Source organism: Qipengyuania atrilutea, assembly GCF_013370205.1.
GTDB lineage: Bacteria > Pseudomonadota > Alphaproteobacteria > Sphingomonadales > Sphingomonadaceae > Actirhodobacter > Actirhodobacter atriluteus.
In genome coordinates this window covers 427,501-634,490 of record NZ_JABWGV010000003.1, presented here as the reverse complement: position 1 = coordinate 634,490, position 206,990 = coordinate 427,501, and the positions used below count along the sequence as shown (strand labels likewise).

Sequence of the window (206,990 nt, the reverse complement as noted above, 5' to 3'; positions counted from 1 at the left end):
AAGAAAGTCACGCAGCGCTGGCCGGACGGTACTGCGGATGCGGACAACAAGGATGCCTTCATCATTCCGACGATGGGATAGCACCTTACCGTTGCGCGTTGAGAGCCGATGAGCCTTAGGACAAACCTGCTAGTTGCCGCCGCATCCGGCCTCGTTCTTGCCTCTTGTACGAGCGAGAGCGAGGCGATCGGCGAACCGGAACGTGCGGAAACGAGGATGCCTGTCGAACCGGACGGCGGGATCGGCGATGGTGCTCCGCCAATCGCCGCGTCCACTGCATCGGCTTCATTTGCCAAGACCATGCCTGTACGGCTTCGGGGCGACTGGCATAAGGACGACCTTGGCAGAGTACCGGAGGCAGAGGACTGCGACCCGCGCTTGCGCGGCACGATCGATTGGGACCGTCTCGTCACGGTAGACGAAGGCGGCTATTCCTATTTCGAGACCGGCGGACGGATCACGGATGTGCACGGCCGCACTGACACCATGATCGACGCGGCCTTCGATACCACCTACGCGGATACGCCAACGAGCACGCGAAGGAATTTGACGCTGCAAAGTGATGGCACGATGACTGTTCGTGAAGAAGACGGCAACGGCCAGCCGACAATCAAAAAATACATCCGATGTCCGGAGATCAGATGATGCGCATTGCCCTAATTCCCGCAGCGGTGCTGCTGTTCGCTTCCTGCACGCAGGAAGAGCGAGCGCCTGTCGATAGCGACGTCACAGCTTCGACCGGAATGGACAGATCGCTCGCCGACGAGACCAAGACCGGCCCGACACGCGCCCGCGACCTTACCGAAATTCCCGAGCGGTTTCGCGGCGTATGGGATTATGGCGAAGGCGATTGCATGGCGTCTTCCGAACTGCGTCTCGACATAGGGCAGCGCGAGATTGAATTCTACGAGTCCGTCGGCGAAATCCGCTCCCTTAGTCAAGGTGAAGATGGTTCGATCGTCCTGGGCCTTGCGATGTCGGGCGAAGGAGAAACCTGGGAACAGCAGACGCGCCTGTCGTTATCCGAAGACGGCGAGCGCCTGACTATCGAGGATGCGCAAAACCCGCGCGAAGAACCGACCAATGTTCGCAGGCGCTGCGAGGCGTAAAGAGGTATCCATGAAAAGCTTGCTAGCCACCCTTCCCTTTCTTCTCGCAGGTTGCACTGCCGCAAACGAAGAGCCGCAAACGCCGGTGGCAGTGCCCGATGGCGACGGAAAATGCGAAGCTGCCGCGGCGCAGTCATTGGTCGGCGAAAGAGCGACTTCCGAAACGGGCGGCCGGGTGCTTTCTCTCACCGGCGCCGATACGCTGCGCTGGGGCCCGCCCGGTGCGATGTTCACCATGGACTACCGCCCAGACCGCGTGACCGTGATGTACGACGACGCGATGATGATCACCCAGATTAAATGCGGCTGAGCCCCCCCTTCCCCCGATCGGCCAGCAGCGCTAGTGACCCGCCCATGACAGGACAGTTTCAGCTCACCGAAGACCAGCGCGCGATCCAGGACATGGCTCGTCGCTTCACCGCCGACAACATCACGCCGCACGCCGGCGAATGGGACCAGCAGAGCCATTTTCCGAAAGACGTAATCAAGCAGAGCGCGGAGCTCGGCTTCGGTGCGATCTACGTTTCCGAGGAAAGTGGCGGGATCGGCCTGGGCCGGCTCGAAGCGGCGCTCATCATGGAAGCCATGGCATATGGCTGCCCGACCACCAGCGCGTTCATCTCGATCCACAATATGGCAAGCTGGATGATCGACCGCTTCGGCGGTGACGAGGTGAAAGCAAAGTATCTTCCCGATCTCGTAACCATGGACAAGATCGCCAGCTATGCGCTGACCGAACCGGGCAGTGGATCGGATGCGGCGGGCCTCAAGGCATCGGCGAAGCTCCACGGCGACACCTACGTCCTGAACGGCACGAAGCAGTTCATTTCGGGTGGAGGCGTGAACGACGTTTACGTCACGATGGTCAGGACGAGCGACCACAAGACCAAGGGCATTACCTGCCTCGTCATCGACAAGGATACGCCCGGGGTGAGCTTCGGCGCGACTGAGAAGAAGCTCGGCTGGAATGCATCGCCTACCGCACAGGTAATCTTCGAGGATGCGAAAGTGCCGGTCGGGAACCGCGTGGGCGCCGAGGGCGAAGGCTTCCGCTTTGCCATGATGGGTCTCGATGGCGGCAGGCTCAATATCGGTGCTTGCTCCCTCGGCGGGGCGCAGCGCTGTCTGGACGAGGCGGTCGCCTATACCAAGGACCGCAAGCAGTTCGACGCACCCATCGCTGACTTCCAGAACACCCAGTTCATGCTCGCCGACATGGCGACCGACCTCGAAGCAGCCCGCGCGCTGCTCTACCTTGCGGCGGCCAAGGTCACCGACAATGCCCCAGACAAGTCGCGTTTTTCCGCTATGGCGAAGCGGCTTGCCACCGATAACGGCAGCAAGGTCGTGAACGACGCGCTGCAGCTGTTCGGCGGCTACGGCTATCTGAAGGACTATCCGATCGAGCGCTTCTGGCGCGATCTCAGGGTCCATTCCATTCTCGAAGGTACGAACCAGGTCATGCGCATGATCGTGGGACGGGATTTACTCAGACAATGACAGACGAACTTCTGACGCATGCCCACGGCAACGTGGGTCACATCAGCCTGAACCGCCCGAAAGCGATCCATGCGCTGACGCTCGATATGTGCCTTGCCATGAGCGACGCTTTGCAGGGCTGGGCTGGTGACGATGCGGTCGAAGCCGTCGTGCTCGATCACGCCGAGGGGCGCGGCTTCTGCGCCGGCGGCGACATCAACCTGCTGCGCCATTCCGCACTGAACGACGGCGGAAAATCGGGCCGCGAATTCTTCTACCGCGAGTATCAGCTTAACCACCAGCTGTTCAGCTACGACAAGCCGGTCGTCGCGTTCATGGATGGGATCACGATGGGCGGCGGCGTCGGCATTGCGCTGCCGTGCAAATACCGCGTCGTGACTGAAAATACCCGCTTCGCCATGCCGGAAACGGGCATCGGCCTGTTTCCCGACGTCGGCGGAGGCTGGCACTTGTCGCGCCTCGGTGGGCGGCTCGGACAGTTCCTTGCGCTAACCGGCGCGCGGCTCGACGGGGCGGAATGCCACTTCGCGGGCATTGCGACGCATTACCTGCCGTCCGAAAAGCTGGCCGAAGCGAAAGCACGGATCATCGAACATCCCTCCCGGATCGGCGGCATTCTGTCCGAACTTTCGGTGACGCCGCCGGAACCGCGGGTCGAAGCGAATTGCGAGCGTATCAACAGGCATTTCGCGTCCGACAGCTACGAAGACATTCTTGCCAGCCTCGAAGCCGATGACAGTGATTGGGCGGCAAAGGAACTTGCCACACTGCGGACGAAAAGCCCGCAGACCTGTAAGGTCGCGCTGCGGCAGATGACGGAAAGCGAGAAGCTCGACGATTTCGCCGACAACATGGCGATGGAATACCGCATTGCCTCGCGTGTCTTGACCCGCCCCGATTTTGCCGAGGGCGTGCGCGCGGTGATCGTCGACAAGACGAACGACCCACAATGGAACCCAGCGACGGCAGAAGGCGTGAGCGGCGATCTGCTCGACCAGATCTTCGCCCTCCTGCCCGCCGACGAAGAATGGAAACCGCTATGAGCTACGAAACCATCACCGCCGAACAGCGCGGCGCAGTCACTCTGGTCACGCTGAACCGCCCGAAATCGCTGAACGCTCTCAACTCGCAGGTATGCGAGGAATTGATCGAAGCGTTCGCAGCTTTCGAGGCCGACGACAGTCAGGGCTGCGCGGTCCTGACCGGAAGCGGCGACAAAGCCTTCGCCGCTGGGGCAGATATCAAGGAAATGGCCGACAAGCCGGCCGCCGAATTCTATAACGAAGACTTTTTTAGTCGCTGGACCAGCCGGCTCGTCAAGGACACCCGCAAACCCTGGATCGCGGCCGTCAACGGCTTCGCGCTCGGCGGCGGCTGCGAGCTTGCCATGATGGCCGACTTCATTCTCGCGAGTGAAAACGCGAAGTTCGGGCAGCCGGAAATCAAGCTCGGCGTCGCACCGGGCATGGGCGGATCGCAGCGGCTAACACTGGCCGTCGGAAAGGCGAAGGCCATGGAAATGTGCCTTACAGGCCGCATGATGGATGCGGAGGAAGCGGAGCGCAGCGGCCTCGTCGCCCGCGTCATTCCGCATGACGAATTGCTGGACGAGGCTCTCAAGACTGCCGCGACGATCGCCGGAATGCCGCCGATGGCTGCGAAGGTGAATAAGGAAATGGTCAACGCTGCGTTCGAGATGGGGCTGGATCAAGGCCTCCTGCACGAACGCCGTCTGTTCCAGATCCTCACCGCGACCGAGGACAAGAAGGAAGGCATGAAGGCTTTCATCGAAAAGCGCGATGGCAATTGGAAGGGTCGCTGAGCGCCCCCCCCTGCAGCACAAACAAGTTCGGAGAGAGAACATGAAAATCGCCTTCATCGGCCTCGGCAACATGGGCGGCGGGATGGCCGCGAACCTCGCGAAGGTAGGGCATGACGTGCGGGCTTTCGACCTGTCCGACGATGCGCTCGGCAAGGCGAAGTCCGCCGGCTGTCAGACGTTTGGCTCGGCCCGCGAAGCGGCGGAAGGCGTCGAAGCGGTCGTCTCGATGCTGCCGAACGGCGCGATCGTGCGCGATGTCTACGAAAGCGACATCATCGGCCAGGCACCGCAAGAAGCAATCCTGATCGACTGCTCCACCATCGACGTCGCAACCGCCAAAGCCGTGTCCGAGAAAGCGGCCGAGCAAGGCTACGCGATGGTCGACGCGCCGGTTTCCGGCGGAATTGCGGCAGCCGAAGGCGGCACGCTCACCTTCATGGTTGGCGGCACCGAGAAGGCCTTCAATGATGCCGAGCCGGTGCTTAGGGACATGGGGAAGGCCGTAATCCACGCTGGCGACGCCGGTGCGGGCCAGACCGCGAAGATCTGCAACAACATGCTGCTCGCCATCAGCATGATCGGCACTGCCGAAGCGATGAAGATGGCAGAGAAGCTCGGCCTCGATCCGCAGAAGTTCTACGAGATATCCTCGCAATCTTCCGGCTACTGTTGGTCGCTGAACGATTACACGCCGATGCCCGGCGTCGGCAAGGAAAGTCCGGCCGACCGCGACTATCAGGGCGGCTTCGCTACCGCGCTGATGCTGAAGGATTTGCGGCTCGCGATGGCCGCAGCGGAAGAGGCCGATGCCGCGACGCCGCTCGGTGCACGGGCCGCCTCGCTTTACGAGGACTTCAACGGCGCAGGTAATGGCGGGCTCGATTTCTCGGCGATCATCAAGACCTATCGCTGATTTCCGCAAGGATTCCGTCCAGCCATGCACGGGCGTCGTCGCGGCCCGAGATATCGGCGACGAACTCTTGCCCTTGCGCGACCGACACCAAATGATCGGGCGCGGGCCAGCGGTTTGCTTCCCGGTGGTAGGATAGCCCCACTTCGCCGAGCCATTCGGGAACGCGCCAATGCGTCCGCGTATGACCTTCGCGGGTCAGTCTTAGCGCGTCGCTCGCGCGGGTAGCCGTCCGCCCCTCGCCGACATAGAGCGTATCGCTGCGGTTCGCGTGATGGAACCCGAAGGCATGCGGATGGCCAAGAGCCGCGAAGCGCTGTCGGGCCGCATCATTGGCACTGTCGAGCCGGACGATTTCCTCGACCTTCAGATAGCCGAAGATGCGGTGATGATCGCCGTGCCCTTCGCCGGCGAACCAGCCGAAGAACAGGAAGATGTCCCCTATGCCGACGCCCTGCCGGTCGAGATGCGTCTGCGCGCCGCCGCACTGCCCGAAGATGCAGCGACCACCATGCAGAAACATCGGATCGTCGTGGCATAGATCGGCGTGTGACAGTCGCCCGCGGCTCGCCGCCGTCACCAACTCGCCGAGGCCGCGCCCTCCGTAGGTTGTCGGCGCGAGACCCTTCGTATCCGGTATGGGCAGGCTGACCGGGCGACCGTCCACGATCGGCGACGGCCCGCCGCCGGCCGCGCTGTCGAAGCCCTTGCGCGAAAAGATGATCTTCATGAGCGTACCATTTGCGCGCCACTTGCGCATGGAGCGTCCGCGTGACAAGTCCTCTCGCGCCGGAACTAGGAGGCTGGCGCGATGCAACAGGTTACCGCTCTCGTCTTGGCTGGAAAGCGTTCCGGCGCTCTCGATCCACTGGCCGCCAATGCCGATGTGGCGCAGAAATGCGTCGTGCCGATATATGGGAAGCCGCTGATCGAGCATGTGGTTCACGCCCTTTCACTCTCTCCCCGAATTGCGGAAATTCGTGTCGTGGCGCACGAGCCGGACGAAATTGCGGCGATCCCGCTCGTTGCGAAGCTACGAAGAGGAGGGCGCCTTTCCTTCCGCGAAGCGCAGTTCAACCTCGTTGATAGCGCGAAGTCCGGCGCGAACGGGGCTCTCTTCCCCATATTGCTCACGACCGCCGACAATGTTCTTGTAACGAGCGCGGGCTACGAAGAATTCATCGAGAAGGCTTTAGCCGAAGAGGCGGGAGCGGCCGCTGCGCTGGCGCGGAAAGAAGATGTGCAGAAGGCCGATCCTGAAGGGCAAAAACGTTTCTATGAGTTTCGCGACGGCAGCTACTCGAACTGCAATATGTACTGGATCGGCAGCCAAGGCGCTCTTAGCGCGGCGGAAGTGTTCCGCGGCGGAGGTCAGTTCGTGAAATTTCCGAAGCGGATCGCCAAGGCGTTCGGCGTGACGAACCTCATTCGCTTCTATTTCGGTTGGGGAACGAAAGAGGATATATTCGCCCAAATATCCAAGCGGTTCGGTTACAAGATGGTACCGATCGTAATGTCCGATGGGCAGTTCGCAGTCGACGTCGATAACCAGCGCACCTACGATGTCGCCGGCCGCCTGCTCGCTCGGCGTGACGGACTGGGCGAAGCGGCACCGTCAGCGACGGACAGCTAAGCCCGACCGGAATAATGAAGCGCCTTGCGACCAATATCGGCTGGCTTCTCGGCGGGCGCGGCGTCAACGCGGTCCTCAGCCTTGTATACCTGGCGCTCGCTACGAGGACGCTCGGGTTCGACGGTTTCGGCCAGTTCGCCATCATCGTCGCACTCGGACAAACGGTCACTGGCCTGGCGAATTTCCAGACGTGGCAGTTCATTGTGCGCTGGGGTGCGGGCGAGAAAGGACCAGCGGAAGCGACCGGCTTTGCCATCGCGCTCGACATCGTCTCGGTCATCGGAGGAACGCTGCTCGCCGCGGTGCTATGCTACACGGCGCAGTTTTGGCTTCCGCTGCCGGTTGAACTGCTACCCATCGCCTTTCTGTATTGTGTAATCTCGCTACTGTCGCTGCGCTCTACACCCACCGGCCTTCTGCGGCTGCGCTTCAAATACGGCCTTGCGACTGGAGCGGACGCCGTCCAACCTGTCATACGCGCAATCGGAGCCGTACTAGCCGCCGTGTTCATGCCGAGCGTCCTCGGTTTCATCCTCGCATGGGCCGCAGCAGAAGTGGCAGTTGCCACCGCCTATTGGATCATCGCGGCGCGGCACGAACGGATCGAACTGCCCCATGTCAGTCTTTGGCGGCTACCGAGAAATAATCCCGGCGCCTGGCAATTCGTCATGTCTACCAACCTGTCGGGAAGCCTGACCGTCGCGGGCAAGCAGGTAATCCTGCTGCTGGTCGGAGCAATCGGAGGGGAAGGTTTGGCCGGCGGCTTCCGCGTCGCATCCCAGCTGGGGCAGGCACTCGTGCAACTCGCGCAGACGCTGTCGAAAGCGATCTATCCGGAACTCGTCCATGCTCAGGACCAGGCGATGGCGATAGCTCGGCGCATGGCCAATATTGCGTTGATCGGCGGGGTTTTGGCGGTTCTGCTCGCAGTGCTGTTCGGCAGATGGGCACTGGTCACCATCGCAGGTGAGGAATTCAGCGTCGTCTACTGGGCGATGGTGATACTGGCGATATCGGGCGCGATCGAACTAGTCGGGGCGAGCCTTGAATCGCTGCTCGTCTCGGCAGGACGCGCCGGCACCGCTTTCATCGCGCGCGCCGTTCCGATGGCATTAGCCTTCGCGTTCCTTGAAACGGCGATGGACTGGAACGGCCTTAAAGGGGCAGCCTTCGCCATCATGGGCGCAAGCGCCCTCGCTGTCATCGGCTTCTGGATTGCGATCCTCTCGCAAAGCGAGATCAGGATCGTTGTCGATACGAAGAAGCGGCCGGGCGAAGACGCTCCGCCCGGCCCTGCATCAGGCTCCTAGCGCCCGCCGCGCTCGCTCTGTGTCGGTGTGCCCGAGGGCGCCTCCGGCTCTTCCCACGCCAGCACCGGTTTGCGCGCCGCCTGTGTCTCGTCGAGCCGGCGCCGCGGTGCGTAATAAGGCGCGGATTTGAGACCCTCGTCGCCGTCCATTGCGCGCGAAGACACGTGGCGCAACGCGGCAATGAACTGGTCGAGCGAAGCCTTGCTCTCCGTCTCAGTCGGCTCGATCAGCATGGCGCCGTGAACAACCAGCGGGAAATACATGGTCATCGGGTGGAAGCCCTCGTCGATCATGCCTTTCGCTAGGTCGAGCGTCGTCAGTTCGCCGCCGAAGCCTTTATCGCCGAACAGCGCCTCGTGCATGCACGGTCCGCTTTTCGCGAACGGCGCGTGGAGCACGTCCTCGCAGGACCGCAGCACGTAGTTCGCATTCAGTACCGCGTCTTCGGCGACCTGCTTCAACCCGTCCGCGCCGTGGCTCAGGATATAGGTGAGCGCGCGTGTGAACATGCCCATCTGCCCGTGGAACGCGGTCATGCGGCCGAAGCTCTGCATCGTCGTGCCGTAATGTTCCTGGGCGAAGCTTTCGGCGTCTTCCTCTTCGACGAGATGCACGGTCCCGTCGTCGGTGCGCGCTGTGTAAGGCAGCGGGGCGAAAGGTGAGAGCGCTTCGGACAGGACCACCGGCCCACTACCCGGACCGCCGCCGCCGTGCGGGGTGGAGAAGGTCTTGTGCAGGTTGATGTGCATCGCATCGACGCCGAGGTCACCCGGGCGCACCTTGCCGACGATGGCGTTGAAGTTCGCGCCGTCGCAATAGACGAAGCCGCCGGCCTCGTGGACTGCGTCGGAAATGGCCTTCATGTCCGGCTCGAACAATCCGCACGTGTTGGGATTGGTGATCATCACCGCGGCGACATCGGGACCGAGCCGGGCCTTCAGCGCTTCCAGATCGACGCGGCCGTCAGCATTCGCTGGGATGTCCTCGACGCGGTACCCGGCAAAAGCCGCCGTGGCGGGATTGGTCCCGTGGGCGCTTTCGGGAACGAGCACCACTTCGCGGGCATCGCCGCGCGCCTCTAGGGCAGCACGGATGCAGAGGATGCCGCAAAGCTCGCCGTGCGCGCCGGCCTTGGGGCTCATGGCGACGCCGTGCATGCCGGTGAGTTCGATCAGCCAGAACGCGAGTTCGTTGATGACTTCAAGCGCGCCGCGCACGGTCGACACCGGTTGCAGCGGATGGACATCCGCAAAACCGGGCAGCCGCGCGACCTTTTCGTTGAGGCGCGGATTGTGCTTCATCGTGCAGCTGCCGAGCGGAAACAGGCCGAGGTCGATGGCGTAGTTCTGGCGGCTGAGGCGTGTGTAATGGCGGACCGTTTCGGGCTCGCTGAGACCCGGAAGTTCGATTTTCTCGGCGCGATCCAGACCGCCGAGGCGCGATCGATGCTCGCTGGCAGCGGTCGGCTGTTTCGGTTGCTCGACGCCTGCCAGATCGAGGCGCGATGCGAAGGCGAAATCCACGCCGGTGGTCTCGCTGTCGCCGATTTCGAAAATGAGCGGTTCTTCGAGCATCAGGGCGCGGTTGCCCGTCACCGTGTCGGGACCGTTCATCGCGCTCGTCGCATCAGTCGGCGTGCCGGGCTTCCAGCCGGACTTATTGGGCGCGTTCATGCCATGTTCTCCGAAATGGCGGAGCAGAGGGCGTCGATATCCTCCTCGCTCGCGGTTTCCGTGACCGCAACGAGCAGTCCGCCCGACAGCGCTTCCTCATGGGGAAACAGCCGTCCGAGCGATACTCCTGCCAGAATGTCGTCCTCGGCAAGATCGCGCACCAGTTCGCGCGCGTCGCGTTCGAGCACCACGGTGAACTCGTTGAAGAACGCATCGTTGAGGACGCGCACGCCGGGGATGGCGTCGAGCTTGTCAGCTGCGAGGCAGGCGAGCCGGTGGTTTTCCGCCGCCAGCGTGCGCAGTCCCTTCTCGCCGAGCAGCGTCATGTGAACGCTGAAGGCAAGCGCGCAGAGGCCGGAATTGGTGCAGATATTGCTGGTCGCTTTCTCGCGCCGAATATGCTGTTCACGCGTCGAGAGTGTCAGCACGAAACCGCGCTTGCCCTCCGCATCGACGGTCTCGCCGCACAGCCGGCCCGGCATCTGGCGCACGTGCTTCGGATCGCGCACGGCGAAGAGGCCGAGGTATGGCCCGCCGAACTGCAGGCCGACGCCGATGGACTGGCCCTCGCCCACGACGATATCCGCGCCCATCTCGCCCGGAGCCTTGATCGCGCCCAGCGCCACCGGTTCGGTATTCACCACGATCAGCAACGCGCCTTTCTTGTGCGCTGCATCGGCGATTTCTGTTAGGTCGGAAATACGTCCGAGAATATCGGGGTACTGCACCACGACGCAGCTCGTGTTTTCGTCGATCCGCTCGATCAGTCCGGCGTCATCGGGCGAGCCCTGCATCGAAGGCAGCCCGCCAGCGATCTCGTCTTCGGTGAACTTCGCCATCGTCTTCACGACTTCGGCGTAATGCGGATGCAGCGCGCCGGAGAGGACGACGCGTTTCTTCTTCGTTACCCGGCCGGCCATCGCAACCGCTTCCCAGCACGCGGTCGAGCCGTCGTACATGGAGGCATTCGCGACCGCGCAGCCGTAGAGTTTCGCCACCTGGCTCTGAAACTCGAACAGCATCTGCAGCGTGCCCTGCGCGATTTCCGGCTGATACGGGGTATAGGCCGTCAGGAATTCGCCGCGCTGAATGATGTGATCGACCGTAGCCGGCACATGGTGGCGGTATGCGCCCGCTCCGCAGAAGAACGCGGCGTCCGCAGCAGCTAGGTTCTTCTTCGACAGGCGGCGCATGTGCTTCTCGACCGCCATTTCGCTGGCGTGCGTCGGCAAGCCTTCGATCGGGCCGGAAAGCCGTGCTTCTGCTGGCACGTCCACGAACAGGTCGTCGATATCGGAAACGCCGATTGTGGCGAGCATGTCGCCGCGGTCGCTATCGGTCAGGGGAAGGTAGCGCATGGTAATTCCTTGTCCGTCCGCATCGGGACGGGAATATCGTCAAAGACTGTCGCAGAAGCTCTTGTAGGCGGCTTCGTCCATCAGCCCTTCGAGTTCGCTCTTGTCCGCGATCGTCAGCTTGAAGAACCAGCCGTCTTCTTCCGGGCTGGAGTTGACCAGTTCCGGATCGTCTTCGAGCGCATCGTTCGCTTCGGTCACTTCGCCGGTAATCGGCGAATATACGTCGCTTGCCGCCTTGACGCTTTCGACGACCGCGGCATCCTTGCCCTTCGCGACCTGCGCGCCGATGTCGGGCAGTTCGACGAAGACAATGTCTCCGAGTTGCTCCTGCGCGTAATCGGTGATGCCGACCGTCGCGCTATCGCCCTCGACGTCGATCCATTCGTGTTCTTCGGTGAAATAACGGGCCATTTGGTCAATCTCCGCGGTGGTATCTGTGGGGTACGAACGGCATCGGCGCGACCGTCGCATCGAGGCGCTTGCCGCGCACTTCGATCTGCAGTTTCGTGCCGTCCCCGGAATAATCGGCGCCGACGTAAGCCATAGCTACCGGATGGGCGAGCGTAGGCGAGAAACCGCCGCTGGTAACCCGGCCGACTTCCGTGTCGCCGTCGTATATGAGCGCGCCCTCACGGGCCGGAAGCCGCCCTTCGAGCACGAGACCGACGCGCGTACTCGCGCAGCCGTCCTTCAGCTTCACCGCGCAGGCCTGATGTCCCATGTAGCCACCCGTTTCGCGGCGCTTCTTCGACAGAGCGAATTGAAGTCCGGCGCTGACCGGATCGGTTTCGTCGTTCAGATCGTGGCCGTAAAGCGGCAGGCCCGCTTCGAGGCGTAAGCTGTCGCGCGCGCCCAGCCCGGCGGGCCGCACTTCGATTTCGGCGCACAAGCGGTTGGCGAGCGGTTCGGCATGTTCGGCCGGAACGGAAATCTCGAACCCGTCTTCGCCCGTGTAACCGGCGCGGGTAATCCTGAGCTTCCACTCGCCAAATTCGTGTTCCATCGACTGCATGAAAGTCAGGTTTTCCGGAATGCCCCGCATCACGCGGTTGAGCGCTGTCGCCGCATTCGGACCCTGCAGCGCGATCAGCGCCTGGTCGTCCATATGCGTCAGCGTCACCTCGTCGGGCAGATGCTCGCGCAGATGCGCGATGTCATCCCACTTGGTCGCGCCGTTGACGACGAGGTAATAGGTCGGCTCGCCCCAATGACCCTCGGCAACGACATTGCCGTCGTCGTCTTCTTCGGGTTCGATCCATTCGGTCACGTTGGTGATCATCAGATCGTCGAGAACGCCGCCATCATCGTTCAGCAGCAGGGTGTAACGCACCCGGCCCGGCTTCAGGCTGGTGATTGCGCCGGGTACGAGAGCTTCGAGCGCTTCGGCAGCGTTCTCGCCCGTAACGAGAAGCTGGCCCATGTGCGAGACATCGAACAGCGAGGCTGAACTGCGGGTCCAGTCGTGCTCGGCAACGATGCCGCCGCCCGATTCCTTGGCGTACTGGATCGGCATTTCGTAGCCGGCGAAGGGCACCATCTTGCCGCCCTTGGCCCGATGCCAGCTGTCTAGCGGCAAGGTCTGGATTTCGGCAATTTCGCTGTCGTCGCTACTCAAATCTCGTTCCCGTCAAAGGTGCGCGGGCGTTCCATGGGCGAAACGCCTTTCATCGCGCCCCCTCTGTCGGGAAAACCTGAGAGACTGACGCACCCGATAGGCCGGACGCGCTTACCCCTTCGGTGGGGCGGCAAGCCGCCCGCTTTCCAGAGTGTCTGCCGGTGCGCGGTCCCTTGTACCTGAGAGTTTCCGGGGCGGTTGCTCCTTCGGTGCCGCCTGCTTTCCGGTTCTACCCGGAAACGGGCGGGCTCTCCCGCGCATCGGCCGGAGAATCACTTCGCCGGCGACGAAAAGTTCCTGCGCGAAAGCAGCAGCGCGGTCAATCGCGATAGCTCTGCCTTGCCGCTCGTTATCAGCCTAATCGAGGTTGGGCCGCAGCCACCGCTCCGCCGTCGCCAGATCGACCCCGCGCCGCTTGGCATAATCCTCGATCTGGTCGCGCCCGATCCGCGCCACGCCGAAATATTGCGCTTCCGGGTGGCCGAAGTAGAAGCCGCTGACCGCCGCGGTCGGCAGCATCGCGAAGTTTTCGGTCAGCGTCAGGCCAGCATTCTCCGGCGCGTTGAGCATATCGAACAGGATCGGCTTCAGGCTGTGATCGGGGCAGGCGGGATAGCCGGGCGCCGGACGGATTCCGCGGTATTCTTCCTTGATGAGCGCCTGATTGGTCAGTTGCTCGCCCGGTGCATAGCCCCACAGGTCCGTGCGGACATGCTGATGCAGCCGCTCAGCGAAAGCCTCAGCGAAACGGTCGGCCAAGGATTTCAGCAGAATATCGGAGTAATCGTCCTTATCGTCGAGGAACGCCGCGGAATGCGGCTCGATCCCGTGGATGCCGACTGCAAAGCCGCCGATCCAGTCGCCCGCCGGGTCGATGAAATCGGCTAGGCACATGTTAGCGCGGTCGCGCGACTTGCGCACCTGCTGGCGCAGGAACGGCAGGACCGGATGCTCGCCCTCGTCAACATGGACGGTGATGTCATCGCCGTCGCGTGCGCAGGGCCACAAGCCGGCGACCCCCTTGGCCGTAAGCCACTTCTCTCCGATGATCCGGTCGAGCATATCATTGGCATCGGCGAACAGCTGCGTGGCGGTCTCCCCCACCACGTCGTCTTCGAGGATCGCCGGGTAATTGCCGTGCAGTTCCCATGCGCGAAAGAACGGCGTCCAGTCGATATAATCGCGCAGGTCTTCCAGGTCCCAGTCGGGGAAGGTGTGCAGCCCCGGCTGTGACGGCGGCGCGGGCTTGTCGCTATAGAACGGGTCGTAATGATTGGCCCGCGCCTCTTCGAGGGAAAGCAGCACGCTCTGCGACTTGCCGGCACGCGCAAGGCGCACCTTTTCGTATTCGTCCGAAGTATCGGCAACCAGCCCGTCACGCTGAGTGTCGGACAGCAGCCGGGAAGCGACCCCCACCGCGCGGCTCGCGTCGAGCACGTGTATCACTGGACCGCTGTACGCCGGATCGATCTTGAGCGCGGTATGCACCTTGCTCGTCGTCGCTCCGCCGATCAGCAGCGGCATGGTCATTTCCGCAGTCGTCATTTCCTCTGCCACCGTAACCATCTCGTCGAGCGACGGCGTGATGAGACCCGACAACCCGATCATGTCGGCGTCGCGTTCCTTCGCGGTTTCGAGGATCTTCGCCCAAGGCACCATCACGCCGAGGTCGATCACCTCGTAGCCGTTGCATTGCAGGACCACGCCGACGATGTTCTTGCCGATATCGTGAACGTCGCCCTTCACTGTCGCCATGACGATCTTGCCCTTGGCCTTCGCGCCCTCTTCCTTTTCGGCTTCGATATAGGGGATAAGGTGGGCCACGGCCTTCTTCATCACGCGCGCGGATTTCACCACTTGCGGCAGGAACATCTTGCCCGAACCGAACAGGTCGCCAACCACGTTCATTCCGTCCATCAGCGGGCCTTCGATGACGTGGATCGGGCGGCCATTTGCGGCGGCTGCCGCCTGCCGCGCTTCCTCGGTATCCTCGACCACGTGGGCGTCGATACCCTTGACAAGCGCGTGCTCCAGCCGCTTTGCGACCGGCCAGCCGCGCCATTCCGCCGCTTCTTTCTCCGCCTTCGCGTCCTTGCCCTTGTAGCTTTCGGCCAAGTCGATGAGGCGCTCGGTCGCATCGCTACGGCGCATGAGGATGACGTCCTCGCACGCCTCGCGCAGCTCCGGGTCGATCGCGTCGTAAACGTCGAGTTGGCCCGCGTTCACGATCGCCATGTCGAGCCCGGCGGGAATGGCGTGGTAGAGAAACACGGAGTGCATCGCGCGCCGCACGGTCTCGTTACCGCGGAAGCTGAAAGAGAGGTTGGACAGGCCGCCGCTGGTCTTTGCGTGCGGACACTGCGCTTTGATTTCCTTCACCGCCTCGATGAAGTCGAGGCCGTAGCGGTCGTGCTCTTCAATTCCGGTCGCGACCGCGAATATGTTGGGGTCGAAGATGATATCCTCGGCCGGAAAACCGATGCCGGTCAGAAGATCGTAAGCCCGCTTGCAAATCTCGACCTTGCGGTCGCGGCTGTCGGCCTGCCCTGTCTCGTCGAACGCCATGACGACCACGGCTGCACCGTAATCCATGCATTTGCGCGCATGTGCAAGAAAAGCGTCCTCGCCTTCCTTCATGCTGATCGAATTGACGATCGGCTTGCCGGAAACGCATTTGAGGCCCGCCTCGATCACCTCCCACTTGGAGCTGTCGATCATCACAGGAACGGAAGCAATGTCCGGTTCGGCAGCGATCAGCTTGAGGAAGGTCGTCATCGCCTGCTCGGCATCGAGCAGACCCTCATCCATGTTGACGTCGATCACCTGCGCGCCGTTTTCGACCTGGTCGCGCGCCACCTCGACGGCGGTGGTGTAGTCGTCCGCCATGATGAGCTTCTTGAACCGGGCGCTGCCGGTCACATTGGTACGCTCGCCGATATTGACGAAGCGGGCTGTGGTGAGGTCGCTCATCTATGCTGCAATCGTGAAGGGTTCGAGGCCCGCGAGGCGCATCTTCGCGCCGACTTCAGGCACTTTGCGCGGCGCCACGCCATCGACTGCCTGCGCCATTGCGGCGATATGTGCGGGTGTCGAGCCGCAGCATCCGCCGAGGATGTTGACCCGCCCGTTCTCGGCCCACCGCCCGACCAGCGAGGCAGTGGTTTCGGGAAGTTCGTCATATTCGCCAAGCTCGTTGGGCAGGCCTGCATTGGGATAGGCCATCAGCAGCGTATCAGCGATGTCGGACAGAAGCTGGACGTGCGGACGCAGCTGGTCCGCACCGAAGCTGCAATTGAGACCGATGGTAACAGGCTTCGCATGGCGCACCGCGTACCAGAATGCCTCGACCGTATGGCCCGACAGATTGCGGCCCGAAAGATCGGTCAGGGTCAGCGAGATCATCAGCGGGATGTCCTCGCCCCGCTCGCGCTCCAGCTGCTTCACTGCCATGATCGCGGCCTTGCAGTTGAGCGTATCGAACACCGTTTCGATTAGGATCGTATCACAGCCGCCATCGAGCAGCGCCGCGCATTGCTCGCGGTATACATCAACGATCTCGTCGAAGGTCACTTCGCGAAAACCGGGGTCCTCGACATCGGGCGACAGCGAAAGCGTCTTATTGGTCGGCCCGACTGCGCCGCAGACGAACCGCGGCAGGCTGTCCTTCGCGCTCGCCTCGTCCGCCGCTTCGCGGATAATGCGCGCCGCCGACATATTGATCTCGCGCACCAGTCCTTCGGCGCCGTAATCGGCCTGGCTGATGCGGTTCGCATTGAAGGTGTTGGTCGCGAGCACGCGGGCTCCGGCGGCAATGTACTCGTCGCAGATCGCGCGAATGACTTGCGGCTGCGTGAGATTAACGAGGTCGTTGTTGCCCTTCTGGTCCGCTTCGAGGCCGGTATCGCCCGCGTAATCTTCCGCCGCCAGCTTGGCGTTCTGGATCGCCGTTCCGTAGGGTCCGTCCTTGATCAGGATCGCCTTGGCCGCCTCGGCCCGTAGTGTGTCGCGTATGCTCATAAGTTCAGGCGCCCGTCGGCCGCATTCCGAGCATGTGACAGATCGCATAAGCGAGGTCGGCCCGGTTCAGCGTGTAGAAGTGATAATCGCGCACCCCGCCTGCATAAAGGCGGCGGCACAGTTCGGCGGCCACCGTGGCGGCCACCAGTTGCCGCGCCGCAGGGCGAGCGTCGAGACCTTCGAACAGTCCGTCCATCCAGGCCGGTATCTCCGCCCCGCAGGCGCCAGCAAACTTACGGGCCTGCGCGACATTCGTGACCGGCAAAATCCCCGGAATGATCGGCGCGGCGATCCCGCACGCCGCAGCCTCGTCGCGAAACCGGAAGAAGGTTTCGGCGGAGAAAAAGAACTGCGTGATCGCCCGGCTCGCGCCTGCGTCGAGCTTTCGCTTCAGATTGTCCAGGTCGGCCTGCGGACAGTCGGCGTCGGGATGCGTTTCGGGATAAGCTGCGACCGAGATGTCGAAATCGGCGATGTCCTTCAGTCCAGCGACGAGGTCGGCTGCGCTCGCGTAACCGTCGGGATGCGGAGTGAAGGGAGCGCCCGGTTCGCCTGCATCGCCGCGCAGCGCGACGATATGGCGTACGCCCGCTTCCCAATAGTGCTCTGCGACCTCGCGAATTTCCGCCTTGCTGGCCCCGACGCAGGTGAGGTGCGCGGCAGCGGGAAGCCCGGCTTCGTCGATGATCCGCGCCACGGTCGCATGGGTTCGCTCGCGGGTGGAACCCCCCGCCCCGTATGTGACCGACACGAAGCTTGGGCCGAGCGGCTTCAATTCCGATACGGCGTCCCACAGCTTTGCTTCCATCTTCTCCGTCTTGGGCGGGAAGAACTCGAATGAAGCCGAAATATCGCCGGGCAAGCCGGAGAAGAGCGGCGCGTCGTGCGCCGTGAATTCCTCATGCGCGCGGTCGTTCACCGGGCTGGTCTGCACTGTCATCGAATAGCCGCTTTCCTTGTGGCGCCCTTGTCGGACGCGAAGCTGTCGTTGGCGGGCGATGCAGCGTTACCGGTACGCTCGCCGCTCCAAATCATGACGGCGAGTTCCCCGCCTTCCACCGCGATCGGATCGGCAGGGCGATAACCGGCTGAAACGAAAGCCTCGGCCATGTCCGTATCCTCGAAACCGAGGCGCGTGTGCGCATGACGCGTACGCAGCTCCTCGCGGTCGTGTGCGGCAAAGTCGATTACCGCGATGCGGCCGCCCGGGCGGGTCACCCGCGCCGCTTCCGTAATCGCGCGCATCGGGTCCTGCGCGAAGTGAAGGACCTGGTGCAGCAGGACGGTATCGAAACTGCCCGCTTCGAACGGCAGGTCGGCAAAATCGCCCTGGATCAGTTCGATGCTCTCTGCCGGCAGATGCTGCAATTTTGCCCGCGCGACGCGCAGCATGTCGAGGCTCTTGTCGAGCGCGACGATGTGGCTCGCATGCGGCGCAAACAGTTCCGCCATGCGCCCGGTGCCGGTGCCGATGTCAAGCAGCCGTCCCACCGGCGTTTGCGTCAGCGCCTCGCTCAGCTTGCGCTCCACGGCGCTGTCGGCTCCGTAAAGCCGGCGCAGATCGTCCCATTCGTCGGCATGACGCGCGAAATATTCGCCCGCATGGGCCTCGCGGGCCGAGCGAATTTCGCTGAGGCGGCGGCGGTCCGAATGGCACTGCGCACCGAAATCCGCATCCTCCACTTCCGCACGTTCGAGCAGGTCAGCGAACAGCGGGGTAAGCGCAGAACCGCCTTCGGCAGCGGAGCAGGCGCGCAAAAACACCCAGCTACCTTCCTTGCGCCGCTCCGCCAAACCGGCATCGCACAGAATGGCAACATGCCGCGATACGCGCGGCTGACTTTGCCCGAGCACCTGCGCCAGTTCACCCACGGCAAGCTCCATCTCGCCAAGCAGGCGGAGAATGCGCAAGCGTGTGGCGTCTGCCAGAGCACGAAAGATGGTTTCGGTCCTCATTGAACAACCATCATATAAAGATATTTTTATATCTGTAAATGCTGCGCTCGCCAATGCCGTTAAGTCGATATTTACGCTTTCCGTTCAGCTTCGCACAGTCCTGAAATGGGCCGTTTGCGCTTCGGAATTCGCCGTGTGCCTCGCAGCCTCAAGCACCGGGAGGACAGCCAGAGCCATGTTCGACCGCGCCGGTAGAATGATCGGAGAGCGCACGCGCCTCATCGACGATCTGCTCGCCTTGATGACGCTGGAAGAAAAACTCGGCCAACTGCTCATCGCGCCCGGCCTCCAGCAGGCGCACGATAAACTCGCAGCAGGCTTGGTCGGGCACATCTGGCTGGACCGTTCGGAAATCGGCACCGACCTCGGCGCGATCAGAGAACTGCAACGGATTACGGTCGAGGAAAGCAGGCTTGGCATCCCGCTTACCTTTGCCGCCGACACCTCCAATGGTGTCCTTACACAGATGCCCTCGTCCCGCTGCGCGGCAGCAAGCTGGAACCCCGAGGCGATAGCCCGCAGCGACCGTATCGCCGCGATCGAGGCGGCCGCATGCGGCATCTGCTGGGCCTTCGGCCCGTCAGTAGGCGCCGAGAGCGACATCGAAGAACCGATGCTCGCATCGCGGATCATCGCCGCGCGTATCAGGGGCTTGCAGGGCGACAATCTGAACCGTCCGGACGCCGTGCTCGCGAATCTGTCTTTCGGCCCCCGTGCCGACAGCGCCGAAACCTTCCTACCGCCGTTTCTCGCGTCCGCCCGCGAAGGACGCGTGGGCTGCATCGATCTCCACGATGCGCCCCTCGATCCGCTTTCGAGGCGGTGGGATACCGGGGCAATCGTCCTGTCGGAATGGCGGGCCATCGCGGCGGCAGCGCTCGGCGAAGACGCACCGAGTCTACTGGCATTTCCCCTAGACGCGGCCATTGATGCTGTCCGATCGGGCCGGGTATCGGCGATGAAACTCGACAACGCAGTGCGCCGCGTCATCGGCGCCAAATTCGATCTCGGCTTGCTTCGCGATCCCTACCTCTATTGTGGCCGGGGCGCGAGCAAGAAGCCGGAACTGTCTCCGGTCCACCGCGAAGTGGCATTAGACATTGTCAGCCGCGCGGTCGTACTGCTCAAGAACGAGAATGCCGTGCTGCCGCTTGCATCCGGCGCGCGTGATCTCGCAATTATCGGCGGGCTTGCTGCCGATACCTTCGAGCGTACGGGTTTCGCCGCGATGGCAGAAGGCGTTTCACTGGTCGATGCCTTCCAGCGCGGAGGAATGAAGCACCGCTTCTTGCCGCACCTCTCTTCCCGCGATCAGGCACCGGACGTCGCCATATGTATGATCGGTGCGGGCACACCGGAGGAACGGAAACAGATCCGCGCTCTCGCCGCATCGCATTCATCCGTTATCGCCGTCGTGTGCGCGCCGGAACTGCCCACGCTCGATTGGCTCGAGCCGTCGGCCTCCGCCATTCTCTACTGCGGCGATGCAGGCCCGGTCATGGGAGAAGTATTGGCAGAGTTGATACTGGGCGAAAGCAGTCCGCGCGGAAAGCTGCCGGAGGAACCGCCGTGCAGGACCTATCCATTCGGACACGGGCTTGGCTACGGCGACTTCGCCTACGACGACCTCGCGATCGAGCGGCAGAAAGACCAGCTTGCCGCGGTCTGCCGGCTTAAGAATATTGGGAAGCGCGAGGCCGAAGAGACGGTGCAGCTTTATATCGAGCCGGTCGGCGCTCCGAAAAGCACACGCCGTGCCTTGAAGGCATTCGCGAAAGTGCGCCTTGCCGCAGGTGAAACGCGCGACCTCTCCTTCGACCTCGGTGCGGGAGAGCTCGGCATGTTCGCCGAGAACGGCCTCGTCCAGGTCGCGCCGGGCGATTACCGGGTCGCAATCGGCGGAAGCAGTGCAACGCGAAACGAGGCGGTCGCGCATGTCTCGCAGGAGCTGGCCGACACGATGACCTCGCTTGCCGGCGGGGGCCGTCCCGCGATCCCGGACCGAGACATCCGACTGTGGGCGTGACAAACTGTTGAGCGCCTCAGAACCGGCGTTGCAGCAACGCCCACTGCGCGCCAAACAGGTTTGCAATGAGCAGCATGGCCTCCCCCGCCGACCGCACGCGCCTGCGCCGCGGCATTGCGGCCAATGCGATCTCGACAGTGCTGCGCATCCTTTCCCAGCTCATTCTGCTGCCGGTACTCTTCGCCTTCTGGGACGAGGCGCGCGTCGGGGTATGGCTGATGATCTTCGCCCTGCCCGCCTATCTGTGCATGGCGGCGGCAGGCGTCTCCGCTGCAGGAGCGAACCGCGCTCTGGCAGAAACACATTGCGGCGATGGGGGCGAGCCAGCCGCAATCTACCGCTCTGCCCGCGCGGCGGCGCTTCTTTCCACGCTGATCCTTTCCTTCGCCGCGATCGCGATCGGACTCCTCGTTGTGGAGCGAGACGTAGATTTGCAGACCTCGGTATCGGCCGAAGAAGTACGCGCCGCTCTGATCCTGCTCGGTATTTATGCCCTCGTTACGGCGCAGATGACCGTGCTCGAAATCCCGCTTCGTTACGCCGGCCGCTATCCTGAGCATATCTGGCTGCAGGCAGGGGCATCGGCAGCAGAAGTAGTGGCGCTCGCCATCCTGCTCGCAGTCGGAAGCGATTTCGCGATTCTCGTCGGAGGCCTCGTCGCCGTGCGGCTCGCGTTCACGATCGGCGGCATGATGATCGCCCGTAGCGCAATTCCCGCCATGTTCGCGCGTAGCGGCGGCGCGCGTCAGGCAGGTTTACTGCGCAGTCTCGCCGCCCCCTCGCTCGCATTTATCGCCATGCCGCTCGTTTACGGGCTTAACCTGCAAGGCTATGTACTCCTCGTAGGCGCGATCTTCGGACCGGCGGTCCTTGCCGCTTTCGTCGCGACGCGCACGATCGTGCGGCTGCTCGACCTCTTCACCAACTTCGTCTTCAACGCACAATTCTTCGAAGCAGGCCATCTTTCGGGCGACGAGAGCGAACTTCGGCGAAGACTGCTCACCACCACGACGCTGGTCACACTCTGCGTTTCGTTAGCCTTCGCTGCAGTCGTTTTGGTGGTCGGTCCGCCGCTTCAGCACGCATGGACGGTCGGCAAGACCGAGTTCTCTTACGGTCTCGCTCTCGTCCTGCTGGCAGCTGGAACGATCCGCGCGCTAAGTGCCGCCCCTATCGCCATCCTGTCGGCAATGAATGCCCATGCGCGCGTAGCGGGTTTCTACCTTGCCGGTTCGGGCGCCGGAATTGCAGGAGCTTTCGTTCTCGCATTCGCTGGCGCGCCGCTGAGCGTAGTTGCGGCAATGCTGATCGCCGCCGAACTGTCGCAGCTTGTGCCGCTGCTTCGTTCGTCTGTCAGAGCAACCGGCTATTCGTTGCCGGCCTTGTGCCGCGACCTTTTCGCGAAGGAGCGGCTGGCGGATATCGCGATCGTCGGCAGGCTGATCGATCCGCGCAAAACACACTAAGCCCGCTTGTCTACCATCAGCCGAACGGTTTAGTCAGACATCCGGCACGAAGAACACCTCCGAAAGTCTGCGAATGTACCTGTTCCTCCTCTTCGCATCGCTAGCGCTGTTTGCAGGAACCGTGTTCTGGTTTCTCCGGCTTCGGCAGGCATCCTTCGCGCATCCGGCGACGCTGTACCTCGCATTTCACGGGTTCGTTTTCGTCCTGCGTCCGCTCGTCGCCTATTTCTACGATTTCGACTTCGTCTACCGCCTTTACGAGTTCTACCCCTCTCAGAGCGACAAGATAACCGTCATCCTCGGCGCGAACCTAGCCATGCTGGTGTTCGTACTGACCGCGGTAAAACTGTGCGGCGAGCCGCTGCAAAAGCTGGAAGAGAGCCGGTTCGAAGAGGCGCGCCGGCTGCTCGCGAAGCCGATCCTCATCACTGCGGGTATAGTCGGGCCGCTCGCCGTGTGGTCGCAGATCAACGTCTGGGGCAGCCGCGCCCGCGAGTTCGAGACGATGATCCGCGATGCCGCGACGGGCATCAACGTCAACACGACGAACATCGGCTGGCTGACCGACACCAGCATGATGCTGGCTCCGCTCGCAGTACTGCTCGTCTGGCTGGCGCGCTACCGCTGGTACAGCTGGCCGCTGTTCGCAGGGTTCGCGGTGTTGCAGGCGGGAACCGGATTTCGCGCTCCGCTGGTGTTCGCGGTCCTCGCCATCTGTTTGAGCTACCTGCTGGAAAAAGGCAGCAAATGGCCCGCCTGGCGCGGTTTCGCCCTGATGCTCGCGGTGGCGACGGCCTTCAACCTCATCGTGCTCGACCGGGGCAGCAGCGTGCGGCAGGTTTTCATCGGCGAGCGGTCCGCGCGCGTGGTCGACATCGACCGGCTGAAACCCTTGGAGCACATGGATTTCGCCAACCTCGAATATTTCGAATACGTGGTCTACGCCGTCCCGCAGCGAAGCGGCAGCTACGACTATTTCGCGAACAACCTGCAAATCTTCACCGAGCCGGTCCCCCGCGCATTATGGCCGGAAAAGCCGGTCGGCTCGCCCGTGCAGTTCTTCTCGCTGCAGGACTACGGCCATCCCACAGGCCTGACCGTTTCGCTGCCCGGCATGGGCTGGATGTCGCTCGGCTATGTCGGCATCGTGATCCAGGCGTTTGCGATCGCGCTGCTCTATTCGCTGGTCTATCGCTGGTTCGCGCGGCAACGCGGCAGTGCCGTCACCTACCTCGCCTATTCACTCGTAGCAGCGAGTTCGATCATCGTGTTCCGTGACGGAACCCTGCTCTCCTTCGTACGCGTGCTGCCGTTCTACCTCGGCCCGCTGGTCCTCACGCTGGCAATCGCACGCCTTTATGGCTGGAAGCCTGCCCGCCCCTCTCCCAGGTGCATGTTCGAGGGGCAGGGAGCGAGGCATCCGCACACGCTTACGCCGAAGGAACGGCGCGAGCGCCTCGCCGCAATGGCCGAACGGCAGGCTTCGCTATCGAACTAGGTTGCTATTCGAGACGCTTTTCGGAATAACAACCCAATGCCAGCCCCCGACCAAACCGCTTCCTCGAACTCTGACAACCACGTCGACGTCCTGATCGTCGGCGCGGGAATATCCGGCATCGGCATGGCCGCGCACATGACCGAGAAGTGCCCCGACCGCAGCTACGCGATTATCGAACGGCGCGCGGATATCGGCGGTACGTGGGACCTGTTCCGCTATCCCGGCGTGCGCTCGGACAGTGACATGCACACGCTCGGTTTCGAGTTCGAGCCGTGGACGCACAAGAAATCGATCGCCGACGGCGCAAGCATTCTCGAGTATCTGGACCGCATCGTGGCGACCCGCGGGATCAGACCGCATATCCGCTTCTCGCACAAGGTCGTGTCCGCCGACTTCGTATCGCGCGAAGCGCGCTGGCACGTGGTTATCGAAGCGGACGGCGAACGCACGGAAATGACGGCGCAGTGGCTCTATCTCGGGTCGGGCTATTACGACTACGACGAGCCGCATGACGCCGGCATTGATACGAGCGCGTTCGGCGGCGATATATTGCACCCGCAGTTCTGGCCGGAAGACTACGATTACACCGGAAAGGAGGTGGTCGTAATCGGATCCGGAGCGACCGGGGTCACGCTCGTCCCGGCAATGTCGGAAAAGGCGAAGCGGGTCACGATGCTCCAGCGCACGCCGACCTGGATGTTCTCGCGCCCGGCGAAGGACTGGTTCGCCAACACGCTCCGCAAGTTCCTGCCGGAAGAAACGGCGTACCGCGTCACCCGTTGGAAGAACATCAAGATGCAGGATTACGGCTTCCACCGCGCCCGCACGAAGCCCGAAAAGATGAAGGAGTACCTGTCGAAACGGCTGCGCAAGGCACTGGGCGATGCGTACGAACAGAAGCATTTCGACCCGCCCTACGATCCATGGGACCAGCGGCTGTGCCTCGTGCCCGACAACGACTTGTTCGATGCACTGAAGTCGGGCGACGCGCGGATCGTGACCGACCGCATCGCTTCGATCGACGAAAAGGGCGTTCGCCTCGAAAGCGGGGACTTCCTGCCGGCCGATATCATCGTCACCGCGACCGGGTTGAAGCTGGTCATCGCCGGAAAGATCAAGGTCTCGCTCGACGGCGAGCAAATCGATTTCGCGCAGCGTTATTATTACAAGGGCTGCATGTTCTCGAACGTGCCGAACCTCGCGGCCGTCTTCGGCTATCTCAATGCGAGTTGGACCCTTCGCGCCGATACCAACGCCGACTATGTCTGCCGCGTCCTGAACCTGATGAAGGACAAGGGCGCGTCGCTAGCCGTTCCGGTTCTCGGCGAGAGCGAGCGGCAGGCGCTCGAGGAAGACGACATCTTCGATTTCAGCAGCGGTTATATCCAGCGGTCCAAGCACCTGATGCCGCGCAACGCGAAGCGTTTTCCGTGGAGGCTTAACCAGAATTACCTCGAGGACAGAAAGCTCATGAGCGAGGATCCGGTCGACGACGGCATCCTTGAACTGGCAGCGGCAGCAGATGCGGACGCACGGCGGCATAGCGAACCGGCAAGCGCAATCTGACAAACCGCTTCCCCGCGCGTAGCTGCGTTCCTAGATAGGCCGCTATGACCAGCCCGAAGACCGACCGCATCTACACCGCTGCCCTCGTCGTGATCGGCGACGAGATCCTGTCGGGACGCACACACGACAAGAACATAGCGCAGGTGGCATCCTGGCTGCAGGTCCAAGGCATTCGTCTGGCCGAAGTCCGCGTCGTTGCGGACGTCGAAGAGCGGATCGTCGAAGCTGTCCGTACCCTAGCGGAGCGCAACGACTACCTGTTCACCACAGGCGGGATCGGGCCCACGCACGATGACATCACCGTCGATGCCATTGCGGCCGCGCTCGGCGTTCCCGTGATCGTTCATCCGGAAGCGCGCGCGATCCTCGACCGGTATTACGCGGACAAGGGCGGCCTCAACGAAGGGCGCCTGCGAATGGCACGCACGCCCGAAGGCGCGAAACTCATTCCCAACCACCGCTCCGGCGCACCGGGTATCCAGATCGAGAATATCTTCGTGATGGCGGGAGTGCCGCATATCACGGCTGGAATGCTCGATGCGCTGACCGGAAAGCTGGAAGGCGGCGCGCCGCTGATCAGCGAAACGGTCGGCGGATATATCCCGGAAAGCGAGGTCTCGGGCCTGCTGCGCGAAGTCGAAAAGGCGCATGAGCAGTGCCAGATCGGCAGCTATCCCTTCTTTCGCGAAGGCAAGGTCGGCGCCAATTTCGTCGTACGCTCGACCGATGCGGGCGAACTGAAAAGTTGCATCGATACGCTATGCGATGGGTTGAGCGCCGCTGGGTACGACTTCACCCCCGGCGGCATCTGAAGTTCCTTCGTTACGGGTTGTTGTGCCGATCGATGTCCTCGCGCACTTCGCGCGCACCGCGTTCTGCAGCCGCCTTTTCCTCCCGCGTCGAATTCTTGTTGCGTATGTAGGCGTACACGATCGCGCCGATCAGCAGCAGCGGACCAAGGATCGTCATGAGTGTCCAAATCGATTCCATTATCGTTCTCCGTTGTCCTGTTGCTTATAGAACGCCCCGGGAGCGATAACTTTCCGAACCTCCAATTTTAGCCGGGATCCCACACAAGCGAAGGGCCGGAGAATTGCTTCCCCGGCCCCTTGCCTCTTCAGTTCTGGAAGAACGAAGTGTCTTAGGCGCCTTCGATCTCGGACAGGTCCATCTTGAGGCCCGGACCCATCGAGCTGGTCAGCGTGACCTTCCGGACATACTTGCCCTTCGCGCCGGTCGGCTTCGCCTTCACCACCGCGTCGGTCAGCGCCTTGAAGTTCTGCTTCAACGCATCGTCGGAGAACGACAGCTTGCCGAGACCCGAGTGGATGATGCCCTGCTTTTCCACGCGGAATTCGACCTGGCCGCCCTTGGCGTCCTTCACGGCCTGTTCCACGTTCGGCGTTACCGTGCCGAGCTTCGGGTTCGGCATCAAGCCCTTGGGACCTAGCACCTTACCCAGACGGCCGACGACACCCATCATGTCGGGCGTTGCGATCACGCGGTCGTAGTCGAGATTACCGGCCTGCATGTCTTCCATCAGGTCTTCGGCGCCGACCTTGTCAGCACCGGCGGCAGTCGCCTTCTCGGCATTGTCGCCGCGTGCGAAAACCGCGACCTTGACGTCCTTGCCCGTGCCCGACGGCAGCGAGACCATGCCGCGGACCTGCTGGTCAGCGTGACGCGGATCGACACCGAGGTTCATCGCGACTTCGACCGTCTCGTCGAACTTGGCCTTGTGCTCGCGCAGCGTGGCGAGCGCTTCGTCCACCGTATAAAGCTTCTCGTTGTCGAGCTTCGCGCGGACCTGTTCTTTTTTCGTCTGCTTCGGCATGGTCTTAGCCCTCCACCACTTCGAGGCCCATCGAGCGGGCGCTTCCGGCGATGATCTTCGTCGCTTCGTCGAGATCGTTCGCATTGAGATCAGCCATCTTGGCTTCCGCGATTTCGCGCAGCTGGCTCGTCTTGATGGTTCCGGCGCTGACCTTGCCGGGCTCCTTGGAACCGGATTTCAGCTTCGCAGCCTTCTTGAGGTAGAAGCTGGCAGGCGGGGTCTTGGTGACGAAGGTGAACGAACGGTCCGCATAGACCGTGATGACGGTCGGGATCGGTGCGCTTTTTTCGAGGTCCTGCGTCGCGGCGTTGAACGCCTTGCAGAATTCCATGATGTTCACGCCGCGCTGACCCAGAGCCGGGCCGATGGGCGGAGAGGGGTTTGCCGTGCCCGCGGGCACCTGCAGCTTGATATAGCCTTCGATCTTCTTGGCCATGACGGCCTCCTTTCACACTGTTCCCGCGGGCGCGCCGCAGGTCATGATAAGCGGTCGAGCGGTCCGCGTTGGACGCGAACCTTCCGCATGGGTTTTCCGAAGCTGTTGCCTGGGAAGCCGCGCACATAGCGATTTTTCGCCGGAAGGCAAGCCGTCATGCGCTCATACCAATGCGCGGAGAAATCGCTTCGCTTCTGCGGAGGAACTGCTAATGCGATCCTTTAGCAATAAGAGGTTCCAGTTTCATGCGCTTTTTTTCGCTCGCCGCCCTGACCGCTTCGGCAGTTGCCCTTGCCGCCTGTTCGGACAACACCTCCGAGGCACCTACCGACACGGATGTTACGGCGACCACCGAAGTCGACAGCACCGCCGAAGCCGCCACGATGACCGTGCTCAATGCGAATACGGCCACCGAAGAGCAACTCGCTGCAGCCGAGGGCATGACACCCGAACTGGCCCAGGCGGTCGCAGCCAGCCGCCCTTACGATAACGTCACGGCTCTCAACGCGAAGCTGATGGAAACGCTTTCCGAAGAAGAAGCCGCGAACGTGCTCACCACCGTATTCGTGCCCGTCAATCTCAACACCGGCACCGAAGAGGAAATTCGCCTTATTCCCGGCATGACCGACAAGATGGTTCACGAATTCGAAGAATACCGCCCCTATGCCGACATGGGCGTGTTCGACCGCGAAATCGGCAAATATGTGGACGAGGCCGAAGTCGCCCGCTTCCGCAACTACGTAACGCTCTAACGCCGCTGGAGCACGACCCGCACGATCTCGATCGCGGCCAGTATCCCGATGTGAATATAGGCCGTGGTCGGATCGAACGCGGATAGCGCCCAGTGCACAAAAGTCAGGACCGCCGCCGGATAGACAAGGCGGTGCAGCCGCTTCCATGACCGTTTCATGATCCTCATCGACCGGTCGTTCGAGGTCACCGCGAGCGGCAGGAACAACGCAAAAGCGAGCCAGCCAAGCAGGATGTAAGGTGCCGAAAGTTCGTCCAGGATCATGTCCGCGGACCCCTTGCGCCACAGGTAGATCGCGGCGTGGCCAAAGGCGTAGGCGAAGCTGGCGAGGCCCAAATCGCGCCGCCGCTTCAGCAGCCACCCCGTCCATTTTGCACGGCGAAAGACGAGGCGCAGCGGCGTGACTGCTAACGTGGTGAGGAGGAGCCAAGCGGCCCAGTCACCACTCTCGCCGATGGCATGACCGTAGCCATATGCATCCGGCGTAAGCGAAAAGCGCGCTGCCATCCAAGCCGCCGGCAATGTCAGCAGCACCCACAACAGCAGGCGCGAGACGGGAACCGTCATCAAACGGATTATCTGCTTGCGTGAAGCGGGCGCGGACGCCCGCGGCTCACTTCACCAGTTCGACTTGCTCGAAATCGAGTTCGACCGGCGTCGCGCGGCCAAAGATGGAAACCGAGACCTTGACCTTCGCCTTGTCGAAATCGAGTTCCTCGACCACGCCATTGAAGCTCGCGAACGGACCGTCGAGCACCTTGACCGAATCGCCGATCTCGTAATCGACCGAAATGTCCTTCTTCGGTGCCGATTTCGCTTCCTCGACCCCGCCGAAGTAGCGTGCGGCCTCTTTCTCGGAAATCGCCTGAGGCTTGTTGTTGTTACCGAGGAAACCGGTCACCTTCGGCGTATTCTTCACGAGGTGATAGACGTCGTCGGTCATGTTCAGCTTGGCGAGCACGTATCCGGGCATGAACTTGCGCTCGACCTGAACTTTCTTGCCGCGCTTTACTTCGGTAATGGTCTCGGTCGGAACTTCGACTTCCTCGACCCCTTCGGACAGGCCGAGCCGCTCCGCTTCGGCGAGAATGGAATCGCGCACCTTGTTCTCGAAACCGGAGTAGGCGTGGATGATGTACCAACGTGCCATGATATCTGCGTGAAACCTTGTTCCTGGTGGTGGTGCGCGGCGGCGTTAGGCCAGCGTCAGAAGCCAGCTGACGATCGCGCTGAAGACTGTGTCGACGCCGAGGAAGAACAGCGACAGGATCACCATCATGATGAAGACGAAGATGGCGGTGCGGATCGTCTCTTCGCGCGACGGCCATACGACCTTGCCCGCTTCGGAGCGGACCTGGCGCAGAAATTCACCCGGATTGACCTTCGCCATGTTCGTTTGCCTTCGCTTGCCTCTAGCTTCACCTGATGCCTGTCCGAACCTCGTTTCGGGATTGGTCCAGCGCCGCCCCGGCGATATTTCCGGGAGGGGCCAGGCAAAACTCCGATGTCGGAAGACGGGAGCGCATTTAGTCGGCAGGCGCGGCAAAAGCAAGGGGGCCGTGCCGCGCGGCGACGAGGCGCGTTTATCCGCGTTGCGGTGCAGCGAGGGGGTAGCGCTGATGCGAAAGGCGCTTTAGCGTGCACCGCTTCGACATCGACTGTCACGGGACGCATTGGGGGTACATAATGGCAGCAGGCCAACCGCAGACGCTGGGCGAACGGCTCGTCCAGCCCGTCACGAACATTTCCGACTTCATCTGGGGCGGAACATGGAACGGAGAGGCGGTCATCCCCTTCCCGCCGCTTGCAATTATCCTGCTTGGGGTCGGCGCATGGATGATGATCGGCCTGCGCTTTTACCCGATCGTCAAACTGGGCAGCGCCTTCGCCGGGCTGTTCAAGGGCCGCAAGGGCGCAGGGGCAGGCGAAATCTCGCCGTTCGCCGCGCTGTCCACGGCACTTTCGGGGCAGGTCGGCACGGGTAACCTTGCGGGCGTCGCCACAGCCATCGCGCTCGGCGGACCCGGCGCGATCTTCTGGATGTGGGTCACGGCACTGTTCGGCATGGCACTCGGCTTCGCGGAAGGCTCGCTCGCCATCCGCTACCGCGAGAAAACCAGCGACGGCGTCTACCGCGGCGGCCCGATGAGCTACATCATGATGGGCCTCGGACCCAAGTGGACGTGGCTCGCGATCCTGTTCTGCCTCGGCACGCTGTTCTCTGCGCTGGTAACCGGCAATTCGATTCAGGCGAACGAAGTCGCGAGCGGCCTCAACGAGCTTTTCGGCTGGGAACGCTGGCTCGGCGGCCTGGTCGTCGCCATTGCCGTCTTCGTAGTCATCATCGGCGGCATCAAGTCGATCGGCCGTGTCGCGGAAAGCGTCGTGCCGTTCATGGCCGCCGCCTACATCGTGATGGCGCTGATCGCGCTCATCCTCAACTTCGGCGATCTGCCCGAAACCTTCGGCCGGATCTTCGGCGGAGCGTTCAATGCGCAAAGCGCGAGCGGCGGGTTTGCCGGCGCGGCGATCATTCTTGCTATCCGGGCAGGTGTAGCGCGCGGGCTGTTCTCCAACGAGAGCGGCCAGGGCTCGACCCCGATCGCCCATGCGGTGGCACAGACCAACGATCCGCAGCAGCAGGGCCGGATGGCGATGCTCGGCACGTTCATCGATACGATCATCATCTGCACCATGACCGCGCTCGTCATCCTCACGGTTGAAGGCGACTTCACCTATCAGGGCGAAGCGGTCCGTCACGTCTGGCAGTCCGACCTCGGCACGACCGCCCAAAGCGGCTTCGTCACGACATCTGGCGCCTTCGCAGCAGCGTTTCCGCTGGAGATCGGCTCCATCCCCATCGGCACGCTGATCGCCAGCATCGCCCTGATCCTGTTCGTGTTCACGACGCTGCTCACCTGGAGTTACTACGGCGAGCGGGCGATCACCTTCCTTTACGACCGTATTCCGGGCTCGACCCGCGGCGGAGAGAAAGCCTTGCACATCGCGTGGCGCGTAATCTGGTGCATCGCCATCTTCATAGGAGCGACGCAGCCTTCGCAGCTCGTCTGGCGCATGGGCGACATCTCGAATGCGGCGATGGCGTTGCCGAACCTGCTGGCGCTCGCGCTACTCTCGGGCGTGGTGTTCAAACTGGCGCGCGGCGAGAAGGATGCTGGCCCCACCCACACCGCCGAAACGCCCGAAGAACCGGAAGAGTATTAGGCGGCTGGCTGCTGGACTGGCGGCGCCGTTAAAGAAAGGGCCGGGATCTCTTAAGACCCCGGCCCCCAATTCGTTAACCAGAAAACTTCTTGATTTAACGGCTCGCGAACAGACGCTCCAGCAGCGAGGGCTGGTGCATCGGCTGCACGCGGCCGTATTTCTGAAGCCGCAGGGAAGCATCGCGGTAAGCGCGTGGTTCTACCCAGCTATCCGGGCGGCTGCTACGGAAGGACATTGATGACATGGGCTTTCTCCAACTTCGATGAGGACTTCATCTCATCGACAATAATGCCCAGTCCATCGCTAGGTTTCCGACTTTGCAAAATTTAGGATGTTAACGATAATAGCGTTGCCGAAAGATCACATCTTGTCAGACGTTAACTGTAAGATGTTGGATTCCGGTACATTTGTTAACCATAACCGAAAACCGCGAGGGCGCGATGGTGCATACGCTGAAACGTGTCAGCCACGAATCGGTCGGTCATGTGGGGAAATGGCAGGGGTGACAGGATTCGAACCCGTGGCCCTCGGTTTTGGAGACCGATGCTCTACCAACTGAGCTACACCCCTGCATGGGTAGGCCGCAGCATCTAGGGCGGCGGCCGGTGCATGGCAAGCACGATATGCGGCCTTGGGCCGACCGCCTGCCCTGCCCCCTTGCGGCGGCGCCGGCAACGGCTCAAATTGAGTGGCAAATGCACACCCCGACCTTCTCCGCCGCCGACGATCCGATCGATCCGCGCCTTCTGCTGCTCGCATATCGGCAGGGCGTCTTTCCCATGGCCGATGCGCGCGATGACAAGGAGGTCTTCTGGGTCGAGCCACGCGAGCGAGCGATCATTCCGCTGGACGGCTTCCGTTGCTCGCGCTCGCTGGCGAAGGTTCTCGCGCGCGGCACGTTCCGCGTGACCTGCGACGCCGCTTTTTCGGAAGTCATCGCCGAATGCGCTGCGCCCCGCCCTGCAGCCGACGGCGGCGCGGAAGGCAGTTGGATCTCTCACCGGATCGAGGCAAGTTACGTAGGACTCCAGCGCCGCGGCTACGCGCACAGTATCGAATGCTGGCAGGAGGACCGTCTGGTCGGCGGCCTTTACGGCGTCGCATTCGACCGCGTCTTCTGCGGCGAGAGCATGTTCAGCCGAGCCGACAACGCCAGCAAGGTAGCGCTCGCATGGCTGGTCGCGGGTATGAAGGAAGCGGGTTACCGGCTGCTCGACTGCCAGTTCATGACCGCGCATCTCGGCCGGATGGGTGCGGTATCGATCCCGCAGGCGCACTACCTGGAACTGATTGACCAGGCTGCGGGTCGGCCCGAAGCACGGCTACCGCTAACGATCGCCGATCTGGCGGAGCGCGGCGATCAGGCCTCTTCGCCCGGAAAGCTCATCGCGCAGTCCTTGACCCAGACGTCGTAGATCGGATGCTCGACTACATTAAGTGACGGTGAGTTCTTGAACAGCCAGCCGGAGAAGATACGGCGGAACTCGCCCTCGCCCGACTGCTGGTTGGCATCGCGCACAAGCACTTGGACGAAAGCGCCGGTTTCCTGCGGGCTTTCCCACGGTGCGGTTCGCTCGCAAGCGGATAGCCGCACGGCGATATTACCGAGCCGCCGCGTTTCGCCGGGCTGCATCTCGAGGTCGCGCGAGAGGTTGTTGCGCTTGTTGAGCACGCCGATCGTCGCGGTCCGCTCTCCCATCGGGGTCGCGCCTTCGACCTGACCTTCGGGCTGAACGATCTCATCCTCGCCGGCCAATTCCTCTGGCACGGTCGTTTCTTCCGCCTGCGGCTGCGTGGGCACTTCGTCCGAGCAGGCAACCGCGCCGAGCAGGCACACGCCTGCAGCGGCGATACCCAGATTGAGCCGTCGCGCCATCACTCCGGCGTCCAGGCCTCGTAGTCTCCGGTCGTGCGCGCCCGCTTGCCGCCCATTTCAAGCGCGCCTTGCGGACGGTAGGCATTCGGCGTTCCGGTCGCGTTCGGCGTGTAGTCGGCTTCCCAGATGCGGGCGGGCGGCAGGTTGCTTTCAGGCACGTCGTCGAATGCGCCGTGGAGCCAGCCGTGCCATTCGGGCGGCACGCGGCTCGCATCGTTCGCGCCTTCGTAGATGACCCAGCGCCGCTCGCCGCCGCTGTAGGAACCGGCGGTGTTGAGATCGCGCTTGTTCTTCGAGCGGTAATAGGTGTTGCCCTGCGCGTCCGTGCCGACTTTCTCGCCCCGCCTGCTCGTGAACAGGGAGGTCCCGATCGTGGCGCCGTTCCACCAGGTGAAGATTTTGCCGAGTATGCTCATGGCCGCGCGGTTAAACCATTCTCGCGGTGCGGCCAAGTGATTTGGCGCGGGTCACGCCGCCTTGTTACCATGCGACGACATCGCCCGGCTCGATGCCGAGTTCCGCCGCGCGGCCCCCACGAATTTCGAGCACCAGATTGGCGTGACCATCGGAAATGAGGTTCTTTTCCGAGTACGGCTCGCCGGTGATGATGTTGAGAATGCGCCCGTCTTCCCCAACGAAGATGATGTCGAGCGGGGACGGCGTGTTCTTCATCCAGAAGCCCTGCACTGCGGCAGCTTTGTAGGGGAAGATCATGCCCTCGTCGTCGCCGAGCGGCGGGCGTTCCATCAGCCCGCGGCTTTGCGCCTCGCGGCTGCGGGCGACCTCGACCCGGAAGCGGTGGGTCTGCTCGCCAGTGTCGATGGTGAGCGGAACGACCTCCAGGCCGGAAACCGGATGCTGGGTCACGGCCTGCGCCGGGGCTTCGGCAACGGCAGTATTTTCGGCGCCCGCTTGCGGCGAACAGGCGGCCAGCAGGGCCGAAACAAGAGCGATAGGTACTAGGCGATCAATCATCGTCGTCTCCTGCGGCCCAGCGTTCCGCCGCCGCGATAGAGGGTGCGTCTATCACCGATTTGGCCGCACCGAAATCATGTCCTGCACGCAGCATCGCCGCAAGCTGCTTTTCGCGCAGCTTTTGCTGTTCCTGCCACACTTCGAAATCGCGCTCGTTTTCCGGCGCTTCTTCGTCCGCGCTTAGAGCCGAACGCGAGTAGGGACCGAAGCGCCGCTTCTTCGCCAGCGCCAGCGCAGCTTCGCGGGCTGCGGCCTCCTCCGGTGCGTGCGACTGGCGCAGGTCTTCCGCGATCCCGTCGTGCCGCAGCGTCGCCTCGATCCGCCGTGCGCCGTAACCGCGGGAGAGCAGGTTGCTGGCCCGCGTCTTTGCGTAGAGGTCGTCGTCGACGTAGCCCTTCTCCACAAACCTTTGAACGATGCGGTCAGCGTGCTCTCGCCCTGTCTCCGCGTTCGCATCGGCGTCGGCAGCATCATCCGGCAGCCAACTTTCCGCAGCGTCCGCGGCAAACCCGCGCTCGCGCAGTTTGCGCAGCAGATACTGACGCAGCTTGTTCGCGCTCGTCGCGAAGCGGGCGACGTATGCAAGCGCCAGCTCCTCCATCCGCGCCGGATCGAGCGGCTTTGCAGGACGCCGCTCCCGACGCTGACCGCTTTTTCGCTTGGGATTGTCGAAGCTCATGCCTTATTCGTGCCACACTCCTTATCAAATGGGAAAGCTTGCAGTTTTGCGTAGGTTCATGACAAAGGCGCGAAACGGTGATCGAGGGGGTCAGAAGGCGCAGAATATCAACGTTTTGCGACACACATCATGAGCAACACAGCTATCAAGCCGACGCCGAACGACTGCGATTTGCCGCGCCGCCGCGCCGATTTCGCGACGTTCAACGAAGCGATCGATTACGCCGCCCGCAGCAAAAAAGGGCTGAACTTCCATGATATGCGGGGGGAGCTTGCACGCGGCTATCCGTATAGCGAACTCAAGGAAGACGCGCTTGCTATGGCGCGCCGGCTGGCCGCGAGCGGCATCGAAAAGGGCGACCGCGTCGCGCTGATCGCCGAAACATCGCCCGAGTTCGCCGCGCTGTTCTGCGCCTGCGTCTATGTCGGCGCCTGGCCGGTCCCACTTCCGCTTCCCACCGGCTTCGGCGGGAAAGAGGGCTATATCGACCAGCTTGCCGTGCAATTGTCCTCCAGCGATCCCAAGATGCTGCTCTATCCGGCGGAGATCGACGAAATGGGTGCTGCCGCGGCAGGGCGGCAGGGCTGCGAAGGCGTGAACTGGGCCGCGTTCGCCGAGCGAGAAGCCGCCGAGTGCGACTTCCCCGAAGCCGAGCCGGAAGACATCTGCTACCTCCAGTATTCCAGCGGCTCGACCCGGTTTCCGACAGGCGTCGCCGTTACGCATAAGGCGCTGCTGCACAATCTCTACGGCCATGCAGCCACGATGGACGTGCGCTCCAACGAGCGTGTCGTCAGCTGGCTGCCGTGGTATCACGACATGGGCCTCGTCGGCTGCTTCCTGTCGCTGATCGCGAACCAGATGTCGGTCGATTACCTCAAAACCGAACATTTCGCGCGTCGGCCTCTCGCCTGGCTGTCGCTGATCAGCCGCAACAAGGGCACGACGCTCTCCTACTCGCCGACCTTCGGCTACGACATCTGCGCGCGCCGCGTGTCGAGCCAGACGCAGGTCGGCGACAAGTTCGACCTGTCGCGCTGGCGGGTCGCGGGCAACGGCGCGGACATGATCCGGCCCGACGTGATGCAGAATTTCGTCAATGCCTTTGCCGAAGCGGGCTTCAAGGCGAGCGCGTTCACGCCCAGCTACGGCCTCGCCGAGGCGACGCTGGCGGTTACCGTGATGCCGCCCGGCGAAGGCATTCGCATCGAACTGGTCGAGGAAGAGCGGCTTTCCGGCACGCCCCGCGACCTGTCGCGTCCGGCGCGCTACCGCGCGATCGTGAACTGCGGCAAGGCGCTGCCCGACATGGAAGTCGAAATCCGCGGCGAAAACAGAGAGGCCAAGGGCGACCACCAGATCGGCAAGGTCTGGTGCCGCGGTCCCAGCGTCATGCACTCCTATTTCCGTAACGAGGAAGCGACGAACGACTGTCTCGTGCCGAGCGACGACGGCGGCGGCGCGTGGCTCGATACGGGTGACATGGGCTATCTGGCCGATAGCTACCTGTTCATCGTCGGCCGGGCGAAGGACATGATCATCATTAACGGCAAGAATCACTGGCCGCAGGACATCGAATGGGCGGTTGAGCAGCTTCCGGGCTTCAACCACGGCGACATCGCGGCCTTCTCGGTCGAGACCGAGGCCGGGGAGGAAGCGCCCGCCGTGCTGGTACATTGCCGCGTATCCGATCCCGACGAGCGGGTGAAGCTGCGGCAGCAGATCCGCGACAAGGTCCAGTCGGTGACCGGCATGAACTGCGTGGTCGAACTGGTTCCGCCGCGCACGCTGCCTCGCACCTCCTCCGGAAAGCTCAGCCGGGCGAAGGCGAAGAAGCTGTATCTGTCGGGCGAGATCCAGCCGCTCGAACTGGCGGCCTAGCCTAGCAGAAGCACGCCCAGCACGGTCAGCAGCGAAAGCAGGCTGACCCCGAAGACCAGCGTCCGGAGCTTGGGAATGCCCGCCCAGTAGAGCGGCAGGTAGACGAGCCGCGCGCCGAGCCAGACCCATGCGGCGATGGCGGTAAGCTCGCTCGCCTTGCCTGCCAGCACGACGCCGAACAGCGCGATGATCGCAAGCGGCAGCGTTTCGCGAAAATTGCCGCTCGCACGCTCGAGCCGGCCGGCGATGTCATTGAGCGGCGGCTTGTCCTCGTCCCGCGGCCCCATGTTCCATTCCGCGCCGTACTGCTTCGTCTTGTAATGGGCCGCCAGAAGGATGTGGACGACGAGCAGCAGGCCCGCCAGCGCCAGCACGATCAGTTCGCTCGTCATTCCGTATCTCCCGTGTTCCAGTTTACGGTGACCGGGCCGAAACCTTCTCCGTCGGTCTCGGCAGTGAACTGCACGCCTGCGCCCGACAGAACCTGGCTCGCGGCGGCAACCGCACCAGCGGGTCCGGAGAGCCGGACCGGCACCCCGGTACGAGACGAGGCCCACGCGGCGAGGGCCAATGCGCGCCGTCCGGCGGCGTCGGGCTCTTTCTCCTCGAAGGTGATGTCGGGCAAGTCCCGCAGGGGCGGCGTGATCCTGACGTCCCACCCCTGCTCCGTATCGGTGATGCGCCGTTCGAGCTCCCGGTACGCGGCAAGGCTCGCTCCTTCGAGGGGCTGCGCGGTAACCAGTGCGCGGCGGCGCTGACGGTCAACCGTCACGTTTTCGGGATCAACTCCAGCGACGATTGAAAGGCGGGCAGCGAGTTCCTCGGCCCGGTTGGCGGCGGCCTCTTCCTGCGCGCGGGCCGCCTGAAGCTGCGCTTCCTCCGCCGCCGAAGCGCTCGTTCCGACCAGATATTGCGTGAGGGTGAGGTTGACCGGCCGGTCCAGTTCACGCTCAAGCCCTTGCCGCGCGAAGCGTTCCGCCTCGTCCTCCAGCCGCGGGGTGAGCACGGTCGCGTCGATGGTCAGCGGCTCCGCATCCCAATCGATGTCGATCTGCGACAGACGCGCCCGGTCGTCGAACCCGTCGAGCAGTTCGCTGCGGATCACGCGCTGCGCCTGCGCTTCCCAGCCGATCTGGATGAGGGTGAGGCCGAGCGGAATGGCGAGCGCCACGAATACGGACACGACGATGACGTTCTGCACCAGTGTCGATCGCTCCGACAGGGTCGAGCTGAACCCGTAGAGCCGAGCCATCGCCATCGCGATAAGGGCGATGGCAACGAGGTTGGTGACATAGAGCAGCAGCGCGCCGGAAAAGACCGTCCAGTTGAAGGTTGCGAGGCCGAACCCGACCACCGCGATCGGCGGCATGAGGGCGGTCGCGATGGCGACCCCGACGATCGTGCCCTCGCGCCCACGGATCATGGCATAGGCCCCGGCGAGGGCGGAGAAGACCGCCACCATGAGATCGAACAGATTGGGACGGGTGCGCGAGGCAATCTCGGAAGTGACCGTCTGTAGCGGCGAGACGAACACGATCAGCGCGCACAGCGCGATGGCGATCACCGTTCCTGCAAGCAGCGAGCGCATCGACTGGCGCATCCACTTGTAGTCGCCCACCGCGAGCGCGAAGCCGAGGCCCATGATCGGACCCATCAGCGGCGACAGCAGCATGGCGCCGATGACTACGGCCGGCGACGAAAGCAGCAGGCCGAGGATCGCGATCCCGCCTGACATGGCGATCATGAACAGGTAGCGGGCCGACAGTAGGCATTCCTCGCGCCGCTTCTCGATGACGCTGGCCTTGTCGACCGTTCCGACGACCGCATCGCGCCACCAGCGGCGCCACGACAGGATCACGCCCGCAAAACTGTCGCGTTCGAGCATGCCGCGCGCTTCGCCTTCCGGATTGTCGGACCCGGCATTGCCAGCTACCGGGTGGCCGGAAAATCCTGCGGACCTTTCCCCGCTCCGCATCGTTTCTTCGGCCAAATCGTCCCTCCTGCCGCGAACCTGTGTTTCTGGCGGCGTCAGCCGCCTTAGCCGCCTGTTAGGTGCACTTGAACCCCCCTTGAGTGCGCTTTGGCTTGCGCTGCTATAACGGCTCGCTCTAAGCTTGAAAGGCGTGTTATAGATTACTAATACAGTAAGGAATGCTGGCTCCTGTTCATAGGGGCCTCCACAGGAACGAAGAGCGGGAGCAAGCGGCGTAAAATGGCTGAAAATCAGACCGGCACCACGACCAAGACGGCGACGGATTTCGAACTCACGCCGCCCGACCCCGTACCCGCCGTTTCGGCGGAAAAGGCCGCGGGCCTCGTGCCCGTGTCCGAGGAGACGAAGAGCAAGCTTCAGACCAAAGTCGAAGGTTTCGTCGATGCGCTGGTCGCGGAAGATGCGAACTCGCCCGAATTCGGCAAGAAGGTGGACCAGCTCACGAACATGGGCCGCAAGGAAATCGCGGCCGCCTCGCAGCATTCCAACCGCTTCCTCGACCGGCCGGTTCGCGCGATGGACCGGGACGACGGCGTCGGCGCCAACCTGGCCGAACTGCGGCGGACCGTGGAAGAACTCGACCCGTCGAAGCGCGGCAAGCTAACGACGGGGCGCAAGCTTCTGGGTATCATTCCGTTCGGCAACAAGCTGAACGACTATTTCCGTTCCTACCAGAGCGCGCAGGGCCATATCCAGGCGATTCTCAGCAAACTGGCCGACGGCAAGGACGAGCTGCTGATGGACAATGCCGCCATCGACGTGGAACGGCAGAAGCTATGGGAAGCGATGGGCAATCTGGAGCAGATGATCCATATCTCGCGCGCGCTCGACGAACGGCTGGAAGAAAAAGCCGAGGAACTCGATCACAGCGATCCAGCCAAGGCGAAGGCGATCCGCGAAACGGCGCTGTTCTACGTGCGCCAGCGTACACAGGACCTGCTGACGCAAATGGCGGTGAGCGTGCAAGGTTATCTCGCGCTTGATCTCGTGAAGAAGAACAACGTCGAACTCGTGAAGGGCGTGGACCGCGCCAGTACCACCACGGTCGGCGCGCTGCGTACCGCCGTGACGGTGAGTGAGGCGATGACCAACCAGCGCCTCGTCCTCCAGCAGATCACGGCGCTCAACGATACCACCGCGAACATCATCGATTCCACCAGCACTATGCTCCGCGACCAGACCGGCAAGATCCATGAGCAGGCCGCATCGAGCACGATCCCAATGGAAACGCTCCAGCGCGCCTTCCAGAACATCTACGACACGATGGACGAAGTAGACGAGTTCAAGCTGCGTTCGCTCGCCTCAATGAAGGAGACGGTCAACGTGCTGTCGAGCGAAGTCGAGAAGTCCAAGGGCTATATTGCGCGCGCCGAAGGACAGGCGAAGGCGCAGAACCGCATCGCATCGGAAGAACCGTCGATGCTGGAACTCGAGAACTGATGGGCGATCTCACCACCAACAGCGACCGGCTGATCGAGGAAGCGCGGCGGGTGCGCGACGACAACCGTTCGGGGGGTCGTCATCGGCGTGCCGGGTCGATCGGCGAAGGATCGCGCGACATCAAGGCGCGGCATTTGATGCGCAAGGTCGTCCGGGCGCTGGCTGCAATCGGCGCAATCCTAGTCGCCGCCATGATCGCAGGCATGGTAATCGGCGGTCTCGGCTTTGTCGGCGTGATGCTGACGGCACTCGCAGTCCTTACCGCGGTCGTCGTCTTCAGCGTATTTCCGCGCATGAAAGTGCCCAAGCGCGCCGATCTCAACAAGGGTGACGTGCGCCAGATGGTCGGCCGGACCGAACTGTGGCTGGAGCATCAACGCCCCGCCCTGCCGGCACCGGCAGCGCGCCTTATCGACGATATGGGCGTGCAGCTCGATACGCTCGGCGCGCAGCTTGAAACCATCGACCAGAACCACCCCGCGGCGCGCGATATTCGCACGCTCGTCGGCGAAGTATTACCCGAAACGATCGACAGCTATCGCCGCATTCCAGCAGGAATGCGCGGCGACAAAAGCGCCGGCTCTACACCGGACGAGCAGGTCACGCAGAGTCTCTCTGCGATCAGTAAGGAACTCGACAGTATCAACCGCCAGCTTTCGAGCGGCGCGATGGACGACCTTGCGATCAAGACCCGCTACCTCGACTACAAATACGGCGAAAATCCCCAGACCAAGATCGAGAAGAACTAATGCGCGTCGCAATCCCGCATAATCTCGAAAAGGCCGAGGTGCGCCGCCGTCTGCGCGAGCGCAGCCACGAGATCGCCGATCATATTCCCGGCGGCATGGCGCAGGTCACCACCGACTGGCGCGGCGAGGACGAAATGGGCATGTCCGTCGCAGCTATGGGCCAAGCAATCAACGGCCGCGTCCTGGTCGAGGAAACGCAGTTGGTGTTCGAGGTGCAGCTACCGCCAGCCCTATCGTTCGTCGAGCCGCTGGTGGCGGGCGCAATCCGCGAGAAAGGGCAGAAACTGCTCACCTAAGCGGGTCGCACACGCCCCTATAGGTCGCGGTCGAGTTCCAGATAGTCTTTCGGGATGCGAAGCGCGTCCGACGCCGCACGTGTTTCGAGGAAGAACAGCACTAGCGCCCACATCAGCAGGCCGATCGCGACGATGAAGATGAAGGCAACGAGCGGCTGAAGCGGTGCGCTGGCGAACTCCTCGACGAACAGCAGAACCACCGTCACGCCGATGCTGAGGCCGCTCATGACCATGCGCAGGATCGCGCTCCCAATAAGTTCGATGCGCCGGTCGATGATACGGATTTCGCGAACGATCAGATCATGCTCGGCGCCGCTGGTCTCGCGGTGAAGTTGCTGAAGCTGGCGCGACCGGTCGACGACGCGTCCCAGCCGGGCCGACAGCAGGTTCATGATGTTGCCAATCGCCACGAGGACGAACACCGGAGCCAAAGCCAGCTGAATGGTCTGCGCGATCATTATGTGCGAACCTGCGCGAATATGCGTCTGGCATTAAACATGAATTAAATACCGGGTTAATTTCGAAAGGATACGGAACGCAGTTCGATATTAAGTCTTGTAAACAGGAGTACCGTGGGAGAAGGGGTATCCTTTGCGATAATGCGTATGACCGCGTTAGAATGTACAGCGGTCTTGGGCTAGAGGGCGTATCAGGAATTTGAGTTCTGCTAAACCAGTCGAGAAGCCGACTCTTCGGCAATTGCTGCGCGACGGAACGCAGCGGGTGCACGAGACGCTCGACTTGCGCGTAGCGGAATTGTGCCTGACCGATCCCGAAGATTACGCGGAATTTCTGCTGTTTCAGTACCGGTCTCGCTTGCCCGTAGAGGCTTGGGCAGAGGCCGAAATGCCGCAGGATTTGCTCCCTCCTTCGCAAGTTCTTCTTATCGCGTCCGATCTGTCCGCGCTCGGCGACACGCTGCCTCCTGTCGCCACCGATTTTTCGCTTCCATACGGTAGCGACCCTATCGGCGCCGCATGGGCGCTCGCAGGTTCGTCGCTAGGGAACCGTGCCATGCTGTCCCATATGCGTAAGGCCAGCGGTTCGCGCGGCGAATGGCCCGAAGCCTTTCTTGCCGATGATCGGATGACGCGGTTCTGGACCGGCTTGCGTACGAAAATCGAGCAACCTTTCAGCGGCGATCCCGCGGCCGCGCTCCTCGGCGCCGAAGCTGTCTTCGCTCGATTCATCGAGGAGAGCGAGCGTATTACCGAAAGGGCGGCAGCATGAACATCCGCATGCCTAAGGTCGACCTGTCGAACTGCGACCGCGAACCCATTCAGGAACTCGGCCTCATCCAGCCGTTCGGGGCGCTCGTATCGGTCAACAACGACTGGATGATTGCCCATTACTCCGCGAATGTCTCGGAGATACTGGGCAGGGATGTCGGAATTCTACTCGGCAAGAAGCTGAGCGGAATTTTCAGCCCTTCCGCGCTCGACCGCTTGCGTGACGCCGCCACGCTATGCAGTAAGTCCGATCACGTCGAACGGATCTTCGGCATCGAGCTCGTCGACGGGGCAGGCCTGTTCGACTGTGCGCTGCACGGCGCCGGCAAGTGCCTGACCATCGAATTCGAACCACACGATGCCGCCGATCACGCCGACCAGATCAGCATGATCCGCCCGATGCTGGAGCGCGACGATGGCAAACTGCCTGTCGAGGAACTGTGCTCGGTCGCCGCGGAACACGTTCGCAACCTTCTCGGGTTCGACCGAGTGATGGTATATAAGTTTCACGACGACGGTTCGGGCGAGGTTATTGCGGAAGACCTGAAGCACGGGACGGATAGCTTCTTCGGACTGCGCTATCCGCACACCGACATCCCGCGCCAGGCGCGGCAACTGTACCTTCGCAACCGCTTCCGCATCATCGCCGACGTCAATGCGGGAAACGTGCCGATCGAGCCGCTCGTATCGATGGACAAGACGCCGCTCGACCTCAGCATGTCGACGCTCAGGGCGGTCTCGCCCATCCACATCGAATATCTGAAGAACATGGGGGTTGAGGCCTCCCTGTCCATCTCGATCGTGATCGGCGGAGAGCTTTGGGGCTTGTTCGCCTGTCATCATTACGAGCCCCGCCCGCTTCCCTATTCGAAACGCACGGCGGCGGAACTGATTTCGGAAGTCTTCTCGCTCAAGCTCGACCGGGCCTTGAACGCGCAGATCGCCGAGAGCCGCCGGCGCAGCCAGCAGCTTCACGAGCGCCTGATGCGTAGCTTTGCGGACGGCCAATCGCTTGCCGAAAGCTTCGATACGGTTGGTCCCATCATCGGCGAGATCGTGCCCTGCGACGGGGCCAGCGTCTGGTTCGACGGCGTGTACAACACCGTCGGTTCCGCTCCGACACGCAAGGAGTTCGAGCAGATCCTGCCGGCGCTCAACAGCGGTGCGACGAGCCAGACTTTCGCAACGTCGTCGCTGCAGGAGCACATCCCTGCAGCCAAGGAGTTCGCCGACCGCGCCGCCGGTGCGCTCATCATCCCGGTGTCCCGCAGCCCGCGCGATTACCTCGTACTATGGCGCAAGGAACTGGCGCAGGTCGTACACTGGGGCGGTAATCCCGAAAAAGCTGTCGAGTACGGCCCCAATGGGATGCGGCTGACCCCGCGCAAGAGCTTCGAGGCGTGGCAGGAAGACGTCGAGGGCCACTCCGAACCGTGGTCAAATCAGGCGCTCGAAATTTCGCGCTCGCTGCGCGTGAGCCTACTCGAGGTCATACTTCGCCTCACTGACGAAGCGGTACAGGAACGTGCGAAGGCGCAGCAGAAGCAGGAATTGCTGATTGCCGAACTGAACCACCGCGTTCGCAATATCCTGAACCTGATCCGCAGCCTCATCAGCCAATCGCGCCATCAGGCGGATACGATCGAAGAGTTTTCCGCGCTGGTCGGCGGGCGGATCAGCGCGCTTTCGAACGCACACGACAATATCACGCGGCAAAACTGGACTGCCGCGGCGTTTCGCGATCTGCTCGATTCCGAGACTGAAGCCTATCTGAGCGGGAAGTCGAACCGGATCAACGTGAGCGGCATCAACGCTCTGATCGCCCCCGAAGCCTATACCGTCCTCGCGCTGGTCATACACGAAATGATCACGAACGCGGCCAAATACGGCTCTTTGAGCGACAGTACGGGAAGGCTCGACGTCGAACTCGAACGCGACGAACAGAAGAACCTGCGCATACTGTGGCGCGAGCACGATGGACCAAAGGTCAAAGAACCTTCCCGCCGCGGTTTCGGCTCGACCATCATCGAGAAATCCATCCCGTTCGAACTCGGCGGCAAGAGCGAGATCGAATACGCTCCGGACGGCGTTTCGGCCCAGTTTCTCATTCCGGCAAAATACGTGCGCTTCGGCGGTAAGGTCTCCAGCGACACCGCGGCGGAGAAGGAACGCGTCTCCGCGCAGCAAGCGTCATCGGGAGAACTCCCGAAATCCGTCCTTCTGGTCGAAGACAGCATGCTTATCGCGATGGACGTCGAAGACTGTTTGTCGGCGCTCGGCGTAACCGAAATAACGGTCGCCAGCACCGTTCCAGCGGCACTGGAGATCGTCAAAGATCACAAGTTCGATCTCGCGATCCTCGACTTCAACCTGGGCGACAGCTCGAGCAAACCCGTCGCCAAGGCTCTTCGGGAGAAAGATACGCCGTTCGTACTCGCGAGCGGGTACGGCGACATGGGCGATCAGGTCGGCGAACTCGGCGCGGCGAAGCTTTTAACGAAGCCATACGGTAAGCAGGAAATCGAAGCGCTTCTTGCCGAATGGCAGAGCTACTGACGCTGGGTCGCGCAGACTTTACTGCTGTTTGGCCCCCGGCAAAGTTCCGACATCCTGCGCCCCTTCGCGGGTGGTGACGAGAATGTCGTCGCCGTCCACGACAATGACGAGGTCGGATACGCCGACGACCGATACGCGCGGACCGTCGGTTTCGACCATCACGCCTCGGCAACCGCTCAGGTCGACCACACCGCGCGAAAGATTTCCGTTTTCGTCCGCCGCACTGTCATCGTTCAGGCGTGCTTCGAAGAGAGCGTCCCAGTTGCCGATATCGGACCAGCCCATGTCCGCCGAGACCACCGCCGCACGGTCGGTATTTTCCATTACCGCATAATCAACCGATTCTCCCTCGATGCGAGAGAAGGGTTCGCTCGCAGGGTGAAAGACACGTCCGTCGTCCTTACCTAGCTGCGCAGCGTCTTTGACGAGATGCGCCATTTCCGGCCGGTGGCGTTCCAGTTCATCCAGAAAGCGCCCCGCCTTGAAGGCGAAGATTCCGCCGTTCCAGACGTACCCGCCGTCAGCCAGAAACTCGGCTGCGCGCTTGGCGTCCGGCTTTTCTACAAACTGCGCGACCCGGTGGCCTTCACCTGCGGGTTCGCCAGTCCGGATATAACCGTAGCCGGTTTCCGGACGAGTAGGCGCAATGCCGAACGAAACCAGCCACTCGTCCCCGGCAAGCGCGGCTGCACGGGCGACCCCGCGCTCGAATTCCCGAGTATCCGCAATATGATGATCGCTTGGACACACTAGCATGACTGCGTCGGCCGGCAATCGATGGGCTGCCAGAGCAATCGCCGGAGCGGTATTCCGCGCCGCCGGTTCGACGATGATGTGCGCGTCCGCAGAGGCCTGCTCTTCGATGAAGTCCACATGCGCCGCTCCGGCAACGATCAGAGGTTCCGCATAATCTCCGGCACCACTGCCCGTTCGGTCGAGCGTCTGCTGAAACAGGGTACGATCGCCGAGCAATTTCAGAAACGGTTTAGGGCGCACTCGCCTGCTACGAGGCCAAAGCCGCGTGCCGCCGCCGCCGCACAGAATTATCGGATAAATGCGCGACATGGCTTAACTTTTCCTCGGCTCTGACAGGGTTTCATCAGTTCGCAGCGACGCTTTAACTTGCAAGTAGTCGAAGCGCTACCGTCCATACGCGCTACCTGAGATTGACGCCCCACCGCTGCCGCCAGGCATAGGTGGCCGGCACGGGATCGCCGTTTGCATCGCGCGCGGGCAGGAAACGGAAGCGCTCTACGGCGAGTTCGCAGGTGATACGGTCAGCCTCTGGGTCGGGGCTCGGGCTCAGGATGCGGCAATTCGAAGCCCGCCCGTCCACACCGACCGTCATTGCGATATCGACCGACTGGCCGCGCCTGATCTTGCGCCCGCCGGGCGGCGTCGGGTAGTCGGCGGCCGAGGATATGTCGCCGGCGATCTTCTGCGGCTTGGTAACGGCGACGCCTCCCAGGCCCGATCCGGCCCGTCCGGCTCCCGTCCCGGTGCCCTCGCCCGCCGCACCGGTCCCCGTGCCGCGATCGGTCGCGCCGGATGTAGACGCGGTCCCGGTCGAAGACGCGCGCGGCAACGGCTCGTCTTCGCGTAGCTGAATAGCGGGGCTCGGCGCAGTCACCAGCTGGGGCACTGCCTCCCGGCCGGGATCGCCTTGCGCACCTTCGTCCGGTTGCGGCTCCGGTGCTGGAGGCGGCGGCGGCGGGTCTTCCGGAGCGGTGACGGTAACGGTGAAAGTGGAGACGACCGAGCGCTCGATCGATTGCACAGCACCGGGCGCAAGGGCACGGACGAAACCGTAGAACAAACCCAAGTGAACGATCGCGACGACCGCGATTACCCAAGGGTTCGGCTTGCGACGGGTGGAACTGAAGCGGGTAGAGTCTGCCGACACGTTAGAGCAAACGCGCTGCCGCCCGGCGACGTTCCGCGAAGGCGCAGGCACTACAGCGAAACGGCGGCCCCCGAAGGGACCGCCGCTTTAATGTTCCTGCACGTCGTAAGCGGCAAATTAGAATTCGTAGCTCACTCCGAGTTGGATTTTCCACAGCGAGGACGAAACACCGATAAACTCATCGCGCAGACCCACCGTGCCGGTCTCCTCATCGTATACACCACCACCCGGCGTGTAGACGTAGCGACCCTGGTCATCGATATTTCCGCGAACCAGCGCTTCGGAATAGCTATACGAACGGCGGACATTCGCACCGCTATCAAGCAGATTCAGGAAGTTGTCGAAGTCTACGAACAAACGCAGGTTGTCGTCGCGCAGACCAAATGCACTCATCGGACCGGGGATCTCCTGGCCGAACCGCAGGTCGAGGTCGTAATACCACTCGTTGCGGCAGCTGTTACGCTCCACCGTCTGACCGCGAAAATCGTTCAGGCAGTCGTTCGCCGAGACGAACTGATCGACCGCATTGGCGAAGGCAGTGTCCGAGAAAACGACATTCGGATCGTTGGGGCCGGTGGGAACATACAGCAGCGAGTTGAAGTTACCGCTGGCGCTGTCGTTGAATACCGCGCTCGACGCGTTCTGGAACACGATCGAGTACGGACGACCCGAACTCGCCCGGAACACGAAGCCGAAGCTCGTGTCGTAATCGCCGAAGAAAGCTTCGCGGAAATTGAGCGCTGCCGAGATATTGTGGCGGTTCTCAAATTCGCCGGTTGCGACATCGACCTGCTGACGATCAGCGGCCGCCACGATATCGAAGCTCGATGTCGCGGTGGAGCTGTTCGAGTAGCGGTTGTTCTCAGCGTCGGTGTAAGCATATCCGATGTTGAAGTTGACGCCGCCCAGTTCTGTGAACAGGCCACGTTTCCAATTCTTGCTCAACACGACCGATGCGATCTTGCTTTCGAAATCCTCGCCATTGGTAAGCTGAATTTCATCGTCGCGACTGGTGCTGAAGCACGCAGCGGTCACGTTCGCATATTGCGGCGGGCGGCCTCCCTGATCGAGCAGAGTAGCATTACACCCGTCGGCAGTCGGATCGATCGCGCGATAGATCGGACGCCCATCGACACTGAAACCGTTCAAGCCAAGGCGGGTATCGACAACCTGCGAGAGGTCGACGAAGTCCACCGGGTTCTGGAACCGGCTGTAGATGAAGTCGAGGTTAAGGCGCCAATCCGCGAAGAAACCGTTGGCCGTACCGAATTCGGTCGCGAGACCGAGATTGGCGCGCCACACGGTCGGCTGCTCGAAGCTCGGATCGGTCGACTGCGTGTCCGCTAAACCGCGTGCGGATTGCGCTGCAGCGTTACTGACGACGCAAGCCGGAACGCCGGTGAAGTTATTTCCATCAGTCACGTCGGCCCGGGTGTCAACGAAACAGCCGTTGCGTCCGGTCTGTCCAAAGCCCACCGCGAACCCATTGTTCGAAAATGCGTTCGAAAAATACACCGCCGGATCACCGCCGGTAAACCGGCCGATGCCGCCCTTGATCTGGGTGTTGCGAAGGAACCCGTCGTTGAAGACGTCGTAGGTCACGCCCAGGCGCGGCAGCAAGACCGGATCGATCTTGCCGAACCCATTGGCGTTGGTGAAGCCGTAGCGATTGAAGAAGGCGGGATTCGCTTCCGGAGCATCGCCCGACAGCCATTCAGCGCGCAGACCGGCGACGACCCCGAGTTGCTCGGTCGCTTGCCACTCGTCCTGCGCGTACATCGTCCAGGTACGGCGTTTCCAGCTCGCCGCAGCATCGTTGATGTCTCCAGAAGCGGTGAAATTGCCGTAAGCGCCGGCGGATTCGCCCGCGACGATCGCGTCGCCGTCGGGGAAGGTGTCGGTACCGCCCGACAGCAAGCCGTTGGCGAAATCATCAAGATTGGTGAAGGTCAGCGTACCGGTCGAGTTTTGAGCGAACAGGTTGAACACGTCGAGTTCGTTGAACTCGCCGCCGATGGTGATCGTGTGTTCGTCGGCATTGATGCGAGCGAGCGCTTTCAGCTGAGTAACCGTCGTCTGAAGGTCGTTGGACGTACGCGAGAAGCCAGGGCCTGCCACGATCGAGCCGTTATTGCCGTTATTGCTGACGCCGACCACGAAGCGCGGCATCGGCATGTCGCTCTGGGCTTCGCCGCCGCCAACTGGCCCTTGGACGTCCCCGACTTCGGCGCGGCTGGCGCGGATTTCGGTAGTGATGGTGTCCGTCCAGTCGGAATAGAGGCGCAGCGAGTAGTAATCGCTGGTGGTGCCTTCTTCTTCGAAGCTGTTGAGCCCGGTGAATACGCGGCTGGTCAGCGAGAAATCGTCTTCCTCGACATTGACTTCCTCAAGGCGCTGATAGGTCGCCTCAAGACGGTGATCTTCGGTAATATACGCATCGATGCGGCCGAAGTAGCGCTGGCTGTTCTCGGCAAGCGACGTTGCCTGGCCACCGCTGTCGAAGCCGTAGACGCTGCTGAGGATGTCGGAGAAACGATTGAACTGCGCCTCGGTGACGAAATCCACCTCGTTGGCAAAGCCCTGACCCGGCAGGCCGGTCAACTGGCTGTCGCCTAGATCGGTTTCTTCGTAACCGACGAAGAAGAACAGTCGGTCGGGAATGATCGGACCGCTGAGCGTAGCGCCCCAGCGCTTCTCTTCATACGGCGCACCGGCGAAATCGGTGCCCTCGATGCTGTCCCCCTGCAGACTGTCGTCGGCGTAGGTGAAGAATGCCGAACCGTGGAATTCGTTCTGGCCCGACTTGGTCACGACGTTGATGGCACAGCCGGTGAACTGACCGTACTGAACGTCGAAGGGGGCGAACTCGACGGACGTCTCGCGGATCGCATCATAAGGAAGCGGCAGCGAGTTACGGCTGGCGAAAGGCGTTCCGTTCAGGCCGAACAAGTCGGACTGGGCAATGCCGTCGACGGTGAAGGCGTTGGTGCGATCGTTGCCGCCAAGGCATGAAACGCGATCGACTTCGTTGGAACGGTCTAGGCTGACGCGTGGGTCGATGCGGATGATGTCGCGGATGTCGCGGCTGATCGAGGGGAAGGCTTCGATGGTTTCTTCGCCGAATGACTGGCCCGGACCGATCGCACGCTGGCTGAGCTGCACACGCGCGCCGGTCACGACGATGACATCTTCGGCACCGGCAGTAGCGGCACTCGACAGCGAGAAGGTCAGCTGGGCGTTGCCCTGCAGGTTAATGAAGACGTCTTCGATCGACTGGCCCTCATAGCCAGGCGCGGTGGCGGTGATCGTGTAGGGTCCGCCCGTGACGAGGCTATCGACGCGGAACGAACCGTCGTCGCCCGCGGTCAGAGTGCGGCTGGTACCGGTGCGGGTGTCGGTGACGACGACCTGCGCGCCCGAAAGCGCCGTTCCCGCTTCGTCGGTCACGAAGCCCTGCACACCCGAGGTGATCTGCTGTGCGGCAGCCGGAGTGGCGACGAAAGTGGCGCCGGCGGAAAGGCTGGCAATGGATGCAGCCAGCAGATATTTGAGTTTCATCGAGAACCCCTATGACCTTTGTTCAGAAATAATTTGATCAGTGCCGTCATTCGGCAGGTCCGCTTTCACTAGCGGATCGACTGCGCCTAAGCGGTCCGATTATTACCCCTTCGTGACATCATTACGCAATTGGCACAGCAGTCACGGAACGCAGTGTTGGCCAAACCCAAGTTACTGAAAAACAGACATTTTAGCTGTGGCCAAAATGCCGCATTGCAGCGTTTTCTTTATCCACAGGCCGCCGCCTTGCTGCAATGCAGCGAAAACGGCGAATCGGGTCAGACCAGATTGATCTCGCGCAGGCGCTGCATCAGGAAGTCGTGCGCGCTGATCGGTTCGGGATGATCTTCCGGAGCAGACGGGTCGATGCATGACGGCAGCGTCTCGATTACGTAATCGGGGCGGAAGTGCAAAAAGAAGGGCATCGAATAGCGTGCGCGGTGCGCCGCTGCCCCCTCGGGATTTACCACACGGTGCTTGGTCGAACGTAGATGTCCGTTCGTAAGCCGCTCTAACATGTCTCCGATGTTGACCACCAATGCCCCCTCGGGCGGGTTCACCGCGAGCCACTCGTCGCTTTGCGTGAGAAGTTCCAGCCCCGCTTCCTCCGCTCCGAGCAGAAGGGTAATGGTATTGATGTCGCCATGCGCCGCGGCCCTGATCGCGCCGTCGGCATCTTCGGGAGCGAGCGGCGGATAATGCAGCAGCCGCATGACCGAATTACCGTCCTCCACAGTCTCGTCGAAGAAATGCTGCGGCAAATCCAGATGCAGCGCGATAGCTTGCAGAACGCGCCGACCGGCCTCGTCGAACGCCGCATAAAGTTTTTCAAACGTATCGCGAAACTCGGGCATTTCGCTTGGCCAGATATTCGGCGCCATGTATTCGGACAGCGGATGGCCTTCCGGCAGATCACGGCCGACGTGCCAGAATTCCTTGAGGTCGTGAACGTTCGCGTCCTTCGCCTTCTCGGTGCCGAACGGAGTGTATCCGCGCGCGCCGCCCCCGCCCTCGATCCGGTAGGCGCGCTTCGTTTCGTCCGGCAATGCGAAGAAGGCGCGCGTCAGCTGTTCCGCGCGCGAGATCAATTCGGCAGGGATGCCGTGATCGCGGACAATGGCAAAGCCGTATTCGGCGAAACTACGGCCGAGTTCTCCTGAGACTTCAGGGAGCGGACGGGCGAGCGATACGGATGCGATCTTGGACATGGTCGGATGCTTTAATAGGGTAGGAACAATCCTGCCAGCGCGGCGCTCATCAAATTGGCGAGCGAGCCGGCTGCAAGCGCGCGCAGACCGAGCCGGGCGATGACGGGACGCTGGTTAGGTGCGAGCCCGCCGGTAACTGCGAGCTGGATGGCAATGGAGCTGAAATTGGCAAAGCCGCACAAAGCAAAGGTGACGATGGCACGTGTCCGGTCATCGAGAACCGTAGCATCGAGCTGCCCCAATTCGATGAAAGCGACGAATTCGTTAAGCACGATCTTCGTGCCGAACAGCCCGCCTGCGACCTGCGCCTGCTGCCAGTCGATCCCCAGCAGGACCATTACCGGCGCGAAGATCCAACCGAGAACCATCTGGAACGACAATTGCTCGTAGCCGAACAGGCCGCCGACTGCGCCCAGAAGCCCGTTGGCAAGCGCGACCAAGGCAACGAATGCAAGTACCATTGCCCCCACGGCCACTGCCAGCTTGACGCCGGTCTGTGCGCCTTGCGCGGCCGCTTCGATCACGTTGGCAGGCTTCTGCCCATCTTCGAAGCTTTCTGCCATCTCGACTTCGTGCGCGCGCCCGCTTTCGGTAATTGCGGCCGGCCCTTCGGCGCTGACCCGCGTGTCGGGAAGCGCGATCTTGCCTTCAGCGGCGGCCGAGGGTTCGTCATCGTCGGGCATGATGATCTTCGCCATCAGGATGCCGCCAGGCGCCGACATGAACGCCGCTGCGAGTAGGAACGGTAGATATTCGCTGCCGAGAAGCCCCGCATATGCAGCCAAGATGGTGCCTGCCACGCCCGCCATGCCGACGCTCATCAGGGTGAACAGGCGCGAGGGGGACAGGCCGGCAAGATACGGCCTGACGACCAGCGGACTTTCCGACTGTCCCACGAAGATGTTGGCCGCAGCGCCAAGCGCCTCGACCTTGCTGACGCCGGTTACCCAGCCGATCGCTCCGCCGACCCAGCGCACGATGCGCTGCATGATGCGCAGGTAGTAGAGAATGGATACGAGCGATGCGAAAAAGATGATGACGGGCAATGCACCGAGAGCGAAGGTATTCGCGAGGGGGTTGTCTGCTCCGAACAGGAATGCCGTACCGGCATCGGCATAGGACAGAAGCGCCGCCACTCCATCTGACAGGGCGCCGATGCCGGCGACACCCCACGGGGTCCTGAGTACGATGAAAGCGAGTACCGCCTGCAGCGCGAAAGCGGACAGGACGATCCGCGGCCGTATCCGCTTCTTGCCCGTAGACAGCAGGAACGCGATCAACAGGATGACGGCAATGCCGACGAAATTGATGAGGATCGGAGCCAAAATGTTTCCCTCGCACGGCTGCCACGCAGCCCCCGCGCAAGCCTATGTGCGAAAGCGCGGCGCCTAGTCAAACGCGATTGCACCCCTCCATGGGAGCCATTCGCAGTTTCCTTTTCCAAGGCGCCTTTTTCGTTGTAGGCGGCCATCAAAAGAAAAGCGGGAGAGCGGCTATGTCGAACCAGAAATCCATATTCATAACCGGCGGAGCATCCGGCATCGGCCGCGCGATTGCCCAGCGATTCGCACGCGAAGGCTGGTTTGTTGGCCTCGGCGATGTCGATGCCGCCGGAATGGCCGAAACTGCCGGTGCTCTGGGTGGGCAAAGCTTCACCCATAAGTTCGACGTTCGCGACCGGGCGGCATGGGACGAGGCGCTCGCCGCCTTTACCAAAGTTTCCAGCGGCAGGCTCGACGTATTTGCGAACAATGCGGGCGTACCGCTCGGCGGTTCGCTTAGCGAGAACAGCGTCGAGGAAATCGAGCGCTGTCTCGACGTGAACCTGAAAGGCGTGCTGTTCGGAGCGCAGGCCGCCCTGCCCTACTTGCTGAAGAGTGCGCCGGGCAGCTCGATGCTGATTACCGCTAGCGCCGCCGGTATCTATGGAACGTCAGGCGCCTCGGTCTACTCGGCGACGAAATTCGGCGTGCGCGGCATCACCGAGTCGCTCGATGCCGAATGGGCGGAATTCGACGTTAAGGTACGCTCGATCATGCCGAGCTTCATCGATACGCCGCTACTCGACCACTCACCGAACGCGAAGGCCAATGACGATATCCGGCAGCGCGTCCGCGACGCCGGTCTGGAAATTACCCCGGTTTCCGAAGTCGCGGACGCGGCGTGGGATGCCGTACACGGCGAGAAGCTGCATACGCGGGTCGGCAAGACCGCCAAGCGGCTTGGCTTTGCCGCCCGCTGGATGCCGGGGCGGCTTCGCAAGATGTCGCGCCGTTCGGCTGGTGCCATGGGCCGCTGATCAGGAACCGGCCAGCGCGTCCATCGCCTTCGCCATCTTGGCATCGCGGTGCGAAAGCCCGCCGTTTTCGCCCGCATCATGCGTGGTCAGCGTGACCTCGACCCGGTTGTAGACGTTGAACCACTCGGGGTGATGGTCGTGTTTTTCGGCCAGCAAGGCGACCCTGGTCATGAACCCGAAGGCCGCGTTAAAATCGGGAAACTCGAAGTTGCGCTGAATGGCTTTCCCCTCGCGCGCAAGCGTCCAGTTCGAGAGCGTGCGCAGCCATACCTCGCGTTCGCTTTCAGTCAGTTCCGCAACCGCCATAGCCCACCTTTCTTGCCTCGCTTGTCGCGCTTTCGGCTTTCGCCTATCGCGCCTTCCCATGCAAGGGGCAGGCATCGCGGCAGCTATCGAAGCGAAAGGACTGGCGTGCCGTCGCGGCGATCGCCTGCTTTTCCGCGGTTTGAATCTGACCCTTGGCGCGGGAGACGCATGTCTTGTGACAGGTCCGAACGGTACCGGCAAATCGAGCTTGCTGCGCGTTCTCGCCGGTCTGCTGCGGCCCTACGGAGGGAGCGTGGAGCGGAAGGGTAGCTGCGCACTGCTGGACGAGAACCTCGCTCTCGATCCCGAGTGCAGCCTGCGCGAAGCGCTGACCTTCTGGCATCGGCTTGACTGTGCGGAACAGCCACACGCAGTCTACGAGCAAATGTCACTCACATCGCTGCTCGACGTGCCGGTGCGCTATCTGTCGACCGGGCAACGTAAGCGCGCGGGGCTGGCGCGGCTCATCCTATCCGAAGCTGACATATGGTTGCTCGACGAGCCGCTTAACGGCCTCGATACCGAAGCGCAGGCGCTGGTTACTCCGTTGGTCGACGAACATCGTAGTGCAGGCGGGATCTGCATTGCCGCATCGCACCAGCCGCTCGCGATGAACAATGCGCAAACGCTCGCGCTTGAAGAGTTTGCCCTGTGACGTTCGGGCTTCTCTTACGCCGCGATCTCGGCAATCTGCTTCCCGGCAGGCGGGGCGGCGGAACTCTGCTTGCCGTGCTGTTCTTCCTCGCTGTCGCAATCCTTTATCCCTTCGCCATCGGGCCTTCTCCGAGCCTGCTGGTGCGTACAGGCGGCGGCATCCTGTGGGTCGCGGCGCTGCTGTCCTCGATCCTGCCACTGGAGCGTCTCGTTGCGGACGATCTCAAGGCAGGCGTATTCGACCAGCTTCATCTGCGCGGCATAAGTGAGGAACTGGCGATGGCCGCCAGGCTTGCTGCGCACTGGCTGAGTTTCGGGCCGCTGCTGCTCGCCGCGAGCCTTCCCGCTGCCGCACTGATCGGTCTGGAAAGCGGTACGCTCTTGACGCTGCTGCTCGGCTTGCTTGCCGGAACCCCGGGGCTCGCGGCAATCGGACTGGCGGTCGCGGCGCTGACAGCGAGCCTGCGCGGGGGAGCGGCGCTGGCCGGGTTGCTCGTTATCCCGCTCGCCATTCCGATCCTGATCTTCGGTGCAGGAGCACTCGCACGGCCCGATACGTCTGCGGTATGGCTGGCAGCCGCAATCAGCCTCGCCCTATGCGCCGTTGCACCCTTCGCGGCGGGAGCGGCGATCCGCGCCGCGCGCGACGGTTAGTAAGGGGGCTTGTGCAAGCCCTTCTCGCTCAGCGTGAAGATTTCTGCGCCGCTTTCGGTGATACCGATCGAATGTTCGAACTGCGCCGATAGCGAGCGGTCGCGCGTAACGGCCGTCCATCCGTCGCGCAGCATCTTCGCTTGCGGCTTGCCGAGATTGATCATCGGTTCGATGGTGAAGAACATGCCGGGCTTGAGCTCCGGTCCCGAACCGGCGCGGCCAGCGTGGACGACTTCGGGAGCATCGTGAAACAGCCGGCCCACGCCGTGGCCGCAGAATTCGCGCACGATGCCGTAGCGGTGTTCCTCAGCATGACGCTGAATAGCAGCGGAAATATCGCCGAGCCGGGCTCCGGGCTTGGCAGCTTCAATTCCCAGCATCAGGCATTCGTGCGTTATGTCGACCAGCCGGCGCGCCTTGAGAGGTACGTCGCCGACGAGGTACATCCGGCTCGTGTCGCCATGCCACCCATCAAGTAGGGGTGTGACATCAATGTTAACGATGTCGCCATCCTTGAGAGCCTTCTCGGACGGGATGCCGTGGCAGATGACATGATTGACCGAAATGCAGCAGCTATGCGCATATCCGCGATATCCCATTGTGGCCGGAACCGCACCTGCATCGAGCGTCATGGCGCGGACGATATCGTCGAGCGCAGCCGTCGTTACCCCGGGCTTTACCTCGTCCACCAGCGCGTCGAGGATACTCGCAGCGAGCTTGCCGGCCTTGCGCATTCCCTCGAACCCTTCGGGTCCGTGCAGCTTGATAGTCCCGTCGCGGTAGACGGTCTGGTCGCTTTCGATCACTTGATATTCGGTCATGGCCGGCATGTAGTCCTTTTTTCGCGCAAATGCGAGCTTGGAACATCGCCGTCATCCGTTAATAGGCTTGGTATGAGCGAAAAGACCCCATTGATCGAGGCCGACCGCGGCCAGGACGCAAAAGCGATTCATCTCGTCAATTCGGACGGTTTTTCCGAATGGGCCAAAAGCCTGACCGGAACGCAGCGCGCGGTTCTCGAAGCGCAGAAGTTCACCGGGGGCGGCTATCAGGTCGGCATTGTACCCGATGACGACGGATGGTTCGCGGTAGGCGGCGTCGCCAATCCGAAAAGCTTGTCCTCGTGGTGTCTTGCCAAACTGGCAGAAGAGCTTCCAGCAGGCACCTATAGGCTCGCTGAAGACGAAATCGACAAGGGCGTAGCGCCGGCGCTGTTCGGCTGGATTACCGCACAGTACCGCTTCGACCGCTACACGAAGGACGACGATGCGACCGACCCGCGCATCTTTCTGACCAAGCAGGTAAGTGCGATCGATACGGCGGTAATCGAAGCCGAAGCCGAACTCCTCGTGCGCGATCTGATCAATACGCCGGCAGAGGACATGGGACCGGCTGCTCTCGAAGAAGAGGCAGAGCGCTTGGCGAAGCGCTACTCCGCCTCGCTCGAGGTAACGCGCGGCGACACCCTCGAACAGAATTACCCCATGATTCACGCCGTCGGCCGGGCTGCCGCGCGCCATCACGCCCCGCGTTTGTTGCATTTGACATGGGGCAAGGAAACCGACCCGATCATTGCAGTCGTCGGTAAGGGCGTGTGCTTCGACAGCGGCGGGCTGGACGTGAAGTCGGCCAGCGGCATGATGCTGATGAAGAAGGACATGGGCGGCGCGGCGCACGCGATCGCACTAGCCCAGCTTATCATGGAAGCGAAGCTGCCGGTGCGGCTCCACCTGCTCGTTCCGGCCGTAGAAAACGCCATCTCGGGCAATTCCTTCCGCCCGGGTGACGTTCTGAAAAGCCGCAAGGGCATTACGGTCGAAATCGGCAACACGGACGCTGAGGGCCGTCTGATTCTCGGGGATGCGTTGACCCGCGCGAGCGAAGAGAAACCGGAACTGCTGATCGATTTCGCGACGCTGACGGGTGCGGCCCGCGTAGCCCTCGGCCCGGACTTTCCGGCCCTCATGACGCGGAAAGACGAGACTGCGGAAGACCTGATCAAGGCCGGACGCGAGCATGACGACGCACCTTGGCGCATGCCGCTTCCCGAGGCTTACGCCGAGTGGCTCAAGTCCGATATCGCCGACACGAACAATGCCCACGGCAATTCCTACGCCGGTGCAAGCGTGGCCGGCCTCTTCCTCGACAAGTTCGTCGGCGAAGGTATCGAGTGGGCGCATTTCGACACGTTCGGCTGGCGCCCGTTCCCCAAGCCGGGCCGCTCGAAGGGCGGCGCGGCTTATGGACTGCGCGCCGCGTATCACATGCTGCGCGCTCGCTACGCTACCAATTGAGCTTTTGTGGTAACCGAATGCTGCAACCTTGCCGCAAGGCGCGCTGCGCTATAAGCGGGCGGCGCGTGGCGTTGTTGCCCACCTCGATCGCTGAATGAGCAAAGCTGAGTTGACTGTAGAGTCCGATTATAAACTCCCCGAGCATCCGCTCGGCCTGACTGGACCGGTCGCGCGGCCCGAGCCGGGCAGCCTGCCCCTGCGCGGTGATCTGGCGCATATCGCGCTCGCCGGTACGCATCTTGCGGCGCATTACGTCGTGCCTCACCTGCGCAAGACCGGGGTCGGCGGTGCGCGGCTCATGCTGCAGCCTTCCGACGATGCTTCGGTTGCCGCCGACATCGGCGCGCATCAGACCCTCGAAATACTGGATTTGCTGGGTGACTGGTGCTGGGCCTGCCGCGGACCCGCCGGACCGAGCGGTTACGTACAGCTCTCCCAGCTCCTGCCCCCCGATAGGGACTGATGGCACTATCGGTATTCATTGACGGAGGCGCCGGCACGACCGGTCTCGAGATCCGCGAGCGGCTCGCAGACCGCGATGAATTCGAACTCCTTATACTGGATGAGGACCAGCGAAAGGACGCGGCGGCGCGGCGCGAAGCGCTGAACGACGCGGATGTAGCGATCCTCTGCCTGCCCGATGATACGGCACGCGAGGCGGTTGCCTTGATCGAGAACGATAGGACGCGGGTCATCGATGCTTCGAGCGCGCACCGGGTGGCCGAGGGTTGGACCTACGGCTTTCCCGAACTTATCGGGACGGATCGCGTCGCTCATGCCAAGCGGATCAGCAACCCTGGCTGCTACCCGACAGGGTTCCTCGCGCTCGTAGCTCCGCTTGTCCGTGTAGGGCTTCTACCAGCGGATTGGCCTTACACGGTCAACGCGGTGAGCGGCTACTCAGGCGGCGGCAAGGCCTTGATCGAACGGTACGAAAGTGGAAACGCTCCGGGCTTTCGTGCCTATGGCTACGATCTGTCGCACAAGCACCTGCCTGAAATGAAGGCGCATGCAGGCCTCACGCATCTAGTGTTGTTCGCGCCCGCGGTAATACCGGTATTTCGCGGAATGATCGTCGAGGTACCGCTGCACCTCGGGGCAATGGAAATGGAGCCTCACGCTAATGCGCTGCAAGAGGCACTGAGCGAGTTCTATGATAGCGCGCCGGTCGTTTCGGTCATCAAAGCCAATTTGCCTAATGAACTCATTATCGAACCCGATGCTTTACCCAACGACGGTATGGAATTGTTTGTCTTTGCGAACAAGGGAGGATGGAACACCCGTCTCGTTGCTCGGCTCGATAATTTGGGAAAGGGCGCAAGCGGCGCCGCGGTTCAGAACCTGAATCTCATGGCAGGTCTGCCCGAGACGACAGGGTTGAAGCTCGATCGCTGATCGCGATGCTAAAAAAGTAGGCAGGCCGGTGCACATGATTCCGGCAGGACACTCAAGTTGGCGTGACCGCTTCGTCGTCGCTATGCTTTCTTCCGGACGAGCGACTCGCCGATATGCTTCGCATCCGAGATACGTGGCACGCAGCGCGTAATTGGCACGTTTCTTGTATAAATTATTATGAAAGGGCGGAGGACGACGTGAAAAAGATCGAAGCCATCATCAAGCCGTTCAAGCTCGACGAGGTCAAGGAAGCACTGCACGAAATCGGCGTATCGGGCATCACCGTGACCGAAGCCAAAGGGTTCGGCCGTCAGAAAGGGCATACGGAACTTTACCGCGGAGCCGAATATGTCGTTGATTTCCTTCCGAAGGTTAAGCTTGAAGTCGTCGTCAGCGACGGCATTGCGGAGCGTGTGATAGAAGCCATCGGGGCAGCTTCCCAGACCGGGAGGATTGGAGACGGAAAAATCTTCGTCTCCTCGATCGAAACCGCACTGCGTATCCGCACCGGAGAACGCGACGACGACGCAATCTAGGGGACTTGCTTTCCCCATAAACTCGACCCACCCCAACGCTTATCTCACATGGAGAATACAGGAAAATGTCTAACGCAACTGACGTGCTGAAACGCATCAAAGACGAAGAAATCGAATGGGTGGACCTGCGTTTCACCGATCCCAAGGGCAAGTGGCAGCATCTGACCATGGCGTCCGGTGCTCTTGGCGAGGATGAACTCGAAGACGGGTTGATGTTCGACGGTTCGTCGATTGCCGGCTGGAAGGTCATCAACGAAAGCGACATGATCCTGAAGCCGGATCTGGAGCGCGTTTACATCGATCCGTTCAGCGCGACTTCGATGATGATCGTGTTCTGTGATATCGTCGAGCCTTCCTCTGGCGAACTCTACTCCCGCGACCCGCGCTCGACCGCGAAGCGCGCCGAGGCTTACCTCAAGTCGACCGGTATCGGCGACACGATCTACGTCGGCCCCGAAGCCGAGTTCTTCATGTTCGACGATGTGCGCTTCGAAGATGGCTATGCCGGATCTGGTTACGCGATCGACGACATCGAACTTCCCACCAATTCGGGCAAGGAAATCGAAGGCGGCAACATGGGACACCGCCCGCGGGCCAAGGGCGGTTACTTCCCGGTCGCACCGGTCGACAGCGCAGGCGATATCCGCGCCGAAATGGTCTCGACGATGCTCGAAATGGGTCTCGACTGCGACAAGCATCACCACGAGGTCGCCGCAGCCCAGCACGAACTTGGCCTGACCTTTTCGACGCTCGTACAGACTGCCGACCAGATGCAGATCTACAAGTATGTCGTGCACCAGGTAGCGCACGCCTACGGCAAAACCGCGACATTCATGCCGAAACCGATCAAGGATGATAACGGCTCTGGCATGCACACCCACATGTCGATCTGGGACGAAGGCAAGCCGACCTTCGCCGGCAACGGCTACGCAGGTCTTAGCGACAACTGCCTCTATTACATCGGCGGTGTCATCAAGCACGCCAAGGCACTGAACGCTTTCACCAACCCGACGACCAACAGCTACAAGCGGCTGGTCCCTGGTTTTGAGGCGCCGGTGCTGCTCGCCTATTCTGCGCGCAACCGCTCGGCATCGTGCCGCATTCCCTATGGCGCGGGCGACAAGGCAAAGCGCGTCGAGTTCCGCTTCCCCGATGCAATGGCGAACCCGTATCTCGCTTATGCAGCGCTCCTGATGGCGGGTCTGGACGGGATTCAGAACAAGATCCATCCGGGCGAAGCCATGGACAAGAACCTGTACGATCTGCCGCCGGCCGAACTCGCAGACGTGCCGACGGTCTGCGCGAGCCTGCGGGAAGCCTTGGAGGCTCTCGAGGCCGACCACGAGTTCCTCTTGGCCGGTGACGTATTCTCCAAAGACCAGATCATGGCCTACACCGAACTAAAGTGGGACGAGGTCATTCGCTGGGAAACCACTCCGAGTGCAGTCGAATTCGATATGTATTACAGCGCCTGATCTAACGAAATACTTTAACGGAAGGGTGTCGGAGCGGTCCGGCACCCTTTTTGTTTGCAACGAATGAAACCAGAACAAACCGTTTTCCTACTACCGTTCCATCTGTCTAATAGCGCGCCTTCTTTTCGCATCGAAGGAGCCCGCCTTGCAAAAAAAACATCTGTTCGACGTCGTACGGCGCATAATTGGTCGCGGCTTTCGCCAAAGCGAAGTAGCAGCGCTGGACAGTGCGATCGACGCGATGACTGGGGATGATAGCCGCAATTCGGAAGAAGACGACAACCGGCATCTAAACCCGATTTCTCGGATCGGACCGGAAGGCATCGCGCTCATCAAACGGTTCGAAGGGTGCGCGAAGCTACGTACGGACGGTCTTGTCGAAGCATACCCTGACCCAGCTACAGGCGCCGCGCCGTGGACGATCGGCTGGGGCGCTACGGGTCCCGGGATCGGTCCGGGAACGGTCTGGACCCAAGCCGAGTGCGATGCGCGCCTGGAAACCGATCTGACGAAATACAGCGCAGAAGTTGCAGAAGCCCTTGGTCAGACCCGCTGCCCTCAGCATCAGTTCGATGCGCTCGTCAGCTTTCACTACAATACCGGCGCAATTGCCCGCGCGACGTTGACCCGCAAACATATCGCTGGCGACCATGAAGGCGCCACGGCGGAATTCGCACGCTGGAACATGGCTGCGGGGCGCGTCTTGCGCGGATTGACACGCCGCCGCACCTGCGAAGCTGCGCTCTACCGCGGGAATCTTTCGTAAAGCCGCACAGCAGGCTCCCGTTCATTTACCCTATTGCAGCACCCCGATAGGGGCGTTCGCGACGTTTGGAGGCTCTTTACTTATGAAATTCGGCATTTCCCTTACTGCCTTGCTATCGACTACGTTACTCGCCGCTACCCCCGCCCTGTCCGAACAGGAACGACCGGTCGATCCGGCTCAGTATGATCCTGCACAGTACGATCCGGCGATTTCGCAATTGCGGTTCGCTCTCGACATGGCCGATAACGCGATGGGCAAACTTCGTGATGCTGTCGAAAAACTGGAGCGCGATCCGGCCAAGGCTGCTCCGGCTAAGCCTGCAAATGCAGTTGCGCGTACTGCGGGGCAAGTTGGAAAGGTATCTGACGGGCTCGACTTCGAAGGGTCTATCGGCCCCCTTCGCCAAGCGAAAAGCGCGGCACCGGATGTCGTCGGTGCGTTTCGCTTCGTCTGTTCGACTGGGCATCTCGCCTACAATGACCCGTTGGTTTATCCGGGCCAGAAAGGCGCTAGCCACCTGCATCAGTTCTTTGGCAATCTGAATGCAGACGAAAACAGCACGTATGAAAGTTTGCGTGCCTCGGGCGAGAGCACGTGCTCAAACGATCTCAACCGTTCAGCTTACTGGATACCAGCTCTTCTGACGGGAGACGGCCGGGTCGTACAGCCGCAATATATTGGAGTATATTACAAGCGCCGGCCAGCTAACGACCCTTGGTTCAACAGGTTCGAGAACACGCCAGCACGCATTCCACGGGGCTTGTCGTACATATTCGGTTGGGACGCCGCCAAAAAGAACGAGAAACAGTACAACCCGACGAAATTCAGCTGTGACAATAAAAAAGGTACGATGTCGGAGGTCCTGGCGGATTGTCCGGCCGGTTCGGTTTTCCATGCCCGGATCACAGCCCCGGGTTGTTGGGACGGTAAATCGCTTAGCGCATCGGACTACCGGAGCCACACCGCTTACAGCGTTCGCAATCGCATGACGGGTCAGGCATCGTGTCCGGCAAGTCACAAGTACGTGTTGCCAGCTTTTTCGCTAATCGTTCGATACAATATCGAAGCTGGCGACAAGCCCAGTAACTGGCATTATGCGAGCGATCACATGGCACCGGAAGAGTTCCGGGAGCCAGGCTATACGTTTCATGCCGATTGGCTAGGTGCTTGGAATGACGAAGCACTCGACACCTGGCAGGACAATTGTATCGATAAGATGCTGAATTGCTCCGATGGTGACCTAGGAAACGGAACCATCATGAAGCGCAACAAGCACTATCACAATAAAGTCGATACGCCGCATCTCGTCCCAGTCCCCCCGCGGCCGGGAAAGCACGCCGGTCACTAATCTGAAGACCATGGGCGCGTCAGTAGTCGCGGCTGATTTCGGCCACGACGCTGTCGCGCCCGATCGTCGATACGCTTGCGAGCAGAGATAACCAACTCGTGACGCGGAACTCGACCTCGGTCGCGCTATATCCGCGTCCGTCGGTAATCAGCTCTATGTAGAAGCGGCGTCCGATATTCTTTCCGACTGCAATCGCGGTTCCCCGGTCGAGAGCCGCGTCCGCGCTGACGATCCGCAACCGATCGAGGCCGATCGCACTGCGCAACTGGTTGATCGGGTCGAGCCCGGCGCCACCTTCTCTGAGCGACGCGAGCGCGGACCCCAGTTGCAGAGCATCGGTCGCGGAGAGCGACGTGATCGAACCGCCGAAAAGGAGGCGCGAGAGGATCTCTTCTTCCGGCAGGCTCGGTACGGACCGGAATGAGATTTCGGGTTCCTGCGCACTGCCGGTAACGTCGACAGTGACCTCTATGCCGTTTTCGCGCGTTTCGGCCTCGATATCGAGGCGGGGATCAATCGGTACGTCCTCGTCGAAGGCAATTTCCCCTCGTGTCAGATCGAAGCGCGTACCCGCGAAGCTGTAATTGCCGCGCACGACGCTGGCGCTCCCGCCGATCCGCGGGTCTGAAGTCGTGCCGCGGATCACGATATCCGCTGCCCATTCGCTGTCGATGCCGAGACCCTCGACATTGATGCGGTTGTTGCCCTGCGCGTCGATCAGATAGCGCCAGGGGCGACCAGGCGCGACCGCAGCGGAGACATTCGCCGGTACGTTCACCTCGCGTGTAACGATGCGCGGCAGAGCGGCATCCTCTGCAGCGGTGCCGAGCGACCAGCTCGCGCGTATGATCTCTACGCGTCCGGCGATCGTGCCGCCGAGTCCGTTCGATACGATACGAAGCGGTCCGCTGACGGTTGCGCTGAGGCCGTTTGCATTCACCAGGCGCGCTCGTTCCGCGTATGCTCTCAGGTCCAGCTTCGGTCCGCGTATCTCGATCATGCGGCCTTCGACCCGCTCTCCGAGCCCCTGCAAGTCCACGGTGCCGCTGCCGGTGATGCGTCCGCCGCCTGCAGTCGTGCCCGAGAAGCGCTGCAAGCGCAGCCGCGATCCGCTGAAGCTGCCGTTCATCGCGACATTGTTGATGTCTGTACCTGAAATCAAACTACGGACACGCAGGTTGTCGCTCTCGACCGAACCGCGCACGCTCGGATCGGCGAGCGTTCCGCGGGCGTCGGCTGCGATGCTCACGGGGCCGGTCAGGTCGAACGCTTCGACTCCGGTCAGCCGCCACAAGGCAGATGCCTGCCCCTGATAGCGAAGCTGTGCGAACAGGCGCCCCCTGCGGATGCGTTCACCAAGCACGCCCGACTGCGGCAAATTGCTGATACGGGCCTGCAGCCGCCCTTTTCTTTCCTCAGCTTCCGAGAGTACCGCGCGCGCGACCAAACGGTTCTCCGTAAGCTCCGAGACGAGCGCCAGGTCGATAGGCCGCGACGAAAGGACCAGTCCCGACCGCGTAAGGTCATCAATCTTGACCCGCACGTCGGCGACCGGAAGGCCCGAATTGCCCTGCCGGAACTCGATGACCCCCGAAGCGGTGCCGCCAAGCCCGAGATCGGGAACTGCGATGTCGATAAGCGACAGGGGCATTTGAGACAGACCGGCCCGTAATTGCAACCCGCTCTCGCCGCCCAGCAGACCTTCGAGTATCAGACGTCCGTCGCCGTAACTCACTTGCGAGCGCTGCAACCGCCACGCGCCGCTATCCTGCTTCACCAGAACAGCGCGGCGCGGCATCGTGATCTGCTGCCCGGCAAACGCGCCTCTCGCTGCAAACGCGACCCGCTGGGGCGTGATCCCGGCGTTCATCTGAAGATTGAAGCGGGCGCCGCGCCGTCCCGAAATTGATGCGGTCACTTCGCCGACACCGTCTTCCAGCTCGCCGCGCGCTGCGAGCCGGCCGACGAACAGCCGGCCGTAAGATATACCGTCCGCCGTCAGGTTCCCCTGAATGGTGCTACGCGCGCCCAACACGCCGGTTGCCTCGATATCGGCGCGCGCGACCGCAATCGGCGTGGTACCTCCGAACTCCGCATTGCGTGCCTCGATGTCCAGCGCGATCCGCTGTCCTGCAGGAACGACTTCGAGCCCGATCGTGCCGTCAAGGCCGCCGCCGATCAACGAAAGCGTGCCGTCGACGCCACCCTGAACCAGCGTCAATTGCCCGCGCACCGCTGTTTCCCAGACGTTCAACCGCTCGATCGATAGCCGCGTCGCGCCGCCGCGCGAGCTCAGCAGGCCGATCGTACCGTCGAACGGTCCTAGAAGCGATTGACCTTCCGTTTCGATCGCAAACCCCTGTTCGGTCGGGGTAAGCGCCAGACGCACGTCGCGCAGCCCGGCGGCAGGGAAAGGATCGGCGAAGACGAAGGCAGCGCGTGGTCCGCTCGGCGTGAGCAGAGCCTCTACCGTAAATTGCCCGAAGCGCTGGTGCCGGCCCGTTCCCGCAACGCTCGTTCCTTCGCCGGTAATTTGCCCGTCCAGGTTCATTGTCACTTGGCGCGAGGCGAGCGAGACATTGCGGAACGTCAGCGGCTGCCCACCGCCGATGGCCAAGCCGCCGTTCGCGGTGATGCGTTCACCGGCAAGGCTGGCGAGCGTGCCGTTTGTTACCGGTGCGACCACGCCGTCGATGATGCTCTGAAGCCGCCACGGACGTCCCGCCCGAAGCACTGCATCGATCCGCGCAGTGCCGCTCGCACGGCCGATGTTCTCGAGAAGAAGGCGCTCGAAACGAACCGGACCGGCAATCCGGTACTGACTGCGCGCGAGATCGCCGGCCAAGGTCAGCCGCGCGCTCGTTTCGGGGAAGGACAAGGCGAGGTCTTCGCCGAGCAGGCGGTTGCCGTTCAGCGTCAGCGTGCCGCGAAGCGTGCCGTTCTGGAGCCGCGGGTCGAAAAACGGCTGGCCGGTACGCACTCGCCCGACCTCGATGGACAGCGGTACGCGCCAGATGCCTTCCTCGCGGGACAATACGCCTTCCTGCACGAGGTTTTCGAACACTACGTTCCCCGCTTCGAGGCGGGGGACGATGATCGTATGTTCGCCTTCAAGCTGCGAAAACGGTCCGTCGATCTGTGCGCGAAAGCGAGCATCCTCGAGGGCGAACCCCGAGCCGAAAAGGCCGGGATCGCGCACGTCGCCGACAAGCGAGAGATTGTCGATCCGCGATTGCGCCAGATCGATCCTGCCCTCGCCCTTGATCGAGAGCGCCCGCGAACGCAGACCGAACTCGCCGTCGATCACGCGTTCGGCGATGCTGGCGAAGGCGGCGATAGAGGTGACATTCCCGGCAGCGCGTTGCGCCAATCCGCTCGTAATATCTTCTAGGTTCGCTTGACCAACCAGTCCGAACCGCCCCGAACGATTGGTGAGACGGAACGCCCCGAGGCGTTCCTCGTCACGACGTAGCAGTAGCGCGCCGCGCCAGTTGCTCCACCGCCCCTCGCCTGTAGCAATGGCCCGGTAATCCGCCGCTACGCCGAGAAGTCCTGCGACGACCCCGCCTTCCGGCGCACGGTAATCCAGCGCCAGATCGAAGCGGTCGTCATCGGGCCGCGCGTCCAGATCGAGATAAACTCGGTCACGCTCGCCCAGCCTGCCATTGGCTTTCAGGAGCAGCGTTCCCTCGTCCACGCGCGCCTGCGCAAGCAAATTGACGCGCTGCGCCCTTTCGCCCAACAGTCCCTCCGCAAGCCGAAGATCGTCAATTACGAGTCGGTCGATGCGGATATCAAAGTCGGGCAGGATCGGTCCGTCGTCCTCGTTATCGATGAACTTTGGCCATCGAAGCAGCGTTCCTTCCCGGATTGCTAGCGAGCGGATGTCCAGCCGGTTCGACAGCCACGATCGTGGGCGCCAGTCGAGTTCGGCCCTCGGAATGCGCATGAAGACGCCTTGCGGATCTGACAGCGCGACGCCGTACAGCACCGATGAGCCGTAGATGTCGCCTTCGATCCGGCCGATTTCGACCTTGAGACCCGACGGCATTTCGTATTCCGCGATGCGCTCGGCGACGTAGCGGCGCCCCGCATCCGAATTGATGAAGACCAGAAGAGCGGCAACCGCCAGCAGCAGCAGACCGGCAATCCCGGCAAACCATTTGAGCGCGAGTTTGCGCTTCGACCGGCGCGGTGTGCCCGGCTCTTCGTTTGCCGAGAATTCGTTCGCCGCCGTTGTATCTACCGCCTCGCTCATCAGAACGCCTGTCCGAGCGAGACGTAAACGGCGAATGGGCTATCGTCCGGGTCCGGGTTTAGCGGCACGCCGAAATCGACCCGAATGGGACCGAAATTCGTGTAGTAGCGCAGGCCGACCCCGGCGCCGACCTTGATCCGGTCGAAGTCGGGAAGCTGGTCGCGGCCAATGGAGCCCGCATCGATGAAGGGAACCACGGAAACCGAATCGTCGAACAGTCCGGTGCGGATGCGCGCTTCGAAGGATAACTCGACGAGCGAGCGCCCGCCGCTCGGTTCGCCGATCGCGTTGCTCGGCCCTATCTCGCGGAAACCGTAGCCGCGGACGGAAGAGCCGCCGCCCGCGTAAAGCCGCCGCGACGGCGCGATCTGGTCGATCGGAGCCCCGGGAATGCTCGCAAGCCTTGTCCGCCCTGCCAGCACTACCCGGTCGTTGACCTGTTGGTAGTAACTCGCATCGACCTGGCTGCGCAGGTAGAAGCTTTCGGTCCCTTGACTGCGAGATACTTCCGGTGACAGGCGGCCGCCGAGCCTGAACCCGCGCGTCGGATCGAGCAGGCTGTCGGTCGTGTCGATGAGAGCGGACACCGGCAGGGCTGCGACGAGGTAAGTTTCGCGCGGCAGCGCAATGCCGTCGACGGGCGCCTGCCGCTCGTCCGTCGCCACGAGTTCGAACCCGAAGCTCCAGCTCAGCGGTTTCTGGAACAGCAGCGTCGATGCCTGCTCATACGTCGCGATCACCGATGCGGTGTTCGCATCGAAAGCCGGACTGTCGATGGTGCTGGCATAGGCATCCAGCGTCAGGATCCGGTCGCGCCCGCCGAAATTGCTTTTCCGGAAGGTAATGCCCGCAAGCTGCTCCTGCGTACCCACGACCCCGCGCAGGCGCAGCGCCCCTTCCGGCGGGAAGAGATTTCGGTGCTCCCAGCTCGCCTGAATGCGGAAGCCTTCTTCCGACCCGTATCCGATCGCCCCGGCGATGGTCCGCACGGGCGCTCTTGATAGATCGACGTCGAGCACGATCTCGCCGGGCGCCGAACCGATCGGGGGCTGTAGTTCGCGCGGCGTAATCTCGACCGAGGACACGAGGCCGGTAGCGATAATCGCCCGGCGCAGATCTTCCTGCAGACTCTGCTGATAGACATCACCCGGATCGAAGCGCGCGATGCCTTCAAGGTGATCGCCCGGCAGGAAGCGCGGAAGATTGCTCTCGATCCCGCCGAAAGCGTACTTCCCTCCCGGTTCGACGGGCATCGATAAGTCGCCTTCTTCGCGGGCATGATCGATGAGCAATTCCGGCTCGGGCACCTCAGCAAATGCGTAGCCCGTCTCGCCGAGCGTAGCGATGAGGTCCGCACGCTCCGCGACGATGACATCGTTCGACAGGTAATCGCCGCTCGATACACCAAAGGCGGTGCGCAAGGCCTCGGCATCGACCGCGGTGTCGAGCTGCCCCAGATCGACGGCGCCAACGCGGTAGCGAACGCCGGGGATGATATCAAAACGGACCGACGGGGGCGGCGCAGCCTTCTCTGCATTCGCGGCTGGCGATCCAACGCTGCGCAGGATTTCCGCATCGTAATAGCCGTAAATCCTGAGCAGCGTTTCGAGCAGTTCCTCATCCTCGCGCGCCCGGGCGGAAAGCTGCGCTACGTTGTCTTCGTCGCTGTCCAGTTCCTCGACCGTCGACAGTTCTTCGAAACGTTCGAGAAATTCCGTGCGTTCGGGAAATGCATCCTCGTCATCGGGGAAAGCGAGCGCCAATTCGTCGCTAAGCCGGAAAAGCTGCGCGTCGGTAATCGGGTTTAGCGGTGTCAGATCGAGCGCGGCGAAATCGACCGTCTCTTCGCCGTCCACAGGCTCCACCGGTTCGAGTTCGGCGAGTTCGAGTTCGTCCGGCCATTCGAGACCGAGCAGCGGCAAATCGGCCATTGGCGTATCGAATTCGGGTGCCGCGAGGTCGATGTCGTCCGCTATGGGCTCGCCGAAATCGAGCGAATTCTGTTCGGCTGGCTGCGACGCTTGCGGGTCTTCGGGCGCAGCGCCTTCGAGCGCCCATTCTTCCGGGTTTTCGACCGCGCGATCGGGTATCAGTTCTTCAAGAGTAGGCGGGGCGTCGTAGTCCTGCGCTTTTGCCTCAGCCGCCGCCGTCGAGGCGAGCAGACAAGCAACGAATGCGGCGGCGAATTGCCTATTGCTCGACTTCGCTTGTGACCCTGTTGCCGTCCTTGGACGGACGCGGCTCGCGTGTAGCGGGCGTGCGCGGGGCGGTTGCAGCAGCGATAAGCCGCGACTGCTCGTCATTGCCCATCCGCTCCCACCCGTCACGGGTGAGGCGTTCCATCGGGCGGTAGCGCACCTTGTACTGCATCCGGTCCGAGCCGTTGACCCAATATCCCAGATATACGTAGGGCAGGCCCATCTGCGCCGCACGGCGGATGTGATCCAGGATAATGTAATTTCCAAGTCCCGAGCGACCCTCGTGCGATGGATCATAAAAGCTGTAGATCATCGACAGCCCATCGCCCTGATAGTCGGTAAGACACGCCGCGACCAGCCTGCCTTTTCCATTGCCGTCAGTGGGTTCGCGGTACTCTATGACCTGGCTGGAAACCGGCGTATGCTCGATCATGTCGGCATAGTCGGTGTCTTCCATGGTCGCCATGCCCCCGCCTGGGTGACGCACGGCGAGGTAGCGTTGAAGCAGTTCGAACTGTTCCTCGGTCGCCCAGGGGCGGCATTCGGAAGCTTCGAGATCGCCGTTCTGCTTCAGGTTGCGCTTCTGGCTGCTCGAGGCGCGAAACTCGTCCGCAATCAGGCGCACCGATACGCAGGCGTTGCAGTCGAGGCAGCTGGGCCGGTAGGCGACCGTCTGACTGCGGCGAAACCCGATGCGCCCCAGCGCTTCGTTGAGTTCGTCCGAATTCGCTCCGCTCAGTTCCGTGAACACCTTCCGTTCCGTGCGCCCTTCGAGGTACGGACACGGAGCCGGACTGGTGACGAAAAATCGGGGAAAGCGTATCGGGGCAGTCACGTGAGATTATCAGCCTTACGGGTTCGAAATGAGTCGGTAATATTTTGTTAAGACCTTCTTAAAGGACTTCGTTCCCAACTCAAAACCCCATTAACCATCAATCATGGTTAAGCCGCCTCGCGCGGCATCCGATACGCCGGCTTGTTTACCCTATTGCAGCTCGATCGGCGTGACCGAATAGCCCTTCCCGCGAAGGTCCTCGATCAGGGCGTCGATCTGCGTCCGGTCGCGCGCTTCGCACTCGATATCGGTGATCAGGCCCTTCGCCGGCAGCGTCGTGAAAATCCGCTGGTGATAGATTTCGATAATGTTCACGTTGTGCGCATCGAACTCGCGCATGACCTTGTAAAGCGCACCGGGCCGGTCCTGCAGCGTCACCCGCAGGCGCGCCAACCGTCCTTGCCGAGCGAGGTCGCGCAGCAGCACGTTGGCGAGGAGGCGCGTGTCGATATTGCCGCCGCACAGCACAAGACCGATCGTCTTGCCCGCAAACCGCTTCGGATTGGCGAGTACGGCAGCGAGGCCCGCAGCGCCCGCCCCTTCGACCACGGTCTTCTCGATCTGCAATAGCAGCGAAACCGAGTTCTCGAGCGAGGCTTCGTCGACGAGCAGTATCTCGTCTACCAACTTGTCCACAATCTGCGAGGTGAACTTGCCCGGTGCCTTGACCGCGATGCCTTCGGCCAGCGTATCACCGCCGCAATCGACGTCCTTGTGCATGACCTTGCCGTACATCGACGGGTAAAGCTCTGCCTGTACGCCGACGATGTCAGTCCGCGGATTGAGCGCGCGTGCGACCGTCGCCATCCCGGAAATAAGACCCCCGCCGCCGATCGGCACGACCATGCAATCGAGGTCGGGCTTCACTGCCAGCATCTCGAGCGCGACCGTGCCTTGCCCGGCGGCAACATCGGGATCGTCGAAGGGGTGAACGAAGGTTAGGCCCAACTCCTGCTCCAGCTTGCGCGCATGGTCCGATGCCTCGTCGAAGGTTTCGCCGAACAGCACGACCTCGCCGCCCACGCTTTCGGTTTGCATCACTTTGACCGTAGGGGTCGTGCGCGGCATGACGATTTTGACTGGCACGCCAAGCCGTTTGCCGTGGTAGCTCAGACCTTGGGAGTGATTGCCCGCCGAAGCGGCGATAACGCCGCGCTGCCGCTGCTCGTCCGACAGAAGCAGCAAAGCGTTAAGCGCACCGCGTTCCTTGTAGGCGGCAGTGAACTGCTGGTTCTCGAACTTCAGCCAGATCTCCGCTCCGACAATATCCGAGAGCGTCTTCGAATGCAGCATGGGGGTGTGCACGATCGCATCGCCGATCCGCTCCGCCGCTGCGCGAACGTCGTCGATCGTAAGGGCTTCCGGGCCGGGTACGGGCTCGTGCGAAACTGGCTGGGGTATGCTCATGGCAAGCGGCGATAGGCAGGCGCGGCGGCGTCCGCAACGCGAAAGCATTTGCAGGCGGGATATTTACGCTTAAGCCGCGCAGCATGAAAACCGACGCTACGCACACCGATCTTTCCGCCAAACTCCGTTCGGGGACTGCCGCTCTGGCGGCACTGGCGGCTGCGCTTTTTGCTGCGCCTGCCTCCGCCGACCTCCTCATCGACAATGTAAACGGCATCACCATCGGTGAAGACGGCGAAGTGGAACGCTTCGTAGCGGTGTGGATCGACGACGACGGGCGGGTGCGCGAAACCTTCGAGAAGCGCGAGCGGACGCCGAAGGACACCGACAACCGCGTCGACGGCAAGGGCCGGGTCATGCTGCCGGGGTTCATCGACAGTCACCTTCATATAATGGGCCTCGGCTTCGGCGCTTTGACGCTGGACCTGTCCGGAACGAACTCGCTCGCGGAAGCACAGCAGAAAATCGCGGAATTCGCCGCCGCCAATCCGTCGCGTCCGTGGATACTCGGGCGCGGCTGGAATCAGGAGAAATGGGGTCTGGGACGCTTCCCGACCGCTGCCGAACTCGATGCAGTCGTCGCGGACCGGCCGGTCTGGCTGGAGCGGGTGGACGGTCACGCCGGCTGGGGCAACACGCTCGCCATCGAGCGCGCCGGTATTACGGCAAAGACTGCCGATCCCGACGGCGGTCGGATCGAACGCATCGCGGGATCGGGCGCACCAGCCGGCGTATTCGTCGATCGAGCGGGCGATCTCGTCTCGCAGACGATCCCCGCCCCCCGCCCCGCCGAACGCGATCTCGCTTTCGCAAAAGCGCAGGAGTTGCTTCACGCACGAGGCATTACCGCAGCTGCCGACATGGGCACGACGATCGAGGACTGGCAGGCCTTCCGCCGGGCAGGTGATACCGGGCGGCTGACCTTACGCGTGATGTCTTACGCCGCCGGTGTAGAGGCGATGGACCTCATCGGCGGAGGCGGACCGACGCCGTGGCTCTACGACGATCGGCTGCGCCTCAACGGGGTGAAGCTATATCTTGACGGCGCACTCGGCTCGCGCGGTGCATGGCTGAAACGCCCCTATGCCGATGATGCTGGCAACCGCGGCTTACCGCTCCTCACGCCTGCCGCCCTGCGCAACCAGATGAGCCGCGCCGCGCTCGGCAACTTCCAGCCCGCAGTCCACGCAATCGGAGATGCGGCCGATGCCGAAGTGCTGGGTGCGGTCGACGAACTGGCCGACAGCTATGGCGGAGATCGCCGCTGGCGTATCGAACATGCGCAGATCGTCGACCCGGTAGACCTCGCCGCCTTCGGCCAGCACGGTATCATCGCGTCGATGCAGCCCGTTCACCAGACCTCGGACCGGCTCATGGCAGAAGCAAGGCTCGGAGCCGACCGACTCGATGGTGCGTACGCGTGGAAGAGCATCGCCGATACCGGCGCAGTGCTCGTGTTCGGATCGGACGCGCCGGTCGAACTGCCTGACGTTCTTGCTGGCATGGCGGTCGCGATCTCGCGCGTCGACGCGGATGGTCAGCCGTTCGGCGGATGGCGACCGGAAGAAGTCGTCGATCGCGAGCGCGCGCTCGCCGCCTACACAAGCAACGGCGCCTATGCCGGATACGCGGAAAAGCACTTTGGAAAGCTGGTTGCCGGCCAGCGCGCGGACTTCGTCTTCCTCGATACCGATCCATTCCTCGCGTCGCCCGACCAAATTCGCGGCGCCACGGTCTTGGAAACGTGGGTTGCCGGGCGAAAGGTTTTCGACATCGACGCTGAAAACTGATGCGAAGGTGCAACAATGCCACTCAAACGCTAATTCGCGCTTTGTCCGATAAATAACGGCGTTGATCCGAATAGCGGTGGACAACGACTAAGAATTAACCTTTTCGAAAGCATTCGGGGTAATGGGTGGCGCCAAGTCTATCCGTCTGGTCTTGTGCCGCGCCGCTGTATATGTAGTTACTGAATTGTTCTTACTGGGGAAATGGGAATGAAGCGCAAATTGATCGGAACGCTGGTGGCAGCCGGCATGATTGCGACACCGATCGCCGCGAAAGAATCGCTCGACCGCGCTTCTGCGCCAATCGAAAGGGAAAACGGGCTTTCGGGAGAGTCGAACCTGTTTTTCTTGGCTGGTATCGCGGCGGTGGCCGCTAGTATCGTATTGTTGTCGGAAGACGACGACGAACCGGTCAGCGCCTAGATAAGTCTTGCAAGGGGCCGACTTTCGTAAGACGCGTTGTGCGTTGCAACAAAAATCGGTGCAAAGAAGGGTTAAGTCGCTCAATTCGAAACGTTCAATTACCTTGCAATGGCGATTTGAGTAACTTAACAGACAATCGAAATTCAGGGGGATCTGAGTTTCACCACGTGGTTTTTAGGAGTTATCCATGAAGTTCCGTAATCTCGCTGCAGCTACTGCAGCCCTCGGCCTTGTGACTGCCCCGGCAATCGCACAGGCCAATTTCGATCGGGCATCGGCTCCGGTTGAAGGTGAATCCGAACTGGCTGGTTCCAGCCTGATCATCGCTCTGCTAGCAGCTGCTGCCGTTGTTGGCGGCATCATCATCGCAGTCGATGACAATGACGACGATCTTCCGATCAGCGCATAAGCGTTTATCTTACGAGAAATCGTGAAACGGGGTCCTTCGGGGCCCCGTTTTTTATTGAGCGGACGAAACGCGGTTTTCTCCAAGAGCCGTAAAAGAAGCTCTTAGCGGCTTTCGTTTTCGGTGGTGTCAGCGTCAGCCGCGCTGCTTACCGGTTCTGCGCTTTCTTCAAGCGCTTTCGCCTCAGTGAAGCGCATGATGACAAGCGATCCTTCGAACAGTAGCCATAGCGGTATGGCGAGGATCAGCTGCGAGCCTGGATCGGGAGGGGTGACGATCGCTGCGATCGCTACCACCGCAACGATCACGTAGCGCCGCGCACCGGCAAGCTGGGCGCGGCTGACAATTCCGGCGCGGTTGAGCAGCAGAAGCAGCACCGGCAGCAGAAAGCTGATGCCGAACGCCAAAATGAACTGCATGACGAGCGACAGGTAGTCGCCGGCCGCAGGCAGAGCTTCGATATCGACGCCGCCCGCCTGGCCTTGGAAGCCGAGGAACCAGCGGAATGCGGTGGGCATCACCACGAAATAGGCAAGCGCAGCCCCGCTTGCGAACAGCACCGGCGTCGCGACCAGAAACGGCAGAAATGCGCGCTTCTCTTTCGCGTACAGTCCCGGCGCGACAAAAGCCCAGAGCTGGTTCGCGATGATCGGAAAGCTGATACAGAAGCCCGCGAACAAGGCGACCTTGAGCTCCACAAAAAACACTTCGTAAAGCTTGGTGTAGATGAGTCGGCTTTCCCCTTCAGGAAAAGCAGCCTCCAGCGGTTGCAGCAGGAACCCGAGGATGTCGTCGGCAAAATACAGGCAGACGCCGAACGCGATCGTCAGCGCGATCAGGCACCGCATCAGCCGGCCGCGCAATTCGATCAGGTGATCGAGCAGCGGCGCCTGCGTCTCGTCAATATCGTTGATCTTGAACGCCATCCGTAACGCTATTCGCCGGTCCGCGGCGTATCGGTTTTGGCTTTATCGTCGCCCGAGACAGGCCGAACTTTTGCGGCCTTGCGATCGGCCTCCTTCTCGGGCGGAGCAAGCCTCGCTTCGGCCCCGGATTTTTCTCCGGCAGCGTCGTCCTCGATCGGTTTAGGCATCATTTCGCCGTCGGGATATTTGGCCATGATCTCTGCATTCCTGGCCTTCCACTGCTTTTCCATGTCCTCGATCTCGGCTTCGCGGATCATCGCGTCGATCCCGCTGCGGAAATGCGCGGACATCCGGCGGGCCTTGCCGATCCAGCGCCCGGCCTGCCTCAGGGCAGCGGGCATGTCTTTCGGACCGATCACCAGAATGGCGACGATCACGATAATGAGGAGTTCGAAAGCACCGATGTCGAACATGGTCGGCTGCGCGCCCCGCTATGGCCGCGCTTATTTCTTCGCGTCGATCTTCTCGTCTTCGGGAAGGGTCGAGCCTGCGGGCTTGGCGTCGTGCGCCGGCCCTTCGATTCGCTTGGCCGGCTCGCTGGAATGCGCGCTGTCTTCCTCGTTCATGCCTTGCTTGAAGCTTTTGATGCCTTTGCCGAAATCGCCCATCATCTCGGATATGCGCCCGCGCCCGAACAGGACGAGGATGACGAGGGCGATAATGATAAGCTGCCAGGGGCCGAGCGACATGGAACAGACCTTTTGTTTCGTGTGAGGCGTCAATATAGGCGTCCGCGCAGCGATACGCCAGTGCCGTGCGCTATTGCGTACCGGCTTCTTCGCTTTCGTCCTCGTCCCCGGTTTCGCGGGTTTCCATGAGCGCTTCGAAGGCCTCGTCCACCGGATCGAGCAAGCCGGTCGCGCGCAATTCTTCTATCCCCGGTAAGTCCTTGCGCGAAGACAGACCGAAATGTTCGAGGAATTGCGGCGTGGTGGCGTAGATGACCGGGCGGCCGGGCACTTCACGGCGGCCCGCGATCTTCAGCCATTCCGCTTCGAGCAATACGTCGAGCGTGCCCTTCGCGGTCTGCACTCCCCGGATCGCTTCGATCTCCGCGCGGCTGACCGGCTCGTGATAGGCAACGATCGCCAACACTTCCGTTGCCGCCCGGCTCAGGCTGCGGACCTGCTCCTGCTCGCGGCGGAGAAGATGCGCCAAATCTGGCGCGGTCTGGAAATGCCAGCGCCCGCCCCGCTCCACGAGATGCACGCCCCGCCCGTGGTAATTTCCAGACAATTCGCGCAGCGCATCGCGCACGCGCCCCTTCTCCGCCCCTCCGAGATGGGTAGCGAGCTGATCCACCGTAAGCGGTTCTTCCGAGGCAAAGACGCTCGCCTCGACCGCGCGGACGAAGTCGGCCAAGTCTTCGCTCATCCGCGGATCCGGCGGAGCCGGAGCGCGGCGAAGGCGCCGTCTTGTGCCAACTCGGCCTTGCCGCGGCGTGCAAGCTCCAGCGCAGCGACGAAGCTCGACGCGAGCGCCGATTTACGCAAACGAGGTTCGGCGTCCGGCGGCAGGAACTCCTCGATGCGGACCCAGTCAAGCGTGACGTCGAGCATGGCCGAAACGCGCTCCAGCGCGCTTTCCAGCGTCATTACCGGCCGCTCGCGCACCAAGTGCACAGCGGGCGCCGTGCGCGCCTTGACCCGCCCGTAGGCCTGCATGAGCGCAAAATTGTCGCAGCGCCATTTTATCCGGCGATCGGTCCTCAGCCCTTCCGGCGAACCGCGCAGAAACACGTCGCGTCCGATCCGGTCACGCGCCATCAGCCGCGCGGCCGCTTCGCGCATCGCGCCGAGGCGCTGCAGGCGAAGTTGCAGGCGCAGGGCCAGTTCCTCCGCGCTCGGTTCTTCCTGTTCGTCCTTCGGCAGCAGTAGCGAGGATTTGAGAAACGCCAGCCACGCCGCCATGACGAGGTAATCGGCGGCAAGTTCGAGCTTCAGCGCCTCGGCACGCTCGATGTAATCGAGATACTGGTTCGCGAGAGCGAGGATCGAGATCGAACGCAAATCGACCTTCTGCCGCCGCGCCAAGTCGAGCAGCAGGTCGAGCGGCCCTTCCCACCCGTCGAGTTCGAGATAGAGGGCGTCATCGGACGGCGCGGGCGCATCGTCCTCGAAATTCCAGACGCCCGCAGCCTCGCTTGCCGCATCGACCTTCGTAAGAAGGTCGCCCTCGTTCATGCGGCAAGACCGGCCGCGGCGAACAGCGCGTCGCGCTCCGCCAGCAAGGTTTCCGCCGCTTCTACTTCGTCAGCTGGCGTCAGGCGCGTAATGGCGAGCGCGCGTTCCAGTCGCTCGTGCCCTTTCTTCGGCAGCGCAGGCAGGTCGTTCGCGATGCCCTGCATGTCGTCCATCTTCGCCCAGCAGTTGAGCACGAGGTCGCAGCCTGCCTCGATCGCCTTAGCCGAACGCTCGGGAATCGTACCCGACAGGGCCTGCATGTCTATGTCATCGGTCATGAGAAGCCCGTCGAAGCCGATCGTGCCGCGAATGATCTCTTCGATGACGGTGTTGGACAGCGTGGCGGGATTGTCCGCATCCCATGCCGTAAAGATCAGGTGCCCGGTCATTCCTGCGGGCGCGTGATTGAGCGAACGGAACGGCCCGATGTCGCGTTCCAGTTCCTCCGCCGTCGCAGTGACGGTGGGCAAGTCCTTGTGCGTATCGACCGTGCTGCGCCCGTGGCCCGGCATGTGCTTGATGCAGCCAGCGATCCCGGCCTTGGCGAACCCGTCGAGAATGCCGCGCCCGATCGCAGCGACCTGCAGCGGATCAGTGCCGAGCGCACGGTCGCCGATTACGTCATGTGCGCCGGGCACGGGAATATCGAGCGGCGGGTGGCAATCGGCGGTGATCCCGACCGCCGCGAGTTCACGCCCCATCGCCTCGGCATTAAGCCGCGCTGCCTGGATCGCGCTTGCCGGAGCCTCTTGGTAAAGCGCAGTAAAACGCGCCCCGGCGGGAAACTCTGGCCATTCGGGCGGACGCATCCGCGCGACCCGTCCCCCCTCCTGGTCGATGCAGATATACAGCGCGTCGCGCCCGTGAATATTGCGCAGCGCATCGGTCAACGTGCGCATCTGTGCCCGGTTCACGCAGTTGCGCCCGAACAGGATGTAACCTGCCGGATCGGCCTCGCGAAAGAAGTCGCGCTCTTGGGCCGTCAGTTCGGCTCCGGCAATTCCAAAAATGGCAGGTGTCATGGCCCGCAAAGTCGCAAGTTTCCGCGGGCTTGGCAAGAAAGCCGCGACGCGCTTTGTGGAAATTAACGCGCCTCTGAGGACCGCCGCGTCAGGGTTTTACCTGGCAGGCGAGCCCGTCGGCCCTCAAATCGGCACATAGCCGGTCCGCCGCGGCGCGGTCGGAAGCGATCGCCTGCAAACGGTAGACGATGCCGATGTCGGCGCGCCCGCGCACGACCCGGTGCCGCACCCCGTTAAGCACTTCGGTCTGCCGCGTCAGCGTGCGCCAGCCGGCTTCCGCATCCGAGGTATTGGAGTATGCCCCGACCTGAACGCCCACGCCTTCGTTCGCCTGCGCGACTTCTTCCGCATCGTCCGAGGATACCGCCGCGATCGACGGAGCGGCTTCGGTCTCGCGCGGTGTCGGCGAAGCGGCCGGCGTTTCGGGTTCGGAGGTTTCGGCGAGGCGCCCTTCGCGCGTTTCGCCCTCACCCACCGCGAAGCTCGTGTCGCCGGTGCCTTCGAATTCCTTGCCGCCGGGATTGTCGGGCCGGCTCTTGTACGGTTCTTCCGGCGCGGCGATGATGCTGCCCTGCGGCGCTTCGCCGCCGGTTACCGTGCGGTTCGTGATCCACCAGACTCCGCCGACGATAACCGCGAGGGCTGCCAAGGCCATGAGGGCGATCATCGCGACGCGTCCGGCATCGATGCCGGATGCGGTCTCGTCCTCGTCGCCTGACTCGAGCCACGGCAGACGCTCTTCGTCCTGCGCGAAGGTCAGCTCTTCGTTGTCCTCGTCGCTCCAAGCCGCGCTACCCGCGGTATCTTCCCAGGTGCCTGCGCCTTCGCGTTCGTCGTGCCCCATCACCATCACATTTCCTCCACCGCTTCCACCCCCAGAATGGAAAGACCGTTGCGAATGACCTGTGCGACCTGCGAAGCGAGGAACAGCCTTGCCTCGGTCAGATCTCCGTTATCCGGCTGGACGATCCTCAGCGAAGGATCGTCGTTGCCCGCATTCCAGAAGCTGTGGAATGCGCCTGCCAGATCGTAAAGATAGAACGCGATCCGGTGCGGCTCGCGGGCCTGCGCCGCCGCTTCCACCACGCGGGGGAACTGCGCGGTCTGCCGGATCAGCGCATGGTCCGCTTCGCCCAGCAAATCGAGATTGTCCGAAGAAGGAGCGAAGCCCGCCTCCGCGCCCTTGCGCAGGGTCGAGGATATGCGTGCGTGCGCATATTGCACGTAGAACACCGGGTTCTCGCGGCTGGCCTCGACCACCTTGGCAAAATCGAATTCCATCTGCGCTTCGGGTTTGCGCGTGAGCATGGTGAAGCGCACGACGTCCTTGCCGACCTCTTCCACCATGTCCGCAATCGTCACGAAATTTCCCGAGCGCTTCGACATCTTCACCGGCTCGCCCGCCCGCATGAGCTGGACCATCTGCACCAGCTTCACGTCGAAGGGGATCGCTTCGCCCTGACCTTCCGACAGAGCGGCGACGGCGGCCTTGATCCGCTTGACGGTACCCGCGTGGTCAGCGCCCCAGATGTCGATCAGCGCGTCGGCGTCCTCCGCCTTCTGCATGTGATAGGCGAGATCGGCGCCGAAATAGGTCCATTTGCCGTCCGACTTCCTGATCGGCCGATCCTGATCGTCGCCGAACTGCGTCGAGCGGAACAGCGGCAGTTCGACCGGCTCCCAATCCTCGAGCGGCGCCTTGCCCTTGGGCGCTTCGAGCACGCCGTCGTAGACGAAGCCGTGTTCGCGCAGCCATGCTTCCGCCGCCGCAGGCTTCTCGGCAGCCTGTAGCGCCGCTTCGGAAGCGAACTCGTCGTGGTGGATGCCGAGCATCGCAAGGTCGGCCCTGATGCGTTCCATCATCTGCTCGACCGCTTCGGCGCGGAAGATCGCGAGCCATTCCTCTTCGGGCGCGCCCTTGTATTTATCGCCGAGTTCCTGCGCGAGATATTCGCCCACCGGCTTCAGATAATCGCCGGGATAAAGGCCCTCCGGTATCGCGCCGATATCTTCTCCCAGCGCCTCGAGGTAACGCAGATGCGCGCTGCGGGCGAGCGTATCGACCTGCCCACCGGCATCATTGACATAATATTCGCGCTTCACGCTATGCCCGGTAAATTCGAGCAATCCGGCGAGAGCATCGCCCACGACCGCACCGCGGCAGTGACCCATGTGCATCGGGCCGGTCGGATTGGCAGAGACGTACTCGATATTGACCCGCTTGCCCGCACCCATGTCCGAGCGGCCGTATTGTGCGCCAAGCTTCGCCATCAGCCGCAGCTCTTCGGTCCAGGCGATCGGGTCAAGCCGCAGGTTGATGAAGCCGGGTCCGGCAATCTCGGCCGAGGTTACGAGCGGATCGGCTTCGAGCTTCTCGACGATTTTTCCGGCCAGCTCCCGCGGGTTCGTCTTTGCGGGTTTCGCCAGCACCATCGCCGCGTTCGTAGCGAGATCGCCGTGCGCGGGATCGCGCGGCGGTTCGACGGTCACGCCGCTGCGCGCGGTATTGGGCGGCAGGCTGCCTTCCATCTCCAGCGCGTCGAGGACGGCGTCGATGCGCTGGGCAAAATCGGCGTGAAGCGTGTGCGTGTCGGACATGACCAGCGCGACTAGCCGTTGCACGGAAAATCGCAAGGGCCGCCGCGACTTGCCGCGGAACCGGCCCGCTTTAGCGCGTAGCGTTATAGGCGAGCTGCTGCTCGGTCAGCTGGAAGCCGACGAGCAGTTCGAAGGTCGCGCGGGCGACAGCGGCGCGAACCTCCGGATCGGCCAGCGGATCGAGCGCGGCATCGGGATCGCCCGCTTCGCGCTTGCGGGTGATCCGCTCACGCACGTCTTCGGGCAGGGTCGCCTCGGCGCGGTCGACATAGGCCGCAGCGGAAGCACTCGCCTGCGCCCGCTCCTGTCCGTCGGCGAAATTGATCGTGACGTTGCCGACACGCTTGCTGACCACAGCGGTTCCGCCGCGCAGCACGGTCGAGAAATAGGGCAGTGTCACTTGCCGCGCGCCGCGCGTGTCGGTGCGCCGCGCCAGCACATCGAAATCGGCGGTAGCATAGACGCGGCCCTCGGCCTCGTTGCACTGGGTGCGGACATTGGTCATCACCGCGGTCACGTCGATCCCGTCGGCTGTCCGCCTGTTCTCGTCGCGAAACAGGGTAATGTCGCCGGTGTGATTCGGAATACCGACCGCCGGGCACGCACTGCGCACCGCGGAGATGCCGACACCCTGATCGACCACCAGATCGCCTTCGCGCGAGCAGCCTGCCAGTGCCGCCAGACCGAGCGCGGCCAGACCCATGCGTTTGACGGTGGAAGCGGGCCGTTTGCTACGGGCGGATGTCATCGAAGCGGTGTCCTTGTCAGCACGGCCCCTTCAGCTTGGACCGCGGGTTTCCTATATTGTCGCGACCGCGCCCTAGCGGGCGCCTCGCCAAAGCGCTAGAGGCACGGATATGAATGCCCCCTTTAAGACAGACAAGACTGCAAAGCAGAAGCCCGGACTCACTTTGTTGATCGCCGCGCCGCGCGGCTTTTGCGCCGGCGTGGACCGCGCGATCGAGATCGTGGAGCGTGCGCTTCAGAAGTACGGTGCGCCCGTCTATGTCCGGCACGAGATCGTGCATAACAAATATGTCGTGGACCAGCTTCGCGAGAAAGGCGCGGTGTTCGTCGAGGAACTGGACGAGGTGCCCGACGATGCCCCGGTCGTGTTCAGCGCTCACGGCGTGCCCAAGGACGTTCCCGCCGAAGCGCGGCGGCGAGAGATGATCTACGTCGATGCGACCTGCCCGCTCGTCAGCAAGGTTCACCGGCAGGCCGAACGCCAGATCGAGGCGAAACGGCACATCATCTTCATCGGGCACGAGGGCCATCCCGAGGTGATCGGCACGATGGGCCAAGTCGCCGAGGGACAGATGACCCTGGTCGAAACGGTCGCGGATGTGGCCAAACTGCCTTTCGCGGCCGACGTCGACCTAGCGTTTCTCACCCAAACGACGCTGTCGGTCGACGATACGGACGAGATCATTTCCGCTCTGCGGGCTCGCTATCCCGATATCGTCGGGCCGAAGGCAGACGACATCTGCTACGCCACCTCCAACCGGCAGGCTGCCGTGAAGCAGATCGCGCCCGCGAGCGATCTCGTTCTCGTTATCGGGTCGCCCAATTCTTCCAATTCGCTGCGCCTCGTCGAATTGGCCGAGCGGTGCGGAACCGATGCGAAGCTGATCCTGCGGGCGGCCGATCTCGACCCTGCATGGTTCGAAGGCGTGGGCACGGTCGGGCTGACGGCGGGCGCCTCCGCGCCTGAGGAACTGGTCCGCGAAGTTGTCGACCAGCTTGCCGAATGGCGCGACGTTCACGAGGAAACGCTGTTCAGCGCGGTCGAGAACATGGTGTTCAAACTACCGCGCCAATTGCTCGACTGAGGGTTTCGGGCGCTTGGCGGTCTATACCGATCTGGGCGCGGCGGCGATGGAGCGGCTGCTCGGCGAATACGACGTCGGCGCGCTCCGCTCCGCGAAGGGCATCGCGGAAGGCGTTTCCAATTCGAACTGGCTGATCGAGACGGCGCAGGGCCGCTTCATCCTTACGATGTACGAGCGGCGCATAGAACTCGGCGATCTGCCCTATTTCCTCGACTTGCTGGACCATCTCTCGGCGCATGATTGTCCGGTTCCGCGCACGATCCACACGAAACGCGGCGACAGCTTCGTGATGGTGGACGGGAAGGCGGCCGCACTGATCGAATATCTTCCCGGCATCTCTCCCGACCGCCCGAGCGCCGAGCAGGCGCACAATGTCGGCGGTGCGCTCGCAAGGATGCATCTTGCCGGACGGGACTTCGAGAAAACTCGCCCGAACACGCTCGGTCCGCAAAGTTGGATCGATATGCTGGAGGAGTGCGGCGTAGGTGGGCTCTCAGAGATCGACCCGGCGCTGCCTAAAATGCTTACAGTGGCGCGCCAAACGGCGGAGCGCTGGCCGCCCGACCTACCGCAGTCGGTCATCCACTCCGATCTGTTCCCCGACAACGTGCTGATGCTGGGCGAGCGGGTCAGCGGAATGATCGACTTCTACTTCGCCTGTAACGACGCGATGGCCTACGATCTGGCGGTCACCCATGCCGCGTGGAGCTTCGATGCGAGCGACACGGCGTTCGATCCAGCAATCGGAGGCGCACTGGTCGAAGGGTACGAGGCTCACCGACCGCTGGCCAATGCGGAGCGCAAAGCGCTGCCTTTGCTCGCTCAGGGCGCGTGCCTGCGCTTCATCGCGTCGCGCGCGCTGGACTGGATCGAAACGCCGCCCGGTGCGCTCGTCATGCGCAAGGACCCCATGCAATTCGTCCGGCGGCTGAAATTCTACGCCGAACGGGGCGAGAAGGCCTTCACCCCTTCGCCGATTTAGGGCAGTGCCTCAAGCGATGAAACGCGTCGAGATCTTCACCGATGGAGCCTGCAAGGGCAATCCCGGCCCCGGAGGCTGGGGCGCGCTGCTGCGCATGGGCAAGCACGAAAAGGAAATGTCCGGCGCGGACAAGGAAACGACTAACAACCGTATGGAGATGACCGCTGCGATTCGCGCGCTCAATGCGCTGATCGAGCCCTGCCAGGTCGATCTTTACTCCGACAGCAAATACATGCTCGACGGGATGACGAAGTGGATCGCCGGCTGGCAGAAGCGCGGCTGGGTCAATGCGAGCAAGAAGCCGGTGCGCAATGCCGACCTGTGGCACGAACTCATCGCCGCCGCCGAACCGCACGAGGTCCGCTGGCACTGGGTGAAGGGACATTCGGGCCACGAAGAAAACGACCGGGTGGACCGCCTCGCCAGCGACGCCGCCGAACAGGTCCGGGCTTAGCATTCGCTATCAGGGGAAGCGCGCAGCGCGGTAGGGCGAGGTGTCGACGTCGGCATATGCGCCGGTCGCTGCCTCGCCGGTAAGCATTCGTGCGGCGACATGCGCCGAAGCGGGCGAGGTCTGGATGCCGTAGCCGCCTTGCCCCGCGAACCAGAACAGCCCCTCCACTTCGCGGTCCGGGCCGAACACCGGCAAACGGTCGGCGGTAAAGCTTCTGAGGCCCGCCCAGCGCCGCTCGACCCCTTCTAGGTGCACTTCAAGCACGTCTTTGAGCCGCTCTATGGCGAGCGCTACATCGAGTTCTTCGGGCGCGGCATCGCATGCCTCGCTCGGTGTCTCGTCATGCGGGCTGAGCCACAACTTGCCGCTTTCCGGCTTGAAGTAGAATTTTCCCGAAATATCGAGCACGAGCGGCTGATCGCGCGGCGGCGCGGGGTCGGTTCGAAGCTGCACCACAGTGCGCCGCAGTGGCACGATGCCTTTCGGCCGCGCACCGGCGAGTTCGCCTACGCGGTCAGCCCAGGCTCCCGCCGCATTGACGAGCACAGCGGCGCGGACAGTCTCGCCTGCTTCGCTGAAAAGCTCCCAAACGCCTCCGGTTCGGTGCGCTCTGGCCAGTCTGAAACGCGTCTTGAGTGCTGCTCTGCCCGCTTTGGCCCCCTTTAGGTACGCTTCATGAAGCGCCGCTACGTCGATATCCGCGCAGTCGGGCTGCCAGATGCCGCCGGTCCATTCTGCGCGCAAACCGGCGATCCGGTCGGCTAGTTCTGTGCGACCGAGTCGGCGGAAAGTCGCATCTGTCGGGCCGAAGCGCTCTTCGAACCGATCGAGCGCTACCTCGTCCGCATCGCGGCCGATGTAGAGCGCACCGCGCGGGCTGAGAAAACTGTTCTCGCGCAGAAACGGACCCGAGGCGAGCGTCAGCGGAGTGATTTCCGGGCCGCCGTAGCATTCCTCCCAGAACGCCGCTGAGCGCCCCGTCGCGTGGTAGCCGGGGCGGTCTTCGGCTTCGAGCATCACCGTGCTGCCGCTTCCCGCCAGTTCGGACGCGATGCTCGCTCCAGCAATTCCCGCTCCGACGACGGCGAAATCGTAGATCGTATCGCTCATCTGGGAGCCGGGGCCGCCTTCTCGAGAAACTCGGCAATAGCGGCCATCGCCTTGTTCCGCACCGCATCGACTTCGCGCAGGATTTCATGCCGTGCTTCCTCGCCGAACGTAACAAGGGTCGCATTGGGCAAACGCCGCGCCGCATCCGCGATCGGCCCGTAGGCAACCAGCCGGTCGCTCGTCGTCGCGATCAGCAGGACCGGGGTCGTCACCGCTTCGAGTATTCCGGGCCGATAAAGCGAGCGCATCGAGGCGTAGCCGCGCTCGACCCAATTCCAGCTTCCCGGCCCCATGACTAAAGCGGGTCGCTCTTCGCGCCACCAGAGCTCGTCTTCGTAGCGCGCATCGTCATGCGTCAGCAGCGACCGCCGCGTTTCCGGCATTACCCCGGGCTTTTCGCTCCATTTCCAAGCCGGGCGAGCCGCGTCGCCAAACCGCTTCATCAGCCGAGCGAGCCCATGCATCATGCCGACCGGCAGCACGGTTCCGGTGAATCCGAGCATCGGTGCCGAAAGGACCGCTACGTCGGGATGAACGCGCCGCTCCGCCATGGCGCGCAGAACGATGTGTCCACCCATCGAGTGCCCTGCCAGCACATGCGGCCCGGGCGTTGCCGCCTTCCAGTCCTCCCAGAGTGCCGCAAGATCGCCGACCCAAGTCGCGAAGTCGTCGATATGTCCGGTGACATCGTCACTACCGAGCCGCCCTGACCCGGCCTGCCCCCGCCAGTCGGCCGCGGTTACCTGCCACCCGGCGCGGTGCCATTCTTCCAGCGTTTCGAGATACTTCTCGTAATGATCGCCTCGTCCCGGAAAGAACAGGATCGAGCCGCGCGCTGCGCCGCTCCGTACGCCACTCCCGAGCCAGTCGATCCGGCGCAGTTCGTGTCCGTCCGGCGCGCGCCATACGCTTTCGCTGGCCGCCTTCGGAATGGCGCGGCGGTCGATGGCCGGTGCGCCCGGCGCGTTTGCGTGGCTAATACCGGCCTCCTGACGATGGTTACTATTTGGTAAGCCCTGATTGCTAGCAAGTCTTCGAGACAATTCGAAGGGGGCGTCATGCCTGACGGTATTTTTCAGTACGGAATGGTGGCCTTCTTGGCAATCGCGCTGCTCGTCGCAGCATTCACCGATTTGCGCCGCCGCCAGATCGACAACTGGCTCAATCTCGCGATCGCCGTGACCGCTCCGCTCTACTGGTGGGCGAGCGGCCTTTCGCTGTGGCCGGACGTCGCCATCCAGTTCGGCTTTGCACTGGCAGTCTTCGCCGTGCTGCTCGGCATCTACGCGCTTCGCGCGATGGGCGGCGGCGACGTGAAGCTGCTCGTCGCGCTGTCGCTCTGGATCCAGCCTGCGCTGTTTTTCAAGCTGCTCATCATCATGGCGCTGGCCGGAGGCCTTCTGACCATTCTGATGGGCGTTTGGCACGTCACCCGCCGCCGGAAAAGCAAGCTCGTCATCCCATACGGCGTCGCAATCGCTGTGGGCGGACTGTGGGTTCTGGGGACCGAACACTGGTCCGCCGGATCGAGCGTCATCGGTCTGGGATGAGCGCGTGCCCGCAAGAGACAGCGCCGCGCAAACCCGATCTTAACCATTGGGGGTTTATGCCCGGCAACCATAAATGCCCGTATGTTGGATATCGGGCCGATACGAGGGGGCTAGTATAGCCATGGACAAGAAGAAACTGGTTCTGCTGATTGGTGCGCTTGTCGTCGCCATCGGTTCTGCTTTGATGGTTCGCAGCATGTTTGCAGGCGCAGGTGCGCCGCAAGCCGAAGCTGCTCCCGCCGTGAAGGAAGGCCCGCGCGTACTGGTTGCCCAGCGCGCCCTGCCGCTCGGTACGATCATTACCGCCGACGCTCTCCAGTTCCAGGAATGGCCGGAAGAGCTGGTTCAGAACGCCTACTTCATCGACGGTGAAACGGACCTCAACGCCCTTCTCGGAACGGTCGTTCGCTATCCGATCACCGCAGGTGAGCCGGTAACGCAAGGCGTCCTGGTCAGCCCGGGCGACCGCGGCTTCCTCGCAGCAGCCCTCTCCCCCGGCATGCGCGCCGTCACGGTACCCGTGTCCGCCAAGACCGCTGTCGCCGGCTTCGTCTTCCCTGGCGACCGCGTCGACCTGATGCTGACGCAAACCGTTGCCAACGAAGACGGTGATACGCTGAAAGCCACGGAAACCATCATCCGTAACCTTCGCGTGCTGGCGACCGACAAGAACACCGAGCAGCTGACCAAGGACGGCAAGACTGTCGTCCGCACCTTCCGCAACATCACCTTCGAAGTGACGCCGCGGATCGCCGAAAAGCTCTCGGTTGCGCAGACCCTCGGAACGCTGAGCCTGTCGCTCCGGTCGATCGCCGACAGCGAAGCCGACCTCGAGAAAGCCATCGCATCGGGCACGGTCGTCGTCCCCGAAGGCGCATCGCCCGACGAGGAAGAGCGTCTATTGCGCCAGGCTGCAAGCCAGCCTTCCGACGGCCGCACGACCTACTCGACCGGTGCCGACGTATCGCGCTTCGAGCAGCTCAACCGTCGCCGCCGTCCGGAAGCGGCACAGGGCGGTACTCCGGCAGCGGTAGCGCAGGCACCCAAGGGTCCCGTGATCCGCGTCACCCGCGGCAACAATACGCAGGAAGTTCCGGTATCGCGTAACGGCTCGGTCGTCGGCGGTGAGCGCCAGCAGAACGCCTTCGAACAAATGATGGATGCCGCTCTGCGCTCGCAGGCCCGTCAGATGGAAGAAGCTGGCGCAACGGTCGGAGCTTCGACTGGCGCGACTGTCCGCTGACGCCATGATCCGCGCAACACACAACGCTTTAAGCAAGAATTCGAACGTGAGGGGCAATACAATGAAACGCCGCCGTACTTTCACTATGCTGCTTGCCGGACTGGCCCTTGCGCCGCTGGCCGGTATGCCTACCGCCCCGGCGACCGCCCAGGCGGTGACCGAACCGGCACAGGAAATCATCCTGTCGATCGGCAAGGGCCAGCTTATCACCGTTCCCGGCTCGATGACCGACGTCTTCGTCGCCAACGAGGGGATCGCCGACGTTCAGGTCAAGTCGCGCCGGCAGCTCTACGTCATGGGACGCGGCGGCGGCGAGACGACGATATACGCCAACAACGCGGCCGGCGACATCATCTGGTCGGCCAATGTCCGCGTAGGCTCCAACATCGACAGTATCGACCAGATGCTGGCGCTGGCGATGCCGGAAGCACGCATTGCCGTTTCGACCATGGGTTCGAACACGGTGCTTCTGACCGGCGCAGTTGCCGCTCCGGAAGACGTTGCCGAAGCGCAGCGCCTGGTCGAAGCGTTCACGGGCGACAGCGTCAACGTGATCAGCCGCCTCAAAATGGCGACACCGCTGCAGGTCAACCTGCAAGTCAAGTTCGCGGAAGTCAGCCGTTCGCTCGTCCGGGCGATCGGCGGCAATCTGCAAACGATCGACACCTCGAGCGGCTTCCGCTTCGGGATCGGTAACGGCCGGGTCATCACCAATCAGTTCAACACTGGTGGCCCGCTGGCAATCGGTCCGGGTGCGACTGCAGTAGCCGGCGAACTTGCCGACGGTACGGAAGTGCCGGGCACCGCCATCCGCACGAACGGTTCGGGGACGACGATCGGCGCTTTGACCCGCTTCCTCGGTCTGGACCTTCTCGGAGCACTCGACCTCGCCGAACGGCAGGGGCTCGTAACCACGCTTTCGCAGCCGAACCTCACTGCGCTTTCTGGTGAAACCGCTGACTTCCTCGCGGGCGGTGAATTTCCGATCCCCATGAGCCAGGGCTTCGGTGCGACATCGATCAGCTTCCGCCGGTTCGGCGTGAGCCTCGCCTATACGCCGACAGTGCTGGCGAACGGCCGCATCTCGATCCGCGTACGTCCCGAAGTGTCCGAGCTTTCGAACCAAGGCGCGATCGTGGTCGACGGATTCAACATCCCCGGCCTCACCATCCGCCGCGCGGAAACCACGGTGGAATTGGGTTCCGGCCAAAGCTTCATGATTGCAGGCCTGATGTCGAGCTCATCGCAGAGCACGATCAACAAAGCTCCGGGTGCGGGCGATATTCCGATCATCGGCAACCTGTTCCGCTCGACGAACTTCCAGAAGGGCGAAACCGAACTCGTGATCGTCGTGACGCCCTATCTGGTGAAGCCAGTGAACGGCAACGAGATCAAGCTGCCGACCGACGGCTACCGCTCACCCAACCTGCTTCAGCAGCACATCCTCTACAAGGATAACGACGGGGTTTCGGGCGCATCGCGGCCCATGCCTCGGGCGGCAGGCGAAGCGGACACCGGTCCGGGCGTATCCTACACGGGCCAGGGTCCGGTCGCCCCCGGCAAGAACGACGAGCGCAAGGTGGAACGCCGTGCGGAAGCCCTGAAACCCGGCTTCAGCTTCGGCACGGAAGGGGAATGAACATGGCGTCTCTACTCAAACAGAACCTGCTTCGCGCAGCCGCGCTCGGTATCGGGGTAACGCTCGCAAGCTGTGGCGGAATGCCTGAGAACCGCTCGCTGTATAGCACGAACCAGCCGATCGTCGAACGGGCCAACTACACGCTCGACGTGCGGTCCGGCGCCGACGGCCTTACCATCAACGAACAGCGCCGCGTGCAGGACTGGTTCGAGACGATGGGCCTTCGCTACGGCGACCGCGTCTTCGTCGACGATCCGGTCGAGAACCCGGCAACCCGCGACGACATCGCCGAACTGGCGGCCCGCCGCGGCATCCTGCTCAGCGAGGGCGCTCCGGTAACGAGCGGATCGGTCGATCCCGGCGTTTCGCGCATCGTCGTGACGCGTTCGGACGCTTCGGTCCCGAACTGCCCCAACTGGTCGGTCAAGACCGATCTGAACTACACGAACGGCGTTCACCCCAACTTCGGCTGCGCGGTCAACAGCAACATCGCCGCGATGATCGCCAACCCAGAAGATCTGATCGCAGGGCAGGAAGGCTCGGGCGAAACCATTCTGACCGGCCAGACACGGGCCATCGACAGCTATCGTTCCAGCACGCCCAGCGGAAGCGGCGGTCTGGGCGGCAGCGCTACGCAGGGAGGCGAATGATGAGTGCACAGTGGAAACCTAATGGCGGTAACCGCGATTCCTTCGCCGCTTTCATCTGCGACGAAGGTGCGCTCGACGTTCTGCGTCCGGTCGTCATCGAACTCGGCTGGCAGCCGGAAAAGTGCAACAAGGGCGGTCTGCGCAATGCGATCCAGTCCCTGTCCGTCTCGGCGAGTCCGAACATTCTGATGGTCGATCTGTCGGAAAGCGGCGATCCGCTCAACGACATCAACGCACTGGCAGAAGTTTGCGAGCCCGGCACGGTAGTCATCGCCATCGGCCAGGTCAACGACGTGCGCCTCTACCGCGACCTGCTTGCGAGCGGCATCCACGACTACCTGCTAAAGCCGCTTTCGGCGAGCCAGGTACGCGATGCGCTCAATCAGGCGCAGGCCATCTTCAACGCACCGAAGAACAGCGATCCCGATGCGGTCACGCGCCACATCTCGACTGCGATCATCGGTACGCGCGGCGGCGTCGGTGCCTCCATGCTGACGACCTCGCTCGGCTACCTTTTCAGCACGAAGCACAACCTGCCGACGGCTTTGCTCGATCTCGACATTCACTTCGGGACCGGCGCACTTGCGCTCGACCTCGAGCCGGGCCGCGGCCTGACCGACGCGATCGACAATCCGAGCCGTATCGACGGACTCTTCATCGAACGGGCCATGATCCGGGCGAACGACAACCTCGCGATCCTTTCCGCAGAAGCGCCGATCAATTCGCCGCTCATGACGGATGGAGCGGCATTCCTGCAGCTCGAGGAAGAGTTCCGCCAGGCGTTCGAAATGACGCTGATCGATCTTCCGCGAAACATGCTGATCAACTTCCCGCATCTGCTCAACGACGTGAACGTGGTGGTCGTGACCTGCGACATGACGCTGGCCTCGGCCCGCGACACCATCCGGGTTCTATCCTGGCTGAAGACGAACGCATCGCACGCAATGCCGCTAGTCGTCGCCAACAAGATCTCGCCCGCCGCGACCGAAATCAGCAAGTCCGACTTCGAAGCCTCCATCGAGCGCAAGGTCGATTTCCTGATCCCGTTCGACCAGAAGGCGGCTGCCAACGCGGCAAAGCTGGGTCAGCCTTTCGCGCAGGCCAATGCGTCAAACAAGTCGACCAGCGTCATCGCACAGGTCGCGGAGCATATCCTCGGATCGAGCGCCGAGGACGGCGAAGGCGGTGCGGACGGCAAGAAATCGCTGCTCAGCGCTTTCGACATCAAATCGCTGATGGCGAAGAAGGACAAGCCGAAAGCGAAAGCGGACGCTTGAGACAAGGGGGCGGCGGCAGGCAGAAACGCCCGCCACCGCCCACTTCGAACGAATGAAACGGAACGGGGCGGAGTGAAGCGATGAGCGTGATGCAAACGATACTGATGGCTGGCGGCCTCGTAGCCTTCATGGCGATCGTGTATTACGTCCTGGCTGGCCCGTCGGCGTCGAAAGCGACGCAGCGCCGCCTTCAGGCGGTCCGCTATCGCCATTCGGAAAGCGCGCAGACAAAAGTCGAATCGCAGCTGAAGAAAGCGATCGCCTCGCGCAAACCGAAGCTAAACCACGCTGCCGGCTCGCGCTCCAAAGCGGAGGCACTGGCATTGCGGCTCGACCGCACGGGCAAGACGTGGACGGTTTCGCAGTACCTCTACGCGTCGCTGGCGGTCGGACTGTTCGTGGCCCTGATCCTCTTCCTGAAGTCCGGTTCAGCGGCACTGTCCGGGTTCGTTGGCCTGCTGATCGGCGCGGGATTGCCGCACCTGGTCGTGAATTTCATGATCAACAAGCGCACCAATGCCTTCAACGCGAAATTTCCCGACGGGATCGAGCTGCTCGTCCGCGGCCTTCGCTCGGGCCTTCCCGTGACCGAAACGCTGCAGGTCGTCGCGCAGGAAGTCCCTGGTCCGGTGGGCCAGGAATTCAAAGCCATCGTGGAGCGGATCAAGATCGGCCGCACGATGGAAGAATCGCTGCAGGACACCGCAGACCGGCTCGGCATTCCCGAGTTCAACTTCTTCTGCATCACGCTCGCCATCCAGCGCGAAACCGGCGGTAACCTTGCCGAGACGCTGTCGAACCTTTCGGACGTGCTGCGCAAACGCGCGCAGATGAAGATGAAAATCCGCGCGATGAGCTCGGAATCCAAGGCGTCCGCCTACATCGTTGGCGCCCTCCCCTTCATGGTCTTCACCATGATCTGGTGGATCAACCCCAGCTACATCGGCGGCTTCTTCACCGATGAGCGCCTGATCGTGACCGGCCTCGGCGGCCTTGTGTGGATGAGCCTCGGCGCATTCATCATGGCCAAGATGGTCAGCTTCGAAATCTGAGCGAGGACAGGTAAGTATCATGACCCAAACAGGAACCGGTCCCACGCTCCTCGGTGTCGACGTCCTACTCGTCGGCAGTGTCCTTGCAGGCATTGCAGCCTTCGCCGTACTCATCGCGATCTACGCTGCCGTTACGGTTCGCGACCCGATGGCGAAGCGCGTGAAAACGCTCAATGCCCGGCGCGAGGAACTCAAGGCGGGCATCGTCACGGCCAGCGCGAAGAAGCGTCAGAGCCTGGTCCGCAAGACCGACACGACCGAGAAGATCAAGGAAACGCTTGCGAGCATGAAAGTGCTGCAGGACAGCCAGATCAAGGACGTCCAGCAGAAGCTCGCTCACGCCGGTATCCGCAACAAGGATCTTGCCGTCGTCGTAATCGGGCTTCGCATCGTCCTGCCGCTCGTACTCGGTACCGCAGCGGGCCTGGTGCTCTACGTCTTCGACTGGTATCCGGACTGGAGTGCATTCAAGCGCTTCATGGCGTTCGCCGCTGCCGTCATGGGAGGCTACAAGGGGCCGGAAGTCTACCTCAAGAACATCGCGAAGAAGCGTACCGACGCCATTCGCAAGGGTCTGCCGGACGCTCTCGACCTTTTGGTAATCTGCGCCGAAGCAGGCCTTACGGTCGACGCCGCCTTCAACCGAGTCTCGAAGGAACTGGGCCGCGCCTATCCGGAACTGGGCGAGGAATTTGCCCTCACTTCGATCGAGCTGTCGTTCCTCAACGAACGCAAGCAGGCATTCGACAATCTGGCCTACCGCGTCGACCTCGAGGCGGTCAAAGGCGTAGTCACGACGATGGTCCAGACCGAACGCTACGGTACGCCGCTCGCCTCCGCGCTGCGCGTGTTGTCGGCCGAGTTCCGTAACGAGCGCATGATGCGCGCAGAGGAAAAGGCGGCGCGCCTGCCGGCCATCATGACCATCCCGCTTATCATGTTCATTCTGCCCGTGCTGTTCATCGTGATCCTTGGCCCGGCAGCCTGCTCGATCTCGGACGCGATGCTCTGAAAGGCCCGCGCCGCGAGCAAAAGAAAAGGGCCGATCGGAATACGTCCGGTCGGCCCTTTCCTATTCGCGGCTAGAAGGGGTCAGTCGTCCGCCGTGAGGCTGCCGGCACGCTCCCGCAACCGCTGCAAGAACCCCTGGAGCTCCTTTCGCTCGGCAGCTGAAAAGTCCTCGAAAAGCTCTCGCTCGATGCGCCGGGCGAGCGGCATGATCTGCGCATGGATCGCGCGGCCTTCATCTGTCAGATCGAGCAGATGCGACCGCCCGTCGTCCGTGTTGGGTTTTCGCTCGATCAGACCACGATCGGTCAGCGTCTTGCAGGCCCGGTTGACCGCGACCTTGTCGAGCAGGGTCAAGTCCACGAGTTGCCGCTGTGTCGGGCCGCCTCCGTCACCTAATACGGCCATGATGCGCCATTCGGTCATCTTGAGGTCGAACCGGCAGCGGTACTGCTCCGCTATCCGGGCGCTGACCGCATTCGAAGCCACCGATAGCTGATAAGGCAGGAAGTCCTGCAGGTATTCCGTGTCCGTTTCGCTTTCCATTCGGCGATCTGTAAAAGGTCACCGGTGCTTGGCAAGTGCGGTAACTTTCGGCTCCGCGGCTGCAGCGCAGAGCCGAAGTTCGGACTTTACTATCGCGGAGCCATGCGGATCGCGCCGTCGAGGCGCACGTCCTCGCCGTTGAAATAGTTCGTTTCGATCATGCACATGGCGAGCTTGGCGTATTCTTCGGGATTGCCGAGGCGCTTGGGAAACGGAACGCTGGCATTGAGCGCCTCGATCGCTTTTTCGGGCAGACCCATTAGCAGAGGCGTATGGAAGATGCCGGGCAGGATCGTGTTCACGCGTATCCCCTCGTTCATCAAGTCGCGAGCAATCGGCAAGGTCATGCCGACCACGCCGGCTTTCGACGCAGAGTATGCGGCCTGACCAATCTGACCGTCTTCGGCTGCCACGGAAGCCGTGTTGACGATCGCACCGCGATTGCCCTCGTCGGTAAGCGGGTCGAGTGTCATCATGCCCGCCGCCGACTTGGCGATGCAGCGGAAGGTGCCAATGAGGTTCACCTGCACCACGAAATCGAACGCGCTAACAGGAAAGCTTTTTATCTCGCCCGTCTGCTTGTCGCGGCTGGCGGTCTTGATTGCGTTGCCGATCCCCGCGCAATTGACGAGAATACGCTCCTGCCCGTGCGCGTCGCGCGCCTTGGCAAAGCCCGCATCGACATCTTCGTCGCTTGTCACGTTGACCTTGCAGAAGACGCTGCCAAGTTCCTCGGCCATCGCATTGCCCTTCTCTTCGTTCATATCGAAGATCGCGACCTTGGCGCCCTTCGCTGCGAGCGCACGCGCTGTGGCCGCGCCGAGCCCGGACGCACCGCCTGTTACGACGGCGGGCGTGTTTGCTGAAACTTCCATGACATTCCTCTCAATTCAGTATGATTTACAGCGCCTCGACGATCGTCACGTTGGCGACGCCGCCGCCTTCGCACATCGTCTGCAACCCGTATTTCTTGCCGCGCGCCTTCAGCGCGTGAACCAGTGTCGCCATCAACTTGGTACCGCTCGCGCCGAGCGGATGACCGAGCGCGATCGCGCCGCCGTTGACGTTGAGCCGTTCCGGATCGGCACCGGTGTGCTTCAGCCACGCGAGGGGAACCGGGGCGAAGGCTTCATTGACCTCGTACAGGTCGATGTCGCCAATGCTCATCCCCGCCCGCTTCAACGCCCTGTCGGTTGCGAATAGCGGTTCTTCAAGCATGATGACCGGATCGCCCGCGGTGACGGTAATGTTGTGGATGCGCGCCATCGGGGTAAGCCCGTGCGCCTTCAACGCTTCTTCCGAGACGATCAGGACCGCGCTCGATCCGTCGCAGATCTGGCTTGCGGAAGCAGCGGTAATGACACCCTCTTCCGACAGTTTCTTGACCGAAGCGATACCTTCAAGGCTGGCATCGAACCGGATGCCTTCGTCGACGGTGTGCATTTCCTCGCCGTCCGCAGTCTCGATTTCGACCGGCACGATCTCCTTGTCGAACGCGCCTGCTTTGGTGGCACGAGCGGCCTTCCGGTGACTTTCTAGGGAAAATTCGTCGAGCTGATCCTTGGAGAGATCGTGCTTCTTGGCGACCATCTCGGCACCGACGAACTGCGACCACATTACATCCGGATACTTCTCTTCAAGGCCCGGCGACTTGTAGTGCCCCAGCCCCTCTTTCATGTGAAAGCTGCCGGTCGAACCCATCGGAACGCGGCTCATGCTTTCAATACCGCTCGCGATCACGACGTCCTGCGTCCCGCTCATGATCGCCTGCGCGGCGAACTGGATCGCCTGCTGCGACGAACCGCACTGCCGGTCGATGGTCACGGCGGGAGTGGATTCGGGCAAGGTCTTCGATGCGAGCACCGCGTTGCGGCCAACCTGGAAGGACTGCTCGCCCGCCTGCATCACACAGCCCATTATCACGTCCTCAACTGCCGCTGGGTCGACACCGGTCCGCTTTACGAGTGCATCGAGAGACTTCGCAGCGAGGTCAACCGGGTGGACACCCGCAAGGCGCCCGCCCCGCTTGCCCCCTGCAGTGCGAACGGCATCGACGATATAGGCGGCTGGCATAGGCCTCTCCGATTTAAAGGTTGCTGTTTGCCACTCGTTTATGGTTGGTTTCCGTTGACGTCAAGGCGCAGCTCAAAGGCGATCGTGAGCGATGGTTGCAATGAAGCGTGCATTATACCAATCACAACAGCATGTCCGAGCCAATCAACATTTTCGAGGTCAGCAGCGATCTTGATACCGATGCGCTGGCTGAAGCCTATGCCCCTATACAGCGCATTCAAATAAGAAATGTCCTGACTGAAGCCTCTGCCGAAGCACTGCGCAGGGCCCTGGCGGAACAAACGCCATGGGGAATGGCGGCTCAGGCAGCAGACGGAACGCCGCGCGACTTCCGCATGGAAGAACTACGACAGCAATCGACTGCCACCGAGGCTCAGGCCATTCTGAAACAGGTTCATGATGCAGCCGCGCGAGGAGATTACGCCTTCCGCTATGCGCGTTATCCACTCGTCAAAGCTTACAAGGAACGATGGAACCCCGGCGGCCTGCATGAGATATTAATCGAACATATAAATACCGAGCCGTTTCTCGAACTTGTTCGCAAAGTGACGCGCCGCCCGGAACTCGTGAAAGCCGACGGTCAAACGACCCTTTTCGGACCCAATCACTTTCTCGGACGCCATCAGGATCAACAGTTGGACGAGGGCTGGACCATCGCTTACGTCCTTAACATGACGAGCATGAAGTGGCATCCCGATTGGGGCGGCTATCTCCTGTTCTACGATGACGAGGGCGACGTCATCGATGGCTACCTGCCCCGTTTCAATACACTGAACCTGTTCACCGTGCCGCAGCATCATGCAGTAAGCTACGTTCCACCGCACGCTCCGCAGGGACGCATTTCGATAAGCGGATGGTTCCGCGATCGGTAGTGCTAGGAGCAACCATCGATGACCCGGGGAGAAACGTTAAATCAAATACGCAGCGCCATGCAGCGCGGCGATCTGATTGCGGCGCGGGCGATTGCCGATCATGCGTATGCAGCCTCCCCTAAGGATGCGTTATTAGCCGATACAGCCGGCGATCTTGCGTTAAAAGCCGGTGATGCGATTACTGCCGAGTTGCGGTTTCGGGAAGCGGCCCAGTTGCAACCCGATTTCCCTGATTTTGCGCTCAACCATGCAGTCGCCCTGCAACGTCTCGGTCGCCACCGCGCAGCGCTAACCGTGCTTGCCCCCCTCGAACGTTCCGGCCGTGACGTCCCTCGTTATGCCAGCCTGCGCGGCGCGTCACATCGTGCTTTAGGAGAAATGGCGCAGGCTGCGCGGTGGTACGATAAAGTTCTTGTGCTCGACCCGCGCCATGCGAAGGGTTTGCACGGACGCGCTCGGGTCGCCTTGGAGCGCGGTGAGGCGGCCGCCCCATCCCGGTTCGATCGGGCGCTTGCCGCTAATCCAAAGAAAATCGATCTTTGGCTTGGGAAGGCGCAAGCTTTGGACGCTGAGGGCGATCCCGACAGTGCCCGCACCCTTGCCGAACAAATCTGCTCGCAGGCACCAACATATCTACCGGGACTGGAGTTCTTGAGCGGACTGTTGTTGGCTGCAGGGGAGGAAGATTTCACAGCGCCCTTCGTGAACGCCGCGCAGAAAGCTCCGCAAGATGCTAACATCGCGGTAGGTCATATCGCTACGCTTGTCGGTCTCGACCGCGATGCGCAGGCCTCCGAAGTAGCTGCTGCTGCCCGGCTTCGATTTCCGAATGAACCGTATTTCGCGTTGCAGGAGGCTGTTCATATCGGAACCTCCGGCCGGTGGGACGAAGCTGAGGCGCTGTTTGCGGCCCTGCCCGGGTACGTGCCGGGCCGCGCGCTATACGAAGCGCGCCATGCCTTGCGCGGACGCGATCTTGCGCGAGCGCAGGCGCTTTTAGATCAAGTGCTTACGAACGATCCGTGGAACATTTCGGGTTGGGCGCTGCGCGGTATTGCGTGGCGACTGACGGACGACCCTAGAGCGCACTGGTTACATGAGCAGGAAGGGCTCGTTCAAACGTTGCGGCTCCGCGGGCCCGATAAGCTAATTGAGAATTGCGCGGCGGAGCTACGCCGGTTGCACCGTGGCTCGGCGATGCCGCTTGGCCAAAGTTTGCGCGGCGGAACGCAAACGCGCGGCATTCTATTTCATCGTAGAGAGCCGGTTTTTGCCGAGTTAGAGATTGCGATTACTGAAACTTTGGCGGAGTACCGCGCTGGCCTTCCCCAAACCGATCCGGATCACCCTCTCCTGCGGCACTGCGATGCACAATGGGAACTGGCAGGATCATGGTCCGTCAGGCTCACGGGCGGCGGAGATCATCACACAGCACACATCCATCCTCAGGGCATCGTTTCTTCCGCGCTGTATCTAGTCGTTCCCGAAGCGGCAAGCGGACCAGAGCAAGAAGGGTGGCTGGAAATCGGTCGACCGAAAACGGACCTTGGGCTCGACTTACCGCCTCTTCGCACGATCAGGCCGGTCGAAGGGCACCTCGCCTTGTTTCCCAGCACCGTGTACCATGGCACTACACCATTTCGCTCCGCCGAACGGCTGACGGTGGCGTTTGATGTCGTGCCAACCGGGAGGTAGTGATGGACAAGGTACGGAAGGAAAAGGTCTGGAAGGCTTTCTGGGATCGACAACGCACGGTGCGAACGCCCGGAGTGGTCTCGCAGCAGTGGGACGCAATTAGCCGCGCTCAATTCGATGCTTGGGCCGATTTTAGTGCGCTTCTGCCGTTAGAGGCACGCGTTCTGGATCTCGCAACTGGTTTCGGCAAACTTCCCGAGATGCTGCGCGCCATCCGCAGCGATGTAACGATTGTCGGCATAGATGTCGCCGAGCCGCTGCCCAAAGGTTCGGATGGCGTTCAGTTGCTCGGCGGCGTGTCCATGGAGGCACTGCCCTTTGACGAGAGCCAGTTCGATGCCGTGGTGAGCCTGTTCGGTTTCGAATATGGGGACACGGCTGAGGTTTCCCGCGAGATACTGCGCGTATTAAAGCCTGGCGGGCCGATCGGTTTCATGGTCCATCGCGGTGATGGCCCAATCCTGTCACATAATCGAAAGCGCGCAGAGCAATTGAGTTGGGCCATTACCGAGCGCGGCTTGTTCGGAACCGTAATCGCAATGCTACCGTCCGACAATTCACTTTCAGAAGAAGCAATAAGCTTTGCCGCCGGTATGGCTGAGGAGGGGCGGCGGCGGTACGGCCAAGTATCGGTAGCATGGGAATTAGCGGAATCGGTCCGTCGGACGCTCCTTCTGGGGCCGAGCGGACCGCGTCGCAAGCTGATCGACACCTTGAAGTTCATTGAGGCGCAAGCGCAAAGTGAACTAGGACGCATCGCATCGCTCGAGAAAGCGTCCGAGGTGGCAGACGATCGGCAAAGTTTGCTAGCCGAGCTTACGGCTAACGACAGGCAGCAGCAGACCACGGCTCAGGTCGCCCTGCCTGGCGAACCTCCATTCGCGGATCTCCTGATCCTTTAGGTTCGCTTTGGCGGAACGCTCTAGCAGTTGCTTTGCGATTGCGGCGTTCCATTATCCGTTGAACGGTCACGCCTCGCCAACAGAGCGGCTACGATCTGCTCGCAAAAAAGGGCGGCGAACCGAAGTCCGCCGCCCCATATTGTTACTCTTGTCGTTCAGCAACTATCAGAAGTTGAAGTTGGCTGAAACGAAGAACCGGCGTCCGAGAACGTCGTAGGTGCTTGGGTAAGTATTCGCCTGCTCTTGGTTGTCACCGAGAAGCAGCGTATTGTCGCAGCTTGTCACTACGGTGCCTTCGAACGTCGGCGAGCACGGCAGGGTGTCGAACAGGTTGTTGACGCCGAACGTGACCGTGAACTCTTCCGTCGCTTCGAACGCAAAGGTCAAGTCAATAAGGTCATAGCTATCGATTGTGTCGACTGCGAAACCACCCGTTTCGTCGTCCACTTCACCGAGGTGACGCCACCGAACTGAGGCCGTTACCGGACCGTCGATCAACGACGCACGGCTCGTCCACTTGAACTCCGGCTGGGGTTGACCGCAACGAAGGCCGAAGAATCCGGCGCATTCAAGGGCCTCGGCTCCAGGGAAGGCGTTGAAAGTGTACTTATCCGTCCACGTTCCGAGGAAGCCGAAGTTCAGTCCAGATTCCCCAGTGTCGGTGAACAACGAGAACGGAGCCGTCGTATCATAGCTCACCTCGAGGTCGATACCCGACGTTTCGAACGATGCGATGTTCTGGCCGCCAAGGGGTACTGCAGTATCTACGATGATGACGCCTGCATTGTTACGGATTGTTTGGTTGAAGAACGGCGCACATGCACTCGCTGTCGGATCCTGGACATCGTTGAAGCAGAGTTCCAACGATTGAGCCAAGGAAATCGTCGAAATAGCGTCTTCGATCTCAATGTTGAAGTAGTCCGCCGTGATGACAAGTCCGGGAACGAAGTCAGGCTGCAACGCGACACCGAAAGTGTAGCTAGTGGACGTTTCTTCCTGCAGGTCCGGGTTTCCGCCAAACGTTGCCGGGATCTGAGTATTCAACTGAAGGCCTGGATCGCCAACCGAACCGGCGGGAACTCCATTCGCGATACACAGATCACGCAGCGTTCCGGAAGTGGCGGCCGAGGTCGCGCAGGGGTCTGTAGCAGCCGGGAAGCCGAGCGCCGCACCGCCGAACAGTTCGCCGACGTTTGGTGCGCGAATAGCCCGCTGATACTGACCGCGAAGAAGAACGCCGCTAACCGGTTCGAACTCAACACCGCCGGCATACGTCCAGACACCGCCAACGTTTTCGAGCGAATAGTCGGAGTAGCGACCAGCACCCGTAAGTTCGAGACGCGCGGATCCGAACTCAACAGGAACTATGAGTTCGGCAAACACTTCCCTAACATCGTAGGAACCTTCGGTAGGCTGTCCCGCATTAAAACCGATCACGTCACCCGAAGCGAGTGCGGTGTCCGGAATGAACTGCGACGCCACGCGGCGGTACTCTCCACCGACTGCAAAACCGATCGGATCAGATCCGAAGAGTCCGAAGTCGCCGAATGTTCCAGCGATAGATGCGTTTGCGACTTCTAACGATGAAATATCGCTGTTCTGCGCAAGGATGGAGATATCTTCGACATCTTCCGGCGTCAGTGTGTTCGGACCAAAAATGTTGATCGGGTTATCACTTGTCCCGTCCAAACCAGCCTGGAACAGGCTTGCCGAAATATTGCCTTCCTGAATGTTCGAGTTGCGCGTCCGTGCGAACGAATAATACGCATCGTATTGCAGCGTATCAGTGATCGGACCGGTAACGCCGGCGAGCACGCGGAATGCGCTGCGCTCATCGAGCGAGTTACGCGAACCCGTCTCGACGGTACGACGCTGCAGGAAGAGATTGATGACATCGTCGTCATCTCCTTCCTGCGCTTCGAGCTGCTGAAGCTGTGCAAAGTCACCAGGACTCAGGAACGATTGTACCGAGGAAAGGTCGACATCGAAATCACCCGTGACCGGCGTCGCAGCAAGTTCCTGCTGAACCCGGTTATTCACATATGTGACTTCGGTGTACAGCGAGTGTCCTGCGCCAATTTCGTAATCGGCATAGCCACCGAAGAGGTAACGTTCTTGCGGAATCTGCAAATAGTTGGCGGGAGCGTAGTTATACAGGTCACCTTGGCGGGTGCGGAATTCACCCGCTTCGTCAAAGACCACCGCACCGTTCGCATCAAAATCGGTGCCGGTCGTGTCGGAATCGCCAAAGTAGCGAATGACGCCGCTCGGAAGCGTGGATGAACCGCCCTGTGACAGATCGGGATCGCCGCCGAGTGCGAAATTGGAAAATGCACGATCGCCTTGGAAGACGGAAGAACGATTGAAATACTCACCAAATACGGTTGCGCTACCGCGACCGTCGTCGAACGAAGTACCAAGTGCGCCATGAATTTCGTAGCTAGCGCCATCACCGCGTTCGGTAACTGCGTACTGGCCACCAATTTCGGCACCTTCGACGTTCCGAAGGCGGAAGTTGGTGACACCGGCAATAGCATCCGAACCGTAAACGGCCGAAGCACCGCCCGTTACGACGTCCACCGATTCAATGAGGAAGGATGGAATGGTGTTAAGGTCAACGATCTGTGCCGTATCGAAGAATACCCACCGGCGTCCGTTGACGAGAACAAGGTTACGAGCCGCACCGAGACCGCGAAGGTTAAGGGTGGCCGAACCGTTACCGGGGTTGTTGGAGAACGACGTCGTGCCCGGAACGACCTGCGGCAGAGAGTTGATCACGTTTTCGACGTTTACGGTGCCGGACAGCTGAAACTCTTCAGCATTGACCACGGCAACCGGAGCCGCAGTATCGACGTTGCGCTGCGGAATGCGCGACCCGGTGACGACGATAGGCTCTGCGAAATTAGCATTATCCGCATCAGGAGCAGCTTCCAAGCCTGGCTCCCGCTGCTCTTCGTCGACCTGCGCTTGCGCATACACAGGCGAAGCCATCATGGCCCCCGCCATGACCGTGCTCGTCAGCAGAGCGACTTTGGAAAAATTATACGACATTGCAATCCCCTTTAGACGAGGCGTTGAACGTGACGCCCCCGGAAGAAATTTGTTTCAGACGTAACCCTGAATTTGGCGCATCTACCCAGCAGTTCCGTGCTGTTCAATTGCACAACTGCGGCAGGGCGTCCGTAAGGCAGCTGGTGTGGTAATGGCGTCACAGTTGACTTTGCTACCGGACTCTTTGTCAGTGGAGCCAGTGAGCCTCTTAAGGATATTACAAATGGGCAGATTTCTCCGCCAGCGGGGCATAGCATTTTGCATATCGGCCTTAACCGTCTTTTCAGTAACTGATGTCGCATTTGCGCAGGAAGCTGGCACCTCTACAAAACGATTGGAAACTTTGAACCAATGCCGCGAAATCACTGATGACGGCGCACGGCTTGCATGTTTCGACCGCGAGGTCGAAATCGTTCTGGCCGATCAGGCAAGCGGCGAGATCACGGTTTTGCGCGCCGAGGATATCCGTCAAACACGCCGCAGTCTCTTCGGGTTCAGCACTGCGAAAACCGGCATCTTCGCATCCGACGATGACGTCGACACGAAGCTTCAGTCGCGCATCACCGGACTTCGGCAGATGCAGAGGGATCACTGGGAAGTTACCATAGAAGAAGGAAGCGTTTGGCGCGCGAGAAACACTCCTCGTCGGTTCAAGCCGCGCGTAGGTGACCCGGTCGAACTGGAAGAAGCGGCGCTCGGATCTTACTGGTTGCGTATAAACGGCAAACCCGGAGTGAAAGCGCGCCGCATTGAATGATCCTGCGCTCGAACACAGGGGGTACGCAACAGACCGGCGTAACTACCACAATCAGAAAAAGAACGGCCTTGAGCGACCTTGACACCATCAGGGAAAATCCGGAATGGATGCCCCACCGCCTCGACTTGCAAGAGGGCGAAGTGGAATTCGTGCGATTGCCCCAGTCGCGCTTCGCGGAGGCGGGTTTTCTGTTCGAGTACCGCCCGTCTCATCCCAGCGATACGTTTCGGATCGCCGTCGATAAGCTCGCTGCGTTTTCGGTCCCGCACGCCCCGCTGCATTTCATCTTTCATACCGCTTTCTGCCGGTCGACCCTGTTGTCGCGCGCGCTCAACATTCGTGGGATCGCTATCGGTCTGAGCGAGCCGCCAATCATTGCCGATCTTGCATCGGGTGGAGAAGCGACGAAGGGATTGATACGACCGCTGCTTCATTTGCTGGCTCGCGCCCGGCCGGGCGGCGAAGCAGTCTTCGTAAAACCCACCAATCACGCGAACCGGCTTATACCGCAACTGCTCGATGCTGCGCCGAAAGCTCACGCAATTCTCATGACGAATTCCCTCGATCCGTTCCTGCGCAGCGTGCGTCGGCGCGGCCTTATAGGCCATCGGTGGGGTCGCAAACTATACCTGGAGATGCAAAGCTACGCCGGAATGGATTTCGGCATGCCGCCCGAAGAGACTTTCGCCATGACCGATCTTCAAACGGCAGGTGCGGCTTGGCTGCTCAATCAGCGTTATTTTGACCAGCTTGCTTCCTCGCGCTTTGCCGAACGCCTGAGAGTTTTGAATGGCGACTATTTCAACGACAGCCGAGAAGAGACGATTGCAGCTGTCCTCGACTTTTGTGGGTTGGATATCGGTACCGCGAAGCCCGCTACCGAGATTTTCGCAGCCCACGCCAAAACCGGCGGACCGGTCAGAAAGCAGGCAGACGACCAAATCCTTAACGAGGAAATCGGTCAAGTGCGTCACTGGGTCGATCTGATTGCCGATCAGATAGGAATAACCGTGCCGACTGCGCAAACCTTGCGGTAGTTCATTTCGCCGCTGGGACGGGCGCCGCTGGCCCGCTTCTCGTTGCAAGGGACATCAAACCTATCGAAGCTACTGAGTTTGTGACATTGATGTCACATTAACACTCAAAAGGGTTTCTGATCCGGTCCCGGCATTGCCTGCCCTAGTCGCATCCGGCAATTGAACGAATCTGTAAAGTTTCGTTCGCAACTTGTGGGTTGTGGTTTTCAAAACGTACATGAATGTCGCCGGGTCGCGCCGGCATCTATGGGGACTAAGAATGACAAAAACTTTTCATAACGTTCTTAGCGGCAAAGCAGGGCTGTTTATCGGTGCTGCTATTTCCGCACTTGCGTTTTCTTCGCCGGTTTCGGCGCAAGAGGCAGGGGACAACCCTCCGGACTGCCCTGATCAGAACAATGATGGGCGCTGTGATCCTGAAGAAGCGCTAAGCAACGCGGACACTTCAGCAGATACTCCGGACGCAATCGTTGTTACTGGTTCGCGTATTCGCCGTGACGAATTCTCCACCATCGAGCCGATTACGGTCATCACTGCCGAAGAAATTACCCAAGGCGGTTTTGCTTCCTCGACCGACGCTTTGCAAAGCACCGCTGTCACTGCGGGTGCAGGTCAGATCAACAACTATTACGCCGGATTTGTAACCGACGGTGGTACGGGTGCAAACACGCTGGGTCTGCGGGGCCTCGGCCCGGCTCGTACGCTAGTCCTGTTGAACGGTCGCCGTCTAGCACCTGGGGGTACACGTGGCTCACTGCTCGCAGCCGACCTTAACGTCTTGCCGACCGCCATCGTAGAACGCATCGAGGTGCTTAAAGCTGGCGCGTCGTCCGTTTACGGTTCCGATGCGGTTGCAGGCGTCGTTAACATCATTACCGACGATCAGCTTCGTGGTCTCAATCTAGAATTTCAGACCAATGTCCCGGAAACTGGTGCGGGTGCATCTTACCGCGTAGCAGCTTCGTTCGGGGTTCAGGCTGATCGCCTTAGCCTCATCGGCTCTCTCGAATATTCGAAGCGTCAAGGATATTCTCGTAACGACAACCCCTGGTTCGATTGCCCTATCGCGGGGTTTCTTGATGGCGAAGGAAGCGAATTCGGCTCGGGTGACTATATTGATCCTGCTACTGGCCAGCCGAAGTGTTTCGGCCTCGATAATGGTGGTGTGACAATCAACACTCTTGGTGTATCGACCCGTTCTGCTCCAGACCGTTTGACTGGTGTGATCGGCAGATTTAACCGCCTTGTTCCGGACGCGTCGAACGTCAATGGTCCGACCCCCGGTTTCAGTGGCGTCGATCTAGATACACGTGATACATTCAATCCGGTTCAGGAAGAAGAATACCTTATTACGCCGCGCGAGGTGTATACGGGCTTCTTAACGGGCTCATACGACCTAGACATGTTTGGACAGGCCGAAGTTTATGGTGAACTTCTTGCGACCCGCCGGAAGTCGGAATCAATTCTTTTCCGTCAGCTCGCTCTTGATTACCCAATCTATCTGAATGACGATTTCTCGCCGACAGGCAGAATTAACCCACTCGTACCCGATCAATTCCAAAATTCCGTTATTGCGTTCCCGAACGAGACAACTGGAGACGGTTTCCTCGGTGTGCGTGCTTTCATTGGCTTCGGTAACACAGATGCCAGCCAGACGGTTGATTATGTTCGCGCCGGCGGCGGGCTTCGGGGTGACTTCTTCATTCCCGATTGGCGCTACGATTTTTACGTGGGCAAGTCGTGGAATGACGCAACGTATGAACAGGAGTCTTTCCTGATCGATCGCGTGGCAGCCTCGACCGACGTTGAACTTGACGCAGACGGCAATGTCGTTTGCGCCAGTCGTGCGATCAACCCGAATTGCGTTGCGGCTCCGTTCCTCAATGCTGATACGATCGGCGGCCGGCTACCGCAGGAATTCCGAGACTATATCCTCGCAAATACTATCGGTAATACAGAGTTCCGAGAGACTACATTCGCTGCTGCAATCGATGGTCCGCTGTTTTCTCTCCCGGCTGGTGACGTCCAACTCGCACTTGGTGCTGAATATCGAAAGCAGCGCATCAACGATCAGCCCGACGAGAATTCGGTTAACGGAAACTTGCTCGGTCTGACTGCAGCGACGCCGACAGTGGGTTCGGACAATGTCAAAGAAGTATTCGGCGAAGTGTTCGTTCCTATCCTTTCGGATACTCCAGGCTTCTACAATCTTAACTTCAACGGATCGGTACGCTACACGGACTACGATTCATATGGTAGTGACGTGACCTACAAGGTTGCCGGCGAATGGGAAATTGTTCGGGGCATCGGTCTGCGTGGTAGCTACGGCACATCGTATCGTGCTCCTGCTTTGGCAGAACAGTTCCTTGGATCGACAAGTGGATTTATCGGTTCAGGAAGCGATCCGTGCGACTCTGATAACTTCCCGGCAGATCCATCCGACTACACGCCCACGGAACAGACCACGGCTGCAAACTGTGCATCTGTCGGGATCGACGTTGCGGACTTCGTTCAGACCAGCGGCATCACGGTTCTGCGCCGAGGCGGTGCGGAAACCGGTTTAGCAGCCGAAACCTCAACGAACTGGTCAGTTGGTGCAGTCGTGCGGCCGCCCCTCCCGCAGTCTATCGGTACGCTTTCGCTGGCTCTCGATTATTTTGACATAAAAGTCGAAAATGGAGTTGCGGACTTGGCCGGGGGCACGATCTTGAACCGTTGTTATCAAGACACAAACTTCGACCCGAATGCTGGTTTCTGCCGCTTTGTCGATCGTAACGCAAACGACCAACTCGAAGTAACAAGTAGCTTTGTAAACTTGGCTGAAGACATCGTAAAAGGCTATGAGTTTAATGGTCGCTTCGCCAGCGATATCGGTCCGGGTCGTTTTGTTCTCAATGCGAATGTGACGAAGTACACTGAACAGTCTACGCGTCTTTTCCCCGAGGAGTTTCTCGACGATGCGAATGGTATCGTAACGTCGCCGGATTGGGTCGGTAATTTCGACGCTACCTACGCGTTCGATAATATTACTCTGCGCTACGGTCTTGATTGGACCGATGGAGACCGTGAAAAGACGTACCGCTTCTTCGCCTTTGACAATTTGACGGGTGAAGTTGACGAAGAACTCGTCCAGGATTTCAAGGACATCTACCTCCTCGAAGTAGATGACTACTTCCTGCACAATGCGTCGGTTCAGGTCGGTGTTGAGGACTTCGAGTTTACCTTCGGCGTTCGCAACCTCTTCAACACACGGCCCCCACGTATTTCGGCTGTTGGGTTCAGCAGCGTCGGCAACGCGCCGCTGTATTCGGGCTATGACTATGCAGGCCGTACGTTCTTCGCGAACGCTGCATTCAAGTTCTAACTCAAAACTGTCACTCGAATAGAAAGGCCCCGGGAAACCGGGGCCTTTTTTGTATCTGCGTACGTGGGGTAAGCCGTCAAACCACCGTCATCTCCAGCGCGCCGTCGCCTTCGTCGATGCGCACGGTGCTGCCGTCGGGCACTCCGCCCTGAAGCAGTTTCTCTGCTAGGGGGTCTTGCAGGTACCGCTGCACTGCGCGTTTCAGCGGCCGGGCGCCGTAGACGGGATCGTAGCCGACCCGGCCCAGCCACTTCAGCGCGCCGTCGGTCAGGTCGAGCGTGATCTTGCGGTCTTTAAGCAGCTTCTGCACCCTCCCGACCTGAATTTCCACGATCGGTGCCATATGCTCCTGCGCCAGACGGTGGAACAAGATGATCTCGTCCAGACGGTTGAGGAACTCGGGCCGGAAGTGTCCGCGCACCACGTCCATCACTTGCGGCTCGACTTCCTCGACGCCTTGTTCGTCGGTCATGTTGGCGAGGAACTGGCTGCCCAAGTTCGACGTCAGAATGATGAGCGTGTTGGAGAAGTCGACCACCCTGCCCTGCCCGTCCGTCAACCGGCCGTCGTCCAGCACCTGCAGCAACACGTTGAACACGTCGCTGTGCGCCTTCTCCACCTCATCGAACAGGACGACCTGATAGGGGCGCCGGCGTACGGCTTCGGTCAGGACCCCGCCCTCTTCGTAGCCTACGTAGCCCGGAGGCGCACCGATCAGCCGCGCGACCGCGTGCTTTTCCATGAATTCGCTCATGTCGATGCGGACCATCGCGGAATCGTCGTCGAACAGGAATGCGGCAAGCGCCTTCGTTAGTTCGGTTTTGCCGACGCCGGTTGGGCCGAGAAAAAGGAAGCTGCCGAGCGGGCGGTTCGGGTCCTGAAGGCCGGCACGCGCACGCCGTACCGCTTTCGACACGGCCTCGACCGCCTGTGTCTGCCCGATGACGCGCTTCGCCAGCACGTTCTCCATGTCGAGCAGCTTCTCGCGCTCGCCTTCCAGCATCTTGTCGACCGGAATGCCGGTCCAGCGGGAAACGACACCGGCGATATCTTCCTCGGTAACCTCTTCGCGCAGCATCGCGTTTTCCGTCTGCGTTTCGGCAGATGCGATGGCGCGTTCCAGTTCGGGTATCCGGCCGTAGGAAAGCTCTCCGGCTTTCGCGAGGTTGCCTTCGCGTTGTGCCTGTTCGAGTTCGATCCGTGCCTGGTCCAGTTGTTCCTTCAGCTTGCCTTCCGCCTGAATCTTGTCGCGCTCGTTCTGCCAACGCGTGGTTAGTTCGGTCGACTGCTGTTCGAGATTGCCCAGTTCTTCGCGCAAGGTGGCGAGCCGGTCCTTGCTCGCGCTATCGCTTTCCTTCTCGAGCGCCGACTCTTCGATCTTGAGCTGGATGATCCGGCGGTCGAGTTGTTCGATTTCTTCCGGCTTGCTTTCGACCTCCATGCGAATGCGCGAGGCCGCTTCGTCCATCAGGTCGATCGCCTTGTCCGGCAGAAAGCGGTTCTGGATGTAGCGGTTGGAAAACTGCGCCGCGGCGACGATCGCGCCATCGGTGATGCGCACGCCGTGGTGGAGTTCGTACTTGTCCTTGATCCCGCGAAGGATGGATATGGTGTCCTCGACGCTGGGTTCGTCAATATAGACGGGCTGGAAGCGCCGTTGCAGAGCCGGGTCCTTCTCGACATACTTCTGGTATTCATCGAGCGTGGTCGCGCCGATGCAGTGGAGTTCGCCGCGCGACAGAGCGGGTTTGAGCAAATTACCCGCATCCATGCTGCCTTCGCTTGCACCTGCTCCGATCAGCGTATGCATCTCGTCGATGAACAGGATGATCTGGCCTTCCGCGCCTTTCACCTCGTCGAGCACAGCCTTTAGCCGCTCCTCGAATTCGCCGCGGTACTTGGCGCCCGCGATGAGCGCGCCCAGATCGAGAGCCATCAGCGTGCGCCCCTTGAGGCTGTCCGGCACGTCGCCATTGGCGATCCGCAAAGCGAGACCCTCCGCGATCGCGGTCTTGCCGGTGCCGGGCTCGCCGATGAGGGCAGGATTGTTCTTGGTCCGGCGGGCAAGGATCTGCACCGTACGGCGGATTTCCTCGTCGCGTCCGATCACGGGATCGAGCTTTCCGTCGCGCGCCGCCTGCGTCAGGTCGCGCGCGTATTTCTTCATGGCGTCGTAGGCATCTTCCGCACCGGCGCTGTCCGCCGTGCGTCCGCCGCGCAGTTCGGTTATCGCTGCCTCGAGCTTCTTCGGATCGAGACCCGCACCGGTCAGCGCCTTACCTGCCGCCGTGGTGCTGGCGAGCGCGAGCGCAAGCAGCAGCCGTTCCACCGTCACGTAGCTGTCGCCCGATTTCTCGGCAATCTGCTCCGCCTGGTCGAGTACGCGCACCGCGTCGTTATCGAGACCCGGCGTCGACTGGGCACCGCTTCCCGAGACCGCTGCGATTTTCGCAAGTTCGCCGTCAACAGCTGCTACCGCCGTTTGCGGATTGCCGCCTGCGCGCTGGATCAAGCCGGCCGCCATGCCTTCCTTGTCTTCGAGCAGCGCCTTCGCGAGGTGAAGCGGCGTAATCCGCTGATGGTTCATGCGAATGGCGACCGTCTGCGCGGATTGCAGAAACCCCTTGGCGCGATCGGTGAATTTCTCGAGATTCATATAACGTCCCTCACGTCATTTTGCGGCGACCTGCGAACGCAGGCGAAGTGTGTTAGCGTCATATGGGGGTAGATACCCCCAATTCCAGTACGCTCGCATGGGCATAATCCGCGCCTCCGTCAGGCCGTTCCCGCTACCTCTTCACCATGCGGCTCAAAGCCGCTACGCCTGCAACTGAGAAGGGATCGTCTATGCGGAAATGGTTGGGCCGAGCGGGGCTTTTGCTGCTCGGGGTGGTGCTGACGGCGTTCGTCGTTCTGGCGAGCTGGGAGCCGTTCTTCGCCGAGCAGAGCACTGGGGGCCAGGCCTCGCGGACCTACACCGCTCAGATTACGCGGGACGAATTTGGTGTGCCGCATATCTACGGCGAAACCGATGCGGACGTGGCTTACGGTGTTGCGATCGCGCATGCAGAAGACGACTTCGCAACCTTGCAGGATGTCGTCGCCATGTCGCGCGGCCGCTACGGCGCGATTGCCGGGCCGGAAGGTGCGCAGGTCGATTACGTCTATCACCTGCTCGATGCCCGCGGCACGGCGGAGCGCGAATATCCGAAGCAACCCGCCGATACACGCGCTTTGTTCGAAGCCTACGCCGCCGGCCTCAATCAATATGCAGCTGCCAATCCGGGCGAACTCAAGCTGGCGCGCCTCTTTCCGATTAGCGGCGTCGACGTAGCCGCCGGGTTCGCGCTGCGACAGCCGTTCTTTTTCGGCCTCAATCAGGTGATCGAGCCGCTGGTAGCGGGCGAACCGCTACGCCCCGAGCAAGGCCCGCCGATCCCGGGTTTTGCTACAGGGCAAGACAACGCGGCCGAGCCGAAAGTCCGCACAAGCCGCGTGTCGCACCGGACTTCGCGCGCTCTGCCCCTTGCGATGGGGGAAGACGGCGCCATGTCCGGGTCCAACGCCTTTGCCATTGCACCCGAGAAGTCCGGCGGACCGACGATCCTCGTGTCGAATGCGCACCAGCCGTGGCGGGGCGGGGTGGCCTGGTACGAACTTGTCGTCGAGAGCGGCGAAGGATGGCATTACGCAGGCGCGAACTTCCCTGGCAGCCCCTACCCCTTCCTCGGCCATAACGAGGTGCTGGGCTGGACCAATACCGTGAACACGCCGGACATGGTCGACGTCTACAAGCTCGTCGTGAACGAGGCGGGGACGCAGTACCGGCTCGACGGCGAATGGCGCGACCTCGAAGCGAACACCGTGACCCTGCCGGTCAGGCTCGGCCCGATTACCCTGCCCGTACGTCAGACGGTCTACCGCAGCGCCCACGGTCCCGTGATCCGCAACGACGAGGGCTATTTCGCCTTCCGTTACGGCGGGATGGGCAATCTGGATACGCTCGACGCCTATTACCGGCTGAACAAGGCACAGAACCTCGCCGAATGGGAGCGGGTGCTGGCGCGGATGGACATCCCGTCGACAAATTTCATCTACGGCGATGCGGCGGGCAACATTGCCTATGTCTACAACGCCGCCATTCCCGACCGCACGGCGCAGGCCGACTGGCGCGGCATCCTGCCGGGCGACGACAGCGCGCTTATCTGGGAGGGACCGGTGGGCTACGAGGCACTGCCGCGCTACGTCAATCCTGCGAGCGGGTGGCTGATGAACGCCAACAACACGCCGTTTGTCGCCGCGGGTGAAGGCAGCGACCTGCCCGCATCGAGTGTGCCGCCCGAAATGGGCGTCGAACTCAAGATGACCAACCGCGCCCGCCGCGCCTGGAAACTGATGAACGAGGCGGAACAGATAGACCGCGCCACGCTTGCAGCAATCAAATACGACACCGGCTACGAACGCTCCGGCTATATCGCCGACATGCTCGATGAGGTCGCGGCCCTCGACGTGTCGGACGACGAGCGCCTTCTCGCGGCCCAGCGTCTGCTCGCCGGATGGGACCTTAGCGCCGACAATATCGGCCGCGGCGATGCGCTTGCCCTGCTGATGATCCGGCCGTTCATGTCGTCGAGCTATCAAAACAACGAATGGCCCGACGCGCGCGAGGAACTGGAACGGTCCGTCGACCATCTGATGCGGCATTTTGGACGGCTCGACCCGCCGATGGGCGAGCTGCTGCGCTTGCGGCAAGGTCCAGGTCCCTACGCGGTCGACCTGCCGCTCGACGGCGGATCCGACACGCTGCGCGCCTCGACCCTGTGGGATGTGGCGGACGACGGCCGTCTGGCCGTGCGCCACGGCGACAGTTTCATCCAGTGGACCGAATGGGCCGAGGGCGAACGCGTCGATTCGCGGTCCATCATGCCGTTCGGTGCGGCCTCGACGCGGCCACAGAGTCCGCATTTCACAGACCAGTCTACGCTGTTTATCCAGCACAGCTTGAAACCGGTACACTTCTGGCGCGATGAGATTGCGGCAAACGCCGTATCGCGAAAAACGGTGACGAACGCCCCGCCGGGCCATACTGCAAGACGATAACGACACGAAGGGACGCATTATGAGAATTAAGGCAATCAGTGCGAGCACGCTCGCCATGGCGCTCGCCGCGTGCGCGGCGCAAACGAACGAGCCGATGAGCGTATCGCAGCCGGCGCAAACCGCTGCCGCATCGACCGAGCCTGCATCTCTCGAAAGCCTGATTTCAGAAGTCTCGATCCCCTACGAGCAATTTGAGCTCGCCAACGGCCTCGACGTGATTGTTCATACCGACCGCAAGGCGCCGATCGTAGGCGTTGCCGTGTGGTACAACGTGGGATCGAAGGACGAGCCCAAAGGCCAGACCGGCTTTGCCCACCTGTTCGAGCACCTCATGTTCAACGGCAGCGAGAATGCACAGGGCGACTACTTCCAATATCTGCAGGAGATGGGTGCGACCGACTACAACGGTACGACCAACTTCGACCGCACCAACTACTTCCAGACCGTGCCCACCGGCGCGCTGGAACGTGCGCTCTGGCTCGAAAGCGACCGGATGGGCTATCTGCTCGGAGCAGTCACGCAGGAGAAGCTCAATAACCAGCGGGGCGTCGTCCAGAACGAAAAGCGGCAGGGGGACAACCAGCCGGGCGGCCTCGTGTTCTACGAGATCATCGACGTGCTGATCCCCGACGGGCATCCTTACGATCACACGCCGATTGGGTCGATGGCTGATCTGGACGCGGCTTCCATGGAAACCGTGCGCAACTGGTTCCGCGACAACTACGGCCCGAACAACGCCACGCTCGTACTCGCTGGCGATATCTCGCCCGCGGAGGCCCGCCCGCTCGTCGAGAAGTACTTTGGCCCCATCGCGCGCGGGCCAGTCAACGAGCCGGCGCAGGCAACCGTGCCCGAACTCACCGAAGATGTCCGCCGCGTCATGCGCGACCAGGTCGCCGCGACCGACATCACGCGCTACTGGACTGCACCGGGCATCACCGACCGCGACCTGACCGCGCTTCAGGTCGGTGCGCAAATCCTCGGCGGACTCTCCTCCAGCCGCCTCGACAACGCGCTCGTCCGCGACGAGCAGATCGCCGTCAGCGTTTCGGCCGGCAACTACGCCTTCCAGCGGATGGGCATCCTTTCCGTAGGCGCGACGGCCAAGCCGGGCGTCGACCCCGCTACGGTCGAGCAGCGTCTTGACGAGATCGTCGCCGAATTCATCGCTGAAGGTCCGACCGAAGACGAGGTACGCCGCGCCGCGACCGAAACCGTCGCCTCCACCATACGCGGGCTCGAACAGGTCGGCGGCTTTGGCGGCAAGGCGGTAACGCTCGCATCGGGCGAAGTGCTCGCTGGCGATCCGGACTTCTACGCGACGCAGCTCGAAACGCTCGCCACGCTTACCCCACAGGAAGTTCAGGCCGCCATGGCGAAATGGCTTACCCGCCCCGGTCTGACGCTGCAGCTCGAACCGGGCGAACGCAGCGGTGAATACGTGGAAGCTGCCTCCGTCGCAGCCGATATGGATGATGGTGATACGGGTAGCACAAGCAACACCGTCACGGTTACCGAGCGCCGCGACCCGCCGGCATTCGACGAACTGGCCTCGCTCGATTTTCCGGACGTAACGAACACGACGCTGTCGAACGGTATTCGCGTGCATTACGCGCAGCGTGACGCCGTACCGGTAACGCGGGTTGCCGTGTCGTTCGATGCGGGCTCCGCCGCCGATCCGGCTAGCAAGCGCGGCCTCGAGGGATTGGCGCTCAACCTGTTCGACGAAGGCACGCTCACGAAGTCTTCGCGCGAACTTGCCGAGGCGAAGGAGCGGCTTGGCGCCAACATCTCGGTTGGCGGCGGCGTGGATCGTTCGTCCTTCACACTGTCGGCCCTGACCCCGAACCTCGCGCCGTCGGTCGAACTGCTGGCGGATGTCGTTCGCAATCCAGCCTTCGCTCCGGCTGAAATCGAGCGCGTTCGCGCGCAGACCATCACCGGAATCGAGCAAGCGATGCGGACGCCCTCGTCCATCGCGCAGCGAGCGCTCCTGCCGATCGTTTATGGAGAGAACAGCCCCTACGCCGATACCGGCAGCGGGACCGTCGAATCGGTTAGCGGCATCACCCGTACCGACCTCACTGGGTTTCAGCAGCGCTGGATCAGGCCGGACAATGCCGAAATCTTCGTCGTGTCCGATCGCCCGCTAGCCGAACTGACCCCGGCTCTCGAAGCGGCGTTCGGAGACTGGCAGGCACCGGCCGTAGCGAAGGGAACGAAGAACTTCGCTTCCACCAGCAACCGCACGGTCGAGCCGCGCGTCGTCCTCATCAATCGGCCGAACTCGCCGCAAAGCTATATCTATGGCGGCCTGCTCACCGAAGCGCGTGCGCAGGATGCCGGGATCGTCGATCTTCTCAATGCCAACAACGCGCTCGGCGGAAACTTCCTCGCCCGGCTCAACATGAACCTGCGCGAGACGAAAGGCTGGAGCTACGGCGTACGGGGTGGACCGGAGCTTCGCGAAGAGGCAGTCGCGTACACCATCGCCGCTCCGGTACAGGCCGACCGCACCGGCGACGCTCTGGCCGAACTGCGCCGCGAAGTCGGTGACTTCGTATCGACCCGCGGAGTGACGGAGGAGGAACTGACCCGGATCGTCGCGAACGAAATCCTCGAATTGCCGGGGCAGTTCGAAACCTCCGGCGCGGTCCTGGCAGCGATGCAGAACAACGCGCTCTACGACAGGCCGGCGAATTATTACGAAACGCTGGCCGATACCTACCGCGCGCAGACGCGGGAAAGCCTCGATGCTGCGGCACGGGCGGCAATCGATCCCGACCAGTTCGTCTGGGTGGTCGTCGGCGATGCTGAAAAGGTCGCACCGCAACTCGAACAGCTTGGCCTTCCGATCGAACGGCGGGAAATGAACTGACGCATTCGCCCGCCCCCTTCTCTCTCGGGAACGGGCGCGGGCGGCCACTTGTTGACATATATGTAAGCAGCGGCGAAATCCGCGCCATCCACTTTGCACATGAGGAGAATTTGAATGTCAGTTGCAGGAACCTACGATACCGTCGTCAAGAGCCCGATGGGCGACCAGAAGGGAACTTTCACCGTCGTTCCGGGTGATGACGGCAACACCTTCACCGGCTCGATGGCTGGCGGCATGGGTTCGATGGACGTGGAAAACGGCACGATCTCCGGCGATACGCTGAAGTGGAAGATGAACATGACCGTCCCGATGCCGATGACGCTCGATTGCGAGGCGACGGTGAACGGCGATCAGATGACCGGTAACGTCAATGCCGGTGCGTTCGGCGCAATGCCGCTGACAGGCGAACGCCAGGGCTGATTTGAGAACTTACAAAAGAAAAGGCCCGTCGGAGCGATCCGGCGGGCCTTTTTTGTTCGGTCGTGCGTCCGGCTTAGCGGACGATATCCATTTCCGCGATCAGCTTGTCCGCGCCGTCGACCTTGTCCATGACCCACAGCATGTAGCGCGTATCGACGTGGATCGTGCGCGTAGTGCGCGGGTCGAAGTCCCAGTCGGAGTTCACGCTTTCGAACGTACCGTCGAACAGCAGACCGACCAGTTCGGCACGCGCGTTCAGCGTAGCCGAGCCGCTGTTCCCACCCGTCGAATCGAGGTCGGAGAGGAAGTTCACCGGAACCGTCCCGATGCTGTCGAGTGCGTAAGGTCCGTAGTCTTTCTCCCGGATTTCCGTGATCTGGCGTTCGGGCGCATTGAAGGGTTCCTCGCCCGTATCCTTCTCCAGTATCCCTTCTAGCGTCGTAAAGGGCGTGTAGATGAGGCCGTCCTTGGGCGATCCGCCCAGCACCGTGCCGTAAGTCACGCGCAAGGTGGAGTTCGCGTCCGGATAGGTCAGCGTTCCCTGCTCGCGCTGCCATTCGGTGATGGCTTTCATATATGCGGGACGCAGCGCCTGCGCACGGCCGGAGCGTTCCTTCTCCTCGTCCTCCAACGACATGTCGTAGTCGTAGAGCGCGACGGCAAGCTTGATGAACGGATCGTCGCTGTTCTCGAACGTCGTCGGGTCCGCTTCCATCAATGCAAGCCGCCGTTCGGCATCATTCAGCGTCGTGCCGGCATAGTAGCTGTCGAGCTTCGCAGACAGCGCCGCTCGGTCCATATCGCCTGTCAGGCCAAGCGCCTGGTCGAACACCCCGACGCGGTTCTCCGCTGGCTCCTTCAGGTAACTGTCGAGGAACAGCAGCCACTGCGCCTTGTCGACACCCGCATCGTAGCGCCGGTCGATCGCCTGAAGCCCCTGTCGGAAGAACGCCATATCGCGTTCCTGAAAACCCGGTTCGCGCTCAGCATCGGCCTTCTGCCGTTCTTTCGAAAGGCGGTACAGGCGCTGCGCCGTCGACAGCATCGTCGGGCGCGTGGCGAAGCCGTACCAGAACTCCTTACGCGCGGCCGCAGCGCTTTCTTCGGACAAGGCCTGCAGCCCGGCAATCGCTCTGCCATAAGACGCGCGCGAACGGTCCGCGGCGATCCACGCCGCAAGCGCCTCTTCACGCTCGCGGCGGCGATCGACCAGCCCCACGCGCCGTGCCCCTTCGAGCTGTCCGCGCGTATTCTTCTCGAAATTGTTGAGACCGGCGAGCAGCGATTCGTATTTCACACGCTCGTCCGAGCCCTCCGGAGCGGCCGTTTCGATCGTGTCGATCCAATCGTTCAGCAGCGTAACGTAGGTCGGATAGGACCAGTCGAAGGTGTTGCGCACCTCGCTCAGTGTTGCGTAGCGCGAGGTCGACCCGGGGTAGCCCGCAGCCATCACGAAGTCGCCTGCCTCAAGGCCGGCAGCGCTTACCTTCAGGTGATGCTCGGGCTCGTAAGGCACGTTCGCTTCGCTGAAGTCCGCAGCCGAGCCGTCGGGCGCGACATAGGCGCGGTAGAACGCGAAGTCGCCCGTGTGGCGCGGCCACATCCAATTGTCGACGTCGCCGCCGTATTTACCAATCGAGTCGGCAGGAGCGTAGACAAGCCGCACGTCGCGTACTTCGAGGCGCTTGATAAGCGTATATTCCGCTCCGCCGTAGAAGCTCGCCACCTGGCAGCGGTAGCCGGCGTCCTGCTCGCATTCGGCGGTGATGTCCTTCATCCGCTGTTCGAGCGTGTCGTAACGTTCGCGCGCGGACATGGCATCGACGCCCTCGCGCATCCGGTCCGTCACGTCTTCGATCTTCGTCGTGACGTAAATGCGCGAGCCGGGTGCGGCCGGAAGTTCGTCGCCTACGTTCTGCGCGAGGAAGCCGTTCTCGAGGTAGTTGTTCTCTGCGGTCGAGTTGAACTGGACCGAACCGCGGGCACAGTGGTGGTTGGTGACGACAAGTCCCTGGGGCGACACGAAACTCGCAGAACAGCCGCCCAGCGACACGATCGCGCCCATCGGGAAGCCAGTCAGGTCGGAAAGCTGGTCCGGATCGATCTCAAGACCCGTAGCTTCGAGATCCTCAGCGATTTCCGGCAACTGCCGCGGCGTGAACATCCCCTCTTTGGCGGCAAGTGGCGATGCGGCCACCGTCGCGAGCATGAACGATGTAAGCAAATTCTTGCGCATTGTTGCGAACCCTTTGTTGTGACGGTTGCTCCGCTGATGCGGACGGCCGGTTATTGCGGCGACGGACCGAGCTTTGCCTTCAGCAGTTCGTTCACGACCTGCGGATTGGCCTTGCCCTGCATCGCTTTCATCGTGTGTCCGACGAAGAAACCGAACAGTTTGTCCTTACCCGACCGGTACTGCTCCACCTTGTCCTGGTTGGCCGCGAGCACCTTGTCGATCTCCGCTTCGATCGCGCCGGTATCCGACTGCTGCTTCAGCCCCTCGGTATCGGCGATCTCTGCCGGATCGCGGCCGGTCTTCAGTACGATCTCATAGATTTCCTTAGCCTGACCGCCCGAAATCTCACCGCTGTCGGCCATTTCGAGGATCGCGGCATTGGCGCTTGCCGTATTGTGTTCGAGCTTCGCTTCCTCGCCCAGCGACTTGATGACGCCCGGCGCGACGGACAAGGTCCAGTTCGCGACCTGCGTGGCGACCGCGGCCCCGCTCTTGCCCAGCCGCTTTGCAGTTTCCGCAAGTAGCGTTTCGAACCGCGCAAAAGTTTCCACTTCCGCAGTCAGGACAGCGGCGTTGTAATCCGTCAGGCCCAGCTCGCCGGTGTAGCGCGCCCGCTTCGCGTCGGGAAGTTCGGGCAGCGACGCGCGGCATTCCTCAAGGAAGGACTCTTCGAGTTCGAGCGGCAGCAGATCGGGATCGGGGAAATAGCGATAGTCGTGCGCGTCCTCTTTCGAGCGCATCGATCGCGTCTCGTTCCGGTCGGGATCGTAGAGCCGCGTTTCCTGCACAACCGTTCCGCCATCCTCGATCAATTCGATCTGGCGGCGCGCCTCGCCTTCGATGACCGCCATGACGAATCGAACGGAATTGACGTTCTTCGTCTCCGTACGCGTGCCGAATTCTTCGCCCGGTTTGCGAACCGAGACGTTGACGTCCGCCCGCATCGAGCCCTGTTCCATATTCCCGTCGCAGCTGCCCACGTAGCGCAGGATGCTGCGCAGCTTGCGGACATAAGCACCGGCTTCGGCGGGCGAGCGCATGTCGGGCTTGCTGACGATTTCCATCAGCGCCACGCCGCAGCGGTTTAGATCGACGTAGCTCATCGTGGGGTGCTGATCATGCATCAGCTTGCCCGCATCCTGCTCGATATGAATGCGTTCGATCCCGATGACCTTGTCTTCGGGAATGCCGGCCTTCTCGTCCGCCTCGAGCAGGATCTGTCCCTCGCCCACGATCGGATGGTAAAGCTGGCTGATCTGATAGCCCTGCGGCAAGTCGGCGTAGAAGTAGTTCTTCCGATCGAAGCGCGAGTAGCGATTGATCTCCGCCTCGATCGCCATGCCGGTACGCACCGCCTGACGAATGCACTCGCGGTTGGGCACCGGCAACATTCCGGGCATTGCGGCGTCGATCAGGCTGACCTGTGTGTTCGGCTCGGCCCCGAATTCGGTCGCGGCGGAAGAGAACAGCTTGGACTGGCTGGTGACCTGCGCGTGGACCTCGAGGCCGATCACGACCTCCCATTCGCCCGTCGCGCCCTGGATGCGGTAGTTGTTGCTCATTCGGTCAGCCTTGCTGCGAGGCGCACCGAATTGCAAGACGGTTGGCGTTGTAAGAAAACGTAGACCAGCGAACCGATTGCGACGAATGGAATACTGTGCGAGCAAGTGTTTTATGATGTCCAAAAGTATCTGGCCAATAACTTCACGTCTCTCGCAGCGAATTCGGCACCGTTCGATAGAGGAAGTTGCCAGCAAGGTCGTGACGTTTGACGAAGGCCGAAATTGGAACGCGCGCCCCCTTGTCCACCTACCTGGTGAACTGGATAAGATTACCGGGCATCATCCAGACTCGACACCCGCCAGGAACATAGCGTTGATTGATTGCAACGGTGTTCGACAAGGAGCGTCAAAAGCTTATTTACTTAAAGACGCGCTCGTGGCGGATGGCACGATCTTGACCAAGTCATATGTTCAATATGTTCGAGATCAAAGTCGGCGGTGGTTTTTGCCACGTATCAGCAAATACCATGGCGAAGCGGCGCTAGTGTCTACCGAAGTATCAGAGCGCTATTTCGGGCATTGGTTGCACGACCAATTGCCTTTGGAAATATTGGTACACGAGCAAGGCCATGTGCCAATTTCGGTTGCGGGCACCATTCGCCCGAGCGAACTCGGTTACCGCACGCTATCAAAGTTAGCTTGCGAGAAAACTGAGTTGATGGAAATCGAGAATTTATGGGTTCATCGCGACTTCGAAGTGACATCAGACCGAATGCGGCGGCTCGAATTATTACGGAACAGGCTACGGACGGCAAAGCCAGCGCAAAAACATAGTGCAGATATTGTTTTTTTGAAACGAGGGCCGAACGCTGTTGGTCGCTCTTTGATCGATGAAGACAGGATCAGTTCGGAACTGGAAAGGCATGGTGTTAGAACGATTCTGCCTGAAGCGATGCAGCCTGATGAAATCGTGGACGCGTTGAAGAACGCGAAGATAGCTATCGGAGCAGAAGGATCCGCGTTTGCGCATGCGATTTGCGCTCTTCCTTCCGGTGCAAGTATCCTGACGTTGTTGGGGCCAAACCAGTTCAATCTTCATTGGCGCTTATATTGCGAAGCGTTAAATCTAGAGTACGGAATTATCGTTGGCGAAACTACAGGCACCGACAGTTTTTCGGTAAATACAGACACAATCATGAGAACGATTGATTTGCTGAATCAGAAATTGAGATGATGGCAACACGCCCGTAAATTTCCGAACGACAGGATATCTAAAGTTGACTTGATTAAAACGTATCTACGGTCAACCAAAATCCTTCGTTTTGCCACTCCGCTTTTCAGAATACGGGTTGATCATTCAAATTTCGGTACAGTACTTAAACAGATAACCCTTTCTTCTAACTACGGCGCTGATACGTACAGTTACGTGAGGAAAGAAACGTTACCACCAGCGCTCCGGCTTAGCCGTAAATCCGGCTCGCTGTTCGATCGCGAGGCCGGCGTTCATCACGCCCTGCTCGTCGAACGGTTTGCCGACAATCTGGAGGCCCAGCGGCAGGCCGTCTCCGTTCAGCATCGCGGGTACGCTCATTGCCGGGAGGCCGGCCAGCGACGCGGGCACGGCGAAAACGTCGTTCAGATACATCGCGAGCGGATTATCAGACTGCGCTCCGGGCGAGAAAGCTGCGGTCGGCGTAGTCGGCGCGAGGATCACGTCGCACTCGTTCCAGACCTGCTCGAAGTCGCGCGCTACCAGTGCACGCACCTTCTGCGCCTGGTTGTAATAGGCGTCGTAGAAGCCGGCCGAAAGCACGTATGTCCCGATCAGGATACGCCGCTTGACCTCGTCGCCGAACCCTTCGCTACGGGTTGCGGCATACATGTCCTGAAGGCCCGCGCCCTCCGGCAGGTCGCGGAGACCGTAGCGCACGCCGTCGTAGCGTGCGAGGTTGGACGATGCCTCCGCAGGTGCGATGATGTAATAGGCAGGCAGCGCGTATTTCGTATGCGGCAATGAGACGTCGACGATCTCCGCGCCCGCATCGCGCAGCCACTCCTTGCCGCGTTCCCAGCTGTCCAGAATTTCGGGATCGGTCCCGTCCATCCGGTATTCTCGCGGAATGCCGACCTTCTTGCCGCGTAGGTCGGCATCAAGCGCACTCGCCCAGTCGGGCACAGGCAAATCGAGCGAGGTTGAATCCTTCGGATCGAAGCCGGCCATCGCGCGGAGCATGATCGCGCAGTCCTCGACGCTGCGGGCCATCGGTCCGGCCTGATCGAGGCTGCTGGCGAAAGCGACGACGCCACAGCGCGAGCAGCGGCCGTAGGTCGGTTTTACGCCCACGATGCCGGTAAAGGCTGCAGGCTGGCGAATTGAGCCGCCGGTGTCCGTACCGGTTGCCGCAGGGCAGATGCGCGCTGCAACAGAGGCGCTCGATCCGCCGGACGAGCCGCCGGCCACGAAGTCCGCGTTGCTGCCGGTCTTCCGCCAGGGCGAGGTGACGTTGCCGAAATAGCTCGTCTCGTTGGAGCTGCCCATCGCGAACTGGTCAAGATTGAGCTTGCCGAGCATCCCTGCACCCGCATCCCACAGCTTTTGCGACACGGTGCTTTCGTATTGGGGCACGAACCCTTCGAGGATATGGCTTGCCGCCGTCGTCTGCACGCCCTTGGTGCAGAACAGGTCCTTCATGCCGATCGGAACGCCGGCCATCGGCCCGAGGTCCTTACCCGAAGCACGAGCATCATCGACCGCATCTGCCGCTTCCAGCGCCTTCTCGGGCGTGGCGACAATGAAGGCATTGAGCGAAGCGGCCTGTTCGACCGCCGCGTTGAAGGCCTCGGCAATCTCGCGCGCGGTGAAATCGCCGCTTGCAACGCCGTCGCGGATTTCGCGGACGCCGAGCTGCGTAAGTTCGTCTGCGTTCTTCGGCATCATTCAATCACCTTGGGCACGCCGAAAAAGCCGTGTTCGGCAACGGGCGCGTTCGCGAGGATGTCTTCACGCCGATCGCCGCCGGTCTTCGGATCGGCGTTCACCTCGTCTTCGCGCAGGCGCAGCGTGTTGGGGATCACCGCGGTCATCGGCTCGACTGCGCTGGTATCGACTTCGCCTAGCTGCTCGATCCAGCCGAGGATGTTGTTGAGTTCGGGAACCATGCGCTCGAGCGCGGCATCGTCCATCTCGATCCGCGCAAGACTCGCGATCTTCGCGACGGTGGGTTTATCGACTGACATGGCTGTGCGCGTTAGCGAGCGGGCGGGCGCGCTTCAAGCGGGAGTTGTGGCTTAAAGAGTCTATTTGAAGGGCTGACTGGCAGGTTCTCCATTCACGAATACTTGAACACCTGTAAACGGTCGTAGTTCGACCACACCATCGGCGCTTGGTGCGCGTCCGAGTTCTTCATGCTCGTGAACGAGAGCGCCATCGACTATGCGTTGTGTGATAGCCTTTGCACTTTTCGGCTTGACCAGCAGCAGGTGCGGATTGGTTCCATATTCTGAGGTCGTCATAACTGCAATCAAACGCCCTTGCCGAACTTCCCCCAAATTGATTACTCGACACCCTTCCCGGCACAATATGATCTCATCGCGCAAATGTGCCCTGATGGCGTCCGCAGTTTGTTCGTCAAACCTAGACAGATCAGGCTTATATGAAATTTGGCGGCGCTCGTTCATTGATGTCGTCCCGTATGGACGGTTCCGCATGGCAACGGTATCACTTGCCAAGCTGGCAACTTTTCCGTTCCCAACCTTTGCCAGCCTCTCCAGCGCCCGCCGTCCGGCATCGCCGAAGTCCCAGCGTAGCGCGGCATAGTCGAAATCCTCTACGCTCACCTTGCCGCTGTTCAGCCGCGCGACCTGATTGCGGGCAGAAACAGCTCCGAAGTCCACGATCGGCAGGGCGAGTATGAAAGCGATTACGCAGGTCGCGACTGCGAGGTGCATGTTGGCGCGCCGCAGCCGCTCGTCCCATTCGCCGCGCCAGCCGCGCAGCACCGCTGCGAAATAACCGACCCCGTAGGCCACGCCCACCGCGATGGCGATCAGCGACCAGATGCGTTCCGGACTGAGGCCGTGCTGCGCGATGCGCATTCCCATCGAGATGGCGGCAAAGATTGTAAGCGGCAGGATGCCTAGCGCGAGGATGCGTGCCGCGATCCGCATGATGCGCGAACCGCTCATGTCGGCGCGCTCGTCGCGCACCACGGCGTTCACCAGCACGAAGCTGCCGACTGCAATGGCGAGGAGGACGGGCGTGGCGCTGCGCGTCGCTTCCCACAGCACATCGAGGCCGGAGAAGATGACGGCAACGAGAAAGACAGCGAGCGCGGCAGCCAGCGGCACGGCTAGCAGCGAGAAAACCAGCAGGACAACCGATTGCAGCGTGCCGAGAATGCGCAGCTGGTTCCTGAGCGTGCCGAGTGCGGCGCCGAATGCGGCTCCCGCAAAGGTAAGACCGAACCACTCCTCTGCGACAAGTTCGCGTAAGATATCGATCTGGATCAGTTCGAACAGCGCCGCGAGAAGCCAGACGAGCGCCCAGGAAAGTCCGGTGAAGGCCGCCGCCCCGGCAAGGCTGATGGCATCGGTCCAGACATGGAAATGCGCCACCTTGTACGGCGTTTGCCAGCGCAGGCGGTGAAACCCCGCCTGGAACAGCGGCAGCGCGAGGCCGACTGCCAGAAGCCCGGCCGCAAACCAGAATTCCGGCGCAGCGTATCGGTCCCCCGCGCTCTCGACCCGCCAGGCCAATCCGGCGACGACGAGACCGGCCAGTAGCGAGAAGATGAGCGAGGGTTTTGCGCGTCCCGGCGCGAAAGTAACCGCCAGGCTGAGCGATGCGACCGCGACGAAGCCCGTCGCCGCCGCCCGCCAGGGCGTGGGGTCGGGGACGCCGCTCAGGAAATGGACGACGAGGCCGGCCACACCCAGGAGTGCGGCCGAGCCCCAGGGCCGCGGAGCCCACGGCTCCAGCAGCCAATCGTCTTCACGCTCCGCCGCGCCTGTCAGGGCCGGTTCGCCCGTATCCTCATTCGCCATCGCTCCCTCCCCAGAAAACGACCCGAGCTGTTAAGCCGCCTCAGGGCTGCGGCGGTGCGCCTTCCTGTGGCGGCATTGCGCCGGGCGCGCCAGGCATACCCTGTCCGCCCTGCATCATCTGCATGACTTGCTGAAGCTGTGCGAGACCCTGTTCGAATTCCTGGTTGGTCAGGATGTCGTTCACCTCGACCTCGAACACCAGATCCTCGTTCGGGCCGATCGGCGATCCTTCTGGAGGGTTCGCGCCGTAGGCTTGCTCGCCGGGAATGAAGAGGCGGTAACGTCCACCCTCGCGCATCTGCTGTCCGCCCTCGGCGAAGCCGGGAATCATGCGCGACAGCGGCAGCGGCGTACCTTCGGGGAAGATCCCATCGACCGGCAGGTCGACCGGGCGCGAGCGGTCGAATTCCACTCCGCCCTCCGCGGTGGTGCCGACATAGTTCACGAACAGGACGTCGTCCGGACCGGCGGGTTCACCCTCGCCCGCTTCGAGCGTTTCGACCCGTACTCCACTCTCGGAGGTGAATACGTCCGGTGCCAGCCGCCAAGCGGCGAGCAACGCCAGAATCACTGCGACGGCCACGCCGATCCACAATTTGGTCAGCGAGCCTTTCGCAATCGGCTGCAGGGGTACGCGGGTCACTTCGCTCATGGAAACAGTCCTGTTGGGGCCTTTGCAGCCATATGTGATTTGAGGTTGCGCAGCAAAAAGGGCGCGGAACCTGAATTTCCGCGCCCTGATGGCTTAGCTTCGCTGTGGACGCAAGCGACTACGCGCCGTCGCGTTCCATCCGCTTGCGCTCGAGCTTGCGGGCGCGGCGTACGGCAGCAGCCTTTTCGCGAGCGCGTTTTTCGCTCGGCTTTTCGTAGTGGCGACGCAGTTTCATTTCGCGATAGACGCCTTCCCGCTGCAGCTTCTTCTTGAGCGCGCGGAGAGCTTGATCGACATTGTTATCGCGAACCATGATCTGCATAAACTGAAAACACCTCGAAAATATTGAACCTAAACAACGCTGTGGGTCGCGCATGATGCGCGCCGAAGCGCCGATTAAAGCAATGGGAATTGTGCCGAACCCTCGTGGTTCCGGCACGAATCTGGGTGCGTTATAGCCAAACTGCCCCGTTTTGACAAGGCATTCTCGCATTTCGGCCGCCCCGCTGCGGGCACGGGGGGTTTCGCTTGCCGCCGCCTCGGTATAAGGCGCGCGGGCAATGCAGGCAATCTCCCCCTTTACGACGAGTCTCTACGTCGCAGCCGGCGGCGGCGCGGGCGCGCTGCTGCGATATCAGCTTGGCCGCGGCATGACGCGTGCCCTCGGCACGGACGGGGCAGCAGCTTTCCCTTACGCCACCCTGTCGGCCAACGTTCTGGGCAGCCTCGCGATGGGTGTGCTGGCCGGGTGGCTGGCGCGGCACGGCGATGGCGGCAGCGAGGCGCTGCGCCTGCTGCTCGGGGTCGGACTGCTCGGCGGCTTCACGACCTTTTCCAGCTTCAGCCTTGAAATGATGTTGCTGATCGAGCGCGGGCAGCCTGGCCTTGCAGTCGGCTATGCCGCGGTCTCGCTTCTGGCGGGGCTCGGCGCACTTTACCTCGGCCTCGTCGCCATGCGAGCCAGCGCATGAGCGGGCCCGAGCAAAAAGAACGGCGCGGCAAGTCCGCCGACAACGTGCGCCTCTTCACCGTTGCGCCCGACGACGACGACATCCGGCTCGACCGCTGGTTCAAGCGCAATCTGCCGCAGGTCGGCTTCGGCACGGTTTCGCGCTGGGCACGCACCGGTCAGATCCGCGTCGACGGCAAGCGGGCGAGCGTGGACGACCGGCTCGCTGCGGGCCAGCAACTGCGTGTTCCCCCCGGCGGCAACGAGCCGAAGCGCAAGCCTAAGCCGAAACGCGAACTGACCGAGGACGAGATCGCTGAGGCAAGGGCCATGGTGATTGCCGAAACGCCGTCCGCCATCGTGCTCAACAAGCCGCCGGGCCTCGCAACGCAGGGCGGCAGCAAGACGACGAAGCACGTCGACGGTCTGCTCGATGCTTTCGCGCCGGGCGAGGACGAGATGCGCCCCCGCCTCGTCCATCGGCTCGACAAGGATACCTCCGGCGTTCTACTCATCGCCCGCACGCCGGGCAGCGCGGCCTATTTCTCGAAGCGGTTTTCCGGCCGCAGTGCGCGCAAGGTCTATTGGGCGCTGGTCGTCGGACGGCCTGAAGTCGACGAGGGCATGATCGAGGCGCCGCTCGCCAAGCAGCCGGGAACGGGCGGCGAGAAGATGTGGGTCGATGAAGAGAATGGGCAACCGGCCAAGACCCGCTACCGGGTGGTCGACCGCGCAGCGAACAAGGCGGCGTGGGTCGAGCTGGAGCCGCTGACGGGGCGCACGCACCAGCTTCGCGTCCACCTTGCCGCGATCGGCCACCCGATCGTCGGCGACGGGAAATACGGCGGGCAGGACGCGATGCTGACCGGCAGCGTGAGCCGCAAGATGCACCTTCACGCACGGCGCCTCATCATCGACCAGCCCGACGGACCGAAGATCGACGCGGTGGCCGAGCTTCCCGAACATTTCGCGGCCACGATGGAGCAGCTCGGCTTCGATCCGGCGCTGTCCGATGCAGAGCCCGAGCAAGGCCCGCCCGAACGCAGCAAGGCCGAAAAGAAGCAGGCGGCACGCGCCCATGCCAAGCAATACCGCAAGGCGCAGCGCGGCCCGCGCCGGGCCCGCAGCGGCAAGCCGGCGGGCAAGAAGGGCAAGCGCAAGTGAGCCGCCGCCTCGCCGTATTCGATTGCGACGGAACGTTGGTCGACGGTCAGGCCGGCATCTGCGAGGCGATGGAAACGGCGTGCGGGGCTGCCGGAATCGCCGTACCGAGCAGGCAGGCAATCCGCCGCATCGTCGGCCTCAGCCTGCCGCAGGCAATGTTCCACCTCGCCCCCGACACTACGCCGGATCAGCGCTCTTATGCGGTCGAGGTGTACAAGGATGCCTATCGTACCAGCCGGACCGAGGGGCGCCTGTACGAGCCGCTCTTCGCCGGTATCGCCGACCTGCTCCACGACCTGCGGGCCGAAGGCTGGCTGCTCGGCGTCGCTACGGGAAAGAGCGACCGCGGGCTCAAGGCCTGCCTGAAGCAGCACCGGATCGAACATCTGTTCACGACACTGCAGACAGCCGATCACCATCCCTCTAAGCCCGATCCCGCGATGCTCGTCGCCGCGCTGGCCGAAGCGGACGTCGAGCCACGCGATGCGGTGATGATCGGGGACACGAGCTTCGACATCACCATGGCGCACGCGGCCGGCGTACGGGCCGTCGGCGTCGCATGGGGGTATCACTCGGTCGCCGAACTGACGGCCGAAGGGGCGGACACGGTCGTTCGCGAGCCCGGCGAACTGAAAGGTCTGCTCGTTGAATGAAGGCCCGCATCGCGGCGCCGACGAAGCGCGGGCTGCGCGCCGGTTCTGGGCGCTGCAGCTGATCCGCGTGATCGGGCTTGCACTCGTCCTGTTCGGCGTAGTCCTGCTCTCGCGCGATGCGAGCGGCGAAGCTTACGAGGGGCCGGTGCTGATGGCGCTCGGCGCATTCGTTTTCTTCATCGGACCCCGCTTCCTCGCTCGCCGCTGGAAAAGCCCGGACGCATGAAGCGGTTCTACAAGGCGGTAACGGTGCAGCCCAACGAAGGCGGCTATGCGGTTGCCCTCGACGGACGGCTGGTGAAAACGCAGACCGGCAGGCCGCAGGTCGTGCCGAGCGCGGCGACGGCTGAGCTGCTGGCGGCAGAATGGGAACGCCAGGGCGAGACGATCGAGCCCAAGAGCTTCCGCCACCGGGACATGGCCGACTATGCGATTGACATGATTGCACAGGACCGCCGCCGCAGTATCGACAAGCTGCTTTCCTACGGTGAGACCGACACGCTGTGCTACCGCGCCGATCCCGACGAAGCGCTCTACGCGCGCCAGCAAGAGGAGTGGGAGCCGATCCTGTCCGCGCTTGAAGACCGGCTCGGCATCACGATGACCCGCGTCAGCGGGGTGATGCACAAGGCGCAGGGCGAAAGCGCACTTGCCCGCCTACGCGAAGAAGTGGAGGGCTTGGACGACTTTACGCTGGCCGCGCTCGAAACGATGGCCTCGCTCGCTGCCTCGCTTACCGCAGCCCTTGGCGCGATGCAGGACGATGCGGACGCAGGTGCGATTTGGGATGCCGCTCAGCTCGAAGAACGCTGGCAGATCGAGCAATGGGGCGAGGACGCCGAAGCCGCCAGGCGCATGGCGGAGCGGCGCGAGGCCTTCATGGCTGCGCACGCTTTCGCCGCATCGCTCAGGTCAGAATAAGTTAGCGCGCCCAGTCGGCGACTTGCCGGGCAACGTCGTTCGCCGCCTGGTTGAGCGCCACGCCCACCGGATTGGCTTCGGGCAGAACCCCCGGAACGATACTTTCGAACCGGCGCGTCTCGGGCGGCAAGCCTTCCCGCTTCCGGACCGCGTCGAAGCGCACGACGACCGAACTCGATGGCGCATCGTATCCGAAGTCGACAATCGTCCCGGCGAGCGAGTTCGTCGCCGTCAGCGCCGCCTCGTCGTCGTCCGCCACCACGAGACCGCCGCGTGCACGCAGCGTTTCGCCCAGCAGGCGGCGGAACAGGCGCGCAGGCCGCTCGACCCATACCGCGTCCTTCAGATAAGCGATGCTGCTGGGGTCGATCTGGACCGGGACACGCGTCTGCGCGAGCCGTGCGGGAGCGGCCAGCTCGTACACCGCAATCGAATTGGCCTCGGTCGCGGCGACTGGGTTGCCGACCGGGGCGCTGACTTCGCTGGTGAGCGTCAGCAGGCTTTCGGGCACGTCGGGTCCGAAGCTGACGCAGCCCGCTAGAAGTGCCGCGGGCGCCAGCCAGAAAGCCTTGCGGAAAATGCGTGTCATAGTCGGTATTCCCGTGTTCTGCGGCAGGGCTGACATCAGTATTCTTCGCTCGGTTCGTAATCTGGCAGCGGCGGCGATCCGAGCAGCGAGGTCGCGCCTTCGCTCTCGATCTTCTCGGTCACGTTGCGCAGCGCCCTGCTGGTTGCGCGCAGGTCCTGCAGCGTCGCTTCGGCGGCGGGCAGCGTCTGCTCGCTCAAACGCTGAGTGACCGGCTCGGTATTCTCGAGCGTCTGCGACAGGGACTGCGCGGCCTCATTCGCGGAACCGAGCGTCACGCGCAGCTGGTCGGCCAGCGATGCGCCTTCCTGATTGAGCAGCCGGTCGGTCGAGCGGGTCACGTCCTCGAACGCGTCAAGCGATTCGCTTGCCTCGCGCAGTGTCACCTGCAGTTCCGCCAGCGTCCGCTCGATCTGCGGCGAGGCGTCCGCGAGGGCCGCGGTCATCTCGTTCGTATTGGCCAGAATGCCGGCGATCTCGCCCTGGTTCTGGTCCGAGAGCAGCATGGTCAGCCGCTCGGTCAGCGTCGCCAGCCGCTCCAGCAGCAGCGGCGCGTTGGCAAGGATCTCTCCGAAGCCGCCCGACTTGGGCGGAATGACCGGTACGCCCTCGGGACAGGCGGTCGTATCGCAGGTAATCGGCGGAGCGCCGGTGCGCGCGCCGTCGAGCATAATGGTGGATACGCCGGTAAAGGATGCCTGGATCGTCGCCGCCGTCCCGACCAGGATCGGTGTGTTTTCCTTCACCTTGATCCGCACGCGCACGAATTGCGGATCCTTTTCCCACAGCACGATCTGCGCGACCTGACCGACCGGCACGCCGGCAAAGCTGACCTGCGATCCATTGGCGAGGCCCGAAACCGACTGTTTGAAGAAGATGTCGTAATTGTTCTGATCGCCTTCGCCCAGCCTTGCGATCCAGATGATGAAAGCGGCGAGTGCGGCCAGCAGCACCAGCGTTACCGCCCCGACCCACAGATGATTTGCGCGCGTTTCCATAATTCTATCAGCGCCCCTATGCCCGCCGTTTAACCCGCTTGTCCATTCGCTTGTACTGCGAACGCGACTGCGACGGGCCATCGCCGCCCTTTGCGGCCGAGGCCGCACGTCCGCGCGGCCCGTTGAAATATTCCTGGATCCACGGGTGCTCGGTTTCGAGCAGTTCGGGGATCGTGCCGACCGCGATAACCTTCTTGTCCGCCAGCACCGCGACCCGGTCGCAGATGGCGTAGAGCGTATCGAGATCGTGCGTAATGAGAAATACGGTAAGCCCCAGCGTCTCCTGAAGTTCCCGCGTCAGTTGGTCGAACCGCGCCGCGCCGATGGGGTCAAGGCCCGCGGTCGGCTCGTCGAGGAACAGGAGGTCCGGATCGAGCGCCAGCGCGCGGGCAAGCCCGGCCCGCTTCTTCATCCCACCCGACAGTTCGTTAGGATACTTGCTCGCCGCTTCGGGCGGCAGGCCCGACAGCACGACCTTGTAACGCGCGATGTCTTCCATCAACTCGGGCTCGATGTCGGGGTAGAACTGCTTGAGCGGCACCTGCACGTTCTCGCCCACGGTCAGGGTAGAGAACAGCGCTCCGCCCTGGAACAGCACGCCCCAGCGGTCGCGCACGCCGATATTCTCGTCCGGCTCGGCATCGGTGATCGAGCGCCCGAACACCTCGATGTCGCCTGCGGTTGGCGTTTGCAGTCCGATGATCGAGCGCATCAGCACCGATTTGCCTGTGCCCGAACCGCCGACCACGCCGATGATCTCGCCGCGCTTCACTTGCAGGTCCAGTCCGTCATGCACCGTCTGCTCGCCGAAACGGTTGACGAGGCCGCGCACCACGATCGGATGATCGGGTTGCTCGCGCTCGTGCGGGGGCGGCCGGTTATCGGCGTCTTCGTCTGTCATGGCCTCAGCCCCACCCGATGTTGGAAAAGAACACGGCGAAGAACGCGTCGATGACGATCACCATGAAGATTGCGGACACCACTGCGGTCGTCGTCCTGAGGCCGACCTGTTCCGAATTGTCCTCTACCTGCATGCCCTGATAGCATCCGGCGAGCCCGACGATCAGGCCGAAAACCGGCGCCTTGATCATGCCGACCCACAGGTCGTAAGTCGGAACCACGTCCTTGATCCGCTGGAGGAAGTTGAGGAACGGTATGCCGAGCGCGAATTCGGCGATCACAGCGCCGCCGATGATGGCGCACACGGCGGCGTAGAAGCCCAGCAGCGGCATCATTAGTACCGACGCGAGGATGCGCGGAATGACCAGCGCTTCGACCGGCGAGATGCCGATGGTCCGCATTGCGTCCACTTCCTCGGTCAGCTTCATCGTGCCGATCTGCGCGGCGAAGGCGCTGCCCGAACGGCCCGCTACCATGATCGCGGTCATGAGTACGCCGAGTTCGCGCAGCGTGATGCGCCCGACGAGGTTCACCGTCAGCGTTTCGGCACCGAACTGCTGAAGCTGCACTGCGCCCTGCTGCGCGATGACGATACCGATGAGGAAACTCATTAGCCCCACGATCGGCAGCGCGCTTACCCCGACAAGCTCGATCTGGCGCACCAGCGCCTTGCCGCGAAAGCGGCGCGGATGGCGGATAAGCACGCCGCAAGCGATGAGGATCTGGCCGAGAAAGCCGATAATGCCTTTGAAACCGTGGCCGAAATCATAGACGAGTTCGCCCATCCGCTCGGGAACGCGTTCCCACACGGCCGGGCGCGGCGGGCGGACGCCCTCGTCGCTGTCGGTCGCCTTGATCGCTTCGAGCAACCGCTTCGTCCGGTCGCTATGTCCGGTAATGGTCGCTTCGTGTTCGCGCGCGAGCTTGCAGGTTATCCACGCGCCGACGGTGTCGAACTGTTCGATACCGGAGAGGTCGATTTCGTCGATCGGGCCCTCGAGCCTGTAGAGGTCCTGGTCGATCCGGCCGACGGTCGAGACGAGATACGCCCCTTCCAGCGCGAGCCTGCGTCCGCCCCCGCCCGTCTCATCGACGCTATACCCAGCCTCAGCGCTCATATTCTGGCGCTATGCGTTCATTCTTTTGATTTAACAAGCGCTCGATGGCGAAGCGCGTTGCATGCCGCGCGCGGCGCTGGCATTGGCGCAGGCGCTATGACGAGAGACGAGAACGGCGCCGAAACCGGCGCGCTACCCAAAACCTTCGACCCCGCCGCGATCGAGGCGAAGTGGTACGCCCACTGGGAAGAGAATGGTCTGTTCCGGCCCGAGCGCCCGGACGCGGAAGCGTTCACCATCGTCAATCCGCCGCCGAACGTGACGGGATCGCTTCACATCGGCCACGCGCTCGACAACACGCTGCAGGACATCATGGTCCGCTACGAGCGGCTCAAAGGCAAGGACGCGCTGTGGGTCGTCGGCGTCGATCATGCGGGCATTGCGACGCAGATGGTGGTCGAGCGCCAGATGGAAGCGAAGGGCGAGAAGCGCACCGACTACAGCCGCGACGAGTTCGTGGAGAAGGTGTGGCAGTGGAAAGAGGAAAGCGGCGGCACGATCACGCGCCAGCTGCGCCGCCTCGGCTGCTCGATGGACTGGTCACGTGAGCAGTTCACGATGGACGAGCATTTCAGCCGCGCCGTCCTCAAGACCTTCGTCCAGCTTTACAATGACGGGCTCATCTACCGCGACAAGCGGCTGGTGAACTGGGATCCGAAACTGAAGACCGCGATCTCCGACCTCGAGGTCGAGCAGCAGACGATTGCGGGCCAGTTCTGGCATTTCAAATATCCGCTGGCGGACGGGGTCACGCTCGATAGCGGTCAGGACTATATCGAGGTGGCCACCACGCGCCCCGAAACGATGCTCGCCGACATGGCGGTGGCGGTCCATCCTTCGGACGAGCGTTACAGCAGCGTCGTGGGCAAGCACGTTGTCCTGCCGATCACCGGGCGGCGCGTGCCGATCGTCGCGGACGAGCACGCCGATCCGGAACTGGGATCGGGCGCGGTGAAGATTACGCCGGGCCACGACTTCAACGATTTCGAGGTGGGCAAGCGCGCGGGGATCGCAGCGGGCGACATGCTCAACATGCTCGATGCCGATGCGAATGTTTGCCAAACGGCAGACGGTCTCGTGCCCGACGAGTTCATCGGCCTGCACCGCTTCAAAAAGGACGGGACCGACGGCGCGCGCGAACTGGTCGTCCAGCGGCTGAAGGAAAGCGGGCATCTCATCCCGCATATCGCCAAGAACAAGCAGGGCGAGGACGTCGAACACGACGCCGAACCGCGGCAGATCGCGACGCCCTTCGGGGACCGCGGGGGCGTGGTCATCGAACCGTGGCTGACCGACCAGTGGTACGTGAACGCCGAGGAACTGGCGAAGAAGCCGATCGAAGCGGTGACGTCGGGCGAGGTCGAGATCGTCCCGAAAAGTTGGGAGAAGACCTTCTTCAACTGGATGGAGAACATCCAGCCGTGGTGCGTCAGCCGCCAGCTATGGTGGGGCCACCGGATCCCGGCCTGGTATGCACCGGACGGCGAGGTCTTCGTGGCGGAGACGGAGGAAGAGGCACAAGGCCTTGCCGGAAGCGGCGTAAGCCTCACCCGCGACGACGACGTCCTCGACACTTGGTTCTCTTCCGCACTCTGGCCTTTTGCGACGCTCGGCTGGCCGGAGCAGACCGACCTAGTCACGAAGCACTACCCCAACGATCTGCTCATTTCCGGCTTCGACATCCTGTTCTTCTGGGATGCGCGGATGATGATGATGGGCCGCCATCTGACCGGCGAGAACCCGTGGCCGCGCCTTTACCTCCACGGCCTCGTGCGCGCGGCGGACGGAGCGAAGATGTCGAAGTCGAAGGGCAATGTGGTCGATCCGCTCGGCCTGATCGACAAATACGGCGCGGACGCGCTGCGCTTCTTCATGGCGGCGATGGAAAGCCAGGGCCGCGACATCAAGATGGACGATGCGCGGGTCGAGGGGTACCGCAACTTCGCAACCAAGCTGTGGAACGCCACGCGCTTCTGCCAGTCGAACGGCATCGGTGCGAGCACCTCGATTGCCGCCCCGACCGCGCGCCTCGCCGCGAACCAGTGGATCGTCGGCGAAGTGGCGAAGACGGTGAAAGCGCTCGATGCCGCACTTGCAGACCTGCGCTTCGATGCGGCAGCGAATGCGATCTATCACTTCGTGTGGGACCGTTTCTGCGACTGGTATCTCGAACTCATCAAGCCGGTGTTCGCGGACGGCGCGAGCGAAGCGGCGGCTGAGGAAACGCGCGCCGTCGCAGGATGGGCACTCGACCAGATCCTCGTCATGCTGCATCCCTTCATGCCCTTCATCACCGAAGAACTGTGGTCCAAACAGGGCGACCGCGCGGACTACCCGCTCATCACCGCGAAATGGCCGGAGCCGCAAGCCGACGTGAGCGAGGAAGCCGTCGCGGCAATCGACTGGGCCATCGCGCTAACCACCGCGACCCGCGCGGCACGCAACGAGCTCGGCATCGCGCCGGGCCTGAAGCTCGCCGCCTACATCGCCGATCCCTCCCCGGTGGCGGCCAAGGTGCTGGAGCGCAGCAGTGCTGCCATCGAGCGGCTTGCGCGCCTTACTCCGATGACCGTCGGCGAAGCGCCCCAGGGCGCGGCGATGCAGATCACCGCGGGCGAGGACGTGGTCGTCGTTCCGCTGGAAGGCGTCATCGACATCGCGGTGGAGAAGGCGCGGCTCGAAAAGGCGCTCGGCGCGGCCGAGAAGGAAGCGAAGTCGCTCGAAGGCAGGCTCGGCAATGCGAATTTCGTGGAGCGCGCCAAGCCCGAAGCGGTCGAGAAGGCCCGCGCCGACCACGCGCATCACGCCGCCGAAGCGGAGCGGCTGAAGGCGGCACTCGCGCGGCTCGGCTGATGTGACCCAGCTCGTTCTTGCCACCAACGACAGCGGCGTGCCGGAAATCTTCGCCTCGGTTCAGGGCGAAGGGCCGAGCACCGGAATGCCGGTCGCCTTCATGCGCCTGTCGCGCTGCAACCTCGCCTGCGTGTGGTGCGACACGGCCTATACCTGGCACTTCGAAGGCGACGAGCGTTCGCACCGCAGCGGCGAGACCTTCCCGCGCAAAGCCAATCAGGTGAAGCTGGAGGCGGAAGAAGCGGTGCAGCTGATTGGTGCGCTCGGTCAGAAGCGCCTGGTCATCACGGGCGGCGAACCGCTCTTGCAAGCGAATGCGCTTGCGGACCTGCTCGACCTGCTGCCCGACATGAGCGTCGAGATCGAGACGAACGGCACGACCACCGCCCCGCCCCGGCTCGATATCCGCATTGACCAGTTCAACGTATCGCCCAAGCTCGCGCATAGCGGCAACGTGCCGGAGCTCGCGCTCATACCCGAACGGCTCGATGCCTACGCCGCCGAGCCGCGCGCATTCTTCAAATTCGTGGTCGCATCGCCCGAAGACGTGGAGGAGGCAGCGCGCCTGCGCGACACCTACCGCATTCCGCGGAATCGCGTCTTCCTGATGCCCGAAGGCACCGACAGCGAAACGCTGCGCGCCCGCGAGGAATGGCTTGTGCCGCTATGCCTGAAGCACGGCTTCCGGCTCAGCGACCGGCTCCACATCCACCTGTTCGGCGATACGCGCGGAACATGAGCGTTTAGCCCGCCTGCGCGCGCCAGCGCTGCACTGTGCGGTGAACCGCTTCTTCCTCGCCGCCGCTTGCGTTCCACAGGTCCACGAAGCTCGGATCTTCGGACGCCGGGCGCTTCGCCTCGTCGAGGTTGTCGAAGCTCACGCGGATCGGAATCGCCACGCCCTCGCCGCAGATTATGCATTCGCGGTTGCGCAAAGCCGGGATTGAATCGAGGAAACCGCGTGCGCCTTCGGGCATGGCCGCTTTCACGAACGCCTGGTCGCGGTCGTTGTTGAGGCGCATCGAAATGATCGTGCCGCACTGCGACAGCACGCCTTCGGCAAGGTCGGACGGGCGCTGCGTAATGAGGCCGAGGCTGATGCCGTATTTACGGCCTTCCTTGGCGATACGCGAAAGGATCGTGCCGACTGCGGACCCGTCGGCCTTGGCCTCGCTCGGCACGTAGCGGTGCGCCTCCTCGCATACGAGCAGGATCGGGCGCGGTTTTTCCTCGCGGCCCCAGATGGCGAAGTCGAAGACGAGACGGCTGAGGACCGCCACCACAGTCGCGGTGATGTCGGACGGCACGCCCGACACGTCGATGATCGAGATCGGCTTTCCGTCGCTCGGCATGCGGAACACCTTGGCGATGAAGTCCGCCATCGTGTCGCTGACCAGCATCCCGGAGAACATGAACTGGTAGCGCGGATCGGCCTTCAGTTCCTCGAGCTTGGTCTTGATCCGCATGAAGGGCGCGCTGGAAGTTGCCTTGTCGAGCTTGCCCATCTGGGTCTGAATCTCGTTCGACAGGTCGGAAAGCAGATAGGGAATGGGCGAATCGACCGTGATCTTGCCTAGGCTCGCGGCGAGCCGGCTCTTGCTGCGCGCGGCCAGCAGGCAGCGAGCGAGAATGTCGGCATCGGTCTGCCGCTCGTTCCCGTTCGAGGTAAGCAGAATTTCGCAATGCTCTTCGAAATTCATCAGCCAGTAGGGCATCTGTAGGTTCGAGGCGTCGAGGATCAGGCCGTTCTGCCGGAACGCGGCAGAATATTCGCCGTGCGGGTCGATCATGACGATATGCCCGTCGGGCGCTGCTTCGCAGATCTTGTGCAGGATCAGCGCGGCGCTGGTCGACTTACCCGTCCCGGTCGAGCCCAAAAGCGCAAAATGCTTGCCGAGCATCGCGTCGATATAGAGGCCGGCGCGAATGTCCTTCGTCGGGTAGACCCGGCCGATCTGGATATTGGGCCGCCCGTCGCTCGCGTAGATCTGCTTGAGGTCGGCGGTGGTGCAGGGATAGATCATCGCGCCCGGCACCGGGTAATGCGTCACCCCGCGCCGGAAGCCGTAGACGCGGCCCGTCAGCTTTTCTTCCTGGCCTTCGCCGAGGAAGTCGATGTCGGCGATGATCGTGCCGGCATTGCGGCGATCCTGTTTCTGATTGCGCACGTTGGCGAGCAGCCAGTTGCTGCCGACCTTGATCTTGATCTGGCTGCCGACCTGCCCGGCCTGCGCGACCGACGGGTCGCTGTCCTGCATGCACTCGTTCAGGCGCTGAAGATCGACCGCAATCTGCGAACCCGCCCCCGACACTTCGAGGATGATGCCGATAGGATCGTTGGCGTTGGTGCTGATATCGGCTTCGTCGGCAGCATTGCCTGCATTCAGGCCGCGCGAGCCCTGCTCTGCGGCCGCTTTGCCATTTACCGGATCGCCGGGCGCAGACGCCTGCAAATGCGTGCGCGCCGGACCAACCGCGCCTTCTTCTTCCGCCGGATTGAAAGTGCGGAAGGTATCGCGTCCGCCGCCATTCGCGTAATTATCCATTGCCCGATCGTTCCTTGGCCCAGTTTGAGGGCCGGGCTTAGGGCAGTCACGGTTAAGATCGGGTCAACGAAAGCGGACAGATGGCGCAGCGGGCGGCCTCACATCATGGCGAACAGGCGGCCCGCAAGCCATCCGGTCGTGATCGACAGGAACACTGCGACGAGACCGTAGATCAGGCCGTTGTTCTGCGCGGATTGCTCGATGAACCGCTCGAAGCCGACCTTGCGCACGGCGACTTCGGAGACGGCGGAGGCAACGACGCGCCCGTCGAACACCGCGAAGGTTTCGGCGGTATAGATGCCGGTCACCACGTTCGAAGGCAGCGCGATGCGCGCCTGGTACAGCACCTTCTCGCTGATCGTGACGCCGTTCAGATCCTGCTTGTACAGCCCCTGCCGGCGGCGCAGGTCGACCAGCCCCTCGGTAAAGCGAAGCTGCTCTTCCGGATCGATCACTCCGCTCGGACTGAGCTGGATGAAATCGGTCCCGAATTCGTAGATCGCGGCGGTCTTTTCGTCGACGATCTCGCCTACCGGACGCGAAGAGGCGACGGCGAAGAACACCGGGGCGGAGCGGAAATCCTCGCTGGCAGTGTTCATCCAGATCCCGCCGACGCGGTCCTTTTCGCGCAGGCGAATGGGCTCGGAGGGGCCCTTCAGCACCACGACGATATCGTAGTCGGTTGCTCCGCCCCGGCCCGAGGGATCGAACACCGCGCCGAACAGCAACAGTTCGGTCCCGGTGAAGCCTTGCCGCACGCGGACCTCGTGCTGCGAAATCTCCGGGACCAGCATCGGGTCGCGCTGCCCGCTCAGCATCAGCGCCGCGACGAGGAGGAACAGCCACTTCACAGCAATTGCACCGAATAGACCTCGTCCGGACGCACGCCGAGGCGGAACAGCATGATGAATGCGATGACGAGCACGATGGCGGCAAGCGCGAGGCGTAGAAGCTCCGGTTTGAACTGGAACGCGATCTTCGTGCCGAGCTGCGCGCCGGTGACCGATCCGATGAGCAGCAGTGCGACCAGAACCATGTCCACCGCCTTGGTCGTAAGCGAATGGGTGATGGTGGTGACGATGGTGACGAACAGGATGTTGAACAGCGAGGTGCCGACGACGACGTTCGCGCTCATGCCCAGGATATAAAGCATCGCGGGCACGAGGATGAACCCTCCGCCGACCCCCATCAGCATGGTCAGGATGCCGACGCCGACGCCTAGGATCAGCGGAGCGAGCGGCGAGATATAAAGGCCCGAGCGGTAGAAACGCCAGCGCAGCGGCAAGGCGCTGACCATCGGATGATGCCGCCTGCGGCGCACTTCGGGCTTGTCGCCCTGCTTCCTGAGCAGGGTCTGCAGCGCTTCGCGCGCCATCATCGCGCCGATCGTCCCGAGCATCAGGACGTAGAGGATATTGATGACCACGTCGATCTGTCCGATCGACTGGAAAAACCGGAAAAGAAGCGCGCCGAGCACTGCGCCGATCATGCCGCCCACGATCAGCACACCGCCCATCTGGTAATCGACCCCGCCGCGCGAGCTTTGCGCGATGACCCCCGAAACGCTCGCGCCGGTCACCTGCGTCGATGCGCTCGCCGCGGCGACGGTCGGGGGCACGCCGTAAAAGATCAGCAGAGGCGTCGTCAGGAAGCCGCCGCCGACCCCGAACAGGCCGGACAGGATGCCCGTCAGCCCGCCCAGCGCGACGATCAGCAGACCGTTGACGGCCAGATTGGCGATGGGCAGGTAGACGTCCATTGCCTTCGCCCTAACCCAGCGCCGTGCGCCTTGGAAGCCGCGTTGCGGGACCCCCGCGAGCTTTTCTCTCAGAACCCTGCCGTGATTGTGAGCGCCGGGCCGCTCGAAGGCTCGGCATCGCCCGCTACCTTGAAGCGGTACTCCGCAGAAAGGCGCGCCGAAAGCTGCCCGCGCGAAACGGTGACGCTGGCGGACGGCCCGATGTCGGCCCGGCTCGCGCCTTCCTGCGCCCCGCCCCATGCGCCCGCGCCTATGCGTAGCGCAACTGCGGAACCTCCGGCATCGACGGAAACCACTTCGCGGTCGGCCACGATTTGCCCGTCGGCGAAGGCGGTCTCGTAATCGCCGCCGACATAGCCAGCCTGCCCGTAACCCCGCGCTTCGAGGCCGAGCGGCAGCGGCGCCCGGTCGAAACCGCCAGCGAGGAAGGCAGCCGGACGGACTTCGGCGTCGCCGCCGGATTCGAGGATGCGCGCCTCGACATGCGCTTGGATCGGAATGGTGCGGATCGGCCGGATGCTGATCCCGAGCGCCGCTTCCTGCGCGGTATCGTCGCCGAGCGACGAACTGGCGCGGGCGTAGATGGCGCTGCGGTTCGCCCGTCCGATGCCGGGATGGTAGCGCAAAACCGCGCCCACCTGGCTCCCGCCGAGCGTAGCGGGCGCGATACCGCCATCGGTTGTCGCTGGGCCCTCGCGCATAAGTATCCAACCGTCCGCCGACCAGCGCTTCGTTCGAGGCCGATCTTGGCGGGCGGGCATGACCGGGAGCGGAGCCGCATCGAGGCGTGGGACTGGGGTCGGACTAGCGGTTTGCAGAGCTAAGGACGACAGGATCGGCACCGCAAATTTCGGTGAAGTTTTCGGTGCGACCTCGGTCATCTGCGGAACTGGCGCGATGACACGCGCGAAGGGCTCGTTCGGGCGCTCTATTACCCGCTTGGTGCGGTTGAGGGTGCTCTCGGCATCGTTGTGGACGTTTTGGTCCGGCATTACCAAAGACGCCACTTCGGCTTGCACTTCTGCCGCAACCAGCAGCCCCTCTGCGGGCGCGACGACCGACCCGGCGAGCATCCACATCCGAACCCCGATCCACATCAGGATGAGCGCCGCGAACGCCGCGATGGGCTCGCCGCGGCGGCGCGCTTTGAAAGCGCGGCGATCGGTTCTCGACAAACCGCTCATATCTCGGGCGACTTCGCGCCAAGCACATCGGCAGGATGGTGGAAATGCGCGGTCTTGTCCCACCGCGGCGGCGCTCCGCCCGGCAAACCCTTCAGATACGCCGCGACTGCGCGGTAACCCGCCATGATCGTGATGATGTTCGACACCGGCATGCGCAGCACTGCGCGTAAGGCTTCGCGCCAACCGAACTCACGTGCCGTGAAGATGGCGCGGACGATCACCCGCCAGACGAAGAAGCCGAAATTGATGAGCAGCAGCGACGACAGCACCGGATCGAGCCGCACCGGCTCCTGCCACCCGGCGAGGTACAGGCCCCAACCGAACGTCGTTGCGGCGACGAGCAGATAGCCGAGCGCCAGCAACAGCGCCGCAAGCGGTCCGCGCCGGTCGCGCAGTTGCATCCAGAGATTGACGAGGCCGCCCTGCCAGCCGAGCCGGTCCCAGCTTTGCAGCGCAATGCCGTGTGTCCATCGCGTCTTCTGCCGCACCGCCTGGTCGAGATCGGCTGGAAAATAGGCTCGCGTCGCGATCAGCCGCCCGTCAGCCGCATCGCGAAAGCGCGCGAACCGCGTGCGTCCGCCGAGCGCGGCAATCCGCATTCCGAGCTCATAATCTTCCGTCAGGGAAGTCCGCGCGAACGGCTCGTCCGTTTCCTGCTGCGCCGCAAGCTCGGCCAGCATCTGCCGGTCGATCGCGCAGCCGACGCCCGCCCCCGGCAAGCTCGCACCCAGGGCGCCGCGTACCGGCATCGCCTTTCCGTGGGCCTCGGCGAACTCGTCGGAGTAATGACCCGAAATGTAAGGCGACGCAGGCAGCGGCATGGCGAGCACCGGGATCTGCACGAACTCGGCGCCGTGCATCTCGCTTTCCATCAGGTTGAGCGCTGCCGGATCGACCATGTCTTCCGCATCGTGCAGTACGACCATGGTGTAGTCCCCGCCGCGCTCTATCTCGTCCTTCGCCATCGCGCGGTAAATCGCGTTCAGGCAATCGGCCTTGCACGTCGGACCCGCCCGGTCGTGTAGGACCAGACGTATGCGTTTGTCGCGTTTCGCAAGCCGGCTTACGACCGCAGCGGTATCGGGATCGTTCGGGTAGCAGCCGACGAAGAACGCGACCTCCTTCTGCGGCCAAGCCCGCGCCGCGTGCATAATGGTGTGCCCGATGACTTCGGCTTCCTGCCAGGCCGGAATGAAGATCGCCGTTCTGCTAGCGAGCGCGCCGGCATCCGCCAATTCAAAGCGCGGCGTGCGGATGGCGCCCGTCAGCCTGCCGAAGAGATAGCATAGGTCGATCGCCAACTCGTCCAGCGCGCCGACAAGAAAGAAGACCGCCGCAAACAACAGCAATTCGTGCTGCGCGAGCGCGGCCCAGTCTGCGAATTGCGTTTCGACCCCCGGCACGCGTGCGCCTTTCCCCAATATCGGCAGCGGCGGCGCATCAAGGCTTGCAACGCGCGGCACTTTGCGAAAAAGACGCCCCTACATGGCAGATATTAAAGCTCCCCTTAAGCGGCTGGTCGCGCCGGTACGCTCACTGTTCGTGAGCGATGCGTCCGCAGGCGTATTGCTGATCCTGGTCGCGGCGGCAGCCATGCTGGTCGCCAACTCCCCCTTCGCGGGCGAGTACAAGACGCTGTTCAACGGCTACTGGTTCGAGAAAGACGTCTTCAAACTCAATACCTTGCACCTGTGGATCAACGACGGGCTGATGGCGATCTTCTTCTTCGTCGTCGGTCTCGAAGTGAAGCGTGAACTGATCTGCGGGCAGCTCGCCACGGCAGAGCAGCGGCGCCTGCCGGTCCTCGCCGCGGTTGCCGGCATGGCCGCGCCCGCAGCCGTGTACCTCTATTTCGTCGGCGGCGGAGGCACGCTCTCCCAGGGGTGGGCGATTCCCGCCGCAACCGACATCGCCTTTGCCATGGGTGTTCTGGGGCTTCTCGGCAGCCGCGTTCCGGCTTCGCTACGCCTGTTCCTGCTGACTGTCGCCATCGTCGACGACATTGGCGCTGTCGTCATTATCGCGCTGTTCTATACCGCCAATATCAAGCTCGTCTGGTTGATCGCGAGCCTTATCGTACTGGGCGGCCTTATCGCCATGAACCGCGCGAACGTCAGCCGGATCTGGCCCTATGTCGTCGTCGCACTGGTACTGTGGTTCTGCGTCCTCAACTCGGGCGTCCACGCCACCATTGCCGGGGTCGTTGCGGCCTTTACCGTCCCCATGCACCGGAAGGACGGTAACAGCCTGCTCGAAACCATGGAGCACAGTCTCGCGCCGTGGAGCGCCTATCTGATCGTGCCGGTGTTCGGGTTCGCCAATGCCGGCGTTTCGCTGACCGATATGGGGGTCGACGAACTGCTCGCACCTTTGCCGCTCGCGGTCGCAGCGGGGCTTGTGCTGGGCAAGCAGTTCGGGATCTTCTCGTGCATCTGGATCGCGGACCGGATCGGTTACGCCAATCGCCCGCCTAACGCCAACTGGCCGGAAATCTGGGGCGTTTCCGTTCTCTGCGGGATCGGGTTCACCATGTCGCTGTTCATCGGCGAACTCGCGTTCGTCGGACCGGGAAGCATGGCACTCCTACGCGAGGAAGCGAAGATCGGTATCCTCGGCGGATCGCTGATCTCGGCGATCCTCGGCTACACGATCCTGCGGTTGACTACGAAGCATCCCGAAGAGGAGCCGCTTCAAGCCTGAACGCTGAAGCGCGCTGTTACCAGGTGCCGGTGTTCTCCATGCTCGCCCACGGTTCCGCGGGATCGAGATAGCCGTCCTGTAGCAGTTCGACCGAAATCCCGTCGGGCGACCGCACGAACGCCATATGCCCGTCGCGCGGCGGACGGTTGATCGTGACGCCCGCATCCATCAGGCGCTGGCAAGTCTCGTAGACGTTCTCGACCCGGTAGGCGAGATGGCCGAAATTGCGGCCGCCGCCGTATTCCTCCGGCTCCGACCCGTCCTCTGGCGGCCAGTTGTACGTGAGTTCGACTTCGGCCACGCCTTCCTGTCCCGGCGCGGCAAGGAAGATGAGCGTAAAGCGCCCCTGCTCGCTATCGAAGCGCCGCACTTCCTCAAGGCCGATGAGCTTGAAGAAATCAATCGTGGCGTCGGGATCGCTGACCCGGATCATCGTATGGAGATATTTCGTCATGGCCAGAAAGGTAGAGCGCGCCCGCGCGCTTGCAAGACGCAGATTGCTGCGGGCGGCAAAAAGGGCGCGCAGCCATCGCTACGCGCCCTTCGGTGGTGGCGCACGCTTCTCCCCTTAGAAGCTGGCGCTCAGCGTGACGACCAAGGCGTCGTCGACGAAGTCGTAATTGCCGACCGGGATGTCGCCTTCCGCGCCGACATAGGCTGCGCTGATCGACAACGGCCCGTAGAGCGTCGCTTCCGCGCCGATCGACCAGTCGAAGGCTTCGCCGTTTTCGGTGTAGGTCAGGAAGCCGTCGGTCCAGCCGAGATGGCCAGTGACGGTCAGCGGCGTTCCCGGAATTGCTGTGCCGAGGTCCGTATAAAGATATAGATTGTCCGTGCCGCCGAGCGAATCCTGCTCCGGGGCATAGGCAATACCGACGGTCGCTTCGGCCGGCCCGACATTGAAGCCGGTGGAACCGTAGACTTCGAGATAATCGAACTCGCCGGGGCCGGCGTCGGGATAGAGGTAACCGATGACCCCGACATCAACGGAGAACGCATCGGTAAGCTGCCCGCTCCATCCTCCGTAGACATCGACTTCAGTGCTGCCGTACCCGACAGTGTCCTCGTCCAGCGACGAGGCCCAGGTACCGACGTAGAAACCGGGATCGGTGGCAAGGTCGAAGCCGCCCTGGATGGCCATCTCACCGCCGGACAGATCGACGCCGCGGAAGCGGTACTCGCTCGTCAGCGCGACGTTGGCTGAGACGGAGAACGGTGCAGCGGTATCCTCCACCTCTTCGGGCGGAAGAACGGTCTGGGCCTGCGCGGCGGTTGCGGAAAGTGCGGCACCTGCGAGAAGTGCGGGCATGGAAAGACGTGCGGCGAGGCCGCGAAAGGACGTGAGCATTTCAATTCCCCTTGGGTTGACGCTTCGTCCCACCTGCGAATATCAGCGCACCTTATTTTCGGATGGTGTCTGCCGGTAGATTCGCAACAATATTGCCTGTTGATGCTGCGTCGCACAAGCCCGGTAAGCAAATTTCCGGTCATTCGCACCCTGGTTGTGGATTTTGTGCACTAGCGAAGGATCGCAAGCGCTCGACATTCATTGAAAGCTCAGACCCGTTTCAGTAAAGGCGCGGCTATTCCGCTTTCCGATCGCTACGGAACGACGCCGCCGCGTAGCGCGCGCAAGCAATCAGTCCTTCGAACCGAATTAAGAGTGCATGTTAAACCCGTTCGCCTCCATCTTTCGCAACCGTAGCAAGTCCGCTCCGCAGCCGTCGGTACCGCCGGGCGAACGCTATTACGTGATCGGCGATATCCACGGGCGCCGCGACCTGTTCGGCAAGCTTATCGAAGCGATCGACGAGGACGACCGGAAGGCGGGCGTCGCGGCTTCCACCGTCGTGCTGCTTGGCGACCTCGTCGACCGCGGACCCGATAGCGCAGGTGTGATAGCCGATACGATCGACTGGCAGGATCGCCGCACGGTTCGCTGCCTCGCAGGCAATCACGAAGAGATGTTTCTCGATTCCTTCACCGATACCGAGGTTCTTCGGCACTTCGTGAAGCACGGCGGACGGGAGACGATCCTGAGCTACGGGATCGACCGCAAGCGCTACAACGGACTGTCGCTCGACGAACTGCAGGAAACGATGAACGAGATCGTTCCGAAGGAGCACCGCGATTTCCTCGAAGGGTTCGAGGAATTGATCATCGCGGGCGATTACGCCTTCGTTCACGCTGGCATCGACCCAAAACGAGCCATCGATGAGCAGAAGCGGAAGGATTTGCTCTGGATTCGCGACCGCTTCCTGAGCCATGAGGGCGCGCTCTCGCATGTGGTCGTCCATGGCCACACGATTTTTGACGAGGTGGTCGACCATGGGAACCGGATCGGTATCGATACCGGCGCCTATCGTTCGGGCAAGCTCACCGCACTCGTGCTCGAGGGCGACTTAAGACGATATATACAGACGGTCGATAACGGCGGCCACCTGTCAATTGAGAAAGTGGACTAAGCAGCATGAAAATAGCGATGGTTGGATCGGGCTATGTCGGCCTCGTATCCGGGGCGTGCTTTGCCGATTTCGGACACGACGTTGTCTGCATCGACAAGGACCAGTCGAAGATCGACCGTCTGCACGACAATATCATGCCGATCTACGAGCCGGGTCTGGCGGCGCTTGTCGAAAGCAACGTCAAAGCCGGACGCCTGACTTTCAGCACCGACCTGCCCGAAGCGATTCAGGGTGCGAGCGCAATCTTCATCGCAGTCGGCACGCCGAGCCGCCGCGGCGACGGTCATGCCGACCTGTCCTATGTCCATGCAGTCGCGCGCGAAGTCGGTGAGAGCCTGGCGAACGATGCCGTCATCGTCACGAAATCCACCGTTCCGGTCGGCACCGGTGACGAGGTCGAGCGCATTCTTCATGATAGCGGGACCCAGCACCGCTTCGCAGTCGTCTCCAACCCCGAATTCTTGCGCGAAGGCGCAGCAATCGGCGACTTCAAGCGTCCCGACCGTATCGTGATCGGAACCGAAGACGACTTCGGCCGCGAGATCATGCAGCAGGTCTATCGCCCGCTGTTCCTCAACCAGTCGCCTATCCTGTTCACCTCGCGCCGCTCCGCCGAACTCATCAAATATGCTGCGAACGCGTTCCTCGCGACGAAGATCATGTTCATCAACGAAATGGCTGATCTGTGCGAAAAGGTCGGCGCGGACGTGCAGGACGTCAGCCGCGGCATCGGCAGTGACAACCGCATCGGTCCGAAGTTCCTCAATGCTGGGCCGGGCTATGGCGGTTCGTGCTTCCCCAAGGATACGCTCGCGTTGCTCAAGACCGCCGAGGACTACGACAGCCCGGTCAGGATCGTAGAATCTGTCGTAAAAGCCAACGAAACCCGCAAGCGCGCGATGGGCCGGAAGGTCGTCGAAGCACTGGGCGGCGCGGAAGAAGCGCGCGGCAAGACCGTTGCGATGCTCGGCCTGACCTTCAAGCCGAATACCGACGACATGCGCGATTCGCCTTCCATTGCAGTCGCGCAGACCCTTCAGGATGCAGGCGTCAAGGTGCGCGCCTACGACCCCGAAGGTATGGAACTGGCCGCGCCGATGATGCCCGACGTAGAGATGATGAAAGGCACGTACGAAGCCATCGACGGGGCTGATGCGGTCGTCATCGTGACCGAATGGGACGCCTTCCGTGCGCTCGACTTCAAGCGGGTAAAGGACCTGCTCAAGACCCCGGTGCTCGTCGATCTTCGCAACATCTACAAGGCGAAGGACGTCGAGGAGGCAGGATTTACCTACGCAAGCGTAGGCCGGGTCTAAGCGGACTGAACGGGGGTCTAAGCGCACCTAGCGATGTCTAGCGCGCGGTAAAGAGGTGCCAGGAGGCCTGTAAGCCGGGTTCTGTCTCGCGGCCGGTATGCGCAAAGCGCACCAGCCGCCGCGAGGGCAGCCATTCGTCTAGGCGGGGGATTGCTCCCCGCGCTCAAGCAGCCAACCCGGACGGTCGCAGGCGCGAACCTCGAGGCGAAACGCCTCGGCCGGACAAACCGGCGCGCCGTCCCTATTCGGCCTTGCTCCAGGTGGGGTTTACCATGCGGGCCCCGTTGCCGGTCGCCCCGGTGCGCTCTTACCGCACCCTTTCACCCTTGCCATTCGGCCCGAGGGCCGTTTCGGCGGTTTGCTTTCTGTGGCACTATCCCTCGTCCGCCGCCCGAAGGCCGCGAACGGGCGGGCGTTACCCGCCACCTTCGTTTCGTGGAGCCCGGACTTTCCTCGGTGAAGCGGATGCTCCAACGCGGCTGCCCGGCCTCCTGGCGAAGCGTTACCTAGTGCGTCCCTCGTCGCGGTCCAAGAGCAATCTGAACAGGATCGCGCGAACCTGCCCGTCGATTACGCCGTCGATCTTCTCCGGCCGCCAGCGCCGCTGGAAAGCTTCGACCGCCTTGCGGCCATCGGTGATGTCGTAGCCGAAGCGTTCAAGTGCGAGATAGAACGCGCCGTCGTTGTCGAACGGATCGCCGAGATCAAGCTTCTCCGGCCGCGGCAGGGCGAGGCCGTATTCGGCGAGCCGGTCCCACGGAAAAAGCTCGCCCGGATCGATCTTGCGCGCCGGTGCGATGTCCGAATGGCCGACCACGTTGGCGCGCGGAATATCGTAGGTTTTGACGATGCGGGAAAGCAGCGGGACAAGCGCATTGAACTGCGCCTCGCTGAAGCCGCGGTATTCGTGGCGATGTCCCGGATGGTCGAGTTCGATCCCGATGCTTGCCGAGTTCACGTCCTTGTGTCCGCGCCAGTAGGATATGCCGCCGTGCCACGCGCGCTTGTCTTCGTCGACGAGCCGCACGACCTCGCCCGCTTCGCTGATGACGTAATGAGCGCTGACCTTGGATTCAGGATCGGTCAGCCGCTCCACGGCGAGATCGACATTGTCCATCTCGGTATAGTGAATGACGATCATCGAGACCGGCAGCGCGCGCTCGTCGAAATTGGGGGACGGCACGTAACGGTGGACGAGTTCATCCTCGCCCGGCTTTCCGGCCGCGTCTTCGTGCGCCGAACGGTTGAACGCGCCCCGGTCGGGCGGAGGCAGATCGCCAGGAGCGTCGCCGCTCACCCGATCATACCTTCGGGTTCGGGCAGTGCCGCGCCGAGGACCAACGCCTTAGGATCGTGGTGGAACTGCAGCGAGCCGCCCTGGTCTTCGGCGAGCTGGGCGATCATGTAGGCCGCAGCGGTTCGGCTGGTAAGCTCGTCCGCATCCAGCGATCCGTCCAGCGCCTCGCCGATCGTCTGGTCGAACGCGACCCGCTCTCCGGTAGCACGGACCACGATCTCGACCGAGCCGCCGCGCCGCTCGGCCCCGATATCGAGCTGGCCGCCGCGGATCAGCGAATCGATCGCAATCTGCGCGAAATTCAGCATGACCTTGACCGCGGGCTTGGGCAGCGTGCGCTCGGCCAGCGCCCAATTGAGGGTTATGCGCGCATTGTTGCTGGCAAGCGCATTAATGAGTTCCTGCGGCTCCTCGACCGGAACGGCCTCTCCGAAACCGCCCGCCGCACCGAATGCGAGGCGGAAGAACTTGAGCTTGTCGGTGCTGATCTTCGCGCTCTGTTCGAGCAGTTCGAGGCACTTCTGCCGCATTTCGGGGTCCGGCTCTTCGGCGAGCAGTTCCAGCCCGTTACTCAGGGCGCCGACAGGGCTGAGCATATCGTGGCACAGGCGCGAGCACATCAGAGCGGCAAGTTCGAGGGAAGCATTGGTGGTCATCGAATACCCGGTTCGGCAAGGAAGAATGAAAAAGCAGCGCAGTCCTTAGCGGTCATCGATAAGATAAGAAACCTTTTGGAAACCATCTTCCCCATCGCGCCAGAACGCGGCCGTGCCCTCGCCAATGATTGCCCACAAACGTCCGTCGCGCGGCGATAGCGCTCCGTCGGTCGCGGAAGGCCGGGCACGCCCCACCGGATGCGAATGGTAATAACCCGCGACGCGTGCGCCCCCCGCCCTCTCCTGCCGCAGCACGTCGACGAGGATCTGCGGATCGATCTCGAAATGCGTATCCGGGGCGGGATGGACATTGGGTGATGGCAAGAGCCCGGTGATGTGCTCGGCGTTTGCCGGGTCGGCCGCGAGCATGATCCCGCAGGCCTCGTGCGGAGCGGCGCTGGCTGCATGGTCGAACATTTCCTCCATTAGCGCGCTTGAGATCGTGACCCTCATCGCGCATTCCGTAACCATGTCGGCCGCCGAAGTCATTACAGGGAACCTCGATGCGATCGGAGTGCGGCTGGACAAGGCGCTCGCCGACGCCAGCGGCCTGTCGCGTGAGCGGATCAAGGCGCTGATTGCCGAGGGTTTCGTCAATGTCGGCGGGAAACGGCTCGCCACCCCGTCTGCAAAACTTGAAGAACCGGCCGAGTTCACCATCGACGTGCCGCCTGCCGCAGAGGCGGAGGCTGCGCCCGAAGACATCAAGCTCGAGATCGTGTTCGAGGACGAGCATCTCGTCGTGGTCGACAAACCGGCTGGCATGGTCGTCCACCCGGCGGCAGGCAACTACAGTGGAACGCTGGTCAATGCCCTGCTGCACCACTGCCGCGGCCAGCTTTCGGGCATCGGCGGGGTTGCGCGCCCCGGCATCGTCCACCGGATCGACAAGGACACCTCGGGCCTGCTGGTCGTCGCCAAGTCCGATCCCGCACACGAAGGGCTGGCGAAGCAATTCGCCGATCATTCGATCCACCGGCGCTATCTCGCGGTCTGTTCCGGTGCGCCGAACCCCGCATCGGGCACGATCGATCGGCGCATCGGACGCTCCGATGCCGACCGCAAGAAAATGGCGGTGCTGCCCGACGATGCGAAGCGCGGGAAAACGGCGGTTACGCACTACCGGACGTTGCAGCCGCTGAAGGGCGCGGCGCTCATCGAATGCCGCCTCGAGACCGGGCGCACGCACCAGATCCGCGTTCACTGCGCGTCAATCGGGCACCCGCTATTAGGAGACCCGGTATATGGACGCATCAGCCGCGACCTGCGGCAGCTTCTCAAAGACATCGGTTTTGACCGGCAGGCGCTGCACGCAGCCAAGCTTGGTTTCGTTCACCCGGTTACCGGCGAGGAGGCCAAATTCGCCTCCCCCCTGCCAGCCGACATGCAGGAACTTATCGACGAAACCGCTCGTTGAAATCGATGAAAGTCGCTGCCTTTCTCCTCGGTTTTGCGCTAGAAGAATGATGCGACCGCAAACCACGAACGCCGCTTTTCGGGTTCGGGAACGCAGGTTGGCGATAGAAAGGTTAGGGAAGACGTGAGTAACAGCAAATCGCCGACGGTCCCGGCGCTCAACGGTGAGCAGAGCCTCAACCGTTATCTGGCCGAAATCAAGAAATTTCCCGTGCTGACGGCGGAGCAGGAATACATGCTCGCCAAGCGGTACGAAGAGCATGAAGATCCCGAAGCTGCCGCGCAGCTTGTGACCTCGCACCTGCGCCTCGTGGCGAAGATCGCGATGGGCTATCGAGGTTACGGGCTTCCCGTGTCGGACCTCATTTCCGAAGGCAATGTCGGCCTGATGCAAGGCGTCAAGAAGTTCGAAGCCGACCGCGGTTTTCGCCTCGCGACCTATGCGATGTGGTGGATCAAGGCCAGCATGCAGGAATTCATCCTGCGCAGTTGGAGCCTCGTGAAGATGGGTACGACTGCCGCGCAGAAGAAGCTGTTCTTCAACCTGCGCCGCATGAAGAAACAGCTCGACGCCTACGAAGACAGCGACCTCAATCCGGAAGATCTGCACAAGATCGCGACCGATCTCGGCGTGCCGGAGCAGGAAGTCATCAACATGAACCGCCGCATGATGATGGGCGGCGATGCTTCGCTCAACGTGCAGATGCGCGGCGACGAGGAGGGCGGCGGCCAGTGGCAGGACTGGCTGACCGACGATCGCCCACTGCAGGACGAAACCGTTGCGGATGCAGAGGAAAAGCAGGTTCGTCACGAAATGCTTACCGAAGCGATGGAAGCGCTGAACGAACGCGAGCAGCATATTCTGACGGAGCGCCGCCTGACGGACAATCCGCAGACGCTTGAAGAACTCTCGAAGGTCTACGACGTCTCGCGCGAACGAATCCGCCAGATCGAAGTACGCGCTTTCGAGAAGCTGCAAAAGGCAATGCAGCGCATCGCCGGCGAACGGCTGATGCCCGCCGCAGCGTAAACGATCGCCAACAGATAGAAGGGCCGGATGCGCGACGCACCCGGCCCTTTTTCGTGGCATTCCCTAAAGGCGCGGGCGATGACGATGTCCAGGATTTTACCCAGCGCGCGGGTCTTTCCGTCATGCGGAGGGTCTTCTGCCTCGATCCGAAGCGAACCATAATTAAGTGGTGTTTAACCAGGTGCGGCGTAGCTATAGGCTCGCTTCTACCGTCAACGACAACGGTGCTACGAGTGATGGGAGAGTTTTATGGCGAAGGCGGTGGAGAGCGGTACAACCGTTAGCCAAGCGCATTCGACGACGGCGGTCGGGACTGCATCGACAGACAAAAAATCACGGTCGCTCGCGATCGATCGCGCAAGAGGCCTGGGCATAGCACTGGTCGTGTGGGGCCATTTGGCCACTGCTGCAACTCCGGGTCTACCGACCTGGTTCTACATTTCCGTCAGCGTGATCTACTCGTTCCACATGCCGCTTTTCATGTATCTGAGCGGCTTCGTTTTCTTCCTCAGCCGAAGTCACGAGCGTTTTTGGGAGCATCCCGCAAAGCAGGTCTGGAACCGGTTCGATCGCCTGATGGTCCCGTGCATTGCGTTCGCCCTGATCACGGTGACCGGCAAGGTGCTTCTTCTGAACGACGGAACGCTAAGCGAATACCTGCAACTGATGCAGCAAGCGCTTGAGATGACCATAACGAATGAGAGAGGCAATCCGGTTCTCTCGATCTGGTACTTGATCGTCCTGTTTCTCTACTCTGTTATCGTGCCGATAATACTGAAACCCTTGCCGAAACCTGCGCTATTTCTGGTTGTCATCGGCTTCCTGTTATGGGCGTTTACATTCCCCGAAGCATTTTACATTGAACGTATCGCGCAATATCTGGTGTTTTTTGCAATCGGCGGCGCTGTCGCCACGTATCGCTCTCAGGTTTTACCAAGGGTGTCCGCATGGTATATACCGATAACGCTGGTCTTCATGCTATCGTGCTACCTGCTATTGGCTGACGAGTATGCGCTTCTGATTTGCGGCATCGCATCCACCTTTGCGATCCACGGACTGTTCATGCAGAAATTTTGGGACAGAGATCGGTTATTTCTGTTCCTCGGGCGCAATTCCATGGCCATCTACCTGCTAAACACGATTGTGATTGGTTTGGCTCAGATCGCGTACGTTCGCTACCTTCCGTATCAGGGAAACTGGTTCCTGATTTACTCGCCCCTCGTGTTTATCCTAGCTATTCTGCTTCCTGTAGCGGTGCGGCACATCCTCGGCCTCGATCCGCGAGGCAGCTTCCTGCAAAGATACTTCAACTAATTATTTTTGCGTCGCAAACGCACTCAAACCCGATTGTAAACTTGTATGACTCTTCTACTGGCAGTGGCAATACTACTAAGTATTCCGGTTTTCGTTGCGCTGCTCAAAGGAAATGAGCGCAATCGCTTGCGAGCATACTCAGGGATCGCGCTCGTCCCTCTGCTGGCCGGAGCGCCGGTTCAGGGTTACCTCTACGGCTGGCCACTATGGCATGGCACGGTGCTCGGCTTTGCGGTCACGTTCGGTGACGCTCTTGCGATCGCGTTACTTCTTACCCGCCGCGAACGCCTTAAAAAGCAGATATTCTGGCCAGTGTTCCTCTTTTACGGGTTCAGTCTTTTCACGTCCATTTTCGGAAGCGTGAACTGGACAGCGACCGCATTCGTCTGGTGGCAGTTCGCTCGGATGCTTCTGTTGTTCACGGTCGTGGCAGGGGAAGGCCACCGCCTGGATGTTCGTAACAGTCTGCTGACCGGGCTGGCGCTCGGATTGTTTTACCAGGCCGCGTATGTAATCACGCAGAAACTAACAGGTCAGATACAAGCGAACGGCACCTTCGCGAGCCAGAATTTGTTTGGCATGGTGCTCGAACTTTCGATCCTACCTTTAGTAGGCGCTGCGCTCGGTGGGTATAAGAACAAGTTCATAGTTCCCGGTGCGTTAGCCGGGCTCATTTGCGTTGCCGGCACAGGTTCCCGCGCGGCGACCGTATTTACCGGTGCCGCGATACTTGGTCTGCTGATCGCATCGTTGGTGCGGCAGTCTACGCCGCGTAAAATGAAAGCCATCGGCTTTGCCGTGCTCGGCTTGGCTATTGCAAGTCCGCTCGCGCTAATGACTCTCAATCAGCGTTTCGAAGGCGGCTCTTATGTTACCGAAGAAGATACACGAGAATCGTTCGAGAATGCGGCACGTTCCATGGCAGCGGATTACCCGTTCGGTGTAGGTGCCAACATGTTCGTCTGGGTATCGATCCAACAGGATTACGCGGAACGGGCGGGCGTATCGTGGCTACCGCAGAACAGATCGAAGCCAGTGCACAATGCCTATTTGCTGGCCCGCGCGGAAACGGGCTGGCTGGGTGAAGTCGCCATAATTCTCATGCTTGTCGTACCGCTGCTTACGGCCTTCAGAACAGCATTCGCCGACCGGAGAAATCCAACGGGCGAACTGGCGCTGGGTATCAGTTTCGCGCTGCTTACGAACATCATTCACAACAATTGGGAGTTCGATCTGCATTCGGCGGCCGTCCAATCTCTATTGTTTTTGAACTTCGGCCTGATCGCAGCGATGTGGCGACAGACTCGAACCCGAGACGAAAGCCTGAGCGACGACGTCGATGGTCAATCTGCGCAGACGAGGCGAGCAGTGACGTCACCGCCTGTTCTTCCCCAGGGCGGCAATCGGTCGCGGACATCCGAAGGTGAAGGAACACGCCGCGCTCCACCCCTCGTACTCGACTACGGTCCTCAGCGAAGCCGGAACAGCGACGAAGACGGATGAAGTTGCCATAGACCGGACACGGCTTACGTCCGGTGTGCCGCTGGCTGCGATGCTCGGTGAAAACGTATGACGCGGGCGCTCGCTCTATCGCTTCATGGAACCACCGCCCCGTAATACGCCGCCGTATCGTCGTTCGCCTTGCACACAGTCGCGATGGTCCATAATCCCAATCGCATGGTTTCTCGCATTGTCCTATTCCTGTTCAAGACGCTGATCGCGCTTCTGCTGCTCAGCGTACTGCTCGTCGTTGCCTTTCGCTTCGTGCCGACGCCGGTGACCGCGACCATGGTGATGGACGAAAACGGCATTACGAAGGACTGGACACCGCTTTCGGACATAGACCGCAATCTGGTGCGCGCGGTCATCGCGGCGGAGGACGGCAAGTTCTGCGAGCATGACGGCTTCGACCGCGAGGCGATCGAAAAGGCGATGGAACAGAACCGGCAGGGCGGGCGCATCCGCGGCGGGTCGACCATCAGTCAGCAGACAGCGAAGAACGTCTTTTTGTGGCAAGGCGGCGGCTACTTCCGCAAGGGCCTCGAAGCCTGGTTCACCTTCCTGATCGAGCAGATCTGGGGCAAGCGGCGGATCATGGAGATGTATCTCAACGTCGCGGAAACGGGCATCGGAACCTACGGCGCCGAGGCCGGAGCGCAGCGGTACTTCGGAAAGTCCGCCGCCTCGCTCACGCCTACCGAAGCGGCGCGTATGGCGGCGGCGCTGCCGCTCCCCAAGGAACGCTCGGTCAAGAACCCGAGTGGCTGGCTGCGCCGCCACGGTAACACCATTGCCGCCCGGATCGGCGTCGTTGCGCGTGACGGGCTGGACGATTGCGTCTACCGCTAGGGAAATGGGAGCGGGGCATTCACACGACACGGCCGGGGGCGGCGGGCATTCGCATCCGCATTCCCACGCGCCAGCGGATTTCGGCCGTGCCTTCGCGATAGGCGTTGTCCTTAATACCGCGTTCGTGATCGTCGAAGCTGTTTATGGCTTCATCTCAGGCTCGATGGCGCTGATCGCGGATGCAGGTCACAATCTGTCCGACGTGCTCGCGCTGCTGCTTGCATGGGGCGCGAGCATCGCGGCGAAGAAACCGCCGACCGAGCGGTTCACGTACGGCTTTAAAAGTTCGACCATCCTTGCCGCGCTCGCCAATGCGGCGCTGCTAATGGTGGCGATCGGCGCGATCCTGTTCGAGACGATCCACCGCTTCGCTAATCCCGCTCCGGTCGAGGGCTGGACCATGATCGTGGTCGCCGGGATCGGGATCGTGATTAACACCGCCACCGCGCTCATGTTCGTGCGCGGGCGCAAGCACGACATCAATATCCGCGGTGCGTTCCTGCACATGGCCGCTGACGCACTGGTGTCGGTCGGAGTCGTGGTGGCCGGCGCAGCGATCCTGCTGACAGGCGCGCTGTGGATCGATCCGGTGACGTCGCTCGTCATCGTGCTCGTCATCGCATGGGGGACGTGGGGTCTCGCCAAGGACAGCTTCATGATGGGTCTTCAGGCCGTTCCGAGTGGCATCTCGGAAAGTGGCGTGCGCGCGTATCTATCGGGCCTGCCCGGCGTTACCCGCGTCCATGATCTGCATATCTGGCCGATGAGCACGACGGAAACGGCGCTGACCGCGCATCTCATCATGCCAGGGGGGCATCCGGGAGATGCGTTTCTGGCCGAAGCGGCGGAAGAGTTGGAGCATCACCACGCCATCGCGCATGTCACGCTTCAAATCGAAAGCAAGCAGCCTGCGTCCGGCTGCGGCGCGGATTGCGGCTCGCCCAGCCTTACTTGATGACCGGCGGCTTGCTGCCGTCGGGCACGGCCTGCGTTTCCTCGACCAGCGCGAAAAGTTCGGTCGCCGGCATTTTCATCAGAGCCTCGAAGGCCGGGGCGGCGGCGTCCTTGTCGCCCTCGCCCTGCCCGCGCACTTCGTAGCGGTCGTCCTTGGCCATCGCCACGAACATGAAGGGAAAGGCCGGATTGCGCTGGTCGGATAGAAAGATCAGCGACTTGCTGTCGTCGCAGCTGAAGACAATCCAGTAAGTTCCGCCGAGCTGTTTGACCACCGGACCGGTCTTGCAGCGAACGTTCGTTCCTGCAGCGTCGGACTTTTCTGGAGACTGCGCGGCGTCGGCGGCAAGCTGCGCGCGGTTTTCGTCCGCGCGAAGCTGCGCGCTGGCAGGCCAGGCCGCCAGAAGCGCGGCAAGCGGCAGGGAAAGCCGGCCCAGGCGCACACCGCACCGGGGCCGGCGGCGGATCAAGCCGCCGCTTCCTTCTTGCCCTTGCCGGCCACGACCTTGACGGGTTCCTTTCGGCCTTCGACGACTTCCTTGTCGATCACGATTTCGTTCACGTCTTCCATGTCGGGAAGATCGAACATCGTGTCGAGCAGCAGGCCTTCGACGATCGAGCGCAGTCCGCGTGCGCCGGTCTTGCGCTTGATGGCCCGCTCGGCAATCGCCTGTAGCGCATCGTCGTTGAACGTCAGCGCGACGTCTTCCAGTTCGAACAGCTTGGCATACTGTTTCACCAGCGCGTTCTTCGGCTCTTTGAGGATCGTGACAAGCGCATCGATATCGAGATCGTGCAGCGTCGCGATGACCGGCAGACGGCCAACGAACTCGGGGATGAGCCCGAACTTCAAGAGGTCTTCCGGCTCACTCTTTTCGAGCAATTCGCCGATGCGCCGCTTGTCCGGATCGGCGACATGCGCGCCGAAGCCAATCGAACGCTTCTGCAAACGGTCGGCGATGATCTTGTCGAGACCGGCGAAGGCGCCGCCGCAGATAAACAAGATGTTCGTCGTGTCGACCTGCAGAAACTCCTGCTGCGGATGCTTGCGACCGCCCTGCGGCGGAACGCTGGCCGTCGTGCCTTCCATCAGCTTCAGCAGAGCCTGCTGCACGCCCTCGCCCGATACGTCGCGCGTAATCGAGGGGTTTTCCGCCTTGCGCGTAATCTTGTCGATCTCGTCGATATAAACGATGCCGTGCTGTGCCTTCTCGACATTGTAGTCGGAGGCCTGCAGCAGCTTCAGGATGATGTTCTCGACGTCTTCGCCGACATAGCCCGCTTCGGTCAGGGTCGTCGCGTCGGCCATCGTGAAGGGCACGTCGAAGGTGCGCGCCAGCGTCTGCGCGAGCAGCGTCTTGCCCGAACCGGTCGGCCCGACCAGCAGGATGTTCGATTTGGCGAGTTCAACATCGCCGCCCTTGGTCGCATGGTTGAGGCGCTTGTAGTGGTTGTGCACCGCTACCGACAGCACCCGTTTCGCGCGGTCCTGTCCAATGACGTAATCGTTCAGCGTGTGGAAGATTTCCGAAGGCGTCGGCACTTCGCCTTCCTTGCGCCCGACGATGCCGGCCTTCGTTTCCTCGCGAATGATGTCGTTGCAAAGCTCCACGCACTCGTCGCAGATGAACACGGTCGGTCCTGCAATGAGCTTGCGCACTTCATGCTGCGACTTGCCGCAGAAGCTGCAATAGAGGGTGCTTTTACTGTCGGTTCCGCTCAATTTGGTCATTCCTGTAATCCCGAATCCCGTCAATCGCTGCAACTGCAAGCTAAGGATTCGCGGAGCCTAATGCGACCCCGATTAATTTCAAAGCCCGCTTGCGGAGGAGATAGGTGACAATCATGCACTACCACAGCCTGCTTTCTGCATGCTGAAGCAGCAAGGTTGCCGAATTCCTACCGAGCGGCGCGGGTGATAGCCGGACCCGCGCCTGCTGCGCGGCGGACGGGATCAGGACGGCGCGCCGCCCGTGCCCATCTCGTCCTCGTCCTTGATTTCGTTTTCGGGACGCGTTTCGAAGACCTTGTCCACGATCCCGAACTTCATCGCTTCTTCCGCTTCGAGGAAGGTATCGCGGTCCATCGCCTTCTCGATCTCTTCAAGGCTCTTGCCCGTATATTTCACGTAGAGATCGTTCATCCGCTGGCGAATGCGAAGGATTTCGCGCGCCTGGATTTCGATGTCGGACGCCATACCGCGTGCGCCGCCCGAGGGCTGGTGGACCATGATGCGCGCGTTGGGAAGCGCAATGCGCATTCCCGGCTCCCCCGCTGCAAGAAGGAAGCTGCCCATGCTGGCGGCCTGCCCCATGCACACGGTCGAAACGCGCGGCTTGATGTATTGCATCGTGTCGTGGATCGCCATGCCGGCCGTAACGACGCCGCCGGGCGAATTGATGTACATGCTGATCGGCTTCGACGGGTTCTCACTTTCGAGGAACAGCAGCTGCGCCGTGATGAGCGAGGCCATCCCGTCTTCCACCTGCCCGGTCACGAATACGATCCGCTCGCGCAGCAGGCGGCTGAAGATGTCGAAGCTGCGCTCGCCGCGGCTGGTCTGCTCGACGACCATCGGAACGAGGGCGCCGGTCAGCGGGTCGCGCGTGAACTGTCCCTGGGTTCCGTAGGTTTCGCCAAGCTGTGCGGACAAGTCGATCATGTTGCTTCCTTTTGCGCTAATCTTGCGGTGGCCTATCTCGCTATAGCGCCGCCGATGTTCAAGGGGGTAGCGCGCCTCCATACGCAAACGATGCTTGTAAGGAGGTAAAGGGGCACTTCGGCAAAGCACGGCCTGCTTCGCAAATTGGACTTGCAAGGCACGGCTACTGCGCCGCATGAAAGCGTTCATGAAAACAAAACTCTGCCTCGCCGCGATCGCTGCCTCGGCGCTTCAAACCCCTGCCTTCGCGCAGGATTTCGACGCCGTATTCGAAGAAATCGAGCGGGCAGAAACCGCACCCGCCGAACCGGTCGCCGAGCGGATCGCGAACGAATACGTGCGCCGCATTCTGCAACTCGATGATGCCGGGCCAGAGATCAACGCGGTCATCGCGCTCAATCCCGACGCGGCGAGACAGGCACGCGATGCCGAGGCGGCAGGGCGGCCGCTTGCCGGGCGCACGGTGCTGGTAAAGGACAATATCGAGACGCGCGAACTGCCGACCACGGCGGGTAGCCTTGCCCTCAAGGACAACTTCACAGGCCGCGACGCGCCGCTTATCGCGAAGCTGCGAGAGGCGGGCGGCGTCGTGCTCGGCAAGGCGAACCTCTCGGAATGGGCGAACATCCGCGACTTTCAGTCGACCAGCGGATGGAGCGCGATTGGCGGGCTGACGCGCAACCCGCACGCCATCGACCGCAATACCTGCGGCTCTTCGTCGGGCAGCGGAGCGGGCGTCGCAGCGCGGTTTGCTTGGGCGGCAATCGGTACCGAGACCGACGGCTCGATCACTTGCCCCGCCAGCATCAACGGCATCGTGGGCTTCAAGCCGAGCGTCGGCATGGTGAGCCGCACCCATGTCGTGCCGATCAGCCATACGCAGGATACCGCCGGCCCGATGACTCAGAGCGTCGGCGATGCGGCAATGCTGCTGAACGCCATCGCCGGGACCGATCCCGCCGACCCGGCAACCGCGGACGCCGCGCAGCACATTACGGACTTCACCGACGGGCTGGGGGAAGCCTCGCTCGAAGGCGTACGGATCGGCGTGCTGCGCAATCAGGTTGGCAGCCACCAGGGCGTGACTGCGCTGTTCGAACAGGCGCTGGCAGACCTGCGCAATGCAGGCGCGGTCCTGGTCGACATCGAGTTTACGCCGAGCGAAGCCATGGGCGAAGCCGAGTTCGCAGTATTACTCTACGAACTGCGCGAGGACATGGCGACCTACCTCGCCAGCCTGCCCGGTTCTGGCGGCCCGCGAAGCCTCGCCGATCTGATCGCGTTCAACGAGGTCAACGCAGAGCGCGAGATGCGCTGGTTCGGGCAGGACATCTTCGAAATGGCGGAAGGGGCAACCAGCCGCGAGGAATACGAAGCCGCGAAAGCCTCCGCCAAACGCATGGCAGGCGAAGAGGGTATCGACAGGCTGCTGTTCGAAAACCGGGTCGAGTTTCTGATCGCGCCTACTACCGGCCCCGCGTGGTCGACCGATCTCGTGAACGGCGACAATTATTCGGGCGGCATCGGCGCGGGCAACCTCGCCGCGATCGCCGGATACCCGCACCTGACCGTTCCGATGGGCGCGACCGAAACGCTTCCGGTCGGCCTCAGCTTTATGAGCCGCAAGTGGGCCGATCACGAGGTCCTGAAGGTCGGTGCAGCCTACTAACGCGCACGGACCGCGGAACTGCCGCAGCCGAGCTTCCGCCGCTTCTCCGACCGGCCTGACGTTCGATAATTCGCTTGCGCTAAAGCGCTAGCGCGCAAGAAAAAGCCCGCCAACCGAATAGGCCAGCGGGCTTTTCTAATTGCAGCGAGGCGCGCTTACTTTTTAGCGGCAGCCTTCTTCGCAGCCGGCTTTTTGGCAGCAAGCTTCTTCTTCGCAGGCGCATCCGCGGCATCGTCCGACTTGTCGTCGTCCGACTTCTTGGCAGCGGCCTTCTTCGCAGGAGCCTTCTTCGCCGGTTCATCCTTCGCATCGTCGGACTTTTCGGCAGCCTTCTTGGCCGGAGCCTTCTTCGCGGCCGATTTCTTGGCAGCAGGCTTCTTCGCGGCTTCGCCAGCCTCGTCACCCGATTTCTCGGAATCGGTCTTCTTGGCAGCAGCTTTCTTGGCCGGCGCCTTCTTCTTCGCAGCGGGCTTTTCCTCGGCCGGTTCTTCGGCTTCGATCGCGGCTTCGAGTTCCTCGCGCGTCACTTCGCGGTCGGTGATCTCGGCCTTGTCGAACAGGAAATCGACGACCTTGTCTTCGTAGACAGGCGCGCGCAGCTGGGCCGCGGCCATCGGATCGTTCTGCACATATTCCATGAACCGCTGGCGATCTTCCGGGCGGTACTGCTGCGCAGCCTGCTGAATCAGCGCATTCATTTCCGCGCCTGAAACCTGCACATCGTTCTTCTGGCCGATCTCGGACAGGAGCAGGCCGAGGCGCACCCGCCGTACGGCGATGCTCCGATAATCGTCCTTCTCCGCCTCGATTTCCTTCTGGGCTGCTTCAGGATCGTCGGCGCGCGCCACTTCCTGTTCCAGCTGGTTCCAGATCTGCGCGAATTCCGCCTCGACCATGCCTTCGGGCACCTCGAAATCATGTCCTGCGGCAAGCTGATCGAGGAGCGAACGCTTCATCTGCGTACGGGTCAGGCCCGCAGTTTCCTGCTCGAGCTGCGTGCGCAGGATGTCGCGCAGCTTATCGAGGCTGTCGAGCCCGAGGTTGCTCGCGAACTCGTCGTCGATCTTGGTTTCGCCTTCGACCTTGACCGACTGCACGGTCACATCGAATTCGGCTTCCTTGCCCTTCAGGTTTTCTGCAGGATAATCTTCGGGGAAGGTGACGGTAATCGTCTTTTCCTCGCCTGCCTTCACGCCGGTAAGCTGGTCTTCGAAGCCCGGAATGAACTGGCCCGATCCGATCACGAGCGGCGCGCCTTCGGCCTTGCCGCCTTCGAACTCGGTTCCGTCAACCCGGCCGACGAAATCGATGATGAGCTGGTCGCCCTCGGCAGCCTTCTTCGACTTCGGCGCGTCCTTGTAGCTCTTGTTCTGGCCGGCGATCCGTTCCAGCGCTTCCTCGACCTGCTCGTCGGTGACGGCGACCGTCATCCGCTCGATCTTCAGATCGTCGGTTTCCGGCGCTTCGATTTCCGGAAGCACTTCGAGGTCGACCGTGATCGTCGCATCCTTGCCCTGCTCGTAGCCGTCTTCGAGCGATACAGCGGGCTGCATCGCAGGCCGCAGCTTCTTCTCCGCCATCAGCGAATCGATGGAAGAGCGGATCGTATCGTTCAGCACCTGCGCGTGGATCTGCTCTCCGTGCATCTTGCGCACCAGATTGCCGGGTACCTTGCCGGGGCGGAAGCCGGGCATCTTCACCTGCGGCGCGATCTTCTTGATCTCGCTGTCGATCTTCGCGTCGATGTCGCTGGCGGGAATGGTCAGCGCATAGCCGCGCTTCAGGCCCGAGTTGGTCGTTTCCTTGATCTGCATGAGAGTGAGCTTCAAACCTTCTACATCAATAATCCAAGTACCCGTCGGCGCGGGTTCGGGCGAATCGCGGTCTGGTGCGGGCGAAGGGACTCGAACCCCCACATCGTAAGATACTGGTACCTAAAACCAGCGCGTCTACCAATTCCGCCACGCCCGCAAGGCCAACGAAGCCGCGGGACGGCGCGCGTCCCGACATTCAAGCCCGCGCCTCTACAGACGAGGGGCGCAAAGGGCAAGCGGGTCGATTCGCCCTGCCGCTGCGATACGCCGACACGCCTGCGGGGAACGCTATGTCGCGCTCTGCGGTTGATTTGGGGAAAGGAGCCAGTCTCATGGCCGATTACGAAAAGCCGAACATTCCCCCGGCGACTCCGCCCACGATCGATCCGAAGGCCGATCCGGTGGATGCTCGTGAACTCGCCGAAGAAGACGGTGACAGCGAAAGCGCCGGCACTGTCGAGGCGAGCGAGAAGGACGAGAGCGAAGGGGCGGAAGCGCGCCGGAAGATGAAGAAAATCCGCGACCGCGACGGCATGGACGGTGCTGGCGAAGCAGAAATGAACGCGACGACGCCGACCGAACTTCTCCCCCCGGACTGAACATTAGCAAGGAACACGACATGGCCACCCAGCCCCCACCCGACACGATCGAACCGCAACCCCCGCAGGAAATGCCGCCCGACAGCATTCCGAGCGAGACGCCGAACGAGGACGTGCCCGATTTCGAACCGCCGCAGCCGGATATCGACGAGCCCGACCGCGGACCGGTGGAGACACCGCCGCCGCCCGACTGAGGCCGCGCCCTATTGCCGCAGCCGCGCCCTCCCCCTAAAGGGCGCGGCATGAGCGACGACAACACCCCTGAACAGACAACCGGCTCCGCCGATCTTCCGCCCGACCGCCTGTCGGTCAATCCGCGCAGCCAGTATTTCGATCAGGAGAAATTGCAGCGCGGCGTCGGCATCCGGTTCAAGGGCACTGTCCGCACGAATGTCGAAGAATACAGCGTATCCGAAGGCTGGGTGCGCGTGCAGGCGGGCAAGACCGTCGACCGCAAGGGCAATCCGCTGACCTTGAAGCTGCAAGGTCCGGTCGAGGCATGGTACGAAGATCTCGGCGGCGACGCCCCGGTACTGAAGGCCGACTGACGCGCCTCTGGCGCCGCCGCCGCTTTCAGGACTTGCCATTGCCGCGTCGAAGCCGCACGGCTCCGCAGCAAAGGAACAGACCCGCGTGAAACCTCAGGTCATCATCATCGGCCGCCCTAATGTGGGCAAATCGACGCTGTTCAACCGGCTGATCGGAAAGCGGCTGGCGCTGGTCGACGATCAGCCCGGCGTGACGCGCGACCGGCGTTCGGGCGATGCGGAAATAGCGGGACTTCAGTTCACGGTGGTCGACACCGCCGGATGGGAGGACGAGGACCCAGAGACCCTTCCCGGGCGAATGCGGAGCCAGACCGAGGTTTCGCTCGAAGGCGCTGATGCCGCGCTTTTCGTCGTCGATGCGCGCAGCGGCCTCACTCCGCTGGACGGGGAAATCGGCCGCTGGCTTCGCTCGCAGGAAGTTCCGATCGTTCCGGTCGCCAACAAGGCGGAAGGAAGACAGGGCGAGGCCGGTGTTCTCGAAGCCTACTCGCTCGGCTTCGGCGAACCCATTGCCGTGTCGGCAGAGCACGGCGAAGGCATCGCCGACCTGTTCGGTGCGCTCTGGCCGATCATCGGCGCGAAAGCGGAAGCTGCAGAAGCGCAGCCGGAGGCGGACGAGAGCGACGACGAAGCGCCGCTCGGCCCCCTCAAGCTCGCAATCGTCGGCCGCCCGAATGCCGGCAAGTCGACGCTCATCAACCGTCTGCTGGGCGAAGAGCGTCTTCTGACCGGACCGGAAGCCGGCATTACCCGCGATTCGATTGCGATCGATTGGCAATGGAACGACCCGAAATCCGGCGAGGCGCGCGAGATCCGGCTGATCGACACCGCGGGGATGCGCAAGAAGCGCAACGTGGTCGACAAGCTCGAGAAGCTTTCCGTCGCCGATGCACGCCGCGCCGTGGATTTTGCCGAAGTGGTCGTTCTGCTGCTCGACGCGACGCAGGGGCTGGAACACCAGGACCTCAAGATCGCCTCGATGGTGCTCGAGGAAGGCCGCGCCCTCATCGTCGCTATCAACAAGTGGGACGTTGCGGGCGAAGCGGGCACGGAGGATGCCAGCAGCTTGTTCAACGGCATCAAGGCCGCGCTTAACGACGGCCTCGCGCAAGTCCGCGGACTGCCGGTTCTCGCCGTGTCGGCGCGGACGGGCAAAGGGCTCGACACCATGCTGCGCGCCGCGTTCGAAATCCGCGAAAGCTGGTCGAAGCGCGTGCCGACTGCGGCGCTCAACCGCTGGTTCGACGACGCGCTCGAAGCCAATCCGCCGCCCGCGCCGAAAGGCAAGCGGATCAAGCTCCGTTACATCACGCAGGTCGGCACCCGCCCGCCCCGCTTCGTGGTGTTCGGCTCGCGCCTCGACGCGCTTCCGACCAGTTACGAGCGCTATCTGGTGAACGGCATCCGCGACAAGCTCGGCTTCGATGCGGTGCCGGTTCGGGTGACGCTGAAAAGTTCGAAGAACCCTTACGCCTCCTGACAGGTGCCGGCATCGAATACGTTTCCATCACGACCGACCTGATCGAGCGCACCTCGAGCACGGCGCGCGTCCAGCAGATCGTCCAGCTGTCGCTGGCGCCGGTCTTCATGCTGGCGGCGATCGGCGCGTTCCTGAACGTACTCAACGCTCGGCTGTTCTGGCTGATCGAGAAGATTGAGCGGATCGAGCGGGCGATGGACCGCGGCTCGGGCGGACGCCGCGCACAGGAACTGCCCGCGCTCGAACAGCGGCGTGCTTACGCACAGTGGGCGATCAACTTGTCGACCAGTGCGGCGCTGACGATTTGCCTGGTCGTGGCGCTTCTGTTCGTTAGCGCCTTCATCCGCCCGCAACTCGGAACCGCGGTGGCGCTCGCATGGATCGTCACGATGAGCCTGCTGTTTCTCGCCCTGCTGCTGTTTCTGCTGGAAACGCGCCTCGCTACCAACAGCGCACGCGAGCGGCGGCAATTGTCGCGAAAGCTCGTGCAACGGCGGCATGAAAGCGAAGACGAAGACTGAACGCCTTTTCCCGATTTTAGCTAATTATGAACCATTCCTCTGCATGACTCGGAACGACGGCATTCGGGACGCGGATGCCGCTCCGGATTGCCTGATCTCGTCATCGGAGAAGAATCTCGTGATTATCTCGTTCGTCAAATCGCTGGTTCCGGGCGCTTTGCTGACCTGGCTCGTTGCGATGTTCATCGGTACCGCCGGTTCGACCGGCGGCTATCTCTATATCCATTATCTGACCGTCGAGACTTACTCGTGGTACTGGTCATGGCCGCTATTCATCTTCGGAACGGGCCTCGCCTTCGTCATCTACGCGGTCATGGACCTTTAGCGGAACATCCGCATCAGCGCCGGATCGGAAACAGCTTCCCGTAAGTAAGGCAGCGCCATAGCCATTCGAGCGGTCCGTAGCGGAACCGCTCCAGCCACGGCTTCGACCATAGCAGTATCAGCACCCAGACCGCCAGCATGACCAGATAAAGCTGCGGCCGGTCGAGTTCGCCGAACAGACCGAGCCCCCAGCCGTGAAAGACCGGCAGCAGCACGATCGACGTGCCGAGATAGTTGGTGAAGGCCGCCCGTCCCGCTGCCGTGATCCGGTCACCGAGGAAGTGTCCCGCCGCCGTCAAATAGGCGGTCAACAGCGCGGCAAGGCCGACGATAACTGGCAGGCGTGGCAGCGGACTGAAGCCCATGAAACCCGCCAACGTGCCGTAATAGGTCATGCCGGTCTCGATGGTCCAAAACGCGATCAGGACGGTGAGCGCCGACCCTGCGATCACGCCGATCCAGCCCCACGTCAGCAGCCTGCCGCGCGCAATGCCCCCGTCGAACAGCCCGCGCCGGTAGAGCGCCATGCCGATCAGCATCAGCGGGATGGTCTCCGTGAACGCCAGGAACAGGTAGAAGGCGAGATTGCTACTATGCTGCGCGGCGACATGGGAGACGTACCCACCGTAATCGCCGCTCTGTATGAGAGCCGCCTCTTCCATTGCGTCGTCGATCTCGGCCTGCTTCCCTTCCTCGAGCATTTCGATCGTCTCGGAACCGCCCATCGCTTCGGCGAACTGCGTTTCCGATGCGAGGTAGGGTCCGGCCATCGCCGGAAGCGCCAGGATCGCGCCGCTGATATAGCCGAGAATGCCGATAATAAGCTGCGTCTTCGCGCGCCATTTCAAGCATCCCAAGGCAATGAACCCGGCAAGGGCGTAGGACACCAGAATGTCGCCTTGCCAGATCAGGAAGAAATGCACCGCGCCGAACAGCAGCAGCCAGAACAGCCGCCGCGCCTGCAGGCCGCGCCCCGCTCCCTTTGCCCAGGCTTTCTCCATGAACAGGTACATCCCCGCCCCGAACAGGAGCGTGAAAAGCCCGCGCATCTTGCCGTCGACCAGTACGAATTGGATCGCCCACATCACATCGTCCGGATCGCCCGCCGGAACGAGGAATCCGTCCGGCCACATGTAAGCGGTCATCGGCTGACCGAATGCGACGATGTTGGCAGCGAGAATGCCCATGACCGCGATGCCGCGTATGAAATCGAGGCTGGCGATTCGCGTCTTTCCGGAAGCCGACACGGGCACGACCGGCCCAGTCTCACGCGTATCAGGCGTAGCCACCCCATTATCCATCATCTTCCCCCAACCAAAACGCGCTTGGCCGCCTATTACCGAGCGGACCGTCTTAACGCAAAATTAGGGGTAGTCTGCGATCTCCTTCAAAGCAGAGCCGTTTTCCGGACGGGAGGGCCCAAACGGGCGGCTCGATGAAATTGAAGGCAAATCGAAGGGGATATAGCCTTGCGGGTACTGGCGTTGGCATCGCAGAAAGGCGGATCGGGCAAGACGACCCTCTCCGGCCATCTCGCCGTTCAGGCACAACGGGCGGGCGCAGGTCCGGTCGTGCTGATCGACATCGACCCGCAGGGATCGCTCGCCGACTGGTGGAACGAGCGCGAGGCGGAATATCCCGCTTTCGCTCAGACGACCGTCGCGCGGCTGGCGAACGACCTGCAGGTCTTGCGGCAACAGGGCTTCAAGCTCGCGGTGATCGACACGCCGCCTGCCATCACTATGGCGATCCAGTCGGTCATCGGCGTGGCTGAGCTGATCGTCGTCCCGACCCGCCCCAGCCCGCACGATCTGCGCGCCGTCGGCGCGACCGTCGACCTGTGCGAGCGCGCCGGCAAGCCGCTCGTATTCGTAGTCAATGCGGCGACCCCAAAAGCCAAGATCACCTCGGAAGCGGCAGTCGCCTTGTCGCAGCACGGAACCGTAGCGCCCATCACGCTTCACCACCGCACCGACTTCGCCGCTTCGATGATCGACGGCCGCACGGTGATGGAGGTCGATCCCGACAGCCGCAGCGCGATCGAGGTCACCACGCTGTGGAAATATATCGCGGACCGGCTGGAGAAGAATTTCCGCCGGACCGTCTTCGCCGCGCCGAATTCGGTTTCGCAAATGCCGGGCCAGGCACGGCCGGGCGGCGGCTTCGGCCGCCGGGTTGCGCAATAAGGCCAGCTTGGCGCGGGAGCGATTATGTCTGACGCAGGTTTCGCCTCTCTTTCGCCGACGTTGCTCGCTCGCAAGGGCGGGGCAAAGCCGGCCATGCGCTCCCAGATGAGCCCGCTCGCCGCGACGCGCGGAAACGAAGCGGCCAATCTCGAGGATCTCGGCTGGAACGACATGGGCGATAGCGACGAAGCGTTCGCCGCCGAGAGCCAGCCGGTTACGACCGCCGACATCGTTTCGCTGAACGACCGTGCGATCGCCCGCGATGCGCTCAATCCGGTTCATCAACAGGTCGGCGAACTCAGCGCCAAGCTCGGCCAGGTCGCCGCGAAGACGGCACCGGCGCCGAAACTGCGCAAGGCAGCCAAGATCAGCAGCAACGAAAAGCGCGCTGCCTTCACCCTGCGGCTCGATGCTGAGCGGCATCTGAAGCTTCGCCTGGCCTGCACGATGAAGGATTCCAGCGCGCAGCAGATCGTGACCGACGCGCTCGACGCGCTACTCGAAAAGATGCCGGAAATCGGCGAACTCGCAAGCAAGCTGAAGCGCAAGTAATGCGCGCAGCACCGCAGAACTAAGCAAGTACGGACGGGGGCTACAAGACCATGACGAACAACGTGAAACGCACGAAGATGGTTACTTTCGCCATAACAACGGCGCTCGCATCGGCGACGCTTGCCGGTTGTTCGGGCTCGGTCGCGCCCGAAGCGCGCGTGTCCGCTGCCGATGCGCAGGACGCCATGGCGAAGGGCAAAACGTCCGCCGCGATTACGCATGCCGAAGCAGCAGTTCTCGCCGAGCCGCAGAACGTCACGCACCGCGTCATGCTGGGGGCCGCCTATCTCGAAGCGGGCCGCTTCATGTCCGCCGAAACATCATTCGCCGAAGCCATGGAGCTCGGCTCGCGCGATCCCAAGGTCATCGTCAGCCGCGCGCTGGCGCAGACGGCAGTGGGCCGCGGCGAGGAAGCGCTGCGACTTCTGAAGAACCATCAGGATCAGATCGATCCCGCCGATCTTGGCCTTGCCTACGCTCTGGCAGGCGAGCCGGGACGCGGCGTCCTCGTCCTGACTGACGCCCTGCGCGCCGGAATGGATTCAGCGAAGATTCGCCAGAACCTCGCTTATTCCTATGCCATGAACGGCGATTGGCGCGATGCCCGCCTGATGGCTGCACAGGACGTTCCGGCTGACCAGCTCGGTGACCGCATGACCGAGTGGGCGCAGCACACGCTCGACGGCGCGCATACGCTTCGGGTTGCCGCATTGCTCGGCGTCGAAGCTTCCGCAGATAGCGGACGTCCTACAGCGCTCGCCCTTCATAATAACCAGAGCGTCGAGCAGCTTGCGATGGAAGTCACCGGCTCGGCGACTAAGGAATTGCCGCCGCTTCCGCCGTCGCCGAAGCGCGATCTTCCGCCTGCCGTGAACGGCGCCCCCGCCTCGTTCAAGCTGGACGAGGAATACGCAGCCGCCCAATTGCATGAAGGGCTCGCGCAGACACCGGCGGCTGGCGGAACCGACTACGACAGCGACGGCTTCGTCGATGTACCCGAATTCGCGGCTGCGGAAGCAGCCCCTCCCGCAGTGCCGTTCAAACCGGCGAAGACCTCGGTCTCCTCCGACTTCCTGTCGGATACGGACGCCGACGAGGCCGAGGCGGGCGAGATCTTCGACGAGACCTACGCTGTTCCGAATGCCCGGATTGCCGGCGCGGACGCTAGTTCGACTCCAGAGGTCGGCGACAGCGAACAAAGCGTTGCCAAACAGGGCGAACACTTCGCGCAGCTCGGCAGCTTCTTCACCGAAGCCGATGCCAAGCGCGCATGGCGCATCTTCCAGTCGCGCTATCCGGAACTCGAAAACAAGCAGATGGTCATCACCAAGGCCAAGGTGCGCGGCAAACTCTATTACCGCGTCTCAGCTGCCGATCTTGCGCAGGATTCCGCCAGCGAGCTGTGCTCCGTGGTCAAGAGCAAGGGCGGCGGCTGCTTCGCCTACGGTGCGGACAATCCGCTTCCCGGCGCGCTCGATCGCGTCACGCGGGTCGCCCGTCTTTCCTGAGTTAAGAGCATGCGGGCGGGACTAACCGCCTGGATTGACCCCAACGAAACCAGCCCCTTTCGCATCTTTGCGGGAGGGGCTTTTCGTTGGTGCCGTCAGGCTACTGCCACGCCGCCCTTGTATAGCGCGGTAACCCTGCCCTGCGCAGGCTGGCCGTCGAAGGGCGTATTACTGGCGCTGGCCGCCATCGCCTCGCGCTTGATTATCCACGGCTTTTCCGGATCGACGAGCGCTATATCGGCTTCGCGTCCCGCTTCCAGCGAGCCCGCATTCACGCCCAGTAGCTCGGCTGGCTTCGCCGCAAGCATCGCGAAGGCGCGTGACATGTCGATGACCCCGTCGCGCACGAGAGTAAGCGTCATGGCGAGCAGGCTTTCCGCTCCCGCCATGCCAGGCGCTGCATCGGCGAAAGGCAGGCGCTTGTCTTCGGCCCCGCGCGGGTCGTGACCCGAAGCGATCACGTCGATCGTACTGTCTGCAATCGCTTCGACAACCGCGTGCCGGTCCGCTTCGCTGCGTAGCGGCGGCGACAGCTTGGCGAAGCTGCGGAAGTTTCCGGTGGCAAGGTCCGAGAGCATGAAGTGTGCAGGCGTCACACCGGCGGTAACCGGCACGCTGCGCTTCTTGGCGGCGCGCACCAGAGCGAGCGCAGCAGCGGTCGTCACCTGGCGAAAATGCACCCTCGCACCGGTTATTTCCGCCAGCGCAATGTCGCGGGCGACCGCCAGCGCTTCAGCCTCCGCCGGAGCGCTCGGCAGGCCGAGGCGCGTCGCCATTTCTCCTGCCGTGGCGACGGCATCGCCGACGAGCGCGGCATCCTCGGCATGGGTAACCACGACAAGGTCCAGCATCGCTGCATATTGCAGCAGGCGCAGCATCGTACCGCTGTCCGCAATCCACTGCCTTCCGGTCGCGATGCCCCGCGCGCCGGCTTCGCGCATGAGCGCGATCTCGGCCAGTTCCTTCCCCGCCAGTCCGCGGGTCGCGGCTGCCAGCGGATGCACCCATAGGTCCGGCTTGCCGCTCTTCGCGATGAAGTTGATGCGCGCAGGAAGATCGAGCGTAGGCGATTGATCGGGCATCAGCGCCGCACGGGTGATGCCGCCAAAATGAAACGCCGGCTTGTCGACCGCGAAGACGCCGAGATCGACCAGACCGGGCGCGATGAGCCGCCCCTTCGCATCGACCTGCTCGTCACCGTCCGCAGCGCTGACGTCACCGACCGCGTCGATATTGCCGTCGACAATCCTGACCCCGCCGTCGGTCACGCCCGTGGGCAGGACCAACCGGCCATTGGTAATTACGAGCGGGCGCGGCTGCTTCATGCCCACCGCCCCCTGCCGCCGCCGCGGGGTTCGTCCTGCCAACCTTCGACGCCGCGGCGCCTGCGGGTCAATACGTCGAGGCAGGCCATCCGGATCGCGACACCCATCTCCACCTGCCGCGTGATGATCGAGCGGTCGAGCAGATCGGCGACGTCGCTGTCGATCTCCACCCCCCGGTTCATCGGGCCAGGGTGCATCACGAGCGCGCCCGGTGCGGCGCGTTCCAGCCGGTCCTTCGTGAGGCCGTAAAGGTAGTGATATTCCGCGGCGGAAGGCACGAATTGTCCGCTCATTCGCTCGTTCTGAAGGCGCAGCATCATCACCACGTCGCTGCCGTTAAGCGCCGCTTCGAAGTCGTGGAACACCTCGGCGCCCATCGCCTCGATCCCGGCCGGCATGAGCGCGGGCGGCGCACACAGGCGAACGGTTGCTCCCATTGCCTGCAGGCACAGCAGATTCGACCTTGCGACGCGGCTATGCATGATGTCGCCGCAGATCGTGACAGTCAGGCCTGAAAAATCTTCGCTGCCCTCGCCCCTGCTATCGAGCGCGTGGCGCAGCGCGAGCGCATCGAGCAGCGCCTGCGTCGGATGTTCGTGACTTCCGTCGCCTGCATTGAGAACCGGGCAGTCGACCTTGCTGGCGATCAGTTCGACCGCACCGCTCGATCCGTGCCGAATGACGATCGCGTCGGCGCGCATTGCGTTCAAAGTGATCGCCGTGTCGATCAGCGTCTCGCCCTTCTTCACGCTCGACTGCGCCGCGTGCATGTTCACGACGTCCGCGCCGAGCCGCTTGCCCGCGATCTCGAAGCTCAGCAGCGTGCGCGTCGAATTTTCGAAGAACGCGTTGATGATGGTAAGTCCGGCCAGCGCATCGCTGCGCTTCGCGCTCTGCCGGTTGAGTTCCACCCATTGCTCCGCTTCTTCGAGCAGATAGAGTATCTCGTGCCGTTCGAGCTGCGCGATGGCGAGAAGATCGCGGTGCGGAAAGGCAAGCGATCCCGCCGGAAAGCGGCCGCTGAAGGGTGAACTCTCGGACCGGGTCATCAGGACCGGGTCACTAGGCCGCATCGCCCCGCCCCGCAAGCCAGCTTTCGGCTGGACACGCGCCCTGCCGGCCTTAAATTGCGCGCTGACGAGCTGATACGCTAATTTCCAAACGATCGGGATAATAGATGAGTTTTGCAGGCAAGGTCTGGCGGCTGCTGGTAGGGATCAAGGACGGGCTCGTGCTCCTGTTCCTGCTGCTGTTCTTCTGGGCGCTGTTTGCAGTGCTCACCGCCCGGCCCAGCCCTGCGCAGGTGCGTGACGGGGCACTGCTACTCAATCTCGACGGCGTGATCGTGGAAGAGCAATCCGAGATCGATCCCATCGCCGCGCTGCTGGCTAACCAGGCTCCGATCCGGGAGTATCAGGCGCGCGATCTGGTGCGGGCCATTGACGGCGCGGCCTCCGATGCCCGGATAAAGGCGATCGTCCTCGACCTCGACACCTTTCTCGGCGGCGGGCAGGTACACTTAAGCGAAGTCGGCGAGGCGCTGGCGCGGTTTCGCGCGGCCGGCAAGCCAGTCTTCTCCTTTGCGACCGCCTATGCCGACGACAGCCTGCAACTCGCAAGCCACGCGAGCGAGATCTGGATGGACCCGCTTGGCGGGGCTCTTATCACCGGTCCCGGCAACACGCGGGTCTATCTCGGCGGCCTGCTCGACCGGCTGAACATCAACGCGCGCGTCTACCGTGTCGGCACCTACAAGAGCGCGGTCGAGCCCTACACCCGCTCGTCCATGTCGCCCGAAGCGCGGGAGAATGCCCAGGCCCTTTACGGAGCGCTATGGCAGGAGTGGCAGGCCGGCGTGAAGAAGGCGCGCCCGTCGATGGAGATCGAGCGCGTTACCAACGCCCCGGCCGAATGGATCACTGCCTCGCGCGGGGACCTTGCCGCCGCGGCGATAGACGCGAACCTCGTCGATAAACTCGGCAGCCGGTACGATTTCGGCAAGCGCGTCGCCGAGGTCACGGGCGTCGGCGACGAGGGGGCAGGTTCCTTCGCACATACGGGAATCGATCCGTGGCTTGCCGATCTCGGCCGAGACCTGACCGGTCGCTCCATCGGTGTGGTGACCATCGCAGGCGAAATCGTGGACGGCGACGCCGGACCCGGAACCGCCGGTGGGGAACGGATCGCGGACCTTTTGGACGAAGCGCTCGAGAGCGACCTCGCGGGTCTCGTCGTGCGCGTGGATTCGCCGGGCGGCTCGGTGCTTGCGAGCGAGGAAATCCGCCGCGCGATCCTTCGTCACAAAGCCCGGGGCCGGCCGGTCGCGGTATCGATGGCCAATGTCGCGGCGAGCGGCGGCTATTGGGTTGCCACGCCAGCGACCCGCATCTTCGCCGAACCTGAGACCATAACCGGCTCGATCGGCATTTTTGCCGTCATCCCGACGTTCGAAGACCTCGCCGCCCAATACGGCGTCGCGACCGACGGTGTGACGACCACCCCGCTGACCGGCCAGCCGGACCTCATCGGCGGCTTCACGCAGGAAACCGATACGATCCTCCAGGCCGGGATCGAGGACGGCTACAACGACTTCCTGCGCCGCGTCGCGGCATCGCGCGGCATGTCAATATCGCGCGTCGATGCAATCGCGCAGGGCCGAGTCTGGGACGGCGGCACCGCGCGCCAGATCGGCCTCATTGACCAGTACGGCGGCCTCGACGAAGCGCTTGCTTGGGTCGCAGGCGAAGCTGCCCTCGGCGACGGCGAATGGCATGCGCAATTTCTCGGCACGGAGCCAAACACCTACGACACGCTGCTCCGCCAGTTGCTCATGAGCGAAGACGATGCCGCAGCCGGCGCCCATGCTTCGCGCGACGTGTTCGCTCTTGCGGCAGCAGGCCGCGGCGGCGGCGCGGCGGCTTTGTCGGCCGATCTCGATCGCTTGATGCAGACCCGCGGGATGCAGGCCTATTGCCTCGAATGCCCGGCGAAAGTGGCAACGCAGGAAACGGGCGGGTTCGCCGGCTGGCTCAAGATGCTCGCGCGGCTCCTCGACTGACCGGGGAACTTGCAAAGGTCGCGGCATGATGCGAAAGGCCGCCGACGCTTACGGATCATAGTGCAGATAGCGCCATCCGACCGGAGCGGGCGCGTAGCTCAGTGGTAGAGCACACCCTTCACACGGGTGGGGTCGCAGGTTCAATCCCTGCCGCGCCCACCATCTTTTCGACGACTTAGAAGAGATGGACCGCGTTTCCATGACACAAACCTGTAAAATGGCTCGTGAGGTGCGCTTTGCTGTACTTGACCGCAAGACATTCTGACTTCATCGGCAAAACGCTTCTCTCAAACTCATGGTCGCACAAGCGTCAGGTTGAGAGGGTGCGCAATACGAAAATATCAAGGTTTTTGCTCGATTGAGCAAACGACCCGAGTGTGTCTCAAGCGGCTGAAGAAATAAGACTCCGGCTCAGAGCCCGTCACTCGATCACAGATTTCGAGAGGTTCCCCTTTGACGCAAAGATTCCTGATTTGTCCTAGTGTCGCCTGCGACCTGATCATAAACCATACGCCAACCGAAAGGCTGCGCAATCGTTTCTGCTCACCTACGTTGGGTCCGGTGCAATTTACCTTTGTGCGCAGAAGACATTTGGGCCTGGAAAGAAAGAGGCGCCTAACAAGCGAATTGCTGCTGATACGATCCGAAGGCAAAATTGTCGGATGGATGAATCGTTCAGGCAGGCTGCTACGTGGAAGTCAGGCAAAACTGAATATGTTGGCATTCAGTTCGACAAATAACAGGTCATGCAGGCTGCGGCAGCCAATGCTACAGCATTCAGTCAAAGTCCTAGTCGCAAATCTCCAAACCCTGGCGGACGTCCGAACGGGAAGCATGGCGAACCCATAGCGGCGCTAACCCTGCACTATCTCAATAAGCCCATGGCCGATTTGAACCGCTTAACCGGTCCTTCGCTCGAGGATGATTTGAAGAAAGAGTATTTGAAGAGGGGCTACGCCCCACCGGCGCGGGAAAATAGAGAGGCAATGTGCGTAGGCCTTTTAAGGGCTATCAGAGCGTACTGGGAAGATGTCGAAAAGCAGCAGAAAACCTAGTTGTGTTAGGTTTAACCCACCTCTTTCATCAGGTTTAGCAGGGCAGTCTGAGAACTGGGATCTTGCGGTCGGCCGCTCCAGGTGATCTGCAAGAAAGCGAAGAGATCCTATGGAGAGACTTCGCTTCCTCAAGCGAAAGCGTCTTCGGCCTGTTACTGCTCGCGTAGTAGCGGATGATCATGCCGACACCGCTTCGCTTGAGGAACTTCAGGAATGACTTTTAGGCGCTGCCGTTCAGGCGCGTGCTGGCGCCGACGGCTGAATACCGACTAGGTCATCGCCGAGCGATAGAAGCAGTTCACAAAGAACGGCCGTGATTGTGTGCGATCGCTATTCTCGCAAGCTAGTGGCCAGCCGCATGCGTCGCCTCCATGATATTTGTTAAGCCGGTGTTTTTTCGGAACGAACTTCGTACGATTCCGCTGTTTGTTTATCTTTCGAGGAGATTAAACATGGCCGAAACATCCCCAAACACAACAAGCACGGCACGAAGCAGTGACGTAGCCCAAGACCTCAAGGGCGATGCTCGCGAACTGAAGGACACGGCCGTCAAGCAAGGTGAAGCAAAAGCAGGCAAGGAGAAAGACCGCGTCGGGCGTATGGCTCACTCGGCTTCGTCCGCCATGCAAACGGCGGCTGACGAACTGCGAAACGACGATCAGTCACCTGACTGGCTCGCTTCGGCGTTTAGCAGCATTGCCCGCGAAGTGGACGGTCTCGCAACCCGCTTGCAGGACAAGTCACCGCGCGAGCTTGCCAGCGAAACGCGCCGCTTTGCTCGCGACAATCCATCGGCGTTTCTCGGCGCCTCCGCCGTTGCCGGCTTTGCCGCCGCCCGCTTCCTGAGGGCAGGCGCGGAATATCATGACGATTACGATGTCGGAAGTGACGAGCAAGGCCAAGAATACGGTTCCGCTGACCGAGCCGATCGCAGCGGTTCCCCTACATCACGTCCAATGTCGACAGGTATCGGCGACCGGAGCCAGACCGTCGCTCAGGCGCAGGCGACCGCCGGGACGACGCGACCGACAGGAGGTACGCGATGAACCCGACCGATCACAGTGCCGACCCGGCCCCTGCAAACTCCCGAAGCGACGAGAATGTCGTTGATTTGCTGGGCCGGCTAACGAGCCAGAGCGCCCATCTCGCACAGCAACAGGTTAATCTTGTGCAGGCGGAGATGCGCGAATCCGTCCACGACATTCAGAAATCGATTGCGAGCCTTCTGGGCGCGGCAGTCTTTGGCATTGCCGGCCTCGGCGTGACCCTGATAGGCATTGCCTATCTTATCGGTGACGCCATCGATGATCGCGATCTTGCTACACTGCTGGTCGGCATCGCGACATTGATCATAGCCGCCATTCTCTATGCCGTCGCCCGCGGCAGGATGAAAGCCACCCACCTCAAGCCGGAGCGCACGATCGACACCGTCGAACGGACGCCCGATGCCGCCCGCGGCGATCTTACCCATTCCGGAGCTACACGATGAACGAGAACGACATCCGCGACCCCGACGCGATCGAAGCCGATATCCGGCGCACCCAGGAAGACATGAGCAGGACCGTCGACAGGATCGGCGATCAGATGTCACCGCGCAAATTGTTCGACGCCTTGCTCGACAAGGCAGATGAGAACGGCATCGATGCCCGCTATGTCCTCGAAGGTGCCCGGCGCAATCCGCTTGCTCTAGCACTGATTTCGGCGGGCGGCATCTGGCTGATAAGCGACTACGACGCCAAACCCTCGGCGTTTACGTCAGATTCCGGCAGCGACGGAGTGTCTGCCAACGCCCACGACTACGATCCCGACCACCGCGCATATGTCGACCATATGTCCCGGATAGAGCGGCGACCGGACGAGGAGGACCAGCTTTACTATCGCCGCCGTGACGAGCACCGCGGAACCTATCTGATGATCGAACGCGGTCATGACGAGGACGACAAATCTTATCGCCAGCGGCTCGACGATGCGACTAACCGCATGCGGGAAAAGCGCGACCGCTTCGTCGACAATGCAAGGCAAAAGCGTAACGACCTTGCTCGGCGTGGTCGGAGAACGGCGGAAAAGGGGCGGGATGCCTACTACAGCAACCCCCTCGTAGGCGGCTTAGCGGCTGCAATTGTCGGCGCCATCGCCGGATCGGTAATCCCCGCTTCGCAAACCGAACGGGAAAAGCTCGGTCCGCAAGGTGCGCGGGCTTTGGACAAGGCCGAACAGCAGGCAAAACATGCTGGCGAAGAGGCGCGAGAGAAGAAGGACGATGCCGTCGCCAGAGCGGATCGGAAAATGGAAGAAAAAGGACCTGCTTGAAGCGTGTGGGAATGCTGGACCGGGAAGGAGATCCATTCCCGGTCCTCATCCCCTCAAATCGATCGATCTTTTTCGTATGCGGCACGGTCGACCGTCTGATCTTGCATGTGACTGACATTGCAAAAGTTGCAAGGTAACCGGAATACGCAAGCAGCGATCTCAGTTCGAAGGCGCTTCATTCATGAAAACGAAAAACAAAAGGGGCCGGCATGCCGAACGGCCTTCGGATATTCCAACCACGGGTTGGAAGGACATCCTCCTCAGAACCAAGGACGAGTTGTCGGCTGACAACGTGTCAGTGGTATCCGCCGGCGTCGCGTTCTTCGGTTTACTGGCATTGTTTCCTGCAATTGCCGCCGTCATCCTGATCGCCGGGTTGATGGCTGACCCGATGGTCGTCGAACAGCAGATTGAAAGCTTTGCGGCCGGGTTGCCGGAAAACGCCGCGGAAATCCTTCAGAACCAGGCTCGTAAGGTTGCGGCAGGCGCCAGCACGACGCTCGGATGGGCAGCCTTGGGAAGTATCCTGTTTGCGCTCTACGGGGCTTCGAAGGGCATGAAAACCCTCATGGTCGGCATGAACGTCGCCTATGACGAGGACGAAACACGCGGGTTCTTCAGCCTCAATGCAACAGCCCTCGTACTGACGATCTTGCTCGTAATCGTACTGATCTTGGCGATGGGGTTGATGATTGTCCTGCCTATCGCTGCCGACAGGCTCGGTTTGCCATCGTTTCTGCAGACGATCATATTCTACGGTCGCTGGATCCTTCTGGCGCTTACCGCCTTTGCCGGGTTTTCCATACTCTACCGCTACGGACCTTCGCGAGATGCTCCCGAATGGCGTTGGGTAACGCCGGGATCGTTCGCAGCCGTCGTCGTCTGGGTACTCGCGTCAATCGGTTTCGCTTTCTACGTCCGTAACTTCGGTAGCTATAACGAGACGTACGGGGCACTTGGCGGCGTCATCGTGCTGCTTACGTGGCTTTGGGTATCGTCATACATTGTGCTGCTGGGCGCCGAGATCGATTCCGAGATAGAGCACCAGACCCGGCTAGATACGACGGTCGGACCTTCGGAGCGCATGGGCAATCGCGATGCGGTCAAGGCAGATACGGTCGGCGAACAGAAGTCGTAAGATTATAAACGTTGCGGACGTTTGGTGTGCCAGATCAAGGTTGTACCCGACCTTCAAAGCTCGCTCGCCGCTTGTCGCCCGCCGCTATTGCTGCTCCGGAATCTTAGTCCCGAGAAGCACGAGCCTGTCGCCGGTGACGCCGAACCAGTGAGGCACACCAGCGGGGATCAGTATCACGTCGCCGGGCCTAAGCGGGCGCTGGGTGTTGCCATGGATCCGGTCGCCTTCGATCATCCCGCCAGGCAGGGTCACCGGAGCTACCATCGTGTCGCCGGCGATGAGTGTGCCGGCACCCTCAAGCACGATTGCATATTCCGCCTCGGTAGGATGCGTCGCAGGGCGACCGGGCTTCTTCCAGATTTCTATCGCAGCGGCGTACGGCCCGGCCTCTACCAGCGGGCGCCACATGAAGCCTTGATCTGGTTTCATTTCGGCGAGCATCTCGGCGACCTGCGCCCGGACCTCGGTTCCGGTAGCGAGCGCGAAAGAAGCAGGCGTAGTAGCCGGCGCGGACGCCTGCGGGGCGGCGCCACCAGCACAGCCGGTAAGCAACACCGCCAACGCGCCTGAGAAGGGGGTCCAGCGTGGATATTGTAACATATGACCCTCTCCAAAATTCGAGCGCGAAACATCGCATTCGCCAAAGTCACGGTCAAGGGAAGGTATGCGGGCCGTCAGCAGGGTCTGAGCTTTGCCGCTCTGGCGGCCCGAACTGGACAGTCCGCTCTCGGCGAAGCAGCGGTCGGTCAGCTCCCGATCTCAAGGTCGCGCATTTGCGGTAGGCAGAGCAGCCAGTCTGCATTGTGCGTCGATGTCGAGCACTGGAACCGGCAGCAGCATGGCCTGAAAGCTGTCGTTAGCCGCCATAGGCCTGGTTGCAGATTTCGGTCGGCGCTGCGCGAAACGAATATTGGCCGCGCCCGTTCGTTATGTATGTCCAAGCCTTACGAAAAGCTCGACCGCCTCTTCGTCGCCGGTGAATGGCGCGATGGCAGGGGCGATACTTTGAAGAACATCTGCCCGTGGGACGAAAGCGTCATCTTCTCGATGGACGCCGCCGAAGCGAGTGATGTCGACGAAGCATGCCAAGCCGCGGTGGCGGCGCAGCGCGAATGGGGCGCGCTGCCGCCCTCGGCCCGCGCGGCCAAGATGCTTGCGATCGGCGACATCCTCGAAGCGCGCAAGGATGAGATCGCGGACTGGATCGTGCGGGAGGCCGGCGGAACCCGGGTCAAGGCCGCGCTCGAACTGATGCTGGTAATGCAGGTTGCGCGGCAGGAAGCTGCCGCGCTGCCCTACATGGTCGAGGGCGCCATCCTGCCCGAGAGCATTCCGGGCAAAGAGAGCCGCGCCTATCGCCAACCGGCGGGGGTCGTCGCGCTGATCAGCCCGTGGAACTTTCCGCTTCAGTTAACGGCGCGCACCCTGTTCCCGGCTTTGGCGCTTGGTAATGCGGTGGTCCTCAAGCCTGCCAGCGACACGCCTGTCACCGGCGGCACGATCTTCGCGGCGATCTGCGATGAGGCGGGCCTACCCAAAGGTCTCGTCTCGGTTCTGCCGGGCAGCGGGTCGGAGATCGGCGATGCGCTGGTGCGGCATCCGATACCCTCGGTGGTCAGCTTCACCGGCTCCACCCCCGTCGGGCGCGGCGTCGGCAAGGCGGCGCTGGATGGCGAGCGGATCAAGTCGCTCGAACTGGAGCTCGGCGGCAACTCACCGGTCGTTGTGCTCGATGACGCCGATATCGACTATGCCGTGGATGCCAGCGTGTGGGGCAAGTTCATGCACCAAGGCCAGATTTGCATGATCGCCAACCGCATCGTGGTCGAGGATGCCTTGCACGACGAATTCGTCGAGAAATTCGTCGCCCGCACGCGCAAGCTGGTCGTCGGTCAGCGCGATGCGGCCGACTGCCTGATCGGGCCGGTCGTGAACCGCGACCAGTTCGACGGTATCATGGAGATGATTGCCACGGCCAAAGATCAAGGCGCTCACTGTGCGCTCGGCGGCGAGCCTGACGGGCTGGTCATCCCCCCGCATGTGTTCACCGATGTGGGCGACGACAACTGCCTCGTCACGAACGAGATCTTCGGCCCCGTCGCGCCGATCCAACGCGCGCGGGACGAAGAGCATGCGCTCGAACTGGCGAACAATACCGAGATGGGCCTATCGAGCTCAGTGTTCAGCCGCGACGAGGGCCGCGCGCTGGCCTTCGCCAAACAGATCGAAGCAGGAATGACGCATATCAACGACCAGCCGGTCAACGACAGCCCCTTCGCTCCGTTCGGCGCGGTTAAAAATTCGGGAGTCGGGCGCTTCAACGGGCGCTGGGCGATCGAGGCCTTCACGACCACTCGCTGGATTTCGGTCCAGCACGGCAAGCGCCAGTTCCCCTTCTCGGCCGAGGATCTTTAGGTCATGGGTTTCCTGAAGAACGGCACCTGGCGCGACGAATGGGCGCATAACGACGAGGACAGCGGCGAATTCGAACGCAACGAAAGTGCGTTTCGCAACTGGATCACGCCCGATGGATCGCCCGGCCCTACCGGCGAGGGCGGGTTCGCCGCCGAACCGGGGCGGTACCGGCTTTACATTAGCCTCGCCTGCCCCTGGGCCCACCGCGCCAATGCCGCACGGCATCTCAAGGGGCTGACCGGCGTAATCGAACTGAACGTCGTGCACTGGCTGATGAAGGACGGCGGCTGGTCGTTTCGCGAAGGTGAGTGCGTGAGCGGCGATCCCGCGATCGGCGCAGAGTACCTTCACCAACTCTACACCCATGCCAAGCCCGACTATTCGGGCCATGTCACCGTGCCGGTGCTGTGGGACATGCAGCGCGAGACGATCGTCAACAACGAAAGCGCGGATATCCTGCGCATGCTCGGCAGCGCGTTCGGGAATTGCGGTGCCAACGATCTCGACCTCTATCCAGAAGCGCTGCGCGCCGAAATCGATGCACTGAACGACCGGATCTACGACTCGGTCAATAACGGCGTGTACAAGGCCGGTTTCGCGACTACGCAGGAGGCGTACGACAAGGCGGTCGAGCCACTGTTCGCGATGCTCGACGAGTTGGAAGAACGGCTGGACGGCAACGACTGGCTGGTCGGTGACCGGCTGACCGAAGCCGATATCCGCCTATGGACCACGCTGGTCCGGTTCGATCCGGTTTACTACACACACTTCAAGTGCAACATCCGCCGGATCGCCGACTATCCCAACCTCGCCGCTCTGACGCGTCGGTTCTACGACCTCGACGGGATCGCGGAAACGGTCAATTTCCGGCACATCCGGCATCACTATTACGAGAGCCACGAGCGGATTAATCCGAACGGCATCGTGCCCGCCGGACCGGAGCCGCTGGTGCCGGGGATGCCTGCATGAGCGCCCGCCAGCTGGTCTCCCTCCACCGGGCAGTGCGTGACGATATCCAAGATCTGGTGACACGTAGGCCCGTGCCGGGGCCGGGTCTGCCGCAGGTCGACCCGTTCCTGTTCCTCAACCATCATGGCCCGCAGACCTACCCGCCGAACAACCGCGGTCTTCCCTTCGGACCGCATCCGCATCGCGGGTTCGAAACGGTGACCTTCATCCTCGAAGGCAGCCTCGCTCATCACGACAGTGGCTCCGGCGCGAGCGTTGTCGAGGCGGGCGGTGTGCAGTGGATGACCGCGGGAAGCGGGCTGGTCCATGCCGAACTGTCACCCGACGAGTTCAAGCGTACCGGCGGCCCAATCGAGATCCTTCAGCTATGGGTCAACCTGCCAGCCCGGCTGAAGATGACCGAACCGGCATATGTGCCGGTGGCTGTAGCGGATATGGCGAAGAGCACCTTGGGAGATGGCGCCTCAATGCTGGCGGTGTCCGGCACGGACGAAGCGCCGATCCGTCCGCTGACGGACGTAATGCTGGCCATTGTCTCGATCAAGCCCGGAGGTCGAGCGAACCTGCCCGCGCCATCGGGGCGAAACTTGCTGTTCTACACGATCGGCGGCGAGGCCGAGGTCGACGGAGAGGCGGTTCCCGAACACACGCTCGCTCGCCTGTCGGACGGGGACCGGGTCGAAGTGTCGAGCGAAAGCGGCTGCCGCATTCTGTTCGGCCATGCGAAGCCGATCGGCGAACGCGTCGTGGCTCACGGCCCTTTCGTCATGAATACTGAGGCGGAAATCGCTCAGGCAGTGCGCGACTATCAAGCGGGCCGTTTCGGAGGACTTTGATGCAGCGCGCCTATCCTAGTGCTTTCTTTTTTTACTTGAGGTTGGAAGAAGGGAAGAGCGATCTAAGTAGTGTGGGCTTGCGTTCGCGCTGACGATTACCTCCCTGCAATGTAGTTGTCCCAGGTATGAAGGAAACATGCCGCCGAGATTATGGCCACGGTGCAACCAACGTTCGGTTGAGGTGATACCATGAGCCTGACTGGTTCGTTTTCCCTCTGACCTTCAAAACCAAACGGTTGATCCTTGCTTATTTGAAGCGTGTTAAGCAATGTTTCTGAAAACGGAGATTGATCCGCCGTTGTTCTCCACGTCATCGGACCGGCCCGCATGAATGTTTGCCTGGATTGAGGGCAGGAGGAGCTTAGGGACCGACAAGGTGACTTCCATCCGATTAGTTTGCACCGTTAAAGAATGTCCGCAATAAGGTCGTTAGCGAATTTCGGCTTTCGCGAAGCGGACTGACTCGACAACGGCCTGCAGGCGACCGTCTTCTGAGGATGACAGTGATCGCCGCAACCCGCCCCCGCCCTGAAGTCCCGCCTACCAAGGTCGCCGCGCTCGCGACCGAACAGAAGCCCACGCTCGGCCGGCTGATCGGGCGGCTGCGAACCAAGCCGACATAGGCCGCTCGTTCGTCAGGCCGTTCCCGCTTACGGCTGGCCGCGAAATCGGGTACATGCTGAAGGCGAAGGGGGGAATTCGATGGCAAATACGCATCCTCCGCGGCCGCGGCTCAGTCTCAATATCGGGATTACGGGTCATCGTATCCGCGCTTTCACGCCCGAACTGCTGCGCGAAATCGGTCCGGTTCTCGACCGGTTGTTCGAGGATCTCGCTACGGCGGCCCGGGAACTGCATGTCGAAGAAAGCGACCTGTTCGACGAAAGCGAAGCGATCCTGCGCCTCCATACGCCGCTGGCGGCAGGCTCCGACCAATTGGCGGCGACCAGTGCGCGCCGTGCCGGATTTTACGTGCGCGCGCTTCTGCCGTTCGCCGAGGACGATTACCGGCAGGACTTCGCCGGGCGCGAACTGACGGAGTTTCAGCACCACCTCAATCAGGCCGACACCGTCTTTGCCCTGCCCGGCGACCGCAACGCCGACGACGCCTACGTCATGGTGGGGAAAGCGGTTATCGCCGCGTCCGACATTCTCGTAGCCATCTGGGACGGCCTTCCTGCTGCCGGACCGGGCGGCACCGCCCATGTCATCGATCTCGCCCAAGATGCGGGAGTCCCGGTAGTCCATGTTCCGATCAACCGCGAGCGCAACCAGATCGGCGAGATCAGGCTGCTCGCAAACGACGGCTCAAACGCGGAACCGTCGATCGAGCGATCGCTTACCGGCTACCGAACGCTGGTGGCGGACGTGCTTGCCCCGCACGATCGGGTCGAACGCCAGCACCTCCACGATTATTTCCGCGAAACCGAGCGGCTCAAGAACCCCCGCTTCGAGTACCCGGTGCTCCTCGCCCTTCTGGGCGTCAAGAAACTCGGCAGTCCGTGGCGGCAGAACTCGATCGAGGAGGATATCGAAGCCGAGTGGTCGAGCCTTCGGGGGACCTACCCCGCGGGCATTCGCAAGCCCCTCGAACGCAGTTACGCATGGGCGAATTTCCTCGCGATACGCTATGCGCAGAAGTTCCGCTCGGGCCACATCACCAACTATGCGCTTTCGGCGCTTGCGGTCCTGATCGCATTGACCGGTCTGATCGTGCCGGCATTGAAACTCTACCTCGTCATTCTCGAGCTGGCCGTCATCGGCCTCATCTTCCTCAATACCCGAGCCGGGCGAAAGGGGGACTGGCACCGGCGCTGGCTACAGTACCGGCATCTCGCCGAAAGCCTGCGCCCGCTGCTGTATTTGAAGCGTATCGGCCTTGCGGGACCGCCGTTCAGGACCGACCGCATCCTCATGAGCGCGAACCGGACCAAGATCGACCGTGACTGGACGCGCTGGTACGCCGCCGCGATCTGGCGCGAAATGGCCAGCCCGTCTGGTGAAATCGAAACGGCGGAGATCCCGGAACTCGTCGAGACGGTCATTGCCGAGTGCATCAAGCCGCAAGCCGATTACCACCGGGTCAATGCGCACCGGATGCGGCACCTCGACCACCGGTTGCACGAAGTCGGATCCCTGATCATGGGGACCGTGATTGCCGCCTGCGGACTGTTCATTGCCGGCTATTTCCTGCTCCCTTGGCTTATTTCGGAAATGGCGGTTGCCCTCGTATTCCTGACGGCCGGATTGCCGGCGGCGGGCGCAGCCGTTTTCGGGATGCGCGGGCACGGCGAACACCTGCTTCAGGCCAGCCGCTCGGCGGACACCGCCCTCGCGCTCGACGAAAGTATCGTCCGCCTTCGCGCGATCACCGATCTCGAAGCGCTCGCCAGGGCATTGCAGCGCATGGCGTCGATAATGCTGGCCGACCTCGACGAGTGGACGACGTCCTATTCGGAGCGGTCGCTTGAGATTCCGGCCTGATAGTCCGTCGCAGGCTGTACGCCGCTCCCGAACTTCCACAGGCGCTCCATCATCAGGTAGGTGAAGGACGCGCTCCAAGCGATCAGGATGAGACCGTGCAGCGCCTCGATCCCGACGAACAGGCGAAGCGCCCCCTCGGGTACGATGTCTCCGATGCCGAGCGTCGTGTAACTGGAAATCGAAAGATAAAGGTCCGTCAGGAGCCACCGCGACTCGTCCGCCAGCGCGCCGCCCATCCCCCCGAGTTCTAATACGGTAAGAATCCAGATGACACCGGCGTAGAGTCCGACTTCGAACAGATGGACAACGAATATGATCCCGGTGATCCAGAGCATCGGCCGTTTGGTATCGCAGGTCTCGTCCCCGAAGTGGCTCGCCATTCGTCTAAGGGCGTAGAAATGCACGAGATTGCAGAGAGCAACCACTGCAATCGCGAGGCAGATTGTAAGCGGATATCCCCACCAGATCATCGCTTTTCCCCGGTTTCCTGCGGTACGATAATCGCAAATGGGGACGCGTGGCAAATGCGATTGCCTTGCTAACCGGTGCAATAAGGTTAACCTAGGCTAAATCCGGCGAGTCGAAAGACCGGATCAATTCTCCAGGGTCGACAGCAATACCTGTGAGGAGCCGACACATGTTGTACCGACATGCCGCACGATATTTCATAGCCTTGTCCTGCCTCATGGCAGGGGCAGTTTCGGCGAACGCAGCTTCGCTGTTGTACGAACTGGAAGGCAACAACAGTATCAGCTTCGTGATCGATTCCGATCCGGAGAATACCGAATTGCAGCCTGACGGGTTCGTCGTGCCTAACGTAATGGTTGCGATCGACGGGATCAGCGCGCTGTACGATATCGGCTTCGTATATTCCTTCGCCGATGGCGGCCTCATTATCGAGGGAACGCCCTTCGACCTTGCTGGTCCGCAGCTGTATTCAGGGTCCGAGACCAGCCCGACCTTGCTGGCCGGCAGTTACGATCTCGTCGGATTTCTCGACCCAGGGCTGGTATTCTCACTGACGGTGACCGATCTCGACGTCGTGTCCGCCGTGCCTGAACCCGCGACATGGATCTTGTTCGCAGGGGCTTTCTTCCTGATCGGAGGGGCCATGCGATCCGCCGTACGAGCGAGCAAGTTGCGGTACGCGTAGCCCGAGGGCCGCAGCGGAGCCGAACATGGAAGAGCGATACGTCGCCTTTATCAGTTACAGTCACCGTGACAGCAGGGTCGCGCGCTATCTGCACCGCGCAATCGAAACGTACCGCTTTCCCAAATCGGTGATCGGCTCCGAAAGTGTGTTCGGACCTGTACCGCGCAAACTGCCGCCGGTCTTTCGCGACCGAGATGAGCTTCCGGCGAGCGGCGACCTTGGTAGCGAACTCAAAGCTGCCCTCGCCGCTTCGCGGTTCCAGGTAGTGGTCTGCTCCCCGGCCGCAGCGAATTCGCATTGGGTCAACGAAGAGATAAAGATTTTCAAGCGTCTGAGCGGGGAACGCCGCACGCTTGCCGTGATCGCATCGGGCGAACCTTATGCGGACGACGAGCACGAGTGTTTCCCGCCCGCGCTCAAGTTCAAGCTCGGGGACGACGGCGAAATTTCCGGAGATCCGGCCGAACCGATCGCCGCCGATCTAAGGCGTGAAGGCGACGGGCGCAGGCTCGCGACGATGAAGCTCTTGGCCGGGCTGTCGGGCGTACGCCTCGACGCGTTGACCCAGCGGGACAACGCGCGGCGGCAGCGGCGCATGATGGCTTACATGGCGACCTCGACCACCATCGCGTTCGTGACGATGGGCCTCGCCATCTACGCGGAAGGGCAGCGGCGCACCGCTGTGGCGGAACGTGATCTTGCGGAAAGCAGCCTCGACTTCCTGACCGGAACCTTCGAGATCGCCAACCCCGCGACCGAGAACCCGCGCACGATTACGGCAATAACCATCCTCGATAGGGCGAGCGAGCGCGCGGCGGACGAGTTTCGCGAACGGCCCGAGGTGGCGGCGCGGCTGCTGCGAACGACCGGTGACATCTACCTCAATCTCGGACTGTTCGAGGAATCCGAGCGCGACCTGCTGCACGCCTTGACGCTGGAACCGGGCGGCGGTGCGGAGCGCGCACGAACCTTGCTGCGCCTGGCCGCCATTGCCCGGCGCCGCGGAGACGTCGGCCAACTTGAGCACCTCGTGAACAGGGCGGCACAATCCTATCAAGCGGGCGAGCCGAACAGCGAGCTCGTCGACACCATGATTCAGGACCAGCGCGGCAATATTGCGTTTCTCAAGGCCGATTACCGGGAAGCGGCGCGCCGGTACGCTGCGACGGTGAACGGCTACGAGCAGCTGGACGGCGACTACCGCGCACAGATCGGCAAGAGCCTCATGGATCAGGCCTATGCCTTGGTTCAGGCGCGGGAGTTCGAAGAGGCGGACGAACTTTACGCGCGTGCTTTCGACATCTTTCGCAAACGGTTCGGGATGCGCGACGTGAGAACCGGCCGCGCGCTTCAAAGCCAGGCCTTCGCGAGCCTGTCCGCAGGGAAGGCGGACGAGGCAGTGCCCAAGATGGAAGCGGCGCTCAGTATCTACACCCGCGTACACGAGCCGCGCCATCCCGACCTCGCAGCGGCGAGACTGCTGATGGGGCGCATCTACGCGGCGCAAGGCGAAACGGACCTGGCCGCAGACAATCTGACCGAGGCGCGGAACATCTTCGCGGCAATCTACGGCAGCGATAACCCGGCGGTTGCCGACACCAACTTCTACTTCGCTGAAGCGCTGAGCGAGGGCGGGCGAACCCGCGAAGCGCTGGCGCTGACGGAAGCGGTAAAGCGTATCTACGACGCCGCATACGGTCCGAACGATCCGGATCAGGCGGAACTCCTGCTGCTCAGAAGCCGCATTCACCAGCGCTCGGGCAACCTCGCCTCCGCCGTTGCTGACTGCAGACGGGCGCTCCTGCTGCAGCGCCGGATCGCAGCAGAGCCAAGCATTATCGCGGGCACGGCAGAAAGCTGCGCCGCGCTGGGGGAGAGCCGCGACAGGTTAGTGATGAACCGATGACGCGCACCTGCGGGTCAGTATGAGTGGAGACGACGATGAGGTACTGGATTTTGGGTATGACGGGCGCCGCCCTTGCCGCTCCGCTGTCCGCGCAGGTCACGGAAGACGCCAGCATCGAGAACAGCTACACCTACACCGTGGGCGGCATAAGCGGGTCGGGCACCAATGCGGGCGGCAACGTAGCTGTCGATCGCAGCGTAACGACTGCGAGCGGAATCTCGGAAATGGGGCTTTCACTGACGGGCACGCTCGATGAAGGAAGCTTCTTCTTCCTGCACAACGGCTATTGCGTCGGTTCGTGCACGATGGCGCTGTCGACGAACATCACCTTCGCATTGACCAATACCGGGAGCACGCCGGTCGATCTCCGGTTCGATTCGCAGATCACGCCCGGACATCTCGCGAACTCGTTTCTTGGCGAAGATACTAATTCGACGGCCAATTTCGCGTTCAGCGTCTCGCAGGATCCCGGCCTCCGCCAGGGCGTGATCTACACCGCGAGCGGTACCGCGGTGACCGTTCCCCCGTCCGTCACCACGAGCGACGGAGAGGGCTTCGCCAACTTCATCTTCGACAGCAACACCGATCCGAACTGGAACGTGCTCGACTGGAGCGCGACCGACCTGATGCTGCCTCTGGCCACGATTGCGCCGGGCGCGACGACGAACCTGTTCTACCGCTCGACGCTGACGATCACGACCGACCAGTTCGACTGCGCGAACCCAACGCTGTGCGAGAGCCTGCAAGTCGCGTTCGGAGATCCGCGTAACGCGGGCGGAGTCGTCTCTAGGGACACGCGGCTAGCCGACCCGATGACGCTGTCGGCGCTCGCTTCCGCGTTCAACGCACTGACGCTGAGCGACGTTCTTGCTGGCGAGCAGAACCCGGCCGTTGGTGCGATCTTCGACCCGTTCCGCGTCACTTACCGGTTCGTCGAAATCACTGCGCCGCCCTCCTTTCCGCCTTCGGGCGCTCTCGGACCTGTCGAGTACAACGTGAATTATCGCAGCCCGATCGGCGCCGTGCCGGAGCCTGCAACGTGGTTGATGATGCTACTGGGCTTCTTCCTGCTCGGTGCGCAGATGCGCAGCTATCGCAGCCCAGAAGACGGCACCCTGCAAACGGCCTAGCCGCAGCCAGCCGCCCGCAGTAATGTAGTCGGCAATGACAGTGATATATACGAACACGGGTAAGCCTTTGCCCCGACGCGCCAAGTGACCCTGCCCGGTTTTCCTGACGCCGCGCCGCTAGCCGGATTGGCTGGCGGCGCTCTCATCGGTATCGCGGCCGCGATAATGCTGCTCGGCCTCGGCCGGATCGCAGGCATATCGGGGATCGCTGCCAAGGCGGTAGGCCTCGGCGGTAGCGGCATTACGCGTGCCGCAGCATGGATGTTCGTGCTCGGCCTACCGCTCGGTGCGCTTGTCGTAGCAGCCGCGTCAGGCGGCATCGAGGCGCGTTTCGCCGGCCCTCTCCCGCTTATCGTTGCAGGGCTGCTCGTCGGCATCGGCACGCGCCTGGGCAGCGGATGCACGAGCGGTCACGGCGTCTGCGGGGTGAGCCGGCTCTCCGCGCGATCTCTCGTCGCCACCGGCACCTTCATGCTCACTGGTATTGCAACGGTAGCTGTGATGAACGCGCTCGGTTGGGAGGTTCTGTAATGCGTGCCGAACTCGCTGCGCTCATCTCCGGAACGCTGTTCGGTGCCGGCTTGGCTATCGGAGGCATGACCGATCCGGTCCGCGTCCGCGGCTTCCTCGACGTGTTCGGCGCGTGGGACCCCACCCTCGCCTTCGTCATGGGAGCCGCGCTTCTCGTCATGGCGATTGCCTGGCGCTTCGTGCCACGTATCGGTACGCCGTTGCTTGCCGAGAATTTCCATCTTCCGCAGAAATCGGACCTTACCCGGAAGCTGATCGGCGGCGCGGCGCTGTTCGGCATCGGCTGGGGCGTAGCGGGACTGTGCCCCGGTCCGGGTATCGCAGCGCTCGTGATCGACTTCAACGCCGCCGCGATTTTCGCCGCGTCGATGATCGCCGGAATGGCGATCGTTCGGCTCGTAGAGAAAGCGTCGGGGTAACGCGGGGCGCCGTGCTCTATAGTTCGTAGCGCCCGTTCCGGCCGATCTTAACGGTCCTGCCGGTCTTTGCCGATGCGTAGATCGCTTCCATAAGCGCCAGATCGCGCAGGCCCATCTCACCGGGCGTGATGATCTCGGTCCCATCCCGGATCGCATCGGCGAAGTGATCGAGCATCCGTGCAAACTGCACCGTCGACTCGCCCGGATCGTAGGACTGCGTGTTCCCGCCCGACGTGACTTCCAGCGTGTTGCCGGAATAACCCGTCGCCGGCTCCATCGACAGCGAGCCGGTCGTCCCGCGTGCTTCGGCCATGTTGCGCCCGGCCGAATCGTAGGAGGTCGCAATCTGCGCGACCGCGCCGGACGGGAAGCGAAGCTGCGCCGCGGTATGCGCGAAAATTTCCGCGAACCGCGGATCATTTGCAGGCTGGAAGGTGGTGCCGCTGATGCTTTCCGGCATCTCGCCCGACAGGTAGAGCGCGGCCTGCAAGCCGTAAATGCCATAATCCTCAAGTGGGCCGCCGCCTGCGAGGGCGCGGTTGAACCGCCAGTTCTCGCTCGGGGTTGTCGGTCCCGCGCGATAGGAATGCTCAGTGCGGAACAGGCGCGGCGTACCGACGGCGCCTTCGCGCATCAGTTCCATCGCTTTCAGGTTGTAGGGCTCGAAATGGCAGCGGTAACCGATCATCAGCTTGCGGTTGGCGCGGCGACCGGCCGCGATCATCCGCTCGCATTCCTGAGTGGAGAGGGCCATCGGCTTTTCGCTCATCACGTGTTTGCCGGCAGCGAAGGCACGCTCGGCCCATTCGGCATGAAGCCCGCTCGGCAGAATGATGTAGACCGCATCGACGTCTTCGTTCTGTGCGATGCTGGCAAAATTATCGTAGGAATAGCGCGACGACCGCGGCACGCCGTACGCTTCACCGACTTCGCGCAGCTTGTCCGGATTGCCGGACACGAGCGCGGCGATATGCACGCGGTCGGTTTGATCGACCCGCGGCATGATTTGCTTCAGGGCGTAATCGCCGAGGCCGACGATGGCGATGCCGACGCTGTCCGGGCTCTTGGCGCGCGGAGGTGTTTCGGGAAGCTCCACCCCGTTCGGCATGGGCTGCCCGACAGCGCGCGGTCCGCCGCCTTGCGCGAAAGCGGCCTGGTTGGCCGCAATCATGGTCGCAGCAGCGGCTCCGCCGCTTACTTCGATCAGCCTCCGACGGGTCAAGGATATATCGCGCATGCTTCGTCTCCAGTTCGCGTGTCGCCGTTCTCGGGCTGCCGCGTGTTACTCCGACAATTCAATGCGAAGCGCAAGCCATCCGTTCCGCCGCAACGTGTCGCGCTTACTTTCCGTGCATCGCTTCTTCTGCGAGCGTGAGTGCGCCGACGATACCGGCATCCTCGCCAAGCGCCGGGGAAACGATGCTGCGGCGTTCGCGGCCCGGAAAATACCCGCCTTCAATGCGCTCGCTCGCTTCCCGAACTTGTTTCAAGAGACCCGGCGATTTCATCACTCCGCCGCCGAGAACGATGACTTCCGGTGCACCGAAAGCGGAAATGGCGTGGCATAGCTGCGCGAGATAGCCCGCGACGATGGCGTGCGCTTCGTGATCCGCGGGAAGCTCGGACAAGGACGCGCCCCACCGGCGCTCAATCGCTGGGCCGCTTACGAGGCCTTCGAGGCAGTCGCCGTGATAAGGGCAAACGCCTTCAAACCTACCGCCGCTATCGGTGCGCTGCGGATAGTAATGCCCCATTTCGAGATGCCCCGCCCCGGCGAGCGGCCTTCCGTCCACCATGATACTGCCGCCGATCCCGGTGCCAATGGTCACATAGGCCAGCGAGGCCTTACCGCGACCGGCACCGTAGCGGTATTCGGCAAGGGCCGCGGCGGTCACGTCGGTATCGAAGCCGACCGGGACTTCCATTCGCTCGGCAAACCATCCGGCAATGTCGCACCCGGCCCAACCGGGTTTGGGCGTATCGAGAATCTGGCCCCATCGAGGCCTTGCCGGATCGCGCTCGACCGGGCCGAAGCTGCCGATGCCCAGCGCCGCGATATCGCCTTGCGAGGAAAGCCAGCGAACCGCTTCATCGAGGGTGGTCTCGGGATTGCGGGTCGCGATGACGTGTCGCGCGGTGACAGCCTCGGGCGAGGTGCCAATGCCCAGCACGAACTTGGTACCCCCGGCCTCGATCCCTGCGAGCAGACCGCTCATCGCGAGGGTTTCGCTACCGGTTTATACGCCATCGGTTAAAGGCGCGGTCCTGCAAGTCTGATACGCATCAGCTTGTCGTTCGCCGCCAGATACAGCCAGTCCCGCTTCGGTCCGCCGATAGTCACGTTGGCGACCGGACCGCCCGTTCGCACGGTGCCGAGAAGCTCGGCTGACGGAGAGAAGACGAGCACACCGCCCGGCCCCGTCGCATAGATGAAGCCCTCCTTGTCGACGACCATGCCGTCCGGAAGGCCGGGATTTTCGGACCCGATCAGCGCGGTCGCATCGTAGAACACGCTTCCGTTGCCGAAACTGCCGTCCGGCTGCCGCACATAACGCATCCAGATCGCGCGCTCGGAATTGCTGTTCGCCACATAAAGCGTCTGCTCGTCCGGCGACAAAGCAATGCCGTTCGGCCGCGTGAGGCTATCGTCGATCAACGTAACAGTTCCGCTCTTGTCCAGGCGGTAGACCCCGTTGAAGGCCTGCTTCTTAAGCGGTGAAGCATCCTCTGCGGCAAGACCGTAGGGCGGATCGGTGAAGTAGAGGTTCCCGGCCCGGTCGGTCACGAGATCGTTCGGGCTGTTGAACGGCTTGCCGCCGAAACGGTCCGCCAGATTGCGCTTCGCTTTCGTGGCGAGATCGAGCTCGTACACGGCGCGGTTGCCATGATCGGCAAGGAGGATCGTGCCGCTCCTTAGGCCTGCAAGCAGTCCGTTCGCACCGGGCGAGCCCATTCCCTCGACCGGCGCGCCCGTAAATCCAGAGGGCTTCATCCAAAGTTCGAACCCGCTGCCTTCCGACCATTTATGGATCGCATTACCGGGCACGTCGGTCAGCAGCAGATAGCCGCCGCGATCGTCGTCGATCCACACCGGCCCCTCCGCCCATTGCAGGCCCGATCCGAGCGTTTCCAGTTCGCTACCGCTAGGTATGAGCGCTGCGAGCCGGGACGAATTCTGACCGCTCGGCGTGACCGCGCCTTGGCCCCCGCGCAAGTCCGCGGCGCCGGTTTGAGCGCAGGAAGCAACTAGCAAAGCGCTGCTTATCGCCAGAACTCTCATCACTCGCATAGCCCGATCCCTCCGCTTGCAGCCCATCGCCGCGCGGCGTGTTCTAGCAAAAGTCCCATGCGTTGAAAGTCCCTCGGCACCGAGCGCGCGCTTTACTTGCATGCGGCGATAACTAACTAACACGCCCACAAAGGCTCAAAACAGGAGGCCGGGCATGGTCGCGCGCGCTTTATTTGCCGACAAGGGCTTCGTGAGAAACCTCGGTTTCTGGATACCGCTCGCACTGGTAATCCTAGCCGTGCTGCTCGGCATTCAGGTTTCCGCCGGGTTCCTGTGGACGCTCGTCCTGTTCGCACCGCTCCTTTCTCTCGCGGTCTGGGACATGATCCAGACGAAGCATTCGCTACGCCGTAATTACCCCCTGACCGCCCGCTTCCGCTGGCTGTTCGAGGATCTGCGGCCGTATCTGCGCAGCTACATCGTCGAAGGTCCGCTGGAAGGGCGTCCGTTCGACCGCATGCAGCGCTCGCTCGTCTACGCCCGCGCGAAACGGCAGGAAGACGCCCATCCGTTCGGCACCGAACTCGACGTCTATTCGGAAGAATACGAAGCGCTCTGCCACTCGATCAACCCGAACGCCGGCGCGCCGAAACGCACCCGCGTGAAAGTCGGGACCGATCAGTGCAGCAAGCCCTACGAGGCAGCGCGGCTGAACATCAGCGCGATGAGCTTCGGATCGCTTGGCGACCACGCTATCGAAGCTCTCAACCTTGGCGCAAAGATCGGCGATTTCTATCACGATACCGGGGAAGGCGGCCTGTCGCGTTATCACCTGAAGCACGGCGGCGACGTCGTGTGGGAGATCGGCTCCGGCTATTTCGGTGCGCGCGACAAAAACGGCAATTTCGATCCCGAAAGCTTCCGCGACAAGGCGCAGAACGACCAGGTCAAGATGACGGAGATCAAGCTCAGCCAGGGCGCGAAGCCCGGACACGGCGGATTGCTTCCGGCTCCGAAGGTTACCAAGGAAATTGCCGAGACGCGGCAGGTTCCGGAAAACGAGGACTGCCTTTCCCCGCCGGGCCACTCAGCGTTCTCGACGCCGCGCGAAATGCTCAAATTTGCGGCGAAGATGCGCGAACTCTCTGGCGGCAAACCAATTGGCGTAAAGCTGTGCGTAGGCATGCCGCACGAGGTGTTCGCAATCTGCAAGGCCATGGTAGAAAGCGGTATCACGCTCGACTTCATCGTCGTGGACGGCGGAGGCGGCGGCACCGGAGCCGCACCGATGGAATTGTCGAACCATGTCGGACTGCCGCTGCGCGTAGGCCTCTACTACGTAAACAACGCGCTCATCGGCACCGGCCTGAAAAGCAAGATCCGGCTTGCCGCAGCGGAGAAGGTATTTTCCGGCTCCGCGATTGCGATGAACGCGGCGCTGGGCGCGAACTGGTGCAATGCCGCGCGCGCGTTCATGTTTTCACTCGGCTGCGTTCAGTCGATGCGGTGCCATACCGGGACCTGCCCCACCGGCGTGGCAACCAGTTCGCCTGCCCGCCAGCGAGCTCTCGTCATTCCGGAGAAAGCGCAGCGGGTGGCGAACTTTCAGTCCAAGACGCTCGACAGCCTGCACGACATCGTCGTCGCATGCGGCCTTCAGTCACCGGACGAGTTCACCCCGCGGCACCTGCGCCAGTGGAAGAACAACGCGCAAATGATACCGTGGTCCGAAATCGTGCATGAGGTCGAGGAAGGTAAGCTTCTGAGCGAACCCGACGACACGCCCTTCGCGGATTACTGGCGCATGGCGGATCCGGATACGTTCAAGCCGGTTGCTTGATCCGACCGGGCGTCAGTTCGAGCGCAGAACTCGAGATTATCTGCGTCACGAACCGCTTGTCTGCCGCTCTCGCTCGTGAATACGTTCGGCGCGTGCGATCGTCTCTTCAGCGATCGAGAGGTGAAGCCGCTCCACCATCTTCCCGTCGACTTCGATCACGCCCGCCTCGGCATTTTCCGATCGCGCGAACGCAGCGACGATATTCCTGGCGTCGGCTAGCTGCTCCGTCGAAGGCCCGTAGCATTCATTGGCTGCGGTGATCTGTCCGGGATGTATCAGCGTCTTGCCATCGAACCCGAAGTCCCGGCCCTGACGACATTCTGCGGCAAAGCCCGCATGATCGCCGAAATCGTTGTAGACGCCGTCGAGGACGGTCAAGCCCGAAGCGCGCCCGGCGGCGACTGTCAGGGCCAGCATCGCTATCAAATTGGGTCGCCCTGGCATCGGTGCGGCGCGCATTTCCTTGAGCAGATCGTTCGTCCCGGAAACGAAGCCGGACAAGCGGGAAGACCGCGCCGCGGCGGCGATCTCCGCGAGCGCCATGATGGCGGCGCATGTCTCGATCATAGCCCACATCGCGAACTCGGGCGGCGCGCCTTCGAGAAGCTTGTCCACCTCCTCGACGTCCGAGGCGCTGTTGATCTTTGGAACGAGTACCCCGTGCGCGCCAGAGTAGGCAATCGCCGGGATGTCATCCCGGCCCCACGGGGTATCGAGAGCATTCGCCCGTATGACCAGCATGCGCTCGCCGAGTGCTCCGGATCCTGCAAATTCGAGAGCTGCCTCGCGCGCTGATACTTTCGCGCTCGGCGCTACGGCATCTTCGAGATCGAGGATCACTGAATCGCAATCCAGCGTCGGAGCCTTTTGCAGCGCGCGGGAATTGCTAGCGGGTACATAAAGCGCGCTTCGAAGGAGCATCGTCATAGGTGGCGTTCCAATGCGATTTTTCGGTTCAAATACGGACGGATTTGCGATCGCTGAAAACAGGATCGGTAGTCAAAAACAGAACGCGTGCCGAGAAGCAAACTCAGGCCTAAGCACGTGGGGGTAGGAAGGAAGCTGCAGACGGCCTTATAGCTATGGGCCCCTATGCGGTTCAATCGGCATATTCCTGAGCGAAAAGATGTCGATTTAGGAACCGACGAGCGCCAATCCACACCATCTGCACAACAGATCGTCGCGATCTAGCACCGAACATCGGGCTAAGAGCGCAGTGACGGGCGCATTTAACGCGAAGATTCTGGAAAGCGCCATCAGAGCGAGGCTTTCGGGACGATACGGCCGGTTTTCGATACTAACGCGATCAAGAGCGAAGACATCCAAACTTACTAAACCGCCCCGCTTCGCTGAAGGCAATCTCGACCAGACATACGAAAAACCGGCCGCCTCATAGAGAAAGCCGGCGAATTTTATAAAATGGTTGCGGGGGTTGGATTTGAACCAACGACCTTCAGGTTATGAGACGGATAGCTCTATTCCCATCTAGCTGATTTTATTCAACTAATTAGGTTTGCCATAATTTTTGTGTGAGTTTTTGTGCGAGAGCAGAAGCCCCGAAAGCGAGCAAATACGCCGATTCACGCGCTACTCGTTGATTCTATCACAACTGATTCTCGTCGCAACCCCGAAGAAGGAAGCGAAGGCACGTCGGTCACAATGCGATCTCGTCCGCTAGTTCAAGATAGCGACAAAACGCGTTCGCGAGCTGCATCTGCTGTGGGGTCCTGCATTCTGCTTCGAAAATCTGTGGTGATGCGACAAGGATGGCAACACACTTCGCCCTCGATGTAGCGACATTAAAGCGGTTCGCACTGTAGAGAAACTCCATACCGCGCGGAGCATCGGCATGGCTCGATGTCGCAGTCGAATAGATTGCGATCGGAGCTTCTTGACCTTGGAACTTATCGACTGTGCCGACACGCGCTCCCGGAAGGCGTTGCTGTATCTCGAAGACCTGCGCGTTGTAGGGAGCGATAATGAGAATGTCTTCGAGGCTCACAGGCCGCTCAGCCCCCTCGCGATCAATCCAAGTCGGCGCGTCGGCGAGAATGCTATTCACCAGTGACGCGACCGCCTCTGCCTCTTCTATGGAAGAACTTTGATTGCCCGCATGATCGACAGGGAGATAGCGCAAGCCGCTCCCTTGGATGATGCCAGCCGATCTGATTTCCTGCTGCTCGCAACCTGCGACCGATGCGAGCTTATCATCATAAAACAGCTCTGAGGTGAATTCGCTTATCTCTGGATGCAAGCGCCAGGTATTTTCGAGAAACAATCCGCAGTCTTCTGCGATTGTGTGTTCGTCGCCGAGAACGTGTTCAAGACAAGACACGCCAGCACCATCCGGATGTGTTCCCTGCGTCGGCTGATCGAGCTGTTGGGGGTCGCCTAACAGAACAAGTCGTTCCGCACTCGGGGCGACGGCGGCCACATTTGCAAGAGACATTTGCGCCGCTTCATCCACCACCAGAACGTCCAGAGTCTCTTGAGCATCGACCCTCGCCCATAAGAAGTGGGTCGCTCCGGCGACCTGACAACGACCCGAAGCCAAAGCTGATAAAAGAGCGCTATTGTCTTTAGCGAAGGCAAGGCGAGGCTGATCCGGCTCCATCTCTTTAGGCTTCTGGACACACCTGAGATCGAGGCCAGCCTCCTCAGCAGCTTCAACAACCTTGTCGAGAAGGTTTCGAATGACCTTGTGACTATTTGCCGTGATCCCGACACGCTTACCTTGGGAGACGAGTTCGCAGATCATGCGCGCACCCGTGAAGGACTTACCCGTGCCAGGAGGCCCTTGGATAGGAAATACCCCCGGATGCAATCCGGTTGCCACTCTCAAAGCAGCTTGAAGTGTGTCCTCATCATCTTCACGAACCTGACCGCTGTCCAAGCTAGGGGGAAGCCGCAAGAGCAGCGCGCGTGCCGCACTGTACGGCCCGTCACCGGTAATCCCGTTGTCCGCGACATACTCACCTAGTCGTAGCAGAGAGTCCGCCTGCTCCTTACTCCCGTACATGGTGTGTGCGAAGACTCCGACAGGATGCTCAGAGGCGGTCTTGCCCATCTTCTTGATGTCGACCGTCCGGTCTTCCGACGAAATCTCGACAACCTCTCCGAGAGTTTCGCCGCCAGCGCTTCTTAGTTTCTCACCGCCGCGAAGATCGGTGTCTTGTTGGGGGAAGCGGTATCTGTGCGTCGGAATACCTCTCGCCGTTTCATCAACGGTCGCGATCAACTCTAGACCAGACAGAGCCGCACGTTCATCTGTCAATTCTTCTGGCGTAAGCGCCGCCAGCCTGAAGTATTCCCACCACGCGGCCTTGTCCTCTCTTCGGTGCCAATCCAGCAGATAGGCGAGAACCCAGGTTGCTTGCTGCTCGGCTGAGCGAGCTTCGGGATCAACAGGAATCCCGTCGACCAAACGCTCGATCAATTCTTGAACGCGCTGCTGTCGCTCGCTGAGTTCCTCACTAGGTCCGTCTTGTCCGGGCTCTGGTCTGGGAACGTGATTGCCGTCTAAAATGAGCTCAGCTCGGCGCTCTTCTAGCCAATCGCGTAGAGCAAGCGTGGAGGCGCAATCATCACGATTGTAAAGTTCCACCATTGTTTTGTCTTCGTCAGTGATCGCTTCTGTGTCGCCGAGTTGGAGGCCTGCCTGCAAGCTTGCCAGTGCGATGTTCGCGGCCTTGAGATCGGCATCGCGAGCGTAGCCATAAAGCGGTTCAAGCTTCTTGATCGAATAGCTTTCGACACCGGCACGGAGCGCGTTTCGTACAACGCTGTAGAGATCAACCAAGACCTTGCCGCGCAGGAGATTGTCAATCTCATCTTCACGGGTCGCATAGCGCCCCATCAGACGCTTGAGAGCGCCTGGCTCGTATGGTGCGAAGTGATAGATATGGAGGTCTGGGTATTGCTCTCGTCGTTGAGTGACAAAATCGACGAAGCTCTCAAAGATTGCTTTCTCGCCGTCGCGATCAAATGCCCAATCGCCTGCATAGACGATTTCGCCGCTTTCATCGCGATACTGATATCCGAAAAGATATTCGAGGCCATGTTCGCCGACGAACGGATCGCCTTCGATATCAAAGAAGATATCACCGTCTGAAGGTTCGGGAAGGAGACAGAGGCCTGTCGTTGGATCAACAGGAAGCATCTGGAATCTTAACTCGCCGGATTCTCGACTTTCGATCTGAATACGTGCCTGCTCACGGGCTTTCTCGAACGAAGCAGGTGAACCGCGTTCTGGATTGAATGGGATCGGAACGGGCATTTCAGCCAACGCTGCGGTCGTCGTTATGCCCTCAGACTGAAGTTCGCTGATCTGCGTTTTTGATATGTTGGCGACCAAACAAAGATGGTCGTCGTCACGGCGGCGCTTGTCGCAGCGCTCAGCCCAACGGCAAACGTCGCAATGCGCCCTCGGATCGGGATAACACTCTTCAACGTCATCAAGGCTTGTCGCCGCCTCGGCAGCGGCTTTTGCACGGCGAAAGAATGCTGCATAGTCTGCGTAGCGAAAGCTTTGTGGCTCGAACTCAGACCAGGGAGCAACGACATGCACGTTCTCCGGGGGTCGACCTTGCATCTCTTCTAGGAGATCGGCGTAGAGGCAGAGCTGGAGCACCGACCCGCCCTTTGTCTCGCGCGCCAGTTTTGTATCAATCACCTCATACGACCAGTCCCCAAGATCGCTTGGGGAAGCGACCTTTCTCAAAACGTCAGCTCTACCCGCCCAACGGTCGTTTTGCATGGCGGCCTGAATGATAACGTCCACCCCGGCTTCCATCGCTTCACGAGTGGCTGCAACGGCAGACGGTGTGATGTCGATCCCCTCGATAAGGGCGGAAGTTAAGCCTTGGTCCTTCAGGTGCTGTATGAAGGCATCTTCATGACGCCGGCCCCTCTCTCGAAGGATTTCAAGAAGCGGGTCCCAAATGTGAGGCTTTGAAAGGGTCCCTTCACAGACCCCGATATCGAGCGCAGTAAGATGGCGACAGTTTAGGTGTCCGACCAAATCGGATGCAGAAAGCTGTATAATGTCGCCCGACTTTTTCATTCAAAGACTTTGTCCCTCTCATGCCAATCCGACAATGCCGACGTCGTTCTTGTGAGTAGATAAATCACGGGAGACTTGCCATGACAAACTTCGTCAGTTGAATTAACCGGAAATAGTTGGTTACTGGAGCAGGAATTGAACCTGCGACCTCAAGGTGATGAGACTTGCCAGCTACCAAACTGCTCCAACCCGCGCCAAGAATTTGTATTTTCGATAGTAGCTTAGCGCGGGTCAACCGATTCGATTTGTTCTGTAAAACCGTTGAATGCTGTGCCGATTCAGTCATCGCATCCAGCCACGCGCGGGACAACGGTGCCGAGTACATTATCAAGCCAAGTTATTGGCCCTCCCCTCTCAATGCAGCAAGTGAAGAATGCGCGCTGGCGTGCGCGTGTAAAAGCTACAAAGAACGAGTTTAACTCCTCTTTGCGTTGCGGGCTCAGGCTCCACCATGATTGGTTGTCGAGGCCGAAGAAGATCATCGTGTGAAATTCCATGCCCTTGCTCTTGTGGATGGTCATGAGCTGGACCTGCCCCTTACCTTCGAAGCAATCAAGAACCTGTCCCCACCCTTCCGCATCATCGGCACATTCGCGGAGCAACTCAATGAGGCCCGATTGCACCCGAAGGTAATCGGCTTGGCGACTGTATGCGGGATTGGCCTGCCGGATCGCACTCTCACCAACTGCCGTGATTACGAGAAACGCCAGGTCTTTGGCCGTCTCGACAGTGGGTGGATGGTCACGCATGTCTGCACCGGTTGCGGCAAAGAATGCTTCGGCAGTCTCGATGCGCTGATCGGGATTGGTTTCACCGTCAGCCAGGGCGTAGAAGTGATCGGGCAATCCTTCAATTTGGTCGACGTTGAACACTGTGTAGGCTTTCAGAAACGGAATAGCCTGATCCTGATCTTCGCCGGTCTCGGGATCGGTCTCGGTGCGAACCAGTGTATTTGCATAGACGACGGGCGAGCCCTTCTCGCCTTTGCGGACACATCCGCCAAGTTCGATGGCCTGTTTGAAGGTCATCCAGATGGGAGCGGCAAAGCCGTGACCCATTGCCGAGGCCCAGAGGCTGAGGATGTTGATCCCCGAGTAGGGCTGACCATTGAAGCGCAGCGGGCGCGAGACAGCTCCGGCGGCATGCGCTGCATTCCAAGGCTGCATCCACGGTTTCGTACCCTTTTCGAGTGCCGCGATGATCTGATTTGTGATCCGCGTGTACCCGCGCAAACGAGCCCTTCAGATGCGGATAGTTGGCATCGAACCGCTCGGCGATAAACTGCGCATGCTTATGGTTCTTCGCAAAGATAATAGTCTTGCCCAGCCGGTCGCCTTGCCCGCAATCGCCTGCTCGTAGTGAGAACGAGCCGCGCCGAAAGCTTCCAGCGCTTCGCGGTAGTTTTCGTCGGCCGCGATCTCCTCCGGATCGGTCAGCCGTCCTTCTTCGTCATATTGCGTTGGCTCGGCGGGCTCAGCGGGCGGTGATGGCGCTGGTATGATAGCCTGGTACAGCTCGGAAAAGAGTTCGCTTGGCGAATCCCTGTGTTTGGAAAGCTTGACGAAGACTTCCGACCAAACCTTGTCCCAGACATTGAGAAGCTCGCCACGCATCTTTACAGCTCCCCTCGAAATGCCTGATGTTGAAGGGATGCGAAAAGGTCATCCAGTCGATCTTTTTTTGGGATCAAATCATCTAGAAGCTTCTCCACAGCCGCGATTTTTTGCGAGAACTCAATCTGTTTATTCAAGTCGGGGCAAGGGATTTCCAGTTTTTCGAACTCTGACTTCTTAAGGATCGGCAGGGTCGTTGAGGCGCCTTTCCCTTTATGAATTATGACCGGCCTCAGTTCTCGCATTGCATAATAGCCGAATGCGGGATCAATTGGATCAAACCATTCTATGGCGTTGATCTGCTGATTGAAGGCAGACTTTTCCCTCGAACGGTCGATTTTCCCAATAGTCGCCCCAATACAGCAAACCATGGTTGCATCCGGTTGGACCACTCGTGATTTGCTTGCACCAAGCTCAGTAAGAGTCCGCTTCACTGGTTCACCGGATGCTAGGTCGCCTGGCGTGACAAAAGGCACAGGGCCGTCAAAGTTCTCCTTCTCGCTTGTCCGCGGCGTTGAGCCTGTAGAAACTTTTCCAAGCTCTCTAATCGGCTTTCGCTGGCTATCATCGCCATTGAACATCTCATGAAAGATGGCGTGACCGAGTTCGTTGAGGCGGTCGATGGCTCGCTGGCGCTTGCGGCGCAGCTCATCCGCTTGATCGAGGATCGCTGCGATACGCTTCTGCTCATCGAGAGATGGGCAAGGAATCTCAGATTTTGAGATGATCTTATCCGAGACTGCCGGATAGCTTGCTCCGGTAGCCTTTTGCACCATGTCCTTCACAAACTCTGATGATTGCACCCAATGGAATAGATAGCTGGCATCCAGTTTTGAGGGCTGCGGTCTGAGGACACAAAAGCCTGTCGATGCGGTAGCGTCGTCGAGATTGCTCGGGACTCGGGCAACGCCATTCAAGTTGGGTCTAACCGTTGAAACCAAGATGTCACCCGCCCTCACACGCTGCCGAGCTCGACTTGGAGCTTCATGTCCGAGTATCGATTGGTATCCAGTAATTGCTTTCGTGGCGTTATCGACGGCTCCCAGATCAATGTAGGCCAATTTATGATCGGGTGCTTCTCGAACCGGATTCCAAGATGCAACCTTTTCAACAAGGTCGCCGAGTTGTGCAGTTTTTGTGTGCAATGAACTCATGCCAGCATCGCCTCCAACTTAGTGAGGCCGTCGCTGATATCCTTTTCGAGGGCACGCAGGTCTTTGATTATATCGGCGGGTTTGTCGTGCTCGATTTCTGCATGCTCGACTTGCTTGTAGCGGTTGAGTGAGAGATCGTAGGTGCCGGTGGCGGCAATGTCGTCTTTTGAGACGCAGAAGCTCTGCGCGGTTTGCGGGTTTTCCAACTCACTCCCCTCACGCTCGAACCAGCGAGACAGCGCATCCGGTAAATTGTTTTTATCAAGTTCTCCTTCGCTCAAGTTTGCACTCGGCAATGCGCCGAGTTTCTCGTCAGACACGAGGGGATTGCGCTTATCATCGAGAGAGAATCCGTCTGCCTGAAGGTCATAGAACCAGACATTTTCAGTTCCACCGACCCCGGTCTTGGTGAAAAGCAGGATAGCGGTCGATACGCCCGCATAGGGGCGGAAGACGCCAGATGGCAGTTTAACGATGCCTTCTAGCTTGTGCTTCTCAACGAGCATTTCACGGAGCGATTTATGCGCGTTCGATGAACCGAACAGGATACCGTCGGGTACGACCACCGCCGCCCGTCCACCTGTTTTGAGTAAGCGCAGAAACAGCGCAAGGAATAGCAGTTCGGTCTTCTTCGTCTTGACAATCTGCTGGAGGTCTTTGGCAGTGGTTTCGTAATCAAGCGATCCCGCAAAAGGCGGGTTAGCGAGGATGAGACTGTATTTTCCGGCATCCTTTCCGTGCTCTTCAGCCAGACTATCGCGGTAACTGACATCAGGATTATCGACCCCATGCAGGGTCATGTTCATGCTGCCAATACGAAGCATGGTGGGGTCGAAGTCGAACCCATGAAACATGCGCTCGTGGAAGTGCCGACGTAGCTTCTCGTCGCGAAACAATGCAGGATGATTGTCACGTAGATATTCACCTGCCGCGACCAGGAATCCGCATGTGCCCGCCGCAGGATCACAGATAACGTCCTCAGGCGTCGGCTTGGTCATTTCGACCATCAACTGAATGATATGGCGCGGCGTCCGGAATTGCCCGTTCGTGCCTGCACTCGCGATCTTGCCCAGCATGTATTCGTAGAGGTCGCCTTTTGTGTCGCGATCCTCCATCGGGATTTTGTCGAGCATATCGACTGTCTTGGCGAGCAATGCGGCGTTGCTAAAACCAAGCCGCGCATCCTTCATGTGCTCGCCATAACTTGACCCTTCTTCACCAAGCTCGCGGAGGAAGGGAAAAACGCGGTCGGCAACAACGTCCATCATCTCGCGCGCTTCGAAGTTCTTGAAGCGTGACCAGCGGAGATCGGAATAAGGACGGCCTTGCTCATCACTGCCGTCCGGAAAAATGCGACGCTCGATCTCGATACCTAGGTTGGCCGCCTTGTTCTCTTCAAGGGTCTGCAAGTCGTCCAAGCGCTTGATGAACAGAAGATATGTGATCTGCTCGATCACAGAGAGCGGGTTCGATACCCCTCCGGCCCAAAAGGCATTCCATATCTGATCAACTTGATTTCGAATTTCACCGGTGAGCATCTTGCCGCCTATCCCTTTGTGGATTCCTCAATCCATTGTTCAATATCGGAGCGCCTAAATCGCCAAGCGCCGCCGACCTTGAAGCCAGGGA

Annotated in this window: 188 protein-coding genes, 3 tRNA genes, 1 other RNA gene and 1 riboswitch (1 of these 193 running past the window's edge); of the genes, 99 read left to right on the top strand and 93 right to left on the bottom strand. The window is 61.8% G+C overall.

Annotated elements, in window-relative coordinates; all coding sequences use genetic code 11:
- The first annotated feature begins 108 nt into the window (after positions 1-108).
- Genes HUV48_RS11070 through mmsB form a run of 7 tightly spaced genes read left to right on the top strand, consistent with a single transcriptional unit; the run spans position 109 to position 5,344 of the window.
- On the top strand, positions 109-645 hold the full coding sequence (locus HUV48_RS11070) for a hypothetical protein (protein ID WP_176267814.1): 537 nt from the start codon (positions 109-111) through the stop codon (positions 643-645).
- The gene (locus HUV48_RS11065; RefSeq protein WP_176267813.1) at positions 642-1,109 is read left to right on the top strand and encodes a hypothetical protein; all 468 of its coding nucleotides are present in this window, start codon (positions 642-644) and stop codon (positions 1,107-1,109) included. Before HUV48_RS11070 ends, HUV48_RS11065 begins: the two co-directional genes overlap by 4 nt.
- A gap of 10 nt (positions 1,110-1,119) precedes the next feature.
- Positions 1,120-1,419, top strand: coding sequence for an I78 family peptidase inhibitor (locus HUV48_RS11060; RefSeq protein WP_176267812.1), 300 nt, complete (start codon positions 1,120-1,122; stop codon positions 1,417-1,419).
- 44 nt (positions 1,420-1,463) lie between these two features.
- The gene (locus HUV48_RS11055) at positions 1,464-2,609 is read left to right on the top strand and encodes an acyl-CoA dehydrogenase family protein (RefSeq protein WP_176267811.1); all 1,146 of its coding nucleotides are present in this window, start codon (positions 1,464-1,466) and stop codon (positions 2,607-2,609) included.
- Entirely contained in the window at positions 2,606-3,652 is a 1,047-nt protein-coding gene (locus tag HUV48_RS11050; RefSeq protein WP_176267810.1) for an enoyl-CoA hydratase/isomerase family protein, read from the top strand. Before HUV48_RS11055 ends, HUV48_RS11050 begins: the two co-directional genes overlap by 4 nt.
- Positions 3,649-4,431 carry an enoyl-CoA hydratase-related protein gene (locus HUV48_RS11045; protein WP_176267809.1) on the top strand — a complete coding sequence of 261 codons (783 nt, stop codon included), beginning with the start codon at positions 3,649-3,651 and terminating at the stop codon, positions 4,429-4,431. Before HUV48_RS11050 ends, HUV48_RS11045 begins: the two co-directional genes overlap by 4 nt.
- Entirely contained in the window at positions 4,409-5,344 is a 936-nt protein-coding gene (gene mmsB, locus HUV48_RS11040; protein WP_176267808.1) for a 3-hydroxyisobutyrate dehydrogenase, read from the top strand. The genes HUV48_RS11045 and mmsB overlap by 23 nt, the downstream gene beginning before the upstream one ends.
- Here mmsB and HUV48_RS11035 read toward each other — a convergent pair.
- Positions 5,328-6,071, bottom strand: coding sequence for an Nmad3 family putative nucleotide modification protein (locus HUV48_RS11035; RefSeq protein ID WP_176267865.1), 744 nt, complete (start codon positions 6,069-6,071; stop codon positions 5,328-5,330). The genes mmsB and HUV48_RS11035 overlap by 17 nt on opposite strands.
- Positions 6,072-6,152: 81 nt before the next feature.
- Between HUV48_RS11035 and HUV48_RS11030 the strand changes: the two genes are divergently transcribed.
- Positions 6,153-6,974: a glycosyltransferase family protein gene (locus HUV48_RS11030; protein WP_176267807.1), complete on the top strand. Its 822-nt coding sequence runs from the start codon at positions 6,153-6,155 to the stop codon at positions 6,972-6,974.
- 14 nt (positions 6,975-6,988) lie between these two features.
- A complete protein-coding gene (locus HUV48_RS11025; protein ID WP_176267806.1) occupies positions 6,989-8,284 on the top strand; it encodes a lipopolysaccharide biosynthesis protein in 1,296 nt (431 codons plus the stop codon).
- On the opposite strand, the gene gcvPB is transcribed toward HUV48_RS11025, so the two are convergent.
- The 8 genes from gcvPB to HUV48_RS10985 all read right to left on the bottom strand — a co-directional run bounded on the left by gcvPB (position 8,281) and on the right by HUV48_RS10985 (position 18,903).
- Positions 8,281-9,957, bottom strand: coding sequence for an aminomethyl-transferring glycine dehydrogenase subunit GcvPB (gene gcvPB, locus HUV48_RS11020; protein WP_176267805.1), 1,677 nt, complete (start codon positions 9,955-9,957; stop codon positions 8,281-8,283). The two genes, HUV48_RS11025 and gcvPB, sit on opposite strands and share 4 nt — an antisense overlap.
- Positions 9,954-11,315: an aminomethyl-transferring glycine dehydrogenase subunit GcvPA gene (gcvPA, locus tag HUV48_RS11015; protein ID WP_176267804.1), complete on the bottom strand. Its 1,362-nt coding sequence runs from the start codon at positions 11,313-11,315 to the stop codon at positions 9,954-9,956. Before gcvPA ends, gcvPB begins: the two co-directional genes overlap by 4 nt.
- Positions 11,316-11,354: 39 nt before the next feature.
- Complete coding sequence (gcvH, locus tag HUV48_RS11010) at positions 11,355-11,726, bottom strand: glycine cleavage system protein GcvH (RefSeq protein ID WP_176267803.1); 372 nt, start codon at positions 11,724-11,726, stop codon at positions 11,355-11,357.
- A gap of 4 nt (positions 11,727-11,730) precedes the next feature.
- Complete coding sequence (gene gcvT / locus HUV48_RS11005; RefSeq protein ID WP_176267802.1) at positions 11,731-12,930, bottom strand: glycine cleavage system aminomethyltransferase GcvT; 1,200 nt, start codon at positions 12,928-12,930, stop codon at positions 11,731-11,733.
- A 156-nt stretch (positions 12,931-13,086) separates the two neighbouring features.
- A riboswitch (glycine riboswitch) is annotated at positions 13,087-13,196 on the bottom strand.
- 91 nt (positions 13,197-13,287) lie between these two features.
- Entirely contained in the window at positions 13,288-15,900 is a 2,613-nt protein-coding gene (gene metH / locus HUV48_RS11000; RefSeq protein WP_176267801.1) for a methionine synthase, read from the bottom strand.
- Positions 15,901-16,947 carry a homocysteine S-methyltransferase family protein gene (locus HUV48_RS10995; RefSeq protein ID WP_176267800.1) on the bottom strand — a complete coding sequence of 349 codons (1,047 nt, stop codon included), beginning with the start codon at positions 16,945-16,947 and terminating at the stop codon, positions 15,901-15,903. It lies immediately after the preceding gene.
- Between the two features lie 4 nt (positions 16,948-16,951).
- Positions 16,952-17,887, bottom strand: a complete 936-nt coding sequence (gene metF, locus HUV48_RS10990) for a methylenetetrahydrofolate reductase [NAD(P)H] (protein ID WP_176267799.1) — start codon at positions 17,885-17,887, stop codon at positions 16,952-16,954.
- On the bottom strand, positions 17,884-18,903 hold the full coding sequence (locus tag HUV48_RS10985) for an ArsR/SmtB family transcription factor (protein WP_176267798.1): 1,020 nt from the start codon (positions 18,901-18,903) through the stop codon (positions 17,884-17,886). The genes metF and HUV48_RS10985 overlap by 4 nt, the downstream gene beginning before the upstream one ends.
- A gap of 175 nt (positions 18,904-19,078) precedes the next feature.
- Here HUV48_RS10985 and HUV48_RS10980 point away from each other — a divergent pair, with 175 nt between their 5' ends.
- The 5 genes from HUV48_RS10980 (at position 19,079) to HUV48_RS10960 (ending at position 26,271) form a co-directional block, all read left to right on the top strand.
- Positions 19,079-20,929, top strand: a complete 1,851-nt coding sequence (locus tag HUV48_RS10980; protein WP_176267797.1) for a glycoside hydrolase family 3 C-terminal domain-containing protein — start codon at positions 19,079-19,081, stop codon at positions 20,927-20,929.
- A 74-nt stretch (positions 20,930-21,003) separates the two neighbouring features.
- On the top strand, positions 21,004-22,395 hold the full coding sequence (locus HUV48_RS10975; RefSeq protein WP_217906775.1) for a polysaccharide biosynthesis protein: 1,392 nt from the start codon (positions 21,004-21,006) through the stop codon (positions 22,393-22,395).
- Between the two features lie 121 nt (positions 22,396-22,516).
- A complete protein-coding gene (locus tag HUV48_RS10970) occupies positions 22,517-23,893 on the top strand; it encodes an O-antigen polymerase (protein WP_176267795.1) in 1,377 nt (458 codons plus the stop codon).
- A gap of 36 nt (positions 23,894-23,929) precedes the next feature.
- Positions 23,930-25,459 carry a flavin-containing monooxygenase gene (locus HUV48_RS10965; RefSeq protein WP_176267794.1) on the top strand — a complete coding sequence of 510 codons (1,530 nt, stop codon included), beginning with the start codon at positions 23,930-23,932 and terminating at the stop codon, positions 25,457-25,459.
- A 44-nt stretch (positions 25,460-25,503) separates the two neighbouring features.
- Positions 25,504-26,271, top strand: a complete 768-nt coding sequence (locus HUV48_RS10960; protein WP_176267793.1) for a competence/damage-inducible protein A — start codon at positions 25,504-25,506, stop codon at positions 26,269-26,271.
- Positions 26,272-26,281: 10 nt separating this feature from the next.
- Here the strand turns inward: HUV48_RS10960 and HUV48_RS10955 are convergent, their stop codons facing one another.
- From HUV48_RS10955 to rplK, 3 genes are all read right to left on the bottom strand, one after another.
- A complete protein-coding gene (locus tag HUV48_RS10955; RefSeq protein WP_176267792.1) occupies positions 26,282-26,449 on the bottom strand; it encodes a hypothetical protein in 168 nt (55 codons plus the stop codon).
- 151 nt (positions 26,450-26,600) lie between these two features.
- Positions 26,601-27,293: a 50S ribosomal protein L1 gene (rplA, locus tag HUV48_RS10950; protein WP_176267791.1), complete on the bottom strand. Its 693-nt coding sequence runs from the start codon at positions 27,291-27,293 to the stop codon at positions 26,601-26,603.
- Positions 27,294-27,297: 4 nt separating this feature from the next.
- Positions 27,298-27,729, bottom strand: a complete 432-nt coding sequence (gene rplK, locus HUV48_RS10945; RefSeq protein ID WP_176267790.1) for a 50S ribosomal protein L11 — start codon at positions 27,727-27,729, stop codon at positions 27,298-27,300.
- A gap of 245 nt (positions 27,730-27,974) precedes the next feature.
- Between rplK and HUV48_RS10940 the strand changes: the two genes are divergently transcribed.
- The gene (locus HUV48_RS10940) at positions 27,975-28,481 is read left to right on the top strand and encodes a hypothetical protein (protein ID WP_176267789.1); all 507 of its coding nucleotides are present in this window, start codon (positions 27,975-27,977) and stop codon (positions 28,479-28,481) included.
- On the opposite strand, the gene HUV48_RS10935 is transcribed toward HUV48_RS10940, so the two are convergent.
- The 3 genes from HUV48_RS10935 to secE are packed head-to-tail and all read right to left on the bottom strand — an operon-like array spanning position 28,478 to position 29,870.
- Positions 28,478-29,047: a protein-methionine-sulfoxide reductase heme-binding subunit MsrQ gene (locus HUV48_RS10935; protein ID WP_225871640.1), complete on the bottom strand. Its 570-nt coding sequence runs from the start codon at positions 29,045-29,047 to the stop codon at positions 28,478-28,480. The genes HUV48_RS10940 and HUV48_RS10935 overlap by 4 nt on opposite strands.
- 46 nt (positions 29,048-29,093) lie before the next feature.
- Entirely contained in the window at positions 29,094-29,630 is a 537-nt protein-coding gene (gene nusG / locus HUV48_RS10930; protein WP_176267788.1) for a transcription termination/antitermination protein NusG, read from the bottom strand.
- Positions 29,631-29,675: 45 nt separating this feature from the next.
- Positions 29,676-29,870 carry a preprotein translocase subunit SecE gene (secE, locus tag HUV48_RS10925; RefSeq protein ID WP_176267787.1) on the bottom strand — a complete coding sequence of 65 codons (195 nt, stop codon included), beginning with the start codon at positions 29,868-29,870 and terminating at the stop codon, positions 29,676-29,678.
- 296 nt (positions 29,871-30,166) lie between these two features.
- On the opposite strand from secE, the gene HUV48_RS10920 reads away from it, so the two are divergent.
- Positions 30,167-31,705, top strand: a complete 1,539-nt coding sequence (locus HUV48_RS10920) for an alanine/glycine:cation symporter family protein (RefSeq protein WP_176267786.1) — start codon at positions 30,167-30,169, stop codon at positions 31,703-31,705.
- Positions 31,706-31,799: 94 nt separating this feature from the next.
- Here the strand turns inward: HUV48_RS10920 and HUV48_RS10915 are convergent, their stop codons facing one another.
- The gene (locus tag HUV48_RS10915) at positions 31,800-31,949 is read right to left on the bottom strand and encodes a hypothetical protein (protein ID WP_176267785.1); all 150 of its coding nucleotides are present in this window, start codon (positions 31,947-31,949) and stop codon (positions 31,800-31,802) included.
- Between the two features lie 250 nt (positions 31,950-32,199).
- A tRNA-Trp gene (locus HUV48_RS10910) sits at positions 32,200-32,275 on the bottom strand.
- A 125-nt stretch (positions 32,276-32,400) separates the two neighbouring features.
- On the opposite strand from HUV48_RS10910, the gene aat reads away from it, so the two are divergent.
- Positions 32,401-33,120: a leucyl/phenylalanyl-tRNA--protein transferase gene (aat, locus tag HUV48_RS10905; protein ID WP_176267784.1), complete on the top strand. Its 720-nt coding sequence runs from the start codon at positions 32,401-32,403 to the stop codon at positions 33,118-33,120.
- On the opposite strand, the gene HUV48_RS10900 is transcribed toward aat, so the two are convergent.
- From HUV48_RS10900 to HUV48_RS10885, 4 genes are all read right to left on the bottom strand, one after another.
- Positions 33,066-33,581 carry a DUF2155 domain-containing protein gene (locus HUV48_RS10900; protein WP_176267783.1) on the bottom strand — a complete coding sequence of 172 codons (516 nt, stop codon included), beginning with the start codon at positions 33,579-33,581 and terminating at the stop codon, positions 33,066-33,068. The genes aat and HUV48_RS10900 overlap by 55 nt on opposite strands.
- Entirely contained in the window at positions 33,581-33,997 is a 417-nt protein-coding gene (locus tag HUV48_RS10895) for an NADH:ubiquinone oxidoreductase subunit NDUFA12 (protein WP_176267782.1), read from the bottom strand. Before HUV48_RS10895 ends, HUV48_RS10900 begins: the two co-directional genes overlap by 1 nt.
- 64 nt (positions 33,998-34,061) lie before the next feature.
- The gene (locus HUV48_RS10890) at positions 34,062-34,556 is read right to left on the bottom strand and encodes a DUF192 domain-containing protein (protein ID WP_176267781.1); all 495 of its coding nucleotides are present in this window, start codon (positions 34,554-34,556) and stop codon (positions 34,062-34,064) included.
- Entirely contained in the window at positions 34,549-35,235 is a 687-nt protein-coding gene (locus HUV48_RS10885) for a regulatory protein RecX (protein WP_176267780.1), read from the bottom strand. Before HUV48_RS10885 ends, HUV48_RS10890 begins: the two co-directional genes overlap by 8 nt.
- 129 nt (positions 35,236-35,364) lie before the next feature.
- Between HUV48_RS10885 and HUV48_RS10880 the strand changes: the two genes are divergently transcribed.
- Positions 35,365-37,116 (top strand): fatty acyl-AMP ligase, encoded by a 1,752-nt coding sequence (locus tag HUV48_RS10880; RefSeq protein ID WP_176267779.1) that lies wholly within the window; start codon positions 35,365-35,367, stop codon positions 37,114-37,116.
- Here HUV48_RS10880 and HUV48_RS10875 read toward each other — a convergent pair.
- Positions 37,113-37,508 carry an MAPEG family protein gene (locus HUV48_RS10875; RefSeq protein WP_176267778.1) on the bottom strand — a complete coding sequence of 132 codons (396 nt, stop codon included), beginning with the start codon at positions 37,506-37,508 and terminating at the stop codon, positions 37,113-37,115. The two genes, HUV48_RS10880 and HUV48_RS10875, sit on opposite strands and share 4 nt — an antisense overlap.
- Positions 37,505-39,106, bottom strand: a complete 1,602-nt coding sequence (locus HUV48_RS10870) for a TIGR00341 family protein (protein WP_225871639.1) — start codon at positions 39,104-39,106, stop codon at positions 37,505-37,507. Before HUV48_RS10870 ends, HUV48_RS10875 begins: the two co-directional genes overlap by 4 nt.
- Before the next feature lie 222 nt (positions 39,107-39,328).
- On the opposite strand from HUV48_RS10870, the gene HUV48_RS10865 reads away from it, so the two are divergent.
- The 3 genes from HUV48_RS10865 to HUV48_RS10855 are packed head-to-tail and all read left to right on the top strand — an operon-like array spanning position 39,329 to position 41,594.
- A complete protein-coding gene (locus HUV48_RS10865; protein WP_176267777.1) occupies positions 39,329-40,549 on the top strand; it encodes a toxic anion resistance protein in 1,221 nt (406 codons plus the stop codon).
- Positions 40,549-41,298 (top strand): MFS transporter, encoded by a 750-nt coding sequence (locus tag HUV48_RS10860; protein ID WP_176267776.1) that lies wholly within the window; start codon positions 40,549-40,551, stop codon positions 41,296-41,298. Before HUV48_RS10865 ends, HUV48_RS10860 begins: the two co-directional genes overlap by 1 nt.
- Positions 41,298-41,594, top strand: coding sequence for a polyhydroxyalkanoic acid system family protein (locus tag HUV48_RS10855; RefSeq protein WP_176267775.1), 297 nt, complete (start codon positions 41,298-41,300; stop codon positions 41,592-41,594). The genes HUV48_RS10860 and HUV48_RS10855 overlap by 1 nt, the downstream gene beginning before the upstream one ends.
- A 17-nt stretch (positions 41,595-41,611) precedes the next feature.
- Here the strand turns inward: HUV48_RS10855 and HUV48_RS10850 are convergent, their stop codons facing one another.
- On the bottom strand, positions 41,612-42,052 hold the full coding sequence (locus HUV48_RS10850; protein WP_176267774.1) for a DUF2721 domain-containing protein: 441 nt from the start codon (positions 42,050-42,052) through the stop codon (positions 41,612-41,614).
- A 199-nt stretch (positions 42,053-42,251) separates the two neighbouring features.
- Between HUV48_RS10850 and HUV48_RS10845 the strand changes: the two genes are divergently transcribed.
- Together HUV48_RS10845 and HUV48_RS10840 are read left to right on the top strand one after the other, a co-directional pair.
- The gene (locus HUV48_RS10845) at positions 42,252-42,824 is read left to right on the top strand and encodes a biliverdin-producing heme oxygenase (protein WP_176267773.1); all 573 of its coding nucleotides are present in this window, start codon (positions 42,252-42,254) and stop codon (positions 42,822-42,824) included.
- Complete coding sequence (locus HUV48_RS10840) at positions 42,821-45,379, top strand: HWE histidine kinase domain-containing protein (RefSeq protein WP_176267772.1); 2,559 nt, start codon at positions 42,821-42,823, stop codon at positions 45,377-45,379. The genes HUV48_RS10845 and HUV48_RS10840 overlap by 4 nt, the downstream gene beginning before the upstream one ends.
- A gap of 18 nt (positions 45,380-45,397) precedes the next feature.
- Here HUV48_RS10840 and HUV48_RS10835 read toward each other — a convergent pair whose 3' ends face one another.
- From HUV48_RS10835 to HUV48_RS10815, 5 genes are all read right to left on the bottom strand, one after another.
- Positions 45,398-46,444, bottom strand: a complete 1,047-nt coding sequence (locus tag HUV48_RS10835; protein ID WP_176267771.1) for a mannose-1-phosphate guanylyltransferase — start codon at positions 46,442-46,444, stop codon at positions 45,398-45,400.
- Between the two features lie 91 nt (positions 46,445-46,535).
- Positions 46,536-47,282 (bottom strand): energy transducer TonB, encoded by a 747-nt coding sequence (locus HUV48_RS10830; protein ID WP_176267770.1) that lies wholly within the window; start codon positions 47,280-47,282, stop codon positions 46,536-46,538.
- Positions 47,283-47,399: 117 nt separating this feature from the next.
- Positions 47,400-50,840, bottom strand: coding sequence for a TonB-dependent receptor (locus HUV48_RS10825; RefSeq protein ID WP_176267769.1), 3,441 nt, complete (start codon positions 50,838-50,840; stop codon positions 47,400-47,402).
- A 278-nt stretch (positions 50,841-51,118) separates the two neighbouring features.
- On the bottom strand, positions 51,119-52,048 hold the full coding sequence (locus HUV48_RS10820; RefSeq protein ID WP_176267768.1) for an isopenicillin N synthase family dioxygenase: 930 nt from the start codon (positions 52,046-52,048) through the stop codon (positions 51,119-51,121).
- 11 nt (positions 52,049-52,059) lie between these two features.
- On the bottom strand, positions 52,060-53,373 hold the full coding sequence (locus HUV48_RS10815) for a NupC/NupG family nucleoside CNT transporter (RefSeq protein WP_176267767.1): 1,314 nt from the start codon (positions 53,371-53,373) through the stop codon (positions 52,060-52,062).
- 170 nt (positions 53,374-53,543) lie between these two features.
- On the opposite strand from HUV48_RS10815, the gene HUV48_RS10810 reads away from it, so the two are divergent.
- On the top strand, positions 53,544-54,347 hold the full coding sequence (locus HUV48_RS10810) for an SDR family oxidoreductase (RefSeq protein WP_176267766.1): 804 nt from the start codon (positions 53,544-53,546) through the stop codon (positions 54,345-54,347).
- On the opposite strand, the gene HUV48_RS10805 is transcribed toward HUV48_RS10810, so the two are convergent.
- On the bottom strand, positions 54,348-54,653 hold the full coding sequence (locus HUV48_RS10805; protein ID WP_176267765.1) for a 4a-hydroxytetrahydrobiopterin dehydratase: 306 nt from the start codon (positions 54,651-54,653) through the stop codon (positions 54,348-54,350).
- Between the two features lie 58 nt (positions 54,654-54,711).
- Between HUV48_RS10805 and ccmA the strand changes: the two genes are divergently transcribed.
- Both ccmA and HUV48_RS10795 read left to right on the top strand, forming a co-directional pair.
- A complete protein-coding gene (ccmA, locus tag HUV48_RS10800) occupies positions 54,712-55,308 on the top strand; it encodes a heme ABC exporter ATP-binding protein CcmA (protein WP_176267764.1) in 597 nt (198 codons plus the stop codon).
- The gene (locus HUV48_RS10795) at positions 55,305-55,961 is read left to right on the top strand and encodes a heme exporter protein CcmB (RefSeq protein ID WP_176267763.1); all 657 of its coding nucleotides are present in this window, start codon (positions 55,305-55,307) and stop codon (positions 55,959-55,961) included. Before ccmA ends, HUV48_RS10795 begins: the two co-directional genes overlap by 4 nt.
- On the opposite strand, the gene map is transcribed toward HUV48_RS10795, so the two are convergent.
- The gene (gene map / locus HUV48_RS10790) at positions 55,958-56,782 is read right to left on the bottom strand and encodes a type I methionyl aminopeptidase (protein ID WP_176267762.1); all 825 of its coding nucleotides are present in this window, start codon (positions 56,780-56,782) and stop codon (positions 55,958-55,960) included. The genes HUV48_RS10795 and map overlap by 4 nt on opposite strands.
- 72 nt (positions 56,783-56,854) lie before the next feature.
- Between map and HUV48_RS10785 the strand changes: the two genes are divergently transcribed.
- The 7 genes from HUV48_RS10785 to HUV48_RS10755 all read left to right on the top strand — a co-directional run bounded on the left by HUV48_RS10785 (position 56,855) and on the right by HUV48_RS10755 (position 63,775).
- Positions 56,855-58,255, top strand: coding sequence for a leucyl aminopeptidase family protein (locus tag HUV48_RS10785; RefSeq protein ID WP_176267761.1), 1,401 nt, complete (start codon positions 56,855-56,857; stop codon positions 58,253-58,255).
- Between the two features lie 94 nt (positions 58,256-58,349).
- A complete protein-coding gene (locus tag HUV48_RS10780; protein WP_176267760.1) occupies positions 58,350-58,718 on the top strand; it encodes a hypothetical protein in 369 nt (122 codons plus the stop codon).
- Positions 58,718-59,650, top strand: a complete 933-nt coding sequence (gene argC / locus HUV48_RS10775) for an N-acetyl-gamma-glutamyl-phosphate reductase (protein ID WP_176267759.1) — start codon at positions 58,718-58,720, stop codon at positions 59,648-59,650. The genes HUV48_RS10780 and argC overlap by 1 nt, the downstream gene beginning before the upstream one ends.
- A gap of 197 nt (positions 59,651-59,847) precedes the next feature.
- A complete protein-coding gene (locus tag HUV48_RS10770; protein WP_176267758.1) occupies positions 59,848-60,186 on the top strand; it encodes a P-II family nitrogen regulator in 339 nt (112 codons plus the stop codon).
- Between the two features lie 65 nt (positions 60,187-60,251).
- Positions 60,252-61,661: a type I glutamate--ammonia ligase gene (glnA, locus tag HUV48_RS10765; protein WP_176267757.1), complete on the top strand. Its 1,410-nt coding sequence runs from the start codon at positions 60,252-60,254 to the stop codon at positions 61,659-61,661.
- A gap of 145 nt (positions 61,662-61,806) precedes the next feature.
- Positions 61,807-62,427 (top strand): lysozyme, encoded by a 621-nt coding sequence (locus HUV48_RS10760; protein WP_176267756.1) that lies wholly within the window; start codon positions 61,807-61,809, stop codon positions 62,425-62,427.
- Between the two features lie 82 nt (positions 62,428-62,509).
- Positions 62,510-63,775, top strand: coding sequence for a DUF1996 domain-containing protein (locus tag HUV48_RS10755; protein ID WP_176267755.1), 1,266 nt, complete (start codon positions 62,510-62,512; stop codon positions 63,773-63,775).
- A 19-nt stretch (positions 63,776-63,794) separates the two neighbouring features.
- On the opposite strand, the gene HUV48_RS10750 is transcribed toward HUV48_RS10755, so the two are convergent.
- From HUV48_RS10750 to HUV48_RS10735, 4 genes are all read right to left on the bottom strand, one after another.
- On the bottom strand, positions 63,795-68,033 hold the full coding sequence (locus HUV48_RS10750) for a translocation/assembly module TamB domain-containing protein (protein ID WP_176267754.1): 4,239 nt from the start codon (positions 68,031-68,033) through the stop codon (positions 63,795-63,797).
- Positions 68,033-70,336: an autotransporter assembly complex protein TamA gene (locus HUV48_RS10745; RefSeq protein ID WP_176267753.1), complete on the bottom strand. Its 2,304-nt coding sequence runs from the start codon at positions 70,334-70,336 to the stop codon at positions 68,033-68,035. The genes HUV48_RS10750 and HUV48_RS10745 overlap by 1 nt, the downstream gene beginning before the upstream one ends.
- A complete protein-coding gene (locus HUV48_RS10740) occupies positions 70,224-71,066 on the bottom strand; it encodes an arginyltransferase (RefSeq protein WP_176267752.1) in 843 nt (280 codons plus the stop codon). The genes HUV48_RS10745 and HUV48_RS10740 overlap by 113 nt, the downstream gene beginning before the upstream one ends.
- Positions 71,067-71,216: 150 nt before the next feature.
- Positions 71,217-72,473 carry a threonine ammonia-lyase gene (locus tag HUV48_RS10735; protein ID WP_176267751.1) on the bottom strand — a complete coding sequence of 419 codons (1,257 nt, stop codon included), beginning with the start codon at positions 72,471-72,473 and terminating at the stop codon, positions 71,217-71,219.
- Positions 72,474-72,556: 83 nt separating this feature from the next.
- Here HUV48_RS10735 and HUV48_RS10730 point away from each other — a divergent pair, with 83 nt between their 5' ends.
- The 3 genes from HUV48_RS10730 to HUV48_RS10720 all read left to right on the top strand — a co-directional run bounded on the left by HUV48_RS10730 (position 72,557) and on the right by HUV48_RS10720 (position 75,092).
- A complete protein-coding gene (locus tag HUV48_RS10730) occupies positions 72,557-74,263 on the top strand; it encodes an amidohydrolase (RefSeq protein ID WP_176267750.1) in 1,707 nt (568 codons plus the stop codon).
- Between the two features lie 207 nt (positions 74,264-74,470).
- Positions 74,471-74,683, top strand: coding sequence for a hypothetical protein (locus HUV48_RS10725; protein WP_176267749.1), 213 nt, complete (start codon positions 74,471-74,473; stop codon positions 74,681-74,683).
- Between the two features lie 187 nt (positions 74,684-74,870).
- Positions 74,871-75,092, top strand: a complete 222-nt coding sequence (locus HUV48_RS10720) for a hypothetical protein (RefSeq protein WP_176267748.1) — start codon at positions 74,871-74,873, stop codon at positions 75,090-75,092.
- Positions 75,093-75,193: 101 nt separating this feature from the next.
- Here HUV48_RS10720 and tatC read toward each other — a convergent pair whose 3' ends face one another.
- The 9 genes from tatC to HUV48_RS10675 form a co-directional block, all read right to left on the bottom strand.
- On the bottom strand, positions 75,194-76,015 hold the full coding sequence (gene tatC / locus HUV48_RS10715; RefSeq protein WP_176267747.1) for a twin-arginine translocase subunit TatC: 822 nt from the start codon (positions 76,013-76,015) through the stop codon (positions 75,194-75,196).
- 8 nt (positions 76,016-76,023) lie between these two features.
- A complete protein-coding gene (tatB, locus tag HUV48_RS10710; protein WP_176267746.1) occupies positions 76,024-76,428 on the bottom strand; it encodes a Sec-independent protein translocase protein TatB in 405 nt (134 codons plus the stop codon).
- Positions 76,429-76,458: 30 nt separating this feature from the next.
- Complete coding sequence (tatA, locus tag HUV48_RS10705; RefSeq protein WP_176267745.1) at positions 76,459-76,704, bottom strand: twin-arginine translocase TatA/TatE family subunit; 246 nt, start codon at positions 76,702-76,704, stop codon at positions 76,459-76,461.
- Positions 76,705-76,774: 70 nt separating this feature from the next.
- Positions 76,775-77,389, bottom strand: coding sequence for an SMC-Scp complex subunit ScpB (gene scpB / locus HUV48_RS10700; RefSeq protein ID WP_176267744.1), 615 nt, complete (start codon positions 77,387-77,389; stop codon positions 76,775-76,777).
- Positions 77,386-78,198: a segregation and condensation protein A gene (locus HUV48_RS10695; RefSeq protein ID WP_176267743.1), complete on the bottom strand. Its 813-nt coding sequence runs from the start codon at positions 78,196-78,198 to the stop codon at positions 77,386-77,388. Before HUV48_RS10695 ends, scpB begins: the two co-directional genes overlap by 4 nt.
- Positions 78,195-79,220 (bottom strand): beta-N-acetylhexosaminidase, encoded by a 1,026-nt coding sequence (gene nagZ / locus HUV48_RS10690; RefSeq protein ID WP_176267742.1) that lies wholly within the window; start codon positions 79,218-79,220, stop codon positions 78,195-78,197. Before nagZ ends, HUV48_RS10695 begins: the two co-directional genes overlap by 4 nt.
- Positions 79,221-79,308: 88 nt before the next feature.
- Positions 79,309-80,064, bottom strand: coding sequence for an SPOR domain-containing protein (locus HUV48_RS10685; protein WP_176267741.1), 756 nt, complete (start codon positions 80,062-80,064; stop codon positions 79,309-79,311).
- A 5-nt stretch (positions 80,065-80,069) separates the two neighbouring features.
- The gene (gene argS, locus HUV48_RS10680) at positions 80,070-81,818 is read right to left on the bottom strand and encodes an arginine--tRNA ligase (RefSeq protein ID WP_176267740.1); all 1,749 of its coding nucleotides are present in this window, start codon (positions 81,816-81,818) and stop codon (positions 80,070-80,072) included.
- Positions 81,819-81,888: 70 nt separating this feature from the next.
- Complete coding sequence (locus HUV48_RS10675) at positions 81,889-82,566, bottom strand: hypothetical protein (protein WP_404799931.1); 678 nt, start codon at positions 82,564-82,566, stop codon at positions 81,889-81,891.
- A gap of 109 nt (positions 82,567-82,675) precedes the next feature.
- On the opposite strand from HUV48_RS10675, the gene ispH reads away from it, so the two are divergent.
- The 3 genes from ispH to rnhA are packed head-to-tail and all read left to right on the top strand — an operon-like array spanning position 82,676 to position 85,086.
- Entirely contained in the window at positions 82,676-83,650 is a 975-nt protein-coding gene (gene ispH, locus HUV48_RS10670; RefSeq protein ID WP_176267739.1) for a 4-hydroxy-3-methylbut-2-enyl diphosphate reductase, read from the top strand.
- A 13-nt stretch (positions 83,651-83,663) separates the two neighbouring features.
- Positions 83,664-84,632 carry a homoserine kinase gene (thrB, locus tag HUV48_RS10665; RefSeq protein WP_176267738.1) on the top strand — a complete coding sequence of 323 codons (969 nt, stop codon included), beginning with the start codon at positions 83,664-83,666 and terminating at the stop codon, positions 84,630-84,632.
- Between the two features lie 16 nt (positions 84,633-84,648).
- Positions 84,649-85,086, top strand: a complete 438-nt coding sequence (rnhA, locus tag HUV48_RS10660; RefSeq protein ID WP_176267737.1) for a ribonuclease HI — start codon at positions 84,649-84,651, stop codon at positions 85,084-85,086.
- A gap of 9 nt (positions 85,087-85,095) precedes the next feature.
- On the opposite strand, the gene HUV48_RS10655 is transcribed toward rnhA, so the two are convergent.
- Entirely contained in the window at positions 85,096-86,196 is a 1,101-nt protein-coding gene (locus HUV48_RS10655; RefSeq protein WP_176267736.1) for an NAD(P)/FAD-dependent oxidoreductase, read from the bottom strand.
- Positions 86,193-87,176 carry an alpha/beta fold hydrolase gene (locus tag HUV48_RS10650; RefSeq protein ID WP_176267861.1) on the bottom strand — a complete coding sequence of 328 codons (984 nt, stop codon included), beginning with the start codon at positions 87,174-87,176 and terminating at the stop codon, positions 86,193-86,195. Before HUV48_RS10650 ends, HUV48_RS10655 begins: the two co-directional genes overlap by 4 nt.
- A gap of 78 nt (positions 87,177-87,254) precedes the next feature.
- Between HUV48_RS10650 and HUV48_RS10645 the strand changes: the two genes are divergently transcribed.
- The 7 genes from HUV48_RS10645 to HUV48_RS10615 all read left to right on the top strand — a co-directional run bounded on the left by HUV48_RS10645 (position 87,255) and on the right by HUV48_RS10615 (position 94,619).
- Entirely contained in the window at positions 87,255-87,746 is a 492-nt protein-coding gene (locus HUV48_RS10645; RefSeq protein ID WP_176267735.1) for an A24 family peptidase, read from the top strand.
- Between the two features lie 121 nt (positions 87,747-87,867).
- Positions 87,868-88,989, top strand: coding sequence for a Flp pilus assembly protein CpaB (gene cpaB, locus HUV48_RS10640; protein WP_176267734.1), 1,122 nt, complete (start codon positions 87,868-87,870; stop codon positions 88,987-88,989).
- 61 nt (positions 88,990-89,050) lie between these two features.
- A complete protein-coding gene (locus HUV48_RS10635) occupies positions 89,051-90,628 on the top strand; it encodes a type II and III secretion system protein family protein (RefSeq protein ID WP_176267733.1) in 1,578 nt (525 codons plus the stop codon).
- A 2-nt stretch (positions 90,629-90,630) separates the two neighbouring features.
- Positions 90,631-91,278 (top strand): CpaD family pilus assembly protein, encoded by a 648-nt coding sequence (locus tag HUV48_RS10630; protein WP_176267732.1) that lies wholly within the window; start codon positions 90,631-90,633, stop codon positions 91,276-91,278.
- Positions 91,278-92,555, top strand: coding sequence for a pilus assembly protein CpaE (locus tag HUV48_RS10625; RefSeq protein ID WP_176267860.1), 1,278 nt, complete (start codon positions 91,278-91,280; stop codon positions 92,553-92,555). Before HUV48_RS10630 ends, HUV48_RS10625 begins: the two co-directional genes overlap by 1 nt.
- Before the next feature lie 80 nt (positions 92,556-92,635).
- Positions 92,636-93,607, top strand: a complete 972-nt coding sequence (locus HUV48_RS10620) for a type II secretion system F family protein (RefSeq protein WP_176267731.1) — start codon at positions 92,636-92,638, stop codon at positions 93,605-93,607.
- A 19-nt stretch (positions 93,608-93,626) separates the two neighbouring features.
- Positions 93,627-94,619, top strand: coding sequence for a type II secretion system F family protein (locus HUV48_RS10615; protein ID WP_176267730.1), 993 nt, complete (start codon positions 93,627-93,629; stop codon positions 94,617-94,619).
- 80 nt (positions 94,620-94,699) lie between these two features.
- Here the strand turns inward: HUV48_RS10615 and HUV48_RS10610 are convergent, their stop codons facing one another.
- The 3 genes from HUV48_RS10610 to HUV48_RS10600 all read right to left on the bottom strand — a co-directional run bounded on the left by HUV48_RS10610 (position 94,700) and on the right by HUV48_RS10600 (position 97,234).
- Positions 94,700-95,161 carry a MarR family winged helix-turn-helix transcriptional regulator gene (locus HUV48_RS10610; protein ID WP_176267729.1) on the bottom strand — a complete coding sequence of 154 codons (462 nt, stop codon included), beginning with the start codon at positions 95,159-95,161 and terminating at the stop codon, positions 94,700-94,702.
- A gap of 89 nt (positions 95,162-95,250) precedes the next feature.
- On the bottom strand, positions 95,251-96,036 hold the full coding sequence (locus HUV48_RS10605) for an SDR family NAD(P)-dependent oxidoreductase (protein WP_176267728.1): 786 nt from the start codon (positions 96,034-96,036) through the stop codon (positions 95,251-95,253).
- Between the two features lie 25 nt (positions 96,037-96,061).
- Entirely contained in the window at positions 96,062-97,234 is a 1,173-nt protein-coding gene (locus tag HUV48_RS10600) for an acetyl-CoA C-acetyltransferase (RefSeq protein WP_176267727.1), read from the bottom strand.
- Between the two features lie 131 nt (positions 97,235-97,365).
- On the opposite strand from HUV48_RS10600, the gene HUV48_RS10595 reads away from it, so the two are divergent.
- The 3 genes from HUV48_RS10595 to HUV48_RS10585 are packed head-to-tail and all read left to right on the top strand — an operon-like array spanning position 97,366 to position 100,703.
- The gene (locus HUV48_RS10595; protein WP_176267726.1) at positions 97,366-98,106 is read left to right on the top strand and encodes a 2OG-Fe(II) oxygenase; all 741 of its coding nucleotides are present in this window, start codon (positions 97,366-97,368) and stop codon (positions 98,104-98,106) included.
- A 57-nt stretch (positions 98,107-98,163) separates the two neighbouring features.
- Complete coding sequence (locus tag HUV48_RS10590; RefSeq protein WP_225871638.1) at positions 98,164-99,801, top strand: 2OG-Fe(II) oxygenase family protein; 1,638 nt, start codon at positions 98,164-98,166, stop codon at positions 99,799-99,801.
- 2 nt (positions 99,802-99,803) lie between these two features.
- On the top strand, positions 99,804-100,703 hold the full coding sequence (locus HUV48_RS10585; RefSeq protein ID WP_176267724.1) for a class I SAM-dependent methyltransferase: 900 nt from the start codon (positions 99,804-99,806) through the stop codon (positions 100,701-100,703).
- Between the two features lie 165 nt (positions 100,704-100,868).
- Here HUV48_RS10585 and HUV48_RS10580 read toward each other — a convergent pair whose 3' ends face one another.
- The gene (locus HUV48_RS10580; RefSeq protein WP_176267723.1) at positions 100,869-103,754 is read right to left on the bottom strand and encodes a TonB-dependent receptor domain-containing protein; all 2,886 of its coding nucleotides are present in this window, start codon (positions 103,752-103,754) and stop codon (positions 100,869-100,871) included.
- Positions 103,755-103,977: 223 nt separating this feature from the next.
- Here HUV48_RS10580 and HUV48_RS10575 point away from each other — a divergent pair, with 223 nt between their 5' ends.
- The 3 genes from HUV48_RS10575 to HUV48_RS10565 all read left to right on the top strand — a co-directional run bounded on the left by HUV48_RS10575 (position 103,978) and on the right by HUV48_RS10565 (position 108,912).
- Complete coding sequence (locus HUV48_RS10575; RefSeq protein WP_176267722.1) at positions 103,978-104,511, top strand: hypothetical protein; 534 nt, start codon at positions 103,978-103,980, stop codon at positions 104,509-104,511.
- Positions 104,508-105,548, top strand: a complete 1,041-nt coding sequence (locus HUV48_RS10570) for a hypothetical protein (protein ID WP_225871637.1) — start codon at positions 104,508-104,510, stop codon at positions 105,546-105,548. The genes HUV48_RS10575 and HUV48_RS10570 overlap by 4 nt, the downstream gene beginning before the upstream one ends.
- Positions 105,549-105,807: 259 nt before the next feature.
- A complete protein-coding gene (locus HUV48_RS10565) occupies positions 105,808-108,912 on the top strand; it encodes a TonB-dependent receptor domain-containing protein (protein ID WP_176267721.1) in 3,105 nt (1,034 codons plus the stop codon).
- A gap of 76 nt (positions 108,913-108,988) precedes the next feature.
- On the opposite strand, the gene clpB is transcribed toward HUV48_RS10565, so the two are convergent.
- On the bottom strand, positions 108,989-111,568 hold the full coding sequence (clpB, locus tag HUV48_RS10560; RefSeq protein WP_176267720.1) for an ATP-dependent chaperone ClpB: 2,580 nt from the start codon (positions 111,566-111,568) through the stop codon (positions 108,989-108,991).
- 191 nt (positions 111,569-111,759) lie between these two features.
- Here clpB and HUV48_RS10555 point away from each other — a divergent pair, with 191 nt between their 5' ends.
- From HUV48_RS10555 to HUV48_RS10545, 3 genes are all read left to right on the top strand, one after another.
- Positions 111,760-114,012 carry an acylase gene (locus HUV48_RS10555; RefSeq protein WP_176267719.1) on the top strand — a complete coding sequence of 751 codons (2,253 nt, stop codon included), beginning with the start codon at positions 111,760-111,762 and terminating at the stop codon, positions 114,010-114,012.
- A gap of 19 nt (positions 114,013-114,031) precedes the next feature.
- The gene (locus tag HUV48_RS10550) at positions 114,032-116,890 is read left to right on the top strand and encodes a M16 family metallopeptidase (protein ID WP_176267718.1); all 2,859 of its coding nucleotides are present in this window, start codon (positions 114,032-114,034) and stop codon (positions 116,888-116,890) included.
- Between the two features lie 114 nt (positions 116,891-117,004).
- Positions 117,005-117,310, top strand: a complete 306-nt coding sequence (locus tag HUV48_RS10545; protein WP_176267717.1) for a hypothetical protein — start codon at positions 117,005-117,007, stop codon at positions 117,308-117,310.
- A 73-nt stretch (positions 117,311-117,383) separates the two neighbouring features.
- Here HUV48_RS10545 and HUV48_RS10540 read toward each other — a convergent pair whose 3' ends face one another.
- Together HUV48_RS10540 and gatB are read right to left on the bottom strand one after the other, a co-directional pair.
- Positions 117,384-119,546 carry a S46 family peptidase gene (locus tag HUV48_RS10540; protein WP_176267716.1) on the bottom strand — a complete coding sequence of 721 codons (2,163 nt, stop codon included), beginning with the start codon at positions 119,544-119,546 and terminating at the stop codon, positions 117,384-117,386.
- A gap of 50 nt (positions 119,547-119,596) precedes the next feature.
- Positions 119,597-121,108, bottom strand: coding sequence for an Asp-tRNA(Asn)/Glu-tRNA(Gln) amidotransferase subunit GatB (gene gatB / locus HUV48_RS10535; RefSeq protein WP_176267715.1), 1,512 nt, complete (start codon positions 121,106-121,108; stop codon positions 119,597-119,599).
- Positions 121,109-121,220: 112 nt separating this feature from the next.
- Here gatB and HUV48_RS10530 point away from each other — a divergent pair, with 112 nt between their 5' ends.
- Entirely contained in the window at positions 121,221-122,282 is a 1,062-nt protein-coding gene (locus HUV48_RS10530; protein ID WP_176267714.1) for a glycosyltransferase 61 family protein, read from the top strand.
- 207 nt (positions 122,283-122,489) lie between these two features.
- Here the strand turns inward: HUV48_RS10530 and gatA are convergent, their stop codons facing one another.
- From gatA to rpsU, 5 genes are all read right to left on the bottom strand, one after another.
- The gene (gene gatA, locus HUV48_RS10525; RefSeq protein ID WP_225871636.1) at positions 122,490-123,986 is read right to left on the bottom strand and encodes an Asp-tRNA(Asn)/Glu-tRNA(Gln) amidotransferase subunit GatA; all 1,497 of its coding nucleotides are present in this window, start codon (positions 123,984-123,986) and stop codon (positions 122,490-122,492) included.
- Complete coding sequence (gatC, locus tag HUV48_RS10520; RefSeq protein WP_176267713.1) at positions 123,983-124,285, bottom strand: Asp-tRNA(Asn)/Glu-tRNA(Gln) amidotransferase subunit GatC; 303 nt, start codon at positions 124,283-124,285, stop codon at positions 123,983-123,985. Before gatC ends, gatA begins: the two co-directional genes overlap by 4 nt.
- A 60-nt stretch (positions 124,286-124,345) precedes the next feature.
- Positions 124,346-126,091 (bottom strand): DUF4153 domain-containing protein, encoded by a 1,746-nt coding sequence (locus tag HUV48_RS10515; protein ID WP_176267712.1) that lies wholly within the window; start codon positions 126,089-126,091, stop codon positions 124,346-124,348.
- A 40-nt stretch (positions 126,092-126,131) separates the two neighbouring features.
- On the bottom strand, positions 126,132-126,743 hold the full coding sequence (locus HUV48_RS10510) for an FKBP-type peptidyl-prolyl cis-trans isomerase (RefSeq protein ID WP_176267711.1): 612 nt from the start codon (positions 126,741-126,743) through the stop codon (positions 126,132-126,134).
- Positions 126,744-126,861: 118 nt separating this feature from the next.
- Positions 126,862-127,065, bottom strand: a complete 204-nt coding sequence (gene rpsU / locus HUV48_RS10505; RefSeq protein ID WP_176267857.1) for a 30S ribosomal protein S21 — start codon at positions 127,063-127,065, stop codon at positions 126,862-126,864.
- 238 nt (positions 127,066-127,303) lie between these two features.
- On the opposite strand from rpsU, the gene crcB reads away from it, so the two are divergent.
- From crcB to HUV48_RS10480, 5 genes are read left to right on the top strand one after another with little or no spacing between them, the layout of a single operon-like run.
- Positions 127,304-127,714: a fluoride efflux transporter CrcB gene (crcB, locus tag HUV48_RS10500; protein ID WP_176267710.1), complete on the top strand. Its 411-nt coding sequence runs from the start codon at positions 127,304-127,306 to the stop codon at positions 127,712-127,714.
- Positions 127,711-128,856, top strand: coding sequence for an RluA family pseudouridine synthase (locus HUV48_RS10495; RefSeq protein WP_176267709.1), 1,146 nt, complete (start codon positions 127,711-127,713; stop codon positions 128,854-128,856). Before crcB ends, HUV48_RS10495 begins: the two co-directional genes overlap by 4 nt.
- Positions 128,853-129,509, top strand: coding sequence for an HAD-IA family hydrolase (locus tag HUV48_RS10490; RefSeq protein ID WP_176267708.1), 657 nt, complete (start codon positions 128,853-128,855; stop codon positions 129,507-129,509). Before HUV48_RS10495 ends, HUV48_RS10490 begins: the two co-directional genes overlap by 4 nt.
- Positions 129,502-129,735 (top strand): TRADD-N-associated membrane domain-containing protein, encoded by a 234-nt coding sequence (locus tag HUV48_RS10485; RefSeq protein ID WP_176267707.1) that lies wholly within the window; start codon positions 129,502-129,504, stop codon positions 129,733-129,735. The genes HUV48_RS10490 and HUV48_RS10485 overlap by 8 nt, the downstream gene beginning before the upstream one ends.
- A complete protein-coding gene (locus tag HUV48_RS10480) occupies positions 129,732-130,430 on the top strand; it encodes an ATP12 family protein (RefSeq protein ID WP_176267706.1) in 699 nt (232 codons plus the stop codon). Before HUV48_RS10485 ends, HUV48_RS10480 begins: the two co-directional genes overlap by 4 nt.
- 1 nt (position 130,431) lies before the next feature.
- Here HUV48_RS10480 and HUV48_RS10475 read toward each other — a convergent pair whose 3' ends face one another.
- Genes HUV48_RS10475 through HUV48_RS10460 form a run of 4 tightly spaced genes read right to left on the bottom strand, consistent with a single transcriptional unit; the run spans position 130,432 to position 134,032 of the window.
- The gene (locus tag HUV48_RS10475; RefSeq protein ID WP_176267705.1) at positions 130,432-131,019 is read right to left on the bottom strand and encodes an ABC-type transport auxiliary lipoprotein family protein; all 588 of its coding nucleotides are present in this window, start codon (positions 131,017-131,019) and stop codon (positions 130,432-130,434) included.
- Between the two features lie 35 nt (positions 131,020-131,054).
- Complete coding sequence (locus tag HUV48_RS10470) at positions 131,055-132,014, bottom strand: MlaD family protein (protein WP_176267704.1); 960 nt, start codon at positions 132,012-132,014, stop codon at positions 131,055-131,057.
- 16 nt (positions 132,015-132,030) lie between these two features.
- Positions 132,031-132,915, bottom strand: a complete 885-nt coding sequence (locus tag HUV48_RS10465; protein WP_176267703.1) for an ABC transporter ATP-binding protein — start codon at positions 132,913-132,915, stop codon at positions 132,031-132,033.
- 4 nt (positions 132,916-132,919) lie between these two features.
- Positions 132,920-134,032, bottom strand: a complete 1,113-nt coding sequence (locus tag HUV48_RS10460) for an ABC transporter permease (protein ID WP_176267702.1) — start codon at positions 134,030-134,032, stop codon at positions 132,920-132,922.
- A gap of 96 nt (positions 134,033-134,128) precedes the next feature.
- On the opposite strand from HUV48_RS10460, the gene HUV48_RS10455 reads away from it, so the two are divergent.
- Both HUV48_RS10455 and HUV48_RS10450 read left to right on the top strand, forming a co-directional pair.
- Complete coding sequence (locus HUV48_RS10455) at positions 134,129-136,885, top strand: valine--tRNA ligase (RefSeq protein ID WP_176267701.1); 2,757 nt, start codon at positions 134,129-134,131, stop codon at positions 136,883-136,885.
- A 1-nt stretch (position 136,886) separates the two neighbouring features.
- Positions 136,887-137,624 carry a 7-carboxy-7-deazaguanine synthase QueE gene (locus HUV48_RS10450; RefSeq protein WP_176267700.1) on the top strand — a complete coding sequence of 246 codons (738 nt, stop codon included), beginning with the start codon at positions 136,887-136,889 and terminating at the stop codon, positions 137,622-137,624.
- Between the two features lie 4 nt (positions 137,625-137,628).
- Here HUV48_RS10450 and HUV48_RS10445 read toward each other — a convergent pair whose 3' ends face one another.
- The 5 genes from HUV48_RS10445 to HUV48_RS10425 form a co-directional block, all read right to left on the bottom strand.
- Positions 137,629-139,431, bottom strand: coding sequence for an ATP-binding protein (locus HUV48_RS10445; protein ID WP_225871635.1), 1,803 nt, complete (start codon positions 139,429-139,431; stop codon positions 137,629-137,631).
- Between the two features lie 98 nt (positions 139,432-139,529).
- Positions 139,530-140,249, bottom strand: coding sequence for a TIGR02186 family protein (locus HUV48_RS10440; RefSeq protein WP_176267855.1), 720 nt, complete (start codon positions 140,247-140,249; stop codon positions 139,530-139,532).
- 29 nt (positions 140,250-140,278) lie between these two features.
- The gene (locus tag HUV48_RS10435; protein ID WP_176267699.1) at positions 140,279-141,190 is read right to left on the bottom strand and encodes a sulfite exporter TauE/SafE family protein; all 912 of its coding nucleotides are present in this window, start codon (positions 141,188-141,190) and stop codon (positions 140,279-140,281) included.
- A 68-nt stretch (positions 141,191-141,258) separates the two neighbouring features.
- A complete protein-coding gene (locus tag HUV48_RS10430; RefSeq protein WP_176267698.1) occupies positions 141,259-142,374 on the bottom strand; it encodes a hypothetical protein in 1,116 nt (371 codons plus the stop codon).
- A complete protein-coding gene (locus tag HUV48_RS10425; protein ID WP_176267854.1) occupies positions 142,371-143,777 on the bottom strand; it encodes a glycosyl transferase family protein in 1,407 nt (468 codons plus the stop codon). Before HUV48_RS10425 ends, HUV48_RS10430 begins: the two co-directional genes overlap by 4 nt.
- 82 nt (positions 143,778-143,859) lie before the next feature.
- On the opposite strand from HUV48_RS10425, the gene nhaA reads away from it, so the two are divergent.
- Positions 143,860-145,074 (top strand): Na+/H+ antiporter NhaA, encoded by a 1,215-nt coding sequence (gene nhaA / locus HUV48_RS10420; RefSeq protein WP_176267697.1) that lies wholly within the window; start codon positions 143,860-143,862, stop codon positions 145,072-145,074.
- Positions 145,075-145,090: 16 nt separating this feature from the next.
- On the opposite strand, the gene HUV48_RS10415 is transcribed toward nhaA, so the two are convergent.
- Together HUV48_RS10415 and HUV48_RS10410 are read right to left on the bottom strand one after the other, a co-directional pair.
- Entirely contained in the window at positions 145,091-145,528 is a 438-nt protein-coding gene (locus HUV48_RS10415) for a VOC family protein (protein WP_176267696.1), read from the bottom strand.
- 114 nt (positions 145,529-145,642) lie between these two features.
- Complete coding sequence (locus tag HUV48_RS10410; RefSeq protein ID WP_176267695.1) at positions 145,643-146,422, bottom strand: TorF family putative porin; 780 nt, start codon at positions 146,420-146,422, stop codon at positions 145,643-145,645.
- Positions 146,423-146,741: 319 nt separating this feature from the next.
- On the opposite strand from HUV48_RS10410, the gene HUV48_RS10405 reads away from it, so the two are divergent.
- Together HUV48_RS10405 and HUV48_RS10400 are read left to right on the top strand one after the other, a co-directional pair.
- Positions 146,742-147,539: a metallophosphoesterase gene (locus tag HUV48_RS10405; RefSeq protein WP_176267694.1), complete on the top strand. Its 798-nt coding sequence runs from the start codon at positions 146,742-146,744 to the stop codon at positions 147,537-147,539.
- A gap of 5 nt (positions 147,540-147,544) precedes the next feature.
- Complete coding sequence (locus tag HUV48_RS10400; protein ID WP_176267693.1) at positions 147,545-148,855, top strand: UDP-glucose dehydrogenase family protein; 1,311 nt, start codon at positions 147,545-147,547, stop codon at positions 148,853-148,855.
- A gap of 54 nt (positions 148,856-148,909) precedes the next feature.
- On the opposite strand, the gene rnpB is transcribed toward HUV48_RS10400, so the two are convergent.
- From rnpB to HUV48_RS10380, 4 genes are all read right to left on the bottom strand, one after another.
- Positions 148,910-149,350, bottom strand: an RNA gene (gene rnpB, locus HUV48_RS10395) — RNase P RNA component class A.
- A gap of 7 nt (positions 149,351-149,357) precedes the next feature.
- Complete coding sequence (locus tag HUV48_RS10390; RefSeq protein ID WP_176267853.1) at positions 149,358-149,996, bottom strand: N-acetylmuramoyl-L-alanine amidase; 639 nt, start codon at positions 149,994-149,996, stop codon at positions 149,358-149,360.
- A gap of 152 nt (positions 149,997-150,148) precedes the next feature.
- A complete protein-coding gene (locus tag HUV48_RS10385; protein ID WP_176267692.1) occupies positions 150,149-150,808 on the bottom strand; it encodes a histidine phosphotransferase family protein in 660 nt (219 codons plus the stop codon).
- 45 nt (positions 150,809-150,853) lie between these two features.
- Positions 150,854-151,261: a M67 family metallopeptidase gene (locus HUV48_RS10380; RefSeq protein WP_176267691.1), complete on the bottom strand. Its 408-nt coding sequence runs from the start codon at positions 151,259-151,261 to the stop codon at positions 150,854-150,856.
- A 16-nt stretch (positions 151,262-151,277) separates the two neighbouring features.
- On the opposite strand from HUV48_RS10380, the gene HUV48_RS10375 reads away from it, so the two are divergent.
- From HUV48_RS10375 to HUV48_RS10350, 6 genes are all read left to right on the top strand, one after another.
- Positions 151,278-152,225, top strand: coding sequence for an RluA family pseudouridine synthase (locus tag HUV48_RS10375; protein ID WP_176267690.1), 948 nt, complete (start codon positions 151,278-151,280; stop codon positions 152,223-152,225).
- A 123-nt stretch (positions 152,226-152,348) separates the two neighbouring features.
- Entirely contained in the window at positions 152,349-153,254 is a 906-nt protein-coding gene (gene rpoH, locus HUV48_RS10370) for an RNA polymerase sigma factor RpoH (RefSeq protein WP_176267689.1), read from the top strand.
- 249 nt (positions 153,255-153,503) lie between these two features.
- Positions 153,504-154,568: an acyltransferase family protein gene (locus HUV48_RS10365; protein WP_176267688.1), complete on the top strand. Its 1,065-nt coding sequence runs from the start codon at positions 153,504-153,506 to the stop codon at positions 154,566-154,568.
- Between the two features lie 45 nt (positions 154,569-154,613).
- Positions 154,614-156,071: an O-antigen ligase family protein gene (locus HUV48_RS10360; protein ID WP_176267687.1), complete on the top strand. Its 1,458-nt coding sequence runs from the start codon at positions 154,614-154,616 to the stop codon at positions 156,069-156,071.
- Between the two features lie 174 nt (positions 156,072-156,245).
- Positions 156,246-156,917, top strand: a complete 672-nt coding sequence (gene mtgA / locus HUV48_RS10355) for a monofunctional biosynthetic peptidoglycan transglycosylase (RefSeq protein ID WP_176267686.1) — start codon at positions 156,246-156,248, stop codon at positions 156,915-156,917.
- 4 nt (positions 156,918-156,921) lie between these two features.
- The gene (locus HUV48_RS10350) at positions 156,922-157,872 is read left to right on the top strand and encodes a cation diffusion facilitator family transporter (protein ID WP_176267685.1); all 951 of its coding nucleotides are present in this window, start codon (positions 156,922-156,924) and stop codon (positions 157,870-157,872) included.
- Here the strand turns inward: HUV48_RS10350 and HUV48_RS10345 are convergent.
- The 3 genes from HUV48_RS10345 to HUV48_RS10335 all read right to left on the bottom strand — a co-directional run bounded on the left by HUV48_RS10345 (position 157,865) and on the right by HUV48_RS10335 (position 160,533).
- Entirely contained in the window at positions 157,865-158,341 is a 477-nt protein-coding gene (locus tag HUV48_RS10345) for a hypothetical protein (RefSeq protein ID WP_176267684.1), read from the bottom strand. The two genes, HUV48_RS10350 and HUV48_RS10345, sit on opposite strands and share 8 nt — an antisense overlap.
- Positions 158,338-159,603, bottom strand: coding sequence for an ATP-dependent Clp protease ATP-binding subunit ClpX (gene clpX / locus HUV48_RS10340; RefSeq protein WP_176267683.1), 1,266 nt, complete (start codon positions 159,601-159,603; stop codon positions 158,338-158,340). Before clpX ends, HUV48_RS10345 begins: the two co-directional genes overlap by 4 nt.
- A 222-nt stretch (positions 159,604-159,825) precedes the next feature.
- Positions 159,826-160,533: an ATP-dependent Clp protease proteolytic subunit gene (locus HUV48_RS10335; RefSeq protein WP_318656084.1), complete on the bottom strand. Its 708-nt coding sequence runs from the start codon at positions 160,531-160,533 to the stop codon at positions 159,826-159,828.
- A 187-nt stretch (positions 160,534-160,720) separates the two neighbouring features.
- Here HUV48_RS10335 and HUV48_RS10330 point away from each other — a divergent pair, with 187 nt between their 5' ends.
- Positions 160,721-162,202, top strand: a complete 1,482-nt coding sequence (locus HUV48_RS10330; protein WP_176267682.1) for an amidase — start codon at positions 160,721-160,723, stop codon at positions 162,200-162,202.
- Between the two features lie 155 nt (positions 162,203-162,357).
- On the opposite strand, the gene tig is transcribed toward HUV48_RS10330, so the two are convergent.
- Complete coding sequence (tig, locus tag HUV48_RS10325; protein WP_176267851.1) at positions 162,358-164,016, bottom strand: trigger factor; 1,659 nt, start codon at positions 164,014-164,016, stop codon at positions 162,358-162,360.
- A gap of 72 nt (positions 164,017-164,088) precedes the next feature.
- Positions 164,089-164,173: transfer RNA gene (locus HUV48_RS10320), tRNA-Leu, on the bottom strand.
- Between the two features lie 175 nt (positions 164,174-164,348).
- On the opposite strand from HUV48_RS10320, the gene HUV48_RS10315 reads away from it, so the two are divergent.
- The 6 genes from HUV48_RS10315 (at position 164,349) to HUV48_RS10290 (ending at position 167,489) form a co-directional block, all read left to right on the top strand.
- Entirely contained in the window at positions 164,349-164,615 is a 267-nt protein-coding gene (locus HUV48_RS10315) for a hypothetical protein (RefSeq protein ID WP_176267681.1), read from the top strand.
- A 20-nt stretch (positions 164,616-164,635) separates the two neighbouring features.
- Positions 164,636-164,809: a hypothetical protein gene (locus tag HUV48_RS10310; RefSeq protein WP_176267680.1), complete on the top strand. Its 174-nt coding sequence runs from the start codon at positions 164,636-164,638 to the stop codon at positions 164,807-164,809.
- A 48-nt stretch (positions 164,810-164,857) separates the two neighbouring features.
- Complete coding sequence (locus HUV48_RS10305) at positions 164,858-165,163, top strand: DUF3297 family protein (protein ID WP_176267679.1); 306 nt, start codon at positions 164,858-164,860, stop codon at positions 165,161-165,163.
- Positions 165,164-165,248: 85 nt separating this feature from the next.
- A complete protein-coding gene (gene der / locus HUV48_RS10300) occupies positions 165,249-166,643 on the top strand; it encodes a ribosome biogenesis GTPase Der (protein WP_176267678.1) in 1,395 nt (464 codons plus the stop codon).
- On the top strand, positions 166,640-167,164 hold the full coding sequence (locus HUV48_RS10295) for a DUF2721 domain-containing protein (protein WP_318656088.1): 525 nt from the start codon (positions 166,640-166,642) through the stop codon (positions 167,162-167,164). The genes der and HUV48_RS10295 overlap by 4 nt, the downstream gene beginning before the upstream one ends.
- 43 nt (positions 167,165-167,207) lie before the next feature.
- Positions 167,208-167,489, top strand: a complete 282-nt coding sequence (locus HUV48_RS10290; protein WP_217906793.1) for a hypothetical protein — start codon at positions 167,208-167,210, stop codon at positions 167,487-167,489.
- Between the two features lie 13 nt (positions 167,490-167,502).
- Here the strand turns inward: HUV48_RS10290 and HUV48_RS10285 are convergent, their stop codons facing one another.
- On the bottom strand, positions 167,503-168,792 hold the full coding sequence (locus HUV48_RS10285) for a DUF418 domain-containing protein (RefSeq protein WP_225871634.1): 1,290 nt from the start codon (positions 168,790-168,792) through the stop codon (positions 167,503-167,505).
- A 165-nt stretch (positions 168,793-168,957) separates the two neighbouring features.
- Between HUV48_RS10285 and HUV48_RS10280 the strand changes: the two genes are divergently transcribed.
- Genes HUV48_RS10280 through HUV48_RS10270 form a run of 3 tightly spaced genes read left to right on the top strand, consistent with a single transcriptional unit; the run spans position 168,958 to position 171,734 of the window.
- Positions 168,958-169,674: an AAA family ATPase gene (locus HUV48_RS10280; protein WP_176267676.1), complete on the top strand. Its 717-nt coding sequence runs from the start codon at positions 168,958-168,960 to the stop codon at positions 169,672-169,674.
- 24 nt (positions 169,675-169,698) lie between these two features.
- On the top strand, positions 169,699-170,226 hold the full coding sequence (locus HUV48_RS10275; RefSeq protein ID WP_176267675.1) for a hypothetical protein: 528 nt from the start codon (positions 169,699-169,701) through the stop codon (positions 170,224-170,226).
- A gap of 50 nt (positions 170,227-170,276) precedes the next feature.
- Entirely contained in the window at positions 170,277-171,734 is a 1,458-nt protein-coding gene (locus HUV48_RS10270) for an SPOR domain-containing protein (RefSeq protein ID WP_176267674.1), read from the top strand.
- Between the two features lie 95 nt (positions 171,735-171,829).
- Here HUV48_RS10270 and HUV48_RS10265 read toward each other — a convergent pair whose 3' ends face one another.
- Positions 171,830-173,059, bottom strand: a complete 1,230-nt coding sequence (locus HUV48_RS10265) for a dihydroorotase (protein ID WP_176267673.1) — start codon at positions 173,057-173,059, stop codon at positions 171,830-171,832.
- Complete coding sequence (locus HUV48_RS10260) at positions 173,056-174,132, bottom strand: aspartate carbamoyltransferase catalytic subunit (protein ID WP_225871633.1); 1,077 nt, start codon at positions 174,130-174,132, stop codon at positions 173,056-173,058. The genes HUV48_RS10265 and HUV48_RS10260 overlap by 4 nt, the downstream gene beginning before the upstream one ends.
- Positions 174,133-174,236: 104 nt before the next feature.
- On the opposite strand from HUV48_RS10260, the gene sppA reads away from it, so the two are divergent.
- The 6 genes from sppA to HUV48_RS10230 all read left to right on the top strand — a co-directional run bounded on the left by sppA (position 174,237) and on the right by HUV48_RS10230 (position 180,620).
- Positions 174,237-176,117: a signal peptide peptidase SppA gene (gene sppA / locus HUV48_RS10255; protein WP_176267672.1), complete on the top strand. Its 1,881-nt coding sequence runs from the start codon at positions 174,237-174,239 to the stop codon at positions 176,115-176,117.
- A gap of 87 nt (positions 176,118-176,204) precedes the next feature.
- Positions 176,205-176,279: transfer RNA gene (locus HUV48_RS10250), tRNA-Val, on the top strand.
- A 1,345-nt stretch (positions 176,280-177,624) separates the two neighbouring features.
- Positions 177,625-178,218, top strand: coding sequence for a hypothetical protein (locus tag HUV48_RS10245; protein WP_176267671.1), 594 nt, complete (start codon positions 177,625-177,627; stop codon positions 178,216-178,218).
- On the top strand, positions 178,215-178,661 hold the full coding sequence (locus HUV48_RS10240; protein ID WP_176267670.1) for a phage holin family protein: 447 nt from the start codon (positions 178,215-178,217) through the stop codon (positions 178,659-178,661). Before HUV48_RS10245 ends, HUV48_RS10240 begins: the two co-directional genes overlap by 4 nt.
- A complete protein-coding gene (locus HUV48_RS10235; RefSeq protein WP_176267669.1) occupies positions 178,658-179,482 on the top strand; it encodes a DUF3618 domain-containing protein in 825 nt (274 codons plus the stop codon). Before HUV48_RS10240 ends, HUV48_RS10235 begins: the two co-directional genes overlap by 4 nt.
- Before the next feature lie 181 nt (positions 179,483-179,663).
- Complete coding sequence (locus tag HUV48_RS10230) at positions 179,664-180,620, top strand: YihY/virulence factor BrkB family protein (RefSeq protein WP_176267668.1); 957 nt, start codon at positions 179,664-179,666, stop codon at positions 180,618-180,620.
- A gap of 84 nt (positions 180,621-180,704) precedes the next feature.
- On the opposite strand, the gene HUV48_RS10225 is transcribed toward HUV48_RS10230, so the two are convergent.
- On the bottom strand, positions 180,705-181,220 hold the full coding sequence (locus HUV48_RS10225; RefSeq protein WP_176267667.1) for a cupin domain-containing protein: 516 nt from the start codon (positions 181,218-181,220) through the stop codon (positions 180,705-180,707).
- Positions 181,221-181,553: 333 nt separating this feature from the next.
- Here HUV48_RS10225 and HUV48_RS10220 point away from each other — a divergent pair, with 333 nt between their 5' ends.
- From HUV48_RS10220 to HUV48_RS10205, 5 genes are all read left to right on the top strand, one after another.
- Entirely contained in the window at positions 181,554-183,035 is a 1,482-nt protein-coding gene (locus HUV48_RS10220) for an aldehyde dehydrogenase family protein (protein WP_176267666.1), read from the top strand.
- 3 nt (positions 183,036-183,038) lie between these two features.
- The gene (locus tag HUV48_RS10215; RefSeq protein WP_176267665.1) at positions 183,039-184,004 is read left to right on the top strand and encodes a glutathione S-transferase family protein; all 966 of its coding nucleotides are present in this window, start codon (positions 183,039-183,041) and stop codon (positions 184,002-184,004) included.
- The gene (locus HUV48_RS10210; RefSeq protein WP_176267664.1) at positions 184,001-184,840 is read left to right on the top strand and encodes a pirin family protein; all 840 of its coding nucleotides are present in this window, start codon (positions 184,001-184,003) and stop codon (positions 184,838-184,840) included. The genes HUV48_RS10215 and HUV48_RS10210 overlap by 4 nt, the downstream gene beginning before the upstream one ends.
- Positions 184,841-185,337: 497 nt before the next feature.
- Positions 185,338-185,463 (top strand): hypothetical protein, encoded by a 126-nt coding sequence (locus HUV48_RS14525; RefSeq protein ID WP_263970498.1) that lies wholly within the window; start codon positions 185,338-185,340, stop codon positions 185,461-185,463.
- Positions 185,464-185,542: 79 nt separating this feature from the next.
- On the top strand, positions 185,543-187,324 hold the full coding sequence (locus HUV48_RS10205) for a hypothetical protein (RefSeq protein ID WP_176267663.1): 1,782 nt from the start codon (positions 185,543-185,545) through the stop codon (positions 187,322-187,324).
- On the opposite strand, the gene HUV48_RS10200 is transcribed toward HUV48_RS10205, so the two are convergent.
- Positions 187,291-187,794, bottom strand: a complete 504-nt coding sequence (locus tag HUV48_RS10200) for an ion channel (protein ID WP_176267662.1) — start codon at positions 187,792-187,794, stop codon at positions 187,291-187,293. The genes HUV48_RS10205 and HUV48_RS10200 overlap by 34 nt on opposite strands.
- Before the next feature lie 215 nt (positions 187,795-188,009).
- Between HUV48_RS10200 and HUV48_RS10195 the strand changes: the two genes are divergently transcribed.
- The 5 genes from HUV48_RS10195 (at position 188,010) to HUV48_RS10175 (ending at position 192,463) form a co-directional block, all read left to right on the top strand.
- Entirely contained in the window at positions 188,010-188,477 is a 468-nt protein-coding gene (locus HUV48_RS10195) for a hypothetical protein (protein WP_176267661.1), read from the top strand.
- A gap of 25 nt (positions 188,478-188,502) precedes the next feature.
- The gene (locus tag HUV48_RS10190; protein WP_176267660.1) at positions 188,503-190,383 is read left to right on the top strand and encodes a tetratricopeptide repeat protein; all 1,881 of its coding nucleotides are present in this window, start codon (positions 188,503-188,505) and stop codon (positions 190,381-190,383) included.
- Positions 190,384-190,439: 56 nt separating this feature from the next.
- The gene (locus HUV48_RS14385; RefSeq protein ID WP_225871632.1) at positions 190,440-191,513 is read left to right on the top strand and encodes a PEPxxWA-CTERM sorting domain-containing protein; all 1,074 of its coding nucleotides are present in this window, start codon (positions 190,440-190,442) and stop codon (positions 191,511-191,513) included.
- An 84-nt stretch (positions 191,514-191,597) separates the two neighbouring features.
- On the top strand, positions 191,598-192,044 hold the full coding sequence (locus tag HUV48_RS10180) for a YeeE/YedE family protein (RefSeq protein ID WP_176267659.1): 447 nt from the start codon (positions 191,598-191,600) through the stop codon (positions 192,042-192,044).
- Positions 192,044-192,463 (top strand): DUF6691 family protein, encoded by a 420-nt coding sequence (locus HUV48_RS10175; RefSeq protein WP_176267658.1) that lies wholly within the window; start codon positions 192,044-192,046, stop codon positions 192,461-192,463. The genes HUV48_RS10180 and HUV48_RS10175 overlap by 1 nt, the downstream gene beginning before the upstream one ends.
- 16 nt (positions 192,464-192,479) lie before the next feature.
- Here HUV48_RS10175 and HUV48_RS10170 read toward each other — a convergent pair whose 3' ends face one another.
- From HUV48_RS10170 to HUV48_RS10160, 3 genes are all read right to left on the bottom strand, one after another.
- Positions 192,480-193,700 (bottom strand): Gfo/Idh/MocA family protein, encoded by a 1,221-nt coding sequence (locus tag HUV48_RS10170; protein ID WP_176267657.1) that lies wholly within the window; start codon positions 193,698-193,700, stop codon positions 192,480-192,482.
- 103 nt (positions 193,701-193,803) lie between these two features.
- The gene (locus HUV48_RS10165) at positions 193,804-194,679 is read right to left on the bottom strand and encodes an ROK family protein (protein ID WP_176267656.1); all 876 of its coding nucleotides are present in this window, start codon (positions 194,677-194,679) and stop codon (positions 193,804-193,806) included.
- 35 nt (positions 194,680-194,714) lie between these two features.
- On the bottom strand, positions 194,715-195,677 hold the full coding sequence (locus HUV48_RS10160) for an SMP-30/gluconolactonase/LRE family protein (RefSeq protein ID WP_217906773.1): 963 nt from the start codon (positions 195,675-195,677) through the stop codon (positions 194,715-194,717).
- 229 nt (positions 195,678-195,906) lie between these two features.
- Here HUV48_RS10160 and HUV48_RS10155 point away from each other — a divergent pair, with 229 nt between their 5' ends.
- The gene (locus HUV48_RS10155; protein WP_176267655.1) at positions 195,907-197,532 is read left to right on the top strand and encodes an FMN-binding glutamate synthase family protein; all 1,626 of its coding nucleotides are present in this window, start codon (positions 195,907-195,909) and stop codon (positions 197,530-197,532) included.
- Between the two features lie 45 nt (positions 197,533-197,577).
- Here the strand turns inward: HUV48_RS10155 and HUV48_RS10150 are convergent, their stop codons facing one another.
- The 7 genes from HUV48_RS10150 to mads1 form a co-directional block, all read right to left on the bottom strand.
- Positions 197,578-198,453: an HpcH/HpaI aldolase/citrate lyase family protein gene (locus tag HUV48_RS10150; protein WP_318656087.1), complete on the bottom strand. Its 876-nt coding sequence runs from the start codon at positions 198,451-198,453 to the stop codon at positions 197,578-197,580.
- A gap of 733 nt (positions 198,454-199,186) precedes the next feature.
- A complete protein-coding gene (locus HUV48_RS10145; RefSeq protein ID WP_176267653.1) occupies positions 199,187-202,594 on the bottom strand; it encodes a TM0106 family RecB-like putative nuclease in 3,408 nt (1,135 codons plus the stop codon).
- A gap of 278 nt (positions 202,595-202,872) precedes the next feature.
- Entirely contained in the window at positions 202,873-203,826 is a 954-nt protein-coding gene (locus HUV48_RS14250) for an ArdC family protein (protein ID WP_217906772.1), read from the bottom strand.
- Between the two features lie 9 nt (positions 203,827-203,835).
- Positions 203,836-204,207, bottom strand: a complete 372-nt coding sequence (locus HUV48_RS10130) for a hypothetical protein (protein WP_176267652.1) — start codon at positions 204,205-204,207, stop codon at positions 203,836-203,838.
- A gap of 2 nt (positions 204,208-204,209) precedes the next feature.
- Positions 204,210-205,361, bottom strand: coding sequence for a restriction endonuclease subunit S (locus HUV48_RS10125; protein ID WP_176267651.1), 1,152 nt, complete (start codon positions 205,359-205,361; stop codon positions 204,210-204,212).
- Entirely contained in the window at positions 205,358-206,899 is a 1,542-nt protein-coding gene (locus HUV48_RS10120; RefSeq protein ID WP_176267650.1) for a type I restriction-modification system subunit M, read from the bottom strand. Before HUV48_RS10120 ends, HUV48_RS10125 begins: the two co-directional genes overlap by 4 nt.
- Before the next feature lie 8 nt (positions 206,900-206,907).
- On the bottom strand, positions 206,908-206,990 hold the 3' end of the coding sequence (gene mads1, locus HUV48_RS10115) for a methylation-associated defense system helix-turn-helix domain-containing protein MAD1 (RefSeq protein WP_176267649.1). 91 nt of this gene lie beyond the right edge of the window; 83 of the gene's 174 nt are visible here — the last part of the coding sequence; its start codon lies off the right edge, out of view; its stop codon occupies positions 206,908-206,910.

Excerpts from the sequence above, each read along its gene's own strand:
- HUV48_RS11070 (WP_176267814.1), top strand. The coding sequence starts at position 109 with ATGAGCCTTAGGACAAACCTGCTAGTTGCCGCCGCATCCGGCCTCGTT.
- HUV48_RS11065 (WP_176267813.1), top strand. The coding sequence starts at position 642 with ATGATGCGCATTGCCCTAATTCCCGCAGCGGTGCTGCTGTTCGCTTCC.
- HUV48_RS11060 (WP_176267812.1), top strand. The coding sequence starts at position 1,120 with ATGAAAAGCTTGCTAGCCACCCTTCCCTTTCTTCTCGCAGGTTGCACT.
- HUV48_RS11055 (WP_176267811.1), top strand. The coding sequence starts at position 1,464 with ATGACAGGACAGTTTCAGCTCACCGAAGACCAGCGCGCGATCCAGGAC.
- HUV48_RS11050 (WP_176267810.1), top strand. The coding sequence starts at position 2,606 with ATGACAGACGAACTTCTGACGCATGCCCACGGCAACGTGGGTCACATC.
- HUV48_RS11045 (WP_176267809.1), top strand. The coding sequence starts at position 3,649 with ATGAGCTACGAAACCATCACCGCCGAACAGCGCGGCGCAGTCACTCTG.
- mmsB (WP_176267808.1), top strand. The coding sequence starts at position 4,409 with ATGGCAATTGGAAGGGTCGCTGAGCGCCCCCCCCTGCAGCACAAACAA.
- HUV48_RS11035 (WP_176267865.1), bottom strand. The coding sequence starts at position 6,071 with ATGAAGATCATCTTTTCGCGCAAGGGCTTCGACAGCGCGGCCGGCGGC.
- HUV48_RS11030 (WP_176267807.1), top strand. The coding sequence starts at position 6,153 with ATGCAACAGGTTACCGCTCTCGTCTTGGCTGGAAAGCGTTCCGGCGCT.
- HUV48_RS11025 (WP_176267806.1), top strand. The coding sequence starts at position 6,989 with ATGAAGCGCCTTGCGACCAATATCGGCTGGCTTCTCGGCGGGCGCGGC.
- gcvPB (WP_176267805.1), bottom strand. The coding sequence starts at position 9,957 with ATGAACGCGCCCAATAAGTCCGGCTGGAAGCCCGGCACGCCGACTGAT.
- gcvPA (WP_176267804.1), bottom strand. The coding sequence starts at position 11,315 with ATGCGCTACCTTCCCCTGACCGATAGCGACCGCGGCGACATGCTCGCC.
- gcvH (WP_176267803.1), bottom strand. The coding sequence starts at position 11,726 with ATGGCCCGTTATTTCACCGAAGAACACGAATGGATCGACGTCGAGGGC.
- metH (WP_176267801.1), bottom strand. The coding sequence starts at position 15,900 with ATGAGCGACCTCACCACAGCCCGCTTCGTCAATATCGGCGAGCGTACC.
- HUV48_RS10995 (WP_176267800.1), bottom strand. The coding sequence starts at position 16,947 with ATGAGCATACGCGACACACTACGGGCCGAGGCGGCCAAGGCGATCCTG.
- metF (WP_176267799.1), bottom strand. The coding sequence starts at position 17,887 with ATGACAGTGCAGACCAGCCCGGTGAACGACCGCGCGCATGAGGAATTC.
- HUV48_RS10985 (WP_176267798.1), bottom strand. The coding sequence starts at position 18,903 with ATGAGGACCGAAACCATCTTTCGTGCTCTGGCAGACGCCACACGCTTG.
- HUV48_RS10980 (WP_176267797.1), top strand. The coding sequence starts at position 19,079 with ATGTTCGACCGCGCCGGTAGAATGATCGGAGAGCGCACGCGCCTCATC.
- HUV48_RS10975 (WP_217906775.1), top strand. The coding sequence starts at position 21,004 with ATGGCCTCCCCCGCCGACCGCACGCGCCTGCGCCGCGGCATTGCGGCC.
- HUV48_RS10965 (WP_176267794.1), top strand. The coding sequence starts at position 23,930 with ATGCCAGCCCCCGACCAAACCGCTTCCTCGAACTCTGACAACCACGTC.
- HUV48_RS10960 (WP_176267793.1), top strand. The coding sequence starts at position 25,504 with ATGACCAGCCCGAAGACCGACCGCATCTACACCGCTGCCCTCGTCGTG.
- HUV48_RS10955 (WP_176267792.1), bottom strand. The coding sequence starts at position 26,449 with ATGGAATCGATTTGGACACTCATGACGATCCTTGGTCCGCTGCTGCTG.
- rplA (WP_176267791.1), bottom strand. The coding sequence starts at position 27,293 with ATGCCGAAGCAGACGAAAAAAGAACAGGTCCGCGCGAAGCTCGACAAC.
- rplK (WP_176267790.1), bottom strand. The coding sequence starts at position 27,729 with ATGGCCAAGAAGATCGAAGGCTATATCAAGCTGCAGGTGCCCGCGGGC.
- HUV48_RS10940 (WP_176267789.1), top strand. The coding sequence starts at position 27,975 with ATGCGCTTTTTTTCGCTCGCCGCCCTGACCGCTTCGGCAGTTGCCCTT.
- HUV48_RS10935 (WP_225871640.1), bottom strand. The coding sequence starts at position 29,047 with ATGACGGTTCCCGTCTCGCGCCTGCTGTTGTGGGTGCTGCTGACATTG.
- nusG (WP_176267788.1), bottom strand. The coding sequence starts at position 29,630 with ATGGCACGTTGGTACATCATCCACGCCTACTCCGGTTTCGAGAACAAG.
- secE (WP_176267787.1), bottom strand. The coding sequence starts at position 29,870 with ATGGCGAAGGTCAATCCGGGTGAATTTCTGCGCCAGGTCCGCTCCGAA.
- HUV48_RS10920 (WP_176267786.1), top strand. The coding sequence starts at position 30,167 with ATGGCAGCAGGCCAACCGCAGACGCTGGGCGAACGGCTCGTCCAGCCC.
- HUV48_RS10915 (WP_176267785.1), bottom strand. The coding sequence starts at position 31,949 with ATGTCATCAATGTCCTTCCGTAGCAGCCGCCCGGATAGCTGGGTAGAA.
- aat (WP_176267784.1), top strand. The coding sequence starts at position 32,401 with ATGCACACCCCGACCTTCTCCGCCGCCGACGATCCGATCGATCCGCGC.
- HUV48_RS10900 (WP_176267783.1), bottom strand. The coding sequence starts at position 33,581 with ATGGCGCGACGGCTCAATCTGGGTATCGCCGCTGCAGGCGTGTGCCTG.
- HUV48_RS10895 (WP_176267782.1), bottom strand. The coding sequence starts at position 33,997 with ATGAGCATACTCGGCAAAATCTTCACCTGGTGGAACGGCGCCACGATC.
- HUV48_RS10890 (WP_176267781.1), bottom strand. The coding sequence starts at position 34,556 with ATGATTGATCGCCTAGTACCTATCGCTCTTGTTTCGGCCCTGCTGGCC.
- HUV48_RS10885 (WP_176267780.1), bottom strand. The coding sequence starts at position 35,235 with ATGAGCTTCGACAATCCCAAGCGAAAAAGCGGTCAGCGTCGGGAGCGG.
- HUV48_RS10880 (WP_176267779.1), top strand. The coding sequence starts at position 35,365 with ATGAGCAACACAGCTATCAAGCCGACGCCGAACGACTGCGATTTGCCG.
- HUV48_RS10875 (WP_176267778.1), bottom strand. The coding sequence starts at position 37,508 with ATGACGAGCGAACTGATCGTGCTGGCGCTGGCGGGCCTGCTGCTCGTC.
- HUV48_RS10865 (WP_176267777.1), top strand. The coding sequence starts at position 39,329 with ATGGCTGAAAATCAGACCGGCACCACGACCAAGACGGCGACGGATTTC.
- HUV48_RS10860 (WP_176267776.1), top strand. The coding sequence starts at position 40,549 with ATGGGCGATCTCACCACCAACAGCGACCGGCTGATCGAGGAAGCGCGG.
- HUV48_RS10855 (WP_176267775.1), top strand. The coding sequence starts at position 41,298 with ATGCGCGTCGCAATCCCGCATAATCTCGAAAAGGCCGAGGTGCGCCGC.
- HUV48_RS10850 (WP_176267774.1), bottom strand. The coding sequence starts at position 42,052 with ATGATCGCGCAGACCATTCAGCTGGCTTTGGCTCCGGTGTTCGTCCTC.
- HUV48_RS10840 (WP_176267772.1), top strand. The coding sequence starts at position 42,821 with ATGAACATCCGCATGCCTAAGGTCGACCTGTCGAACTGCGACCGCGAA.
- HUV48_RS10835 (WP_176267771.1), bottom strand. The coding sequence starts at position 46,444 with ATGTCGCGCATTTATCCGATAATTCTGTGCGGCGGCGGCGGCACGCGG.
- HUV48_RS10825 (WP_176267769.1), bottom strand. The coding sequence starts at position 50,840 with ATGAAACTCAAATATCTGCTGGCTGCATCCATTGCCAGCCTTTCCGCC.
- HUV48_RS10820 (WP_176267768.1), bottom strand. The coding sequence starts at position 52,048 with ATGTCCAAGATCGCATCCGTATCGCTCGCCCGTCCGCTCCCTGAAGTC.
- HUV48_RS10810 (WP_176267766.1), top strand. The coding sequence starts at position 53,544 with ATGTCGAACCAGAAATCCATATTCATAACCGGCGGAGCATCCGGCATC.
- HUV48_RS10805 (WP_176267765.1), bottom strand. The coding sequence starts at position 54,653 with ATGGCGGTTGCGGAACTGACTGAAAGCGAACGCGAGGTATGGCTGCGC.
- ccmA (WP_176267764.1), top strand. The coding sequence starts at position 54,712 with ATGCAAGGGGCAGGCATCGCGGCAGCTATCGAAGCGAAAGGACTGGCG.
- map (WP_176267762.1), bottom strand. The coding sequence starts at position 56,782 with ATGACCGAATATCAAGTGATCGAAAGCGACCAGACCGTCTACCGCGAC.
- HUV48_RS10785 (WP_176267761.1), top strand. The coding sequence starts at position 56,855 with ATGAGCGAAAAGACCCCATTGATCGAGGCCGACCGCGGCCAGGACGCA.
- HUV48_RS10780 (WP_176267760.1), top strand. The coding sequence starts at position 58,350 with ATGAGCAAAGCTGAGTTGACTGTAGAGTCCGATTATAAACTCCCCGAG.
- argC (WP_176267759.1), top strand. The coding sequence starts at position 58,718 with ATGGCACTATCGGTATTCATTGACGGAGGCGCCGGCACGACCGGTCTC.
- glnA (WP_176267757.1), top strand. The coding sequence starts at position 60,252 with ATGTCTAACGCAACTGACGTGCTGAAACGCATCAAAGACGAAGAAATC.
- HUV48_RS10755 (WP_176267755.1), top strand. The coding sequence starts at position 62,510 with ATGAAATTCGGCATTTCCCTTACTGCCTTGCTATCGACTACGTTACTC.
- HUV48_RS10750 (WP_176267754.1), bottom strand. The coding sequence starts at position 68,033 with ATGAGCGAGGCGGTAGATACAACGGCGGCGAACGAATTCTCGGCAAAC.
- HUV48_RS10745 (WP_176267753.1), bottom strand. The coding sequence starts at position 70,336 with ATGACGAGCAGTCGCGGCTTATCGCTGCTGCAACCGCCCCGCGCACGC.
- HUV48_RS10735 (WP_176267751.1), bottom strand. The coding sequence starts at position 72,473 with ATGAGCATACCCCAGCCAGTTTCGCACGAGCCCGTACCCGGCCCGGAA.
- HUV48_RS10730 (WP_176267750.1), top strand. The coding sequence starts at position 72,557 with ATGAAAACCGACGCTACGCACACCGATCTTTCCGCCAAACTCCGTTCG.
- HUV48_RS10725 (WP_176267749.1), top strand. The coding sequence starts at position 74,471 with ATGAAGCGCAAATTGATCGGAACGCTGGTGGCAGCCGGCATGATTGCG.
- HUV48_RS10720 (WP_176267748.1), top strand. The coding sequence starts at position 74,871 with ATGAAGTTCCGTAATCTCGCTGCAGCTACTGCAGCCCTCGGCCTTGTG.
- tatC (WP_176267747.1), bottom strand. The coding sequence starts at position 76,015 with ATGGCGTTCAAGATCAACGATATTGACGAGACGCAGGCGCCGCTGCTC.
- tatB (WP_176267746.1), bottom strand. The coding sequence starts at position 76,428 with ATGTTCGACATCGGTGCTTTCGAACTCCTCATTATCGTGATCGTCGCC.
- tatA (WP_176267745.1), bottom strand. The coding sequence starts at position 76,704 with ATGTCGCTCGGCCCCTGGCAGCTTATCATTATCGCCCTCGTCATCCTC.
- scpB (WP_176267744.1), bottom strand. The coding sequence starts at position 77,389 with ATGAGCGAAGACTTGGCCGACTTCGTCCGCGCGGTCGAGGCGAGCGTC.
- HUV48_RS10695 (WP_176267743.1), bottom strand. The coding sequence starts at position 78,198 with ATGAACGAGGGCGACCTTCTTACGAAGGTCGATGCGGCAAGCGAGGCT.
- nagZ (WP_176267742.1), bottom strand. The coding sequence starts at position 79,220 with ATGACACCTGCCATTTTTGGAATTGCCGGAGCCGAACTGACGGCCCAA.
- HUV48_RS10685 (WP_176267741.1), bottom strand. The coding sequence starts at position 80,064 with ATGGGGCACGACGAACGCGAAGGCGCAGGCACCTGGGAAGATACCGCG.
- argS (WP_176267740.1), bottom strand. The coding sequence starts at position 81,818 with ATGTCCGACACGCACACGCTTCACGCCGATTTTGCCCAGCGCATCGAC.
- HUV48_RS10675 (WP_404799931.1), bottom strand. The coding sequence starts at position 82,566 with ATGACATCCGCCCGTAGCAAACGGCCCGCTTCCACCGTCAAACGCATG.
- ispH (WP_176267739.1), top strand. The coding sequence starts at position 82,676 with ATGAATGCCCCCTTTAAGACAGACAAGACTGCAAAGCAGAAGCCCGGA.
- rnhA (WP_176267737.1), top strand. The coding sequence starts at position 84,649 with ATGAAACGCGTCGAGATCTTCACCGATGGAGCCTGCAAGGGCAATCCC.
- HUV48_RS10655 (WP_176267736.1), bottom strand. The coding sequence starts at position 86,196 with ATGAGCGATACGATCTACGATTTCGCCGTCGTCGGAGCGGGAATTGCT.
- HUV48_RS10645 (WP_176267735.1), top strand. The coding sequence starts at position 87,255 with ATGCCTGACGGTATTTTTCAGTACGGAATGGTGGCCTTCTTGGCAATC.
- cpaB (WP_176267734.1), top strand. The coding sequence starts at position 87,868 with ATGGACAAGAAGAAACTGGTTCTGCTGATTGGTGCGCTTGTCGTCGCC.
- HUV48_RS10635 (WP_176267733.1), top strand. The coding sequence starts at position 89,051 with ATGAAACGCCGCCGTACTTTCACTATGCTGCTTGCCGGACTGGCCCTT.
- HUV48_RS10630 (WP_176267732.1), top strand. The coding sequence starts at position 90,631 with ATGGCGTCTCTACTCAAACAGAACCTGCTTCGCGCAGCCGCGCTCGGT.
- HUV48_RS10625 (WP_176267860.1), top strand. The coding sequence starts at position 91,278 with ATGAGTGCACAGTGGAAACCTAATGGCGGTAACCGCGATTCCTTCGCC.
- HUV48_RS10620 (WP_176267731.1), top strand. The coding sequence starts at position 92,636 with ATGAGCGTGATGCAAACGATACTGATGGCTGGCGGCCTCGTAGCCTTC.
- HUV48_RS10615 (WP_176267730.1), top strand. The coding sequence starts at position 93,627 with ATGACCCAAACAGGAACCGGTCCCACGCTCCTCGGTGTCGACGTCCTA.
- HUV48_RS10610 (WP_176267729.1), bottom strand. The coding sequence starts at position 95,161 with ATGGAAAGCGAAACGGACACGGAATACCTGCAGGACTTCCTGCCTTAT.
- HUV48_RS10605 (WP_176267728.1), bottom strand. The coding sequence starts at position 96,036 with ATGGAAGTTTCAGCAAACACGCCCGCCGTCGTAACAGGCGGTGCGTCC.
- HUV48_RS10600 (WP_176267727.1), bottom strand. The coding sequence starts at position 97,234 with ATGCCAGCCGCCTATATCGTCGATGCCGTTCGCACTGCAGGGGGCAAG.
- HUV48_RS10595 (WP_176267726.1), top strand. The coding sequence starts at position 97,366 with ATGTCCGAGCCAATCAACATTTTCGAGGTCAGCAGCGATCTTGATACC.
- HUV48_RS10590 (WP_225871638.1), top strand. The coding sequence starts at position 98,164 with ATGCAGCGCGGCGATCTGATTGCGGCGCGGGCGATTGCCGATCATGCG.
- HUV48_RS10585 (WP_176267724.1), top strand. The coding sequence starts at position 99,804 with ATGGACAAGGTACGGAAGGAAAAGGTCTGGAAGGCTTTCTGGGATCGA.
- HUV48_RS10580 (WP_176267723.1), bottom strand. The coding sequence starts at position 103,754 with ATGTCGTATAATTTTTCCAAAGTCGCTCTGCTGACGAGCACGGTCATG.
- HUV48_RS10575 (WP_176267722.1), top strand. The coding sequence starts at position 103,978 with ATGGGCAGATTTCTCCGCCAGCGGGGCATAGCATTTTGCATATCGGCC.
- HUV48_RS10570 (WP_225871637.1), top strand. The coding sequence starts at position 104,508 with ATGATCCTGCGCTCGAACACAGGGGGTACGCAACAGACCGGCGTAACT.
- HUV48_RS10565 (WP_176267721.1), top strand. The coding sequence starts at position 105,808 with ATGACAAAAACTTTTCATAACGTTCTTAGCGGCAAAGCAGGGCTGTTT.
- clpB (WP_176267720.1), bottom strand. The coding sequence starts at position 111,568 with ATGAATCTCGAGAAATTCACCGATCGCGCCAAGGGGTTTCTGCAATCC.
- HUV48_RS10555 (WP_176267719.1), top strand. The coding sequence starts at position 111,760 with ATGCGGAAATGGTTGGGCCGAGCGGGGCTTTTGCTGCTCGGGGTGGTG.
- HUV48_RS10550 (WP_176267718.1), top strand. The coding sequence starts at position 114,032 with ATGAGAATTAAGGCAATCAGTGCGAGCACGCTCGCCATGGCGCTCGCC.
- HUV48_RS10545 (WP_176267717.1), top strand. The coding sequence starts at position 117,005 with ATGTCAGTTGCAGGAACCTACGATACCGTCGTCAAGAGCCCGATGGGC.
- HUV48_RS10540 (WP_176267716.1), bottom strand. The coding sequence starts at position 119,546 with ATGCGCAAGAATTTGCTTACATCGTTCATGCTCGCGACGGTGGCCGCA.
- gatB (WP_176267715.1), bottom strand. The coding sequence starts at position 121,108 with ATGAGCAACAACTACCGCATCCAGGGCGCGACGGGCGAATGGGAGGTC.
- HUV48_RS10530 (WP_176267714.1), top strand. The coding sequence starts at position 121,221 with ATGATGTCCAAAAGTATCTGGCCAATAACTTCACGTCTCTCGCAGCGA.
- gatA (WP_225871636.1), bottom strand. The coding sequence starts at position 123,986 with ATGATGCCGAAGAACGCAGACGAACTTACGCAGCTCGGCGTCCGCGAA.
- gatC (WP_176267713.1), bottom strand. The coding sequence starts at position 124,285 with ATGTCAGTCGATAAACCCACCGTCGCGAAGATCGCGAGTCTTGCGCGG.
- HUV48_RS10515 (WP_176267712.1), bottom strand. The coding sequence starts at position 126,091 with ATGGCGAATGAGGATACGGGCGAACCGGCCCTGACAGGCGCGGCGGAG.
- HUV48_RS10510 (WP_176267711.1), bottom strand. The coding sequence starts at position 126,743 with ATGAGCGAAGTGACCCGCGTACCCCTGCAGCCGATTGCGAAAGGCTCG.
- rpsU (WP_176267857.1), bottom strand. The coding sequence starts at position 127,065 with ATGCAGATCATGGTTCGCGATAACAATGTCGATCAAGCTCTCCGCGCG.
- crcB (WP_176267710.1), top strand. The coding sequence starts at position 127,304 with ATGCAGGCAATCTCCCCCTTTACGACGAGTCTCTACGTCGCAGCCGGC.
- HUV48_RS10495 (WP_176267709.1), top strand. The coding sequence starts at position 127,711 with ATGAGCGGGCCCGAGCAAAAAGAACGGCGCGGCAAGTCCGCCGACAAC.
- HUV48_RS10480 (WP_176267706.1), top strand. The coding sequence starts at position 129,732 with ATGAAGCGGTTCTACAAGGCGGTAACGGTGCAGCCCAACGAAGGCGGC.
- HUV48_RS10475 (WP_176267705.1), bottom strand. The coding sequence starts at position 131,019 with ATGACACGCATTTTCCGCAAGGCTTTCTGGCTGGCGCCCGCGGCACTT.
- HUV48_RS10470 (WP_176267704.1), bottom strand. The coding sequence starts at position 132,014 with ATGGAAACGCGCGCAAATCATCTGTGGGTCGGGGCGGTAACGCTGGTG.
- HUV48_RS10465 (WP_176267703.1), bottom strand. The coding sequence starts at position 132,915 with ATGACAGACGAAGACGCCGATAACCGGCCGCCCCCGCACGAGCGCGAG.
- HUV48_RS10460 (WP_176267702.1), bottom strand. The coding sequence starts at position 134,032 with ATGAGCGCTGAGGCTGGGTATAGCGTCGATGAGACGGGCGGGGGCGGA.
- HUV48_RS10455 (WP_176267701.1), top strand. The coding sequence starts at position 134,129 with ATGACGAGAGACGAGAACGGCGCCGAAACCGGCGCGCTACCCAAAACC.
- HUV48_RS10445 (WP_225871635.1), bottom strand. The coding sequence starts at position 139,431 with ATGGATAATTACGCGAATGGCGGCGGACGCGATACCTTCCGCACTTTC.
- HUV48_RS10440 (WP_176267855.1), bottom strand. The coding sequence starts at position 140,249 with ATGCTGAGCGGGCAGCGCGACCCGATGCTGGTCCCGGAGATTTCGCAG.
- HUV48_RS10435 (WP_176267699.1), bottom strand. The coding sequence starts at position 141,190 with ATGGACGTCTACCTGCCCATCGCCAATCTGGCCGTCAACGGTCTGCTG.
- HUV48_RS10430 (WP_176267698.1), bottom strand. The coding sequence starts at position 142,374 with ATGAGCGGTTTGTCGAGAACCGATCGCCGCGCTTTCAAAGCGCGCCGC.
- nhaA (WP_176267697.1), top strand. The coding sequence starts at position 143,860 with ATGGCAGATATTAAAGCTCCCCTTAAGCGGCTGGTCGCGCCGGTACGC.
- HUV48_RS10415 (WP_176267696.1), bottom strand. The coding sequence starts at position 145,528 with ATGACGAAATATCTCCATACGATGATCCGGGTCAGCGATCCCGACGCC.
- HUV48_RS10410 (WP_176267695.1), bottom strand. The coding sequence starts at position 146,422 with ATGCTCACGTCCTTTCGCGGCCTCGCCGCACGTCTTTCCATGCCCGCA.
- HUV48_RS10405 (WP_176267694.1), top strand. The coding sequence starts at position 146,742 with ATGTTAAACCCGTTCGCCTCCATCTTTCGCAACCGTAGCAAGTCCGCT.
- HUV48_RS10400 (WP_176267693.1), top strand. The coding sequence starts at position 147,545 with ATGAAAATAGCGATGGTTGGATCGGGCTATGTCGGCCTCGTATCCGGG.
- HUV48_RS10390 (WP_176267853.1), bottom strand. The coding sequence starts at position 149,996 with ATGATCGTCATTCACTATACCGAGATGGACAATGTCGATCTCGCCGTG.
- HUV48_RS10385 (WP_176267692.1), bottom strand. The coding sequence starts at position 150,808 with ATGACCACCAATGCTTCCCTCGAACTTGCCGCTCTGATGTGCTCGCGC.
- HUV48_RS10380 (WP_176267691.1), bottom strand. The coding sequence starts at position 151,261 with ATGAGGGTCACGATCTCAAGCGCGCTAATGGAGGAAATGTTCGACCAT.
- HUV48_RS10375 (WP_176267690.1), top strand. The coding sequence starts at position 151,278 with ATGTCGGCCGCCGAAGTCATTACAGGGAACCTCGATGCGATCGGAGTG.
- HUV48_RS10365 (WP_176267688.1), top strand. The coding sequence starts at position 153,504 with ATGGCGAAGGCGGTGGAGAGCGGTACAACCGTTAGCCAAGCGCATTCG.
- HUV48_RS10360 (WP_176267687.1), top strand. The coding sequence starts at position 154,614 with ATGACTCTTCTACTGGCAGTGGCAATACTACTAAGTATTCCGGTTTTC.
- mtgA (WP_176267686.1), top strand. The coding sequence starts at position 156,246 with ATGGTTTCTCGCATTGTCCTATTCCTGTTCAAGACGCTGATCGCGCTT.
- HUV48_RS10350 (WP_176267685.1), top strand. The coding sequence starts at position 156,922 with ATGGGAGCGGGGCATTCACACGACACGGCCGGGGGCGGCGGGCATTCG.
- clpX (WP_176267683.1), bottom strand. The coding sequence starts at position 159,603 with ATGACCAAATTGAGCGGAACCGACAGTAAAAGCACCCTCTATTGCAGC.
- HUV48_RS10335 (WP_318656084.1), bottom strand. The coding sequence starts at position 160,533 with ATGATCGACTTGTCCGCACAGCTTGGCGAAACCTACGGAACCCAGGGA.
- HUV48_RS10330 (WP_176267682.1), top strand. The coding sequence starts at position 160,721 with ATGAAAACAAAACTCTGCCTCGCCGCGATCGCTGCCTCGGCGCTTCAA.
- tig (WP_176267851.1), bottom strand. The coding sequence starts at position 164,016 with ATGCAGATCAAGGAAACGACCAACTCGGGCCTGAAGCGCGGCTATGCG.
- HUV48_RS10315 (WP_176267681.1), top strand. The coding sequence starts at position 164,349 with ATGGCCGATTACGAAAAGCCGAACATTCCCCCGGCGACTCCGCCCACG.
- HUV48_RS10310 (WP_176267680.1), top strand. The coding sequence starts at position 164,636 with ATGGCCACCCAGCCCCCACCCGACACGATCGAACCGCAACCCCCGCAG.
- HUV48_RS10305 (WP_176267679.1), top strand. The coding sequence starts at position 164,858 with ATGAGCGACGACAACACCCCTGAACAGACAACCGGCTCCGCCGATCTT.
- HUV48_RS10290 (WP_217906793.1), top strand. The coding sequence starts at position 167,208 with ATGACTCGGAACGACGGCATTCGGGACGCGGATGCCGCTCCGGATTGC.
- HUV48_RS10285 (WP_225871634.1), bottom strand. The coding sequence starts at position 168,792 with ATGATGGATAATGGGGTGGCTACGCCTGATACGCGTGAGACTGGGCCG.
- HUV48_RS10275 (WP_176267675.1), top strand. The coding sequence starts at position 169,699 with ATGTCTGACGCAGGTTTCGCCTCTCTTTCGCCGACGTTGCTCGCTCGC.
- HUV48_RS10270 (WP_176267674.1), top strand. The coding sequence starts at position 170,277 with ATGACGAACAACGTGAAACGCACGAAGATGGTTACTTTCGCCATAACA.
- HUV48_RS10265 (WP_176267673.1), bottom strand. The coding sequence starts at position 173,059 with ATGAAGCAGCCGCGCCCGCTCGTAATTACCAATGGCCGGTTGGTCCTG.
- HUV48_RS10260 (WP_225871633.1), bottom strand. The coding sequence starts at position 174,132 with ATGCGGCCTAGTGACCCGGTCCTGATGACCCGGTCCGAGAGTTCACCC.
- sppA (WP_176267672.1), top strand. The coding sequence starts at position 174,237 with ATGAGTTTTGCAGGCAAGGTCTGGCGGCTGCTGGTAGGGATCAAGGAC.
- HUV48_RS10245 (WP_176267671.1), top strand. The coding sequence starts at position 177,625 with ATGGCCGAAACATCCCCAAACACAACAAGCACGGCACGAAGCAGTGAC.
- HUV48_RS10240 (WP_176267670.1), top strand. The coding sequence starts at position 178,215 with ATGAACCCGACCGATCACAGTGCCGACCCGGCCCCTGCAAACTCCCGA.
- HUV48_RS10235 (WP_176267669.1), top strand. The coding sequence starts at position 178,658 with ATGAACGAGAACGACATCCGCGACCCCGACGCGATCGAAGCCGATATC.
- HUV48_RS10230 (WP_176267668.1), top strand. The coding sequence starts at position 179,664 with ATGAAAACGAAAAACAAAAGGGGCCGGCATGCCGAACGGCCTTCGGAT.
- HUV48_RS10225 (WP_176267667.1), bottom strand. The coding sequence starts at position 181,220 with ATGTTACAATATCCACGCTGGACCCCCTTCTCAGGCGCGTTGGCGGTG.
- HUV48_RS10220 (WP_176267666.1), top strand. The coding sequence starts at position 181,554 with ATGTCCAAGCCTTACGAAAAGCTCGACCGCCTCTTCGTCGCCGGTGAA.
- HUV48_RS10215 (WP_176267665.1), top strand. The coding sequence starts at position 183,039 with ATGGGTTTCCTGAAGAACGGCACCTGGCGCGACGAATGGGCGCATAAC.
- HUV48_RS10210 (WP_176267664.1), top strand. The coding sequence starts at position 184,001 with ATGAGCGCCCGCCAGCTGGTCTCCCTCCACCGGGCAGTGCGTGACGAT.
- HUV48_RS14525 (WP_263970498.1), top strand. The coding sequence starts at position 185,338 with ATGACAGTGATCGCCGCAACCCGCCCCCGCCCTGAAGTCCCGCCTACC.
- HUV48_RS10205 (WP_176267663.1), top strand. The coding sequence starts at position 185,543 with ATGGCAAATACGCATCCTCCGCGGCCGCGGCTCAGTCTCAATATCGGG.
- HUV48_RS10200 (WP_176267662.1), bottom strand. The coding sequence starts at position 187,794 with ATGATCTGGTGGGGATATCCGCTTACAATCTGCCTCGCGATTGCAGTG.
- HUV48_RS10195 (WP_176267661.1), top strand. The coding sequence starts at position 188,010 with ATGGCAGGGGCAGTTTCGGCGAACGCAGCTTCGCTGTTGTACGAACTG.
- HUV48_RS10190 (WP_176267660.1), top strand. The coding sequence starts at position 188,503 with ATGGAAGAGCGATACGTCGCCTTTATCAGTTACAGTCACCGTGACAGC.
- HUV48_RS14385 (WP_225871632.1), top strand. The coding sequence starts at position 190,440 with ATGACGGGCGCCGCCCTTGCCGCTCCGCTGTCCGCGCAGGTCACGGAA.
- HUV48_RS10175 (WP_176267658.1), top strand. The coding sequence starts at position 192,044 with ATGCGTGCCGAACTCGCTGCGCTCATCTCCGGAACGCTGTTCGGTGCC.
- HUV48_RS10170 (WP_176267657.1), bottom strand. The coding sequence starts at position 193,700 with ATGCGCGATATATCCTTGACCCGTCGGAGGCTGATCGAAGTAAGCGGC.
- HUV48_RS10165 (WP_176267656.1), bottom strand. The coding sequence starts at position 194,679 with ATGAGCGGTCTGCTCGCAGGGATCGAGGCCGGGGGTACCAAGTTCGTG.
- HUV48_RS10155 (WP_176267655.1), top strand. The coding sequence starts at position 195,907 with ATGGTCGCGCGCGCTTTATTTGCCGACAAGGGCTTCGTGAGAAACCTC.
- HUV48_RS10150 (WP_318656087.1), bottom strand. The coding sequence starts at position 198,453 with ATGCTCCTTCGAAGCGCGCTTTATGTACCCGCTAGCAATTCCCGCGCG.
- HUV48_RS10145 (WP_176267653.1), bottom strand. The coding sequence starts at position 202,594 with ATGAAAAAGTCGGGCGACATTATACAGCTTTCTGCATCCGATTTGGTC.
- HUV48_RS10130 (WP_176267652.1), bottom strand. The coding sequence starts at position 204,207 with ATGCGTGGCGAGCTTCTCAATGTCTGGGACAAGGTTTGGTCGGAAGTC.
- HUV48_RS10125 (WP_176267651.1), bottom strand. The coding sequence starts at position 205,361 with ATGAGTTCATTGCACACAAAAACTGCACAACTCGGCGACCTTGTTGAA.
- HUV48_RS10120 (WP_176267650.1), bottom strand. The coding sequence starts at position 206,899 with ATGCTCACCGGTGAAATTCGAAATCAAGTTGATCAGATATGGAATGCC.